Genomic DNA, 199,140 nt, shown 5'->3' with positions numbered 1-199,140 from the left:
GCAGGTGGAGGCATGGACGCGGGTGCAGGTGGAGGCATGGACGCGGGTGCAGGTGGAGGCATGGACGCGGGTGCAGGTGGAGGCATGGACGCGGGTGCGGGTATGGGTGCGGGTGGGGGCACGGGCGCGGGTGCGGGTATGGGTGCGGGTGGGGGCACGGGCGCGGGTGCGGGTATGGGTGCGGGTGGGGGCACGGGCGCGGGCCCGGCGGCGCAGGGACCGGCGGCCCCGGTCCTGGAGGTGCGCGGCCTGACGGTCGTCTTCGGCGGCGGACGGCGCCGGCCGCCCGTCCCCGTGGTGCGCGGCGTGGACCTCGCGCTGCGCCCCGGCGAAGTCCTGGGCCTGGTCGGCGAGTCCGGCGCGGGCAAGTCGCTCACCGCGCTGTCGCTGCTCGGCCTGGCCCCGCCCGACGCCCGGGTGGGCGGTTCGGTACGGCTCCTCGGCGAGGAGCTGCTGGGCCGTCCGGAGCGGGAGCTGGCCCGGGTCCGGGGGCGCCGGATCGCCATGGTCTTCCAGGACCCGCTGCACGCCTTCACCCCGGTCCTGCGGGTCGGCGACCAGATCGCGGAGGCCCTGCGCATCCACGAACGCCCGCGCCCGCGCCGCGAGACGGCCCTGCGGCGGGCCGTGGAACTCCTGGACTTCGTGGGGGTGCCGCAGCCGTCCCGGGCCGCCCGCGCCCTCCCCCACCAGCTCTCCGGCGGGATGCTCCAGCGGGCCATGATCGCGATGGCGGTGGCGAACCGGCCCGCGGTCCTCGTCGCGGACGAGCCGACCAGCGCGCTCGACGTGACCGTGCAGGCCCAGGTTCTGGAGGCGCTCGCGGCCGCGCGGCGGGAGACGGGGGCGGCGCTGCTCCTCGTCACCCACGACCTCGGCGTGGTCGCGGGCGCCGCGGACCGGGTCGCGGTGCTGTACGCGGGGCGGGTGGTGGAGACGGGCCCGGCGGAGGCGGTGCTCTGCCGCCCGCGGATGCCGTACACCCTCGGCCTCGTCGGCTCCGTGCCCCGCCTCGACGCCCGGGTCCCGCCCACCCCGGTCCCGGGCACCGCCCCCGCCCCGGGCGGCGTCGGCCCGGGCTGCCCCTTCGCCCCGCGCTGCCCCCTGGCGGAACCGGCGTGCCACGCGGCCGAGCCCCCGCTCACGGGGGTCGACAGCCCGTCCCGCGCCGCGGGCTCGGCACCCGCCGCCCACACGGCGGCCTGCCGGCGGATCCCGGAGGTCCGGCACCGGAGCGCGGCGGAGCTGTTCGGGCCGCCGACGCGGACCCCGGAGCGGGGCGGGACAGCGGACGGCACCGCCGCCGACCTCGTGCTGTCGGTCTCCGGGCTCGGCCGGTCGTACCGGGCGCCGGGGTTCCGGCACCGCCGGGTCCCCGCCGTGCGGGCCGTCGAGTGGGTCGATCTGGAGGTGCGGCGCGGGGAGACGCTGGCGCTGGTCGGGGAGTCAGGGGCCGGGAAGAGTACGACGCTGCGGGAGATCGCCGCGCTGGCGGCCCCGCAGGCCGGGCGGGTGGAGGTGCTCGGGCGGGACACCGCGCTGCTCTCCCGGCGGGCGGCGCGGGAGCTGCGGACGGCGGTGCAGCTGGTGCCGCAGGATCCGATGTCGAGCCTCGATCCGCGGATGCCGCTGGGGGACATCGTCGCGGAGCCGCTGCACGCCGCGCGGGTGCCGGCGGCCGTGGTCGCGGCACGGGTGCCGCGGCTGCTGTCCCAGGTGGGGCTGCGCCCGGCGGACGCGGACGGCTACCCGCACCAGTACTCCGGGGGGCAGCGGCAGCGCGTGGCCATCGCGCGGGCCCTGGCGGTCGGGCCCGCGCTGCTGCTGCTGGACGAACCGGTGTCCGCGCTGGACGTGTCGGTGCAGGCCGGAATCCTGGACCTGCTGCTGCGGCTGAAGCGGGAGCCGGGCCCGGCGTACCTGCTGGTCTCGCACGACCTCGCGGTGGTCCGGCAGCTCGCCGACCGGGTGTCGGTCATGTACGCGGGCCGCACGGTGGAGACGGGCGGCGTGGCCGAGGTGTTCGGCCGGCCGCGCCACCCCTACACCCGGGCGCTGCTGTCGGCCGTCCCGCTGCCGGATCCGGTCGCCGAGCGCTCCCGGCGCCGGATCGTGCTGCCCGCCGATCCCGGACCGAGTCCGCGCGCCGCCGCCGGGTGCGGTTTCCGGGCCCGCTGTCCCGTCCAGGCCGTGCTCTCCGCGGCCGAGCGGCGGCGCTGCGCGGAGGAGACACCGCGCGGGCGGGCGGCCGGGCCTGCCGCCGGCCACTCCGTCTCCTGCCACTTCCCGCACGGCGAAGGACCGGGTCCGGTCCGACGGCCGTAGGGCGACCGCCGGACCGGACCCGGTCCCGTACGAAGCGCGTGTGGGATCAGCAGCAACCACCACTCCCGCCGCTGGACTCGGCCATGCCCTCGTGCTGCGGTCGGACGCCCGGCCCGGAGTCGTTCAGCCACAGGCCGCCCGCCACGAGACCACTGACCAGGACGACAATTGCGAAGAGCGCGATTATTTTATTGCTCACGAAAATCCCCTCCCCTGAACAATAGAAGGATGCGCCTTGACAATTACAGTCAACATTGAATAACTAAGACAGTCAAGCAGTTTCTTGCAAAATTAATCATAATCAAACGGAATATCACGCACCGCATAAGGCGCTCGCGAATGCAATCGGAGAACTCCGCTGCAAAATGCGGTGGAGAGCCACTAAAAGATCACCGGAAGCCCATTGGGTAAATATCAACTTACTGGTAACATCGATCTGTCATCCCGACAGTCAAGTACTGCACCGAGGAGTTGGCATGGATCCACTCGGCAACGCGACGGCCGCAGGACTGGGCGAGCGCATCAGGGTGTTGCGCGGCAAACGTGGACTCAAGCAGCAGGACCTCGCGTCCGGGGAGATTTCGGCGAGCTACATCTCCCTGATCGAGTCGGGGAAGCGCGGCGCGCCGTCGGACTCGGTGCTCGCCGCGCTCGCCGAGCGCCTGGGCTGCTCCGTGGAGTTCCTGCGCAGCGGACGCGACGACCACGAACTGGAGGAGACCCGGCTGCGGCTCGCCTTCGGCGAGATGGCCCTGCGCAACGGCAGCAACGGCGAGGCGCTCCAGACCCTGAGCGACCTCCTGGCCAGGCCGTCCCTGCTGGACCCGTCGATGACCCGGCGCGCCCGCATCGCGCAGGCCTCCGCCCTGGAGAAGCTGGACCGGATCGAGGCCGCCATCACGATCCTTGAGGACCTCCAGCGCGACCCCGAGCTGCCGCCCGGCTCCGCCGACTGGTGCACGGTGTCGGTCGCCCTGTGCCGCTGCTACCGCAACGCCGGCGACATCACGACGAGCATCGAGATCGGCGAGCGGGCCATGTCCCGGCTCGACGCCCTCGGCCTGGACGTCACGGTCGACCACGTGCAGCTCGGCGCCACGCTCATGGCCTCGTTCCACATGCGCGGCGATCTCACCCGGGCCCAGCTGCTCGGCGTCCGGCTCCTGGACGCCGCCGAGAAGCAGGGGGCACGGGCCGCGCGGGGTGCCGTCTTCTGGAACGCGGGGCTCGTGGCCCGCTCCCGCGGCCAGCTGAACGAGGCGCTGGCCCTGGTGGAGCGGGCGCTGGCGCTGATGTCCGAGGACGACAACATCCGCCATGTCGCCATGCTCAAGATGAACTGCGGCTCGCTGCTCCTCCAGGTCGACCAGCCCGAACCGGCCCGCGCCAAGCAACTCCTGGAGGAAGCCCAGCAGTTGCTGGCGGAGGTCGGCAACGCGCCGGAGCTGGCCCAGTGCGAGATCGGCCTGGCCGACGCGGACGCGATGCTCGGCAACTGGGACGAGGCCGCGGCCCACGCGGAGCGGGCCCTCGGCCTGACCGGCCCGGAGTCCCGCATCCAGGCGGTCGGCGCGCGCGCCACGCTCGCCGAGATCCATCTGCTGCGCGGCGACTACGAGCAGGCGGCCCAGTGCCTGCAGGCCGCGACCCGGCAGCTGCGCCAGTTCCCGCCGTCCCACCAGACCGCGCTCAACTGGCGCTACGTGGGCGACCTGTGGCGCCGCCAGGGCAACAGCACGGCGGCCCTGCAGGCGTACGACCGGGCGCTGTCGTCGGCCGGCCTGGCCCCGAACCGCGACCCGAGCGCGTCCTTCACCGAGCAGGGCCGTTCCTGACCCGCGCACCACCTGAATTCCCCTTCCGGAACCGCCGTGAAATACCCGTACGACAAAGAGAATTGAAAGTCCGCCGGACCCGGATTTCCCGGTACCGGTTCCGCCCCTTTCCCCACCGGATTAGCCACCCGCCGGACACCGGGCCCGCCACCGGGCGAGGCCGGGCCCGACGCCCCACCGGACACCGGGCCGGACACCCGGTCGGCCACCGGACCGAACACCGGGGCAGGCACCCGGGCCCGACGCCGATCCGTACGCCCCACCGGACACCCGGTCGGCCACCGGGGCCGACACCGGCTGAGACACCCGGCCCAGACACCCGAGCCGGACGCCAGCCCGGACGCCGGATCCGCCACCGGCCCGAACGTCCGGTCGAGCACAGGGCCGCCACCGGCCCGAACGTCCGGTCGAGCACAGGGCCGGCACCGGCCCGGACGCCGGATCGGACACCCGGGCCGGCAGGGGTCGGGCTCCCCCGGCGCGGGGGCCGTCAGGCCGGTGTCAGTGTGGGGTGGCGGTGGCCAGGCGGTGTACCGCGGCGAGGGGGACCGGTAGCCGGTCGGGGCGGAGTCGGGACTCGTACACGGCCTCGTAGACGGCCTTGTCCGCCTCGAAGGCGCGGAGGAGTACGGGGTGGCAGTCCGGGTCCTCGTGCCCGGCGGCGGCGTACCCGGCGACGAACGCGCGCCGGTTGCGCACCGCCCACGCGGCGGCCCGCCGGCGCCGTCGCAGCCGGGCCGCCGGTGCCGACTCCGCCGGGTCGGCGTCCTCGACGGCGGCGAGCCCGGTGCGGGCCGCGTAGTCGAAGGAGCGCAGCATGCCGGCGACGTCCTTCAGCACCGGCTGCGGGCGGGCCCGTTCGGCGGCCGGCTGGGCCGGCTCGCCCTCGAAGTCCACGATCCGCCAGCCGTCGTGGGCCACCAGCGCCTGCCCCAGGTGCAGGTCACCGTGGGTGCGCTGGACGTAGAGGGGGCAGCCGCGCCCGGCGACCCGGGCGCAGTCGTCGAAGAGGGCGGCGAGCCGTGCGGTGTACCGGGCGAGGGCCGGGACCTCCTCGGCGGCCTCCTTGAGGCGCATGGTCATCCGGGCCGTCTCCTCGGCCACGTCCTCCACCGTCAGCCGGGTCCGCCCGAACGCCTCGCCGAGCGCGCCGTGCACGTCGGCGACGGCCCGGCCCAGGGCGGCCGCGTCGGCGGTGAAGCCGCCCCCGGCCGGGCCGCCGCGGCCGGTGCCGGCCACGGAGCCGGTGGCCTGCCGCACCGCCTCCGCCCAGCCGTCCCGGGCGTCCGGCAGGAACTCCTCGACCAGGCCGAGCACCAGGCCCTCCGCACCGGGGGCGTCGCTGTGCACCGCCCCGTAGAGGTGGGGCGTGCGGGTGCAGTCCTGGCCGGTGAGCGCCCGCAGCGCCTCGACCTCGGTGTGCGGGCCGGGCTCCGGGCGGCGGAAGATCTTCAGCAGCACCCGGTCGCCGTAGGCCACCGAGGTGTTGCTCTGCTCCACCTGGAGCGGCCGGGGCACCAGGCCGACGGGCAGCGGGTAGCGGGAGCTGCGCTCCAGGCGCGGCCCGTGCTCGGCGCCGCCGCCCGCCAGGGTGCGCAGCAGCAGCGCGAGCACGGTGCCGTCGGCGAGCGCGTCGTAGACCCGCCAGCCCCGCCAGGGGCCGGCCGGCACGGTGGCGATCGCGGCGGGGGCCAGCCGGTCCGGCAGCTCCGGGCGCAGGCCCAGCAGGAGCTGGACGCGCAGCGGTCCGGCGGCGCCGTCGGCCGAGACCACGGCGTGCAGCAGCAGCGGGGGTTCGTCGCCGACCACCGAGGCCGCCTCGGCGGTCAGCGGGGCGCCGGTGTAGCGGGTGTCGAACCAGCGGCGGCCCGCCATCCACGGCCCGAGCGCGGGCAGCAGCGGCCGCAGGATCTCCGCCCCGGTCCTCGCTCCGGTCCTCCCCCCGCTCTTCGCCCTCGTCTCCGAACTCGTTCCCGTACTCGTTCCCGTACTCGTCCCTGTACTGGTCTCCGTCCTCATGACGCCTCCTCGGTCGTCAGTACGTGCGCGACCTGGTGGGCCGGGTCGAGGCGCACGTAGGTGGACTCGCCCCAGGCGTAGGCGGCTCCGGTGAGTTCGTCGCGGAGCTTGAGCGTGCCGTCGACGGGCAGGCCGAGGGCCGCCAGGTCGCAGGTCACGGTGGCCTCCTGGGCCCGGTGCGGATCCAGGTTGACGACGACCAGCACCACGTCGGTGCCGCCCTCGGGCAGCCGCACGTGCTTCGAGTAGGCGAGGATCTGGTCGTTGTCGGTGTGCTGGAGCCGCAGGTTGCGCAGTTCCTGGAGGGCCGGACGGGTCCGGCGGAGCCGGTTGAGCAGGGTGATCAGCGGGGCGAGGGTCCGCCCCTCGGCCTCGGCGCGGGCCCAGTCCCGGGGCCGCAGCTGGTACTTCTCCGAGGCGCGGTAGTCCTCGGTGCCCTCGGTGAGCGGGGTGTTCTCGCACAGCTCGTACCCGGCGTACACGCCCCAGCTGGGCGCGGCGGTCGCCGCCAGGACGGCCCGGACCTCGAAGGCGGGCCGGCCGCCGTGCTGGAGGTAGGCGTGCAGGATGTCCGGGGTGTTCACGAACAGGTTGGGCCGCAGGAAGTCGGCGCTGTCCCGGGTGAGTTCGGGCAGGTACTCGGTCAGCTCCCGCTTGCTGTTCTTCCAGGTGAAGTAGGTGTACGACTGCTGGAAGCCGGCCTGGGCCAGGGCGTGCACCATGGCCCGCCTGGTGAACGCCTCGGCCAGGAACAGCACGTCCGGGTCGGTGGCGTTGACCTCGGCGATCAGCCGCTCCCAGAAGTGCACCGGCTTGGTGTGCGGGTTGTCGACGCGGAAGATCCGCACGCCCTGTGCCGTCCAGTGCCGCAGGACGCGCAGCGCCTCCGCGTACAGGCCCTCGAAGTCGGTGTCGAAGTCGAGGGGGTGGATGTCCTCGTAGGTCTTGGGCGGGTTCTCGGCGTAGGCGACCGAGCCGTCCACCCGGTGGTGGAACCACTCGGGGTGCCCGGTCACCCAGGGGTGGTCGGGGGAGCACTGCAGGGCGAAGTCGATGGCCACCTCCAGGCCCAGGCCGTGGGCGGCGGCGACGAAGTACCGGAAGTCGTCCAGGGTGCCGAGGTCGGGGTGGACGGCGTCGTGGCCGCCCTGCCAGGAGCCGATGGCCCAGGGCGAGCCGACGTCGTCCGGGCCCGCGACGAGAACGTTGTCGGGGCCCTTGCGGTGGGTGGCGCCGATGGGGTGGACGGGCGGCAGGTACACCACGTCGAAGCCCATCGCCGCGACGGCGGGCAGCCGTTCGGCGGCGGTCCGCAGGGTGCCGCTGACCGTCCGCCCGTCCGCCGTCACGACCGCGCCCTCCGAGCGCGGGAACAGCTCGTACCAGGAGCCCACCAGGGCCCGCCGCCGCTCCACGCGGAGCGGCAGCGGCCGGGAGACGGTGACCAGTTCACGCACCCCGTAGCGGCCCAGGGCGGCCGTCACCCGGGGGTTGGTGACGGCCGCCAGCCGGGCCGAGGCCGGACCCAGGGTGTCGCGGAGCGCGGCGACCGCGGTCCTGACCTCCTCGCGCCGGCCCCAGTCGGTGATGTCGTTGTCGCCGTGTGCCGCCCTCTCGTGCAGCAGCACGCCCTCGCGCAGGGTGAGTTCGGTGTCGACACCGGCCTCGACCTTCAGCGCGGCGTCCCGGCGCCAGGTGGCCAGCGGGTCGGCCCAGGCCTCCACCCGGAAGGTCCACAGTCCCTCGGCGTCGGGGACCACGGTGGCGCTCCAGCGGTCGGCGTCCTCGTCGACGAGGGTCATCGGCACCCGCCGGGCGGGGGCGCCCTCGGGACCGCGCAGGACCACGTCCGCGGCGATCACGCCGTGGCCCTCGCGGAAGACGGTGGCCGTGATGTCGAGGTGCTCTCCGGTCACGGCCTTGGCGGGCAGTTCCCCGTCCCGCACCCGGGGGCGGACGTCGAGGACGGGGATGCGCCCGGTCACCGGTGTCATGATGATCGCTCCTCTCCCCGTTCGCGTCCCGTCAGCCCTGCCCGGCCTGGGCTGCCTGGGCGGCCGGGGCGGACTCGGCGGGCTGGCGGTCGGCGAGCAGGTCGATGATGGTGCGGGCGAAGAGGTGGCAGTGGTTGCCGGTACGGCCGGTGACCAGGTCGTCGTGGATCACGACGTCCTCGTCGACGTACTCGCCGCCCATGTTCCGCAGGTCGCCGAGCAGGTTGTTGTGCACCACCGCGCGCCGTCCGCGCATCAGGTTCGGGATGGGCGCGGCGAGCCACATGCCGTGGCAGATGATGCCCTTGACGATCGCCGGGTCGGCGAACGCGCGACGCAGGAACTGCGAGGCGGGCGGCAGCTGTTGGGGGTCGTCGGTGTAGCGGAGGCGGTCGGAGACCATGCCGGAGGGGACGATCACCGCCGAGTACTCCTTGAGCGCGAACTCGTCGAGGTCCTCGAAGGACTCGGTGACCTCGAAGGGCATGCGGTGCTCGTGCCCCTGGAAGGTCATGCCCTCGTTGCCCCAGAGCCGGGTCAGGAAGTGGACCTCGGCGCCCTCCTCGGGGAAGCGGTAGCGGTAGTAGAGGATCTCGGGCTCGTAGAAGTCGCTCTCCATCAGGACGGCGATCTTGTGTCCGTTCAGTCGCACGGGGGTCACCCCTTTCCCTTGGCCGTCACCAGGTCGACGAGGAACGGCCCGTGGTGGGCGAGGGCCTGTGCCACGGCGCCCTCCGCCTGGCCGGGCTTCTCCACCCGTACGGCGGCCACGCCGAGGGAGCGGGCGAGGCCGACGAAGTCGATGGGCGGGTGGGAGAGGTCGAACATGCCGGGCTGTTCGTGGGCCGGTATGCCGGTCTCCCGCCAGTACTCCTCGATGTTGTCCTCCAGCAGCCGGTAGCTGCCGTTGTTGCAGATCACGAACTTGGTGGGCAGGCCGTGCCGGACGGCCGTCCACAGGGCCTGGAAGGTGTACATGGAGCCGCCGTCGCCGGTGAAGCCGACCACCGTGCGGTCGGGGTGGGCGAGCTGGGCGCCGAGCGCGCCGGGCAGGCCGACGCCGAGGGAGCCGCCCCGGGTCTGCATCCACCGGCCGGGCACGGTGGGCGGCAGGTGCCGGAACAGCACCGGGGAGGCGGTCAGCGCCTCGTCGAACAGGATGGCGTCGGGCGGGAGTTGCCGCGCGAGTTCCCTGGCGAAGGCGGCGGTGGGCACGGACTGCGCCTCGCCGTCGAACAGGTCCTTCTCCCGGGCGCCGGCCAGCGCGTCGGCCCGCTCGGCGGCCCGCACCCGCAGCCGCTCGGCCGCCTCGGCCCGCCGCCCGTCGCCCATCTCCCCGTGCAGCGCGTCGGCGAGCAGCCCGAGGGTGGCCTTCGGGTCGGCCACGATGCCGAGGTCGACCGGGAAGTTCTTCGCGATGGCGTCGGTGTCGAGGTCCACGTGGACCACCGGGGTGCCCTCGGCGAAGACGTCGTACAGGGCCGGGAACACCTCGGGCAGCGCATAGGTGCCGACGATCAGGACGCCGTCGGCCGCGCCGGTGATCCGCCGGCTCTGCTCGCCGAACATATGCCCCAACTGGCCCGCGTAGGCGGGGTGTTGCGCGGAGAGGTTGACCTCGGCCCAGTCGGCGCCGTACACGTCGGCGCCCCACACCTCGGCGAGGCGGGCCAGTTCGGCCTGGGCGCCCGCGAAGTGCACGCCGTCGCCGGCCACGATCAGCGGGCGGCGGGCCTCGGCGAGCAGGGCGGCGGCCCGGGCGACGGTGTCCGGGGCGGGCAGGCTGCGGGTGTCCGGGTAGCTGACCGGGACGACCGCCTCCCGGGTGCCGGCGTCCATCACGTCGGCCGGCAGCACCACCAGGACCGGCCCGTACGGCGGGGTTCCGGCCACCTTGAAGGCGCGGCGCAGCACCCGCAGCGTGGAGTCGGGGTCGAGCACCCGGGTCGCCCACTTGGTGACCGGCTCCGCCATGCCGACCAGGTCGGCGGCCATCTGGGCGTCCAGTCCCGCGTAGCGCAGCCCGGCCTCGCCGACCAGGGTGACGATCGGGGCGTGGCCGCGCATGGCCTGGTAGAGCATGCCGATGCCGTTGCCGAGGCCGACCCCGGAGTGCAGTTGCAGGACCGTCGGGGTGCGGGTGGCGCGGGCATGGCCGTCCGCCATGCCGACGGCCGTGGCCTCCTGCAGGGCCAGGATGTACTGGATCGAGGGGAAGGAGCGCAGTTCGTCGAGGAACCCCTGCTCGACCGTGCCGGGGTTGCCGAACATGTACCGGACGCCTTCGGCCTCCAGTTGCTCCAGGAGCGCGACGCGCGCGGGCCTGCTGTCCATGCTGGTCACCTCTCGCGGGACGGGATGTCAGGACGTCAGGAGGTCCTGAACCCCCACTGGCGCAGGCCCTGTTCGAGGACCTCGACGGTCTTCTGGCCGGTCAGGTAGGAGTCGGGGGTCGAACGGCCCGTGATGAACGGGTAGTCGACGATGACCGAGGTCTCCTTGCCGAAGTTGCCGTGGTAGGCGCCGCCGGGCGCGGTGGCGTCGCGCAGGATGTACTCCAGCGGGTACGGCGGCGGGCCCATCACGAAGTCGGTGCCGAGGAACCCGGTGCCGTCCTTGTAGTCGTACTCGATGCAGTGCCCGGTGACGTGCTTGCCGCGGATGATGGACGTCCGGGTCTCCTGGTCGCGGGCGAAGGCCAGGCAGGCGACGCCGTAGCACTCGGCGGCGATCGGCCGGTCCAGCTCGCGGAAGGCGAGGATCAGGTCGTGCACCCGCCAGTTGTTGGCGAGGTCGACGATGGGGCCGCTGCCGCCGACGATCAGCAGCGCGTCGTAGCGGTCGGCGATCTGCCGGCGGATCTGCTCCAGTCGGCTGTGGTAGGCCTCCCAGTCGCGCAGGAAGTACGGCCGGGAGCGGTAGGGCCGGTCGGGCAGCCAGGACGCGAGGTCGAGGGGGTTGTCGAGCCGGTCCGACTCCTCGACGGCGCGCACCTTGGCCGCCATCTCGGGCGTGGTGACGGACCGGCCGAGCGGCGGGTCGACGTACTCGGGGTCCATGCTCGGCGGCAGCGCGTTGGGCCGCTTGCCGGTGGGGGTGGCGAAGGTGACGTGGTAGCCGGCCTGGTCGAAGGTCTCCAGGGGGCCGATCAACTCCTCGCCCCAGTAGCCGTGTTCGGACAGGACGACGAGGATGCGCCTGCTCATGGGATTCCTCCCGGTTTCGGCGGGACGGTGCCAAGTGGCGGATTCCTGTCTACGGCGGGGCACTTCGTCCGGACCATCGCCGCCGCCCGTGCTCACGGCACATGCCCAAGTGGCCGAATGCACTACGGCATGTTGTGGCCAAGGCCTGCCGGGCCGGTCGCTACCGGACGGTACGGCGGCCCCGGCGGGTGAGTTGCCCGAGCCGGAGCTGCGACTTCGCACAGTGCGCCCGGAGTTCCGGCGCGGGGCCCGCGGGACGGCCGGGATATGGGGTCATCGGACGCGTATCGCTCCCGGTTTCCCGGGGGCGGGACCCCGATGAGCGGAGACATCCATGTCCACCGAACAGACCGGCTCCGACCGGGAGATCGAGGAGTTCGTGCAGCGCTGGTTCGGCCTGCTCAACGTGCACGCCCCGGTCGCGGAGCTGCTGCCCCACGTCGCCGACGAGGGCCTGGAGATGGCCTTCCCGGAGCGCACCCTGCACAGCCACGCGGACTTCGTCGACTGGTACGCGGCCGTCGGTGAGGCCTACAGCGAGCAGGACCACACCGTGGAGAAGCTCGTCCACCAGGAGACCGGAACCCGCATAGCCATCGACCTGACCGTCGTCTGGACGGCGAAGTCGACCGCCGACGGCTCCGTGTCCTCGTTCCGGATCAACCAGCAGTGGCAGCTCCAACGCCCCGCGCCCGGTGCCGCCCCGGTGATCGTCGACTACCAGGTCGGCGAACCGGCCGCCCTCTGACCCCGTCACCGTTTGGAGGCTGTCATGCCGTCGAATCCGACTCCCCCGGTGCCCCAGGGCGCCGACTACGTGGTGGTCGGCGCGGGTTCCGCCGGCTGCGCCGTCGCCGCCCGGCTCAGCGCGGACCCGTCCGTGACCGTGATCCTGCTGGAGGCCGGCGGCCCGGACGAACGTCCCGAGATCCACCACGCCGACGCCGCCTCGGTCCTCTCCCTGCTCACCGCCGACTGGCGCGGCGAGATCGACTGGGGCTACGAGACCGAGCCCGAGGCCGGCATGGACGGCCGCCGCATCCCGGTGGCCCGCGGCAAGGTCCTCGGCGGGTGCAGCTCCGTCAACGCCCTGATGTGGGTGCGCGGCAGCCGCCACGACTACGACCGCTGGGTCACCGAGGGCGCGACCGGCTGGTCCTACGACGACGTCCTGCCCTACTTCCGGCGCGCCGAGAGCTACTCCGGCGGCGGCTCCGAGCTGCGCGGCGCCGAAGGACCGGTCCGGGTCCGGCAGCTGGACCGCCCGTCCCCGCTGGCCTCCGCCTTCGTGGCGGCGGCCGGTGAGCTCGGCCACGACGCCGCGAGCGACGGCGACTACAACGGCGCCCGCCAGGACGGCTTCGGCTTCCTGTACCAGACCAACCGCGACGACGCGGGCGGGCGGTGCAGCGCGGCCGACGCCTATCTGCGCCCGGCCCTGGACCGGCCCAACCTGACCGTGCTGACCGGCGCCCGCACCACCCGGCTGCTGCTCGACGCCGGACACGACGGGGCCCGGGTCACCGGCGTCGAGTACGTCCGGGGCGGCGATGCCCCGGCCCGCATCCGCGCCGACCGCGAAGTCATCGTGTCCGCCGGCGCGTTCGAGTCGCCGAAGCTCCTGATGCTGTCCGGCATCGGCCCCGCCGACCACCTCAGGGCGCACGGCATCCACTGCGTGCGCGACCTGCCGGGCGTGGGCGCCGGACTCCAGGACCACCTCTTCACCCCGGTCTGCTACCAGTCCCTCCAGGAGCACCCGTCCGGCGCCCTGCTCTCCGAGGCCGGGCTGTTCACCCACACCCCGGTCGCCGACCAGGACGGCCCGCCCGACCTCCAGTTCACCTTCGGCCCGGTCAAGTTCCTGCCCGCCGGCGCGCCCGCCGACCAGTGGGAGGGCCCCGGCCTCACCTTCGCCCCGATCGCCGTGCTCCCGCACAGCCGGGGCCGGGTCCGGCTGCGCGACGCCGACCCCGAGTCCAACGCGGTGATCAGCGCCGGCTACCTCACCTCGGCCGCCGACCTGGACGTCCTGGTGTACGGGGTCGAGCTGGCCCGCGAACTGGCCGCCACCCGGGCCCTCGACGCCTTCCGCGGCGACGAACTCGGCCCCGGCAAGGACGTCACGACCCCGGCCGAGCTGCGCGCCTACGTCGCCGCCAACGCCACCACCCTGTGGCACCCGGCCGGCACCTGCCGGATGGGCAGCGGCCCGGACGCCGTCACCGACCCCGAGCTGCGCGTCCACGGCATCGAGGGCCTCCGGGTCGCCGACGCCTCCGTCATGCCGTCCATCGTGGCCGGCAACACCCACGCACCCAGCGTCATGATCGGCGAGCGCGCGGCGGCGTTCGCCCTCGGCACCGACCGGCCGCTTCCGACCGCCGCCCGACCGACCGAGGGGATGAACAATGTCCACCCGTGACCAGCAGGACATCCAGAAGCTCTACGGGCGCTTCCTCGACGCGCTGAACGCCGGCGACCTCCAGGGCGTCCGCGCCGTGCTCAGCCCGGACTTCACCGACCACCACCCCGGCTTCGACATCACCGGCATCGACACCTACCTGGACGCGGTGCGCGGCGCGCACGAGTCGCTCGACCTCAAGGGCGAGCTGGAGGAGGCGGCGCCGCTCGGCGAGGACCGGCTCGTCACCCGGGTGAAGCTCACCGGCACCCACCTCGGCGACGTCCTCGGCTTCCCGGCCACCGGCCGCAAGGTCGAGTGGTCCACCACCGAGATCTGGCGGGCCGAGAACGGCCTGTTCGCCGAGCGCTGGGCCCAGGACGACCTGCTCGGCCTGCGCACCCAGCTCTCCTCCGACGACCTCAACTACACCGTGGTCCGGCAGGTCAGCGACGCCGTCAACGAGCGCCGCTACGACGACCTCGACGACCTGTTCGGGCCCACGTTCAAGGACAACAACCCGGCCTGGAGCGTCGAGAGCCTCGAAGAGCTCAAGGTGATCATCAAGGGCGCGCACGACGCGCTGGACATGCGCGTGCACCTCGACGCCCTGTACCCGGCCGCCCCCGACCGGGTGATCATGCACATCACCTTCCACGGCAAGCACATCGCGCCGTTCCTGGGCCAGGAGGCGACCGGCAGGGACGTCTCCTGGACCAGCCTGGAGGTCTACCGCCTGGAGGAGGGCAAGGTCGTCGAGCGCTGGGTCCAGGCCGACACCGCGGGCCTGATGCGCCAGCTCGGCGTGGACCTCCCCTGACCCCGCACCCCTTCCCGACGGCACTGGAGAGGACGGGCGCATGAGCACCCGAGAAGTGGTCGACACGTACTACCGGCTGGCCAACGAGGGGGACTGGGACGCCTGGAGCGACCTGTTCGCGATCGACCAGACCATGGACGAGCAGCTGGCCGGGCACGTCGAGGGACGCGAGACGCTCCGGGAGATGATGAAGGGCTTCCCGCAGATGTACGCCTCCTTCGCCAACGTCCCGCGTCTCGTCGTCGTGGACGGCGAGCAGGCCGCGGTGGTCTCCGACATCACCGCCCGCACCCCGGACGGCATCGCGGTCGAGGCCGTGGTGTGCAACTACTTCCGGGTCCGCGGCGGGCTGATCACCTACATGACGAACGTCCACGACACCGTGCCGTTCGCCCCGGTCACCGGGAAGTGACGGCCGTGCCGACCGCCGCCCCGAACGGCCTGCGCTGGGCGCACGTGGGCCTCAACTGCCGTGACCAGAAGGCCACCGAGGAGTTCTACACCCGGCACTTCGGCTTCCGCCGGGCCCGGGTCGTGGAGGCCGACGGCGTCCGCGTGGTCTTCCTGCGCAACGGCCCGGCCTGCCTGGAGCTGTTCGCGACCGACGCGGAGCCGCTGGTGACCGCCGCGAAGGACGGCCCGGACAGCCCCGGCACCGCCCGGCACCTCGCCTTCCAGGTCGACGACGTGGACGCGTTCCTCGCCGCCGGCCGGGGCGAGCTGGAGCCGACGCTCGGGCCGCTGACGTTCGACGAGTTCATCCCCGGCTGGAAGACGGTCTGGGTCTCCGACCCGGACGGCGTCGTGGTGGAGGTCAGCCAGGGATACACCGACCAGTCCACCGAAGAACTGGCAACGTACGCCTGACAGGAGAGTTCCCCACATGAAGGCCGTTCCCGAGCAGACCATTCTCATCACCGGCGCGACCGACGGTCTCGGCCGCGCGGTCGCCCGTGAACTCGCCGCGCAGGGCGCGTCGCTGATCCTGCACGGCCGCAGCGCGGCCAAGGGCGCGGACCTGCTGGCCGAGCTGCGCGCGGCCGGCGCCACCGGCCGGCTCAGCTACGAACTGGCCGACTTCTCCTCCCTGGAGGACATCGGCAAGCTGGCCGAGCGGATCCTCACCACGTACGACCGGCTGGACGTACTGGTGAACAACGCGGGCATCGGCGTCGAGCTGGCCCGCCAGGAGAGCCAGGACGGCCTGGAGCTCACCTTCCAGGTCGACTACCTGGCCGCCTACATCCTCAGCTGCCGGCTCGCCCCGCTGCTGGTGGCCTCGGCCCCGGCCCGCATCATCAACGTCAGCTCCGCGGGCCAGGCGCCGATCAACTTCCGGGACGTGATGCTGGAGCGCAACTGGGACGGGGTACAGGCCTACTGCCAGGCCAAGCTCGCCCAGATCTCGCTCACCTTCGACCTGGCCGACCGGCTGGCGGGCACCGGGGTCACGGCCAACGCGCTGCACCCGGCGTCGTACATGCCGACCAAGATGGTGGTGAACCTGTTCACCCCGCAGAGCACGGTCGCGGACGGCATGCGCAACACCCTGCGGCTGATCACCGACCCGCAGCTGGACGACGTCTCCGGCGTCTACTTCAACCGCTCCACGCGGTCCCGGGCGGGCGCCCAGGCCTACGACGAGGACGCCCGCGCCCAGCTCCGCAGGCTCAGCGAGTCGTTGACCGGCGTGGCGTTCCCGTCCAGCTTCGGCTGACCCCGGCCCGCACGGCACGAGCCCCCGCTTCGCGGGGGCTCGTTCATGTTCCGGTGAGTTTGTCGACTGCCGCGCCGTCGTGGCTGTTCGCGCAGTTCCCCGCGCCCCTTACGGGGCGACCGACAGCCGGTGGTGGAAGACGTTGCGCGGGTCCCAGGCGGCCTTCACGGCCTGTAGCCGGGGCAGGTTGTCCTTGAAGTAGAGGCTCTGCCAGGACACGCCCGAGGTGTTCCAGGCCGGGTCGGTGAGGTCGGTGTCCGGGTAGTTGATGTACGAGCCGTCGTTGGTGTCGTCCGGCACGGGCACCCCGCCGGTGGCCGCGTACAGGTCCCGGTAGAGGTTCCGCATCCAGGTGACGTGCCGGTCGTCGGAGGCGGCGTCCGGCCAGTACGTCGTGAAGTTGGCCTTCAGGACCGAGTCCCGCTGGGCGAGCGCGGTGGCCGAGGAGGCGACGGTGTTGACCTTGCCGCCGTAGGAGTAGAGCAGGATCCCGGCGTGCCCGTCGTAGCCGGCGTCGGAGAGGTGGCCGTAGAGCGTCGAGGCCTGCGCGGCGGACCAGCCCTTGCGCAGGTAGGCGCCCTTGGACTTGGTCCGGTTGTACAGGCCGGTGTCGTAGGGGTCCTTGAGCGTGGTCTTCATCCACGGCCAGGACGAGCGGACCTCGGCGTACGGCGCCCCGATGCCGCCGGCCACCGCCGTGACGTACGCGTCGAGCAGCGTGGCCGCGTCCGGAAGGGTGCCGTCGATCTGGGAGTTGAGCACCAGGCTGCCCTGGACCCGGTTGTAGAGGATGAGCACGCTGTGCAGGCTGTCGTAGGCGGACCCGGCGACACTGTTGCGGGCGTGCCAGGCCCCGTGGTCCGCGATGAGCGCGGTGAAGGCGGCCTCGGTCAGGTCGCTCCACTTGATGGTGACCGTGGACTTCAGGAGCGTCTTCGGAGGCCGGGGCAGCAGTCCTGCCGGGTCGGTGCCGGTGGCGTCCGGGGAGCGGAACCAGTAGCGGGTGACGATGCCGAACGTGCCGCCGCCCCCGCCGGTGTGCGCCCACCACAGCTCGCGGTGCGGGTCGTCCGGCTCCCGGGTGGCGACCACCGCGCGGGCGGTGCCGGACGCGTCCACCGTCACCACCTCCACGGCGTACAGGTGGTCCACGACCGCGCCGTGCTGCCGGCACATCGCGCCGTACCCGCCGCCGGTGACGTGCCCGCCGACCCCGACGGTCGGACAGGTGCCGCCCGGCAGCGCCACGCCCCACTCCAGGTACAGCGTCCGGTAGACATGGCCGAGCGTGGCGCCGCCCTCGACGAGGAAGGCCCGGCGCGCCGGGTCGTAACGCACCGCGTCCATCTCGGACATGTCGACGAGTATCCGTACGTCCGGGTCGTCGACGAGCCCGTCCAGGCAGTGCCCGCCGCCGCGCACCCCGATCCGTCTGCCGTCCCGCACGGCCTCCTGGACGACGGCCACCACCTGCTGGGTGCTGTGCACGAGCCGCACGGAGTCGGGGGCGGCGGTGAATCTCGCGTTGTAACCGCGCGAGGTGAGGTCGAGATAGCGGGCGTCGGAGGCGCCGACGGTGACCGCGGCGGGGGCACCGGCCGTCGCCTCCGCGGCGTGGGCGGGAGCCGGGAGCAGGGCCGCACCGGCCCCGGCGGCAACCGCGGTGCCGAGGAGTCCGCGCCGGGTGAGCCCGTCGGCCGCCGGCCGCTGCTCTGACTGCTGCTGTCGTGGCTGTCGTGACTGTCGTGTCACAGGTGTCTCCTGATCGGTTGGGAAACGGCCACCGCCCGGGAGGCTGGGAGCCTCCCGGGCGGCAGGGGGGAGCCGGCGGACAGGGTGGTCAGACGACCTCGTGCCCGCTGACGGTGGTCTCCGGAATCTCGTCGCGGACGTCCCAGTGCTCGACGATCAGTCCCTCGTCGATCCGGAACACCTCCACGACGACCATGCCGCGGTCGTCCGGGTCGCCGCGGAACCGGGTGTGCAGGAAGACCAGGTCTCCCGACCCGGCCGCACGGCGGATCTCGAACCGGGCCCGCGGGTACTGCTTGTGGAACCCGTCGACGAACTCCACCAGCGGGGCCCGCCCGTCCGGCAGGTTCGGGTTGTGCTGGATGAGATCCTCGGCCAGGTACTTGTCGGCCAGCTCGGTCCGCCCCTGGTTCCAGACGGTCTCGATGTACTCCCGGACGAAGTTCACCTGGTGGCTGCTCATGGGTTCTCCTTCACTGAATGGACTGGCTTTGGTGCAGCGCCCCTTTGGGGGCGCGGGGAACTGCGCGACCAGCCCCCACGGCGCGGCAGACGACCGACCGGCCGCCTAACTGCTGTGCACGGGCGAGGTCGCGGACCGATCCGCACCGGCCACCGCCGCAGCGGCGACCTGCCGAACCGAGGACAGATGGGCGAGCCCCGCCAGCACGAGGACACCGAGGGCCGCCCACGGAATCGGCCCGGAGCCCAGGTCCGGCAGGAGGCTGCTGCCGATGAAGCTGCCGAGGCTCATCCCCAGGTACAGCGCCGCGGCGTTCATCGCGAGGATCAGCCCCGGCTGCAACGGCACCAGCTCCACCAGCCGCGCCTGCTGCGGCGCCTGGTACATCTGGCTGAAGAACGCCCAGAACGCGAAGAAGACCACCCCGGGCGCGGAGTGCGGAGCGACCAGCAGCAGCACGAACCCGAGCGCGAGCCCGAGCACCGCGACGCTCACCGTGCGCCCGCCGCCCAGCCGCTCGGCGATCCGCGGCGCGCACGCGTTGCCCGCCACCCCGATGACGCCGAAGGCGAGCAGGGTGAGCGAGATCAGCCCGGAGGACGCGCCGAAGCGGTCCTTCAGGTAGGCGCCCGCGATGCCGTAGACGGTGAACTGGGCGGCCATGAACAGCAGCGTCGTGGTGACCGTCGCCGCGGTGGCAGGCGTGCGCATCGCCGCGCGGTAGGCGCCGACGGTCGGCGGTTCACCGGCCGGGATCTCCGGGACGAACACCAGGACCGCGACGAAGGAGAGCGCCGACAGCGCGGCCACGCCGAGCAGCGCCGGGCGCCAGCCCAGCGAGCCGCCGAGGAACGAGGCGAGCGGGACGCCGAGCACCGCGGCGGCCGTCATGCCGCCGAACACCGTGGCGAGGGCCCGCTGCCGGCGCTCGGGCGGCACGATCAGCGCGCCGGCCGCCGAGGCGCCGGGCCCGAAGACCGCGGCCCCCATCGCGCCGAGCACCCGGGTGACGGTGAGGAAGCCGTAGTTCGGCGCGAGGGCGCCGAGGGCCGCGCCGACGGTGAGCAGGCCGATGCCCACGAGCAGCACCCGCTTGCGGTTCCACCGGCGCAGCAGGATGGGGGCGGTGGGTGCGCAGACCGCGAAGGTCAGCGCGAAGACGGTGACCAGGATGCCCACCGTGGCCGGCTGGACGTGCAGGTCGTCGCCGATCGGGCCGTTCAGGCCGACGACCGCCAGCGAGATCGTCCCGAGGCTGAAGTAGCCAAGTGACAGGGAGAGCAGGCCGGGTAAGGCGCTGCGGGACGGCATCAAGCCACCTCCTCTTCCTCTTCGTCATCGGTGCCGGAAAGGCGGGAGCCGGAAGGTTCCATACAGCGAACCTAGAAACGCTCCGCGTCCCGCCGAGACCGCTCCGGAAGCCCGTCGGGCACTCCCCCAGGTCCGTCGCCCTACTACGTCAGGTCGTCGTAGGGCCGTCGCAGAGCCGCCGTCGGGTCGTCGTCAGGCCGTGCCGAAGGCCCGGTTGCGCAGGATCAGCGGTACCTGTCGGCCGGTGCTGATCAGCCAGTGCTCGACGGCGTTGACCAGCAGGAGCAGCACGGTGGTGACGGCGAGGGTGGCCACGCCCGGGATCCGCCAGAACGGCAGGGCGAGGGCGAGCAGGGCGAGGCCGCAGTAGAACCGGGTGGCGGACGCGGCGCCGAACATGCGGCGCCGGGTGTAGCAGAACGCCAGCATGAACAGGGCGGCGCCGGACGGCAGCAGGGCGGCGCTCAGTCCGTCCGGGGTGTGCAGGGGGTGGCGGACGGTGCGGGTGGCGCCGACGGAGACCAGCAACAGCCCGACGACCAGGACGAGATGGCCGTAGCTGAGCACGTCGCGGACGACGATCGACGGGGTCGGGTGGGTGCGCAGGGCGTGGGCGACGGCCGAGGCGACCAGGTGGAAGTAGAGCCACCACAGGGCGCAGCCGACCAGGAAGGCGAGGACGAGGGCGATCAGTTCGGCCGGGGCGAGCGAGCCGTGGGCGGCGCCGGCGCCGACGGCGAAGACGTTCTCCCCGAGGGCGATCATCACGAACAGGCCGAAGCGTTCGGGCAGATGGTTGACGCCGAATGCCAACTGGCGCAGGTGGCCGCTGAGTACGACGGGTGCGGCGACCTCGGCGAGGACGGCGCAGGCCCAGCAGACCTCGCGCCAGGGCGCCGGGACGGTTGCGCAGGCGAACAGGACGAGGGCGAAGGCGAGTCCGGCCCGGTAGGGGTGGATGGTGTAGAGGGCGCACTCCTTGCGGATCGCCTCCCCGATCAGCAGGCGCAGGGCGAGGTAGCTTCCGGAGTACAGCAGGGCCGCCTCCCGGTCCTGGAGGGCGAGCGGGGCGGCCACCGCCATGCCGTAGACGGCGAGCGCGGTCAGCAGCAGGAACACCCGCTGCAGGTTGGTCTCCAGCACGGCGTTCATCGCCATGACCACGTCCACCCAGGCCCACCAGAGCGGGACCAGCACGAGCAGGCATTCTCCCAGCACCGGCCAGCTCGGGTGCACGGCCATCGGGTGGGCGACCTGGCCCACGCCGAACGCGAGGACCAGGTCGAAGAAGAGCTCCGCCCAGGTGGTGCGGTCACGCGCCGGAACGGCAGGAACGGTCGTCGTCGCTGCGGTTGCGTCGGTCATTTCTGTATGGGGACACGGCCCCCGCCCGGCGCCCGCGCGCGGTGGAAACCCGGCGCGTACTGCGCGAAGTCACGGCGCCTGATGTCGGAACTCGGCCGCCCGGAGGCGGCCGGGACGGCCGGAACACGTCTCCCGGCTCAGCGCAGCTCCGCGACGTACCGGTCGGTGCCCGGCACGGTCGGTACGAACGGCGCGACCAGCTCGACCCGCCCGAGACCCGACCCGGCGACCTCCTCGTCCAGGCCGGTGAAGCGGTCGTCCCAGCACTCCCGCGGGTCGGCCTCCAGGAACCAGAGCAGGGTCAGCCGGGTGTCCACCCCCTCCACCTGCTTCACGTACGTCATCCGGTCGCCGGGCAGCGGGGTCGGCCGGAAGAGGGTCACCATGGCGCAGGGTGAACCCGCCAGCTTCTTCGGCAGGTGCCGTCCGCGCAACCACTCCACCAGTTCGGCCCGTTGCTCGGCCGACTCGCTGTCGAGGACCTCCACCACGAGTCCCGCGTAGGGGTGGTCGAGGGCGTGGAAGTCGCGTGGACCTGCGGCCCCGTCCCGGTACACGGTGGCCTCGTGGTCCTGGAACGCGGTGAAGACGTGGGTGCGGTCCTGGTAGACCCGGGCGTCCCGGTTCAGCCGCCTGTTGATGGCGACCGTCCACTTCATGTGGTCGGCGTAGCGGCCGTCGGTGATCCAGTACGTGGAGATGTAGCACCCGGCGGTCACCGGCTGGGCGACGGCCGACTTCTCGGGGTAGCGCAGGAGTTGCAGGTCCCGGGTGGCGACCCAGCGGCGCCCGGCGTACATCCAGGGCATGGCCATGGCGCCCGCGTAGTAGTGGTCGTCCTCGTACCAGCGGTTGTAGGCGTACTCGTGCCCGGGGTGCGGTTCGACCATGGTGATGAGGGCGTGGCCCGGGTGGACGCCGTACGGGCCCACGGCGGCGAGTTCGGCGTAGACGTCACTGCGGGTGTCGTCGCTCATGCGGTTCCCCTTTCCGGTGGTCGCCCATACTCTGACGCTCCGTCAGATAAAGCGCCAGGGTTCAGGAGGCTTCCATGTCGCTGCTCGCGGGCAAGACCGTCGTCGTCTCGGGAGTCGGCGCCGGGCTCGGGCACCAGGTCGCGGCGGCCGTCGTACGGGACGGCGGGAACGCGGTGCTGGGCGCGCGGACCGAGGCGAACCTCGCGAAGAGCGCGGCCGGGATCGATCCGGAGGGCACCAGGACCGCGTACCTGCCCACCGACATCACCGACGAGGGGCAGTGCGCGGCGCTGGCCGCGCTGGCCCGGGAGCGGTTCGGCGGGATCGACGCGGTGGTCCAGGTGGCCGCGTGGGACTCCTACTTCGGCGGGGTCGAGGACGCCGACTTCGCCACCTGGGCCTCGGTGATCGACGTGAACCTGCTGGGGACGCTGCGGATGACCCGGGCGTGCCTGCCGGGGATGAGGGCGGCGGGCGGCGGTTCGGTCGTCTTCATCGGGACGCAGTCGGCGGTCGCCGCGCCCACGCAGGTGAAGCAGGCCGCGTACGCCGCGTCCAAGGGGGCGCTGACCAGCGCGATGTACGGGCTGGCGCGGGAGCTCGGGCCGTACCGGATCCGGGTCAACACCGTGCTGCCGGGCTGGATGTGGGGGCCGCCGGTGCAGGCGTACGTCCAGTTCACCGCGCACACGGAAGGGGTGCCGGAGGACGAGGTGCTGGGCCGGCTGACCGGGCGGATGGCGCTGCCGGAGCTGGCGACGGACGGGGACGTGGCGGACGCGGCGGTGTTCCTGGCGTCGGACCGGGCGCGAGCCATCACGGGCCAGTCGCTGCTGGTCAACGCGGGGGAGCTGATGCGCTGAGGGGCGATTTCCGGACCATCGCCTGGTTCATATTCATGAATCAAGGTCAGGAAGACGAACGATTTTACTTTCCCTTGGCCTTACGCCCGCTTGTCGTGCCCTCGTAAAGGAACCCACGATGAGCGGGCACTTCGCGGCCTTCCCCGTCCCCGCTCCGCTTATGCGAAGTGCCAGCCAGCTGAGCGGAGTTCAGTAGGCGGACCCTGGAAGGGGGGCGCATGAACGGGCTCGACTGGGCCGTGCTCATCGGCTACTTCGGTGTGATGGTCGCGATCGGCGTCTGGTCGCACAAACGCGTGGACAACGTCAGTGACTTCTTCACCGCGGGCGGCAAGATGCCCTGGTGGCTGTCCGGCATCTCGCACCACATGTCGGGCTACAGCGCGGTGATGTTCACCGGGTACGCGGGCATCGCCTACACCTACGGCGTGACGTCGTTCGTCACCTGGTCCTTCCCGATCGCGCTGGGCATCGCGATCGGCTCGAAACTCTTCGCCCCGCGCGTCAACCGCCTGCGCTCCCGCCTGCACGTGGCGTCCCCCCTCGAATACCTGAAGAACCGGTACAACCTCTCCACCCAGCAGGCGCTGGCCTGGTCCGGCATGCTGCTGAAGATCGTGGACGTGGCCGCGAAGTGGGCGGCGATCGCCACCCTGCTGTCGGTGTTCACCGGGGTCTCCCTCAACCAGGGCATCCTGATCACCGGCGCGATCACCGCGGTCTACTGCACGATCGGCGGCCTGTGGGCGGACGCGCTCACCGAGCTCGGCCAGTTCGTCATCCAGCTCCTGGCCGGCATCTCCATGTTCGTGGCCGTCGTCCTCAAGCTGAACGACAAAGGCATCGGCTTCTTCGACGCCTGGAACCAGCCGGCCCTGCACGGCCACGGCAAACCGCTCGTCGGCCCCTACGGCACGGTCTTCCTCCTCGCGTTCCTCTTCATCAAGCTCTTCGAGTACAACGGCGGCATGCTCAACCAGGCCCAGCGCTACATGGCGACGGGCAGCCCGAGGGAGGCCGAGCGCAGCGCCCGCCTGTCCGCCGCCCTCTGGCTGGTCTGGCCGGTCGTCCTCTTCTTCCCGATGTGGATGTCGCCGCTCCTGGTCCACGCCCAGAAGCCGGACGGCTCCGACTCCTACGGCCTGATGACCGAACAGCTCCTCCCGCACGGCCTGCTGGGCCTGGTCATCGTCGGCTTCTTCTCCCACACGATGGCGATGTGCTCCTCCGACGCCAACGCGATCGCGGCCGTCTTCACCCGTGACGTGGCCCCGGTCGTCTCGCAGCGGGCGCGGGCGTGGAACGAACGCTCGGGCCTGATCGCGGCCCGCGTCACCACGGTCGTCTTCCTGGGCCTGTCCATGACGGTGGCCACCCAGATCAACTCCCCCACCTTCAAGGACATCATCACCGTGGTCATCAAGTGGGTGGCCGGTCTGATGGGCCCGATCGCGATCCCGATGATGCTGGGCCTGCTCCGCCCCTTCCGCCGCTCCGGCCCGACGGCCGCGCTCACCAGCTGGGCGGCGGGCCTGTTCGCCTTCTGGCTGGTCAACTATCCGATCAACTGGAACGTGGACGGCGGCGTCCCCCTCCAGTACCAGGTCTCGGTCCCGCTGGCCGTCTCCCTGGTCCTCTACATCCTCATCGGCTACCTGAAGCCGGAGGACACCCCGGAACGCCTCGCGGTCATCGAGACCGTCAACACGGACGGCGACAGCACGGCCGCGGCGATCCCGGTCCCGGCCCAGGCACCGGCGGGCGGCGGCGACACCCTGGAGTCACCGGCCAAGGACTGACCGGCTCCGCCGGGACGGCGTCATCCCGTCACGTCGAGGTGCGGCAGCCCCCGCCTCGCGCCTCGGGAACGTCGTCCCGGAAGCCGATCCGGGAATCACCAGGTCCGAGATCCATGAGCGGGGCCACCCGGCAGCCGGCAGCCGGCACCCGGCAGGCGCTAACGCGGGTAGCGCGCCAGCCACCCCGGTGACGCGCCCACCGGGCTGTGCAGGGCCGGTCCCTGGGTCATCTCCATCGCGAAGTCGTCGGCGAGTTCGAGGACGGTCTGGCGGCCCTCCACTTCGGTCACCCAGGCCGGCGGGAGGGCCGTCTCGCCGTGCAGGGCACCGAGCAGGCCGCCGGTGAGGGCGCCCGCGACGGCGGAGGGACCGGCCTGGTTCACGGCGAGGCACAGCCCGTGCCGTACGTCCTCGCCGACGAGGGCGCAGTACACCGCCGCGGCCAGCATCCCGTCCGCCGCCCCGTCCCCGGTCAGCTCCTCGACCCGGCCCGGGGAGGGCATCCCCTGCCGTACGGCGCCGAGCGCGTGCTGGAGCGCGTCGGAGACGGGCTGATGGCCGGGCCGGGCCGCGAGCAGGGCCAGCGTCCGCTGCACGGCGCCGTCCAGCGAGTCCCCCCGGGCCAGCGCGTGCACGATCACCGCGTACGCGCCCGCCGACAGACAGGCGGTCGGATGCCCGTGCGTCTGCGCCGCGCACTCCACGGCCAGCTGTACGACGAGCTGCGGCTCCCAGCCGACGAGCAGCCCGAACGGAGCCGACCGGGCGACGGCCTCCGGCCCCATGTCGTCCGGGTTCTTCGGCGCCTCCAGCGTCCCCATCCGCTCGTCGCCGAGCCCGAGCAGCAGCGCGCGGGTGGGTTCCCGGCGCGCGTACAGCCACTCCTCCCGGGCGAGCCACCCGTCCTCCGCCCGCCGCTCGTCCGGCCCCCAGTCCCGCTGGGTGGCCGCCCATCGCAGATAGGCCCGGTGCAGGTCGGTGGGCGGATGCCAGGCTCCCGTGTCCCTGCGCACCTGGGCTCTTATCAGCCCGTCCACGGTGAAGAGGGTGAGCTGCGTGTGGTGGGTCACGGTCCCGCGCCGCCCGTACCCGAACCCGAGATCGACCAGCCCCTCGGGCCCGTAGGCCGCCCGTATCTCCTCCAGCGTCAGCCCGTCCACGGGCCCGCCGAGCGCGTCTCCCACGGCCGTACCGAGGAGCGTCCCGCGCACCCTGCTCCGGAAGTCCTGCTGCTCGACCCGGCCCCAGACGGCACCCAACGTCGCACTCACCACCATGACCTCCTCACGGGCACCGTCCGTACATACGAGCGCTCAGCACTGTAATCGACCGGGAACGGTCCGTTCAGAGGACAGTTAGGTATGCGAAGTGTGGGTTGTGTGGTCCCGAGTGGGCGGCTTTCGGCCAGGTAGGGACGGTCAGGACGAAAAAGGGGTCAGCCGTGCCACGTGATGTTGCAGACGTAGACGCACTCGTGGCGTGGTACCGGCAGAAAGCTCATGAACCCGCGCCCACCGAAGAGGTCGAACCGACGCAGCCCACCCTCTCGGGAGCCGCCGGGTCATGGGCCGTCACGTCCCGGTGCCAGCTCGGCCCACACGACCTTGCATCCGGCCGGGGCCGGGTCCACGCCCCAACGCTCCGTATACGCCTCGACGATCAGCAGACCGCGCCCCGACTCCGCGTCGGCGGCCACCGGGGCGTGGACGCACGGCACTCGGTCGCCCCGGGCGTCGGTCACCTCGATACGGAGGGCTCCGCCGGGATGCAGCCGCAGCCCCAGCCGGAAGTCCCGTCCCGCGACGCGTCCGTGCAGCACGGCGTTGGACGCCAGCTCGGCCACGACCCGTGTCGCGGACTCGTGCGACAGCCCCCAGTCGTCCAGTTGGCGTTCCGTGAGCAGTCGCGCGAGCCGGGCGCCTCTGCGGGTCGCGGACAGCTGGACCGTGAAGTGGCGCGTGAGGGATTTCTGGGTCATGTCACCCAGCGTGGTCAACCCTCCCTACTCTGAACAGTGATGAACCCGGCACAGAGCGTGACTGTCCGGGCGTCGGGCGATGTCGTACGGGTGGTACGTCGGAGGGAGCGGGCGTGGAGGACGAGGAGGCCGAGGCCGTACTCAGGGCGGTCGGGCGGCAGATCAAGGTGTGGCGGGAGGCCGCCGGGATGCGGCAGGCGGAACTCGGTGCGGTCATCGGGTACAGCGAGGAGATGGTGTCCGCGGTGGAGCGGGGGCGCCGGATCCCCAAGCCGGACTTCCTGGAGAAGGCGGACGAGGTGCTGGGGGCAGCCGGAAAGCTCGCGTCCATGAAGGAGGACGTGGAGAGGGCTCGGTATCCGAAGAAGGTTCGGGATCTGGCCAAGCTGGAAGACGAGGCGGTCGAACTCGGGGCGTACGCCAACCACAACATGCACGGCCTGCTCCAGACGGAGGAGTACGCGAGGGCGCTGTTCGCCATGCGGCGGCCCGCATACCCGGAGGACGAGCTGGGACGTCAGGTCGCCGCCCGTGTGGCACGCCGCCGCGTCTTCGAACGGGTGCCCCCGCCGCTCCTCACCTTCGTCCAGGAAGAGGTGACGCTACGTCGACCGATCGGGGGGAGAATGGTGCTTCGCCACCAGCTCGAACATCTGCTGGAACTCGGTAAGTTGAGGAACGTGGAAATCCAGGTGATGCCCACGGACCGTGAGGACCACGCCGGCATGGCCGGTCCGATTCGGCTGCTCAAGCTCCAGGACGGCAAGACCCTCGGGCACTCCGAAGCCCAGCTGCACAGTCGTGTGATCAGTGATCCCCGGGAAGTCCAGATCCTGGATATGCGCTATGGAATGATCCGGGCGCAAGCTCTCCCGCCACGGGAGTCACTGGCCTTCATCGAGAAAGTGCTGGGAGAAGAAACATGACCCCCAACGCGCTGAACTGGTTCAAGAGCACCTACAGCAGCAACGACGGCCCGGACTGCGTCGAGATCGCGATAGCCCCCGCCACCGTCCACGTCCGTGACTCCAAGGACAAGGACAGGGCCACGCTCGCCTTCGCCGGCGCCTCTTGGGTCGGGTTCGTGCGGGAGATCTCCCGTCCGTGACCGGCGGTCTGGACGTGAGTGCTCTGACGATCGATGTCACGATGACCGTCATGGCGTTCCTGGGCCTGTCCGGCGGATGATGCCGGACAGGCCGGTGGTCCCGGGAGGACTCAGCGCTTGAGCGTGAAGGTGAAGTCGCCGGAGAGCCTGCCGGTCAGCCGGACCGCCGAAACGAGCTTCCCCTCCGTGATCAGTCGCTCGACCCGGGCCCGTGAAAGACCGCAACCGTCGGCGATCAGTCGTACCGGCCGGACGGGGATCGGCGCCGCGAAGCGGACCGAGACCTCGATCACCTCGTGGTCCAGGTGATCCGATCCGCTGGTGTCGAGGCGCCAGGCCTCGTCCCAGTCGAGGGCGATGCGGTTGCGGCGCCGCAGGAGCGGATCCTGGAGCAACTCGGCTGCCAGGGCCGGGTCGTTGTCGTGCATCCGGTCCAGCAGTTCGGGCTGTACGGAGCGGACGTTCATCCGCTCCAGGACCGTGAGTTTCGCCGTGTCCCCGCAGACGGTGCAGAGCACGAGGAGCCAGGCGTCGAGGAGTTTGTGGTGTGCGTTGACACGGAACTTGCCGTTCGCCCGGAAGCGCTCGGACGCGCACGCGTGGCAGCGGCGGAGAACGGTCGGCAGGCAGGTGGGCATGACCACCCAGCTATTGAGCACAGAAGTACACCGGTTTCAGTGAGAAATCCGCAGCAAAAAGGAGCGCGGCGCATGTGCGCGGCGCGCGACAGATCAGCTCTCGGGAGGTCTCACACGGTGTACAACGGCACGTCCTTGCCTGGACGACTTGGCTGGGCAGCACGGTAACGGCGCACGGCGGCGCCGCTCCACCGGTTTTCGAGCGCCGTCACGTCATCGGTCCGCCGGGCAGGCGCTGGTCCCCCTCGCCGAGCCGGAGCCGTATCCGGGCCCGCGTCGACCTCGCCCACTCGAAGTCGGGTTCCAGCTCGATGGCCCGGTCGAGGTCGGTCAACGCCTCCTCGGTGCGGCCCAGTTCGTGGAGGGCCGCGCCGCGGCCGGCGAGGGCGGACGGGTAGTCGGGGAGCAGGGCGGCAGCCCGGGTGAGTTCGGTGACCGCGTCCGCGAAGCGGCCCGCACGGCGGTAGGCGTCGCCGCGCTCGGAGGCGAGCCAGGCTCGGTCGGGCGCGCGCCGGACCGCCTCGTCGAGGTCGGCGAAGGCCTCGGCCCACTCACCCCGGGCGCCGCGCAGTCGTGACCTGCGTACCCGCGCCCACAGATGCCCGGGGTTGAGGCTCAGCGCGCGGTCGAAATCGGCGAGGGCCGCGTCGTACTGCTCCAGCGCGTGTCGGCACACCCCCCGGGAGGCCAGGGTGCTCGCGTCGGCCGGTTCCAGGGCGACGGCCCGGTCGAGGTCGCCCAGCGCCTCGGTGAACCGGCCGGCCAGTCGGTGGGTCTCGCCCCGGGCCGCGATGAACAGCGCGTTGTCGGGGGCGAGTTCGTCCGCGCGGTTCAGGTCGGCGAGGGCGCCGTCGAGGTCGTGCAGGGCCCGGCGGCACAGGCCACGGCCGTAGTGGGCCGTCGGCCGCTCCGGGTCCAGTTCGATCGCCCGGTCGTACTCGGCCAGGGAGCGGCCGTAGTCTCCGGCCTTGAAGAATTCCAGACCCCGGACGGCATGGGCCAGCGCCCGGCCGGCGCTGTCCAGGTCGGGCCGGGTCAGCAGCAGGTCCATGGCCTCGGTCACGCCGTCGGTGAGGGCCCGGCCCAGGCGGCGGCCCCAGTCCCGTACGGCCGGGGCGTCGGCGGTGACGCCCGCTTCCGCCACCATGGCCGCCCAGCGGCGGCCGACCGCCGGATCCGCGGCGCAGGCCGGCAGGAGGGTGCTCAGCGCTTCCGGCAGAGCGGTCTGCGGCCGAGCGCACAACCGGTGGTACGTCTCCTCAAGGAGGAGTTCGCGCCATGGCTGGTGGTCCCATTCGGTGCCGGGGCGCAGGCCGTTCGCCGCCTCCTCGCGCCAGCCGGCGTAGGCCTCCGCGAGTCTCTCGTGCTCCCGTGTCCAGCCGCGTGGCGAGTGCCGTCGGCGCAGTCGGAGCATCGCGTCGCGGACCAGGTCGTGGTAGGTCAGCCGGTCGGGGCGCTCGGTCACGAACGGCAGGCGGCGCAGCCAGTCGTAGAGCGCGTCGGCGTCCTCGGCCGGGCAGTCCACGGCGGTCCGGAAGACGTCCAGGTCCAGGCGGCGGGGCAGGGCGCAGGCGAGGGCCACGGACCGGCGGGCCGGATCGGGCTCCCACTTCAGGAAGCGTTCCACGGCGGTGGCGCTGGGGTCGCCCACGTCGTCCGGGCCGGTGGGGCGCTGTTCGGCCAGGGCGGTGACGAGCACGGGCAGGCCGCCGGTGAGCCGCAGGACCTCGGCGACCACCGGCTCGTCCCGAACTCCCTTGTCCGCGAGCAGCCCGCGGGCCTCCGCCTCCGTGAACGGGCCGAGCGGCAGGTCGGTCCTGAAGTCCGCGAAGCTGCCCCAGCGAGCGGTGTCGAAGGGGTGCTGGCCGGAGGTGACCACGACGATGTTGGCGGGGAGGGCGCCGTAGCGGTCGGTGGTCATCATGTCGTGCAGCCAGGGGTCGAGGAACGGGCCGGTGCGCTCGTAGGTGTCCAGGAGGAGGACGATCCAGGGGGCGGTGCCGGCCGCGCCGGCCAGTTCGCCGAGCAGCACCGGGGTCAGCACCATCTCGGGGGACAGGACCAGTTGGGCGTCCTCCTGGCTGCGGAAGCGGGCCCGGAGCCGGTCGACACCCTCGGCGAGGCGGTCCGTGTCCAGGGCGGCGGCGAAGGCACCGGCCACCGGGACCATCCCGAGTCCCACCTGCGCGGCCCGTGTCATCGCCAGGCTGCCCGCCGACGGCCCCTCCGGCTCCGCCGGATCGCCCATCACCAGGGCGGCCTCCGCCTCGTGCCGCCGCTCCCGGTGGGCGGCCAGGAGTCTCTCCAGCTCCTTGAAGCGCCGCCCCTGGGCGACGAACTGGCGTGCAATCGTCGCCATCGCCTCGGGCACGCTGCCCGCACCCTCGTCGACGTACGCGGTCAGTGCCCCCGCCTCCCGGGCGACCTGCTCCAACTCCCGTACCAGAAAGGTCTTCCCGACCCCGGCGTCACCGTGCACGTGGAAGAGGAACCGGTGCCGCTCGTCCTCGGGCGCCAGGTCGAGGTTGCGCCGGAACGCCGCCCGCTCCTCGGCCCGCCCGACGAACCCGGCCCTCCGCCGCCGCCCGATCAGCTCCTGCATCGACGGCCGCGTCGACCCCATCCACGCCTCCCCCGCAGTCGGCCCACAGTGAGTCTGGCAGAGGCCGCTGTGTCCGGAGAGAGCCGCCGCGGTCGACGACTTGGCGGGGACTCGATCACTGGCCGGTTTTGGCCTCTTGCCCGGGGCTTCTGATGACTTCTACTTTTTGAGCGACTGCTCAAAATCTGTCTCCCGGACGTCTTCGAACGAAGGAAAGAAGACATGACCAGCAACGGACGTGCCTGGCTGCTCTTCACGGGATGGCTCCTGACGGGAGCCTGCTATCTGCTCGCCCTCCTCACCGCGCTGTCGGTCGGGATCTTCATCCTTCCGATCGCCGTGGCCGGTACGGTCGTGCTGGCCACGCGCCGGGACGCCCCTCGGGGCCTGCCCGGCCTGCTGTCAGGTGCGAGCCTGCCGCTGTCCCTGCTCGCCTACCTCAATCGGCACGGCCCCGGCACCTACTGCACCACCTCGGCCGGCGGCAGCAGTTGCACCGAGGGCCTGCTCAACCCTTGGCTCCTTCTGGCTGCCGGCCTGCTCGCCCTCGGCGCAGGACCCGCACTGTTCCTCAAGATCCAACGACGACCGGTGAACAGGGCCGCGCCGATCCCCTCCGAGTAGTCCGCACGCCCAGGCCGTCGTAGCCGAAGGGGACCGCTCCCGGACAGCTCCCGGTGATCGCCGGGAGCAGCGGCGGTGATCGGGTTCAGTGCTTCCTCGCCGTGCGGGGGCCTCGGAACGGGCCGACACTCGGGAGTGTGAGCTCAGCGGATACCGACGTCCTGGTGGTCGGGGCCGGCCCGACCGGCCTCCTCCTCGCGGGCGACCTCGCCAAGGCCGGAGTCGCTGTCACGTTGCTGGAGCGACGCGATCACGAATCCAACCTGAGCCGGGCCTTCAGTCTGCACGCGCGGACCCTGGAACAGCTCGACGCCCGGGGCCTGGCCGACGAACTGCTCCGGATCGGCACGCCCACCCGGGCATTGCATCCGTTCGGCCGCCTCAGCATCGACTTCTCCAGGCTGCGCACGCGTTTTCCCTTCATCCTCACCATTCCCCAGTGGCAGGTCGAACGGTCCCTGCTGCGCCGGACCGAGGAAGCGGGAGCCACCATCCTCCGTGGGGTCCGGGTGACCGGGCTGCGGCAGGACCCGGAAGGCGTCGACGTGGACGTACGTCATCCGGACGGCACCACGGCCGTACTCCGAGGCCGTTACATGGTCGGTGCGGACGGCGCGGGCAGCACCGTCCGGCAGAGCCTGGGTACGCCGTTCCCCGGCAAATCGGCCATCAGCTCCGTGATGCTGGCGGACGTACTGCTCGACCGCGCACCGGACGAGATCTTCAACTTCAGCTCGAACGACCAGGGTTTCACCTTCTTCGCGCCGTTCGGGGACGGCTGGTACCGGATCATCGGCTGGGACCGGCACCGGCAGCTGCCCGACGACGCGCCGGTCACCTTGGAGGATGTCCGGGACATCACGGAACGCACGGTCGGCGACGACCTCGGGATGCACGACGCGCGGTGGCTCTCCCGGTTCCACAGCGACGAGCGCCAGGTACCCCGCTACCGGCAGGGAAGGGTGTTCCTCGCGGGCGACGCCGCGCACATCCACTCGCCCGCCGGCGGCATGGGCATGAACACCGGGATGCAGGACGCGGCGAACCTCGGCTGGAAACTGGCGGCCGTCCTGAAGGGCTGGGCCGGTGACGCGCTGCTGGACAGCTACCACGCGGAGCGCCACCCGGTGGGGCGCATGGTGCTGCATGTCAGTCACGCACTGCTCTCGGCGGTGACCACAGGGTCGGCTCTGGTCCGTGCGCTGCGGGCCGCTCTGGCCACCGTCGTGCACGGGCTGGTCGTGGTGGAGGCGCAGGCGGCACGTGGTATCTCCGGCATCGGGATCGCCTACCGTGCGCCCAGTGGTTCGCATCCGCTCGCCGGCCGCCGGATACCGGATCTCCGCCTGTCGGAGAAGCCGGCTCGGCTCTATGAGGCCTTGCGGGAGGGCAAGTTCGTGCTGGTGGGGCGCGATGTCGCTGCGGTCGCCGCGCCGTGGGCGGAGCGGGTGGTGACGGCCTACCCGGCGGCCGGGCTGCGCCCGACCGTACTGGTCCGGCCCGACGGTTACGCCGCGTGGGCGGCCGAGGACCCGGACCCGGAGGACGTACGACGGGCCCTGACGCGCTGGCTGGGCATGGTCGGCCGAGGCGGTCGGGACGGCCGTCAGGCGCCGTGACCGGCCACCCGGCGCCGCTCCCCGCCACCGCCGCCCGCCCACCACCACCCGCCGCCCGCCCATCGCCATCCGCCCACCGCCGCCGTCCGCCCGGCGCCGTCCGCCCACCGCGCCTTGTCGGGACGCCGCGCGTAGGGTGAAAAACATGACGCTCTCGCCAAGTTCCGGACAAGTGCTGGAGGAGCGATCATGGCTTTTGCCACCGCCAAGGACGGCACTCAGATCTACTTCAAGGACCGGGGGGCGGGGCAGCCGGTGGTGTTCTCCCACGGCTGGCCGCTGACCGCGGACGCGTGGGATCCGCAGCTGAAGCTGATGGCGGACAACGGCTTCCGGGCCGTGGCCCACGACCGGCGCGGGGCGGGCGCTCCGGCCAGCCCCGGGACGGGAACGAGCTGGACACGGACGCCGACGACCTGGCGTCGGTCATCGAGACCCTCGACCTTCGGGACGTGATCCTGGCCGGCACTCGACCGGCGGCGGGGAGGTCACCCGCTACATCGGCCGGCACGGCACGAGCCGGGTCGCCAAGGCGGTCCTGCTCGGCGCGATCCCCCCGTTGATGCTGAAGACGGAAGCGAACCCGGAGGGGCTGCCGATCGATGTCTTCGACGGGCTACGGCAGGGCGTGCTCACGGACCGTTCCCAGTTCTACAAGGACCTCAGCGCCCCGTTCTACGGTGCCAACCGTGACAGTTCGAAGGTCTCTCAGGGGACCCGAGACGAGTTCTGGCTCTGGAGTATGACGGTGGGCATCAAGGGGGCCTACGACTGCATCAAGGCGTTCTCCGAGACCGACCTCACCGAGGACCTCGGGACGATCGACGTCCCCACCCTGATCGTGCACGGCGACGACGACCAGATCGTCCCCATCGTGGCGTCCGCGGAGAAGTCGTCGCAGCTCGTCAAGGACGCCGTCCTCAAGGTCTACGCGGGTGCCCCGCACGGCCTGGCGATGGTCCCCGAGTTCGCGGACCGCTTCGACGCCGACCTCCTCGAATTCGCCCGCGGCCGAGTCGCCCGCGCCACGGACGGATCCGGCCCCGGCCTGACATGCTGCCCTCATGTCGACGCCACCCCCGCACCCCCGCGCATCCGTCGAGACACCCCGCCCGTCCGCCAACGGCCTGCGGCTGCAGGCGCGTCGGGTGAGCCGGGACGTCCGCGGGGCGGGGCGGGTGCTGAACGGGATATCGGTCGACGTGCCGCCCGGACAGCTCACGGTGATCGCCGGGAGCAGCGGCGCCGGCAAGACCGTGCTGTTGCAGACGCTGGCCGGGCTGAGCGCTCCGACCGAGGGCGAGGTGCTGCACGACGGGACGCAACCCGGGCCGCCGGGGCCGGAGTTCGGGTTCGTGCCGCAGGAGGACATCATCCACCGCGAGCTGCCGCTGCGCCGCACGCTGGTGTACGCGGCGGGGCTGCGGATGCCTCCGGGGACGCCGGCCGAGACCGTGCTCGAAACCGTCGAGCAGGTGCTGGACACGCTCGGACTGGCAGAGCGGGCGGGGACTCCGGTGCGTGCGCTGAGCGGTGGCGAACGCAAACGGGCCAGTATCGCGGTCGAGTTGCTCACCCGTCCCCGGGTGCTCTTCCTCGACGAGCCGACGTCCGGGCTCGACCCGGTCACGGGCGCGGCCCTGCTGCGGACCCTGCGGACGCTCGCCGAGGACGGCACCACCGTCGTGCTGACCACGCATGTCCTCGCCGATCTGCTCCGCGCCGACCAGGTCGTGTTCCTCTCCGCGGGCGGCGAGGTCGCGTACGCGGGCGCACCGGCCGCCCTGTTGGAGGCCTTCGGGGCCGGCAGCGTGGAGCAGGTGTACGAGGCGGTGGCGGGCGGCGCGCGCGTCGAAGGGGCCGGACGCGCCGTGCCCGAGGACGTGAACTCCCCTGCGGCCAAGCCGTCTTCGCGGCGGCCGAAGCGGGTCGGCGTCCTGCGCCAGTGGGCGCTGCTGACCCGGCGCGGTACCGCGCTGCTGCTGCACAACCGGCTCTCGGTGGCCGTCCTCGCGGGCTCGCCGGTGATGATCGTCGCGATGTTCGCGGTGCTGTTCCGGGCCGGCGCGTTCGATCCGGCGGCACCGGATCCGGGCTCCTCGGCGATGATCACGTTCTGGATCGCGTTCGGCGCGTTCTTCTTCGGGCTGACCTACGGCCTGCTGCAGATCTGCACCGAGCTGCCGGTCCTGCGCCGGGAGTGGCTCGCGGGGCTGCGGATCGGCCCGTACGTCGCCTCGAAGCTGACGACCATGCTGCCGGTGCTCGCGGTCGCGGACGGGCTGTTGCTGCTGGTGCTGCGCGCCCTCGACCGGCTGCCCGCGGCGGGCTGGGACACCTACGGCTCGCTGTTCGCGTCGAGCGTGCTGGCCTCGGCCGCCGCCCTCGCGCTCGGGCTGCTCGCCTCGGCGGCGGTGTCGGAGCCGGGGCAGGCGACGCTGATGCTGCCGTTGCTCTGCTTCCCCCAGGTGCTGTTCTCGGGCGCCTTCGTGCCGGTGCCCCGGATGACGGTGGCCGGGAAGGCCATCAGCTCTGTGATGACCAATCGCTGGGCGTTCGAGGCGCTGGGCAGCGGGGTGGGCCTTGAGCCGCTGTGGCGGGCGGGCCGCTCTCCGCTCGGCCCGCCGCTGCTGGCGTCGTACGGGGACTCGTTCGGGCATCCGGCGAAGCGCGGCTGGGTGATCCTGGCGGGCTTCGCGCTGGTGTTCCTGTGCTGGACGTGGACGGTTCTGCGGCACAAGTGCCGGGACGGCGCGGAGCGGAGCCGGGCGGGGCGGTGAACCCCGGCGGGACGGGCGGGACGGGCGGGACGGCACCGGCTCAGCAGCTCTCCCGCGCGGCCAGTCCGGCTGTCGTCGGCACCCGGTCCCGGTAGGTCTCCGTCAGGAACGCCAGTAGCGTCTCGATGTCCCTGGGCTGGGACGCCACGCCCAGGGAGACCCGGACGGCACCCGCCGACGGCAGCTCAAGCAGCTCCAAGTACTCGTCCAGTGAGTCGACTTGCGTGCCCGCCGCCGAGCGCAGCCGGGTCGGCGGCAGGTCGAACGCCTCCTCTCCGGCGCCCGGATTGCAGAAGCAGCCCGTGCGCAGGGATATGCCGTGGGCGGCGCTGTCGCGCGTGACGACGCGTTCGTCGACGATCCGGCCGTCCGCCCCGAGCACGTTCAGCGCGACCGTGCCGCCGCGGTCCGCGTCGGTACCGTCCACGGTGGCACGATCGGTACCGTGCACGGCGGCGCGGTCGGTGCCGTACACGCGCACCAGCGGGGAGCCGTCGCTGTGCCGCAACGCCGTCAGTCCGGTGAGGAGTTGCGCGGTGAGCGCGGTGACGTGGGCGTGCACGCGGTCCATGCCGATGCCGTCGATCCAGGCGAGTCCGGCGGTCACGTCCGGCAGGGAGAGGAAGTTGACGGTGCCGTCCTCGAAGGCGGCCTCGTCGGCGGCGAGGACGTGCCACTGGGCCTGGGCGCTGACGGCGTGGACGGTGCCGCCCGAGAACCACGGGCGGCGCAGCCTGGCGAGGGCCGAACGGCGGGCGATCAGACTGCCGACGCCGGTGGGGTGCCCGAAGACCTTGTACCAGCTGACGGCGGTGAAGTCCGGGTGGTGGCGGCTCAGGTCCAGCACGTTGGCCGGCGCGAAGGCCGCCGCGTCAAGCAGCACGTCGTAGCCGTGCGCCTGGGCGGCGGCGATCCAGTCCAGCGAGTGCCGGACACCCGTGAAGTTGCTCTGCGCCGGATAGGCGAACAGGCCGCCGGGGCCCCCGCGCGGGCCGGCCGCGGACAGGGCGGCGAACAGCCGCCTCTCGTCGATGCGCAGACCCGGTACGTACACGGTCGCCGCTCCCCGCGCCCGCGCGTACTCCCGCAGCCCGTTGACCGAGTTGTGGTTGTCGAGCGACATCACGAGCCTGCCGCCCCGGCTGAACGGGTACGCCTCGCCGACCAGCCGCAGGGCGCCGGTGGCGTTGGGGGTGAAGATCACGGCGTATTCGTCGGGGTCGGCGTTGAAGTGGCGGAGCACCGCCTGCCGGGCCTCGGCCAGCAGGAGCCCGGAGGCGCGGGAGGCCGGGCTCTCGGAGTGCGGGTTGCCGAACAGTCCGCCGGTGATCCGCCGGGCGCTGCCCATGACGAGGGAGCGCGGGGGAAGCCCGGCTCCGGTGTGGTCCAGGTAGGTGTGCCCGCCCTCGTCGAGATAGCCGAACTCGCGCGTCCGCAACTCCGCGAAGTCGTCGTCCACGAGGCCCCCTTCGCACTGCACACTTCGCACGAGACATCGACCAAGGTACCCGTGTACGAGGGGTCGGCCACGGCGGCAGGCCGCGCGGCGACCCGTGAACAGGGGGTGTAAACGGCCGGGTCGGGGAAGGACGGTGACATGTCCACCTCCCACGCGCCTCGTGCGCTTTCGCTTGCCGCTGCCGTTCTGACCGGAACGGTCGCCCTCTACATCGCCCTCGTCGCTTTCGGGAACATCACCGACTTCGGCACCAACCAGGCCTTCGTCCAGCACGTGCTGGCCATGGACACGACGTTCAAGGACGACGACCTGATGTGGCGGGCCATCACGAACAAGGGACTGGAGAACACCGCCTACATCCTCATCATCGCGTGGGAGACGCTGGCCGCGCTCGTGCTGATCGCCGGAACCGTGCTGTGGTTCCGGCGCGACAACGCGCGGGCGCGTCAACTGTCCACCTACGGGCTGCTGATGCTCGTGCTGCTCTTCGGTGCCGGGTTCATCGGGATCGGCGGCGAGTGGTTCTCCATGTGGCAGTCCAAGACGTGGAACGGGCTGGACGCCGCGACCCGGGTGCTGGTGCTGACCGGGGTCGCCCTGGTGGTCGTCCAGTTGACCCACTCGGACGGTCAACACGCCGACGGCTGACGCCTGTTCATTCGTGCGCCTCGACCAGTTCCTGGGTCCCGGTCACCGTGTCGTCGGCATGCTCGGCCAGCCGGACCACCAGGAGATGGCCGGTGTCGGCCGGCGCGGTCACCGCGTACGCCCGGCCCCCGTTCAGTCCCGGCGCCTTGAAGACCACGCGGGACCCGAACGCCCCGGCGGCGCGATCGCACCCCAGGGCCTTGGTGCGGCCGAACGGGTCCCGGTCGTGGCCGCTGGCGTCGACCTCGTAGTCGACCTTCCTGTTGTCGGGTCTGCTCTCGGTTCCGATGTTCATGGTGACCCACGCATGGACCGGCACATCCGTGCAGACGGCGATCTCGCTCACCGCTTCGGGATCGGGATCGCCGTTGCCCACGGAGCACGCGGCCAGCGTGGCCAGCCCCCCGAGCGCGGCGGCGAGCACCGTCACCGACCGGCGCGGGCGAACGAGTGGAACCATGAAGACCTCCCGGTACGTGAACGGCACGGCACGCCGCACGGGAGGGAAGACGTCGTGGTGGGGCTCGGGGTTTCCGTTGCGATGCCTGACGACGGCGGGGCTCGGGCCGGGCAAGGAGCGTCTTCGCGCAACCCGCCGCCCGCCCGGCCGCAGCTCACGATCTCGACGGGCCACGGCTACTTGACGACGGTCACCTTGGTGTTCGGCTCCGTGCCGAACGTCCACAGGGCCGCGCCGTCCGCCTTGTGCATGCGGATGCCGCTGGTCTGCTTGCCGGCCGCGGCGGGCGGCGGGGAGGAGCCGTCGACCGCGTTGGAGAAGGCGATCGACAGGCCCGACCCGGACGCGAAGTAGAGGACGTGCTCGATCTGGACGCCGTCCGAGCCGGTCGTCGCCGAGAGGGTCCTGCCGATGGTGTACGTGCCGGGCGCGGGGCCCACCGTGCCCGGCCACACCGGGAAGGTGCGGGTCGCCTTGCCGCTCGCGTCGACCGTCCACACCCGCTTGTCCCCGACCGAGTAGACGATCCGGCGGCCGGAGCCGGAGGCCGCCGGCACCGCGGGGGCCTTCGTCGGGGCCGGTGACGCGGAGGGGTGGGCGCCCGCCGACGCGCTCGCCGACGGGCGGACCGCCGCGGCCGTGGGGTGGGGCCCCTTGTCGGCCTGGAGGGCGAGGAAGACGACGGCCGCCGTCGCCCCCGCCGTCAGACCGGTGACCCAGACCCAGGAGGGCAGCAGTCGGGCAGCCACGGGTACGCATCTCCTCCGCTGTGAGCGCTCTGAGGCCCCCTGCCGCTTCGCACAGGGGTCGGATCATCGTACTGTGCGCCGCCCGCCCGCCCGACGGCTCAGTCCAGCACCGGCAGCAGCTCCGGAAGGTGGCCGTCGGAGGCCTCCGCCGCCCGCTGCCGTTCCTCGGGGACCGGCCCGTACAGCGTCGTACGCGGCCTGGCCGGGCGCCCGGCGGCCTCGGCCACGGCCACGAGGTCGCGGACCGACTTGTACGAGCCGTACGACGACCCCGCCATCCGCGAGATCGTCTCCTCCATGAGGGTGCCGCCCAGGTCGTTCGCCCCCGAGCGGAGCATCTCCGCCGCACCCTCCGCGCCCAGTTTCACCCAGCTTGTCTGGATGTTCGGGATGTAGGGGTGCAGGAGGAGCCGGGCCATCGCCGTCACCGCCCGGTTGTCGCGCATCGTCGGGCCCGGCCGGGAGATGCCGGCCAGGTAGACGGGCGCGTTGGTGTGGATGAAGGGCAGCGTCACGAACTCCGTGAAGCCGCCGGTGCGCTGCTGGATGCCGGCCAGGGTGCGCAGGTGGCCCAGCCAGTGCCGGGGCTGGTCGACATGGCCGTACATCATGGTGGAGGAGGAGCGGATGCCCAGCTCGTGCGCGGTGGTGACCACCTCGATCCAGGTGGCGGCGGGCAGCTTGCCCTTGGTGAGGATCCAGCGGACCTCGTCGTCGAGGATCTCGGCGGCCGTCCCCGGGATGGTGTCCAGGCCCGCCTCCTTCGCCGCCGTCAGCCACTCCCGGATCGACAGGCCGGTACGGGTCGCGCCGTTGACGACCTCCATCGGCGAGAAGGCGTGCACGTGCATGCCGGGGACGCGTTCCTTGACCGCCTTGGCGATGTCGAAGTAGGCGGTGCCGGGCAGGTCGGGGTGGATGCCGCCCTGCATGCAGACCTCGACCGCGCCGACGTCCCAGGCCTGCTGGGCGCGGTCGGCGACCTGGTCCAGGGAGAGGGTGTAGGCGTCCGCGTCGGTGCGGCGCTGCGCGAAGGCGCAGAAACGGCAGCCGGTGTAGCAGACGTTGGTGAAGTTGATGTTGCGGGTGACGATGTAGGTGACGTCGTCGCCGACGGCCGACTTCCGCACGTCGTCGGCGATCCCGGTCAGCGCGTCGAGGGCCGGGCCGTCCGCGTGGAACAGGGCGAGGGCCTCGGCGTCCGTCAGCTTCGTGGGGTCGTCGGCGGCGGTCGCCAGGGCCGCGCGCACGTCCGTGTCGATGCGCTCCGGCGCCATCCCGGGGGCCGCCGCCTCGCGCAGCGCGCCCCAGTCGCCGTACACCTCGTCGAAGTCGTCGCGCCGGTCGGTCGTACGGCCTTCGGAGTCGATGGCGGTGTGCAGATCGGTACGGCCGCTCGCGACGAAGACCTCCTCCGGCTCCTGCCACGGCCGCCCCTCGACCACCGCGTCGGGCACCGCGAGGCCCGTCTCCGGGTCGGCGAGCGCGGCCACGTGCGGGCGCAGCCGGGGGTCCAGCCAGGGCTCGCCGCGGCGGACGAACTCCGGGTACACGCAGAGCCGTTCCCGCAGCTCGAAACCGGCCGCGGCCGACCTCCGGGCGAGTTCATCGATCTGCGGCCAGGGGCGCTCGGGATTCACGTGGTCGATGGTGAGCGGGGAGACCCCGCCCCAGTCGTCGACACCGGCCGCGATCAGCCGCTCGTACTCTCCGGCGACCAGGTTCGGCGGCGCCTGGATGTTGCCGGCCGGACCCATCACCAGCCGCGCCACCGCCACGGCGGCCACCAGCTCGTCCAGTTCGGCGTCCGGCATGCCGCGCATCGCGGTGTCCGGCTTGGCGCGGAAGTTCTGGATGATCAGCTCCTGGACGCCGTGGTAGGAGCGGGCCACGCGCCGCAGCGCGAAGAGCGAGTCGGCCCGCTCCTCGTACGTCTCGCCGATGCCGATCAGGATCCCGGAGGTGAAGGGCACGGAGGAGCGCCCGGCATCCTCCAGCACCCGCAGGCGCACGGCGGGCTCCTTGTCCGGGGAGCCGTGGTGCGGACCGCCGGGCTCGGACCAGAGCCGGGTCGCGGTCGTCTCCAGCATCATGCCCATGCTCGGCGCGACCGGCTTCAGCCGCTGGAAGTCCGTCCAGGACATCACCCCGGGGTTGAGGTGCGGGAGCAGGCCGGTCTCCTCCAGGATGCGGACGGAGATGGCCCGGACATAGGCGATCGTGTCGTCGTAACCGTGCGCGTCGAGCCACTCGCGCGCCTCCGGCCAGCGGTCCTCGGGCTTGTCGCCGAGGGTGATCAGGGCTTCCTTGCAGCCGAGGGCCGCACCCTTGCGGGCGACGTCGAGGACCTCGTCCGGGGACATGAACATCCCGTGCCCGGCCCGGCGGAGCTTGCCGGGGACGGTGACGAACGTGCAGTAGTGGCACTTGTCGCGGCACAGGCGGGTGAGGGGGATGAAGACGCTCTTCGAGTACGTGATGACACCGGGCCGGCCGGCCTCTTCCAGTCCGGCGTCCCGGACCCGGGCGGCGGAGGCGGCGAGGTCGGTCAGCGCCTCGCCACGCGCCTGGAGCAGGACGGCGGCCTCGGAGACGTCGAGGGCGACGCCGTCCCGGGCGCGTTTGAGGGCGCGACGCATGGAGTTCTCGGTGGGGCCGGTTCCGGAGGTCCCGGACGTTCCAGAAGTCGCGGAAGTCGTCATTCTTTGAGCATACGAAGAGACCCGACGGGTTCAGCGGGGTGGTTGGGGCAGCGGTCGTCCTGACCACGGCCCCGGTCTCGCCCAAGTCGCCCCGACGAGACCGGGAGAACGCGCCGCGGACGGCGTGCGCACCCGCGTGCGGGTCCGGTCAGCGCACCGTGGCCGATGCCGTGGTGGCCGATCCGTTGGTCCAGCCGCGGCGGTGGGCGGTCACCGTCACGGTGATCTTCCGGCCCTTGTCGGCCTTCACCAGGACGTACGTCGACCTGGTGGCACCGGTGACGGCCTTGCCGTCGCGCTTCCAGACGTACGAGTACGAGGTGGCCGCCGGCGACCAGGTGCCGTGCGCGGCCGTCAGCTTGTGGCCGACCTTGGTGGTGCCGCTGTAGGAGGGCGCCTTGGCGGCCTTGAGAGCGGGACCGACGGCGACGGTGACGGCCGGTGCGGTGGAGCCGACCGAGCCCGCGCCGTTGCTGACCGTGACCTTGCAGGCGATCTTGTGGGCGTAGTCGTCCGCGGTCAGGGTGCGGGTCGTGCCGGTGGCACCGGAGACGGCCTTGCCGTCGCGCAGCCACGACCAGGCGGCGGTGGCGTTGTAGCCGGACCATGTCGCGGAGCACGTCAGCTTCGAACCGGTGCGGGCGGTCCCGGTGAGCGTGGCCTTCCTGGTGATGACCGGCTTGGTCAGCAGGGTCTGCGACCGGCTCCACACCTGGGAGGTGTAGCGGCCGGAGGTGCCGGGCGCGTAGACCGCCGTCCGTGACAGCACGGTGGCCCGGCCGTCCGGTCCGGCCGCCACCTCGCCCGTCAGGGCGTCCATGTCGGGGACGTCGGCGACCGCCGTGTCGTTGAGCGCGGTGGCCTTGCTCCAGGTGCCGCCGCTCCGGACGGCCCACTCCAGGTAGTGGTCGTCGCCGTTGTCGATGCCGGGCGTCTGCGGCCACACGACCTGCACGGTCCCGTCCCCGCCGATGGACGCGTCCATCTGCCAGTCGACGTAGCCGGTGGAGAGCGTCTTCGGCGCGGACCAGGCGCCCGTGCTCGCGCTCCGGGTGACGGCCTGGACGATCGGCATGCCCGCGCTGCCGCTCCAGCCCGCCCACACGTAGGTGACGTCACCGTCGGGGGCGGTGAGGGGGCCGCTGTCGTCGTTGGCCTGAAGGACCGGCACGGCGGTCTGGACGGCTCCCCAGCTGCCGGTCGGGGAGGGCCTGGTGCGGGACTTCAGCGTCTCGACCCCGTTGGTGGCGCTCTGCCACAGCACGGTGGTGGCGCCGTCGGCCGCCATCGACACCTGCACGTCGCTGGACTGGCCGTCCGTCCCCGGCAGGGCGGCCGGGCTGCTCCAGTCCCCGCCGGCGGTGGCCCGGGTCACGATGGAGTCGACGTTGGAGTCGGTGGTCCGGTCCCAGGCGTCCCAGACCGTGGTGGCCGCCCCGTCGGGAGCCACCGCGAGCGAGATCTGGTCGATGTAGCCGCTGGAGAAGGAGCCGAGACGCTCGGGCGCCGACCAGGCCGTCGCACCGGGGGCGAGCGTGGCGGTCATCGCCTCGTAGTCCGAGTAGCCGTCGCCCTGGGTCCACACGGCGGTGACGGTGCCGTCGGCCGCCGCGGCCAGCTGGGGCATCGACAGGTCCAGTCCGGCGTAGGCCGTGAGCGTGACCGGATCCGACCAGCCGCCCGTCGCCGGGTCCCAGCCGGCCGAGAGCGTGGTCAGCGAGCCGTCGGCGTAGGTGCCGGTCACCCAGGCCGCCTCGGCGTGCCCGTCGGCGGTCACCGTCAGCACGGCCCGGACGCTCGCGTCGCTGCTCGTGAAGAGCGAGTGGGGAGCCGACCAGGCGTCGCTGCCCGCCGGCCTGACCGCGGCCTGGACGTCCCACGTGGTGGCGCCCGCCGCCTTGTTGCGCCACAGGGCGAACGCCGTGCCGTCCCCGGCCACCTCGACGTCGATCAGGCTCTGCTGCCCGTCGGTGCCGGTCAGGCTGACCGCGGATCCGAACGGCCCGGCCGACGCCGGGTATCCGGCCGCGGTGGCGGGCAGCGCGGCGCCCACCGCGAGTGCGGCCGCTGTGGCTGCCGCGCAGGCGACGAAGGCGGCTCGCGGTCTCGGTATCTTCAGTGCCACTGCGGCTCCTGTCTCGAACGGGTCGAGGACAGTATCCGGTGGCGGTGCGCTGTCGGGTGCGGGTGGGTGGGGGTTGCTCGCGCAGTTCCCCGCGCCCCTAAAAGCAGAAGAAGGGGCGCGGGGAACTGCGCGAGCAACCACAGACAACCCGCACCGGCCCACTCACAGGTACTCCCCGTACGCGTCCAACGCCCCCAGTACCTCCGCCTCCCCCGCCGGAGGCAACTGCACCACGACTTCCTCGATGCCCAGCTCCGCGTAATGCGCCAGCTTGCCCGGGGTCGGGAAGACCGCGTACGGCACCACCTGGAGCGCCTCGGGATCACGCCCCCCGTCGGCCCACGCACCGCGAAGGACCGGCAGCGACTCGGTCAGCCCGCGCCCCCCGATCGGCATCCACCCGTCCGCGTACTCGGCGATGTGCGCGAACAGCTTCGGCCCCGCCGCCCCGCCGACCAGCGTGCGCGGCCCGGCGACCGGCCCGCGCGGCTTCTGGACGGGCTTGGGGTACGCGGAGGACGCCCGCACGCTCCCGAACTCCCCCTCGTAGGCGGTCGGTTCGTCCACCCACAGCGCCCGCATCAGGGCCATCCGGTCCCGGGCCAGCTCCCGCCGGGACCGCCAGCGCACCCCGTGGTCCGCGGCCTCCTCCACGTTCCAGCCGAAGCCGACGCCGAGCGTGAAACGCCCGCCGGACAGGTGGTCGAGGGTGGCGATCTGCTTGGCGAGGTCGATCGGGTCGTGCTGGGCGACCAGGGTGATGCCGGTGCCGAGGCCGAGGCGCTCGGTGACGGCGGCGGCCTGGCCGAGGGCGACGAAGGGGTCGAGGGTACGGCCGTACTCGCGGGGCAGGTCGCCGCCCGCCGGGTAGGGGGTGGTCCGTTCGACCGGGATGTGCGTGTGTTCGGGCAGGTAGAGCCCGGCGAACCCGCGTGCCTCCAGCTCACGGGCGAGCCGGACGGGGGTGATGGTCTCGTCGGTGAGGAAGATCGTGACGGCTATACGCATGCCCCATCTGTACCGGGGGTGGCTCGATATGTCCATACCGACTGGTCGGCATCACACGCCCCGTCTTTCACAGGGCTGCGCAGGGGCATACGGATGACGGCACACGGCAGACGGATGCCTGTGGATTCCCTGTCCTTCCGTGGGAGTTCACGTCCGGAGGGGAGAGTGGGCGGCATGTGTGAGGACACGCACGGCATCGGCAGACGCGCGCTGATCGTGACGGGCGCGGCCACAGCCCTTACGTTGGGAAGCGTGAGCTTCGCAGCGGCGGACGGTCAGGACCCGGGGACTCAGAAGACGGCGACCGTGAGCGGCACCCTGCCGCCCGGCTGCCCCGACTTCGTGTACGTACCGGTCGAAGTGCCCGCCGGCGTACGGGAACTCAAGGTCTCCTACACCTACGACAGGCCGAGCGTCCCGGCCGGCACCACGGGCAACGCGCTCGACATCGGCCTCTTCGACCAGCACGGCACCGAGCTGGGCGGCAAGGGCTTCCGGGGCTGGTCCGGCGGCGCCCGCACGGAGTTCTTCGTCCGCGCCGACGACGCGACCCCCGGCTACATCCCGGGCCCGGTGCACGCGGGCACCTGGTACGTCGCCCTCGGCCCGTACACGGTGGCCCCGCAGGGCCTGTCGTACGAGCTGACGATCACCCTGACGTACGGCGAACCCGGCACCCCGGTCCGCCCGGTCTACCCGCCCTCCCGCGCCAAGGGCCGCGGCCGGGACTGGTACCGCGGCGACTGCCACCTGCACTCCTGGTACTCCGACGGCCGCCGCACCCCCGCCGAGATCGCGGCCCTCGCCCGCGCGGCCGGCCTGGACTTCATCAACTCCTCCGAGCACAACACGCACTCCTCGCACCCGCACTGGGCGGACCAGGCAGGCGACGACCTGCTGATCATGCTCGGCGAGGAGGTCACGACCCGGAACGGCCACGTCGTCGCCCTCGGCACCGACCCCGGCACCTTCGTCGACTGGCGCTACCGGGCCCGCGACAACCGGTTCGGCCACTTCGCCCAGCAGATCCACAAGGCCGGCGGCCTCGTCGTACCCGCGCATCCGCACGCCACCTGCGTGGGCTGCGCCTGGAAGTTCGGCTTCGGGGACGCGGACGCCGTCGAGGTGTGGAACGGCCCCTACACCCCCGACGACGAGGTGGCCCTGTCCGCCTGGGACGCCTCGCTGGTGGCGTCCGTGCGGAACAACCGGCAGTGGCTCCCGGGCATGGGCAACAGCGACGCGCACCGGGACCCGGACGTCGTCGGCTCGCCCCAGACGGTCGTCCTCGCCGACGACCTGTCCCGCGAGGCCATCCAGGAGGGCCTGCGCGCGGGCCGCTCCTACATCGCCGAGTCGAAGAACGTGACCCTGGACTTCACGGCGACGGGCAGCCGCGGCGAACAGGCCGGCATCGGCGGACGCCTCGCCGTCGCCCCCGACGCCCCGGTGACCGTCCGCCTGGAGGCCTCCGGCGTCCCGCGCTGCACGGTCCGCTTCGTCACCGACGAGGGCGTCCTGCTGACCAGCGACCCCCTCCCGGTCGCCGGCTCCGGCGTGGTCGAGTGGCAGACGACCCCGCAGTACGCCGCCTACGTCCGCGCGGAAATCCGCCACGAGACAGCAGCGGGCCCGGTCCCCGGCGCCCTGGCCGCACTGACCAACCCGATCTTCCTGGGGCGGTGAGGCACCGCCCCGATTCTGGGGGGGATGGCAGTGCCCCGATTCCGGGCGGGGCAGCGCCCCGTTTCCAGGGCGGTGGCAGCGCCCCGATTCCCGGGGGGGCAGCGCCTCGTTTCCAGGGCGGTGGCAGCGCCCCGATTCCCGGGGGGGCAGCGCCTCGTTTCCAGGGCGGTGGCAGCGCCCCGATTCCCGGGGGGGGCAGCGCCTCGTTTCCAGGGCGGTGGCAGCGCCCCGTAAGGGGCGCGGGGAACTGCGCGACAAGCCACGACGGCGCCGCAGTCGGCAGATCACGGAGCCTTCAGCGGCGGCCGCCCTGTCCGCGCTCGCTGCTCCGCAGTCCGCGCCGCAACGCGCGCCGCTGCTTTCCCGGCAGGGTGCCGGCCAACTCGCCCACCAGGGCGACATCATGGCCGTCGCCCTCCCGCCCGCCCCGGCACCACCACACCGCCGGGACGGCCGGATCCGGCACACCCCCGCACCAGTCGTCGGTGCTCCCCGCGGGACGAGGGTGCATGCCGAGCTTGTGTTCCCCGCAGACCGGCCAGACCTGCCAGAGCAGCTCCACGAGAGTCTCCTGCGCCGCATCCGCGACGACGGTCAGTACCGTCATCTCGTCGTCCGGCTCCAGCGGCTCACCCTCCTCGGGGTCGTACGCGTTCACCTGGTTGCCCTGCCAACGCCCGTCGGGCATCGCCACGTAGACCCGCCCCCGGTCGACCCCGCCCGGGGACGGAGGTTGCCGGGGCGGCTCGGCCATCAGGATCAGCGCGTCCTGCCCCGGCAGCGTCGCCGTCACGTCGCGGTTGACCACAGCGAGCGCGGCCTCCAGTTTCGGCCACAGACCGGGCTCGGCCGGCCGCGGCTCCGGAAGCCGCGGCCGGTCATGACCAGGACCGATGCGCTCGTACGAGAAGTGGTTCACCGGTGCATCGTGCCATCCGCGCCGAAACCCGCGTGCCCCGGCCGCCGGGCCTCTCTACGCTTCCCGCCATGGACAGCACCGGGGCCGCGGGGCTCGTCAACGTCGTGGACGTCGAGGCGACCTGCTGGGCCGGTTCCCCGCCGCCCTGCGAGGTCAGCGAGATCATCGAGGTCGGGCTGACCGTCGTCGACCCGGCGGCCGGCGAGCGCCTGGCCCGGCACCGGATCCTGGTGCGGCCCGCGCGGTCCGCGGTCAGCGCGTTCTGCACGGAGCTGACCGGCCTCACCCAGGCCGAGGTCGACCAGGGGGTCACCTTCGCCGAAGCGTGCCGGCTGCTGGCGGCCGAGCACCGCGCGGGCGCCCGGCCTTGGGCCAGCTGGGGCGACTACGACCGCAACCAGTTCACCCGGCAGTGCCGGGCCACCAGGACGCCCTACCCCTTCAGCCACCGTCACACCAACGCCAAGGCCGCGTTCACCGAGGCGTACGGCCTGCGCAAGCGCCCCGGCATGGCGCAGGCCCTGGAGATCGCCGGGCTGCCGCTCGAAGGCCGGCACCACCGGGGCGAGGACGACGCCTGGAACATCGCGTCCCTCGTGCTCCACCTCGCCGAACGGGGCGCGTGGCCGACCCCGGCGGAACACCTCGTCCGAAAAGACCGAAAAGACTGAAAAGAATGAAAAGACCGCAAAGGCTGAAGGGGCTGACGGAGCTGAAAGGGCTGCCATGGGCGAACCGGCGGAGCTCGCGGAGTGGGTCGCGCTGATCGACGCGTGCCTCGCACCCGTCGCGACCAGATCGGTGGATCTCACCGACCCCGACTGGGTGCGGAAGATGCAGGAGGCCCCGCATCCGCTGGACGAGGCGGGGATCCGCCCGGAGGCCGAGGCGGCCCTGCGGGACGTCCTCACCCGCTACACGGAGGGCGACGACGACGTCCGCGCCGGCCTGCGGGCCCTCCTCGACCGGTGTCCCCATTTCAGCTGGGCGACGACCCTGCCCCTGGAGCCGACCCCCGAGGGCTTCCGGCAGCGGCTGCTGGAGATATCGGTCGAGGACCAGGGCCAGGACACCCGGGACATGATGGTCGGCCTGCACGACCTGTGCGGCCGGGCCCGGGACGCCGGGGTCGACATCCGCCCGCTGCTCCTCGACGTGGCCGGACTCTCCAGTGACGTCGACAGGTACGGCATGGGCTCCACCCGCCACATCCTGCTCCGCGCGGCCGGACGGGAGCCCTGCGGGCTCTGGTGAGCCCGGGTCAGGACGGCGGGCCGCTCAGCCCACAACCTGTGGATCACGGAAGTCGTACACGACGGTCACCCCCATGCCTGGGGTGTACGTGTACTCCACGGACGGAGGCCGCCAGCCGGGGATCTCGCGGCCGGCCGCCGGATCGCGGGCGATTGCGGCGAGCGCATCCCGGACCGCCTCCCGATCTCCCTCCGTCAGGTCGCCGAACGCCTTCTTCGCGGGCTCGGCCTCCTCCAACGGGACTTCGTTCACGCGCCGCCGCCTCCGGCTCGGGCGTCTTCCAGCGCCGTCATGATCTCGGGTGAGTTCCTGATCAGGACCCGGTGCCGGTAGGCCCGGACCACGGCTGCGGCGCCGGCGAGGTCGTTGGTCGGAGATGCTCCTACGGCGGCTGCCAGCTCCTCCTCGAAGCGCTCGCGGTCGCCCGGGAAGCCGTAGCGGCTGAGCGCGCTGCGCAGGTCGTCCACGGTCCGGATCTCCGGGAGGGGCATCGCTCCCCAGCCGTGCCAGGGCTGTGCGCTCATGATCAGCTCCTGACGGACGGACATCGCTCCACCTCCCCGTATGGCCCTGGTCACCACCCCGCCGCCCCGCCTCCGCACTCGGCCCACAACAGCTTGCCGAGCTCTTGGAGTTCCGTAGCGCCCCAGGTGTCCGCGCAGGCCCGCACCAGAGGCAGTCCCCGGCCGTGCTCGGCGTCGGGTGGGGGTGGCGGTGCGGGTACGGTCGAGAAGCCGGGCGGGACGTGCGGGTCGGTGTCCCAGACGGCTACGCGGAGACGTCCGGGTTCGGCCGACCGGAGCCGGAGGGCGTAGGGCCCCCTCGTGTGACAGTGCGAGTTGGCCAGCAGCTCGGCGGCCAGGAGCTCCGCGGTGGGCGTTAGCTCGGTCATCTCATGTGCGGCGAGGATCAGTCTCAGGGTGCCCCGTGCGATACCCGGTGCGCGTGGATCGTGCGGAAGGTGCAGGGTGTAGTTCCAGGACGGGGATACGGTGGCCATGGGAAGTCTCCGGTCGCTGAGGGGAGTTCGACAGGTGCCTGGTGTCAGTGCCGTGGCGTCCCACGGTGCGCTTCCAGGTGGGGCGCCCAGGAATGACGATAGAGGCCCCGCAAAGCAGCTTTGCGAACTTTCGAAGGATCTCGGCCTCAACTCCCTCGTGTGAGTGACAAGCTCGCTGTACGTCCGCCAGGAGGAACACTCATGACGCCAAGGCCCGCGCCAACGGCCCGACGCGTCCGACTCGCCACCGAACTGCGCAAACTCCGCGAACGGGCAGGCCTGACCTCCACCGAGGCCGCACAGATGCTTGGTACCAGTTCGGGTCAACTCAGCAACGTGGAGTCGGCCAGGTTCGGAGTGAGTCCCGACCGCGTCCGGGCGATGGCGCACATCTACTCGTGCACGAACCAGCCCTACATCGAGGCACTGGCGGGCATGGCCGCTGAGAAGACGCGCGGCTGGTGGTGGGATGCCTACCGCGAGGTACTTCCGTCGGGGCTGCTCACCCTCGCCGAACTGGAGCACCACGCGACGGCCATCCGTACCGCGTTCACCTCACACGTTCCGGGCATGCTCCAGATCAGTGAGCACGCCCGGGAGATCTTCAGCCGGGCCATCCCGGCCCCCACTCCGCCGGAAGTGGAGCACCGGGTCTCACACCGCATCAAGCGCCAGGACGTCGTGTTCCGGGAGAACGCGAATCCGTACAGCACGGTGATCCACGAAGCGGCCCTGCACATGCGGGTCGGCGGTCGGCAAGTGGCCCGGCAGCAGCTCAGGCATCTGATCGACATGAGCCTGCGAGACCACATCACCCTTCGGGTGCTGCCCTTCGACATCGGGGCCTTCCCGGGATCGGGCCAGTCCATCAACTACCTGCGCGGACCCGTGACAGAGCTGGACACCGTGCAACTCGACCAGTTCCACGGGCCTGTACTGCTCGACGCCGAAGCCCACTTGGAGAAGTACCGGCGTCTCCTGGACGTCGTCGAAGGCATTGCCCTCAGCCCTCCGAAGTCCCGGGACCTGATCCACGCCATCATCCAGAACCTGTGAAGGAGCCGGTATGTCCACGCGCCGCTGGCGGAAGTCGTCGTACTGCCAAGAAGGCGAGGCCTGCGTCCACATATCCCCCACCCCCACCACCGTCCACATAGCCGACGCCGACCCTCCCCGGACCGTCCTCACCATCCGCCCCGACGCCTTCACCGCCCTTCTCGGCCTCCTGAAGTCACCCGGCGGACACTGAGTCCGCCAGGTCCGCGACGACCGCCGCGTGGTCCGAGGGCCAGACGCCGTCGACGGGACCGTCCCCGGCCCGCCGTGCGGCGAGCACCGAGCCGATGCCGTCGGGGCCGGCGGGTGCCCCGACGTGGACGTAGTCGACGCGGACGTCGGGGCCGAGGCCCGGGGCGACGTACGGGTTGGCGTTGTCCCAGGTGGCGTAGGGGGCGGCCGGATCGGCGTACGCCCAGGCGTCGAAGAAGACCTGGCCGGGTACGACAGGTGCGGTGCGGACCCCGCAGAACCGGCGGACCTCGTCGGAGTCCGGCCAGGCGTTGAAGTCGCCGGTGACGACGGGCGGGAAGCCGGTGCCCGCGCGGTGGGCGGCCACGAACTCGGCCACGGCGGCGACCTGTTCGCCGCGTACCGCCGACAGGTGCAGCTGCGAGGTCAGTTGACATCCTCCCCCCTCTTAAAAGAGGGGGATTCCAACCAGTTTGGGTTGAGGTTCACGGACGTTCTTCGACCGCGTGGGCGGTGTCGTCCCTCCGGCACCGGCTGTGCGCCGGGGGCGGGGGAACCCGCCCTGTCCTGCCGCGACGTTGGCTGCTGCGTTGGTGTCCGCGTTACAGGTGAAACCACAGGAGGAACAGACGAACTCGGCTTGGCTCTTGCGCGAGTTCTTGTCGATCCATCCGCAGTTACTGCACCGCAGAGATGTGTACGGGGCCGGGATGTCCTCGACCCGGCCGGGGGCCTTGTGTCCGGTGCGCTGCCGGAGCAGGCCCCAACCCTGGGCGAGGACGGCACGGTTCAGCCCGGCCTTCTGCGCCACCCGCTTGCCCGGCTTCTCGATCGTTCCTTTCGCGGAGCGGGTCATGTTCCTGATGTTCAGCTTCTCGAAGCGGATCAGGTCGTAGGCGCGGGCGAGCAGCGTGCTGGTCTTCTCGCACCAGTCCTTACGCCGGTTCGCCTCGCGCGCCTTGAGCTTCGCCACCTTCGCGTACCCGGCCGCCTTGGCCTCGCTGCCCCTGAGCGCGCGGGCGGCACGCCGCTGATGCTTACGGATCTGCGCCCGTTCCCGGACAGTGAGCTGCGGGCAGTTCAGTTTCCGCCCGTCGGAGAGAGCCGCGGTGACGGCGACTCCCCGGTCGATACCGATGGTCTCGCCGGTGCCGGGGGCGGGCACCGGCCCGGGGACGACGGCGAACGCGGCATGCCACTGCCCGTTGCGGAAGGTGACCCGGAACGTCTTCGCGTCCGGCAGCCTCGCGCCCTTTCCGCTGGCACTGAGGCGGAAGCGGACCCAGCCGCAGCCGGGCACCCTCACCTGAGCCCACCGACGGTTCAGCCTCTGCACCACGACCGAGCGGCCCATGACCTGCCGGCCGGTCCTCACGTTCAGCTTCGCCGAGCCGTCCGCGTGGTACTCGGGCACGCGGTCGGTGCCGATGACACGGAAACCCTCATGCCGGTACTTCCTGCGCCAGGCCGGCTCACCGAACCCGGACGTGAAACGCGCGTTCTTGGCCGTGGCGAAGTCCTTGAGGGCCTGCTGCTGCACGTCCGCGTTCCCCGCCGCCAGCCACTCGTTCTCCCGCCGGGCCGCGGTCAGCTGACGGCACTGCTCGGCAAACCCCGGCGCGGACCTGCGGCCCGGGCTCCAGTACGCATGCTGCTCCACCGCGAGGTTCCACACATACCTCGCGTGGGCGCAGTGCAGCAGCATCTGCCGCTCCTGCCCGCTCGTCGGGTACATCCGAAACCGTGCCATGCCGTGAAACCTAGACCGCACGTTCCCCGACCGCGCACCTCATCGATCACCATCACCCATCCGAGTGACCACACCGCACACCACCGGCCACCGGACCCTCAACTCCCTGTCACCACCAGTCCGTGGCCACCCTCGGCATCCCGGACGGCTACGCCGGATCGCCCTGACGGCGATCCGGCTACCCCTGCCCCGCTCCGCGGGAGCGGGCATTCACCCCGGCCCTGAAGGACCGGGCACCCCGCCCGAAAGCCAGATGGGCGGGGGCGGCGAGGCGGGCGTAGAGCGCGAGGCGTCCGTCGTCGAGGTCCGGTGGCGCCGGCAGGCGCAGCGCCTCGCTCTCCAGCACGGGCCAGCGGCTCAGCACCGCGTTGCCGATCTCGACGCCGGGCTCCCCGATCCGCCGCTGCCAGCGCCCGGAGGCCGGGGAGGCCGCCCAGACCCAGTGCAGGCCGAGTTCGCCGGCGAGCCACCCGGCGAGGTTCTCGCCGTCGGCCGCCCACACCTCCTGCAGCCCGACCACGTCCGGCCGCAGCTCACGCAGGACCGCGAGGATCGCCTTCTGCCGTTCGGCCCAGGGCCCGAAGCGCCACCACAGGTTCCAGGTCACGATCCGCACGGGCCCACCGTTTCTCGTCGGGGAAGCGTGGGGGACATTGAAGGGCATCACCGTCACCGGAGCACAGCAGAACGGGAGACCGAGGAACCATGTCCGACCGCAGATTCCGGGCCACCACCGCCTTCCAGCGGCACGTCGCCAACCCGTTGACCCGCCTGATGCCCTTCCAGACCCTGCTGGAGACCACCGGACGCGTCTCCGGGCAGCCGCGGCGAACGCCGCTGGGCGGGCGGCGGGTCGGGGACGTCTTCTGGCTGGTGTCGGAGTTCGGGACGAGGTCCCAGTACGTGCGGAACATCCAGGCCGACCCACGGGTCCGGGTGCGGATCGGCGGGCGGTGGCACCACGGCACCGCCCACCTCCTGCCCGACGACGACCCGGTCGCCAGGCTCCGCACCCTGCCCAAGGGCAACAGCGCCGCCGTCAAGGCACTGGGCACACAACTCCTGACGATCCGGGTCGACCTCACCGACTGAGCGCCCCGAAGGGGCGCGGGGAACTGCGCGACCAGCCACGACGGCGCCGCAGCCGACAGACGGCCTACCGCGGCGCCTCCGGCAAGACGCTCAGCTCGCCGCCTTGTAGAACGCGTACGTCGCCGAGTACGGCACCGAGACCTGGTCCGTGCCGGTGCACGCCGCCGCCGGGGCCACGCCGCCCTCCGTGTCCAGGCGCTGGACGTAGGTGACGCCCTCGAACGTCCCGGCGCCGCGGGTGGCCGTGGCCTTCAGGAGCAGTTCGGGGACGGCGCCGTCCTTCGCGGACGTGGCGACCGCGGACGCGTTGACGGCGCTGCCGTCGACCGTGGAGACCCAGACCGGGCCACGGGAGTGCAGGGCGACCGGGCGGTGGGCGCGGTCCCGCTTGTCGGAGAGAGTGGCGGCGGGCTCCAGGAGCTTCCAGGCGCCGTCCGTGCAGGTGTAGGTCTGCACGCCGTGCGCGGAGTAGACGCCGGTCAGCTTGTTGCCGTCGGGGACGGCGAGCGCGGCGGGGGCGTGGACGGCCGGGAGGCGGGCGGGCTGCGCGGAGTAGGCCTGGACGGCGGTCGTACCGGCCAGCGTGGCGGCGGCCGCGGCGGCGACGGCCGTGGTGGTCAGGGCGATTCTCTTGGCGAGCTTCATGGAGTGTGGTCTCCGAACGGGTTCCGTGCGTGTTCAGGGAGGAGGGAAGGCGGCTCCGGTCACCGGAATCCGGCCGTCCCCCCTGTGCCCCGGACGCTACGGACCGGCCGCCGCCCGTGGAGCCGCTTGCCGGTTCTTTGCCCGCCCGTAAGACCTTGCCGTCCCCAAAGGGCAAGCGCACGGCCCCGGTTGACACTGCGCAGGGGCCGGTCGACACCTCACCCCGGCCAGACGATCGCCTGCACCTCGCTGTAGGCGTGCAGCGCGTACGAGCCCACGTCCCGGCCCACCCCGCTCTTCTTGAAGCCCCCGAACGGCGCCTCCATGTTCCGGCCCACCGTGTTGATCCCGACCCCGCCCGCCCGCAGCCGCCGCGCCACCCGGAAGGCCCGGGCCACGTCCCCCGACCAGACGTAGTCGATGAGGCCGTAGTCGGAGTCGTTGGCGAGGGCGATGCCCTCCTCCTCGTCGTCGAAGGGGACGACGGAGACGACCGGGCCGAAGATCTCCTCGCGGGCCACCCGCATGTCGTTCGTGCAGTCGGCGAGGACGGTGGGGGCCAGGTAGAACCCCCGCTCCGGCGAAGGGCGTTCGCCGCCGGTGACCACCGTCGCGCCCTCCTTCCGGCCGAGTTCGACGTACGACTCGACGCGCGCCCGGTGCTCGGCGCTGATCAGCGGCCCGACCACCGTGTCCGGCGCGGCCGGGTCGCCCACCTTCAGCCGGCCCGCGTACCCCGCCAGTCCGTCCACCAGCCGGTCGTACAGCCCGCGTTGCACCAGCACCCGGGTGGGCGCCGTGCAGATCTGCCCGCTGTAGAAGGAGAAGGTGGTGCCGATCCCGGCCACCGCCGAGGCGACGTCCGCGTCGTCGAGGACGACCGCCGCGCCCTTGCCGCCCAGCTCCATCAACTGGCGTTTCATGTCCCGCCCGCACACCTCGGCGATGCGCTGCCCGACGGCCGTGGAACCGGTGAAGCTCACCATGTCGACGTCGGCCGAGGCCACCGCGGCCTCGCCGACACCGGTAGAACGGCCGGAGACGACGTTCACCACGCCCGGCGGGACGCCCGCCGCCTCCAGCGCCTCCGCCATCCGGTAGACGGAGAGCGGGTCCTGCGGGGCCGGCTTGACCACCACCGTGTTGCCCATCGCCAGCGCGGGCGCGACCTTGCCCGCCGGGTTGGCCCACGGGTTGTTGTACGAGGTGATGCAGCTGACCACCCCGACCGGCTGGCGCACGGCGAGCGCGCCCATCACGCCGGCCCTCCCCATCGGCCCGGCCTCGTTGATCTGCGGCGGGATCGCCCACTCGGCCGGTTCGACGGTCGCGTACCGGCGGAACCGGGCGACCGCCACGCCCACCTGCATCGCCCGCGCGGTGCCGGTGGTCGCGCCCGTCTCGGCGCGGGCCAGGTCCGCGTGCTCGCCCAGCCGCGCCCGGATGATGTCGGCGGCCCGGCCGAGCACCGCCGCCCGCTCCCCGGCCGGCGTCCGCGACCAGCCGTCGAAGGCCTCCCGGGCAGCCGCGCACGCGGCCAGCACCTGGTCGCGTGAGGCCTCGGGGGCCCGGCCGACGGTCTCCTCGGTCGCCGGGTCGACGACCTCGTAGTACCCGTCGTCGGGCTCCGTCCACCGCCCCCCGACGAACAGCCGCTGCCCGTCGGCCACGTCACCCGCCCCGCTCACCGGGTGCTCACCGTCCTGGTGTCCCGCCCGGACCGCAGCACCTTCCCCGGTACGGACCCGCTCACCACGTCGTCCCGGATCGCCTCGACGCCGTTGACCCAGACCGCGTGCACGCCGATCGCCTTCGAGTCCAGGCGCGGGCTGTCTCCCGGCAGGTCGTGCACCAGGGTGGCCTGGCCGGCGGCGATGCGCTCCGGGTCGAAGAGCACGAGGTCCGCATGCCAGCCCTCCGCGATCCGCCCCCGCTCCCGCAGCCCGAAGAGCCGGGCGGGATCGTCGGTCAGCATCTTCACGGCCTGTTCGAGGCCCAGCAGCTTCCGGCCACGCAGGCAGTCGCCGATGAACCGGGTGGTGTACGGCGCCCCGCACATCCGGTCCAGATGCGCCCCCGCGTCCGACCCGCCGAGCAGCACGTCCTCGTGCTGCCAGGTCTCGGCGCGCAGCGCCCAGGAGGCCGGGTCGTTGTCCGTGGGCATCGGCCACAGCACGGTGCGGAGTCCGTCGGCGGCGCAGATCTCGACCAGGGTGTGGAAGGGGTCCTGGCCCCGCTCCTGTGCTATGTCACGCACCACCCGGCCCGACAGCCCGGCGTTCGCCTCGCTGTACGTGTCCCCGATGACGTACCGCCCGAAGTTCGCCAGCCGCCGGAACACCCCGGCCTCCTTGGACTGGGCGCGCGCCAGCAGCTCGGCCCGTACGTCCGGGTCGCGCAGCTTCTCGATCCGTTCCGGAACCGGCAGCCCGAGGACCGGCCCCCACCCGGGGATGAGGTTCAGCGCGCAGAAGGTGCCGAGCGACATGTTCATGGGCGTGAGGATCGGCATGGTCAGCGCCACGACCCTGCCGCCCGCCTTCCGGGCCCGCTCGCTCGCCTGGAGCTGCCGCGGCACCCGCTCCGGCACGGCGGCGTCGACCGTCAGCACGTTCCAGTTCAGGGGCCGCCCGGCCGCCGCGCTCATCTCGGCGAACAGCTCGATCTCGGCGTCGCTGAACTGGTCGAGGCACCCGGCGACGATCGCCTCGATCTGCGTCCCCTCGTGCTCCCCGACGGCCCTGGACATGGCGAGCAGTTCGGCGGGCAGCGCGTGCCGGGAGGCGACCGGCCGGCCGTCCCCGTCGGAGTGGGTGCTGGACTGGGTGGTGGAGAACCCCCACGCCCCCGCGTCCATGGCCTCGTGCAACAGCCGTACGATCTCGCCCAGTTGCTCCTCGCTCGGCTGTCCGCCGACCGCGTCCGCACCCATCACGTACCGGCGCAGCGCGCAGTGCCCCACCATGAACCCGGCGTTGACGGCGATCCGCCCTTCGAGCGCGTCCAGGTACTCCCCGAACGAGTTCCAGCTCCAGGGCGCCCCCTCCTCAAGGGCGACCAGCGACATGCCCTCGACCTTGGACATCATGCGGCGCGTGTAGTCGGCGTCGGCGGGACGCCCCGGATTCAGGGGCGCGAGGGTGAACCCGCAGTTCCCGGCGGCGACGGTCGTGACGCCGTGGTTCAGCGAAGGGACCGCGTACGGGTCCCAGAAGAGCTGCGCGTCGTAGTGCGTGTGCGGATCGACGAACCCGGGCGCGAGGACGAGCCCCGTGGCGTCCTCGCTGGTCCGGCATTCCTCGGTGACGGTACCGATGACGGCGATACGACCGTCACGGACACCGACGTCGGCGGTGAAGGCGGGTGCGCCGGTCCCGTCGACGACCGAGGCCCCCTTGATGACGTGATCGAGCATTGGGCTCACCTCTTGGTGTGCGGCCGGACTGCTTACCTAGGGGCGCGGGGAACTGCGCGACCAGCCACAACGCACCCGCACCCCGCAACGGCGACTACGCGGCACCCCGGAACCGCGTCGTCCGGTGAACCGGATCCGTGTCGATCTTCGGAATCACGTGCTCCCCGATCAACCGGATCGTCTGCAGCGTCTCCTCCTTCGGCACCCCCACCGGCAGCCCGAAGCTCAGCTGGTCCGCCCCGGCCTGCTCCCACCGCTTGCACTGCCGCAGCACCTCGTCCGGGTCCCCGCAGATCAACAGCTCCTCCTCCACGAGGAGTTCGACGAACTCGGGGGTGTACTCCGGCAGCGTCTCCGGCCACACCGGGAACCCCTCGGGCCGCGGGAAGGTGTCGTGGTACCGGAACACCAGCGACGGCAGATAGTGCAGCCCGCCGCTCGCCGCGATCCGGATCGCCTCGTCGTGGGTCGGCGCGCAGATCGCGGTCGTCGTCACCATGACGTTGTCGTTGACGAAGTCCCCGACCGGCTCCGCGTTCACGATCGCCGTCTTGTACTGCTCGAGCACCCACTCCATGTCGGAGACCTTCTGGATACTGAACCCGAGCACCCCCAGCCCCTTCTTCGCCGCCATGGAGTACGACGGCGGCGACCCGGCCGCGTACCACATCGCCGGGTGCGACTTGCCGTAGGGCTTGGGCAGCACCTTCCTCGGCGGCAGCTGCCAGTGCTTGCCCTGGAAGCCGACGTACTCGTCCTGGAGCCACATCTTGGGGAACTCGGCGATGGTCTCCTCCCAGATCTCCTTGGTGTAGTTCATGTCGGTCACACCAGGGATGAACCCGAGGATCTCGTGCGAGCCGGCGCCGCGCCCGCTGCCGAACTCGAAGCGGTTGCCGGTGAGATGGTCGAGCATGGCGACCTTCTCGGCCACCTTCACGGGGTGGTTGACCTGGGCGAGCGGGTTGAATATCCCGGAGCCCAGGTGGATCCGCTCGGTCGCGTGCGCGAGATACCCCAGGTACACGTCGTTGGCGGACAGGTGGGAGTACTCGTCGAGGAAGTGGTGCTCGGAGGCCCAGGCGTACTTGAAGCCGGACTGGTCCGCCTGGATGACGTACTCGGTCTCCTCCATCAGTGCCTTGTGCTCGGCCAGCGGGTCGGTCTCGGCTCGCTTGCCCACATATCCCTGTACAAAGAGCCCGAATTCCAAGGCGGTTCACCGTCCCAAGTCCAGATGGTTCCCATGAGCCCTACTGGGTCCTACGACTTTCTGACGTAGCGTCAGAAAGGTCAATAGCTGACGGCTCGTCAGATGACACTGACCCCCGCCAGCCACCCTCCGTCGATCACGAACGGCTGCCCGGTGATGTACGACGAGTCCTCCGAAGTCAGGAAGAGCGCCAGCCTGGCCACCTCCTCCGCCCGCCCGATCCGGCCCAGCGGCACGAGCTTGCGGTACAGCTCGTCCAGCGCCCGGCTCATCTCCGCCGGGTCGGCGGCCGGGTCGAGCCGCGCCGGGTTGGACATCGCGGTGTCGATGGCGCCGGGGCAGATCGCGTTGACGCGTATCCGCCGGTCGGCGAGTTCCAGCGCGGCGACCCGGGTGAGCCCGAGCACCGCGTGCTTGGTCGCGGCGTACGTCCCCACCGCCGCCATCCCGGTCAGCGCCGTGTAGGAGGCCGTGTTGACGATGGTCCCCCCGTCGTCCAGCTCGGGCGCGACCGTCTTCATGCCCAGGAAGCAGCCGACCTGGTTGACCTGGACGACCTGCATGAACTCTTCGAGGGGCGTGTCCACGAGCGCGTTGAAGCGCAGGATGCCGGCGTTGTTCACCAGCCCGTCGAGCCGGCCGTACGCCTTCTTCGCGGCGGCGACGGCGGCCTGCCACTCCGCCTCCACGCCCACGTCCAGGTGGACGTAGGCCGCCCCGATCTCCTTGGCGAGCGGCTCGCCGAGGTCGTCCAGCACATCCGCCACGACGACCCGCGCGCCCTCCTCCCTGAACAGCCGCGCCTCCTGCTCCCCCTGCCCGCGTGCCGCCCCGGTGACGATGACGACCCGCCCGTCCAGCTTGCCCATGCCAGTGCTCCCTCAGGTGAGAAGGGGCGCGACATCCGCCCCGAACGCCTCTATCTGGTCGATGAGTTCGGTCCGGTTCCGGCTGCGGAACCGGACCTGGATCTGGTGCACGCCCATCGCGCCGTACGCGCGCAGCGACTCGGCGAGGACGTCCGGGGCGCCGCGGAGGGTGCGGCGGCCGACCTCCCACTCCGGCGTGCCGACGTACAGCGGTTCGGTGATGGCGCCGACGGTGATCGGCTCCTCGACGCCCGCCTCGGCGCGCAGCCGCCGCAGCCGCTCGATCTGCGCCGGGAGCCGGTCCCTGGGGTCGCCCTGCGGCAGCCAGCCGTCGCCCTTGAGCGCGGCCCGCCGTACGGCGGCCGGCGACGATCCGCCGATCCACACCGGCACCCGCTGCTGCGCCGGCCGGGGCCGCTGTCCGAGCCCCTCGAAGTCGTAGAACTTCCCGTGGTGGGAGGGGAACTCGTCCGCCCCCAGAGCCGCCCGCAGCGCGTCGATCGCCTCGTCCAGGACCGCTCCCCGCTGCCCGAAGTCCACCCCCAGCACCTCGAACTCCTCCCGCACGTGCCCGGCGCCGACGCCGAGGATCAGCCGGCCGCCGGAGAGGTGGTCGAGGGTCGCGTACTGCTTGGCGGTAAGGAGCGGGTGCCGCAGACCGACGACGGCGACGTGGCTGAGCAGCCGTACCCGTTCGGTCACGGCCGCCAGGTGGGCGAGGGTGGCCACGGGGTCGTACCAGACCGTGCTCATGGCCCCGGCCAGCCGGTGCGGGATCGCCACGTGGTCGCAGACGGCGAGGTAGGCGAAGCCGGCGCGGTCGACGGCCCGCGCGATCTCGACCAGGTCCGCGGCGCCCGCGCCCGCCTCCCAGCCCTCGGCGTAGAGGGTGGACTGGGACTGGACCGGGAGCTGGATGCCGTAGTCGGGGCTCACCGCGGACCGCCGCCCCACAGACCGTCGGCCGTCAGGCCCAGCAGTTCGATGGCGTTCCCGCGCACGATCCGCTCGACCGCGTCCGGGGCCAGGTGGCCCATCTGGGCCTCGCCGACCTCACGGGACTTCGGCCAGGTGGAGTCGGAGTGCGGGTAGTCGGTCTCGTAGAGGACGTTGCCGATGCCGATCGCGTCCAGGTTCCTCAGCCCGAAGGCGTCGTCGAAGAAGCAGCCGTAGACGTGCCCGGCGAAGAGTTCGGAGGGCGGGCGGGTGACCTTGTCGGCGACGCCGCCCCAGGCCCGGTTCTCCTCCCAGACGACGTCGGCGCGCTCCAGGATGTAGGGGATCCAGCCGATCTGGCCCTCCGCGTACATCACCTTCAGGTTCGGGAAGCGCTCGAACTTGCCGCTCATCAGCCAGTCGACCATCGAGAAGCAGCAGTTGGCGAAGGTGATGGTGGAGCCGACGGCGGGCGGGGCGTCGGCGGAGGTGGAGGGCATCCTGCTGCTGGAGCCGATGTGCATGGCGACGACCGTGCCGGTCTCGTCGCAGGCGGCGAGGAAGGGGTCCCAGGCGTCGGTGTGGACGGAGGGCAGGCCCAGGTGCGGCGGTATCTCGGAGAAGGCGACGGCACGGACGCCGCGGGCCGCGTTGCGGCGGACCTCGGCGGCGGCCAGTTCGGCGTCCCACAGCGGGATGAGGGCGAGGGGTATCTGACGGCCCTGGGCGAGCGGCCCGCACCACTCCTCCACCATCCAGTCGTTGTAGGCCCGGACGCAGAGCAGGGCCAGTTCGCGGTCCTTGGCCTCGGTGAAGGTCTGCCCGCAGAAGCGCGGGAAGGTCGGGAAGCAGAGCGCGGACTGGACGTGGTTGACGTCCATGTCGGCGAGCCGCTGCGGCACGTCGTACGAACCCGCCCGCATCTGCTCGTACGTGATCACTTCGAGCTTGATCTCGTCGCGGGAGTAGCCGACGGCGGTGTCGAGGCGGGTGAGGGGGCGGTGCAGGTCCTCGTAGATCCACCAGTCGCCGATGGGGCCGTCCTCGCCCGGCCTGCCCATGACGGGCTTGAACCGGCCGCCGAGGAAGCTCATCTCCTTGAGCGGGGCCCGGACGATGCGCGGCCCGGTGTCCAGGTACTTCTTCGGGAGGCGGGACTGCCAGACGTCCGGCGGCTCCACGGTGTGGTCGTCGACGGAGATGATCAGCGGGAAGGTGCCGTCCTGGGTGTCCATGGCGCTCACGGTAGCGCCGATCTGACGAACCGTCAGCTATGGGATGACGTATCGTCAGGCGGGGCGGGACAGGGCGGACGCACTCCCGGTACGCGTTCGCCGAACCCGGCGCCGCGGACGCCGACCCGCCCGCGGAATCGTTCCGCCTGGCGTCCGCCCTGCTGACGGGGGTGCCGCCGTGTGAAGACTGTGTGGACCACCGCGTGTCGCCCTGTGATCGGTGTCTCCCCAGGCTGACGCGGCCCGCCCGGACAAGGCAGACTGACGGGGTGAAGCGGGATGTCTAGGGGGACGGGCATGGACGGTGGACCGCGGGTGCCGGAGCAGCGGCGCGCCCCCTCCTCGGCGGAGGCGGCGCTGCTGCGCTTCAGTGTGCTCGGTCCGGTGCGCGCCTGGCGTGCCGAGGAACCCCTCAGCACCGGCTCCCCGCAGCAACGCGCGCTGCTCGCAGCCCTGTTGCTGCGCGAGGGCCGGACGGCGACCGCGGCCGAGCTGATCGACGCCCTGTGGGGTCCCGAGCCGCCGTCGCAGGCGCTGGCGGCGGTGCGCACGTACGCGTCCCGGCTGCGCAAGGTCCTGGACCCGGGGGTCCTGGTCAGCGAGTCCGGCGGGTACGCGGTGCGGGGGCTGGGCGAGGGGGCGCTGGACCTGGCCGTCGCGCAGGATCTGGCGGCGGTGGCGGAGAAGGCGAGGAGCGCCGGGGACCTGCACCAGGCACGGGAGGCGCTCGGGCGGGCGCTCGGTCAGTGGGCCGGCGAGCCGCTGGCCGGGGTGCCGGGGCCGTACGCGGAGACCCAGCGGGTCCGCCTGGAGGAGCTGCGGCTGCAACTCCTGGAGAACCGGCTGGACATGGACCTGGAGCAGGGCTGCCACGCGGAGGCGGTCTCCGAACTGACGGCGCTCACCGCGGCCCACCCCCTCCGCGAGCGCTTCCGCGAACTCCTCATGCTGGCCCTGTACCGCAGCGGCCGTCAGGCGGAGGCCCTCGCGGTGTACGCGGACACCCGCCGCCTGCTGGCGGAGGAGCTGGGCGTCGACCCGCGCTCCGGCCTGCGCGAACTTCAGCAGCGCATCCTCCAGGCCGACCCGGCCCTGGCGGAGCCCTCGACGCCGGCGGCGGAACCCGCCGCCGTCCAGGTCCGGCCCGCCCAGCTCCCCGCCACCGTGCCCGACTTCACCGGCCGCGCCGCCTTCGTCACGGAGCTGGGCGAGGTGCTGGCGTCGGCCGAGGGCCGGGTGATGGCCGTATCGGCGCTGGCGGGCATCGGGGGCGTCGGCAAGACCACCCTCGCCGTGCACGTCGCCCACCAGGCCCGGTCCGCGTTCCCGGACGGCCAGCTCTACGTCGACCTGCAGGGGGCCGGCCCCCGTGCCGCGGAGCCGGAGACGGTCCTCGGTTCCTTCCTGCGCGCCCTGGGCACCCCGGACTCCGCCATCCCCGACTCCCTGGAGGAGCGTTCGGCGCTGTACCGCTCGGTCCTGGACGGCCGCCGGGTCCTCGTCCTCCTCGACAACGCCAAGGACGCGGCCCAGGTACGCCCCCTGCTCCCCGGCACGGAGGGCTGCGCGGCCCTGGTCACCGCCCGGGTACGGATGGTGGACCTGGCGGGCGCGCACCTGGTGGACCTGGACGTGATGTCGCCCGACGAGGCGCTGCAGCTGTTCACGAAGATCGTGGGCATGGAGCGGGTGGCCTCGGAGCGCGAGGCGGCCCTGGACGTGGTGGCGGCCTGCGGCTTCCTCCCGCTCGCCATCCGCATCGCCGCGTCCCGCCTCGCGGCCCGCCGCACCTGGACGGTCTCCGTGCTCGCGGCGAAGCTCGCGGACGAGCGGCGACGCCTTGACGAGCTGCAGGCCGGCGACCTGGCCGTGAAGGCGACCTTCGAGCTGGGCTACGGCCAGCTGGAGCCGGCCCAGGCCCGTGCGTTCCGGTTGCTGGGTCTCGCGGACGGGCCGGACATGTCGCTGGCGGCCGCGGCAGCCGTCCTGAACCTCCCGCAGGACAAGACCGAGGACCTCCTCGAAACCCTCGTGGACACGTCCCTGCTCGAATCGGCGGCACCCGGCCGCTACCGCTTCCACGACCTCGTACGGCTCTACGCGCGTGCGTGCGCGGAACGCGACGAACAGCCCCCCAGCGAACGCGAGGCGGCCATGTCCCGCCTGCTGGACTTCTACCTGGCGACGGCGGCGGGGGTGTACGCGATCGAGCGGCCGGGGGACCGGACCGTGGAGCACCTGGAATCGACCGCGTACCCGGGACTGTCGTTCACCGGCCACCGCGCGGCACTGGACTGGCTGTACTCGGAGGCCGACTGCCTGCTGGCCTTCGTACGGCAGTCGGTCCGCGGCGGACGGCTGCGCGCCGCGATCGATCTGCTCTGGGCGGCCAAGGACCTCGCCGAATCAGGGGCCAACGCCCGCGAGTACGAGGTCGCGGCCACAGCGGCCCGGGACGCCGCCCGGGCGCAGGCCGACCCGCTGGCCGAGGGGCGGGCCCGGATGGCGATCACCAACGTCCACATCGTCGCCGGCCGTTTCGACCTGGCCGACGAGGAGGCCGCACAGGCCATGGAGTTGGCCAAGGCGACCGGGGATCCGCTGCCGAGCGGCGTGACACCCAACGACCGGGGGATCCTCGCCCTCTACCAAGGGCGCCACCACGACGGCGAGGCGCATCTGCGCGAGGCCATCGCCAACTACCGCGCCGACGGCAACCGGCCGGGCGAGGCCAGCGCCCTGTGCAATATGTCCCGCATCCAGCTGGCCACCGGTCACGTCGCCGACGCGGTGCGGTTGGCCGGTGAGGGAGTGGCGATCTACGACGCTCTCGGGCACTCCCTCAGAGGCGCGAACGCACGCTACGCCCTGGGACTCGCCCTGACCCAGTCGGGGCAGACGGAAGAGGCCCTGAGCTGTCTGGACGACGCCCTGAGTGTCTTCCGGGAGAGCCGTCAGCGTCTCTGGGAGGGCATGGCCATCTTCCGTATGGCGGAGGTGCATCTGTGGGCCGACCGCCCCGCCCAGGCCGCCACGATGGCGGAGCAGTCGCTGTCCCTGCTGCGCGGCATCGGCGGTGAGTGGCGGCACGCGAACGTACTGACCGTCCTGGGCCGCAGTCTGCGTGACATCGGGCATTCGGACCGGGCCCGCGCCTGCTGGCAGGACGCGCTCACGGTGTTCGAACGGTTGGGCGCCCACGAGGCCGAGGAAGTACGCACCCTTCTCGCGCCGACGACGACCGCCTGACCTGCACCGCCGTACGTTCATCGTTCGTTTATCGCCGCCCGGCATCCTCGACGTATCGATCCGGCGCTTCGGGGGGCAGGCGGGTCGACACGGCAGGCCCACCCGTTAGGGTGACGGCCGCCGCGCCTGTCCGGCGGCACCCGGGGGAGCCGCCGGACAGGCCTTGCCGACTTTTCACGCAGAGGAGCACAGCCGATGAGCGACGAGAACACGAACCAGCCGGTCGCCACACCCGACGAGAACCACGCCACCGACATCGAGTCGGCGGTGGCGCTGGAGAACCACGCGACGGGCGCGGAGAAGGCACTGCTGGAGGGTGCCGCCGCCGACGCCGAGGCCGTGGTGGCGCTGGAGAACCACGCGACGGGCGCGGAGAAGGCACTGCTGGAGAACCACGCCACCACGGAAGCCGCAGGCTGAATCCGGAACCGGGGGAAGATCGGCCGCGACGGCACCGAGGGGGAGCCGTCGCGGCCGACGCATGCCCGTTGCGCGGTCCCGATCGACGCGGGGCGTGAACCGTCCGGCCCGCTCCGGCATCCGGCCCGTCTAACCGGCCCGCAGCTCCCCCTTCACCACCTTCCCGCTCGCGTTCCGCGGCAGCTCCGCGACGAACTCGACCGTGCGCGGCACCTTGTAGTTGGCCATCTCGCGGCGGGCCCAGGCGATCAGGTCGTCGGCGGTCAGCACCGCGCCCGGCCGCCGCACCACGAACGCCCTGCCGACCTCGCCGAGGCGGGCGTCCGGGACCCCGACGACGGCGACGTCGGCCACCTCCGGGTGCAGGCCCAGCAGTTGCTCTATCTCGGCCGGGTAGGCGTTGAAGCCGCCGACGATGAACATGTCCTTGAGGCGGTCGGTGATGCGGAGGTTGCCCGCCGGGTCCAGGACGCCGACGTCGCCGGTGCGCAGCCAGCCGTCCGCCGTGAGCGTCTCGGCCGTCGCGGCCGGGTCCTCGAAGTAGCCACGCATGACGTTGAAGCCGCGGACCAGGACCTCGCCGGTCTCGTCCACGCGTACCTCCGTGCCGGGGATCGCCCGGCCCGACGTCGACGCGATCACCGTCGGGTCGTCGCCCCGGCGGCACATGGTGACGATCCCGCTCGCCTCGGAGAGACCGTAGGCGGTCAGGACCGTCTCGACACCGAGTTCGCCGCGCAGCCGCTCGACGAGGAGCAGGGGTACGACGGCCGCGCCCGTCACCACCAGCCTCAGCGCCGAGAGATCGTGCGCGTCGCGGGCCGGGTGGTCGAGGAGCGACTGATGGAGGGTCGGCGGCCCGGGCAGCACCGACACCCGCTCCGCCGCCACGTTCGCCAGCACCGTCGCCACGTTGAACACCGGCTGCGGGATCATCGTCGCGCCGCGTATCAGGCACGCGATCACCCCGGCCTTGTAGCCGAAGGTGTGGAAGAAGGGGTTGACGATCAGGTAGCGGTCGCCGGTGCGCAGGCCCGCCAGGTCGGCCCAGATCTCGTACGCCCGCAGGGTCTGCGCGTGGGTGATCATCGCGCCCTTGGGGCGGCCCGTGGTGCCCGAGGTGAAGATGATGTCGGAGAGCCGGGAGCCGTCCAACTCCGCCGACCGGGCGGCGACTTCGGCGGCACCGATGCCCTCCCCCGCCGCCAGGAAGTCCTTCCAGGTGCGGAAGCCGACGGGGGCGTCCTCCGAGAGCACCACCACCTCCCGCAGGACCGGCAGCCCCGGCAGCGGGCCGTCCCCGTCCCCCTCCCCCGCCGCCCTGCGCAGCGAGGCCACGTACGAGGTGCCGAGGAAGGTCCCGGTCACGAAGAGCAGCCGGGCCCCGCTCCTGCGCAGCACGTCCGCCGCCTCCGTGCCCTTGAAGCGGGTGTTCAGCGGGACCAGCACCCCGCCCGCCGACACCGCGCCGAGCGCCGCGACGATCCAGTCCAGCGAGTTGGGGGCCCAGATGCCGACCCGGTCGCCCGCCTCGACGCCGGCGGCCAGACAGGCCGCCGCCGCCCGTTCCACCCGGGCGCCCAGTTCGGCGTACGTGATCCGGGTCCGGCCGTCCACCACGGCCTCGACGTCCGCGTACCGCTTCGCCGCCGACCGCACCAGGCCCGGAACGGTCCCCCACTCCATGTCACCGCGCACAACCGGCCTCCCCGGACGCATAGCTGACTGACCGTCAGATTAGCTGTAGCCTGACGACCTGTCAGCAAGCCGCGAGAGCCGTGGAGGTGCGGGCACCATGACCGATCGCAGAGGTCTCCATGGCGTCAGTGGCATCAAGGACGCCACCGCCGTCGTCGGGATCGGGCAGACCCCCTTCGCCAGACGGCTCGACGAGGACGAGAGGACCCTCGCCTGCCGGGCCGTCCTCGCCGCCCTCGACGACGCCGGCATCGCGCCCGGCGAGGTCGACGCGCTCGCCTCCTTCACCATGGAGGAGACCGACGAGGTGGAGCTGGCCAAGGCGGTCGGCCTCGGCGACCTGACCTTCTTCAGCAAGGTGGGGTACGGCGGGGGCGGCTCCTGCGCCACGGTCGCCCATCTCGCCGCCGCGATCGCCAGCGGCCAGGCCACGGTCGGGGTCGCCTGGCGGTCCCGGAAGCGCGGCTCGGGCCCCCGCCCCTGGACCAACACCGCCGTCCAGCTCCCCACCCCCGCCCAGTGGACCCGCCCCTTCGGCCTGCTCCGGCCCGCCGACGAGATAGCCATGCTCACGCGCCGCTACATGCACGAGTACGGCGCGACCCGCGACCACCTGTTCAACGTCGCCCTCGCCTGCCGCAACCGGGCGAACCAGAACCCCGCCGCCGTGATGTACGACCGCCCCCTCACCCGCGAGATGTACATGACCTCCCGGTGGATCAGCGAGCCCCTCTGCCTCTACGACAACTGCCTGGAGACGGACGGGGCGCTGGCCTGCGTGGTGGTCGGCAGGGAGCGGGCCCGGGACTGCCGGCAACGGCCCGTCTACGTCCACTCGGCCGCCCAGGGCCTGCCCGCCCAGCACCACGGCATGGTCAACTACTGGAACGACGACCCCCTCACCGGCCCCGCCTGGAGCGCCGCCCGCCACCTGTGGAAGCACGCCGACCTCACCCCCGACGACGTCGACGTCGCCCAGATCTACGACGCGTTCACCGCCCTGATCCCGCTCTCCCTTGAGGGCTACGGCTTCTGCGGGCGCGGGGAGGGCGGGGCGTTCACCGAGGGCGGCGCCCTGGAGATCGGCGGGCGGCTGCCGGTCAACACCGGGGGCGGCGGGCTCAGCGAGGCCTACGTCCACGGCTTCAACCTCATCACCGAAGGCGTCAAGCAACTGCGCGGGACCAGCACCGCCCAGGTGCCGGGCGCCGCCACCTGCCTGGTCACCGCCGGCGAGGGCGTCCCGACCTCCGCCCTCCTCCTCACCAACCGGAGCTGAGATGCTGCGACCGGTCACCGACACCGACGGCGCCCCCTTCTGGGAGTACGCGGCCCACGGCGAACTCCGCGTCCAGGCCTGCGCCGACTGCGGCGAGCCCCGCTTCCCGCCCCGCCCCTGCTGCCCGCACTGCCAGTCCTTCGCGAGCGAGTGGCGGCCCACGAGCGGGCGGGGCCGGATCTGGTCGTACGTCGTCCCGCACCCGCCGCTGCTCCCCGAGTACGCGGCACAGGCGCCGTACAACGTGGTGGTCGTGGAACTCGACGACGCGCCCCGGGTACGGCTGGTGGGCAACGTGGTGACCGGGGCCGGGGCACCTCTCGGCTCCCTTCCCCCTGACCGGATCCGGATCGGCGCCCGGGTGCAGGCGGTCTTCGCGGACGGGCTGCCGCAGTGGGTCCTGGAGCGGCCGTGAGCCTGCGGCTGGAGGCGGACAAGGAGAGCGGGGTCGCCGTCGTCACCCTCGACCGCCCCGAGCGGCTCAACGCCGTCGACCTCGCGACGGCCGCCGAACTCTCTACCGCCTGGCGGGCGTTGCGCTTCGACGACGCGGTAAGGGCCGTCGTGCTCACCGGGGCCGGCGGGCGCGCCTTCAGCACCGGGCTCGACCGGGACGCCGTCGTGCCGCAGCCGTCCTCGCCGTACAGCCAGGACGATCCGCTGATCGCCCTCGGGCCGAAGGCGAACGACCTGTGGAAACCGGTGATCGCGGCGGTGGCCGGGATGGCCTGCGGAGGTGCCTTCTACCTCCTCGGCGAGTGCGACTTCGTCGTCGCCGACGAGACCGCCGCCTTCTTCGACCCGCACACCTCCTACGGCATGGTCAGCGCCTACGAGTCGGTGCTGATGGCACAGCGGATGCCGTACGGGGAGGTGGCCCGGATGGTCCTCATGGGCAACGCCGAGCGGGTCTCCGCGCGGCGGGCGTACGAGGTGGGGCTGGTGTCCGAAGTGACGCCCGCCGGGGAGGCGTTGGCGGCGGCCGTGCGGTGCGCGACCGTCATCGCCGGGTATCCGACGGAGGGGGTGCAGGGCAGCGTGCGGGCGCTGTGGGCGGCGAAGGGGGCGAACCGGGAACGGGGCTGGGCCGAGGCCCCGCACCTGATCACCCTGGGCAACCTGGCCGACGAGCGCCAGGCGGAACTGTTCCGCGAGCGGCGACGTGGCGCCCCGCACATCCGGTGAGCGGAGAGGCGCCCAAGCGGCAGCGGCTCCGAGCCGTTGGGCGGCCGCGGGTGTGCGGGGGTTGCTCGCGCAGTTCCCCGCGCCCCTAAAAGGGCGCACTACAGCGCCCCTTTTCTTTTGGGGGCGCGGGGAACTGCGCGACAAGCCACGGCGCACCCGCAGCCGCCCGTCAGCCGGTCCCGGCGCTCACGTGGTGCGCGCCGTCCCCGTCCCCTTCTCCGCGTCCAGCGCGTACACGCACCGGTCCTTGCTGCACGCGTACACCACCCCGTCCCGCACCACCGGCGACCCGGTGATCTCCCCGCCGGTGGCCAGCTTCCACCGCAGCCGGCCGTCGTCGGCCTTCAGCGTGTACAGCAGGTGGTCCGTCGACCCGAAGTGGATACGGCCCTCGGCCACCGCCGGGGCGCCCACCACGTCGCCGCCCGCCTGGAAGCGCCACTTGGGGGTCCCGGTGACCGCGTCGAGCGTGTACAGCCCCTTGCCGCTGCCGACGTGCACGTGGCCGGCGGCGACCAGGACCGGCTCGATCGAGGCGCGGGCCTCCGTCGCGATGCGCCAGCGGTCGCGGCCGTCGGTGGCGTCGAGGGCGTAGACGGTGCCGAGGTAGTCGGCGAGGTAGATGCCGCCGCCGGCGACGGCGGGGCCGGGTACGTAGGCGGGCGGGGAGAGGAAGACGGCCGGCGCCTCGAAGTGCCAGCGGACCCGGCCGCTCGCGGTGTCGAGGGCGATGACCCGGGTGCCCGCGGAGGCGTACACGAAGCCGTCGTCGGCGTGGGTGAGGCGGACCGGGACGCCGCCGCAGGAGGCCGCGTCGCCGATGGGGTACGACCAGCGTTCGTCGCCGGTACGGGCGTCGAGGGCCCGCAGGCGCGCGTCCTGCCAGACGTAGACCGTGCCGTCGTGCAGGGAGGGCCCGGACTCGGGGGCCTCGAAGTCGGTCTGGGCGCCGGCCAGCTCCCAGAGCTTCTGCCCGGTGGAGGCCTCCCAGCCCTGGACGCCGCCGCCCCGGGTACCGGTGACGAGGGTGCCGCGGTCGGCCTTGAGGGAGTACACCCAGGCATCGGTGGACAGCCGCCACAGGTCGCCGCCCTCGCGGGCCTCCAGGGCGAACAGGGTGGGGCCGTCGGAGGCGTGGATACGGCCGTCGGCGACCGCCATGGACCAGGCGACGTCCCGCGTCTTGAAGCGGCGGCGGCCGGTGGCCACGTCGAGGGCGTGCACCTCGAAGGAGGTGACGTAGACGAGGTCGCCGTCGACGGACGGGGTGCCCCAGACGTCGTTGGACATCCGGAACCGCCAGGGCCGCCAGCCGGAGGCCGTCTCCGGGGGCAGGGCGGGTACCGGCGGTCCGGCGGGGTCGGCGCCGTTGACGCCGGGGTGCGGGCGGGACCAGCTGGCCACCAGGCCGGCCTCGGGCGGAGGTGCCTTCACGGCGGCGGCGCGGGCGTCGGCGACGCGCGGTCCCGGGCCGATCGGCACCGGGGCGCCGGCGAGGCGGACCGGGCCGGTGTCGGGAGCGCCCACCGGGACGGGGGCGGGGACCACGGGGTCGTAGGAGGGCTGCGGGGGCATCGCGAGGCGGCCCGCGCTGCGGCCGCCGGAGGGGCTCGCGGAGGGTTTGACGGCGGGGCGGCCACCGCGGCGGGACTCGATCAGCCCGACCGCCTTCTCGGGCAGCCAGGCGGACGCCGTACCGCTGTCGTCGGAGCCGGAGCCGAACAGGTGGGGGGCGAGCTGGGCCTGGAGGTCGGCAGGGTTGGGGCGGCCCGTGGCCTCCATCTGCATGCAGGACTCGATGAGCGGGCGCAGCTCGTCCGGGAGGCCTTCGAGGTCCGGGCCCTCCCGGAGCAGCATGAAGACGGTCTCGACCGGGTTGGCGCCATGGAAGGGCGGGTGGCCGGTGGCGGCGAAGACGAGCATGGAGCCGAGGGAGAAGACGTCGCTCGCGCCGGTGACGCTGCGGGAGTCCTTGGCCTGCTCGGGGGACATGTAGGCGGGCGTGCCGACCGCGACGTTGGTCATGGTCAGCCGGGTGTTCGAGACACCGGAGGCGATGCCGAAGTCGATGACCCGGGGGCCGTCCTCGACGACGAGGACGTTGGACGGCTTGAGGTCGCGGTGGACCAGTCCGGCGCCGTGGATCGACTGGAGCGCCTCGGCGACGCCCGCGGCGAGCCAGCGGACCGCCTGGGCCGGGAGCGGCCCGCAGTCGTTCACTATCTCTTCGAGGGAGGGCGCCGGCACGTACGCGGTCGCCAGCCACGGCACCGCGGCGCGCGGGTCGGCGTCGACGACGGCGGCCGTGTAGAAACCGGAGACCGCGCGGGCCGCCTCCACCTCGCGGGTGAAGCGGACCCGGAACAGCTGGTCCTCGGCGAGCTCGGTCCGTACCGTCTTGATCGCCACGCGCCGCCCGGACGCCGAGCGCGCCAGATAGACCAGCCCCATGCCGCCGGCCCCCAGCCGTCCCAGCACCTCGAACGGCCCGATCCGCCGCGGATCGTGCTGCGTCAGCTGATCCACCACTTGCCTGCCACCTCCCCGTACGGGCCCCGTCCATCCACATATGTACGCGACCCCGTGCAGCGTCTCACCACCGCACCGCCATGGCGGCACGCACCCCGATTCTTCCTGGCCCGGGCACAGGTTGCGAACCCGGCGACGAATCGGGGTGTCCTGTGACAAAGTGAGACATTTATCCACCGAGGCCCGCCCGTTTCCGGCCTCAGCGTTCCAGCAGCGCGAAGAACGCCCCTTGATTGTCGGTCACGACGGCCACTTTTCCGTACGACGTCTCGAAGGGCGGCGTCTGGACCCGGCCGCCCAGCTGCCGCACGGCCCCGACCGCGGCCTCCACGTCCCCGGTGCGGAAGTGGACGACGAACTGGGCCGGCATCCCGGCCGCGAACACCTCGGTCACCGGGGCCCGGCCGAAGTCCGGGGCGGCGCCGGTACCGAAGAGCGCGCCGGTGAAGAGGCGGCTGTAGAAGGTGTTGGCCGCCTCGACGTCGCCGGTGTAGAGCTGCGCCCAGGCGAAGGTGCCGGGGGCGTGCCGGACGCCGAAGCCGGGGTGGCCCGCGGCCTGCCAGACACCGAAGACGGCGCCCGTGGGGTCGGCGGCCAGGGCCGCGGTGCCGAGGTCGCGGACGGGCACGGGGTCGTTGACGATCTGTCCGCCGGCGGCGACGATCCGGCGGGCGAGGTCCCGGGCGTCCGGGGTCGCGAAGTACACCGTCCAGACGGTGGGCATCCGGCCGTCGCGCTTCCGCGCCAGCCGGGCGACGGCCGCGCCGTCGAGGCGGGCCCACACCGCACCGGGTCCGGCGTCCTCGAAGGTCCACCCGAAGAGCCCGCCGTAGAACCGCTTGCCCGCCTCGACGTCGGGGAGCTGCACGTCCACCCAGCAGGGGACGCCCTCCGCGTATCCGGATGCCCTGTTTTCGGCCATGTCGTCAAAGTAACCGCCCGGCCCGCACCGCGCAGACCAGCCGCACCGGCCTCTATACACCCGCGCACCCCATTTGCAGTCGGCCGAATCGCGCTCCGATCACCCCTCGGTAAGCTGACGGCATGACAGGACAAGTGCGTACCGTCGACGGCCGCGTGGCCGGCCGGCGTGGGCAGGCGACCCGGCAGAAGCTGCTCGACTGCCTCAGCGAGATGCTCAGCTCCTCCCCTTACCGGGACGTCAAGGTCATCGATGTCGCCCGGAAGGCGGGTACTTCGCCCGCGACCTTCTACCAGTACTTCCCGGACGTCGAAGGCGCCGTCCTGGAGATCGCCGAGCAAATGGCAACCGAGGGCGGCCAGTTGACCGAGCTGGTGGCCGGGCGCTCCTGGGTCGGCAAGGCCGGCTGGGCGACCGCGCAGGAACTCGTGGACGGTTTCCTGGAGTTCTGGCGCAGGAACGACGCGATCCTGCGCGTGGTCGACCTCGGGGCGGCCGAGGGGGACAAACGGTTCTACAAGATCCGTATGAAGATCCTGAACTCGGTGAACAACTCTCTGACCGACTCCATCACGGAGTTGCAGTCCAAGGGCAGGGTCGACAAGGACGTGAACCCGGCCGCGGTGGCCGGTTCGCTGGTCGCCATGCTCGCGGCCGTCGCCGCGCACCAGAAGGGTTTCCAGACCTGGGGCGTGAAGCAGGCCGAACTCAAACCGAACCTGGCGCTGTTGGTGCATCTGGGCGTGACCGGGAAGAAGCCCACGAAGTAGTCGCGCCCTGGGTCCTGTCTGGCAGGCGGTGGTTCACGCACAGCGGTGAACCACCGCCTGTCGCCCTACCCCGGCAACGGCCGGTCCCGCACCACGTGTTTCATCACCAGCGTCGAGGTGAGGCGCTGCACGCCCGGCAGGGTCGCGAGCCGCTCGTCGTAGAGCCGCTGGAAGGCGGCGAGGTCGGCGGTGGCCACCCGCAGCAGGTAGTCGGGTTCGCCGAACAGCCGCTGCGCGTCCAGCACATGGGGGATCTCCGCGAGCGCCCGCTCGAAGTCGGCGACCGTGTCCCGGTCCTCCTGCCGCATGGACACGAAGACCAGCGCCTCGAAGGTCAGCCCCACGGCGACCGGGTCCACCACCGCCCGGTACCCGCTGATCGCCCCCGACCGCTCCAGCTCGCGCAGCCGCCGGTGGCACGGCGAGACGCTCAGCCGCACCCGCCCGGCCAGCTCGGTCACGGTCAGTCGCCCGTCCTGCTGGAGCTCGGCAAGGATTTTCCGGTCCACGTCGTCCATGAGCAAGATTCTCCCCCGGAACCGGCCCTGCCGAGCAAATTTCAGGAACACTTTCGGGCCCATCGCGCCTAATGTCCCTTTCCATGGACACCGGACTCCTGCTCTCCTTCCTCGCCGTCGACCTGCTGCTGGTGTGCGTACCGGGCGCCGACTGGGCGTACGTGATCGCCGCCGGGGTGCGCGGGCGCTCGGTGCCGCGCGCGGTGGCCGGCCTGATCGCCGGGTACGCCCTGCACACCGCGCTCGCGGTCGCGGGGCTCGCGGTCCTGGTCTCCCGGTCGCCGGAGCTGCTCACGGCCCTGACCGTGGCCGGCGCCGGCTACCTGCTGTGGCTGGGCTGGGGCGTGCTGCGCCGCCCGACGGTCCCGCAGGAGGCGGAGGAGGCGGAGGGGGCCGCGGCCGGGCCGCAGGGCTTCTGGCGGGGCGCCGCGATCAGCGGCCTGAACCCGAAGGCGCTGCTGCTCTACCTCTCGGTGCTCCCCCAGTTCCTGGTCACGACGGGCACCCACCTCCCCGTGGCCGCCCAGACCGCCGCCCTCGGCGCCCTGCACATGGCCGCCTGCGCCACCGTCTACCTCGCCGTCGGCACCCTCTCCCGCGCCCTGCTCGCCGCCCGTCCCCGCGCCGCCCGCGCGGTGACCCGCACCTCGGGGGCGGCGATGCTGGGCATCGGGGCGGTGCTGCTGGGGGAACGGCTGCTGTAGCGCCCCGTAAGGGGCGCGGGGCTGTATTCGATATGCGGCTACCGCCGCGTGGGGCGCCGCAGCCGACAGCGCCCCGTAAGGGGCGCGGGGAACTGCGCGACCAGCCACGACGACGCCGCAGTCGGCAGACGGCAGACGGCGCATCGCGGCGCGTCCGGCGGAGCACTCAGCGGCGGTCCGACACGGTGGTCGACTCGGTGGCCAGGTCGGAAGGCACGCTCGTCCTGGTCGTGCAGGAGGCGCCCGCTCCGGGGGCGGCGGCGGTGTCCGGGTAGGCGCAGATCGTGCGCTCGGTGCCGGTGGCGGGGTCCCGCTGGCCGAAGGACTCGGGGGCGCTGCCGTGCTCGGTCCACGCCTCCAGGGCGTCCAGGAGCCGGGACCGCGCGTCGGTGGTGCCGGTGAGGTCCGGCTCGGTGTGGCCGACGCCCGGGAAGTAGAAGGTGCGGACGAAGGAGCGGGTGCCCTGGACGCCGTATCGGCCGAACAGGCGCTGCTGGTAGTTGTAGGAGGTGAACGGCACGATCAGGGGGTCCTCGGCCCCTACGTAGTACAGGATCCTGCCGTTGTGCTTGCGGACCTCGGACAGGTCGGTGCTGTCGGTGGCGGCGGTCTTCTCGAACTTGCGGTACGACGCCTCGAAGAACTTCGGGAAGTTCTCCATGGTCAGGTTCTTGCGCCAGTCGTAGGCCGGGTCCTGCTCCAGCCAGTTGCGGACGTAGGTCTCGATCAGCGGGCTCATGGTGTTCCCGCCGGGCAGCAGGACCGAGAAGGTGGTGCCCCGGGGGATGCCGCCCCACAGCCGGTTGCCGTGGGCGTCGCGCGGGCCGTCCCAGATGAGGTCGACGGCCTCGGCCTCCGCGGCGGTGAGCCCCTTGACCTCGCGCGCGTCGAAGGTGCAGCGGCGGGGATCGGCGACGACCCCGTCGGTGACGCCGTCCTCGGGGTCGCAGGCGGCGACGGCGGCGGCGTTCGCGGCGTCGCTCTTGGCGGGTGCCAGGCCGCCGGGGCCGAGGAGTTCGTCGACGACGACCGCGGGCCAGGCCTCGCCGATGATGAACCGGTTCCAGTTGACCGCCGGGTAGCCGAGCAGGAAGCCGTCGTACTCGTCGCCGTACTTCTGGGCCATCTCCCAGCCCTGCCGGCCGCCGGTGGAGCCGCCGACCCAGTAGTTCCGCCGGGCGGCCCGGCCGTAGTAGGTCTTGGCGAGGGAGAACGCCCAGACCGTCTGCTCGTGCAGGCTGCGGTCGATGAAGTCGTCGACCTGCCGGGTGTTCAGCCTGCCCGAGGGAGACAGCACGAAGCCGCCGCCGGCCTCGCCGCAGCCGGGCTGGGCGTTGGCCTCGCCGGTCCTCGGGTCGGTCGCGTCGCACCAGGCGGAGCTGTGGCCGGTGTCGGTGACCGAACCGACCTCGCCGCGCCGGACCGCCACGGTGAGGTCGCCGAGGTCGCCGGCGTACCCGCCGCCGCCGGCGTTCAGGACCCGGCCGTTCCAGGCACCCGTGTAGGTGCCGCCGACGCCGGCGTCGGCGGTGCTGAGCGGGAGGGTGACGCGGACGTTGACGGCCCGGGCGGGCACGAGGTCGACCTGGCAGTACGCCGGGAGCGTCGCGGAGGCGGGCACGACCTCGGAGCTGATGCTCTTCACGTGCGAGCCGGCGAGGACCGTCCGCGCGAGGTCGGCGCAGCCGGGTCCGGCCGCGGCGCCGGCCGGCTGCACGGCGAGCGCGGACACCGTCACCGTCGCCGTCACGGCGCTCACGAGGCGGGCCGCCGGGCGCAGCCTGCCGGGGCGCCGGGACGCGAGCGGTTCACGTGTGGTCACTCGTCGGCCTTTCGGAGGCGGGAATGCGCTACGCGTCATTCCAGCGTCCGGCCGCCCGGCAGAGCAGCGCGTGTGCCGCTCCGCGGAACACCCGACGTGAACACCTACGGCGGTACGACCGCGCTTCGGCCGCAGGCCGGTGGGGGCAGATCGCGCAGTTCCCCGCGCCCCTGAAGGGGCACACCGCAGCGCCCCTTTTTTTCTTTTTTCTTTCAGGGGCGCGGGGAACTGCGCGACCAGCCACGACGGCGCGGCAGCCGACAGCGGTCGGCACCGCCCCTGCTTTCAGGGGCGCGGGGAACTGCGCGATCAGCCACGACGGTGCCGCGGACGGCAGACGGCGGAGCGTGTGCCTTACGGGGCGCTTCGTCGCCGGGTCAGGCGGAAGATGCGGATCTGGCGGTCTATCCGGTCCTGGTAGGCGGCATACGGCGGCCAGAACGTCAGCAGTTGCCGCCAGGCGTCCGCGCGTTCCGCGCCCTCCAGGAGCCGGGCGGTGACCGGGATGTCGCGGCCCTTCCAGCTGATGTCGGCGTCGGGACGGGCGAGGAGGTTGTAGGTCCAGGCGGGATGGCCGGTGCGGCCGAAGTTGGAGCCGACGAGGAGCCAGTCGTCGCCGTCGGGCATGCACGCCAGCGGCGTGCGGCGGGGCCGGCCGCTGCGGGCGCCGGTGGAGGTGAGGATCACCCCGGGCAGCATCTGGGCGCTGAGCAGCACCCGGCCCCCGCTGAGCCGGTGCACGGCGCGGTCCAGGGCCGGGATCACGTACGGGGCCACCTTGGCGAACCCCCGGGTGGCGGACACCCTCTGTACCAGCCGTACGCCGATCACACCGCCACCTCCCGCCCCGCGAACAGCCCCGCCGCCTCGGCCGCGTACGCGCGCAACCGATGCCCAGGACCGAAGAGCAACTCGTCCCCGGCGGCCCGCTTGAAGTACAGGTGGGCCTCGTGCTCCCAGGTGAACCCGATCCCGCCGTGCAGCTGGATGCCCTCCCCCGCGGCGGTCCGCAGCGCCTCCAGCGCCTGCGCGAGCGCCAGCCCGCCGGCCGGCCCACCCGTCGCCCGCCACCGCCCTTCCAAGGGGGCGCTTCGCTCCGCACCACCTGTTTCGTGCACGGTCGCCCAGGCCGCGTAGTAGGCCGCCGACCGCGCCGCCCGCACCGCCACGTGCACGTCGGCCAGGCGGTGCTTGACCGCCTGGAAGGACCCGATCGCCCGCCCGAACTGCTCCCGCTGCTTGACGTACTCCACGGTCCGCTCCAGCGCCCGGTCGGCGGCTCCCACGGCCTCGGCGGCGAGCACGGCGGCCACGAAGTCGCCGAGGCCGGCGAGCGCGGAACGGACGTCGGCGTCCGCGTCGGGGCCCAGCAACTCGGCTTCGACATTGCGCAGTTGCACCCGGCCCTGACCGCGGGTGGCGTCCAGGCTGGTCCGCCGGGTCCGTACCACCCCGGCGGCGTCGCCCCGCACCAGGAAGAGGAGGACGCGCGAGCGGGCGTACCCGCCGGTGTGCGCGGGCACCAGCAGCAGTCCGGCGCTGTGGCCGTCGAGGACCTGGTCGGCCTCCCCGTACAGCCGCCACCGGTCCGCCGTGCGGCGGGCCTGGACGCCCCCGGCCCGGCCGCCGCCCGCCCAGTCGGCGGTGGGCGGCCCGGTGAGCGCGAGGGCGCTGCCGAGCCGGGTGCCGGGGACGGCGAGGGCAGCGGTGAGGCTGCCGTCGGCGATCCGCGGGAGCAGTTCGGCGCGCTGGGCGTCGGTGCCGAGGGCGAGCAGCAGCGGGGCGGCGAGCACGGCGGTGGCGAGGAACGGGACGGGTGCGAGGGCCCGCCCCAACTCCTCGGCGGCGAGGACGACTTCCGTGCGGGAGCAGCCGGTCCCGCCGTACTCCTCGGGAAGGGCCAGGCCGGGCAGGCCGAGGTGTTCGCCGAGGACGGTCCACAGGGCGGGGTCGTACCCCTCCGGCCTGTCGACGGCGGCCCGCACGTCCTCCGTGCCGCAGCGCTTGTGGAGCAGTTCACGCAGGGCGCGCCGGATCTCGTCCTGCTCGTCGGTGAAGCGGGCGTCCATGACCGGACCTCCTGACGATCTGACGGCCCGTCATGCTAGGGGCGTCGGATGCAGATGCACAGAGGCGGAGTCCAGCGGATCTGATGTACCGTCAGATTCATGACTGGACCCCGCAAGGTCGCCGTGGTCGGCGTGGCCCTGTCCGACTGCGGCCGGGTGGACGAGGCCACCCCGTACGCCCTGCACGCCCAGGCGGCCCGCCGCGCGCTGGCCGACGCCGGTCTCGGCCGGGACGTGGTGGACGGCTTCGCGTCGGCGGGGCTCGGCACGCTGGCGCCCGTGGAGGTGGCCGAGTACCTGGGCCTGCGCCCCACCTGGGCCGACTCCACCTCCGTCGGCGGCTCGACCTGGGAGGTCATGGCGGCCCACGCGGCCGACGCGATCGCCGCCGGCCACGCCAACGCGGTTCTGCTCGTGTACGGCTCGACGGCCCGCGCCGACATCCGGGCGGGGCGGCGCACCGGGAACCTGTCCTTCGGCGCCCGCGGCCCCCTGCAGTTCGAGGTGCCCTACGGCCACACCCTCATCGCCAAGTACGCGATGGCCGCCCGCCGCCACATGATCGAACACGGCACCACCGTCGAGCAGTTGGCGGAGGTCGCGGTCCAGGCCAGGGCCAACGCGGCGCTGAACCCGGACGCGATGTTCCGCACCCCGATCACGGTCGACGAGGTCCTGTCCGGGCCGATGATCGCCGACCCGTTCACCAAACTGCACTGCTGCATCCGCTCGGACGGCGGCGCGGCGGTCCTGCTGGCGGCCGAGGAGTACGTACGGGACTGCCGTACCGCCCCGGTGTGGGTCCTCGGCACGGGCGAGTGCCTCTCCCACGCCACCATGTCGGAGTGGGCGGACTTCACGGTCTCCCCGGCGGCGGTGAGCGGCGAACTGGCCTTCCGGCGGGCCGGGGTCACTCCCGCCGACATCGACTTCGCCGAGATCTACGACGCGTTCACCTACATGACCCTCGTCACCCTGGAGGACCTCGGCTTCTGCGCGAAGGGCGAGGGCGGGGCGTTCGTGGAGAAGGGGAGATTGAAGGTCGTGGGCGGGGAGCTTCCGGTGAACACGGACGGCGGCGGCCTGTCGGCCCAGCACCCCGGCATGCGCGGGCTGTTCCTCCTGGTGGAGGCAGTACGGCAACTGCGCGGCGAGGCCGGCGAACGGCAGGTGCGGCGGGCGGACGGGGGGCTGCCGGAGCTGGGGGTGGCGTCGGGGACGGGCGGCTGGTTCTGCTCGTCGGGGACGGTGGTGCTGGGACGGGGGTGACACGGGCTCCGCGAACGGTCGCGGAAATCCACGGGACGGCGGCAACCTCCCGGGCCCCGGCGGCAACTGTCGTACGGAAGCTTCGACGTTCGAAGGACGTGCACCGCCGAACCGCGTAAGGATCCCTCCGTGGCCTCCTCCTCACATCGCCGACGCCCGCAGCCGGACCGGGACTTCGCCTGGCGCCCGGTACGCGGACCGCTGCTCGCCGTGACCGCCGTGGCCGTCGTCGCCCTGGTCGTGACCCTGGCCGTGGCCTTCCGCCCCGGCACCGCGGCCGGCGCCGCCGGACCGGAGCGGGCGGTGGCCGGATCCGCGTCGCGGGCCGCACCGGGCACGGCGACGGACCCGGCCACGCCGACGCCTCCGACGTCTCCGGAGCCGTCGACCGCCGCACCGAAGCCGTCGGCGAGCAAGCGGACCACCCCGTCGGCGTCCCCGTCCACCGCCCCCTCCCGGCGTGCGGAGAGCAGCACCACCCACGCCGCCTCCGTCGCCACCACCACCGCCCCCGCAGCCGGCCGGATCCGCCCCGGCACCACCTACCAGGGCGTCGCCACCTCCTACGACGTCGGCAACGGCGACGGCGCCTGCTCCTACGGCCCGACCTCCGACGTGATGACCGCGGCGATGAACACCGCGGACTACGAGACGGCGAAGGCCTGCGGCGCGTACGTCTCCGTCCGCGCGGCGAGCGGTACGGCCATCACCGTACGGATCACCAACGAGTGCCCGGCACCCTGCGCGGTCGGCCAACTGGACCTGAGCCGGCAGGCGTTCGCCAAGCTGGCCCCCCTGTCGGCGGGCCGGATCCAGATCACCTGGAGCCTGCTGAGCCCGGCCGTCTCCGACACGGTCTCGATCCGCTACAAGACCGGTTCCACCCAGTACTGGTGCGGCATCCAGGCGATCGGCCACCGCAACCCGCTGGCCCGCCTGGAGGTCCGCACCGGCAGCGGCTGGCTGGCGCTCCCCCGCACCGAGTACAACTACTTCCTCTCCGACCAGGGCACCGGCTGCGGCCACGACATCCGCCTCACCGACGTCTACGGCGAACAACTCACCGTGCCCGCACTCGCGATACGCCCGGACGCGACACAGCAGACCACCCTCCAGTTCACCCGCCACTGAAAGGCCCCCCCCCCGCTACAGCGCCCCGTATGGGGCGGCCCCGTAAGGGGCGCTGGGGGTACCCCCGGCCGAAGGCTGGGGGAGGAACTGCGCGACCAGCCACGACGGCGCCGCACCCGACCGACGACCCGGCCCGTCGCGGCACCCCCAGCGAAGCGGCTAGCGGGCCGGCACGATCCGGTGGCTCCGCCTGGGCTCGGGCCCGTCGAGAAGCGCGACACCGATGTGGTGGCGGCCGCGCACCCACGCCGTGGGCGTCAGGACGAGCCCGACGACCGCGACGAACACACTGGCCGAGAAGACGGCCGGCAGCGCCCTGCCGCCCTCGTGGACCGCATAGCCCACGGCGGCGACCGAGACGAGCAGGGAGAACCCCGACACCGCCGCCCACCCGTTGCGCACCCGCCGGGTCCGCGCGTGGTCGGCGACCTCGGCGAGGACGGCCGCCGTACAGACGGGACACTCCAGCTCGACCCGGTCCCGCCCCTCGGCCGGCCGCACCAGCCGGAAGTCGCGGGCGGCCCAGGTGACGGCCCGCGTCCTGCGCCGTCCGACATCGCCGTTTACATGGCGTACGGCCACTTTCACGGTCTTCGGTCCCCTCATGCCGGACAGTGTGCGGGCGGGGCACAGGTGTTCGCAGCGGTTTGCTCGGTTGTGCCCCGGGGCTTGGCCGCGGAGCCCCGGGGCCGCCGCACGAGGTTGCTGATGACACGGGTGCGGGAGTTACCGAGTGATACTCGGCACATGGCAGCAACGGATCTTCACACGCTCCTGAAGTCGCTCCGGGTCTGGTCCCCCGAGACCACGGAGCTACGGCTGTTCGACCCCGGGTCGGCGCCGGACTCCCCGCTCCCGCTCTTCACCACGTGGTTCGCGGAGGCGGTGGCGGCGGGACAGCCGGAGCCGCACACCGTGTCGCTGGCGACGTCGGACGACGAGGGCCGGGCGGACGTCCGGATCGTGATGCTGCACGGCGCGGACGCGCACGGCTGGTCCTTCGCGTCGCACGCGACCAGCCGCAAGGGGCACCAGCTGAGCGCCCGCCCGTACGCGGCCCTCGCCTTCTACTGGCCGGTGCTGGGCCGCCAGGTCCGGCTCCGCGGCCCCGTCACCGCGGCTCCCTCGGAGGAGAGCCAGGCCGACCTGCACGCCCGCTCGACCGGCGCCCTGGCGGCGGCGCTCACCGGCCGCCAGAGCAGCCCCCTGTCCTCGCTGGAGGAACTGCGCACGGAGTCGGAGGCGGCCTGGCGACGCGCCCACGCCGACCCGGCCGCCCCCTCCCCGACCTGGACCCTCTACCACCTGCGGCCCGAGGAGGCGGAGTTCTTCCAGGGCGACCCGGACCGCCGGCACGTCCGGCTCCGGTACGTCGCCGAGGCGGACGGCGCGTGGCGGAAGGAACTGCTCTGGCCGTGACCGCCGGGGTCCGGCCGTGACCGGCGGGGCCGGTGCTCAGGCCGCGAGGCCCTCGATCGCCACGGGCAGGTGGCGGGGGCCGCGCAGCACCGCGTTGGCGCGGTACGGCGGCGGGTCCTCGAGCAGCCCGGAGAACTTCACCCGCCTGAACAACTCCGGTACTGCCGCGTGGAGTTCGATCCGGGCGAGCGGGGCGCCGAAGCAGTAGTGGATGCCGGTGTAGAAGCCGAGGTGCTCGTTGTCCTTGCGGTCGGGATCGAAGCGGTCGGGGTCGTGGAAGCGCGCGGGGTCACGGTTGGCCGCGGCCAGCATGAGCCAGACCGGCGAGCCCTTGGGGATCGTCGAGCCGGCGACCTCGATGTCGGCCAGGGCGGTGGTCCACGGGACGAACTGCACCGGAGGCTCGAACCGCAGCACCTCCTCGATGAGCGGGACGGCCAGCCGCGGCTCCCTGTGGAACCGGTCGAGGAGGTCGGGGTGGCGCAGCAGGGTGAGGGTCGTGTTGGTGATCGCGTTGACGGTGGTCTCGTGGCCGGCGACCAGCAGCAGCACCGCGGTGGCCTCCAGGTCCGCCGGTGTCATGTCGGGGGCGAGCGCGCTGAGTATCCCGGGGCCGGGGTGGCGGCGCCTGGTCTCGATCAGCTCGGCCAGGTAGCCGCCCATCTCCTGGCGGGCCCGCTGTGCCTGCTCCTGCGCGTCGTCGCCGCCGGCCGCGGGATCGAGGGACGACGCCAGGGCGTCGGCCCAGCCGTGGAAGCGCGGTTCGTCCTCGCGCGGCACGCCCAGCACCCGGCAGATGGCGGTGACGGGCAGCGGGTAGGAGAAGTCCTCGACGATGTCGACCCGGTCCTTGCCGTCGAAGGCGTCGAGCAGTTCGGTGACGACCGTGGACAGTTCCCCGCGCAGGCCGTCGAGGAACCGGGGGCTGTGCGGCGGCCCGAACGGCCGGTTGATGGTGTCGCGCAGCCGGTCGTGCACGGGCGGGTCGGTGAAGATGAAGCTGGGCGGCAGGCCGGACTCCTCCGCCGGCTGCCCGACGCGGGCGTAGCCGGGCGGGCGGTTGCTCGTGTCGTTGCTCAGCCGAGGGTCGTTGGCCAGGCCCCGTACCTCGTGGTAGGTGCTGACCAGGTAGGTGCCGTCGTCCTCCCGCAGGACCGGTGTCTTGCGCAGCTCCGCGTAGAGCGGGTACGGATCGGCCCGGTTGGCGTAGTCGGTGATCTGCGCGGAGATGGGGTCGGGCGTCATGGCGTCTCCTCGGGGCTCCGGGCGGTACAAGGCCGGTGGTCAGGCGTGCGACGGAACGAACTCGACACGTCGTTCGCTCGGTGAGTGACCGGTCAGCGTGACCGTGGCCCCGTGGGTGGGCAGGTGGGGGTCGGGGAAGGCGGGGTCGACCGGCTGCAGCGTCTCGGTCCTGCGGTCGACCGTGCGGTACTCCGGCGGGAAGGGCGCCCCGGACGCGATCTGCTGCTCGTAGAACCCCAGCCACTTGGCCCCGTCGAAGGCCACCGCGGCGATGCAACGGCCGTGGTACCCGTACACCGCGACGAACCGCTCCTCGGTGAGCGCCCCCTGCGCGACGACCAGCTGGTCGCCCAGCGAGGGCACGCCCACCGACTTGATGTTGACGCCGAACTGGGAGGACCAGAACATCGGCAGCCACAGATGCGGCCGGCGCTCCGGGCTCGCGCAGATCATGTTGTGGGCGGCGATCTCGGCCTGCTCGACCGCGTTGCCCCAGTGCTCCAGCGACAGGAACTGGTAGTCGAACAGCGGGTGGGGACTGCGTGCGACGTCCCCGGCGGCGTAAATGTCGTCGGTGACGATGCCGTTGACGTCGAACACCCGGCACCCCGCGTCGCACGCGATCCCGCGGGGCCCCGCGGCCACCCCGGAGCCGGCCAGCCAGTCCGTGTTCCGCATGGCACCGAGCGAGACGACCGCCACCTGCACGTCGATCGCCGAACCGTCGGACAGATGGGCGCGCCTGAGCCGCCCCACGTCGTCGCCCTCCAGGGCGGTGACGCTGATGCCGCAGCGCAGGTCCACGCCGTGCTTGCGCTGCAGCCGGTCCGCGACCACGCCGACCACCCCGCCGAGCGCGCCCACCAGCGGAGCCGGGCCGCGTTCCGCGACCGTCACGTCGAGGCCCAGCTCCCGGCAGGCCGAGGCGACTTCGGAACCCGTGAAGCCGGCCCCGATCACCAGCACCCGGGACACGCCCCCGGCCAGCTTCCGGGTCAGGCGCGCGGAGTCGTCGCGGGTGCGCAGCACGAACACCCCGTCCAGCGCGGCCTCTTCCGGGTGGATCCAGGGCCGGGCCCTGGTCCCGGTGGTGATCAGCAGGCGGTCGTAGGGGACGCTGTCGCCGTTGGCCAGGATCACCCGCCTGGTGTCCCGGTCCAGTTCCTCGGCGGCGACCCCCAGCCGCCACTCGGCGTCGATGTCCCGCCGCCGCGGCAGCGCGGTGTCCTCGGGCCGCGCCCGCCCGAGCAGCGCCTGCTTGGACAGCGGCGGCCGGTCGTAGGGTTCGTACGGCTCGTCGCCGATCATGGTCAGTGATCCGGTGAAGCCCTGGTCGCGTAGGGTCTCCGCGGCGCGCAGACCGGCCAGCGAGGCGCCGACGACGACAATGCGGCCCTCGCGCCGCAGGACCTCGATCTCCGTGTCAGCCGACATGGGACTCCACCCGCCTCGTCGGCTCGTCGGAGTAGTCGACCAGGATGGCCTGGACGGGGCAGGCGGCAGCGGCCTCCTCCACCCGGTCGCGGAGTTCCTCGTCGAAGCGAGGGGAGAACAGCAGCGCTTCCTCGCCGTGCAGGGCGAAGACGTCCGGGGCGAGGAAGACGCACTGCGCGAATCCCTGGCACCGGTTGAGATCGACGACAAGCCTCATCGGGCACCCGCTCTCTGCGCGGGCCGCGACTCCCCGCGTACCCCGCGGCCACCCGCGCTCGGTCCATACGCCGGCCGGCATGCCTTCCTCCCAGCCTGTGCCTCCACCGAGGGCCTCGCAAGACGAGCCTCTTCAGGGGCGCGGGGAACTGCGCGACCAGCCACGACGCAGCCGCAGACGGCAGACGACAGTCAACTGACGGCAGACGACGGACCGCGGCTCCGCCGCTCCGCTCAGGACGCCGCCCCGAACTCGTACAGCACCCAGTCCGCCACCGCCCGGTAGCCGATGCGCCGGTAGAGCTCGTTGCTCGTCGGATTCGCGAGGTCCGTGAAGAGCAGCACCTCGGCGGCGCCCGCGGCGAGCGCCGCCCGGCTCACCTCCGCCGTCACCGCACCGGCGTACCCGCGGCCGCGCAGTTCCGGCGGGGTGTAGACCGGCCCGACCCGGACCTGGCCGGCCACCGCGAGGGTCAGTCCCGCCATGGAGACGGGGGTGCCGTCGGGGATCTCCCAGAGGGTGGCGCCGCCGTAGGAGAGCCGGAAGTCGGCCCACTCCCCGGCGTCCCGGCCGCCGTGCAGGCCCGCGTCCGCCACGAACCCCTCGTACCAGCGGATCAGCAGGTCCCGGTCGGAGCCGTCGGCCGGCCTCGCCCGCCCCTCCGGCGCCGGGTCGGGAGGCGCCAACTCGGCCAGCCGATACAGGCGTTGCAGCTCACGCAGCTTTCCCGGCGCCCCCGTCCGGCGCGCCCACTCCGCCACGAACGCCTCCGCCGTGGCGGCGTCGGCGCAGATCCCGGAGACCGGGTGGCCGAGGGCGAGCAGGCGGTCGGCCAGCGCCTCGGCCTCGGCGGCCGTGAGGCGGGTGACGTTCAGGGCGTACGGGGGCGTGTGGAGCAGCGCCGCGGCCACGCCGCCGTCGCCTCGGGTCAGGAGACCGAAGAACGGCGGGTCGTCGCCGTAGGCCCGCGGCCCCCGCCGCCTGAGCTGCGCCGTCACGGTGAGGTGGACGGTGTGGAGATCGGGACGTGAGCGGAGGAAGTCGCCGCCGCGGGCGAGGTGTTCGTCGACGTCGTCGGTGAAGTGCCAGTCTGCCGAGCGGAGTTGTGTGGTCATGGTCGATGGTCCCGGCGTACCACCGCACCGCGCACCCGAATTTGCCCCGCCCGACCCCGCTCAACCTCGCGCCGGGACCCGGTCGAGGTCCGGGCTCGGGTCCGTGGCGAGGCGGGCGTGCAGGTGTACGTCCCGGAAGGCGTCCTGCCGGCCCGCCTCGAACATCGCGCCCCGCAGCGTCCCCTCGTAGTCGTAGCCGCATGTCAGGGCTATCCGGCAGGACGTGTCATGGCCGAGGGCGTGCCCCAGCTCCAGGCGGTGCAGGCCCAGTTCGGCGAAGGCCCAGTCCGTGGCCAGCGCCAGCGCACGGGTGGCGACCCGGCGGCCCCGCGCCTCGGGCAGCACCCAGTAGCCGACCCGGGCCGTCCGGAACGTGTGGTCGATCATGTTGACGCCGACGTGGCCGAGGGTCGTACCGCTCGCCGTGTCCGTGATCCGGAACGGCGCGCAGGTGCCGTCCGCCGCCTGCTTCCGCTGCGCGGCCAGGGCGGCGCGGGCGCCCGCGAGGTCGCTCACCTCGGTGAGCGGGGTGTTCCAGCGGCGGAAGTCCGGGTCGGTACGGCTGCGCAGCCACGCCTCGGCCTGCGCCTCCGCGTCCGGGTCCCAGTGGTCGAGCCGCAGACCGTGACCGTGCGGGGTGACGTCGGGGCGATGGGCGGCGGGCTGTTCGTCGGTGAGGGCCATGGGGCCATTCAAACGCGTGCGCCGGACGGGGGCCCTCGGGTTTCCCCGCACGGCCCGGCCGGCGGCCTCGGGCGCCTCAGTACGACGCTCTCGGTACGACGCCCTCGGTACGTCGGCCCCGGCGCGGCGGCCCCGGCGCAGAGTCCTCAGTGCGGCGGCCCCGGCGCCGGGCGGAACACCGGTGCCCCCTCCCGGAAGGCGACCTCCAGCTCAAGTCCGGCGCGCAGGGTGCCCGGTTCGGTGCCCACCAGCTCCGTCATCATGCGCGGCCCCTCCGCGAGGTCGACCACGGCCGGCACGTACGGGACGCGGTCGCCGAACGGCGGGAGGTCGTTGCGGTGGACGACGGACCAGGTGTAGAGGGTCGCGCGGCCGGTGGCCCGTTCCCAGGTGACGTCCTCGCTCCAGCAGTGGGGGCAGAACTCCCGGGGGTAGTGGTGGGCCCGGCCGCAGTCGCCGCAGCGGCGGAGCAGCAGCCGGCCCTCGGCCGCCGCCTCCCAGTAGGGGCGGGTGAAGGCGTCCGGTTCGGGGCGGTCGTACCGCGGGCGCTCGCCGCGTATGCCGTGCGTGCCGTCGGAACTCGTCGCGTCCATGAATCTGACAGTACGTCAGATCCTGAAGCGCAGCCCAGACCCGGATGGGCAAAACCTGTGCGACTCCCGTGACCCTGTGGGTCCACCGTGAGATCCCGGGAAATTGTTGACGATTTTGTCGGCGCAAGATTACGTTCGCAACCGCAAGGCCAGGGAGTTCGATACGAGCGTTCGATACGAGAGGCAGCAGGGTGAAGCACAGGGCAGTCAAGCGCAGGACCGTGGTCATGGGGATCGGCGCCGCGGCCGGTGTCGCGGCAGTCGGCGGTATCGCCCTCAGCGCGCAGGCGTCGAGCGGTTCCTCCTCGTCCCCGGACTCGCTGGCCTTCGACCCGGACGGGTACTCGAAGCTGACGAAGACGATCACGGACGCCGAGGGCACCGAGCACGATGTGACATACCACTTCTGGAAGGCGATCACCTACGTCGCCGACCCGGTGGACGCCACCTACCAGTCCCTGATCGTCAGCGCCCCGGTCGAGATCGACGGCACGGCCGTCGACCCGGCGAACGCCCCGATCCTGCTCGCCAACTCCATCGGCGGCTACATGCCCTCCTCCGTGGCCGACGCCACCGAGGTCGGCGGCGGCGGTTCCGCCATGGGCGGCGGCACGGCGCCGAGCGGTGCGCCCACCGGCGCGGCCCCCAGCTCTTCCGCGAGCACGGCCGCCAACGCCAACGGCAACACCAACGCCACCGGCGGCGCCACCTCCAGCAACCAGCTGCTCGCGCTGGCCGCCGGGTACGTCGTGATCGAGCCCGGCGCCCGCGGCCGTACCCTCAAGAACTCCGGCGGCGAGTACTACGGCACCGCCCCCGCCGCGATCGTCGACCTGAAGGCCGCCGTCCGGTACATCAGGGCGAACAAGGGCCTGATCCCCGGCGACACCGAGCGCATCGTCTCCGCCGGCACCAGCGCGGGCGGCGCCCTGTCCTCGCTGCTCGGCGCGTCCGGCGACAGCCCGATCTACGACAAGTACCTGAAGGAGCTCGGCGCGGCCGACGCCTCCGACGCGATCTTCGCGGTCGGCGCCTGGTGCCCGATCACGGACCTGGAGCACGCCGACGGCGCCTACGAGTGGAACTGGGGCACCAACGACCTCGCCACCGGCAAGCAGGTCGACCAGTCCGTCTCCAAGGACCTGAAGGCGCAGTTCGCCGAGTACCAGGCGGGCCTGAAGCTGCGCGGCCTGGACGGCTTCGGCCCGCTGACCGCCCGCAACTACGACGACTACCTGGTCGAGCAGTACCTGCAGCCCTCGGCCACCAGGTACCTCGCCGCCCTCTCGGACTCGGACCGCGAGACGTACCTGGCGAAGAACACCTTCATCACCTGGTCCGACGGCAGGGCCGCCTTCGCCTGGGACGACTTCCTCACCCACGTCGGCGCCCGCAAGAAGGACACCCCGGCCTTCGACGCCTTCGACCTGTCGGCCGGCGAGAACAATGAATTCGGAGCGGGTACGACCGAGACCCGCCACTTCACGGCGTACGGCGCGAAGAACGACTCCACCGGGCTCGGCAGCAAGCGGGTCGCCGCCGACATCCCCGAGAAGCTGAACCTGATGAACCCGATGTTCCACCTGGTAGAGAAGGTCAACGACCGCCGCTCCAGGCACTGGTGGATCCGCCTCGGCACCAGCGACTCCGACACCTCGCACGTCGTCTGCGCGAACCTGGCGGCCCGCCTGGACAACCTCGGCGACGACGTCGACCACCTCTACTACTGGGACGAGGGGCACGGCGCCAACACCGACCCGGGCGACTTCATCACCTGGATCGCCACGGTGACGGGCTACGGCAAGGGCAGGAAAGGCAAGAAGGACAAGCGGAATTAACAGGCCCCCGCGGAAGTAAGAAGCTCTCACAATCGTGATGGCGCTCTCGAAGCCGCGATAGCCTCCCCGAACGCGGCGTCCTTTTTCCCGTCTGTCTAAGGACGCCGCCCACCCGTGACGTCGGGCCCCAGCGCACCGGGGCCCGACGTCACGGGCCTTTCTCATTTCCGCCCCACGAGCACCAGATGAGGTGGGCTACGTCACAAGTCGCACCCACTTCTCCTACGGGTGTGATCAATCCGCAACCAATTCCGGTCTTGACCGAGACCCATCAACGTGAAGCGTGATTACGCTCGCGCTCATGGCCGTGTTCTCCCCCACCGTTTCGCCCGTCTACGTCATCGGCGCAGGCCCCGGAGGGCTCGCCGCCGCGTACGCGCTGCGGGCCCGGGGCATCCGTGCCGTGATCCTGGAGAAGTCGGACGACGTCGGCGCGTCCTGGCGCCGCCACTACGACCGCCTCCACCTCCACACCACCCGACGCCTGTCCGCGCTGCCCGGGCTGCCCATGCCGCGCCGGTTCGGCCGCTGGGTCTCCCGTGACGACGTGGTGCGCTACCTGGAGAAGTACGCCGAGCACCACGAACTGGAGATCGTCACCGGCGTCGAGGTCTCCCGCGTGGAACGCTCGCCCGACGGCGACGGCTGGCTGCTGCACGCCTCCGGCGGACGGGAGCTGACCGGCTCCGCGGTGGTGGTCGCCACCGGCTTCAACCACACCCCGCGCATCCCCGACTGGCCGGGCCGGGACGGCTTCCCCGGGGAGTTCCTGCACGCCGGCGCGTACCGCGACGCCAAGCCCTTCGCCGGCCGGGACGTCCTCGTCGTCGGCACCGGCAACACCGGCGCCGAGATCGCCGTCGACCTGACCGAGGGCGGCGCCTCCCGGGTGCGGCTGGCCGTCCGCACGGTCCCGCACATCGTGCGCCGCTCCACCGCGGGCTGGGCGGCCCAGTACAACTCCGTCCTGGTACGACGGCTCCCGACCGCCTTCGTCGACCGGCTGGCCCGCACGATGGCCAAGGTCAGCGTGCCCGACCTGGCCGCGCACGGCCTGCCCCGCCCCGACAGCGGCCTCTACAGCAGGGTGAAGCAGGGCGCCATCCCGGTCCTGGACGTCGGCCTGATCGACGCGGTGCGCCAGGGCAGGGTCGAGATCGTGGCCGCCGTCGACGGCTTCGAGGACGGCGAGGTCGCCCTCGCCGACGGCACCCGCGTCGCCCCCGACGCGGTGATCGCCGCGACCGGATACGTCCGCGCCCTGGAGGGCCTCGTCGGCCACCTCGGCGTGCTCGACGACCGCGGCCACCCGGTCGCCCACGGCCCCCGCACCCCGAAGAACGCCCCCGGCCTCTACTTCACCGGCTACACCAACCCGATCAGCGGCAACATCCGCGAGATGGCCATCGACGCGGAGAAGATCGCGAAGGCGGTCGCCAAGACGGCCGCCAAGACCGCGGCGAGGTCGGCCGCAGAGCGGTAGCCGACGGCGTAGATACCCCCAACCTCCTTGTACAGCAACCCCGTTGCCCATGTGACGCAGGCGACGGACGTTGCTTGTTACCGGCGGTAGCATCCCGCCCGTGCCCGGGACCAGAATGTGAGCCCTGCTCAACTTTCCGGTTCCACCCCCTCTCGCCCAGCACGGAGGACGCACGTGGCACGTGAAAGACAGCCCTCACCCCAGCCGTCACCCCAGCCCTCACCCCGGCTCTCCCGCCGCTCCCTCCTGGGCGGTGCCGCCGCCGGAGCCGCCGGCCTCACCGCGGTCTCCGCGGGCGCCGCCCCGGCCGCCACGGCCGCCGCGTCCCGGACCGTGGACGTCGCGATCGTCGGCGGCGGCATCGCCGGGCTCACCGCGGCCCGCGACCTGGTGGCCGGCGGCAGGACGGTGGCGGTGCTGGAGGCCTGGGACCGGGTCGGCGGCCGGGTGGTGAACCTGAAGCTGGCCAACGGCGGTTACACCGAGGGCGGCGGCGAGTTCGTCGGCCCCACCCAGAACCGCATCAAGGCCCTCGCCGACTCCCTGGGCGTCGCCACCTTCACCACGTACAACACGGGGAACAACCTCCTCTACAAGGACGGCAAGCGCACCCCGTACGACACCGGCGGCCTGCTCGGCTCGGTCCCGCCGGTGGACGCGGCCGGCCTCGCCAACGCGGCGATCGTGCAGTCGGAGCTGGACGGCATGGCCGCGACGGTGCCGGTGGACGCCCCCTGGACCGCCGCCAAGGCCGCCGAGTGGGACAAGCAGACCTTCGAGAGCTGGCTGAACGCCCACGCGATCGTGCCCTCCGCCAAGTTCCTGCTGGACCTGGCCTGCACGTCGGTCTTCTCGGCCCAGCCCCGCGAACTCTCCCTGCTCTACGTCCTCTACTACATCGCCGCCGCCGGCGACGAGTCCAACGCCGGCACCCTGGAACGCCTCACCGACACGGCCGGCGGCGCCCAGGAGTCCCGTTTCGTCGGCGGCTCCCAGCAGGTCCCGATCAAGCTGGCCGCGACCCTCGGCGACCGGGTGGTGCTGAGCGCGCCGGTGCGGTCCATCGTCAGGTCCGGCGGCGGGTACGTCGTCACGGCGGACGGCGTCACGGTCACCGCGACCCGGGTCGTCGTCGCGCTGCCGCCCCCGCTGGCCGCCCGGATCGACTACGACCCGCTGCTCCCGGCCGCCCGCGACCAGCTCACCCAGCGGATGCCGATGGGCTCGATCGGCAAGGCCATCGCGGTCTACGACACCCCGTTCTGGCGGGCCGACGGTCTCAACGGGCAGGCGGTCAGCGACTCCGGAGTGGTCCGCTCGACCTTCGACAACTCCCCGCCGGACGGCTCCTACGGCGCCCTGATGGGGTTCATCGAGGCCGACGAGATGCGGGCGTACGACGCGGCGGGCGAGGCCGACGTCAGGGCCGCCGTGCTGGCCGACTACGCCAACTACTTCGGCGACAAGGCCAAATCCCCCACTTCCTTCGTGCTGCAGCGCTGGGACAATGAGGGCTTCTCGCGGGGCGGCCCGGTGGCCTACGCGCCGCCCGGGGTGCTCACCGAGTACGGGGCCGCGCTGCGCGAGCCGGCGGGCGGGATCCACTGGGCCGGGACGGAGACGTCGACGTTCTGGACCGGGTACATGGACGGGGCGGTGCGGTCGGGCGAGCGGGCGGCGAAGGAGGTACTGGCCGCCCTCGGGTGAGAAGAAGAGCCGCTTCAGCCCTCAACTTTGCGTGCAGACCGGTTCCTGACGCAGCGTCAGTTCAGTAATCTGACACTGCGTCAGTTAATTGTGCTGTCACACAGGAGCGGGCGGAACGATGCTTGGATCAACCCACGGCACCCTCACCACCGACTCCCGCCGGGCCCGGGTCATCGCCTGCGGTGAGCAGCGTCCCGGGCCCGCCGTCCACGGCCGCGCGGCCGACTCGGACGACGCGGACGCGCTGGACGTCAGCGGACGGCCGCTGTACGCGGACGTACCGGATCTGGACAGGTTCTTCCGCCCCGAGTCCGTCGCCGTGATCGGCGCCTCGGACGCCGAGGGGCGGCCCAACACCGGCATCACCCGGCAGCTGCTCGACTGGGCCGGGCGGGTCGGGGCCCGGGTACACCCGGTGCATCCGACCCGGCCGTCGGTCTTCGGCATCGCCTGCGTGCCCTCCGTCGCCGACCTGCCCGAGCAGGTCGACCTCGCCGTGCTGCTGGTCGCCGACCCGCTGCCGGTGATCGAGGAACTGGCCGAGGCCAAGGTGAAGTTCGCCGTGGCCTTCGCGTCCGGGTTCGCCGAGACCGGCGAGGAGGGCGCGGCCGCCCAGACCCGCCTCGCGGCGGCCGTACGCCGGTCCGGGCTGCGGCTGCTCGGCCCGAACACCAACCTGAACGCCTTCGAGCGGTTCCGCGACGACCTGGACGGCCCGGCGATCGCCCTGATCACCCAGTCCGGCCACCAGGGGAGGCCCGTCTTCGCCGCCCAGGAACTCGGCATCCGGCTCTCGCACTGGGCGCCGACCGGCAACGAGGCCGACCTGGAGACCGCCGACTTCATCTCCTACTTCGCCGAGCGCCCCGAGGTCGGCGCCATCGCCTGCTACGTCGAGGGCCTCAAGGACGGCCGCGCCTTCCTGCTCGCCGCCGACCGCGCGGCCCGCCGCCAGGTGCCCGTGGTCGCCGTGAAGGTCGGCCGCACCGAGGCCGGCGCCCGCACCGCCGCCTCCCACACCGGCAAGCTGACCGGCGCGGACGACGTGGTCGACGCCGCGCTGCGCCAGTACGGCGTGATCCGCGTCGACGGCCTCGACGAACTCCAGGACACCGCGGCCCTGCTGGCCCGGGCCCGGGCACCGCGCGCCGACGGGGTGGTCGTCTACTCGATCTCGGGCGGCACCGGCGCCCACGTCGCCGATCTCGCCGCCGGCCTCGGCCTGCGGCTGCCGGAGCTGTCGGCGGCCCGGCAGGCCGAGCTGCACCAGTGGATACCGGAGTACCTGAGCGTGGCCAACCCGGTCGACAACGGCGGGCACCCGGTGGGCGACTGGCGCGGCCGGAAGATCATCGACGCGATCCTCGCCGACCCGGAGGTCGGGGTGCTGGTCTGCCCGATCACCGGCCCGTTCCCGCCGCTCAGCGACAAGCTCGTCCAGGACCTGGTGGACGCGGCCGAGGCGACCGACAAGCTGGTGTGCGTGGTGTGGGGTTCACCGGTCGGCACCGAGGCCGCCTACCGCGAGGTCCTGCTCGGCTCCTCCCGGGTGGCCACCTTCCGCACGGTCGGCAACTGCCTCACCGCCGTCCGCGCCTACCTCGACCACCACCGCTTCGTGAGCGACTACCACTCCCCCTTCGACGAGGCCCCGCGCACCCCGTCCCCGTCCTACCGCAAGGCGCTCGCGCTGATGCGTCCCGGACAGCAGCTGAGCGAGCACGCAGCGAAGCAGCTGCTGCGCGCCTACGGCATCCGGGTTCCGCGCGAGCAGCTGGTGACCAGCGCGGCGGCGGCCGTGCGCGCGGCCGGGCTGGTCGGCTACCCGGTGGTGATGAAGGCGTCCGGCGGCCAGATCGCCCACAAGACGGAGCTGGGCCTGGTGAAGATCGGCCTGACCTCGGCCAGCCAGGTCCGGGACGCGTACCGCGACCTGACGGACATCGCCCGCTACGAGGGGGTCGCCCTGGACGGCGTACTGGTCTGCCAGATGGTGGAGCGGGGCGTGGAGATGGTCGTCGGGGTCACCCACGACGACCTGTTCGGGCCGACGGTGACCGTGGGGCTCGGCGGGGTCCTGGTCGAGGTGCTGCACGACGCGGCGGTGCGCGTGCCGCCGTTCGGCGAGGAGCAGGCCCGGGACATGCTCGCGGAGCTGCGCGGGCGGGCCCTGCTGGACGGGGTCCGGGGCCGGCCGCCGGCCGATCTCGAAGCCCTCGTCGAGGTGGTCCTCCGGGTCCAGCGGATGGCCCTGGAGCTCGGCGACCAGCTCGCCGAGCTCGACATCAACCCGCTGATGGTGCTGGAGCAGGGCCAGGGCGCGGTGGCGCTGGACGCGCTGGCGGTGTGCCGCTGATGGACACCGTCCGGTACGTGACCGCGGAGCGGGTCGCCCACCTCACCCTGGACCGCCCCGACGCGCTCAACGCCCTCACCCCCGACCAGCGCGACCACGTCATCCACCTGCTCGGCGAGGCCTCCGCGGACCCGGGGATCGGCGCGGTGGTCATCACCGGCACCGGCCGCGCCTTCTGCGCGGGCGCCGACCTCCGCGGCAGCGGCAGCGGCAGCGGCAGCGGCAGCGGCACAGCCGAACGCGTGCCGGGGGACGTGGCCCGCACCATCCGGCTCGGCGCCCAGCGGCTGATCGGCGCCGTCCTCGACTGCGAGAAACCGGTGATCGCGGCCGTCAACGGCACCGCAGCCGGCCTCGGCGCCCATCTCGCGCTCGCCTGCGACCTGGTCCTGGCCGCCGAGTCGGCCCGGTTCATCGAGGTGTTCGTGCGGCGCGGCCTGGTCCCCGACGGCGGCGGCGCCTACCTGCTCCCCCGGCTGATCGGCCCGCACCGCGCGAAAGAGCTGATGTTCTTCGGCGACGCGCTCTCGGCGCCGGAGGCCGAACGCCTCGGCCTGGTCAACCGGGTCGTCCCGGACGCCGACCTGCCCAAGACGGCCCGCGACTGGGCGGCCCGCCTGGCCACCGGCCCCACCCGCGCCCTGGCCCTCACCAAGCAGCTCGTCAACGCCTCCCTGGACACCGACCGGGCGTCCGCCTTCGCCGCCGAGGCCGCCGCCCAGGAGATCAACATGACGACCCGGGACGCCCAGGACGGGGTGCGGGCCTTCGTGGAGCGCAGGACCCCCGATTTCCAGGGCAGATGACGCCGATACCGGGTCCCTGCCCCTTCCCATCTGATGCCCCGTCACTTTCAATGAAGAGGTGATGGGACACGCAGGGGCAGCCGCGGCTGCCGTCCGTTATCTGAGGTCGGTTCCCGCGGCGGGGCCCGTGGAGGCGCTGCCGCGCCCGGAGTTGCGGTGCGTGCGCGCGGACGAGCGGGCGCCGGTCGACCAGACGGAGTTCCGGCGCGTGCTCGGCACCTTCGCGACCGGGGTGACCGTGATCACCGCACCGGCCGCCGAGGGCGAGTCCTCCCCGGCCGGCTTCGCCTGCCAGTCCTTCTCCTCCCTCTCCCTCGACCCGCCGCTGGTCTGCTTCATGGTCGGCCGCACGTCGGCCACCTGGCCGCGGATCGCCCGCGCCGGCGTCTTCTGCGTCAACGTCCTCGGCGCGGGCCAGGGCGAGCTGTGCCGCGCCTTCGCGGTGAGCGGCACCGACAAGTTCACCGGCGTCACCCACGACCCGGCCCCGGTCTCCGGCTCCCCCCGGCTGACCGGCGCCGCCGCCTGGATCGACTGCACGGTCCACGCCGTGCACACGGGCGGCGACCACCTGATCGTGGTGGGCCGGGTGACCGCGCTGGGCACGGGCGAGGACCCGGACCGGGCGCCGCTGCTGTTCCACAAAGGACGCTTCCTTTAGCCGGTCAGGCACCCCTGGGCGGCCTGCCACTTTTCGGACCGACAGGACGCCAGGACATCACTTCGTCCCCGGACAGGCCGAGACGGTTGAGGCGTTCGGTGTAGAGGCTGCCAAGAGGCTCCTCCCCCTTCTCGGGTGAGCGGCGGGTTCGGCCCCGGGCTCTGTGATCCGGGGCAGTTGCTCCACGCGTGCCCTGAGCAGCCGCAAGGCCGAACGAGATGAAACGCTCGCTCGGCATGTCGTACTTCCCGCCGCCTCCAGCAGAAGGGCCTGAGGAAGTCCGCCGACGTGAAGCGCGGCGTTACCGGGTGCGGGTACCTCACCATCGGCATACCCCTCGCCCTCCTCCCAGCGCTGCGCCTCCCACAGCCCCTCCCAACGGCGCCGTCCCTCGAGACCGGACGCCTTGTACCGGGGCGGGGCGGCCTGGGGAACGTACTCATCGGCCAGGAGTTCGGGGTGGCGACGCCGGCGCTCGCCGTCGGGGGCCTCCTCGGCATTTGAGTCATTAGGGATACACTCCTTAGAAGTGTATCCCTAAGGGTAGCGAGACCCCGGGAGTGGTCATGCAGCAGCCGAGGCCGGCCAAGCCGTCACGCGTCTTCGACCGGGGCGCCGAGTGGGACGCACTCACGGCCTTCGCGAACCGGCCCGTACCGCACGCCGCGCTCGGAGTCCTCAGCGGCAGGCGCCGTATGGGGAAGACGTATCTGCTGCGGGCGCTCGTCGAACAGTGCGGCGGGTTCTACTTCGGGGCCACCGACGCCACCGAGGCGGAGTCCCTGAGGCAGTTCAGCGCCGCCCTGGCCGAACACGTGGGCTCGCCCGTGCCCTTCTCGTTCGCCTCCTGGGACGACGCGGTCACCTACCTCTTCGGGCTCTCCACCGGTGCCCGGACACCCGGTGGCCAGGCACCTGACTCCCCTTTTCTCGCGGTCATCGACGAGTTCCCGTATCTCGTGCGGGCGGCTCCGGAACTCCCCTCCCTGATCCAGCGCGCGATCGACCGGGGCCAAGTGGAGGAGAGCCGCATGCGACTGCTGCTGTGCGGCTCGGCGATGTCCGTCATGGGCGGACTGCTGGCCAGCAGTGCGCCGCTGCGGGGGCGGGCCCAGCTCGAACTCGTCGTACGGCCCTTCGGCTATCGGGCGGCGGCGGACTTCTGGGGTGTCGCCACGGATCCCGCGTTGGCAGCCCGGTTGCACGCGGTCCTCGGCGGCACCCCGGCCTACCGCCGCCAGTTCCTGGCGGACGATGTCCCCGCCGATCTGGACGGCTTCGACGAATGGATCTGCCGGACGGTTCTCTCCCCGTTCAGTCCCCTCTTCCGGGAGGCCCGCTACCTGCTTGCCGAGGAGGCCGACATCCGGGACACGGCGCTGTACCACTCGGTGCTGGCTGCCGTGGCGCAGGGCAACACCACGCGTGGAGGCATCGCGAGCTACATCGGCCGCAAGTCCGTCGACATCTCGCACCCGCTCAACGTCCTGGAGGACAGCCATCTTCTGATGCGGGAGGCCGACATCTTCCGGGCCGGGAAGTCCCAGTACCGCATCACCGAGCCCCTGATCACCTTCTACGAGGCCGTCATGCGTCCGGCCTGGGCCCGGCTGGAAGCGGGTCAGGCCGCCGAGGTGTGGGCGCAGGCAGGCCAACGCTTCGCGGCGCAGGTGGCCGGTCCGCACTTCGAGGCGATGTGCCGTGAGTACGTCCTGGGGCCCGGGCGGACCCTGCTGAGCACGTCTCTGGGTGAGGTGGGCAGCGGCGTTGTGACCGATACGAAGGAACGTCGGCAGATCCAGGTCGATGTAGCCGTCGTCGAGCAGGGGTCCGGAGCAAACCGCCCGTCGGTCGCGCTGCTCGGCGAGGCGAAGTGGGGCACGGTCATGGGGGTCAACCACCTCGAACGCCTTGCACGCGCGAGGGAACTGCTCGCCGGGCGCGGCATGGACACCTCGCACTGCGGGTTGGCCTGTTTCAGTGCGGCCGGCTTCAGCGAAGCTCTGCGCGCCGAGGCGACGCGCAGCGGAGCGCTGTTGATCGGCCTGGACGAGTTGTACGGCCGGTCCATGCCGACGGGGTTCCTGCCCTAGGCCGCTGACACCGCCCGGTTCACGGCGCCGAGTGCCCCCGCCGCCACCGGCCGGCGCCGGATCAGCAGGGCCATCAGGGCCGCCGCCGCGCACAGGGTGCCGGAGGCGTACCAGACCATGTCGTACGTTCCGAAGGCGTCGCGGGCGACGCCGCCCAGCCAGGCGACGAGGGCCGCGCCGATCTGGTGGGAGGCGAGGACCCAGCCGAAGACGATGGCGCTGTCGTCGCCGTACCGCTCCCGGCACAGGGCCAGGGTGGGCGGGACGGTGGCGACCCAGTCGAGGCCGTAGAAGACGATGAAGAAGATCATCGAGGGGTGGACCGCCGGGCCCAGCAGCATCGGCAGGAAGAGGAGCGAGATGCCGCGCAGGGCGTAGTAGACGGCGAGCAGGCGGCGCGGTTCGAAGCGGTCGGTGAACCAGCCGGAGGCGATCGTGCCGACGACGTCGAAGACGCCGATGACCGCGAGCAGCGAGGCCGCCGTGGTGACCGGCAGGCCGTGGTCGTGGGCGGCGGGCACGAAGTGGGTCTGGACCAGGCCGTTGGTGGACGCCCCGCAGATCGCGAAGGTCCCGGCGAGCAGCCAGAAGGGCCCGGTGCGGACGGCGGAGGCCAGCACGCCGAGGGTCCTGCGGGCGGCTCCGGTGACCGGCGCCGGCTTCGGCACGAACTCGGTGGCGCCGTACGGCTTCTGCCCCACGTCCGCCGGGTGGTCGCGCAGCAGCAGCCAGACGAAGGGGACGACCGCGAGGGCGGCGAGCGCGACGGTGACGGCGGCCGGGCGCCAGTCGTACGTCTCGACCATCCAGGAGAGGAGCGGGAGGAAGATCAGCTGGCCGGAGGCGGAGGCCGCGGTGAGGATGCCGCTGACCAGGCCTCGGCGGGTGGTGAACCAGCGGTTGGTGACCGTGGCCGCGAAGGCGAGCGCCATCGAGCCGGAGCCGAGGCCGACCAGCAGGCCCCAGCAGAGCATCAGCTGCCAGGCCGCCGTCATCCACACGGTCAGGCCCGAGCCGACGGCGATCACGGTCAGCGCGACGGCCACCACCCGCCGTATGCCGAAACGGTCCATCAGCGCGGCGGCGAAGGGCGCGGTGAGCCCGTACAGCGCGAGGTTGACGGAGACCGCCGCGCCGATCGTGCCGCGCGACCAGCCGAACTCCGTGTGCAGGGGGTCGATGAGCAGGCCGGGCAGGGAGCGGAACGCGGCCGCGCCGATGATCGTGACGAAGGTGACGGCGGCGACGAACCAGGCGCGGTGGATGCGCGGTGAACGGGTCGGCTTCGAGCCCTCCGAGTCCTCGGCGGGGGCGGCTGCGGCTGCGCTTGTCTGGGGCACGCCACAAATATCCGGCCGCGGGTTCCCTCCATCGAGTGGCCAGGAGGACAGCATTCGCTAGGATCGGGCCATGAGCAGTGACCCCGGCTTCCGCCCGCACCGTGTCGTCGTCCTCGCCCTGGACGGCCTGCTCCCCTTCGAGCTGGGCATCCCGCACCGCATCTTCGGCCGTCCCAAGGACGACCGGGGGCGTCATCTCTACGAGGTCGTGACCTGCTCGGTCCGCCCGCCCGGCCCGGTCGCCACCGACGCCGACTTCGCGATCCACGTGCCCAACGGCCCGGAGACGCTGGCCACCGCCGACACCGTGATCGTCCCGGCCTCGTACGAGCTGGGCCCGGTCTTCGAGCAGGGCGTCCTCACCCCCGAACTGGCCGCCGCCCTCGCCCACATCCGCCCCGGCACCCGGCTCGCCTCCATCTGCACCGGCGTCTACGTGCTGGCCGCCGCCGGCTACCTGGACGGCCGCCCGGCGACCACGCACTGGGCCGAGGCGGACCACCTCCAGCGGCTGTTCCCGCGGCTGGAGGTGGACGCAGACGTCCTCTTCATCGACGACGGCGACATCCTCACCTCCGCCGGGGTGGCCGCCGGCATCGACCTGTGCCTGCACATGGTCCGCCGCGACCACGGCACGGCCGTCGCCAACGAGGTGGCCCGCCGCACCGTCGTCCCCCCGCACCGGGACGGCGGCCAGGCCCAGTACATCCACCGCCCCGTCCCCGACCCCCAGGTCGCCACCACCACCGCCGCCCGCGCCTGGGCGCTGGGCCGCCTCCACGAGCCCATCCAGCTGCGCGACATGGCCGAGCAGGAGGCCATGTCGGTACGGACCTTCACCCGCCGTTTCCGCGAGGAGACCGGCGTCAGCCCCGGCCAGTGGCTCACCCAGCAGCGCGTCGAACGCGCCCGCCACCTCCTGGAGTCCACCGGCCTCTCCGTCGACCAGGTCGCCCGGGACGCCGGCTTCGGCACCGCCCAGTCGATGCGCCAGCACCTACAGACGACGCTCGGCGTCACCCCGACCGCGTACCGCCGTACCTTCCGCACCGGGGCGGGCACCGGCGACGGCCCCGGCACGGTAGGCGCCACGCGCTGACCTCCCGGCCCGCCGCACCTCGCCCCACCAGCCGAGCGCGCTGAGCGTCAGGGTCACCCCGACCCCGGCCAGGACGGCCGTGGACGGTGCCACCACCCGCAGCAGCGCACCGGCGAGGGACCCGGTCGCGGCGTAACCGACGCCCGCGGCCGCGTACATGACCGAGTACCCGGCGGCCAGGGCACTCGGCGGGAGTACCGCGCGCAGCGCCAGGTTGCGGGTGAGCATGGCGGCCGACTGGAGCATGCCGCCCAGGACGAGCACGGGCGCGATCCCGGCCGTGTGCGGTATCAGCGCCGCGAGCGCCACACAGGCCGCCGTACCGCCCATCAGCAGCACGCTGTGGGTGCGCAGCCGCCCCGGCCAGGCGCGCAGGCCGTGCAGGAACGCGCCGAGCCCGCCGCCCACCGCCATCCCGGCCAGCAGCGGGCCCGACCAGCCCACGCCGATCCCGCGCTGTTCGAGCAGGGCGGGCAGCACGAGTTCGGACAGCCCGAGCAGGGTCATGCTGGCCGCGCCCGTGATGTACACCGGCCAGGCGCCGGCCAGGACGCGTGCGAGGGGCGCTTCCGCGTGCTCGCCCGCGCCCATGCCCCAGGCCGCCGGCAGGAGCCACAGCCCGGCCACCGAGGAGGCCATGAGGGCGGCCGCGAGCCACAACGGGACGCCGGGCGCGACGCCGAGGGCCAGGCCGGCCACGGCGGCCGGGGCGACGGCCCACACGGCCGCCGTGAGGATCGACTCGACGGACAGCGCCTGTGCCGCCGCACGCTCCGGGACCAGTGCGGTGAGCAGGGTGCGCAGGCCCCCGGTGGCGGCGGCCGGCGCGGCACCGGCGACGCACGCGAGGACGGCGAGGACGGCCGGGGGCGCGGTCGGGAAGCCGCCGAGCCCGGCGAACGCGACGGCGCCGACCGCGAGTCCGGCGGCCAGCTGTGCCCGCGCCCGCTCCGGACGCAGCCGCATCCCGAGCACGGGCGCGGCCACGATCTCGCCGATCACATAGGCCGCCGCGAGCAGCGCGCCCAGCGAGTAGCCGCCGGGCCGCTCGCGCACCAGGAACACCAGGGCCAACGGCGCCATGGCGACCGGCATCCGGGCACCCACGGCAGTCCCGGCCCAGGCCAGGACCTGCCGGGACGCGACATCGCGGTAGGTCATGGGACGACGGTAGGCGGCGGGACCGACAACGCCGAGGGGTTTTCCCGGGGCTGTGGACAACTCCGTGCGCGCCTCGCCCCCTAGAAGGTGAGCACCCCCCGCGCCACCCGCCCCGCCTCCGCGTCCGCCCGCGCCTTCTCGAAGTCCTCCACCGGGTACGTCTCGGTCACCAGTTCGTCCAGCAGCAGGCTGCCCTGGCGGTACAGGCCGGCGTAGCGGGCGATGTCGTGCTGCGGGCGCGAGGAGCCGTAGCGGCAGCCCAGGATGGACTTGTCGAGGAACATGGAGGCGACGACGAAGGACGCCTCGGCGGTGGCCGCGGGCATACCGAGGAGGACGGCCTGGCCGTGCCGGTCGAGGAGGTCGACGGCCTGCCGGACCAGTTCGACCCGGCCGACGCACTCGAAGGCGTGGTCCACCCCGGTCGGCAGCAGGTCCTTCACGCCCTCCGTCGAGGTCAGGAAGTCGGTCGCGCCGAACTGCCGGGCCGCCTCCTCCTTGGCCGGGTTGGCGTCCACGGCGACGATCCGCAGGGCGCCCGCGATCCGCGCGCCCTGGATGACGTTCAGGCCGATCCCGCCGGTGCCGATGACCAGGACGGTGTCGCCGCGGTCGACGCGGGCGCGGTTCAGGACGGCGCCGACACCGGTCAGCACCCCGCACCCGATGAGGGCGGCCGACGTCAGGGGGATGTCCTTCGGGATCCGCACCGCCTGCACGGCCCTGACGACCGTCCGTTCCGCGAAGGCCGAGTTGCACGCGAACTGGTACAGGGCCTGGCCACCCCGCAGGAACGGCTTCTGCGGTCGCCCTATGGCCTTGCGGCACATGGTGGGCCGCCCCCGGTCGCAGTCGGCGCAGGCACCGCAGTTGGCGAGCGTGGACAGCGCGACATGGTCCCCCGGTGCCACATGGGTGACGCCCACACCCACGGCCTCCACGACGCCGGCGCCCTCATGACCCAGCACCACGGGAACGGGGAAGGGTATGGTCCCGTCCACCACCGACAGGTCGCTGTGGCAGAGCCCGGCCGCCGACACCGCGACCAGCACCTCCCCCGGGCCCGGCTCCCGTACGTCCAGGTCGTCGACGACCTGCACCTGCTTCCCGTTGAACACGACTCCGCGCATCACGACTCGACCCCCTTCGGTTCCCTCGGCAGACCGAGCACCCGCTCGGCGATGATCGTGCGCTGCACCTGGTCCGAGCCGCCGTAGACGGTGTCGGCCCGGGAGAAGAGGAACAGGTGCTGGGCGGCGTCCAGTTCGTACGGCGCGGCGGCCGACCAGCCGGCCGGGCCGACGCTCGCGGCGGCGCCCCGCACCAGCACGGCGAGCTCACCGAGCCGCTGGTGCCAACCGCCCCACAGCAGCTTGGCCACACTGGGCGCGCCGGGCTCCGCGGCCGGGTTCCCCAGCGTCCGCAGGGCGTTCCACCGCATCACCCGCAACTCGGCCCACTGCCGCACCAGCCGGTCCCGTACGACGGGATCGTCGGCCGCCCCGCTCTCGACCGCGTCCCGCACCACCCGCCCCAACTCCTCGGCGAACCCGATCTGCTGTGCCAGGGTCGACACCCCGCGCTCGAACCCGAGCAGGCTCATGGCGACGCGCCACCCGTTGCCCTCGCCGCCGACGACGTGCTCCGCGCGCGCGTGCGCGCCGTCGAAGAAGACCTCGTTGAAGTCGCTGGTGCCGGTCATCTGCCGGATCGGGCGGACCTCGACGCGGCCCGGCTGGTCCATGGGCACCAGCAGGAAGCTCAGCCCGTGGTGACGCCGCGAGCCGGGCTCGGTCCGCGCGAGCACGAAGCACCAGTCGGCCTCGTGCGCGAGCGAGGTCCAGATCTTCTGCCCGGAGACGCGGTAGCCGTCCGCCTCCCGGACGGCCGCGGTCCGCACCCCGGCCAGGTCGGACCCCGCGCCGGGCTCGCTGTACCCCTGGCACCACAGCTCCTCGCCGGCGGCGACGGGCGGCAGGAACCTCGCCTTCTGCTCCGGGCTGCCGTGCGCGATGAGCGTCGGGGCGAACAGGTTCTCCCCGATGTGCCCGGAGCGGGGCGGCGCGGCCGACCGCGCGTACTCCTCGGCCCAGGCGACCTGCTGGGTGAGCGTGGCGGTCCGGTTCCCGTACCCGCCCTCCGCCCACCCCAGCCCGATCCACCCGTCGGCCCCGAGGGCCCGCTCCCAACTGCGCCGGTCCACACCCGATGCGGCATGCGCACCGAGCCAGTCCCGCACTTCACTGCGAAACACCTCGTCCTCCGGCGCTACGCCGAAATCCACGGTGACCTCCAGAGCTGCGTAGAGAAGAGGGAAGTGGGCAGAGGGCGCCTGCGAACACCGACGCGGGCAACCGCCCCAAGGGGCGCGGGGAACTGCGCGAACAACCCCCGCGGCGCCGCACCCGCGCACATACCGCACCCCCCTGCCCATCAGGCGTTCGGCCGGCTTCCCGTTCGTGCGGCGGCCTCCATCGCCGCCAGCCGCGCCAGCATCGGCATCGGATCCGTCCCCACGCTCCCGGGCAGCGCCGCCGCGATCCGTTCCGGCGTCCAGGAGCCCCCGTCGGCGTACGCGGCCCGCAACTCCCTCGGCTGGGCCCACACCGCGATCTTCGGTCCGGCCACCGTGTAGACCTGCCCGGTGACCCCCGCGTCCCGCGCCGCGTCCGACAGCAGGTAGACCACGAACGCGGCCACGTCCTCCGGCTCGCCGATCTCGGTCAGTTCCGTCGGCACGCCCGCCGACATCCGGGTCCGGGCCACCGGCGCCACCGCGTTCGCGGTCACCCCGTACTTGTGCAGGCCGAGCGCCGCGCTCCGGACCAGGGAGATGATCCCGCCCTTGGCCGCGCTGTAGTTGGCCTGCGAGACCGAACCCTGGTGGTTGCCGCTGGTGAAGCCGATCAGCGTGCCGGCGCGCTGGGCGCGCATCACCGCGGACGCGGCGCGGAACACCGTGAACGTGCCCTTGAGGTGGGTGGCGACCACCGGGTCCCACTCCGCCTCGGCCATGTTGAACAGCATCCGCTCGCGCAGGATCCCCGCCACGCACACGACCCCGTCGAGCCGGCCGTACGACGACAGCGCGGTGTCCACGACCCGCTGGCCGCCGGCCATCGTGGAGATGTCGTCGGCGACCGCGACCGCGTCGCCGCCCGCCGCCCCGATCTCCTTGACGACGGCCTCGGCGACCTCGCTGGTGGGCGAGGCGCCGTCGACCGAGACGCCGTAGTCGTTGACGACGACCTTCGCCCCCTCGGCCGCCGCCGCCAGCGCCACCGCCCGTCCGATGCCGCGCCCCGCACCCGTCACGGCGACGACCTTGCCTGCCAAGAAGTTCCCCACGCCCGGCCCCTTCCCGCGGTTTCTGACGGACCGTTAGATTTTATGACCCGTCAGATGTGCGGACACAAGGCCTGGGGAGGACCCAGATGTCACTGCCGGCGCTTCATCCCGCGTTCCACGACATCGCCAAGCGCGTCAACAACTGGGGGCGCTGGGGCGCCGCCGACGAGATCGGCACGCTGAACCTGATCACCGACGAGGTGGTGCGGGAGGCGGCGGCGACGGTGCGGACCGGGCGCCGGGTGCCGCTGGCCCTGCCGCTGCGGGAGGACGGGGTGCAGACCGGGATGATCCCGGGGCGGGTCAACCCGCTGCACGCCATGGTGCAGATCAACCAGGAGCTGTTCGGCCCCGGGACGGTCGCGTGCAGCGACGACGCCGTGACCATGGGGCTGCAGGCCGGCACCCACTGGGACGCACTCACCCATGTGTCGCACTCGGGGAAGCTGTACAACGGCCGCCCCGCGGAGACCGTGACCGCGCACGGCGGGGCGGAGTTCAGCGGGATCGCCACGGCACGGCACATCGTCTCGCGCGGGGTGCTCCTCGACGTGGCACGCGCGCGTGGCGTGGACCGGCTGGCGGGCGGCCACGCGGTCACCCCGGAGGACCTGGACGCGGCCGAGGAGCTCGCCGGGACGACCGTGCGCGGCGGCGACATCGTCCTCGTACGGACCGGGCAGGTGCAGGTGTACCTCGCCGGGGACAAGCACGGGTACGGCTATCCGTCGCCGGGCCTGTCGGTGCACACCCCGGAGTGGTTCCACGCGCGCGATGTGGCCGCCGTGGCGAACGACACCCTGACGTTCGAGATCTTCCCGCCCGAGATCGAGGACCTGTGGCTGCCCGTGCACGCCCTGGACCTGGTCGAGATGGGGATGCTGCAGGGGCAGAACTGGAACCTCGAAGAGTTGTCCACAGCCTGTGGAGAAACCGGCCGGTACGCGTTCCTGCTGTCGGCGATGCCCGAGCCGTTCGTCGGGGCGACGGGCACTCCGGTCGCCCCCGTGGCCGTCCTCTGAGCACCGCGGCCGTCCCGGTGGAAGCCGGTGTCACACCCGAAGGGGCGTGACACCGGCTCTCCCCCATTCCCCCCCCTGCATCCGGACGGCTGCGCGCACCGGCCCGCCCCGAGCCCGGTCCCGCACGCCGCCGTCCGACTCGACCCACACTCGACGAGGGCGTCCGTCACCCAGACCCTCGCCGTCCCCTCGCGGCGAATCGCAGACCTCAAGCGTGAGCAAACGGTCACAAGGCGTCAACACCCGTTCGGGGTTTTACGACTTATGCCCCGGTTCACCATGGGCGCGCACGGATGCAAACCCCGGCGCATGGCCGCACACCGGGATCACACCGCCTCGAAGGCCAGCCCTTCGTACGAGGCCAGACCGCCGCCGTACGCCACCGCCGCGCCCTGCCGGGTCTCCGAACAGCGGTCGAGTTCGCACCAGATGCGCTTGCCGGCGCCTTCGGGGCTCCAGCCCCAGCGGTCGGCAAGCCCGTCGACGAGGGCGAGGCCCCGGCCGCCGGTCGCGTCGCCGTCGGCGCACCGCGGCACGGGCGCGCGGTCGCTGGCGTCGGCGACCTCCAGCCGTACGGTGACCGAGCCGTCGGCGCCCTCCCGGTCGGTGCCCGGCAGCGAGAGCCGCAGCACGGCCGGACAGCCCGTGTGCACCACGGCGTTGGTGACCAGCTCGGAGACGAGCAGGATCAGCGTCTCGGCCAGCGGCTCGTCCGCCGCTATACCGGACCCGGCGAGGCGCGAGCGGGCCCACCTTCTGGCCCGCCCCACCTCCGCGGGGTCGGGCCGGATCTCCAGCTGCACTTGAAGCACCTGCACCGCTCACACCATCCGAACCGGCGGACACATGAACCCGCGCCGACCGGGCGCCGCGGCGAGGGCCGCGACGACAAGCACGACGAGGGCCACGATCGTAGCCATTTTCTGCATGGCCAGAACAACGGCCAGAGCAAGGGTCACGGAACGTGATTCCCTTACGAGACAGCATGGTTGACGTACAGTCACCCCAACAAGCGCTTCGGGCATATTCCAGCGCGAAGGAGTACGCCTACGGCATACTGTGCGACGCTCGTGGCGGGGAGTCGAACAAGCGGGGGCGCAAGCCCTTACCGCCCTGCGAGCGGCGGTGCGCACCACGAGCGGCGGGGCCGCTTCGACGGCTCCGCCGGCATGGCTCGTCCTCGGAACCACTCGCATCCCACAGAAGGTACCCGAGGGGACAGCCGACTCCAGGCCGTGACGAGTCACGCGTTGGACACAACCCGGTATCAACGCTCAGTGACTCCGGTATGCCACAATCCGCGACATCTCGACCGTCCGAACCCATGATTCCGCAGGTCGAAGCCGTTTCGAACGCTCAACCGAGCAGCTCCGCGGCAAGCATTTCCTCACTCTCCGTATTCGATCCGGCACGCTGCGCCCGCACCCATGTCCGTTTCAGATGCAGATGCACCTCCGACTCCCAGGTGAAGCCCATCCCGCCGTGCACCTGGAGACAGTCCCGCGCGCCGCGCAATGCGGCCTCGTCGGCGAGCAGCCGGGCCGCCGCGACGTCCACGGGGTCGGCGGTCACGGCGGCGGCGTAGACGGCCACCCGCGCGGTCTCGGCGCGCACCAGCATCTCGGCACACAGGTGCTGCACCGCCTGGAACGCCCCGACGGGCCGGCCGAACTGCACGCGCGTGCGGGCGTGTTGCACGGCCAGCTCGCACACGCGCGTGGCCGTGCCGAGCTGCTCGGCGGCGGTGAGCAGCACGGCGACCGGGTCGGGCACCGCGGCGGCGGGTCCCGGGACGCGGTGCAGGGGCGTCAGCGGGTCCGCGGAGCGCACCGGTACGGCCCCCGACGCGTCCCCCGTCACCGCGTCCGCCTCGGCCAGCCACTCCGCCAGGCCGCCGTCCACGCGGGCCACCACGGCCTCCCCGGTGGCCGCGCCGGGCACGTCGGCCGCCGCGAGGTGGGTGGCCACCAGCGGTCCGGGCAGCAGCGCCCGCCCCGCCTCCTCGAACACCAACACGGCCTCCGGCAGCCCGAGTCCGACCCCGCCGTCGGCCTCCGGCAGCCGCAGCGCGAAGAACCCGGCGGCCCCCAGTTCCCGCCACAGGGCCCGGTCGAGACGCACCGGGCCGCCGTCGGCGGCGGCCCGCAGCGCCGCGCCGTCGAACCGGCGCCCGAGCAGCTCCCGCATGCCCTGGCGGACCGCCTCCTGGTCACGGGTCAGTCGAAAGCGCATGTCCGCTCACCGCCCCTTCGGCAGCCCGAGGATCCGCTCGGCCACGATGTTCCGCTGGATCTGCGAGGTCCCGGCCGCGATGGTGTACGAGAGCGAGGAGAGCCGGTCGAGGACCCAGGGCCGGTCCAGGTCGAGCGCGTCGGGCCCGAGCACGGCCGCCGCCGCGTCGTACAGCTCCTGGCGCGCGTGCGAGTACCGCAGCTTGAAGACCGAGCCGCCGACGCCCGGCACGCCGCTGCCCTCCGCCTCGCTGACGTTCCACTGGGTGAGCCGCCACAGCGCCCGGAACTCGGCGTTCAGGCGGCCGAGGCGGCGGCGCAGTTCCGGGTCGTCCCAGGCGCCGTTCGCGTGCGCCACGCGCGCGAGGTCGCCGAGCACCCGGCGGCAGGCGACGACCTCGCCGACGAAGGCGGTACCGCGTTCGAAGGAGAGGGTCACCATGGTGACGCGCCAGCCGTCGTTCTCGGCGCCGACCCGGTTGGCCGCGGGCACCCGCGCCTCGTCGAGGAACACCTCGGCGAACTCGGCCGATCCGGCGAGCGTGCGCAGCGGCCGTACGGTGATGCCCGGCGCGTCCATGGGCATGGCCAGCCAGGTGATGCCCCGGTGCCTGGGCGCCTCCGGGTCCGTCCGCACCAGCAGTTCGCACCAGTCGGCGACCTCCGCGTGCGAGGTCCAGATCTTGGACCCGCTCACCACGTAGTCGCCGCCGTCCCGCCACGCGCGCGTGCGCAGCGCCGCCAGGTCGGAGCCGGCGTCCGGTTCGCTGAAGCCCTGGCACCACACCTCGTCGCCGCGCAGGATCGGCGCCAGCCAGCGGGCCCGCTGCGCCTCGGTGCCCTCGGCCGCGATGGTGGGCCCCGCGTGCAGCAGACCGACGAAGTTGGCGCCCACGTAGGGCGCGCCGGCCTTCTCGGTCTCCTCCAGGAAGATCAGCCGGGTGGTCGGCGAGGCGTCCCAGTGGACGTCGGCGTACCCGGCGTCGTACAGCGTGCGCTGCCAGCCGAGGTCGTAGGCGCGGCGGCCCGGCCAGTCGTCGGGGCTCGGCTTGGGCGGGAGGCCGGGCAGCGCCTTGGCGAGCCACTCCCGCAGCCGCGCCCGGAACTCCTCCTCCTCGGGTGTGTACGACAGATCCACCGGCCCTCCATGGTTGACGGTCTGTCAGATCTCGCAGGCTAGCCGCGCACCCCTGGACCGACAAGGCACCAGGACCTACGATCTGACGACTCGTCAGTTCTGCCCGGCAGGGGGACTCCATGACGGACTCCGTGAACGCCACCGCACACGAGCTGAGTACCGCCCGCACCCTCTGGGACCTGGTCGACCGGCGCGCCGCGCTCACCCCCGACCGGCCGGTGTTCCTCCAGGGCGACCGCGCCCTCTCCTTCGGCGGGCTGCGCGCGCGTGCCGAACGCGTCGCGGCCGGCCTGTACGGCATGGGCGTACGCCCCGGCACGGTGGTCGCCTGGCAGCTGCCGACCCGGATCGAGACGGCCGTGCTCTCCTTCGCGCTGGCCAGGCTCGGCGCCGTCCAGTCCCCGGTCATCCCCTTCTACCGGGACCGCGAGGTCGGCTTCGCGCTGCGCGAGTCCAGGGCCGAGTTCTTCGCCGTGCCCGGCGTGTGGCGCGGCTTCGACCACACGGAGCTGGCGCGGCGGCTGGGCGCGAAGGGGATCTTCGAGGCGTACGACGACGCCGGGCTGCCCGACGGCGATCCGGGCGTGCTGCCCGCGCCGCCCGCCGAGGGCACCTCCGTCCGGTGGATCTACTGGACCTCGGGAACCACCTCGGACCCCAAGGGCGTTCTCCACACGGACCGTTCGCTCATCGCGGGCGGTTCGTGCCTCGCGCACGCGCTGCGGCTCACGGCGGACGACGTGGGCTCGATGGCGTTCCCGTACGCGCACATCGCCGGCCCCGACTACACGGTGATGCTGCTGCTGTACGGCTTCCCCGCAGTGATGTTCGAGCAGTTCGCGCTGCCGGACGCGCTGGCGGAGTACCGCAGGCACGGGGTGACGGTGGCGGGCGGTTCGACGGCGTTCTACTCGATGTTCCTGGCCGAGCAGCGCAAACGGCCCGGGACTCCGGTGATCCCCTCGCTGCGGCTGCTGGCCGGCGGCGGGGCGCCCAAGCCGCCTGAGGTGTACCACGCGGTGGTGCGCGAGATGGGGGTGCAGCTGACGCACGGGTACGGCATGACCGAGGTGCCGATGATCACGATGGGGGCGCCGGACGACACCGCGGAGAACCTGGCGACGACCGAGGGGAAGCCGCCGGCGGGGATGGAGATACGGATCGCGGAGGGCGGCGAGGTGCGGCTGCGCGGGGAGGCGGTGTGCCAGGGGTACCTGGATCCGGCGCAGTCCGCCGCGGCCTTCGACGAGGACGGGTTCCTGCGCACCGGCGACCTGGGTCGGGTGACCGGGACCGGCCATCTCGTCCTCACCGGGCGGCTGAAGGACGTGATCATCCGCAAGGGCGAGAACATCTCGGCGAAGGAGATCGAGGACCTGCTCGCCGCGCATCCGGCGGTGGCCGACGCGGCGGTGGTCGGGCTGCCGGACGCGGAGCGCGGGGAACTGGTCTGCGCGGTGGTCGAACAGCCGCCGGGATCCGCCGCGCCGACGCTCCCGGAGCTGGTGTCGTACCTGCGCGCGGAGGGGCTGTCGGTGCACAAGCTGCCGGAGCGGCTGGAGGTGGTGGACGCCCTTCCGCGCAACGAGACGCTGCGCAAGGTGCTCAAGTACAAGCTGCGCGAGCGGTTCTCCGAGGCGCCCGGGAGAGCTACTCCGGGATCGTGAAGTAGCGGGCGAACGCCGGGACGATCTCGGCCTCCGCGACATTGCCGTCGCCGTCGGTGTCGAGGCCCGACGCGATGGCCTGCGCGAGCTCCGGGACGACCCCGAGGACGCGCAGCACGCGCACGGTGTCGGCGACGGTCGCCGTGCCGGTGCCCGCGGTGTCCGCGAGGGCGAGGGCCGCGTGCAGGAAGGGGCGGGCGATCTCGCCGAACCGCTCGGGGTTGTCGTGCAGCCGCTTGACCGCGCCGCTCACGAACTCCTGGCGGGTGATGCGCTGGTCGCCGTCCCGGTCCGCCATGCCGGCCATGCCCTGCCAGAAGGCCTCCGCGCCGGCGTACAGGGCCTGGCCCTTGGCGGAGCGCGCGGGGACCTCGAACTCGGCGAGCAGCGCCTTGGCCGCCGAGTTGAAGTCCTCTCGGTCGATCCAGCCGTTGCCGTCCTGGTCGAAGGTTGCGAACCGGGCGGCGATCCGTCGCTCGTACTCGGTGCTGACCATGTCTGTTCGGGCCGCCTTACTTGACGTGGGGGTTCATCTCGCAGGGAGCGTACGACGCGGCGGCGGCCGGAGAGCGGGAAAACGACGGTTGTGCCAAGACCGGGGGAATTCCGCGACAACAACGTGGCACTGTCGTCATCGTCGGCTATGGGCCCGTCGGGCCCGTGGGACGCGGCTATGCCGACAGCGGGTCCTCCTCGTCGGAGGTCGCGCTGTCGATGTCGGCGTAGACGTCGAAGAGGCGTCGCACGCCGAGGGCGCCGAGCACCCGGTTGACGTGAGACCCGTCACTCGCGCCGTGGGCGGGCAGGATCAGCCGCAGCCGGCCCCGGCAGGAGCGGATCAGCCGGCGGGCCGCGATGAGGACGCCGACCCCGCTGGAATCGCAGAAGAAGACGTCGGACAGGTCGAGGACCAGACTGTGGTGGCCCTCCGCGACCACGTCGTGCACCCGCTGGCGCAGCGCCGGCGAGGTCACCAGGTCCAGTTCGCCCGACACCCCGAGCACGGCCCACTCACCCTGTTCGACGCCGGTCACCTTGAAAGCCACGGCTCAGCCCTCCGCTCGCCGGATCTCCGGAACCGCCCGGAAACGGAGCGTGTTCCTACGCTTCTTCTCGCGCGGCTGCCCAGCGGCCGTTCCCCGAAACCCCCGATGACAAACGAGCACCGATCGGTAAGGGTCTTGTTTCGGTCACGGTCAGTCCTGTTCGATCAGAAACAGAAGGTTTGGCCGGAGACGCGCGTGAGAGCCGAGGAGTAGTCGAGGAGTAGCCAGGGAGCAGCAGAGGGACGGCCGAGGAGCAGGGGATTACCGGAAGCGCCTACTACCACCTGCGGTCCGTCAAGGGGCGCGCATTGCCATAAAGGGGCGTGCGTTGCCGGACGTGCCGACTACATTCGAGGTGACGGTGGAGACACGCTGGACACAGGCACGGGGAGGGGGCCGCATGGCGAAGAAGGACGTTCCGCCCCGCTGGGACCGCAAGATGCAGCAGCGGCTCGCCCGCGGCGAGGCGGCCGCCCTCGGTGAGCTGTACGACCGCTTCGCCTCGCTCGTGCACGGACTCGCGCACCGCGTCCTCGGGGACGAACGGGCCGCCGACGGCATAACCCGCGAGGTCTTCGCCCAGGTCTGGGAGCACCCCGACGCCTACGACCCCCGGCAGGGGCCGTTGCGCTCCTGGCTCGCTGCGCTGGCCCACCGGCTCGCCGTGCAGCGCCTGCGGGCCACCGAGACCGCCGCGCTGGCCCCCGGCGAGAGCGGCTCCCCGCAGGCCGCGGAGGAGCTGGAGCACAAGGTGCGGCGGGCCTCCGTCGCGGCCCGCGCGGACTACATCGTGCACTCCATGCCGGTCCCGCTGCGCGCCGCCCTGGAGCTCGCCTACTTCCAGCGCCGCGACTACCGGCAGACCGCGGTGGACCTCGGCGTCACCGAGGACGAGGCCCGCCGCCGGCTGCGCCTGGGCCTCCAGCTGCTGTCCACCGCGCACGACGCCGGGACGCCTCCCGGTTACGGAGGTGGGCGGTGACCGGCGCCGAGTTCTCCGGGGCGCACGACGGCACCGGCTCCGGGGACGGTGGGGTGCCCCGGGACGGCGGCGGCGACCTCGGCCGGCCGCCGCGCATACCGCTGCCCCGCAGCTCCGTCGAGGACGGCGGGCAGCCGCTGCCCGACCCGGTCGGCGGCCTGCCGCCCGTACCGCTGGAGCTGTCGCACGACGTCCTGAAGTCGCTGCTCGGCGCGTGGGCGCTGGCCGCGTGCTCGACGGCGGAGTCCCTCGCCGTCGAGATCCACCTCGGCGACTGCGGGGCCTGCGCGGACGAGGCGCGGCGGCTGCGCGAGGCGGTCGGCCTGCTGCACCAGCCGGAGAGCCTGGACCTCGACCCCGGCCTGCGCACCCGGGTCCTGGAGGCCTGCCTGGACCGCCGCCCGGCCAGGATCCCGATCCCCGCCTGGGCGGCGCCCTACGATGCGGAGACCGCCCGCCTGGACGCCCTGCTCCAGGACATCGGCGACGCGGAGTGGCACGCGCCGGTGCGGCTGCGCTGGTTCGACGGCGAGGCGGCGGCGACCCGCCGTACGACGGTCGCCGGCGTGATCGCGCATCTGCTGACCGTCGACGGTCTTGTGGCGACCGCGCTGGGCCTTGAGGACCCGCTGGGGGACGCCCGCGCGCAGGGCCCGGCCGCCCGCACCGAGGCGTTCTGGCAGGCCTCGCACTTCCCGCCGACGCGCGGGGTGCGGGTGCCCTGGCGGGAGCAGAGCCACCGGCTCGTACAGACCGTCTCCTTCACCGGCGGCGGCGCCGGGCGCCTCGGGGTGTCGTACGGCGACTTCGAACTGCCCCTGCACGACGCGATGCTGGACCGCGCCTTCGAGTGCTGGGTGCACGCGGAGGACATCGCGGACGCGGTGGACTACCCCTACGGGCCGCCGGCGCCCAGGCACCTGCACCGGATGATCGACCTCGCGGCCCGGATGCTGCCCAACGCGCTGGCCGAGCGCCGGCGGGCGGGGCTGGCGTCGCCCGGCCAGACCCCCCACCTGGTCCCTGCGGGACGGCCCGGCCGCAGCCTGCGGCTGGAGATCGAGGGCAACGGCGGCGGCGAGTGGCTGATCCCGCTGGACTCGCCGGGGGCGGTGGGCTCGGCGGAGTTCGAGGTCGCGCATGTGGCGCTGGACGACGTGGAGTTCTGCCGGCTGGCCGCGGGCCACGTCCCCCCGGAGGAGGCCGCCGCGGGCCAGCTCGGCGACCGGTCGGCGATCAGGGACGTACTCTTCGCCGCGGCGAGCCTGAGCCGGATGTAGGCGGGTTCGGTCGTACGGCGGCCGCGGGTGCGTGGGGGTTGCTCGCGCAGTTCCGGCTTTTCAGGGGCGCGGGGAACTGCGCGACCAGCCACGAACCACCCGCGGCCGTCGTACGAAGCTCAGGCGAAGACGACCGTCCGGCGGCCGTTGAGGAGGATGCGGCGTTCCGCGTGCCACTTGACCGCGCGGGCCAGCGCCTGGCACTCCACGTCGCGGCCGATCGCGACGAGTTGGTCGGGGGTGACGTCGTGGCCGACGCGTTCGACCTCCTGCTCGATGATCGGGCCCTCGTCCAGGTCCGCCGTGACGTAGTGCGCGGTCGCGCCGATCAGCTTCACGCCCCGCGCGTGCGCCTGGTGGTACGGCTTCGCGCCCTTGAAGCTCGGCAGGAACGAGTGGTGGATGTTGATGATCCGGCCGCTCAGCTGCTTGCACAGGTCGTCCGAGAGGACCTGCATGTAGCGGGCGAGGACGACCAGCTCGACGTCCTGCTCGCGGACGAGGGCGAGGAGCTGGGCCTCGGCGTCGGCCTTCGTCTCCTTCGTCACCGGGATGTGGTGGAAGGGGACGTGGTACGACTCCACCAGCTCCGCGAAGTCGGTGTGGTTGGAGACCACGGCCGCGATGTCCACCGGCAGGGCGCCGATGCGGGCGCGGAAGAGCAGGTCGTTCAGGCAGTGGCCGAACTTGCTGACCATGAGGACGATGCGCATCCGCTCGTCGGCCCGGTTGATCTGCCAGTCCATGTGGAAGGAGTCACCGATCGCCGCGAAGCTCGCCCGCAGCTTGTCGACCGTCACCGGCGCGTCCGCCGAGAAGTGCACCCGCATGAAGAACAGACCCGTGTCGTGGTCCCCGAACTGCTGGCTGTCCTCGATGTTGCAGCCGGTCATGAACAGGTAGCTCGACACGGCGTGCACGATGCCCTTTTTGTCCGGGCAGGAGAGCGTGAGGACGTACTGGTCGGCCGGGGCGGCCTGGGCTCGGGTGCCTTGATCGGTCATGCACCACAGAATCTCATGCCCCGTCCGCCCCGCCGGTCAGCGTCCGCTCCGCGGACTCAGGCCGCCCGCGTCATGATCCGCAGCACGTCGAGGCTGCGCGGCGGGATGTCCGGGTCGTCGCCGTCGCTCGCCGCCAGGCGTATGTGCGCGTCCCGGGCGGCGCGGATCGCGTCCGGCCAGCCCTGGTGCTCCAGGTAGGCGGAGACGTGCGCGTCCGGCCCCACCTGGTGCATGATCCGCAGCACCCGCAGCACGGCGGTGTCGACGAGCGCCGCCTCCTGCGAGTCGCGGAATATCGTCCCGACGTATTTCTCCGCGGACCAGTTGTCCAGCCAGGTGTCCTCGACCAGCCGGTAGACCGCGTCGGTCACGTCGCCGTAGCCTTCCTGCCCGGCCAGCCAGACGTTCCGCTGGAAGTCCGGGTCCGAGAGCATGTGCAGCGCGGAGCGCACATTGCTGCGCCAGCGCCACCACGGCATGTCGTTGAGTGGCATGCCGCCCATGGTGGAGGAGCGACGGCCGCGACGGGAAGAGTTCTCCGAACCTTGCACGGTCGTCGATCGTACGTTCCTCGTCACACACCCTTAACCGGGCCCCCGCAATTCACCTGCACGTCACCTCTCATTGACCATGGGTCACTTTCAGGTTAGTGATGTGGCGGAATCGTGCGTGTCCATGACCGGCAGGCGCCCCACTCCCAGCACCACCCCCAGCAGAATCCGTCCCGCGACCCACCGGCGCGGCAGAGCCACCGCTCTGTCCACGGTGGCCATGACGGCCTGCGCCGCACTCGCGGCCGGCTGCGGCGTCATCCCAGGACTCTCCACCTCGACGGACGACTCGATCAAGGTGATGACCTGGGCGCCCCAGGGGACCAGCGCCACCAACAAGCCCGGCATGCCCGCCATGGCCTCCGCCTACATCAAGTGGGTCAACTCCCAGGGCGGCATCCACGGCCACAAGCTCAAGCTCCTCACCTGCAACGACCACAACTCCAGCGTGGGCGCCGCGACCTGCGCCCAGCGCGCGGTCGACGAGAACGTCGTCGCCGTGGTCGGCTCCTACAGCCAGTTCGGCGACTCCTACTTCGCCCCGCTGGAGGGCGCGGCCATCCCCTACATAGGCGGCTACGGGGCGTCGAACCAGGAGTTCACCAGCCCCGTCTCCTACCCGGTCAACGGCGGCTCGCTGACCCTGCTGGCCGGACTCGGGGAGGCGCTGGCCGACTCCTGCGGCCCGGTCACCCTGGTCCGCCCGGACAGCATCGCCGGCGACCAGCTGCCCCAGCTGCTCGACTCGGGCCTCCAGGCGGGCGGCCACGCCAAGGCGATCGACCAGCTCGCGGCCGAGGACCTCACCGAGTACGACGAGCAGTCGCAGAAGGCGCTGGAGAGCGCCACCTCGAACGCGGGGAAGACGGGCTGCGTGGTGCCCGAGCTGGGCGACCGCACGGCCACCTTCATGGACAACTTCCAGCGGGCCCGCCAGGACTACCCGAAGGTGAAGACGGCCGCCGAGGTCGGCAGCGTCGACCAGACGGTCATCAACTCCACCGGCGGCGCGGCCGGCCCGTACGAGGGGTCGTACATCACCGGCTGGTACCCGGCGGCCTCGGACAAGCGCTGGGACGAGATGAAGAAGGTCATCAGCAAGGAGGCCTTCGGCGACAACCGGATCGACCCGGCCGACGCCGGGGTGCAGACCACCTGGATCGCCTACCAGGTCCTCAACGCCGCGCTGGAGAAGATCGGCGAGGGCGACGTCAGCTCCGACAGCGTGCGGCACACCCTCAACGACGGCCTGAAGGTCTCCACCGGCGGCCTCACCCCGTCCCTGACCTGGCCCTACCAGGGCAAGCTCGCCGCGGCCGGCTTCGCCCGGCTGGTCAACGCCGACGTGAACGTGCAGACGGTCAAGAGCGGCCTGCTGCAGTCGGCGAACAAGCAGGCCCTGGACATGACCAAGATTCTGGAGAACGCCGACCTCAGCTGAGGCCGGCCGCGGACGGCCGGCCCGCGCACCCGCCCGCGCCGGCCGTCCGTTCCCGGTCACAGCTGGGTCGGCTGCCGCTGGGTCAGTCCGTACTTGCTCGCGATCGTGTTCCACAGCGCGGCCGCCTTCACCTTCTGGCTGCTGGCAGTGCCGCTCTCCCGGTTGCCGGCGGCGGTCTGGCCGGTGGTGCGGGCCTGGCCCTTGCGGCAGCCGTGCTTGCCCTTGGCCTGGTCGGCCCAGGCCGCGTAGTGGTTGTCGGCGTTCGCGGAGGCCTGCCAGGCCTTGGTGAGGGAGTCGCTCAGCTGGGCGTTGTCCGGCAGCTTGTCGACGGACAGCTTCGACAGCCGGGTGACCAGCTCGGTGCGCTGCTGGGCGGCGTTGCGCAGGTCGGAGGCGGAACCGTCGAGGTTCTTGCACTGCTTGACCTGGGCTACGGCGTTGATCACCGAGGCCCGGCTGCTGCCGCTGTCGGCGAGCAGCTTGTCCAGGGCGACGGCCTGCGCCTTCGCGGGGTCGGCCGCGGCCGACGAGGAGCCGTCGGAGGCCGGGGCGGACGCGGCCACCGTCTTGCCGGTGTCGTCCGAGCCCCCGCCGCCCCCGCTGAACATGGCGCCGGCACCGATGCCGAGCACGGCGATGCCGATCCCGACGGCCGCGATCAGCGGCACCTTCGATCTGCCCCGGCCGCCCCGGCCGCCGCCGTCGTCGTGGTGGTCGTACGGCGTCGGGTCGTACGACGTCGGGGGCGGGGTGTACGCCGGCGGCTGCTGGTAGCCGCTCTGGGGCTGCTGCTGGAAGCGCGGCAGCTGGGCCGTGGAGGCGGCCGGGGGCTCGTCGCCGGGCGCGCTGCGGAAGAGGTTGTCGAACTCTGCGGGCGGCTGCCGGTCGCCGTCGGCCTGCGGGCCGGCGGCCTGGTACGGCGGGATGTACTGCGTGGCATCGGCGTCGGAGTGCGCCGCGGGGGCCGGCCGGCCGCCGAGGTAGGCGGTCTGCTCGTGGGACATCTCGGGCGGCAGCGCCCCGGGTCCCACCGGCGGTATGAGCTGGGTGGCTCCCTCGGCGCCCGCGGGCACCGGCGGTATGAACTGCGTGGCGCCCTCGTCCACCGGCGCGGCGGGCACCGGCGGTATGAACTGGGTCGCGCCCTCGTCGGCGGGCGGCAGCGCACCGCCGTAGCCGCCGTGGCCCCCCTGCGGGACGGCGGGCGGCAGCGCGGCGCCCGGAGCGCCGTAGGGGTCCTGTCCGGCGGCCTGGGGCAGCGGGGCGCCGTACCCCTGCTGGGGCTGGGCGGCGCCGTAGCCGTACGACTGCCCGTAGCCGCCGCCGTACGACGGGGTGGGCGCGCCCTCCGCCGGGAGCGGACCCGCGCCGGGGACCTGGGCGGCGTGCGACGACTGGGCGGCGTGCGACTGGGCGGTCCAGGCGGCCGGCAGCTGCTCCGGAGCGGCCCACTCCTGGCCGGCCGCCTGCGGCCAGCCCTGGCCGGGCTGCTCGGGCTGCGGGCTCTGCTGGTGGCCGGGGCCCCACGGCTGGCCCCAGGACTGGCCCTCGGGCGGCGCGGCGGCCGGGGCGGGCGGCTGCGCGACGGGGACCGGGCTGCCCGTCATACCCGGCAGCAGCGGCTCGCCACCGTCGGAGGGCAGCACGATGCCTTCGCGCGCGGGCTCGCCCTGTCCACTCTGCGTCACCGGGACTCCTACTAATGGGGGACCTTGTGAATCGGACTCACGCTACCGGGTCCCCTCCGCAAGGTGCCACGCAGCCGAGGGCGCGATCTTGTTCCCTGTGACAGCAGTAACAGAACCGCCCCGCGGTGCGCTGTATATGCCGCTTCTTGCGCGGCAAGGTGTGGTTTCCCACACGTTCACGCACCCGCGGGGCAGGAATTCATGCGGCCGCCTGGAGATCCAGACGCGCTCCGAACTCCCTGACCACCGGTTCGTCCCGGAACGGCTCCAACCGCTGCTGGAAGTCGTCCAGATACTCCGCGCCCCGGTTGGAGCGGACCGACTCCAGCAGCTCGACCGCCTTCGTCCCGGTGGCACAGGCCTGTTCGATCTCGCGCTGCTGCACCTGCGCTGTGGCGAGGAGCACATAGCCGATCGCCCGGCGCCGGGCCCGGGTCTCCGGGTGCCCGTCCAGCGACTGCTGCGCGCACCGGGCGGCCGCGTCGGCCTGGCCCAGGTCGCGGTGGCAGTGCGCCAACTCGTCGGCCAGGTAGGCCTCGTCGAAGTGCCTGATCCACGCCGGGTCGTCCCCGGACGCCGGATCGGCCGCCTCCATCGCCGACGCCGCCCGCCCGGACGCCAGCTGCGCCGACCGCACATCGCCGAGCAGGGCGTGGCCGCGGGCCTCGGCCGCGAAGAACATCGCCTCCGCGCGCGGCGTCACGCGACCCCGCGCCCCTTCCTGCGCCGCCCGCGCCAACTGGGCGATCTCACGCGGGTTTCCGAGCTGCGCGGCGAGGTGGCTCATGGAGGAGGCGAGCACGTAGCCGCCGTAGCCGCGGTCGCCCGCCGCCTGCGCGAGGCGCAGCGACTGGATGTAGTACCGCTGGGCGAGCCCGGGTTGACCGGTGTCGACGGCCATGTACCCGGCCAGCTCGGTGAGCCGGGCGACGGCGGCGAACAACTCCCGCCCCACGGACTCCCGGTAGGAGCCGGCCAGCAGCCCGGAGACGACGCTGTTGAGGTAGTGCACGACGACCGGCCGCACATGCCCGCTGCCGAACTGGTGGTCCAGGTCGGTGAGCGCCTGCGTCATCGCCTTCACCGCCGCCACGTCCGACTGCCCGACCCGCGGCCCCGCCTGCCGCGCCACCTGCGCGTCCGGCGCCGAGATCAGCCAGTCCCGGCTGGGCTCCACCAGCGCGGACGCGGCGACCGACGACCCGGACAGGAAGTCCCGGCGCCCCACGTCGCTCCGCCACAGCTCGCAGACCTGCTCGATGGCCCCCAGGACGGTCGGCGAGAACTGGAGACCGACGCCCGACGCGAGGTTCTTGCCGTTGGCCATGCCGATCTCGTCGATCGTGACCGTACGGCCCAGCTTCCGCCCCAGCGCCTCGGCGATGATCGCGGGCGCCCGGCCCCGCGGCTGCTGGCCGCGCAGCCAGCGGGCGACCGACGTCTTGTCGTACCGGAGGTCGAGACCGTGCTCGGCGCCGCACATGTTGACCCGGCGGGCCAGCCCGGCGTTCGAGCACCCCGCCTCCTGGATGAGCGCCTGCAACCGTTCGTTCGGCTGCCGCGCGACAAGCGGCCTTGCGGCCATGGCGTACCCCCTGCGAACTCCCTGTAGGGAAAAGATCCGGCCTTTGCGATCACTGCCCAGCGGACATACCGAAAATGCGGGACATGCGAGGATTGCCGGGTAAAGGCAGCGGAACTGCGGGGACGACCGCCACCGAACCCCCCACGTGTGACTACCCGCTCACGCCCCGGTTCCTCCTGCGCGCCCCCACACATGCATCCATGCGCCCCAGTTGCGGAGAGGATGCTCCTCCCCCGCGCGCGTTACGCCCGTAACTCCAGGTGGGTGCGGGAGTTGTGTTGGGCGTGGAAGAGACGATCGCCGGCGCCGAAGCCGCTCAGATTCCGAAGCAGCGCGGGGAATCGCTGCTGGACACCGCCGTACGCTACGCCGAGGAGCGTCACTGGGACGTCTTTCCCGGCACCTGGCTGGAAGCGGTCGAGGGGGTGCAACGCTGCTCCTGCGGTGAGGTCGCGTGCGGCGCGCCCGGCGCGCACGCGGCGCGCCCGGACTGGGCGACGCAGGCCACCGGTAGTGCGACGGTGGCGCGCCGGATGTGGCAGAAGCAGCCGACGGCGTCGATCCTGCTGCCGACGGGTCGTACCTTCGACGCGCTGTCCGTCCCGGAGACGGCGGGGTTTCTCGCGCTGGCGCGCATGGAGCGGATGGAGCTGACGCTGGGTCCGGTGACGCTGACGCCCGACCGCCGGATGCAGTTCTTCGTTCTTCCCGGAGCGTCGGTGAAGGTGCCGGACCTGGTCCGGAAGATCGGCTGGTCACCGGCGTCACTGGACCTCACGGCGCTCGGCGAGGGGGCCTACGTCCCCGCTCCGCCGACGCGGTACGGGTCGCGGGGGGCCGTGCAGTGGGCCTGCCGGCCGACCGCCGCGAACCGGTGGCTGCCGGATGCGGAGGAGCTGATCTCGCCGTTGGCGTATGCGTGCGGGCGGGACCGGTAGCGCGCCTATCGGGCTGCCGAGTGCTGTGGTCCCGGCGGCTGCGGGCCGGTGGGGGTTGCTCGCGCAGTTCCCCGCGCCCCTTACGGGGCGCTTCACAGCTACCCAGCTGCGGGCAGGCGTGCCGCAGGGCGGCACGGGTGGGCGCAGCGGCACACGGCCAGCGCCGGTGAGCGTCCCCACCCCCCGGCCCCAACCCACCCACCGTAGGGTTCACCCATGACCGATGCCGTACGTGTTCGTGGGCTCTGGAAACGGTTTGGGCAACAGGTGGCGGTCGGCGGGATCGACCTGTCGCTGCCCGCCGGGAAGTTCGTCGGGCTGGTCGGGCCCAACGGCGCCGGCAAGACCACCACCCTCTCCATGGTGACCGGGCTGCTCCGCCCGGACCAGGGCTCCGTCGAGGTCGTCGGCCACGACGTGTGGCGGGACCCGGTGGCGGTGAAGGCCCGCATCGGCGTCCTCCCCGAAGGCCTCCGCCTCTTCGAGCGGCTCTCCGGACGCGAACTGCTCGGCTACTCCGGCCGGCTGCGCGGACTCCCCGGCGCCGAGGTCGACAAGCGGGCCACCCAGCTCCTGGACGTGCTCGACCTGGCCGGCGCCCAGCACAAACTCGTCGTCGACTACTCGACCGGCATGCGCAAGAAGATCGGGCTCGCCGCCGCTCTCCTCCACAACCCCGAAGTCCTCTTCCTGGACGAGCCGTTCGAGGGCGTCGACCCGGTCTCCGCGCAGACCATCCGGGGCGTCCTGGAGCGGTACACCGGCTCCGGCGCGACCGTCGTCTTCTCCTCCCACGTGATGGAGCTCGTCGAGTCGCTGTGCGACTGGGTCGCGGTGCTGGCGGCCGGGCGGATCCGCGCGACGGGGACGCTGGAGGAGGTGCGCGGGGCGCATCCCAACCTCCAGGCCGCGTTCCTCGAACTCGTCGGGGCGAGCGGCCGGGACACGGCCTCCGACCTGGACTGGCTGGGCGGCGGGGCGGCCCGATGACGGACGTGACCGCCACCGTCGTACGGCTGAAGCTGTCGCTGCTGCGCAACGGGCTGCGCCAGTCCGGCGGCCGGCGGGCCGCGTTCGTCGCGTCGGCGGTCGTCGCGCTGCTGTTCGCGGCACTGCAACTGCTGGGCCTGATCCTGCTGCGCGGGCACGCGCACGCGGACGCGGTGGCCGTCCTGGGGGCCGCCGTGCTGGCGCTGGGGTGGGCGTTCATGCCGCTGTTCTTCCCCAGCGGCGACGAGACCCTGGACCCGACCCGGCTGGTGATGCTCCCGCTGCGGCCCCGGCCGCTGGTACGGGCCCTGCTGGCCGCCTCGCTGATCGGCATCGGCCCCGTGTTCAGCCTGTTGCTGCTGGTGGGCTGCGCGGTGTCGGTGGCGCACGGCGCGGCCGGCTACGGCGTCGCGGTCGTCGCCGTGGCCCTCGCGCTGCTGGTCTGCGTGGCCCTCGCGCGCGCCGTGGCCACCGCCAACGTCCGGCTGCTCAGCAGCCGCAAGGGACGTGACCTGGCCGTCCTCAGCGGCCTGGTCATCGCCGTCGGGGCGCAGCTCGTCAACTTCGGTGCCCAGAGCCTCGGTTCGGCCGGACTCGGCAGGCTCGCGCCGGTGGCCGACGTGGTGCGGTGGCTGCCGCCCGCATCGGCGATCGGCGCCGTGCACTCGGCGAGCGAGGGGTCGTACGGGACCGCGGCCCTCCAACTCGGCCTGTCCCTCGCCGCGCTGGCGCTGCTCGTCGGCGTCTGGGCGCGGACGCTGGACCGGCTGATGACCTCACCCGACGGTTCCACGCTCCAGGCGCCCGACGCGGCCACCCGGAGCCGGTCGCCCGAGGGCGGCGGTCTGGGGCGGCTGCTGCCCGGCGGACGCACCGGTACGGTCATGGCGCGCAGCCTGCGCTACGTCTGGCGCGACCCCAAGACCAAGGCCGCCTGGGTGACCTCGATGGCCATCGGCCTGATCGTGCCCGTCTTCAACGCCCTGCAGGGCACCGGTTCGATCTACTTCGCGTGCTTCGCCGCCGGGATGCTCGGCATCCAGATGTACAACCAGTTCGGGCAGGACACCTCCGCCTTCTGGATGGTGGCGACGACCATCTCGTCCGCGCGGGACGCCTACGCGGAACTGCGCGGGCGGGCGCTGGCCCTGCTGCTGATCACCCTGCCGTACGCCACCCTGGTGACCGTCGTGACCACGGCCGTGCTGGGCGACTGGCCCCGGCTGCCCGAGGTGCTCGGCCTCTCCTTCGCCCTGCTCGGCGCGATGCTGGCGACCGGTGCCTGGACCTCCGCCCGCTTCCCGTACTCCATCCCCCAGGAGGGCCACAAGAACGTCGCCCCCGGCCAGGCAGGCCTCGCCTGGATCGCGATCTTCGGCGGCATGGTCTCGGCGGCCCTGCTCTGCTCCCCGGTCATCGCCCTGGCCATCGCACTGAACGTCAGCGCGGGAGGCGGCGAGTGGACCTGGCTGCTGCTGCCGGTGGGGGCCGGCTACGGCGCGGCGATCACCTGGGCGGGCCTGCGCCTGGCGGCACCGCGCACGGCGGCGAACCTGCCGGAGATCCTCGTCGCTGTCAGCAAGGGCTAGCCGGGGCACCCCGTCAGGGGCGCGGGGAACAGCGCCCTGAAAGGGGCGCGGGGAACTGCGTGAGCAACCACGACGCACCCGCGGCCGCCTACGTCGCGCGGCTCCCTGCCCCGTGGGCGCTCTTCACTCCCCCACCCGATCAAGAAACGGCTCCACCGCCGCCCGCCAAGCCTCCGGCCGGTCATAAGGCAGCAGGTGCCCGGCGTCCGCCACCTCGGCGTACTCCCCCCTCGGCAGCACCCGGACCATCTCCTGTGCCTCGGCCCGCCCCAGCTCCCCGTCCACCCCTCGCACCACCAGCGTGGGGCACGGCACCTGGGCCAGCTCCTCCCAGTGCGCGTCGTACACCCAGGTCTCCCGGGACCTCAGCATCCGGTCGGGGTCGAACACCGGCCGCCAGCCGTCCGCGCACTCGTGCATCACCTCGGCGTAGAACTCCCCGCGCGCGGGGTTCGGCCGCTCCACCCAGGGGTCGTCCTCGCCGAACCACTTGCGTACGTCGGCGAGCGTGGCGAAGGGGACGGGCCAGGCCTTGAACCAGTCGGACCAGTCGCGCTGCGAGGCCGCGCCGAGCGCGGAGGCCCGCATGTCGCAGATGATCAGGCCCCGCACCAGTTCGGGGCGCTTCGCGGCGAGCTGCCAGGCGGTCAGCGCGCCCATGGCGTGGCCGATGAGCACGGCCGGGGCGAGGCCCAGCTGCTCGACGGCGGCAGCGGCGTCCTCGACGTACGCCTCACGGGTGTAGGCGGCCTGCGGGGGCTTGTCGCTCTGGCCGTGGCCGCGCTGGTCGAGGGCGACGGCGCGGTGCCGGCCGGCGAGCCAGCGGGCGGTGGACGCCCAGTGCGAGGCGCGGCCCATCAGGCCGTGCAGTAACAACACGCCGGGCGACGAGTGGCCCGGGTCCTCCGTCTTGGGCGGGTCCGCGAACTCCCAGGCGGCGAGGTGTACGCCGCCGGCTCCTGTCACGTCGATGCGCCGTGCCATGGGCTTGGCACCCCCCTAGCTCCGCGTGCCTAGTGTCGCCTCGGATCGCTTCGTGGTGCTTCGGTACCACCGCAGCCTATCGAACCTCTATTCGAAAATCGGGTTCCCGCGGGCAACACCCCTCATTCGAGTGACCCCTCCCCAGGCATGATCGGCGCCGCCGGGGGGATTTGTTCTGCGGGGGGCGGGCCGCTCGGGGAAAACGGTCCGCGGGGATGACCCTGAGAGCTCGGGGCTCCGGGTCAGCACTGGGGAGGACAGGCCCCGGTACCGAAAGGTGCCGGGGCCAATCCCGTGTCCACGCCTTCGGCACATCCTCCCCGCCCCCCTCAGGTCATATGCCTCTCGCGACAGCCTTGCACGCGAAACGTTCCAGCGCTGCGATTCGGCACACTGAATCTTGGATTCGACGCGTTCGACACACACGGGAAAGACGTCGAGGAGAGACGTCAACTACCGCACGGGCAACGGAAGTTCAAGGGCGCCGCGGAGTTCGGGGGCGCTCCGGTTCCACCCGGCGCTCAGCGCTTGGCGACGAACACGTGGGAGGCCACGTCCGCCTCCAGCTCGGCCGCCTCGCCGCCACTGCCCACCAGCACCCCGCCGGCCGCCTCCGTCACGCTCACCACCGAACCGGGCTGCACACCCGCCCGCCGCAGCGTGTACATCAGCTGCGCGTCGGTCTGGATGGGCTCGCCGATCCGGCGCACGACCACGGTCTTGCCGTCCGCACCCGGGTCCAGGTCCGCCAGCGACACCATGCTCTCGTCCAGGAACGGGTCCGCGCCGTCCTTCTCGCCCAGCTCCTCCAGACCCGGGATCGGATTGCCGTACGGCGACTCGGTCGGGTGCCGCAGCAGCTCCAGGACGCGCCGCTCCACGGCCTCGCTCATCACGTGCTCCCAGCGACACGCCTCGGCGTGCACCTGCTCCCACTCCAGGCCGATCACGTCGACCAGCAGGCACTCGGCGAGCCGGTGCTTGCGCATCACGCGCGTCGCCAGCCGGCGCCCCTCGTCGGTCAGCTCCAGGTGCCGGTCGGTGGCGACGGACACCAGTCCGTCCCGCTCCATCCGCGCCACCGTCTGGCTCACCGTCGGCCCGCTCTGGTCGAGCCGCTCCGCGATGCGGGCGCGCATGGGGACGACGCCTTCCTCTTCGAGCTCGAGGATGGTGCGGAGATACATCTCCGTGGTGTCGATCAGTCCGGACATTCGTGCCCCTCGATTACCTCTGCCGGAAGCCCCGGCGGCGTGCGCTGGCCCTGGAACCAATTCTGCCGGATCCCACTGACAAGCGGGGGACACCGGAAAAACGGGAACGCCGCACAGCTCCCAGCTGCTCAGCTACCCAACTACTCAGCTACCCGGCTACCCAGCTGCGGGCAGGCGTGCCGCAGGGCGGCACGGGTGGGCGCAGCGGCACCCTGCAAGCGCCGGTAAGCGTCCCCCGCCCTCGCCCTCACCCCCGCCCCGCCTCGCCCCCGCACAGGCCGTATTGACACCGACCTGGTCCAGACCTGAGGGTGATCCGCGACACAGACGCTGACGCCGACCGCGCAAAGGGGCCCGCATGAGCGACGGCACGCCCGCCGACCTGTTCTTCGACGCCGCCATCGGCCTCCTGCAGCGGGTCCGGGAGGAGGAGGCCGAGGCCATCGCCGCCGCCGGCGCCCTGCTGGCCGACACCGTCACCGCAGGCGGCCGGCTGTTCGCCTTCGGCGCCGGGCACTCCTCCCTCCCCGCCCAGGACGTGGTCTACCGCGCCGGCGGCCTCGCCCTCATGAACCTGCTCGCCGCCCCCGGCCTCGTCGGCGTCGACGTGATGCCCGCCACCCTCGGCTCCCGCCTCGAACGCGTCGACGGACTCGCCACCGCCGTCCTCGACACCTCGCCCCTGCGCGCCGGCGACACCCTCGTGATCATCTCCCTGTCCGGCCGCAACGCCCTGCCCGTCGAGATGGCCATCAGCGCCCGCGACCGCGGAGCCAAGGTCATCGGCGTGACATCGGTCGCGTACGCCGCCGAGACCACCTCCCGGCACGCCTCCGGCACCTACCTCAAGGACCACTGCGACATCGTCCTCGACTCGAAGATCGCCGTCGGGGACGCCGAACTCACCCTCGACACCATCCCGGCCCCCTTCGCGCCCGCCTCCACGGTCGTCACCAGCGCCCTGCTCCAGGCGGTCCTGGCCACCACCGCGGCCACCCTCGCCGACCGCGGCACCGAACCCCCGCTGCTGCGCTCCGGCAACGTCGACGGCGGCCACGAATGGAACGCCCGCATGTTCGAGGAGTACCGCGACCGGATCTTCTACCAGCAGTGAAGCCCGCCGGCGGCTACTGCTGCCGGTCCTTCACGAGGTGGGCGAGATCCAGCGCGGTCGCGATGCGCACGGCCACGTCCTCGGCGTACGTCGCGTCCGCGCGCTCGAAACGGCTGCGGCCCGACCCGCGCAGGAACGTCACGACGCCCAGCGTCCGCCCCCGGCTGCGCAGCACCGCGCACAACGCGTGCACCGCGTCCCCGGGCCACTGCCGGTCCAGCGCCCAGGCCCGCGCCCGGTCCAGCGGCACCGAACCGGCGTCCGCCCGCACGCTCCCTGCCCGCGCCACGCACTGCAACGCCGGATGCCCCTCCTCGTAGCGCACCGGCAGCCCCGCCGCACCCGTCAGCATGCTCGGCCCCGGCGCCCCGGACGGCGTGGCGGCGATCCGCACCAGCCGCACCGGCCCCACCTCCCCGTCGGCCCGGGAACCGCCCACCACCCGGTCGATCACCGCATGGTCGGCGAACCCGGCCAGCGCGAAGTCCAGATGGACGGTCGCCGCCTCAGCCGGGTCCTCGCACTCCACGGCCGCACGGGCCGCACGATGCAGCTGGTTGGCCCGGAAGCGCAGCATCGCCGCCTCCTGCTCGGCCAGCTTGGCCTCCGTGACGTCCTGGAACAACCAGCCGACCCCGAGCGGCACCGGCTCCTCCGCGAGCGGCGACGCCAGCCGCAGGAACCCCGACCGCCAGCAGCGCCGCTGCTCGCCCTCCGGCGTCGGCACGCTCAGCCACATCTCGGCCGGCGCGGGCGGCGCCCCCTCGGCCAGCACATGCGTCAGCGCGCCCTCGAGGTCCTCCACCCCCAGCGCCAGCAACTCCCCCAACGGCCGCCCGAGCGCCGACGTACGCCCGATACCGAGCGACCGCGCCGCATACGCGTTGACGACGGCGGGCCGCAGATCCGCGTCCACGACCACGACGCCCCAGGCCGCGTCCTCGAACAGCGCCTCGCTCAGCGCGATCGACCGCTCCAGGTCGATCTGCGCGTGCACCTCGCTGAACGCGCAGTACACCCCCGCCGGCTTCCCGTCCGGCCCGCGCACGGCCGCCGACTGCGTCCGTACGAGGACCCGCCCGCCGTCCTTCGTGAGCAGCGCGAACTCGTGCACCTGGCGCCCGGGAGCGTGCATGGCGGAGAGCAGCCGTCCCTCGACCTCGTCGGCGTCCGCCTCCCGCACCGCCCAGCCGGCGAACCCCTGCCGGCCCACCGCCTCGGCCGCCGTCCACCCCAGGATCCGCTCGGCCTCACGGTTCCAGTGCGTGACGAAACCGTCCGCGTCGAAGGCACACAGTGCCGCGTCCATGCCGTCGAGCAGCGCCGCGAGCAGGTCGGAACCGCCCGAGTCCTCCGGAACATCGCGCTCCGGCTCCGGCTCGGGCTCGTCGGGCCCCAGCTCGTCCGTGGCCCCACTACGCCGGGAAGCACTCACCTGGACCCCCATCAGGCTCACTCGCTGCCCTTCATTCAACTCGAACGTGACGCAGCCCACACTGTGTTCCCGCAAGATTGAGGGAATCGTTGCAAGCGGTCACTCACAGACCCAGCCGCAGGTCCACCCACTCGTCACTCTCCCCGTCGAGCACATACCGCTCGACCTCGACGAATCCGCACCGCGCGGCGAACCGCAACCCGTCCTCGTTGACGCCCAGCACACACGTCTCGACGACCTCGGCGCCCTGCACACGCGCATACGCGAGCGCATGCTCGTACAGCGCCGCCCCAAACCCCCGCCGCCGGAACTCCGGCAACACCCGCGCGATCACCGTCACCACCCCGCCGACAACAGGCCGCACGGTCGAACACCCCACCAGCACGTCCCCGTCGTACGCGTTCTCCAGCCGGTACCCCCGCCCCAGCCGCTCCCGCGCCTCCTCGACCGACATCGCAGCAGGCGGCACGACGACGTTGTGCACATACCGCCACTCCTCGAGCGCCTCGCCGTCCCCGTCCACCAGGCCGACCCGAAACCCCTTCACGCCTCGCCCTCTCCTTCTGCCGACCGCCGCGCGCAAACCTCGATCCCTTCCTGTGCCATGCGCGGAACGCCAGGGGGCGACTCGGAAGCCGATCAACCAGCACCGCGGGAAAGCACCACGGAGCCCTACGCTGCACGCGCATGAAGGATCACGGCACCCGGCTCGGCACAGCCTCACCACCCCCCGAGGCCGCGTCAACGTCTCGCGCTGGAATCTGCGGCTCCTGCAACGGGGCGACGGGTACGGCTACAGCACCCGGCGAGAAGCGCACCCGCAAGCACCCCCGAAAAACAGTTGAGTCCTGCCCGGCAGCTTCTTAGGCTGGCCCGTACGTGAGAGAGGAGGTGATCGGGTAAATGAGTGAAACCCGGACGCGCGAGGTGGCTGCGGGCTAGCGGCCCGGCACCACACATGTGCGGTGCCGGACCAGCGTGTGCTCGAAACACGCAGCCGGCCCAATCCCAAGCAGTCACCCGACCCGCGAGCTCGCCGGTACGTCCGGCCGGCCTCTTCGCCGTCAGGCGGAGGGACCCGAGCTCGCGGGTCGTCTGCGTTTGCGGCACCCGGGCCCCGCTCCCGCAGGGGGTGTCAGGGGCTGAGGCGTTCCACGTGCCAGGTGCCGGCGGGGTCGGCGACGTAGCGGAGGCGGTCGTGGAGGCGGTTCTGGCGGCCCTGCCAGAACTCGACGGTCTGGGGGGCGATGCGGAAGCCGCCCCAGTGCGGGGGGACCGGGACCTGTTCGCCCTCGGGGTAGCGGGCGCTGAGCTCCGCGTAGGAGGCGTCGAGTTCGGCGCGGGAGTAGATGACCGTCGACTGGGTGCTGGCCCAGGCACCGAGCTGGGAGCCGTGCGGGCGGGTGCGGAAGTACGCGGCGGTCTCGTCGCGGCCGGTGCGGCGGGCGGTGCCGGTGACGACGACCTGGCGGGCGATGGCGTGCCAGGGGAAGACCAGCGAGACGTACGGGTTCGCGGCGAGGTCCTGGGCCTTGCGGGAGTCGTAGTTGGTGTAGAAGACGAAGCCGCGGGTGTCGTACTGCTTCATCAGGACCGTGCGTGAGCTGGGTCGGCCCTCCGCGTCGGCGGTGGCGAGGACCATCGCGTTGGGTTCGTAGATCATCCCGTCGGCGGCGGCCCGCGCGGCCTGTTCGAACCAGCGGGTGAACTGGTCCATGGGGTGGGCCGCCAGGTCGTGCTCCTCGAATCCCTCGGCCCGGTAGTGCTTGCGCATCGCGGCGGGGTCGAGGACGGGTTCGTCGGAGGCGGCGGCGTCGCGATCGGTCACGCGGTCATCTTGCCGTATGCACATATGGGTCCGGGGCACATGTGACGCACACCCACCGTGGCACTCAGTGCCGCTGGGGTCCCCAACTCTGGCACTCGGAGTTATGGTGCAGTTGCCTCCGCCTACACCCATGAGGAGCCGCCCCATGTCCGACTTCGTGCCTGGGCTCGAAGGAGTCGTCGCGTTCGAGACGGAGATCGCCGAACCGGACAAGGAGGGAGGCGCCCTGCGGTACCGGGGCGTCGACATCGAGGATCTGGTCGGGCACGTCTCGTTCGGGAACGTGTGGGGGCTGCTCGTCGACGGGGCCTTCAACCCGGGGCTGCCGCCGGCCGAACCGTTCCCGATCCCCGTCCATTCGGGTGACATCCGGGTGGACGTGCAGTCGGCGCTCGCCATGCTGGCGCCGGTGTGGGGGCTGAAGCCGCTCCTCGACATCGATGCCGACCAGGCCCGGGAGGACCTGGCGCGGGCCGCGGTGATGGCGCTGTCGTACGTCGCCCAGTCCGCGCGCGGGCAGGGGCTGGCGATGGTGCCGCAGCGGGAGATCGACAAGGCGCACTCGGTGGTCGAGCGGTTCATGATCCGGTGGCGGGGGGAGCCGGACCCGAAACATGTGGCCGCCGTGGACGCCTACTGGACCTCGGCCGCCGAGCACGGGATGAACGCGTCCACGTTCACGGCGCGGGTGATCGCCTCGACCGGTGCCGATGTCGCCGCGGCGCTGTCGGGTGCGGTGGGGGCCATGTCGGGGCCGCTGCACGGGGGTGCGCCCTCCCGGGTGCTCGGGATGATCGAGGAGATCGAGCGGACCGGGGACGCGGTGGGCTACGTCAGGCGGGCGCTGGACCGTGGTGAGCGGCTGATGGGGTTCGGGCACCGGGTGTACCGGGCGGAGGATCCGCGGGCGCGGGTGCTGCGGCGGACGGCGCGGGAGCTGGGGGCGCCGCGGTTCGAGATCGCGGAGGCGTTGGAGAAGGCGGCGCTGGAGGAGCTCCACAATCGGCGGCCGGATCGTGTGCTCGCCACCAACGTGGAGTTCTGGGCGGCGATCATGCTGGACTTCGCGCAGGTGCCGGCGCACATGTTCACGTCGATGTTCACGTGTGCGCGGACCGCGGGGTGGTCGGCGCACATTCTTGAGCAGAAGCGGACGGGGCGGTTGGTGCGGCCGTCGGCGGAGTATGTGGGGCCGGGGGTGCGGAAGCCGCAGGACATCGCGGGGTTTGCGGATATCGCCCACTAGAGGCGGTGCGGCGGTGGGTGGGCGACCGCGGGTTGTGTGTGGTTGCTCGCGCAGTTCCCCGCGCCCCTTACGGGGCGCTGTCCAGTACCTCGTCGAGCAGTGCCGCCCACTGGGCCACCACCCGTTCCCGCCGCGCCCTGTCGTCCGTCAGGAGGTTGGCCAGGCCCAGGCCCCTTGCCATGTCCAGGAGGCCCTGGACGGTTTCGCGGGTGCCGGGGCGGGATTCGTCGGCGGCGAGGAGGTCGACGGCGATGCGGTGGGTCTCGCGGCCGACGCGGGCCTCCAGTTCCGTCACCCGGGGGCGGAGCTGGTCCTCGTTGGAGGCGGCCACCCAGAGGTGGAGGGCGGCGCGGAAGAGGGGCCCGGTGAAGAGGTCGACGATGGCCGTGACGGCTGCGCGGCGGTCGCCGGCGGTGCCTTCGGGGAACAGGGCGCGCAGGGCCGTGGAGCGTTCCTCGGCGACGTATTCGACGGCGGCCGTGAAGAGGTCCTCACGGGTCGGGAAGTGGTGCTGGGCCGCGCCCCGGGAGACGCCGGCGCGTTCGGCGACGACCGCGACCGTGGAGCCGGTCCAGCCGTGTTCGGCGAGGCAGGCCACGGCGGCCTCCAGGAGCCGCTGCCGGGTGGCCCGGCTGCGGTCCTGTTTCGGGGCGCGTTCCGCCGTGCCCGTACCCGTGCTCACGCCCGTGTTCACACCACCCACGCCGCGTCCCGTCGTTCGAGGAAGGCCGTCATCCCCTCGCGGGCCTGGTCGGAGGAGAACAGCCGGGCCGAGAGTGCGGTGAGGGTGGCCGCGTCCCGGTCGAATGTCTCCAGCACCCTAGCCGTGAGCAGCTGTTTCGTCTCGGCCAGGGCCTGGGGGGCGGAGCGGCGGAGGCCGTCGAGGATGGGTTCGAGGGCGGTGTCGACGTCGTCGGCGGTGGTGGTGAGGAGGCCCAGGCGGACGGCTTCGGCCGGGTCGAAGCGTTCGCCGGTGAGGTAGTAGCGGGCGAGGGCCCGGGGGTCGGTGCGCGGGAGGAGGGGCAGGGAGATCACCGCGGGGGCGACGCCGATCCGTACCTCCGTGAAGGCGAAGGTGGAGTCGGCGGAGGCGGCGGCGATGTCGCAGGCGGCGAGGAGGCCGAGGCCGCCCGCGCGGACGTGGCCGGTGACGCGGGCGACGACGGGTCTGGGCAGTTCGACGAGCTGCCGGAGGAGGCCGACGAGCGCGTCGGGGTCGGGCGGGTCGCGCAGGTCGGCGCCGGCGCTGAACGTCGTGCCGGTGTGGGTGAGGACGACGGCCCGGACGTCGGGGTCCTTGGCGCAGTCGGTGAGGGCCTCGGCGAGTTCGGCGACGAGGGCGGCGGACAGGGCGTTGCGGGTGGCGGTGGCGTCGAGGCTGAGGGTGGTGACGGCACGCGCGTGTGCCCGTCCGATCAACGTCATGGGCGCTCCTCGGGTTCCGCGGTCTTCGCGAGGGCGCGCAGTTCGCGGCGGAGTATCTTCCCGGAGGCCGCGCGGGGCACTCCGGCGATGAAGGTGACCTTGCGGACGCGTTTGTAGGGTGCGACGCGTTCGGCGACGTACAGCATGGTCTCGTTCTCGGTGAGGTCGGCGGCGGTGGGCTGGCGGACGACGAAGGCGTGCGGGATCTCGTTGCCGTCGTCGTTGTAGGCGCCGACGACGGCGGCGTCGGCGATGCCCGGGTGGGTGAGCAGGAGTGCCTCCAGTTCGGCGGGGGCCACCTGGAAGCCCTTGTACTTGATGAGTTCCTTGACCCGGTCGACGACGAACAGCCAGCCGTCGGCGTCGACGTGGCCGACATCGCCGGTGTGCAGCCAGCCGTCGGTGTCGATCATGTCGGCGGTGGCGTCGGGGCGGCCGAGGTAGCCCTTCATGACCTGGGGGCCGCGGATGAGGATCTCGCCGGGTTCGCCGGTGATGACGTCCTTGTGCGGGTCGTCGAGGGAGACGATCCGCATCTCGGTGCCGGCGATGAGCTTGCCGACGGTGCCGGGCGGTGCCTGGTCCAGGGCGTCGAGCGGGGTGACGTGGGTGCCGGGCGAGAGTTCCGTCATGCCGTAGGCCTGGGCGACCGGCGGCAGGCCGAGGCGCTGCGAACAGGCGGCGGCGAGGCGGGCGTCCAGGGGTGCGGCGGCGCTCATGACGTACTTCAGGGAGGAGAGGTCGTAGTCGGCGACCTTGGGGTGCTTGGCGAGGGCGAGGACGATCGGCGGGGCGACGTACAGGCCGGTGATGCGGTGGTTCTGGATGGCGGCGAGGAAGGTGTCCAGGTCGAAGCGGGGCAGGACGACGACGGTGGCGCCCGCGCGGAGCGGCGCGTTCATGAGCGCGGTGAGGCCGTAGATGTGGAAGAGCGGGAGGACCGCGAGGATGCGGTCGCCGGGGCCGGCCGGGACGGCGGGTTCGAGCTGGGCGAGGTTGGTGGCGATCTGCCGGTGGGTGAGCATCACGCCCTTGGGGACGCCGGTGGTGCCGGAGGAGTACGGCAGGGCGGCGACGTCCTCGGCGGGGTCGATGTCGACCTGCGGCTCGGGGGCCTCACCGGCGAGCATGTCGAGCAGGGAGCGGTGTCCGGGTGCGCTGTCGCAGACGAATATCTCCGCTATGCCGCCGGCGAGTTCGGCGGCCCTGCGGGCGGTCGCCAGGAGCGGTGAGACGGTGACGATCCAGCGGGCCGCGGAGTCCTGGAGCTGTTTGGCGAACTCCTCGGGCGTGGCGAGCGGGTGCACGGTGGTGACGGAGGCACCCGCGCGCGTGGCCGCGTAGAACGCGGTCGGGAAGGCGACCGTGTTGGGGCTGTGCAGGGCGAGGACGTCGCCCTTGCGGACGCCCGTGTCGGCGAGCGCCGCCGCGATCCGCCGGTGGAACCGGTCCAGTTGTGCGTACGTGAGGGTGGTGCCGTCGGTGCCGTCGATCAGGGCGGGCGCGTCGCCGAACTCGGCGGCCCGGCCCAGCACGGCCTCGTGGATGGGGAGTTCTACGGGCGCAACGTCTGCGTACTCACTGCGGAACACGGTTCCTCCAAGGCGGCCTTGGGCCTCGGTACGGCCTCGGTGCGGACTGAGTCGACCTCGGTAGGAGTCGACCTCAGTAGGACTTGGGCAGGCCGAGGGTCTGGTGGGAGACGTAGTTGAGAATCATCTCCCTGCTCACCGGAGCAATACGAGCCACGCGCGCGGCCGTTATCAATGAGGCGAGCCCGAATTCCCGGGTGAGTCCGTTGCCGCCGAGGGTGTGCACGGCCTGGTCGACGGCCTTCACGCACGCCTCGCCCGCCGCGTATTTCGCCATGTTGGCGGCTTCACCTGCGCCGATGTCGTCGCCCGCGTCGTACAGGTGTGCTGCCTTCTGCATCATCAGGCGGGCCAGTTCGAGGTCGATGTGCGCCTGGGCGAGGGGGTGCGCGATGGCCTGGTGGGCGCCGATGGGGGCCTTCCAGACAGTGCGGTCGCGCGCGTACTCGATCGCTTTGGAGAGCGCGTAGCGGCCCATGCCGATCGCGAACGCGGCCGTCATGATCCGCTCGGGGTTGAGTCCGGCGAACAGTTGCAGCAGGCCCGCGTCCTCGTCGCCGACGAGGGCGTCGGCGGGTAGCCGTACGTCGTCGAGGGTGAGCTCGAACTGCTTCTCGGCGGCGTTGAGTTCCATGTCGATGGGCTGCTTGTGGAAGCCCTCGGCGTCGGTCGGGACGATGAACAGGCAGGGCTTGAGGCGGCCGGTGCGGGCGTCCTCGGTGCGGCCGACGATCAGGACGGCGTCGGCCAGGTCGACGCCGGAGATGAAGACCTTGCGGCCGGTGAGCAGCCAGTCGCCGCCGGCCGGGTCGCGGCGGGCGGTGGTGGTGATGCGGTGGGAGTTGGAGCCGGCGTCGGGTTCGGTGATGCCGAACGCCATGAGGCGGGAACCGTCGGAGAGGCCGGGCAGCCAGGTCCGCTTCTGCTCCTCGGTGCCGAAGCGGGCGATCACGGTGCCGCAGATGGCGGGTGAGACGACGAGCATCAGCAGCGGCGAGCCTGCCGCGCCCAGCTCTTCGAGGACGATGGAGAGTTCGGCGATGCCGCTGCCTCCGCCGCCGTACTCCTCCGGGAGGTTGACGCCGAGGTAGCCGAGTTTTCCGGCCTCCTGCCAGAGTTCGGTCGGGGGGCGGCCTTCGGCGATCGTGCGGGTGATGTAGTCGCGGCCGTATTTGGCGCCGAGAGTGGCCACCGCTGCGCGGAGTGCCTTGTGTTCGTCGGTTTCGATTTGGGCGTTCATGGTGGCTCCTTCGGGTGCGGGTTGTATGTGGTTGCTCGCGCAGTTCCCCGCGCCCCTAAGTTGCTTGCACTACTGCCAGTAGAGAGCCGGGCTCCACCTGTTGGCCGACCACGACTCGCAGTTCGCTCAGCGTGCCCGTGACCGGTGCGGTGATCTGGTGCTGCATCTTCATCGCCTCCAGCCAGAGAAGGGGCTGGCCGGCCTCCACCGCTGCCCCTGCTTCCAGGCCTTCGGCCATCCGTACGACCGTTCCCGGCATCGGTGCCAGCAGGGATCCCGGTGCCAGCTGAGCCTTGGCGTCGGGGAAGCGGGGCAGGGCGGTGAGGGTCGTGTTGTTGACGTGGACATGGTCGCCGTAACGCGCGACCTCGAACCTGCGGTGTACGCCGTCGATGTCGAGTACGACCAGTCGCGCGCCGGCGTGCACGACCCGTACGCCGTCTGCCGTGAGGCCCTCGCGGGTGTGCCGGTAGTGGGTCTCGTGCTCCTCGCCGGCCATCAGGTAGCGCTTGGTCTGGGGCTGGGAGGGCAGGTTGCGCCAACCGCCGAAGCGGGAGCGGCCGTGCGCGTCGGCCAGGGCGGCGGCGAGGGGGGCGTGCGGGTCGGGGGCGGGTGCCGTGAGGTGGGCGAGGTGGCGGTCGTAGAAGCCGGTGTCCATGCGGGCCGTAGTGAACTCCTCGTGGCGCAGGGAGCGGACGAGGAGGTCGCGGTTGGTGGCGGGGCCGTGCAGGGTGGCCTGTTCGAGGGCGTGGGCCAGTTTGCGGAGGGCTTCCGCGCGGGTGGGGGCGTGGGCAACGACTTTCGCGAGCATCGCGTCGTAGTGGACGCCGATCTCGTCGCCGTCGGTGTAGCCGGTGTCCAGGCGGACGCTGTCCGGTACGGCGAGGCGGTGCAGGGTGCCGGTCTGCGGGGCCCAGTCGCGGGCGGGGTCCTCGGCGTAGAGGCGGGCCTCGATCGCGTGGCCACGCGCGCGTGGGGCGTCGAGCGGCAGGGTGCGGCCCTCGGCGACGCGGATCTGTTCGGCGACGAGGTCCAGGCCGAACACCGCTTCGGTGACGGGGTGTTCGACCTGGAGGCGGGTGTTCATCTCCAGGAAGTGCGCCCTGCCGTCGGCGACGAGGAACTCGACGGTGCCCGCGCCGACGTAGGCGACGGAGCGCGCGGCGCGCACGGCCAGCGCGTGGAGTTCCTTCACCAGCCCCTCGGGGAGGCCGGGCGCGGGTGCCTCCTCGACGACCTTCTGGTGCCTGCGCTGGAGCGAGCAGTCACGGGTGCCGAGCGGCCAGACCGTGCCGTGGGTGTCGGCGAGGATCTGCACCTCGACATGGCGGCCGCGCTCGATGTACGGCTCGACGAAGACCTCGCCGTCGCCGAAGGCGCTCGCGGCCTCGGCGCGCGCGCCCTCCAGCGCGGCGTCCAGTTCGCCGAGGCGGCGCACGATGCGCATGCCGCGCCCGCCGCCGCCGGCGGCCGCCTTGACCAGCACCGGCAGGTCGGACCCGCGCACCTCGCCGAGCGGGGCGATGCCCATCAGCTCCTTGGCGCGGGTCTTGGACGCCATCGCCTCGATCGCCTCGGGGGGCGGCCCGATCCAGACCAGCCCCGCGTCGATGACGGCCCGTGCGAAGTCGGCGTTCTCGGAGAGGAAGCCGTACCCGGGGTGCACGGCGTCCGCGCCGGCGCTCACGGCCGCCTTCACCACCAGGTCGCCGCGCAGGTAGGTGTCGGCGGGGGTGGCGCCCGGCAGCCGTACGGCGGTGTCGGCCACGCGCGCGTGGAGTGCGTTCCCGTCGGCGTCGGAGTGCACGGCGACGGTCCTGATGCCGAGTTCGGCGCAGGTGCGGAAGATCCGGCAGGCGATCTCGCCGCGGTTGGCGACGAGCAGGGTCGAGATCATGTGATGCCTCACATCCGGAAGACGCCGAAGCCGCCCCGCGCGCCCTCGTAGGGGGCGGTGTGGATGGCGGACAGGCACAGGCCGAGGACGGTGCGGGTGTCGCGCGGGTCGATGACGCCGTCGTCGTACAGCCGCCCGGACAGGAACGCGGGCAGCGACTCGGACTCGATCTGCTGCTCGACCATGGCGCGCAGCGCCGCGTCGCCGTCCTCGTCGTACGGCTGCCCCTTCGCGGCGGCCGACTGGCGGGCGACGATCGAGAGCACGCCCGCGAGCTGCTGCGGGCCCATGACGGCGGACTTGGCGCTGGGCCAGGCGAACAGGAAGCGGGGGTCGTAGGCCCGGCCGCACATGCCGTAGTGCCCGGCGCCGTAGGAGGCGCCCATGAGGACGGAGAGGTGCGGGACACGGCTGTTGCTGACCGCGTTGATCATCATCGCGCCGTGCTTGATGATGCCGCCCTGCTCGTACTCCCTGCCGACCATGTAGCCGGTGGTGTTGTGGAGGAAGAGGAGGGGGATGTCGCGCTGGTTGGCCAGCTGGATGAACTGGGCGGCCTTCTGGGACTCCTGGCTGAACAGCACGCCCTGTGCGTTCGCCAGGATGCCGACCGGGTAGCCGTGCAGGCTCGCCCAGCCGGTCGCGAGACTCGTCCCGTACAGCGGCTTGAACTCGTCGAAGTCGGAGGCGTCGACCAGGCGGGCGATCACCTCGCGCGGATCGAAGGGGATCTTCAGGTCGCCGGGGACGATGCCGAGGAGTTCGTCGGCCGCGTACTTGGGCGGTTCGGCGGGGCCGGGGTCGGGGTGCGCCTTGCGGTGGTTCAGGCGGGCGACCACACGCCGGGCCTGCCGGAGCGCGTCCGGTTCGTCGACGGCGAAGTAGTCGGCGAGGCCCGACACGCGCGCGTGCATCTCGGCGCCGCCCAGCGACTCGTCGTCGCTCTCCTCGCCGGTGGCCATCTTCACCAGGGGCGGTCCGCCGAGGAAGACCTTGGCGCGCTCCTTGACCATGATCACGTGGTCGGACATGCCGGGGATGTAGGCACCGCCGGCGGTGGAGTTGCCGAAGACGACGGCGACGGTGGGGATCCCGGCGGCCGAGAGCCGGGTGAGGTCGCGGAAGATGGCGCCGCCCGGGATGAAGATCTCCTTCTGCGAGGGCAGGTCGGCGCCGCCGGACTCGACCAGGCTGATGCAGGGCAGCCGGTTGGCAAGGGCGATGTCGTTGGCGCGCAGCGCCTTCTTCAGCGACCAGGGGTTGCTGGCGCCGCCGCGCACCGTCGGGTCGTTGGCGGTGATCAGGCACTCCACGCCCTCGACCACCCCGATCCCGGTGACCAGCGAGGCGCCGACCGCGTAGGCGCTGCCCCAGGCGGCCAGCGGGGACAGCTCCAGGAAGGGGGTGTCGGGGTCGAGGAGGAGTTCGATGCGCTCGCGGGCGAGGAGCTTGCCGCGCTTGCGGTGCCGTTCGACGTACTTCGCGCCGCCGCCCGCGAGGGCCTTGGCGTGTTCGGCCTCCAGGTCGGTGAGCTTGGCGAGCATGGCGTCGCGGTTCGCCCGGTAGTCGGGGGTGTGGGTGTCGAGGGTGGTCTCGATGACCGTCACAGCAGGGCCTCCGGGATGTCCAGGTGGCGGGAGCGGAGCCATTCGCCGAGGGCCTTGGCCTGGGGGTCGAAACGGTGTTGCGCGGCCACACCTTCGCCGAGGATGCCTTCGACGGTGAAGTTGAGGGCGCGGAGGTTCGGGAGGACGTGCCGGGTGACCTTCAGCTCGGCGGTCTCGGGGAGCAGCTGGCGGAAGGTGTCGACGGTCAGGGTGTGTGCGAGCCAGCGCCACGCCTCGTCCGAGCGCACCCAGACGCCGACGTTGGCGTTGCCGCCCTTGTCCCCGCTGCGGGCGCCGGCGACGAGCCCGAGCGGCGCCCGCCGGGTGGGGCCGCCCTCGGAGGGCGGCTCGGGCAGCGGGGGTTCGGACGGGTCCTGGAGCACGAGGGCGTCCTGGGCCGGCGGCACGGGGGTCCGTCGTCCGTCATGGAGGACGGCCACATGGGGCACCTCCTCCTGGGGGACGTACACATCCTCGAAGACCCCATAGGGCGCGCCCTTTCCCGGTGGGGCGAGCACATGGAAGCCGGGGTAGCTGGCGAGCGCGAGTTCCACGGCGGCGCCGGTCAGCGCCCGGCCCACGGTCTCCTGGTCCCGGTCCCGTACGACGAGCCGGAGCAGCGCGCTGGCCGTCTCCTCGGTGTCGGCGTCGGGGCGGTCGGTGCGGACGAGGTCCCAGCGGATCTCCGACGGCGCCTGCTTGGCTCGCGTGAGCGCGTCCCCCATCTGTTCCTGTACGAGGGCCGCCTTCGCCTCGATGTCGAGCCCGGTGAGCACGAAGACGACCTCGTTGCGGAAGCCGCCCAGCCGGTTGCGGCCGACCTTGAGGGTCGGGGGCGGGGCCTCGCCCCGGACGCCCTCGATCCGCACCCGGTCCGGGCCGTCCGGGCTCAGCCGGACGCTGTCCAGGCGGGCGGTGACGTCGGGTCCGGCGTAGCGGGCGCCGCCGGTCTCGTAGAGGAGCTGGGCGGTCACCGTGCCGACGTCGACGAAGCCGCCGGTGCCGGGGTGCTTGGTGATGACGCAGCTGCCGTCCTCGTGGATTTCGGCGAGCGGGAAGCCGGGGCGGCGGAGGTCGCGGCCCGCCCCCGCTGCGGCTCCGGCTCCGGCCTCGGCCTCGGCGAAGAAGGCGTAGTTGCCGCCGGTGGCCTGCGTCCCGCACTCCAGGACGTGCCCGGCGACGACGGCGCCGGCGAGCCGGTCGTAGTCCCCTGGCCGCCAGCCGAAGTGGGCGGCGGCGGGCCCGGTGACCAGGGCCGCGTCGGTGACCCGGCCGGTGACCACGATGTCGGCGCCGGCGCGCAGGCACTCGGCGATCCCGAAGCCGCCGAGGTAGGCGTGGGCGGCGAGGCTGCCGGGGTGGGCGGCGGTGAGGTCGTCGCCCTCCACATGTGCGACGCGCACAGGTATGCCGAGCCGGTCGGCGAGCTGCCGTACGGCGTCGGCGAGTCCGGCCGGGTTGAGGCCGCCGGCGTTGGTGACGATCCGCACGCCCCGCTCGTGGGCCAGGCCCAGGCAGTCCTCCAGCTGGCGCAGGAAGGTGCGGGCGTATCCGGCGCCGGGGTCCTTGAGCCGGTCGCGGCCCAGGATGAGCATGGTCAGCTCGGCGAGGTAGTCGCCGGTGAGGACGTCGAGTTCGCCGCCGGCGAGCATCTCCCGCAGCGCGTCGAAACGGTCGCCGTAGAAGCCGGAGGCGTTGCCTATGCGCAGGGTCACGGGGTGCCGCCCTTCGGGGTGCGGCCGGGTCCCGGCGGGCCCGCGAAGGCCTGGGCGATGTCGAGCCAGCGGTCGGCGTCCGGGCCGGTGGCTTCGAGGGCGAGGTCGGCGCGATGGGCGCGCTGGGTGACCAGGAGGCAGAAGTCGAGGGCGGGGCCGGTGACGCGGTCGTCGGCGTCGTCGGGTCCGTAGGTCCACAGTTCGCCTGACGGGGCGGTCAGTTCGACGCGGAACTCCTCGAACGGCACGGGCTGTCCGTGCACGCCGAAAGCGAAGTCGCGGGTGCGGACGCCGAGTCGGGCGATGTGCCGGAGCCGGTCGGTGGGGGTACGGGACACACCCAGCGCGTCGGCGATGTCGAGGCCGTGTGCCCAGGTCTCCATCAGCCGGGCGGTGGCCATGGAGGCGACCGACATAGGGGGGCCGTACCAGGGGAAACGCGCCGGTGCGGGCGCCGCGCGCAGCGCCTGGTCCAGGGCCTCGCGCCCGGCCCGCCAGTCCGCCAGCAACTCGGCGGGGGGCTTGGCGGCGCCTTCCTCGGCCCCGTTGTCCACGAAGTCCCCGGGCTGGGTCAGCGCCTTCTCGACCTCGCGGGAGAAGGCGTCCTGGTCGGTCACGGCCAGCAGCGAGGAGTGGTCGGTCCAGGCGAGGTGGGCGATCTGGTGGGCGACGGTCCAGCGGGGTGCGGGGGTGGCGAGAGCCCACTGCTCGGTACCCAACTCGGCTACCAGCCGGTCGAGTTCCGCACTCTCCTCACGCAGGTCGTCGATGACGGGCGTCGGATCGGACATGGGGGGAGCATGGCAGCGGGCCCAGAAACAATCAAGCACGCTTGCATGAATTCGGGAGAGCCGTGGCCGGGCACACAGGGCGGCCGAGGCGCTCTGAGGCTGTGGCGGTGTGACGCCGTGGCGGTGGTCCTTGGCGGCATCCGGAGTCAGGCCGGGGCAAACCTTGGCACAACCCGTCGTGGCAGGGGGACCGTCATGCCCTATGTTCGATGCGAACATCCGGCGATGGAGTGATGTGTGAGGCGTGCGGGGCGTGCGGAGGACAGATGAACGCGCCGTGGGGGCCGAGACGACTGCCGTCTTGACACCCCCGGCGGGCGAGGCAGGCGGCTACCCGGTGGACGCGGGGACCGAGGACCCGCCCCCGCGCGAACCGCCCCGCTTCTGGCCCCTCCTCCTCGTGGCCGCCGCCGTCCTGCCCGGTACCGCCCTCTTCCTCGTGGGCCAGGGCGTCAGCAAGGCCGCGCTGGAGGCCTGGCAGACGGTGTGCCTCGCGGTGATCGTGCAGGCGACACCGTTTCTGCTGCTCGGTACGGCGCTGTCGGGGGCGATCAACGCGTTCGTGCCGGAGCGGGTGTTCACCCGGCTGCTGCCCAAGCGGCCCGCGCTCGCCGTGCCGGTCGCCGGGGTCGCCGGGGTCGTGCTGCCGGGCTGCGAGTGCGCGTCGGTGCCGGTGGCCAGCAGTCTGATCGGGCGCGGGGTCACCCCGGCCGCGGCCTTCGCGTTCCTGCTCTCCGCGCCCGCCATCAACCCGGTCGTGCTGACCGCCACCGCCATCGCCTTCCCCGGCACCCCCCTCATGGTGCTGGCCCGGCTGGTCGCCTCGCTGGTCACCGCTGCCGTGATGGGCTGGCTGTGGCTCTGGCTGGGCCGGGAGGAGTGGCTGCGGCCCGCCGTACGGCACACCGGGCACCAGCCGGGGCACAACCGCTGGACGGAGTTCCGGCGCGGTTTCCAGCACGACTTCCTCCAGGCCGGCGGTTTCCTGGTGGTCGGCGCCATGGCCGCGGCCACCTTCAACGTGGCCGTACCGCGGTCGGTCCTCGACACCTTCTCCGGTTCGCCCTGGCTGTCGGTGCTGTTCCTGGCGGCGCTGGCGATCATCCTCGCGGTGTGCTCGGAGGCGGACGCGTTCGTGGCGTCGTCGCTCACGGGTTTCTCGCCCACCGCCAGGCTGGCGTTCATGGTGGTCGGGCCCATGGTGGACCTCAAGCTGATCGCGTTGCAGGCGGGCACGTTCGGACGGGCCTTCGCGGCCCGCTTCTCGGCCGCCACCACGGTCGTCGCGGTCCTGTGCAGTGTGCTGGTCGGAGGAGTGCTGCTTTGACATCCTCCCCTCCCTGAAGGAGGGAATTCCTGGCTCAGGCAGCCTCCGGGAGCAGCGCTCCCGGAGGTCTTACGCCTTCAGCACCAGCCGGGTTGAGACCAGCCCGGACGAGCATCACGCGGGCGGAGTTCTTGTCCCTGGGAGACACGGCTTCGCACGCGGTGCAGGTGTAGGTACGTTCCGAAAGAGGAAGTGCGTGCTTGGTTCTCGCTCCGCACGACGCGCAGTCCATGGTGGTGTGCGCGGGATGCACGAGGCGGACGTCCCGCCTGTGTTTTCGGCCCATCTCGATCAGGGCCGTCTTGGTGGCGCCGATCGCGGCGTCCGCCGCCTGGCGGGCCATGGTGGTTTTCGCGAGGAACTTCGGCCGGAAGTCCTCGACGGCGATGGCATCGTGGTCGGTCACAACCTTCTTCGCCCACTTGCGGCCGGCGTCCTGGCGCTGCCTGGCCACCTTCGCGTACGCCTTGGCCCGCCACTTCTTCGCCTCACGGTAGCCCTTCGAGGCGGCCTGCCCCTTCTTAGGCTTGCGACGGGCCATCATCCGGTCGTAGCGGGTCAGCTTGGCCTGCGCCTTCCGCCCGTACTGAGCGTGGGGGAGGTCGTGGGCGTCGCTGGTAGTGGTGGCGGTTTCCTTGACGCCCCAGTCCACGCCGAGCACGCGGCCTGTGGCTGGGAGCGGTTGCGCTTCGGTGGAGACGACGAACGAGGCGTACCAGTGCTCCGCCGCATCCTGGTACACCCGCACCGAAGAGGGCGCGGACGGAAGTTCGCGCGACCACACCACAGTCAAGGCGATCCCGCCCGCGAGGTGGAGGCGGCCGTCCTTCAGCCGGAATCCGCGCTGCGTGTAGTTCAACGTGGGCAGCGCCTCGCGCTTCTTCTTGCTCCGGGGCATGCCCGCACGCTGCCGCATCGGCAGGCGCTTCTCAATGTCCTTCAGCGCCTTGGACCGAGATTTGGCGAAGTCGCGGATGATCTGCTGCTGCGGAACCGAGGCGCCATCGCGAAGCCATGGCGTGCGGGCACGGGCGTCGGTCAGCATCTTGTCGAGCTGGGCCGGGCCGCACGTCTGCTTGTCCTCGGGGTGCGCCCGGTTGCGGGCGTGCACCTGGCGGGACTTGGCCACAGCCTCATTCCACACCCAGCGACACCGGCCCCACTCCGCGAGCAGAGCAGTGCGGGCTGTCGACGAAACGCGAAGCCGGTAGGTGTACCGGGTGCGCCCGACATCCTCCGAAACCTTTTGTCGTGTCGCCATAGTGTCATTCTACCGCCGGTCGAGAGGCAGAAGACCACTATTCTGATGTCATGGATGAAGAGAAGCGCATCACCCTCCGGCTGCCCGTCGGCCTGCACGCATGGCTGGTCGCTGAAGCCAAGTCCGCCCGCAGGTCCCTCAACTCCGAGATCGTCTACCGGCTGGAGGCCGAGCGCGACACCGCCGCGGCAGACGTCAAATCGCCCTGACGGCGATTCGGCTTCCCCTGCCCTGCTCCGCGGGAGCCGTCCGATTCCGCCCCGGCCTGCGAGCCGGGGCACCCTAGGAGGAATCCAGTGAGACGTCCCCTTCAGGTGACCCTGCTCATCCTCAGCGGCCTCGGCCTGCTGCACGCCTCCCTCTTCACCGACCTGTGCCTGCGCTACGTCAAGCCCGGGATGCGGCCGCTGCTGATCGCGTCCGGGTTCGTGCTGCTGGTGCTGGGCATCGTGGAGGCGGCCGTGCGGGAGGGGCGGGGCGAGCGGGCGGGGCACGGCAGGCATGGCGCGCACGCACATGGGGCCGACCCCCACAACGAGCCGGAAGAGCACCACGGCCACGACCACTCGACCGTCCCCCGGGTCGCCTGGCTGCTCCTGCTGCCCGCGCTGAGTCTGCTCTTCTACGCCCCGCCGGCGCTCGGCGCGTACACCGCGGCCCGGCAGCCCGCCAAGGTCGTCGCGGAGCAGGACGACTTCGACCCGCTGCCGAAGACCTCGCCGCTGCCCATCACGCTCACGGACTTCACCACGCGGGTGCAGCAGGACCGCTCGCTGGCCATCAAGGCGCGGACCGTGGAGATGAGTGGGCTGGTCACGCCCGTCCCGGGGGGCGGGAGCTGGGACCTGACCCGGATCATCATCTCCTGCTGCGCGGCGGACGCGCAGTCCGTGAAGGTGCGGATCTACAGCGGCAGCATCCCGCCCGCCAACACCTGGGTGTCCGTCACGGGGAACTGGCACCCCGGCGGGAAGCTGGGCACGAAGTCCGCGCCGGTCGCGCTGGACGCCCAGACCATGAAGAAGATCCAGCGGCCGTCGAACGGCTATCAGGACGCGCTGCCGTTCCCCTCCGGCTGAGCGGCGACGACCGGGTCCGGCTCCGGCCGTGCAGCGACCACCGGCTCCGGCTGGGCGCCGCCCGCCGCTTTCCGGCCGCGCCCCACCTGGGAGCGGACCGCGCCGATGCTCGCCGCGACGACGAGCGCGACGGCGGCCGCCTGGGTCGCCGACAGGGCCTGGCCGAGGACGAGGAAGCCGGCGATGGTGGCGATGGCCGGTTCCAGGCTCATCAGGACGGCGAAGGTGTGGGCGGGCAGGCGCCGCAGCGCGAGGAGTTCGAGGGTGTAGGGCAGGACGGAGGAGAGGACCGCGACCGACGAGCCCAGGGCGACCGTGACCGGATCCAACAGCCTGGAACCGGCGTCGGCGACGCCCAGCGGGAGGAACAGCAGGGCCGCGACCGCCATGGCCAGGGCGAGCCCGTCGGCCTGCGGGAAGCGGCGGCCGGTACGGGCGCTGAAGATGATGTAGGTGGCCCACATGGCGCCGGCGGCCAGGGCCAGGCCGACACCCACGGGGTCGAGGCCGCTGAAGTCTCCGCCGCCGATCAGGAAGACACCGCCCAGCGCCAGTCCCGCCCACAGCACGCTGATCGCGCGCCGGGAGGCCAGCACGGACAGGGCCAGCGGTCCCAGCACCTCCAGGGTGACGGCGAGGCCCAGCGGGATGCGGTCGACCGCCTCGTAGAAGAGGCCGTTCATCGCACCCATGGTGATACCGAAGACGATCACCGTGCTCCAGTCGGTGCGGGAGTGGCCGCGCAGGCGTGGCCGGCAGACGACGAGCAGGATCACCGCGGCCGCGAGCAGCCGCAGGGTCACCACGCCGAGCGCGCCCGCCCGGGGCATCAGGGTCACGGCGAGGGCCCCGCCGAACTGGACGGAGATCCCTCCGGCGAGGACCAGCCCAACGGGCCCGAGCGAGCCGAGCCGGCCCGGGAGGCCGGCGGCGGACACGGACACCGGGGCGGCCGTGGAGGCCGGCGCCGACTGCGAGGTGCTGGGGGTGGTCACGGGCGGTCCAGGGGATTCGCTGTTCATTACGATGCACTTCTCAGTCCAGGGTAATGGACTGAGACAGGCGCGTGAACCCCTTATGGAACTGTCCTGGATGCTGAGATGCCGAGCCGCGCCAAAGCGCAGGGGCCCCGGAACGGCCAGTCGCCGTTCCGGGGCCCCGGGTCGCAGGGTGGCCCGCTCACCACCTGCCCTGCCGCAAGCCGCGCCTAGGACACGATCGGCACGACATGGAGGTAGCCCTCCCCGACCAGGTCCGGGTAGCCGAACCGTTCGCCGACCGCGAGGAACGCCTGGTGGTCACGCGGGTCGATGGGCAGGGCCGAGGACTTCAGCACCCGTAGGAACAGCCGGAACCCCAAGTCCGCGTCGACCTTCTCGACCACCTCGGTCAGAGCAGACACCAGGCCGGGGAGCTTGGGAGGCCAGACACGGTCCTCCGTCGCGGCCGTCAGCCGGGGCGCCACGCGGTCGACGGCTTCCAGCACTGCCGCGCGCAGCCCCGAATCGGGCGCCTGCGCCGGCGGAGGCGGGACGAAGTCCGGGTCCGCCAGCCGTTCGGCCTCCAGCCACGCCGCCTCGATCCCGGCCAGCCAGTCCCGCATGCTCTCCTTGTCCCAGTCGGGATCGAAGGCAGTTTCAGCGCCGCCGACCCACACCGTGCGCAGCACGGCGTCGTCGAAAGGCGACTCCAGCAGCCGTCGTACGTCCCGGCCGAGCAGGGTGTGGCCCGGCGCGGGAACGTCAGTGACCGAACGGGCGGCGATCATGAGCAGGGCACCCTTGCGGCTGCTGTCCGCGAGGCAGTCCAGTTCCGCCACGGTCAGGGTCAGATCCAGGCCGTCGCACTGCATGGACAGCCAGGAGAGCCCGAATTCCGCCGTCATGATCACCCCTCCGGATAGGCGGTGTAGACAACCCACTTCTTCGGGTGGCCCGGGACCTTACCAATGTATTTGAGGGTGACGACCACCTTGGTCCCGGTGGCCGCCCCCTGGACACCGTTGCGTACCCAGACCTTCCCCAGCGAGGGGCCCATGTCCCGCACGTCCCAGGTGAACGTCTTGTTCTCCAGTGCCAGTTTCTTCCCCCGACGCTGCGCCTGCCTGGTCACCCAGTTCTCCAACTGGACGGCGTTCTTCTTCGACCAGGCAGTGATGGCCTTGTCGACCGCTTCGGCGGCCGTCGCCGTGTCGGTCCATCGGGTGGCGACACCGCTCTTCTCTGCCACCGCCTTGTCCGCCATCTGCTGGTCCGACTTGTCGACGTGGTCCGTGATGGTGTGCGCGCCCTCCAGGCCCTCGTCCCCGATGATGTCGGTGCAGTTGTGGACGAGGACGTCCCGGGACCAGGGTCCCTCGGCACGGACGTAGAAGGTGTGCGTGCCTTGAACGGTGAGGTCGTACACCTCGCGGGGCGCCAGGACGCCGTGCTCGCGCAGGGCGGTCACGGGGCTGAGCGAACCGTCGGGTGCCCGGAGCAGATCCCCGACGCGCAGGTCCGACACCGCCGTCCAGCCTCGGCCGTCGACGTAGAAGCGGTGGCCTGCCGTGCTGGTGACCAGCGCGCCGCCGACGGTGATGTCCGTGAGTGCGGAGGTGTCGTGCCGGTGGGTGGAGATCACCGGCTCGATGACGGTCCGGCCGGTGACCGGATCCGTGGTGCGCAGGAGGTCGCCGCTGCGGACCGCGTGGATGTTCTTGACGGAGCCGTCGGCCAGCACCACGCCCGTGCCTGCCGGGAAGCTGTCCTTGGTGCAGACCGAGATGACGTCTTCGAGTTCTTCGACGGTGTCCTCGATGTGCTTCAGCATCGTGGGGTCGATGCCGTCGATGACCTTCAGGGCGTCGAACGCCTCACGGATGCCGGTGCCGGCCCGCATTGCCACGTCGAGGGCCCTGATCCCCTCGGCGATCTTCTCCAGGGTCTTGCCGGGGACGAAGTTGGAGGCGGCCCAGGCACAGCCGCTGGCACTGCCGTGCCAGCAGTCCACGAAGTCCTGGACGAGGATCTCCTTGCCGATGGTCTGGTAGGTGTGCAGCAGGCCCTTGAGGATGTCGAGCTGGGTGAAGGTCTTGGTGTCGTCCTTCGTCAGGCCCTTGAGCTGTTCGGACTTGAGGAACAGGGTGTCCTCGTCGGGGCAGCCGGCCGCGGTCGCGGGCACGTCGGGGTTGAGGCACAGGTAGAAGTCGACCGACACGTCGAACGTGTAGGTGAAGGTCACCGTGCAGCTGGTGCCGAACCCCGGGGGGATCTCACAGGGCTTGTCCTGCTTGACGTCCGTGACGTTGAGGGTGTCCTTGTCGATGACGTAGAAGGTGCCGCCGACGCCCGTTCCGGCGCCGGTGCCGACCTGCTGGTTGGCCTGGGCGGCGGCCGCCTCCTCGGCCGCCTGCTGGGCGGATTCGGCGTACTTCTGGGCATCCTTGGCGGCTTCTTCGGCTGCGGTGGCCTGGGCGTCGGCGTCCTTGGCGGCGGCCCGGGCGTCCGTGGCCGCCTGTTCCGCCTGGCTGGCGGCGTCGCGGGCGGCCTGGGCGTCGAGGGCGGCGGCATCGGCGGAGTCGCGGGCCTGGGTGGCGTAGCCGTCGGCGCGGCCGGCCGCGTCGTCGGCGGCCTTGGCGTCGTCGGTGGCCTGCTGGTCGTAGGCGATGGTGCGGGCGAGGGACTGGGCGGCCTGGGAGGCGTATCCGGCGGCTTCGGCGGAGTAGTCCAGGGCCTGCTTCGCGGAGGCGCGGGCGTCGGCCGCGTATCCGGCGGCTTCGGCGGCGAGGGTGTACGCGGCCTTGGCGTCGCCGGTGGCCGCGTTGGCGGTGCTCGTCGCCTGGGCGGCGGCCTCCTGGGCGTTCTGGGCGTGGGCCTCGGCGACGGCCTGCTGCTGCTCGGCGATCGTCTTGCTGGACTGCCCGGTCAGGACGGCGAGGCCGGCGGCGGAGTCGGTGGTGACATAGGGGGCGCCGAGCTGGACGGCGTCGTTGGCGGGAGCGGCCACCTGGCGGGCGGCGTTGCCTGCGTCGACGGCGGCCTGGGAGGCGGCGTAGGCGTGCCCGGAGGCGACGTTGGCGCCGGCGATCGCGGTCTGGGCGGCCGTGTTGGCCGCGTCGGCCTGCGACTTGGCGTCGGCGGCGTGCCCCTCTGCTTCGTCGGCGAGTTTCACCGCGGCACTGGCGGCCGTGGCGGCGGTCTTGGACGCGGCGATGGCGTCGGCGGCGGCGCTGGTCGCGGTGGCGACGGCGGCGTCCGCGTCCTCCTTGGCAGCCTTTGCGGCGTTCGCGTCGGCGTGGGCCCGCTTGGCCGCGGCCTCCGCGCGGGTGGCGGCCGCGTCGGCGTCGGCCGCGGCCTGGGTGGCCGCGTCCGCCTCCGAGCGGGCCGAGTCTGCGGCACTCTCCGCGTCGTCGGCCGCGGCGTCCGCGGCGTCCGCGGCCTGCCTGGACGACTGGGCCTGATCGTCGGACTCGTGTGCCTCCGCGTAGGTGTCCTTGGCGTACGACTTCGCGCGAGCGGCGTCCGCCTTCTGCTTGGCGTCCCAGGCCTTGTCGCGCAGGTCCTTCGCGTTGTCGGACGCGGTCTCGGCCGCCTGCCGCTTCTCGGTGGCGGTGGCGTCGGCCGCTTCGGCCCTGTCCTTGGCGTCCTCCGCCTGGCTCGCGTAGCCCTGGGCTTTGGTCTTGTGCTCGGCGGCCTCCGCCTGCTTCTGGGCGGCGGTCTCCTTCTCCGCCTTGGCGGTGGCCTCCTCGGCCTCCGCGTCGAGGCGGCGGGCGTGCGCGGTGGCCGCGGCGGCCTTCGCGTCCGTCTCCGCCTGTACGGCCACGGCCAGCTTGGCCTTGGCCGTGTCGCGGGCGGCCTTGGCGTTGCCAGCCTGGGCCGCGGCGGCGTCGGCGGCGGCCTTCGCCTGCTCCTTCGCCGCCTCGGCGGCCGCGTTGCGGAACGCCGCCGTCGAGGCCGCGCCCTGGGTCACGGCGCGGGCGGCGATGGTCGCGCTGTCGGCCGCGGACGCCTTGGTCGCCGAGAGCGCGGTCTGGGCGGCGGCCTGCATCGCGTTGATCGCGGCCGACGACGCCTTGGTCACCTGTGCCTTCTGCAGACCGACCAGCAGACCCCGGCCCCGTGGCGCGCCCGCCTGGTCGGCGATCGTGTAGGCGGCGTTGAGCGAGGTGTCGGTGCTGGTGACGGCGGAGGTGGCGGTCTGCGCCTGCTTCTGGATCAGCGTCAGCTGGGTCTGCGCGGCGGACTGGGCGGCGGCGATGCCCTTGGTGGCCTGGAGGAACTGGGCCGAGGTCGGGTAGTCGAGGTCGTCGGTGCCGTTGTGCCCGACAGGGACGATGTCCAGCTTCTGGAAGGCGCTGCCGGAGCAGGTCGCCAGGGTGGCGTCCTGGCTGTTGGTGTAGGACGCGAGGTTCAGGCACTTGCCGTTGGCGAGGTTCGTCAGCGGCGTGGTGGCGTGCGGGTTGTACTGCCAACGGTTGGCACTGGTGCTGGTGACGGTGCAGGAGCCCTGCACCATCGCCGTGCCGTCCGCGCTCGCGGAGGCTTTCGGCACCAGGCACTTGCCGGAGTTGACGTTGACCAGTGTGTCGCCGGAGATCTGCCACTGCTGGTTCGCGTTGCCGTTGCAGGTGTAGATCTGCACGATGGCGGCGTTGGCGGTCGAATTACCGCCGACCTCAAGGCACTTGTCGGACGACCCGTGGACGTGGATGGCCATCGGGCTGTCCCCGATCCAGCCGGCACCCCCGGCGGACCAGTAGTCCTGCCATCGGGCCAGGTGGTCGGCGATCCAGGACTGGCCGAGCATCTCACCGAGCGCCTGCGCGGTCGTGGTGAGCGCCTTGGTCGCGGAGGTGTTCGCGTCGAGGATCTGGTTGCGCTGGGTGGCCTGGGCGGCCAGTTCCTGCTGCCACTCCGCCGACGCGGTGGCGACCTCCTGCCCCAGGACCTTGTTCGGGTCGATCGGGTTGCGCCAGGCGCAGGCCGCGAACCGGGACTTCAGGTCCTCGACGGCGATCCGGAACTCCAGGCTGCCCGGTTCCGCTGCGGTACGCGGGAAACCGCCGGAGGACAGGAACATCCGGGCGTCGTCGGCACCGGTCCCGTAGTAGTCGCTGACCAGCTTTTCGAACGCCTCGTGCTCGGCATAGGCCTGCTGCCACTGCTGCGTGGGCAGCGTCGGGTCGACGGTCCCGTACAGGGGTGTACCAAGATCCTTCACCGCCTGGAGGGTGGCGTCGTCGGCCTGCGCGGTGGGGTCCTTGTAGAGGTCGCCCTCGGTCTTCCACCACTGCTCGCCGAGCCACTTCCCGTAGCCCACCTGGTCGAAGAAGTCGTCGGTGGTGGCGGGGACGCCCGGCGGCCAGTAGAACTCGGCGTCGGTGGCGAAGTTGCCGGGGAAGGAGAGGCCCTTGAGCGGTGTCTGCCAGGCCGCGAGCCGGGTGGGCAGCACGTCGCTCGCCGCGTCGATGGTGTCCCGGTCCTGCTGGAACGCGGTCGACAGCGGTGTGTCGTCCCAGTACTCGCGGTTGGCGGCGGTGTGGAGTTGATCGGCGGTCTGGTTCAGCGCGTTCTGTGCCAGCGGCACCGTGGAGGTGCCGCCGATCCGCAGCGCGTCGGCCATCAGGCACTGGTCCTGGCGCAGTTGCTCGGCCGCCGCGGCGTCGAACCCGTCGTAGCTGTCCGCCACGTTCGTCATGGCGGCCCCCGTCGGTGCGGGGCTGCCGCCCAGCAGTCCTCCGAGAACCGCGGTGGCGACCACCAGCGGAACGAGGGAGCCGTTGACGCGGCGTCGCCGCGCGAGCCTGCCGCCGGGCGAGGCACCCGCCGGGTGCTCGGCCGTGGGAGGGCGTTGGAAGTGTCTGTACAGACGTCTGAATCGCAAAGGACTGTCCTTCTCCGTGACGGAGGCGGACAGAAGGCCCGTTCAGGCGCGGAGAACCTCTCCCGTCACCCACCGGCCTCCAGGGCGCGCGAGACCGACACGTGTCACGGCATGACCACATCCCCCGCCTGCGGCAACCGGCCCCCCGTCGCCCACTTGGCAGCCCAGGAGGGTTCGGCCGAAGCCGGACCCCGAACCAGGGCATTGATCATGGTCACGACACGATGTGTAGCTCAGGTGAACGCAGGTGAAAAAATGGCAACCAAAGCAAGGCCAAAAGGCGACCAACTATGGTCAAGGCGCTCTCTTTCCTGACAAGTGCTCACCGGCCCGGCGGCTCAGATACCCGGCCAGGGCTCCTCGTCGCGGAAGAGCGGGCGGCCGTCGGGGAGGGTGGTGGGCACATCCGCCCCGTAGCCGACATCCATGTGGGCGGCCTCCATGTGGGCGGCCTCCATGTGGACCTCCGCATGAGGCTCGTACATGGGCTGCGGCCATAGCCCCGCCGCCGCGTACACGTTGTAGTCGTACATGTTCCCGTACGGCTGCTGGTACGCGTACGCGTCGCCCTGGGGCGCCCCCGCTCCCACCCCCACGGCCTCTGCCGCCGCCGGTGCCGGGACCACGCCGCCCTGTTCCATGAACAGCGGCAGGCGCAGTTCGCCGGTGTCCATGACCGCGTTGTTCTGGGAGCGGTGGAGGCGGGAGTAGGCGCCGCCGCGGGCGAGGAGTTCGTCGTGGCGGCCGGTTTCGACGATGCGGCCGCGGTCGACGACGAGGATGCGGTCGGCGTCCGGGGCGAGGTTGAGGTCGTGGGTGATCATGATGGTGGTGCGGCCGGCCATCAGGCGGCGCAGCGGTTTGACGACCCGGCGGGCGGCCATCGCGTCCAGGCCGGTGGTCGGCTCGTCGAGGACGAGGACGGGGGCGTCGCGCAGGATGGCGCGGGCGATGGCCAGACGCTGGAGCTGACCGCCGGAGAGCCGGGCGGAGTTGGGGTCGACCCTGGTGTCGTAACCGTCGGGGAGTCTGACGATGAAGTCGTGGGCGTCGGCGGCCTTCGCGGCGTCCTCGATGGCCTGGTCGCTGGCGCCGGGACGGCCGCAGGCGATGTTGGCGCGGACGGTGTCGTGCAGGACGAGGGTCTCCTGGGGGAGCAGGGTGACGTACTCGCGCAGCCGGGCCAGCGGGAAGTCGCGGATCGGGACGCCGTCGAGGAGGATCTCGCCGCTGTCCGGGTCGTAGAAGCGGAGCAGCATCTTGGAGACGGTGGACTTGCCGGCGCCGCTGGGGCCGGTGATGATCACGAGTTCGCCGGGGCTGACGGCGAAGGAGAGGCCCTCCAGGGCGGTCCGGTCGGCGCCGGGGTAGCGGAAGCCGACGTCGCGGACCTCGACGGCGCCGTCCGGGCGGCCGACGTCGGTGCCGGTGCCGCGGCGGGGGTCGGTGACCGAGGGCCGCACGTCCAGGATCTCGATCAGCCGTTCCGCGCCCGCCGTGGCGGCGGTGACGGTGAGGCCGAGCTGGGCCAGGCCGCGCACGGGCGGGTAGAGGTAGCCGAGGAAGGCGGAGAAGGCGAGGAGCTGGCCGAGGGTCATACGGCCGGTGGAGATCTCCCAGGCGCCGATCCCGATGACGGCGAGGACGCAGACGGTCTCGATGACCGCGACGAGCTGTTCGTAGGCCTCGTTGAGGCGGGTGGAACGCACGGAGGCGCGGAACCAGGCGCTCGCCTCCTCGTTCAGACGCCGGCGCTCGGCGTCGCGGCGGTCGTACGCCTGCGTCAGCACGATGTTGCCGAGGGACTCCTCGACGACGGAGGTGATCGCGCCGTCGGCGACCCGGCCCTCCCGGGACACGTCCTTGATGGAGCCGGAGAAGCGGCGGGCGGCCAGCCAGAACAGGGGCGCGAGGACGAAGGTGGCGGCGGCCAGGTCCCAGCGCAGCCAGAACGCGGCTGCCGCGTAGAAGATGGCGCTGAACAGGGCCGACGCGGCGCCGACGAGCCCGGACACGACCATGGTCTCGATGGCCTCGACGTCGCTGGTCAGGCGGGAGAGCAGGTCGCCCTGGCGGTGGCGCTGGAAGAAGTGCGGGGGCAGCTGCTGGACGTGGTCGAAGACGTGTTCGCGCAGCCGCATGACGAAGCGTTCGGTGACCCAGGCGGCCAGGGAGTTGCCGGCGTACGCGACGATCGCGCCGACGATCGCGATGCCCAGCCATTTGGTCGCCGGGCTCCAGAAGGCGCTGAGCGAGCCCTTCTGCAGGGCGTGGTCGGTGAGGTCGCTGAAGAGCAGGATGGCCTCGGTCTCGGCGAGCGCGGCGATCACCGTGCACACCCAGACGATCACCAGCCAGCGGCGCAGCCCCCGGGTCAGCGGCCAGAAGCGGCGGAAGGCGACACGGGCCGGGATGGTGGGCGTGTCCTCGCCCTCGTCGTCCTCGTACTCCTCGTCATCGACCTCGTATTTCGAGTCGGCGACTTCGTATTCGTATTCCGCGTCTCCGTTCCCCTTCACACGCATTTCTCACTACCTCCATTCTCCGACGCCGGAACCACCGAAATAAAAGAGCGAAAAAGGACCGACGGCGAACCGTCGGTCCTTTTTACGGCCGGCTCAGTTGTCCTGGCCGCCGGGGATCGGCTTCGGAGCCGGCTTCGGAGCCTTCTTCTTGGGCTTCGGCGGCGGCGGGGGAGGCAGCTGCTTCTTGGGCTTGGGGGGCAGCGGGGCGAGCTTCTTGAGGCTCATTCCGACTCCTTGAGAGTTCGAAGTGCAAGTGGTGCAGGATGGTACGAGAATTCTCTTGGGGCAACGTCCGGGGATTTTGGATCGTCATCCTCGGCAATCCCCGCCGCCCGACATCCAGAAACTTACACGGCCCAGTTCCCAAGCAACGGCAAAGTCGGCTTCCGAACGGCAAACAGGTGCTGTGAATACCTGGGTAACAGCTGTATAACGACCCCGAACCTGAGAGTTCTCTTATGAACCTGAGAGCCAGCTTATGAAGCTGAGCGGGACCGGCCTCAGCGCCGGGCCAGGTACAGGTCGAACGCCTTGTGGAGCAGCTTGTTGAGGGGGAAGTCCCACTCCCCCACGTACTCGACGGCCTCGCCGCCGGCGCCCACCTTGAAGCGGAGCAGCCCCAGCAGGTGGTTGGACTCCTCCAGGGTGTCGGTGATGCCCCGGAAGTCGTATACGGCGGCACCGAGCTCGTGGGCGTCGCACATCATCCGCCACTGCATGGCGTTGTTGGGCTGGACCTCGCGCCGGCGGCCGGTGGAGGCGCCGTAGGAGTACCAGACGTGGTCACCGACGGTGAGCATGGTGGCCGCGGCGAGGACGTCGCCCTCGTGGTGCGCCAGGTAGAGGCGCATGCGGTCGGGGTGTTCGGCGGTGAGCGCGGTCCACATGCGCTGGAAGTAGGAGAGGGGGCGCGCGATGAAGCGGTCGCGCTCGGCGGTCTCCGTGTACAGGCCGTAGAAGGCCGGCAGGTCCTCGTACCCGCCCCGCACCACCTTGACCCCGGCCTTCTCCGCCTTCTTCACGTTGCGCCGCCACTGCTGGTTGAGCCCGCGCTGGATGTCCTCCAACGACCGCCCAGCGAACGGCACCTGGAACACGTACCGGGGCTGCCCGGCCGCGAACCCCTCCTCGCCGCCCGCCTCGGCCTGCCGCCACCCGGTCCGGCGCAGCCGCTCGGCGAGGCCGGTGCCGAGGGCGTCGTACGACGTCGGCTCGGCGTCCCCCAGCCGCCGCGAGGCCGGATCGGCGATGGCCTCCTTCACGGCCTCAGCGCTCCACCGCCGTACGGCGACCGGCGGGCCCATCTTCACCGCGAACGCCCCGCGCCCCTTCAGATACGCCAGCAGCGGATCGAGCCACCGCTCCAGTTGCGGGTCGTGCCAGTCGATGACGGGCCCCTCCGGCAGGTACGCCAGATACCGCTTCACCCGGGGCACCGCCCGCAGCAGCACCAGCCCGGCCCCGACGATCCGCCCCTCCCCGTCGAACCATCCGAGGCTCTCGGCCTCCCAGTCGGGTTTCACGTCGCCCCAGGACGGCAGCTGCATATGGCTGACGGAGGGGCGGGACCCGGCGAAGGCGAGATGTTCGGCACGGGAGATGGGCCGGAGGCGGAGGGCTGCGGTCATGGGCGGGGCTCCTGGGCAGGTCGGCGACGTCTCACTGACGACGCTCACCGGACGGGACGGCGGACAGGGCCTCGGGTGGGACGGCGGGTGGAGCGTCGGACGGGTCCGGTGGCGTCGGCATCAAGAACAACAGACGCCCGCCCGCCGGGAATCGTTTCGGCGCGCGAGAGCACGAGGGCGTGTCGGCGGCGTCCGGGGACGGCGCGCACCGGCGTCCCCGGACGCCCGCGGGGCCCCGGCCCGCTAGCGCGCCCCGAACACCCCGAGCGCCTCCCCGTCCGACGCCCGGGCCCGGAGGAAGTAGTCGGCCCATTCCTCGATGCCGGGATAGGCGCACTCCGCCACGACCCGGGCGACGGCCGTCGGGATGTCGTACGGCGTGACGCGCAGGTCGGTGCCGGGGCCGAGGAGGCACCAGTGGGCGCCCGCACGGCCGTACGGCATGCCGACGCTGCCGGGGTTGACGACCAGACGGCCGTGGGCGAGGCGCAGGTAGGGCATGTGGGTGTGACCGCAGACGACCGTGCCGATGTCGGGTGCGACGGGGGCGAGGACCTCCGCCCAGCGGTCCAGGGGCGAGTCGACCAGGACGATCTCCTCGTCGTCGCGCGGCGTCGCGTGGCAGAAGAGGACCCGGCCCAGGCCCCGGACCGTCAGGGTGGCGGTCCCCGGGAGGGCGGCGAGGAAGTCGACCTGGTCGTCCCGGAGCGCGTCCGCCGCGAACGGGCCTATCGGGTCCGGGATCCCGGTGCGCTCTCCCCTGCGGTACTCCACCAGTTCCCGGTCGGCGTTCCCCGACAGCCACAGCACCCGGTCGCCCAGGCCGCGCAGCACGTCGATCGTCTCGGCCGGCTGCGGGCCCGCCGTGATGTCACCGGTGAGGACGATCCGGTCGGCCGCGGCCACGTCCGGCTCCGCCAGCACCGCCTCCAGCGCCGGGAGCACCCCGTGGATGTCGGAGAGCACCGCCACCCGGCCGAACCCGGTCTCGCCGCCCGTCACTTCCCCTCCCCGTCCAGCCCCTGGGCCAGCACCTCCGCCAGGTGTCTCCCCCGTACCCCGGTCAGCTGTTCCAGCTGTGTCCGGCACGAGAAGCCGTCGGCGAGGATCACCGTGCCGGGTTCCGCCTCCCGTACCGCCGGCAGGAGCTGTTCCTCCGCGCACGTCCTCGACACCTTGTAGTGCCCCTTCTCGAAGCCGAAGTTGCCGGCCAGGCCGCAGCAGCCGCCGGCCAGGTCGCCGGTGAGGGCGGCGGCCTCGCGGAGACGGCGGTCGGGGGTGTCGCCGAGGACCGCGTGCTGGTGGCAGTGGGTCTGACCGGTGACCGAGCGGTCCAGGCGGGGCGGGGTCCAGCCGGGAGCCAGGCGTTCCAGCGCCTCCGCGAAGGTGAGGACGTTCGCGGCGAGGCGGGCGGCCCTGGGGTCGTCGGGGAGCAGCTCCGGCAGGTCGGCGCGGAGGGCGGCGGCACAGCTGGGTTCCAGGACGACGAACGGCGGTGGGTACGGGAAATCGTCGTCGGGGTCGGGGTCGGGGTCGGCGTCCGGGTCCGGGTCCCCATCCCCGGCCCCGTCCCAGTCCGGCTCCGGGTCCGGCACCGACTCCGGGTCCGCGTCCGACTCGCTGTCCACGTCGACGTCCGACGGCAGCAGCAGGAACGGCTCCAGCAGATCCAGCGTCCGGCGGAGCACCTCGCGGGCGCGGTCCAGTTGGCCCGTCGAGAGGTAGGTGAGGCCGCAGCAGGCGCGGGTGCGGCGGGGGTTCAGCACGGACATGCCGTAGCCCTCCGGCCGGCCGCCGGCCGTTCGCCGTGCCTTCCACCCTCGTGACGGAAGCTGTACCACTCCTACTCCCGCCGCTTCCAGCACCCGTACGGCGGCCCGGCCCACCTCCGGTGACAGGTACTCCGTGAAGGTGTCCGGCCAGAGGAAGGCCGTCCGCCCCGGGAAGTCCGGTCGGCGTCCCTTCCGCGCTTCGGCCGCCCAGTCCCGCAGCCGCGCCCGCTGCCGGCGCCGCTCCCACCGGCTGAACGGCTCCCGCGCGAGCCGCGGGAGCCCGCGCTCCGGTGCGATCCCGCCCAGGCGTTTCGCCAGTGCCGCCAGCGGCCGTACCGAAGCGAGCGCGTTGACGACCGCCGCCGTGCGCGTGCGGGCCACCAGGCGCAGCCATCTCGGCAGCCACCCCATGCTGTAGTGCGCGGCCGGGCGCCTGCGGCCCGCGTAGTGGTGGTGCAGGAACTCCGCCTTGTACGTCGCCATGTCCACCCCGACCGGGCAGTCCGACCGGCAGCCCTTGCAGGACAGGCAGAGGTCGAGGGCGTCCCTGACCTCCGTCGAGCGCCAGCCGTCGGTGACCAGTTCGCCCGCCAGCATCTCGTGCAGCAGCCGGGCCCGGCCGCGCGTGGAGTGCGCCTCCTCGCCCGTGGCCCGGAAGGACGGGCACATGACGGACGCGCCGGACGGCTCGGTCGTCCGGCACTTCGCCACGCCCACGCAGCGGCGGACCGCGGCCGAGAAGTCGCCGCCGTCGGACGGGTAGCCGAAGGCCACGGGCACCGGCTCGCGCGGGAGGACCGCGAAGCGGAGGTTCGTGTCCAGGGGGGCGGGCCGGACCAGCATGCCCGGGTTCAGGAGGTCGTCCGGGTCCCACACTCCCTTCGCCCGCTCGAACAGCGCCACCATCTCCGCGCCGTACATCCTCGGGAGCAGTTCCGCGCGGGCCTGGCCGTCCCCGTGCTCCCCGGAGAGTGAGCCGCCGTGGGCCACCACCACGTCCGCGAGTTCTTCCGAGAAGCGGCGGAAGCGGGCCACGCCCGCCTCGGTCAGCAGGTCGAAGTCGATACGGACGTGGATGCAGCCGTCGCCGAAGTGGCCGTAGGGCGTGCCGCGCAGCTGATGGGCCGTGAGCAGGGTGCGGAAGTCCCGCAGGTAGGCGCCCAGGCGGGCCGGGGGGACCGCGCAGTCCTCCCAGCCCGGCCAGGCCTCGCTGCCGTCCGGCATCCGCGTCGCCGTGCCGGAGGCGTCCTCGCGGACGCGCCACAGCGCGCGCTGTCCGGCCGTGTCGGTGACGACCAGGGCGTCGAGGACGTCCGCGGCCCGGACGATCGTCTCCGCACGCGCGCGTGCCTCGGCCGCCGTCTCGCCGCCCGTCTCGACGAACAGCCAGGCGCCGCCCCGGGGCAGTCCGGCCGGGGACGGCACCAGGTCGGCCGCCATGCCCTCGACGGTGAGCGGGCCGTACGGCAGCAGCCCGGCCGCCGCCTCCGCCGCCGCGCTCTCGTCGCCGTAGCCGAGCACCGCCAGCGCACGCGCGCGTGGCGCGTCCACGAGCCCTACGGTCGCCTGGGTGAGGATCCCCAGCGTGCCCTCGCTGCCGCAGAAGGAGCGGGCGACGTCCCCACCTCTCTCGGGGAGCAGGGCGTCCAGGGCGTAGCCGGAGATGCGGCGGGGGAGGTCGGGGAAGCCCGTGCGCAGACGCGCCAACTCCCCCTCGACCAGCGCCCGCAGGCCCTCCGGCGCCCCGGCCCAGTCCCGCCCGGGCCGCAGCCGCCGCCCGCGCGCGGTGAGCACCTCCAGCTCCCGGACGCTGTCCGCCGTGGTCCCCCAGGCCACGCTGTGCGAGCCGCAGGAGTTGTTGCCGATCATCCCGCCGAGCGTGCAGCGGCCGTGCGTGGAGGGGTCGGGGCCGAAGCGCAGGCCGTGCGGGGCGGCGGCCTCCTGGAGGCGGTCGAGGACCAGACCCGGCTGGACGACGGCCGTCCGGGTGGCCGGGTCGAGGCCGATCAATCGGTTCATGTGCCGGGTGAAGTCCAGGACCACGCCCGTGCCCGTCGCCTGGCCCGCGATCGACGTGCCGCCGCCGCGGGCCACCACCGGCACGCCACGCGCCCGGCACACCTCCAGGACGGCCGCCACGTCGTCGGCGTCCCGCGGGGCCACCACCCCCGCCGGAACCCGCCGGTAGTTGGAGGCGTCCATGGTGACCAGCGCCCGGGACGTGACGTCGAAGCCGACCTCACCCCGGACCGCACCCCGCAGTTCCGTCTCAAGTCCCGCCAGATCCGTCATGCGTCCAGAATGCATCCGATCACGCACAGTCACCGACCCTTTTCCACAGCCACGCCGATATCGTCGTACAACCTCACAAGTCCAGGGCTTGGCGATCTCGTCTCATCGAACGGACACGGTTCCGTCCCGTTTCGCCCAGCGGCTACCCTCCGACTCGTGGCTGACATCCAGATTCCTGCTGACATCAAGCCCGCTGACGGTCGGTTCGGCGCGGGTCCCTCCAAGGTGCGGGTGGAGGCGCTGGACGCGCTGGCCGCCACCGGTACGTCCCTGCTCGGCACCTCCCACCGCCAGGCCCCGGTCAAGAACCTGGTCGGCCGGGTCCGCGAGGGCATCAGCGCCCTGTTCTCCCTCCCGGACGGCTACGAGGTCGTCCTCGGCAACGGCGGCTCGACCGCGTTCTGGGACGTCGCCACCCACGGCCTGATCGACGCCAAGTCGCAGCACCTGAACTTCGGCGAGTTCTCGTCCAAGTTCGCCAAGGCGGCCAAGCTCGCCCCGTGGCTTGCCGAGCCCACCGTCATCGCCTCCGAGCCGGGCACCCACCCGCTGCCGCAGGCCGAGGCCGGCGTCGACGTGTACGCGTTCACGCACAACGAGACCTCGACCGGTGTCGCCATGCCGATCAAGCGGGTCGCGGGCGCCGACGAGGGCGCGCTCGTCCTCGTGGACGCCACCTCCGGCGCCGGCGGCCTCCCGGTCGACGTCGCCGAGACCGACGTCTACTACTTCGCCCCGCAGAAGTCCTTCGCCTCCGACGGCGGCCTGTGGATCGGGATCTTCTCCCCGGCCGCGATCGAGCGTGCCGAGCGCATCCACGCGTCCGGCCGCCACGTCCCGGAGTTCTTCAGCCTGCCCACGGCGATCGACAACTCCCGCAAGAACCAGACGTACAACACCCCGGCCCTCGCCACCCTCTTCCTGCTCGACCAGCAGCTGGAGTGGCTCAACGGCCAGGGCGGCCTCGCCTTCTCGACCGGCCGCACGAAGGACTCCTCGACCCGCCTGTACACCTGGGCCGAGGAGAGCAAGTACGCCACCCCGTTCGTCACCGACCCGGCCCAGCGCTCGCAGGTCATCGGCACGGTCGACTTCGCCGACGAGATCGACGCGGCGGCCGTCGCCAAGGTGCTGCGCGCCAACGGCATCGTCGACACCGAGCCCTACCGCAAGCTCGGCCGCAACCAGCTGCGCATCGCGATGTTCCCGGCGATCGACCCGGCGGACGTCGAGGCGCTGACGAAGTGCGTCGACTACGTGATCGAGAAGCTCTGACCGCACGCGCGGCCCGTACGACGAGGGGCGCCCGGTGTGTACCCACACACCGGGCGCCCCTCGGGCTTTCTACTCCCCGCCGAGAAGCTTCTGGTACGCCTTGGCGTCGAGCAGCCCGTTGGACGGCGTTCCCTTGATCTTGATCTTGAAGAGCCATGACTCGTAGGGGCTGTCGTTGACCTCTTCGGGGGTGTCGACGACATCCTGGTTGATCGCGAGGATCTCGCCGTCGACCGGGGTGTAGAGGTCGGACGCCGCCTTGACCGACTCCACCACGCCGATGGGGTCGCCCGCCTCGACCTTCCTGCCGACCGCGGGCAGTTCGAAGAAGACGATGTCGCCGAGGTTCTTCTGGGCGTGGTCGGTGATGCCGACGGTCATGCTGCCGTCGGCCTCGGTGCGGATCCACTCGTGGTCGTCGGTGTAGCGGAGGTCGGCGGGCACGTAGGACATCTCAGCTCCATCAGCCGTCGTGGTGCGGTGTGGTCCGGCCGTCCCTGTCGACGACCGGCAGGAACAGCCTGCTGTATCACCCATCGGAACGCCGCATTTCGGGCATCACGGTCCCCCGCCCGGGTGACGGCCGGCGGCCCGTCCCGCTCAGGGCGCGGGGTCGCCGACCGTCGCGGTGACGGCGCCGATCACGCCGGTGCTGTCGACGGTGACCGAGACCGTGACCGGCCGGATCGGGTTCGGCGGCACGACCGGGTTGGGCGGCACGAGGGGGGAGAGCAGCAGGAAGAGCGGCCTGACCTTGAGCGTCGTGGTCGCCGCCGCCGAGAACGGCAGGCTGTCCCGGTGCGCGCCGACGACGTCGTACGCGCCGCCGCTCGGGTCGCCGGTGCCGGAGGTGTCGTCCAGGCTGCTGATGATCTGCGCGGTGCCGCCGCCGGCGGCGCTCGGGACGGTGATGACGGAGACGTCGAGGGTGCCCGTGACGGCGATGTTCTCGCGCGGGCCCTTGAAGGTGCCCCTGATCGGCAGGCTCACCGAGCGGACCTGCGGGAGGGCCGCGGCCACGGCCCGGGCCGTCCGGGCGGGCCCTGCCGTGGCGGTGCCGGCGGTGGCGGGGACGGTCAGGCCCAGGGCGGCCGTGAGCAGGCAGACGTGCCCGGCCAGGCGCGGGGTGTTACGGCGCATGGGTACTCCCGTTCCGTGCGGCGGGACCCGGTGCCGCCTCGTTGCCGCCCCGTCCCGCGGGACGGTTCCCAGCCTGCCCGGCCCGGTGCGGGGCCGCCCGGCCGGTGAGCCGGAAGGGTGAGGCGTGACCGTCCGGCGGGTCAGTGCCAGCCGGTAAGTGCCGGCGGGTCAGTGCCGGCGGGCGGACGGGCGCCGCAGCCGCCGCAGCCCGAAGAGGGCGAGCACGGCGACCCCGACCGCGACGGCGCCGACCTTCACCCCGGCGCTCGGGGAACTCCCGCCGCCGCTCCCGGCGGCCGAGCCGCTCCCGCCCGACGGCGAGGCCTTGCCCGACCCGCCCGGCACGTCCTCGGCCTGCACCGGGCTGTCGGTGCCCTCGCTCCCGTACATGAGCTTGGTGCCGTCGGCGGAGTAGGTGATCGACTCGCCCTGCTTCTGGAGCGGCACGTCGAGCCGGCCCTCGCGCTTGATCTTCCCGCCGTTCCAGTCGTAGTAGATGCCGCCGAAGTAGCCGCGTACGGCGAGCTGCGTGCCGTCGGGCGAGAAGGCGGCGTCGGTGGCCCAGAGGTCCACGGCGGCGACGGGCGTGAAGATGTTCGTGCCAGTCGAGGACAGGGTCGCCGGGCCCTCGTACAGATGCCCGCCGTCCTCCTTCTTGTCGATGATGTACACCCGCCCCGTCTTGGGGTGCACGATCAGCGACTCGGCGTTCCGGGCGCCGTTCGAGTACTTGACGACGTACTGCGTGGCCCGCACGGTCTGGTCGACCAGCCGCTTCGGCTCGGGCAGCCGGTAGATCCAGACGTACGGCCAGCTGCCGTCGAGGTTGTCGCCGATGTCGCCGACGTAGATCTGGTTGTCGGGGCCGATGGAGATGGCCTCGACGTCACGGGGCGTGCCGACTCCGCTGAGCGTGATCCTGGCGACGGTCTTCCCGGTCGCGCTGTCGACGGCGTAGATGTACGGGCCGTCGCCGCTGTCGTTGTGCGTCCAGTAGATGCCGGGGTGCAGGTGGGAGGCGGCGAGTCCGCTGGACTCGGCGATCCGCGGGTCCGTGATCGTGAACCCCTTGTCGCCGGTGCCGTCGGCCGCGGATGCGGGCGCGGCGGGTGCGGCGGCGAGGGCGCCCGTGAGCAGGACACCGGCGAGGAGGGCGAGCGATCGTGGACGCATGGGCCCAAGCCTGCCATCCCGCGCTGTGCCCGGACACGGCGGACGTGTCGGTCCTCACACCCCGCCGCTCCCGCTGATCGTCCATCATGAGCGGATGCTCAGGTTCATGCCCGTCGGGGACTCGATGACGATCGGCAGCGCGGGCGAGCACACATGGCGGTACCGCATGTGGCAGCACCTGTGCGCCACGTACGGCGGCCCGTTCACGCTCGTCGGTCCGCGCGAGACGCTCTACGACAAGCCGGCCGAGGCGCCCACCTCCTACGCCTACGCCGACCCCGGCTTCCCCCGCGCCCACCTGGCCGGCTGGGGCGAGGGCTGGCTGCACATGGCGCCGCTGATCGGGGAGGCGGTGCGCTCCTGCCGCGCCGACGTCCTCCTCGTCTCCCTCGGCCTGATCGACCTGGGCTTCTACACCAACGCGGAGCAGACGGCGGCCAACGCGCGGGCCTTCGTCGCGGCGGCGCGGGAGGCCAACGCGAGGATCCACCTGGTCCTCCTGCCGGTGATCCCGAACATCCGCGCGACGACGGACGAGCCGTTCGCGGAACAGGTGACCCTCTTCAACGAACTCCTGGCGAAGGCCGCCGCCGACCTCGACGAGCCCCGCTCCCCGGTCCTCATGGCCGCGCCGCCGGAGTCGTACGACATCCACACGGACACCTACGACGGCACGCACCCGAACGCGAACGGCGAGCACCGGATCGCGGGGGCGTTCGCGGAGGCGATGTGGCAGGGCTGGGACCTGGGCGACGAGTACACGGCCGCGGCGGAGTGACCGACGGGTTTCCCCGCGAACGAGGAGACCGAGGCGACCGAGCGTCCGAGGCGGCGCCCAGGCCTTGCTTAGAGCGCACTCCACGCCGTTGGCTGGGTGACCATGAAGTACACGCAGCTCGGACGTACCGGACTCAAGGTCAGCCGACTCGTCCTCGGCACCATGAACTTCGGCCCGCAGACCGACGAGGCCGACAGCCACGCGATCATGGACGCGGCCCTCGACGCCGGCATCAACTTCTTCGACACCGCCAACGTGTACGGGTGGGGTGAGAACAAGGGGCGGACCGAGGAGATCATCGGCAACTGGTTCGCCAAGAGCCCCGACCACCGCGACAAGGTGGTGCTCGCCACCAAGGTGTACGGCAACATGGCCGCCGACGGCGACGCCTGGCCCAACCACGACAAGCTCTCCGCGCTGAACATCCGGCGCGCGGTCGACGCCAGCCTGAAGCGGCTGCAGACCGACCACATCGACGTCTACCAGTTCCACCACGTCGACCGGCGGACCCCCTTCGAGGAGATCTGGCAGGCGATCGACACCCTCGTCACGCAGGGCAAGATCCTCTACGTCGGCTCCTCGAACTTCCCCGGCTACAAGATCGCCCAGGCCAACGAGATCGCCGCCCGGCGCGGCGGGACCATCGGGCTGGTCAGCGAGCAGTGCCTCTACAACCTCGCCGAGCGCCGCGCCGAGATGGAGGTCATCCCGGCCGCGCAGGAGTACGGCCTCGGGGTCATCCCCTGGTCGCCGCTGCACGGCGGGCTGCTCGGCGGCGTGCTCAAGAAGGAGGTCGAGGGCGGGCGCCGGGCCGGCGGCCGGGCCGCCGACTCCCTCGCCAACACCACCATCCGCGCCCAGGTCCAGGCCTACGAGGACCTGCTGGACAAGCACGGCGTGGAGCCCGGCGAGGCCGCCCTGGCCTGGCTGCTCACGCGCCCGGGCGTCACCGGCCCGATCGTCGGCCCCCGGACCGCCGAACAGCTGTCCTCGGCCGTGCGGGCCGTCGAGCTCGACCTGAGCACGGACCTCCTGGAAGGCCTCGACGAGATCTTCCAGGGCCCGGGCCCCTCCCCGGAGGCCTTCGCCTGGTAGTCCCGTCAGGGAAGGCGCCCCGTCAGGGGTGCGGGGAACTGCGCGACCGGCCCCCGCCGGCCCGCAGCCGACGAGCCGACCGCAGTTCCCCGCCGCCCCACCTCGCCGCCCTCACCTCATGGCAGAGGCCACGGCAACCACCACGAACAACAACACAAGCGCACCGGCCATGATCCGGTTCCGGGTCTTCGGGTCCACGGCAACGAGCCTAACCGGCCGCCCCGAGCCCCCAGCGGCCGACCGTCTCGTACCGCGGCTGCTCCCCCGGCACCCCGGACGTCGGCAGGTTGCTCCGCACCAGCGCCAGCTCCCCGACCGTCCAGCTCCGGCTCGCGAACTCCGCGAGCAGTGCGACGTACGGCCGTACCTGCACCGCGTCCCGGCTGCGGGCCACCGTCAGGTGGGCCTTGTAGCGGCGGTGCTCCCCCATGTCCACGCCCGCCTTGCGGGCCGCAGCCTCCGCGCGGTCGGCCAGCAGCCGGAGGGTGTCCAGGTCGCCGTCGGCCCCCGCCCACAGGGCCCTGCCGTGCCCGAACTGCCCGCCGCCCGCGACGGCCAGTTCGAAGGGCGGGGTGCGGTGGGCGGCGCGGGCGAGGCGGTCCGAGAGGTCCGGTACGACGTCGTCGTCGACGTCGCCGTAGAACGCGAGGGTGTAGTGCCAGCCGGGGCGGCCGGTCCAGCGCAGCGCCTCGGCACCGGGCAGCTTCTTCAACCCGGCCACGCACTCGGCGAGTTCGGCGGCCACGTCCGCCGGGGGCAGCACGGCGGCGAAGAGTCTCATGGGGGCCACCCTGCCATCATGGGGCGATGCAGATCACCATCAGAGAAGGCGACCCGGACGACATACCCGTGATCCTCGGCATGCTCGACAGCTCCGTGGAGTGGCTGGTGGGGCTGGGCCGGACCGAGCAGTGGGGGACCACACCGCTGTCGGCGAACGAGAAGACCGTGGAGTCGGTCGCCCGGTACATGGACGAGGGCGTGACGTATCTCGCGGAGGCGGACGGGGTGCCGGCCGCCACGCTCACCCTCACCGACGCCCCCGGCGCCTACCTGGCCCATCTGCCGCCGCCCGGCGAGCCCGAGCGGTACATCCACTGGCTCGCCTCCGACCGGCGTTTCAAGGGCCACGGCATCGGCAGCGCCCTGCTGGCGCACGCGGCCGAGGAGACCCGGCGGGCCGGGGTCGGGCTGCTGCGGGTGGACTGCTACGCGGGCGCCGACGGAAAGCTGGTCAGCTACTACGAGAGCAACGGCTTCGTCCGCACCGACGCCTACACGGCGATGCGCGACTGGCCGGGACAGGTACTGGCCCGGAGGCTCTAGGCCTCCGGGCCGGAACTGGTCTCAGGCCGCCGGAGCGAGCTGTTCCTGCTGTTCTCTCGGGACGAAGCGGACCCGGGGGTGGCCGCCGTGCCAGCCGACCGACAACCGCAGGTTGCCGACCCGGGCCAGGACGAGGCCGATGACGACCGCCGCGGCGGCGGCGATCGCACCGCCGACGGCGAGGCCGGCCCGGACGCCGTAGGTGTCCGTGATCCAGCCGGCGATGGGCGCGCCGATGGGTGAGCCGCCCATGAACACCATCATGTAGAGGGCCATCACCCGGCCCCGCATGGCCGGGTCGGTGCCCATCTGGACGGTGGTGTTGGCGGTGACGTTGACCGTCATGCCGAACATGCCGATCGGGATCATGAGCAGGGAGAACAGCCAGAGGGACGGGGCGGTCGCGGCCACCAGCTCCAGGCCGCCGAAGGCGACCGCCGCCGCGAGCATCACGCGCATCTTGGCGGTGCCGCGTCTGGCCGCGAGCAGGGCGCCGGCCAGGGAGCCGGCCGCCATCAGGGTGTTGAAGAGGCTGTAGGAGCCGGCGCCCGCGTGGAAGACGTCGTCCGCGAAGGCGGAGAGGTAGACGGGGAAGTTGAAGCCGAAGGTGCCGATGAACCCGATCAGGATGATGGTCCAGGTCAGGTCGGGACGTCCGGCGACATAGCGCAGGCCCTCTCTGAGCTGGCCCCTCCCCTTCGGGGTGCGCTGGACGACGTGCAGGTCACGCCCGCGCATGAGCAGCAGGCCGACGAGGGGGGCGACGAAGGAAAGGCCGTTGAAGAGGAACGCCCAGCCGGTGCCCACGCCGGTGATCATGAGGCCGGCGACGGCGGGGCCGACCAGGCGGGCGGACTGGAAGTTCGCGGAGTTCAGGCTGACCGCGTTCTGCAGCTGGTCCGGGCCGACCATCTCGGAGACGAAGGACTGGCGGGCCGGGTTGTCGACGACCGTGGCGAGGCCGACGACGAAGGCGGCGAGGTAGACCTGCCAGACCTGGACGTTGCCGGAGAGGGTCAGCAGCGCCAGCGCGATGCCGGTGAGGGCCATCGAGGTCTGGGTGACGAGGAGGGCGCGCCGCTTGTTGAGGCGGTCGACCAGGACCCCGCCGTAGAGGCCGAAGAGCAGCATCGGCAGGAACTGCAGGGCGGTGGTGACGCCGACCGCGGTCGCGGAGCCGGTGAGGCTGAGGACCAGCCAGTCCTGCGCGATCCGCTGCATCCAGGTGCCTATGTTGGAGACGACCTGGCCGGCGAAGAACAGCCGGTAGTTCCTGACCTTCAGCGAGCTGAACATCGAGGACCTACGGGCTGCAGGGGTAGTCGGGGCGGTCGGTGCGGGGGCGGAAGGTGTTCCGGGTCCCGTACTCAAACGGATTCGCCTCCTCCTTCTATCGGCTGTTACAGGTGTGCGAGCTTCTCCAGGACGGGGGCGGCGGCGCGGAGTTTCGCCCACTCGTCCTCGTCGAGGCCGTCGACCAGGCCGGCCAGGAACGCGTTGCGCTTGCGACGGCTCTCCTCGAGCATCGTCTCGGCCTGTTCGGTCCTGGTGACGACCTTCTGGCGCCGGTCCTCGGGGTGCGGCTCCAGCCGGACCAGTCCCTTGGCCTCAAGGAGCGCGACGATGCGGGTCATCGACGGCGGCTGGACGTGCTCCTTGCGGGCCAGCTCACCGGGGGTGGCCTGGCCGCAGTTGGAGAGGGTGCCCAGCACCGACATCTCGGTGGGGCTCAGTGACTCGTCGACCCGCTGGTGCTTGAGCCGTCGCGAGAGTCGCATCACGGCGGAGCGGAGGGAGTTCACGGCGGCCGCGTCGTCGCCATGGGTAAGGTCCGGCATGTTCTTTAGAGTAACTCATTACCCAACCTAAAGACCACCCGGACACGCCGATACGCCCGTGACCTCGGCCACTGAACCCGGGGATCCGGGGGCACCCCCCGGAAAACATCGCGTCACCCGTACGAGTGAGCCGAATCCGGAAAGTGACGCATCGGGCGCGCGGATGTGGCGCCCTCGTATGCATGGGGACCAGTGTGCTCAGCCTGCGGATAGACGGGGAGCTGCTCGAACGGCTCCGGTGTCATGCGGCGAAAAGAGGAATGAGCGTCCAGGACTACGTGGTCCGGACGCTCATTCGGGACGACTTCGACGAGCGGTTCTCGGCCGCCGTCGAGGAGACGGAGAGGTTCTACGGCGATCAGGTCAGGGTCACGTGAGACCCAGCGCCGGCATCAGGTAGTAGAACGTGAACACCGCCGAGACCACGTACATCGCGACCGGGATCTCCCTGGCCCGGCCGGCGGCCAGGCGCAGCACCACGAAGGTGATGAAGCCCATGCCGATGCCGTTCGTGATCGAGTAGGTGAACGGCATCATCACCATGGTCACGAAGGCCGGGATGGCGATGGTGTAGTCGGCCCAGTCGATCTCCTTGATCGACCCGGCCAGGATCAGGAAGCCGACCGCGAACAGCGCGGGGGTGGCCGCCTGGGACGGGACCATCGTGGCCACCGGGGTGAGGAACAGCGCCACGGTGAACAGCCCGCCGGTGACGACGTTGGCGAAGCCGGTGCGGGCGCCCTCGCCGACGCCGGCCGTCGACTCGACGAAGCAGGTGGTGGCGGAGGAGGAGCTGGCACCGCCGACCGCGACCGCGACACCGTCGATGAAGAGGACCTTGTTGATGCCCGGCATGTAGCCCTGGGCGTCGGTCAGCTTGGCCTCGTCGCTGACGCCCATGATCGTGCCCATGGCGTCGAAGAAGCAGGACAGCAGGACCGTGAAGACGAAGAGGATGCCGGTCAGCACGCCGACCTTGTCGAAGCCGCCGAAGAGGCTGACCTTGCCGAGCAGGCCGAAGTCCGGGGTGGCGGCCGGGTTGCCGGGCCACTTCGGGACGGTCAGGCCCCAGGTCGTCACGTGCGCGACGGCGTTGATGACGAGCGCGAGGACCGTCATCGCGACGATCGAGATCAGGATCGCGCCGGAGACCTTGCGGACGATCAGCGCGAGGGTGAGCAGCACGCCGAGCACGAAGACGAGCACCGGCCAGCCGTTGAGGTGACCGTCGGCACCGAGCTGGAGCGGGACGGTGGTCTGGGCGACGTCCGGGATACGGGTGACGAAGCCGGAGTCCACCAGGCCGATCAGCATGATGAACAGGCCGATACCGATCGAGATCGCCTTGCGCAGGCTGTAGGGGACGGCGTTCATCACGCGCTCGCGCAGACCGCTGGCGACCAGCAGCATCACGACGATGCCGGCCAGCACCACCATGCCCATGGCGTCCGGCCACGACATCCGGGGCGCCAGCTGGAGCGCGACGACGGAGTTCACGCCGAGGCCGGCGGCGAGCGCGATCGGGACGTTGCCGATGACGCCCATCAGCAGCGTCGTGAAGGCCGCGGTGATGACCGTGGCGGTGACCAGCTGACCGTGGTCGAGCTGGTGGCCGTACATGTCCTTCGCGCTGCCGAGGATGATCGGGTTCAGCACGATGATGTACGCCATCGCGAAGAAGGTGGCGAAGCCGCCGCGCACCTCGCGGGCGAGGGTGCTACCCCGCTCGGAGATCTTGAAGTAACGATCCAGCGCGCCGTACGCGGGGGTCGCACCCGGCTGTTCGGGGGCGGGGGCCTGAGTGGAAGCCGGGCTCGACATTGGAGGTTCCTACGATCAGAAGTGGTCAAACACAAACGGTTTCAGTATGAACATATGACGTCCAGATCGCTATCTCCGCGCGTAGACCTTGCGGGTGCGTAAGCTGAGCGCCATGGCGAAGTGGACCCCCCAGCACGAGGCACCGGAACCCCTTGAGGGCCCCGTCGTCCCGACGATCATCGGCGGCACGATCATCTGGTTCGTCCTCTTCCTGGCCCAACTCCCCTTCTACGGGTGGTACGCCGACCACGGCCACACCTGGTGGATCTGGACCTGCCTGGCCGGCGGCGGCCTCGGCCTGATCGGCGTGTACTACGTGAAGCGCCGCGACGCGGCGATCAAGGCACACCGGGCGGCGACCGAGTAGGGAACCGGCCGGTGTGCGGGTGCGCTGTGGCTGGTCGCGCAGTTCCCCGCGCCCCTTCCGGGGCGGACGGTGGACGCACCTTCTTGGGGGCGCGGGGAACTGCGCGACCAGCCCCCACCGGCCTGCGGCCGCCCACTGCCGGGGTGGGGGAGAAGTCGGGCGGGCGGGTGGGCAAGAAGTCCCGGCGTCTACAACCTGCGCACGAGTTCGGTCCTCCTCTGGTCGGATCTTCCGGGCACTCGGCAGGTGAACGCGCAAATCCGCACGTACCGTCGAATGCATGCAGCACATCGACGCGGGCGCCGAGCTCGACCCTGTGCATCCCGTACCGTTGCCGGCGCCCGTGCGGCCGACCGGCCTGACAGCCGCCGAGGTCGCGGAGCGGATCGCGCGCGGCGAGGTGAACGACGTACCGGTACGCAGCAGCCGCTCGTTCGGCGAGATCGTGCGCGCGAACGTCTTCACCCGGTTCAACGCCATCATCGGCGTGCTGTGGCTGATCATGCTGGTCGTCGCGCCGATCCAGGACAGCCTCTTCGGCTTCGTGATCCTCGCCAACACGGGCATCGGCATCGTGCAGGAGTGGCGGGCGAAGAAGACCCTGGACTCGCTCGCGGTGATAGGGGAGTCACGGCCGACGGTGCGCCGGGACGGGGCCGCCGTCGAAGTGGGTACGAACGAGATCGTGCTCGGCGACCTGATCGAGATCGGGCCCGGCGACAAGATCGTCGTGGACGGGGTGTGCGCCGAGGCCGACGGCCTGGAGATCGACGAGTCGCTGCTCACCGGTGAGGCCGACCCGGTCGTCAAACGCCCCGGCGACCAGGTGATGTCGGGCTCCTTCGTGGTGGCCGGCGGCGGCGCCTTCGCGGCGACGAAGGTCGGCCGGGAGGCGTACGCGGCCCAGCTCGCCGAGGAGGCGTCCAGGTTCACGCTCGTCCACTCCGAGCTGCGCTCCGGTATCTCGACCATCCTCAAGTACGTGACCTGGATGATGGTCCCGGCCGCGATCGGCCTGGTCGCCACCCAGCTCGTGGTCAAGAACAACGGCCTCAAGGACGCCGTCGCCCGTACCGTCGGCGGCATCGTCCCCATGGTCCCCGAGGGGCTCGTGCTCCTCACCTCCGTCGCCTTCGCGATCGGCGTGATCCGGCTGGGCCGCCAGCAGTGCCTGGTCCAGGAGCTCCCCGCGATCGAGGGCCTCGCCCGGATCGACACCGTCTGCCTCGACAAGACCGGAACCCTCACCGAGGGCGGCATGGACGTCACCGAGCTGCGGGCGCTGGACGGGGTCGACGAGACGTACGTACGCAAGGTGCTGGGCTCGCTCGGCGAGTCCGACCCGCGCCCCAACGCCTCCCTCCAGGCGATCATCGACGCCTACCCGGACAGCGAGGACTGGCGGTGCGTGGAGTCGCTGCCCTTCTCCTCCGCCCGCAAGTACAGCGGGGCGACCTTCAGCGAGGGCGACGGGGAGCTGAGCACCTGGCTGCTGGGGGCGCCGGACGTGCTGCTCGGCGCCGACGACCCGGCACTGGCCGAAACCGTACGCCTCAACGAGCAGGGGCTGCGGGTGCTGCTGCTCGCCCGCGCCGGCCGGGACCTCGACGACCCGGAGGTGGCCCGGGGCGCCGACGCCACCGCGCTGGTGGTCCTGGAGCAGCGGCTCCGCCCGGACGCCGCCGACACCCTCCGCTACTTCGCCGACCAGGACGTCCGGGCCAAGGTCATCTCCGGCGACAACGCGGTGTCGGTGGGCGCGGTGGCCGCCAAGCTCGGCCTCAGCGGTACGACGGTGGACGCGCGCCGGCTGCCGGCCGAGCCGGACGGGATGGCCGAGGCCCTGGACGCCGGCACCGTCTTCGGACGGGTCACCCCGCAGCAGAAGCGGGACATGGTGGGGGCGTTGCAGTCGCGCGGGCACACGGTCGCGATGACCGGCGACGGCGTGAACGACGTACTCGCCCTCAAGGACGCCGACATCGGGGTCTCGATGGGCTCGGGCTCGGAGGCGACCCGGGCGGTGGCCCAGATCGTGCTGCTCAACAACAGCTTCGCCACGCTGCCCTCGGTGGTGGCCGAGGGGCGGCGGGTGATCGGCAACATCACCCGGGTCGCCACGCTGTTCCTGGTCAAGACGGTGTACTCGGTGCTGCTCGCGGTGCTGGTGGTCTGCTGGCAGGTCGAGTACCCGTTCCTGCCGAGGCACCTGACGCTTCTGTCGACCCTGACGATCGGCATCCCGGCCTTCTTCCTCGCCCTGGCGCCGAACAAGGAACGGGCCCAGCCGCACTTCGTCCGGCGGGTGATGCGGTACTCGATCCCGGGCGGTGTGGTGGCCGGCGTCGCGACCTTCGTGATGTACCTGATCGCCCGCCACTACTACACGGGGACGGGGTCCCTGGACGCCGAGACCAGTGCGGCGACACTCACGCTGTTCCTGATCTCGATGTGGGTGCTGGCGATCATCGCGCGGCCGTACACCTGGTGGCGTGTCGCCCTGGTGGCGTCGATGGGCGTGGCCTTCGTGTTCGTGCTCGCCGTGCCGGCGCTGCAGAGCTTCTTCGCGTTGAAGCTGGTGGGGGTGGCGATGCCGTGGACTGCCGTCGGCTTGGCCGTGGTGGGGTCGGCTGTGCTGGAGTTTCTCTGGAAGTGGGTGGAGCGGAAGTACCCGGTGTGATGCGGTTGTGGGGAACTGCGCGGGCCCGGTGGGGGCTGGGCGCGCCCACGCGGCGGTAGCCACATGTCGACCCAGCCCCGCGCCCCTTACGGGGCGCTGCCCCTAGGGGCGCTCACTACTGCACGTCGACGTAGTCGCCCGTGGCGCTGACCGCCGGGCTCGTGGTGGAGCCCGCGAAGGAGTAGCGGTAGTAGCCGTCGACCGTCGCGGTGGTCGTCGTCTTCAGGGCGCCCGTGGAGGAGGCCTTGATGGTCTTCAGGGTGGTGTAGGTGGTGGAGCTCTTCTTGCGGAACTGGAGCTTCACCGACTGGCTGCCGTAGGCGCCGTACTTGTGGGTGTCCCAGTTGGCGCGGGTCAGGGAGCCGGTGACCGTGACGGTCTTGCCCTTCTTGACCGGCTCGGGGGCGGCGTTCACCGTCAGCTTGTCGGCGCGCAGGATCTTGGTGGTGCCCAGGCCGCCGACCCAGTTCAGGTTGTCGTCCTTGTCGGCGGCGACGGCGCCGAGGGTCCAGGAGCCCGCCTCGGCGTTGTCCAGGTCCGAGTCCCCGCCGACCGTGAAGACGAGCGTGTCCTTGCAGTTGAGAACGGTCGAGGACGCGGCGGTGCAGGTGCCCGCGTCGTCGCTGCCGAAGAGGTCGCTCGGCGCCGTGACGGAGCTGCCGCGGTAGATGATCGGGACGGTGGCGAAGTCGCTCGCGGGCAGGCTCGCCGCGTGGGTCACGGTGTACGTGACCGAGAAGGACGCCTTGGTCGTGCCGACGACCATGCTGCTGCCCTTGTTGACCTTCATGTTGGAGAAGGTGACGTCCGGCGTGCCGCCGGCGGCGTGCGCCGCCGGGGCGACGAACGCGGAGAGGGCCAGGGCGCCGGAGACGGCGGCCACAGTGGCACGAATGCGCATGGATTCCCCAGTGGGAACAGTGGGCGCGAGGCCCAAGTGATCAGGGAGTCTGTTGACTCGGGTGATCAGATCCATGAGGGGTGAGCGAGGTTGTACGCGCGAGACGTAATCCGGTCAGATTTTGTTTCTTTTGCGACCGGATTACGTCTCCTTGGGGTTACTCCCGGTGCCGCTACTTCACGTCGACGTAGTCACCCGTCGCGTTGACCGCCGGGGTCGTGGAGGTGCCGACGAAGGAGAAGCGGTAGTAGCCGTCCACCGTCGCCTTGGTCGTCGTCTTCAGGGTGCCGGTCGAGGACGACTTGATGCCCTTGACGTTGGTGTAGGTGGTGCTGCCCTTCTTGCGGAACTGCAGCCGCACGGACTGGCCGGCGTAGCCGTGGTACTTGCCGTCGTCCCAGTTGGCCCGGGACAGCTTGCCGGTCACCGTGAGGGTCTTGCCCTTCTTCACCGGCTCCGGGGCGGCGTTCACCGTCAGCTTCGACAGGCGCTGGAGCCTGGTGGTGGCCAGCTTGTCCTGCTCGGTGTAGCCGATCTTGCTCCAGTCGTCGCCGGTCGGGTCCTGGCCGTTGAGGGCGATGGCGAAGCCGAACGCCTTCCAGGTGGTGGCGTCGGCGTTGGAGAGCTGCTCGTCCGCGTAGACGTCGATGGTGCCCTTGCAGCTGGCGGTGGTGGCCGAGGTGTCCGTGCAGGTCGGCCAGTCGACGCCGAACAGCTCGTTCGTGGGGTCGTCGGGAGAGCCGCGGTAGATCTCGACGTCCATCAGGAAGTCGTCGGCGTGGATGTCGACGTCCGCCCCGTGCGTCACCGTGTACGTGACCGGGAACGTCCCGTGGGTGGTGGTGCCCGCGACGAGCGGCTTGCCCTTGTTGACCGTGACCGCGGAGAAGGTCAGGTCCAGCGGGTAGGGGTCGCCGGCGTCGTCCGCGGTCGACGCGGTGTACGCCGAGCGGCCGGTGGTGGCCTGGTGCTCCTGGACGAGCTTCGCCAGGCCGGCCGGGCTGTACGAGGTACCGCCGGCGGCCAGCGCGGCCGGCACGGCGAGGGCGGAGAGGGCCAGGGCGCCCGCGAGGGACGCCCCGAAGACTCGTGTACGCATGAGTTCCCCACGTTGAGTTGATCAGCGAGTCTCGCTGACTCGCTGATCAGACTCCGGGGACGGAGGGACGGTTGTACGAATCTTTGAACTTGTGTGCGATCTGTGAAGCTCAGTCGAACCAGCGGTCCCGGGCCAGCTCCTCCGTCCGGGACGGGTCCTCCAGGAGGGCCGCCACCTCGAAGCGGCGCGGCCACTGGCCCGCGGCCCAGGCGAGGCCGGCGGCCACGCCCTCCAGGGTCGCGGCGTGCAGGACGCCGTCACCGGTGAGGCGCCAGTCGATCTCGACGCCGTCGACCACCAGCTCCTCGTGTTCGACGTACGTCCGCGGGGTGCGCGGGCCGAGCAGGACGTGTACCGGATCCGGGACGTCGTGCTCCGCGCCCTCCGAGTCGACCGAACCCGTCACCGACTCGCTCAGCCGCCGTACCTGGAACAGCTCGGCCAGCTCGGCGGCGCGCGCGGGGCGTACGGGCAGCAGCGGGAAGCCGTTCGTGAACGGCAGCAGGTCCGGGGAGTCGACCACCACCGCGTCCGCCGCGTCCACCACCTCCACCCGGCCGTCGATCACCGCGCGCAGCTCGTCGGGCAGGGTGACCTGCTCGGGGTCCAGGTCGGCCAACGCCCCGTACAGGGCGTGCAGTTGGCCGGAGGTCACCGGGCGGTCCGGGTCGGCCAGCCGGACCAGGAGTTCGGCGGCGCCGCCGGGCTCGTCCAGGAGGGTGGCCACCGACGTCCTTACGCCCAGCGCCCGCAGCACCTGCTCGTCCTCGAAACCGGTCGCGTCGGCCTCCTCGTAGAGGCCGCGCAGCAGCGGGTCGCCGCCCGCGGCCAGCAGGCCGGCGGGGCGGCGGCCGTCCAGCACCGGGTGCCCGCGCAGCCACCAGGCGGTGTACGGCCGTACCACCTCGTGCGTGCCGTCGGGCAGCAGGATGCGGACCGGCTGGGTGAGGGCGTCGCGCAACGGCGGCTGGGCGAGCAGGGCGAGCGCCTCGGGCCAGTGGTCCTCGTCGACGAGGTCGAGGTCGCGGACGGCGATCAGCTCGGTGGCGACCGGCGGCACGGGCGAGTCCGGGAAGCGGTCGAGGATGTCCTCGCACCACACGTCGACGGCGTCGAGCAGACCCGCATCGTCGGGTTCGGCGAAGTCGCCCTCGCGCGGCTCCAGTTCGTCCGGGTCGAGGACCACGTCCGTGGCGCGGACGAGCGCGAAGTTCGCGAGGACGCCACAGGCGGCCAGCGGCTGTTCGCCCCACTTCTCGGCCAGTTCGGCGTCCACCGCGGCCAGTTCGTCCGCCCGGATGATCCGCGCGAACGCGCTGCCGGGGAGCACCAGTTCGCCCGCCGGAGCCAGCTCGCCGTCCTCGTCGGGCAGGGCCAGCGCGCCCAGCCACGGTTCGTCACCGGGTTCGAGACCGGCGTCCCGCACCAGGGCGAGCACGGCGTCCGCCAGCTCCTCGGCGTCCGGCGCGTCCTCCTCCCAGTTCACGCCCCCCTCGTCGTCCAGCGAGGCCGCCACCGCGGCCCGCACCTGCGGGGTGGTGAGGACCGCGCGGGGACTCGCGGGCAGGGCGCCGAGCTTCTCCAGGAGCGGGTGGGCGGCGTCCTGGTGGGCGACCTTGAGACCGAGCCGGGCGAGCACCTCGGGGTCGATGGCGGTCGCGTCCGGGGTGGGGAGCAGAACCTGCCGGGGACCGATGGTGGTCCTGCCGTCCGCCAAGGGCACCGGCAGCCCGGAGAGCCGCTCCGGGTCGACGCCCGCGAGGCTGTCGTAGAGCCGCCACCACCAGTCCGGGTCCTTCTCCAGACCCGCCAGCCGGTCGACGGCGTCGGCGAGCGGGAGCCGGGCGACGGACAACGTGCGCAGTTCCACGCGGCGTTCGAGACCGGCGGGCAGGAGGGTGGGCAGCACCTCGGCGAGGACGCGGACGGTCTCCGCGCCCGCGCCCTCCACGATCTCGGCGTCGCGCGGCCGCAGTGCCTCCGGAAGGCCGGGGTCCTCGGAGTCGTCCGGGCCGTGAAGGCCGTCGGGCTCGATGGCGGGCGGCAGGAACGCGGTGCGCGGCAGCCGCTCCAGGACCGCCTGGCGCAGGGCGCCGTCCAGTTCGCCCTTGCCGAGCGGGCCGGGCACCAGGTGGATGATGCCCTCCCCCACCGGCCGCCAGTCGGCGAGGAGTTCGGCGTACGCGTCGGCCGCGCGCTGCACCAGGAAGTCGGTGAGCGGGCCTGGGGCGGTGTGCCGGCGGGTGGTGTCGAGCGGGAAGGACGCGATGAGCAGGGCGGGCACGCCGAGCGGCTCGTCGCTGGGGGTGGGCGCGTGCACGACGGCGGCGGTGCGCGGCCGGTCCGGGGCGCCCTGACCGTCGGTGGGCACCGCCCAGGTCAGCGACCAGTGCGGGCGCAGCCGCTCCTCGACCGGCCGGTCGGCGAGCAGGTCCGGGGTGAGCGGGCCGTGTGCGGAGACGGTACGCCAGCGGGTCGTGCCGTGCGCCGAGTCCGCTACGACCGTGTGGACGCCGTCGGTGCTGCGGCGCAGGGTGCGGGACGGCTGGTCGCCGTTCTCGATCACGACCTCCTCCAGACCCGGCAGGGCGAGCAGCAGGGCGTCGTCGACGGCGTCGAGGAGGCGCTCGGCGAGGTCGGTGGCCGCGGTGTCCCGCAGGGGCAGGATCACGACGGTGTCGTACGGGTCGGGAGCGGTGCCCTCGGCGGCGAACGGGAGCCGGAGCAGGGGGACATGGCCGTCGCGGCGGCGGATCTCGTCGCCGAGGCCGGAGCTCTGGGCCGCGGTCTCCTCGGCCAGTTCCCGGGCCTCGGCCAGGGACCAGCGGACCCCGCCGTGCCGTCCGACGACCGCGGGCTCGTCGGTGACGGCCAGCACGGCGGCGAACCCGACGCCGAACCGCCCGACCGCGCCCTCGTCGTCCCCCCGCTTCGCGGAGGCGCGCAGGGTGGAGAGGGACTCGGCACCGGCCGCGTCCAGCGGGGCGCCGGTGTTGGCGGCGAACAGGACGCCGTCGCGGAGGGTGAGGCGGAAGCGGCCGGCGACGCCGGCCCGAGCCGCCGCGTCAGCCGCGTTCTGCGCGAGCTCCACGACGAGCCGGTCCCGGTAGCCGCCGAGGACCAGGTCCTCCTCGGCGTTGGCGTCCTCACGGAAACGGGCGGGGCTGGTGGCCCAGGCGTCGAGGACACCGCGGCGCAGGCGGGCGGTGCCGAAGGGATCGGCACCCTCGGCGGCGGGCCGCACGAACTTGCTCACGTTCACTCTCCAAGTCGACGTGAGGACGAAGGTACCGCGCGGCGGGGCTCCGCCCGTCCGCCCGCCCGGCTCGCCCGTACCGGCGGCGGGACCAGCCTGCCGGGGCGCAGGTGACGCGGTCCGGGCGGGCAGGCCCCGGTTCTCCGGCTTACGAGGTGTCGGCCCGTTACGAGTGCCCCAGCTCCGCCGACGTCTCGTCCTCCGTCGTCGGTACCGAACCGGAGTCGGAGGCGGGGCGGAGGGGGAAGGGGTCGACCCTTGTCTCGTCGATGACCGGCGGGGCCGGCTGGGGGGGCTTCGGCATGACGGCGGCCTCGGAGTGGCCGCCGCAGCCGTAGGAGAGGGAGACGATCCGGCCGTCGGCCGGGGAGAACTCGTTGGCGCAGACGCCGAAGGCCTGGCCGAGGGAGCCGCCGATGGGGCTGAGGAAGCCGCAGCTCACGCAGGTCGCGGGGGCCGCCTGGGCCATGGGGGTCTTGGCGCCGTACGCCTCCTCCCAGCGGTCGGCGGCGATGTGCAGGCCGTAGCGGGACAGGACCCGGGCGCGGCGCATGCCGAGTTCCTCGGCGACCGAGGCGATCGTGCCGCGGGAGGGGACCGTGGGGAGGTGTGCGGGGGTGCCCGCGGTGACGTCGGCGTCCTCCGCCTCCGCCAGCTCCTCCATCTCCTCCGAGATCGGGGAGTTCGGCTCCGGTCCGTCCTCGCCGGTGTAGCCCGGCTCCAGGCGGAGGTCCTCGGCCTCGGTGGGCAGCAGGTCGCCGGGGCCCATGTCACCCGGGCGCAGCCGCTCGCTCCACGGCACCCACTCGGGGGCGAGGAGGGCGTCGGGGCCGGGGAGGAGGACCACCTCGTCCAGGGTGACGACCTTGGCGCGGGAGGCGCGGGCCACCGTCACCGCCCAGCGCCAGCCGCGGTATCCCAGTTCCTTGCACTCGAAGAAGTGGGTGACCACGCGATCGCCCTCGGCCACCGCGCCGGAGTGCTCGCCGACCACCCCTGGTGCGGCGGCCTCCTCGGCTGCTCCACGGGCGAGGTCGACGGCCTCGGCGCACAGACGGTCGGGGGTGCGGCTTCGCGTTGTCGCTGCGCTCACAGGTATCGCTTCTCTCCTACGCCGTCTCACGAGTGCGGTTGCCTCCGGCGGTGGGGCGGACGGAGCGGACCTGTGGGCCGCATCGACGTCCGCGTCCGATCGCGCTCGGGCGCACCTATGCCATCCATTCTGCTTTATGGCTGAGATACGCACGCTACCCCGTCGTCGGTGGATGGGGACAGTCCGGCGTGCGAGCGGGGAGGAGGAGAGCCGACGGGGGTGGGGCGCGGGCCGGTTTCGGGGTGGGTGCGGGGGAGGTGTTCTGAAGGCGCCGGGGGGTTTTCGGGGTGGTGGCGGGTTGTGGGGTGTGTGCGGGTGGGTGGGGGTTGCTCGCGCAGTTCCCCGCGCCCCTGAAAACTTGGCCGCGGGCAGGCGTGCCGCAGGGCGGCACGGGTGGGCGCGGCGGCACCCGGCAAGCGCCGGTGAGCGCCCCACCCCCGGCCCACCCCACGGCACCCCCACGACTCGCTTGGCCACAAAGTGCACTAGGGGCTGCACTCTCAGGGCACTATGAAGCACGTGGCAACCGCGAGGTCACCCCAACGGGCTGTAGGGGTCGGTGGCGGTGCGGGCCGGATGCGCGGTGCCGTCCGCTCGGTCGGGCGTGCCCTGCATCTTCCGGTGACCGGTACCGCCCGCGGCATCCGCAAGGCCACCCACGCGCACGGCGCCGGCGAGTCGGGGCTGGGGAAGCTGATCGAGCTGCACGCGGTCAACGGCGCGGGGGACGTGATGATCACCGTCGCGCTCGCCTCCACCGTGTTCTTCTCCGTGCCCACCGACGAGGCCCGGGGCCGCGTCGCGCTCTACCTCGCCATCACGATGGCGCCCTTCACCGTCCTCGCCCCGGTCATCGGCCCCCTCCTCGACCGGCTGCCGCACGGCCGCCGCGCCGCTATGGCGGGTGCGATGCTCGCCCGGGCGCTGCTCGCGCTGATCATCGCGGGCGCGGTGGCCGGCGGCGGCCTTGAGCTGTATCCGGCCGCGCTCGGGGTGCTGGTCGCGTCGAAGGCGTACGGCGTGGTGCGAAGTGCCGTCGTGCCCAGACTCCTGCCGCCCCGGTTCTCTCTGGTGAAGGCCAACTCGCGGGTCACCCTGGCCGGGCTGCTCGCCACCGGGGTCGCCGCCCCGGTCGGGGCCGGGCTGCACGCGATCGGCGACCCGTGGCCGCTCTACGGCGCCTTCGTGATCTTCGTAGCGGGAACCTTTCTCTCCTTCTCGCTGCCGCCGAAGGTCGACTCCGCCAAGGGTGAGGACGTGGCGCTGCTCGCCGCCGACGAGGAGCATCTGCACGGCCCGCTGCGGAAGGGGGCGAAGCGGCCGGGGCTGCGGACGGTCGGGCCGGCCGTCACCCACGCCCTCGGCGCCAACGCCGCCCTGCGCTGCCTCTCCGGCTTCCTGATCTTCTTCCTGGCGTTCCTGCTCCGCGAGCACCCGCTGACCGGCGAGAGCGCCGCCGTGTCGCTCGGGATAGTCGGGGTCGCGGCGGGCGTCGGCAACGCGCTCGGCACGGCGATGGGGTCGTGGCTGCGCTCCCGGGCGCCGGAGATCATCATCGTGGCGGCGGTGGCCCTGGTGCTGGGCACGGCGATCGTCGCGGCGCTGTTCTTCGGCGCCTTCCTGGTGGCGGTGCTGGCGGCGGTGGCCGGTTTCGGGCAGGCGCTGGCCAAGCTGTCCCTGGACGCGCTGATCCAGCGGGACGTGCCGGAACTGGTGCGCACGTCCGCGTTCGCCCGCTCGGAGACGCTGCTCCAGGTGGCCTGGGTGTTCGGCGGCGCGGTGGGCATCGTGATGCCGCTGAACGGCACCCTGGGGCTTGTGGTGGCCGCCGTGATCGTGGCGGCCGGCTGGCTGGCCACCCTGCGCGGCCTGCTCAGCTCCGCCCGGCACGGCACCCGTACCCGCCCGCGAGTGGCGTAACGAACCGGGCACGCCGTACCCCACATGGGGAGACGGCCCGGAGCGCCCGATAGCCTTCGGCCATGACCACGCTGCACTCCCGCTCGCGACGCCGCCGCGTCGTCGCCGCCGCCGGCGCCGTTTCCGCCGGACTGCTCGTCCTGTCTGCCTGTGACAAGCCGACGCCGATCGCCACGATCACCGTCGGCACGAACTCGGTCAACTCCGAGGCCACCTGCTACAACGACGGCAAGGCCCTGGACACCGAATCCCTCACGAAGTGCCTGAAGGACACCGGGATCAAGTCCATCAAGGTGGACCCGGACGACACGGTCCGCTTCGGTGTCGACCCGAAGATCGCGGACAACGGCTGGACGATCCTGATGAACGGTCAGGCGCTCACCGAGTCCAGCACCAAGACCTACCGCACCATCCCGGGCAGCGTGTTCTTCAACGCCCAGTACGGCGCCTCCGGCAACTCGACGCTCGTCTCCATCAAGGAGGGCGACAAGTCGGTGCTGGGCCTGTGGTCCTTCAAGCTCAAGAAGGACGCCTGACCACGTCCGCCGCGCGGATCCTCGTAGCCACCGCGGTCCCGGCCGAACGGGACGCGGTGGCCCGGGCGTTCCCCGACGGCAGGGCGGAGGAGGTACGGCTGCCCGGCTCGGCCGCGCTGCTGCGCACCTCCGGCGGGTACGACCTGCTCGCCGCCGGGGTCGGTCCGGCCCTCGCCGCAGCCGGCACCGCGACCGCCCTCACCGCCGCCGCCCTCGACGGCCGCCCCTACGCGCTGGTCGTCTCCGCCGGGATCGCCGGCGGTTTCCAGCCGGAGGCCCCGGTCGGCTCCCTGGTCGTCGCCGACGAGATCACCGCGGCCGACCTGGGCGCCGAGACGGCCGACGGATTCCTGCCGGTCACCGAACTGGGCTTCGGAACCGTCAGCCATCGTCCACAAAATTCACTCGTACGAGTGATGGCGCAGGCCACCGGAGCCCGCCCCGGAGCGGTACTCACCGTCTCCACCGTGACCGGCACCGCCGCCCGCGCCGCCGCACTGCGGACCCGGCACCCGGGCGCCCTCGCCGAGGCCATGGAGGGCTTCGGCGTCGCCGAGGCGGCCGTCGCGCACGGCGTGCCCGTGCTGGAGCTGCGCGCGGTCTCCAACCCCGTCGGCCCCCGCGACCGTGCCGCCTGGCGCATCGGCGACGCCCTGGCCGCCCTGACCGAGGCCTTCGGGAAGCTCGTGCCCGCCCTGGAGAGTTGGAACCCACATGACCACCGCTGACTCCTTGCGGATCGCGTACTCGCCCTGCCCGAACGACACCTTCGTCTTCGACGCCCTCGCCCACGGCCGGATCCCGGACGCGCCCGCGCTCGACGTGACCTTCGCGGACATCGACATCACCAACGGCATGGCCGAGCGCGGCGAGTCGGACGCGCTGAAGGTGTCGTACGCCGTGCTGCCGTACGTCCTCGACGAGTACGCGCTGCTGCCCTGCGGGGGCGCGCTGGGGCGGGGCTGCGGGCCGCTGGTGCTGACGCGGGAGGCGGGGGCCGACCTGACCGGCCGTACCGTCGCCGTACCGAGCGAGAAGTCGACCGCGTACCTGCTGTTCCGGCTCTGGGCCGCGGACACGCTGACGGACGGCGGCGTCGGCGAGATCGTGGTCATGCCCTTCCACGAGATCATGCCGGCCGTGCGGGACGGAAAGGTCGACGCGGGGCTGGTCATCCACGAGGCGCGCTTCACGTACCAGAACTACGGCCTGCACAAACTCGCCGACATGGGCGAGCACTGGGAGAACACGACAGGCCTGCCGATCCCGCTGGGCGCGATCATCGCGAAGCGCTCGCTGGGCGCCGCGGCGCTCACCCGGCTCGCCGACTCGATCCGCGCCTCCGTCCACGCGGCCTGGGACGATCCCGAGGTCTCCCGGCCGTACGTCATGGCGCACGCCCAGGAGATGGACCCGGCCGTCGCCGACCAGCACATCGGGCTCTACGTCAACGAGTTCACCTCGGAACTCGGCGAGGACGGTTACGCGGCGGTGCGCGGACTGCTCACCCGCGCGGCTGCCGAGGGACTCGTCCCGCCCCTCGGCCCGCACGCACTCGATTTCCCCTGAAAAAACGCACGGGACTTACCCGCTTCCGAGAGGCATATGCCTCTCGGACGGCTACACGTCCAGCTGGTCCGCGACCGCGCGCAGCAGCCCGGCGATCTTCGATCCGGCGGCCTTGTCCGGGTAACGGCCGCGTTCCAGCATCGGCGTGATGTTTTCGAGCAGGGTCGTCAGGTCCTGCACGATCGAGGCCAGCTCGTCCGGTTTCTTGCGCTGGGCGGCGGCGACCGACGGGGTGGGGTCGAGCAGGACCACGGACAGCGCCTGGTCACCGCGCTGACCGGCGACGACGCCGAACTCCACGCGCTGGCCCGGCTTGAGTGCGTCGACCCCGTCGGGGAGAACCGAGGAATGGACGAAGACGTCACCGCCGTCGTCGCGGGAGAGAAAGCCGAAGCCCTTCTCGCTGTTGAACCACTTGACCTTGCCGGTAGGCACGTCTGTCCTCGTCCTCGTATCTCGTCGGAAACTGCTCGGAAAACTTCTGAATGCAACAGCTCTGGAACGGGCCTTGATAGCACTCGGGCGGGTCGACCACGACCCGCCGGTACCAAGGCTAATGGTCTTCGGGCGCGTGACAAGACGTCGCCCGGTTGTTCCTTCGGGCAGGGAACTACCCTGGTCGAGTGCGTGACAAAACCCAAGCGAATTCCGCCGGGCCCGGTGACCGACTGGTCCGAGCCGGAGCCGTGGTCTTCTTCCTCGGTACGGTGGCCACACTCGTCACCGTGATACCGCTGTTCCTCGGTGCGAAGCCTTTTCCGACCTACATGTACCTGCTGAGCATGCTCATGGGCGTCGGCTTCCTGGTCGCGGCCGCCGGAGTGCTCCAGTCGGTCGCGGCCGGACGCCGTCAGGCGCGGGAGGCGTCCTCCCGGTAGCCGGCCAGCCATGCGGGCAGCTCGGTGAGGTCGGCGAGCACCACGTCGGCGCCGGCCGCGCGCAGCTCCTCGGCGTCACAGGGCCCGGTGGCCACCGCCACCGACAGGGCTCCCGCCGTGCGTGCCCCGCGTACGTCCCCGACGTGGTCGCCGACGTACGCGCCCGCGGCGTGCTCGCGCAGCGCCACCGCCTTCTGCTCGGCCCACAGGTCGCCGACGACCGCGTCCGGGACTATGCCGAGGTGGCGGAGGTGCAGCTTCGCGTTGGGCTCGTACTTCGCGGTGACCACCACGCTCTTCCCGCCGGCCTCCCGCACCGCCGCGATCGCCTCCCGCGCGCCCGGCATGGCGGGCGTCGCGGCGATGGCGATCTCCGGGTACATCGCCCGGTACAGATCACTCACCTCCGCGATCCGCTCGGCCGGGAACCAGTGCACCAACTCCTCGGCGAGCGGCGGCCCCAGCCGGGTCACCGCCAGATCGGCATCGATGTACGTCCCGGTCCGCTCGGCGAGCGCCAGGTAGGTCGCGTGGATGCCGGGCCGGGAGTCGATGAGCGTCATGTCGAGATCGAAGCCGACGGTGCCGAGGGGGAGGGGGCGAGGAGTCATATGCGCCATTGTGCAGGGTGGGGGGTGGCCGGAGGTGGGGGCCGGGGTGGGCTGGAGGCGCTCGCGTGGGTGGGGGCCGGGGCCGGGAGCCGGGGTGGGCTGGAGGCGCTCGCGTGGGTGGGGGCCGGGGCCGGGGTGGGGACGCTCACCGGCGCTTGCCGGGTGCCGCCGCGCCCACCCGTGCCGCCCTGCGGCACGCCTGCCCGCAGCTGGGTAGCTGTGAAGTGCCCCGTAAGGGGCGCGGGGAACTGCGCGGGCGACCCCCGCGTACCCGCAGCCGCCCGACAACCGACCGGCCCTCCCCCTGCCGCGTCGGCCCTCCCCTACCGCGTTCTCTGGGACCGCCAGACCACGAAAACGGCCGAGGCCAGCGCAGCGCCTCGTACCACCCACGGCCAGGTCTCGCCCACCGCGCCGCTCATCTGCCCCTGGGCGATCGGCGCGCCCCAGCGCCCCGCGCTGCGCCCCCACAGCCACACCAGCCCGGCCGCGACGGACAGCCCCGGTACCCACATCACCGCCAGCTTGGTCTCCGCGGGGGTGAGCCGCCGGGAACCGTAGGCGATGGCCCAGCCGAGGACGAGCGCGAACCAGTTGCCGAGGACCGCGCCGACCACGAGCGCGGCGGCGGCGAGCAGGAGGAGAGGGTTGCTCCAGCCGACCGCGGGGCGTGGGACCACGCGGATCCGGCGGCACCCGGTCGGCGCGGCCTCCTCCACCACGGGGGCCGCCTCCGGCTTGCCCGGCTCCTCCTCCGCCGGCTCCGGCTTCCGCAGCCGCGGCCTGCTGAGCAGCTCCGGGATCTCCACCCCGCCGACGAACCCCGGCACCCCGTCGCCGTCCCCGAAGGGGCTGCTGTCCACCCTCCACCAGTCCGGCGGAGGGGCCGCCCCGTCGTCCGGCTCCGCGGGCCGCGGACGCGGTAGGACGCGCCGCGGTTTCTCGCCCGGCGCCGCAGGCTCCGCGTCGCGTTGGACGGGGACCGCGCCCGACGGCGGCTGCGGCGGACCGGCCGCCGTCGTACCGCCCGCCGCCTCGACGACCTCGTCGGGCGTGCCCAGCCGGTCCAGGATGCGCCGTACCGCGGCCGGGCTGTCGACGGTCGCCTTCGCCCGCTGCCGGTCGATGTCGTTGCGCAGCCCGGAGACCAGCCGCATCCGCTCGGCGGACGACAACTGGCGCTGGTGCGCGATGTCCCCGACCCGGCTCAGATACTCGTAGACGACCTGGTCGCTCTCGATACCCACGAAGTCCCCTCCGGGGCCGGTGCGTTGTCTTGGCTTACCCCGTCGGAACGACGGTAGCGCAGGCCACGGCTCATGTCGGCCTGCACACCAGCGGGTAGCGGGTCTCGGAGCAGGGCCGGTTCCCGTACTCGCGCAGGATGTCCTTGCCGCCCTGGTCGGTGAGGTAGCGCAGGAAGGCGGCGGCGATGGAGCCGGCGGGCGGTTCGCCGTAGGTGTAGGCGTACTCGGTCTGCCAGTACGGGTACGTGCCCTGTTCGACGCCTTCGAGGGTGGGCGGCATGCCGCCGACGTCCAGCTTGACGAGGTTGCCGGCCGGCACGCTGCTGACCTCGCTGTAGCCGAGGCCGCCGCGGTCGGCGCTCACGGCGTCCAGCAGGCTGTCGGTGGTGTTGACCTCGCAGACGCCGTACTTGTCCGTGCCGAGCGCCGCGCAGTCGTTGACGTCGGCCTCGGGTACCGACCTGCCCGCGAGGACGCGCTGTTCGAGGGCGTTGCGGGTGCCGGAGCCGCGGTGGCGGTTGATGAGGTGGACGGGGACGTCGTGGCCGCCGACCTGGGACCAGTTCCTGACCTTGCCGGCGTAGATGTCGCGGATCTGCTGGAGGGAGAGGTTGTGGACGTCGGCGGCGTCGTTCACGACGAGGGTGAACAGGGAGTAGACGACCGGCCGGGGCAGCAGCTGGGCGTGGTTGCCCTCGGCCGGGCCGTCGGTGAAGGTGATGTGGTCGCCGAGTCCCGCGTCGCCCTTGATCCCGGCGGCCTTGCCGGCCTGCTGGAGCGTGGTGAGGCCGTCGGTGCTGCTCTGGAAGGTGCCGTCGTCGATGGGGATGTCCGCCCCCTTGGCCGCGCACAGCTTCGTGTACTGCCTGGCCGCCGCCGTCACCGCGGGCGCGAACGCGGTCGAGCCCGACAGGTGCAGGGTGCCGCCGACGCAGTCCAGCGGGGCGGGCTTGGCGGGGAAGAACAGGGTGAGGCTCGCCTGGACGAGGACCGCCGCCGCCAGCAGGGCCAGCCCGCCCACGGCCGGCCGGGAGGCGAAGGTGTGGCTCTCGGTGTGGGCCAGCTTCAGCCGGGCCAGCCAGCGGACCCAGGCGAAGGAGTGGTCCATGCCCCCGGTCACCGCGGCCTGGAAATCCGGCGGCGGGAAGGGCGTGTGCGCACTGCCGCCGCCCCGCTCCAGCACCGCCAGGATCTTGTAGTGGGCGCCGGGGTTGAGCGTCACCTTGGGCAGCCTGATGACGCCGAAGCCGACGCCGTCGCGGTCCTCCCAGTCCTTTCCGAAGCCCTCGGTCTCCCGGGTCCTGCCCTCGCGGGTGGTGACGAAGAAGTGCCGGAAGGCGGGATCGCTGAGTTCGGTCACCGCCATGCCGACGACCCGGCGGTCCCGGAACAGCACCCGGATGCCGGTCTTGTCGTCGGGCGGGGTCAGGTAGTCACCGGGGACGATCTCCCGCCAGCCGGCGTTCTCGATCCGCACCAGCACGAACGAGGGTTCCAGCAGCTCGTGGCCGTCGTCCCGCATCCGCGCCAGCACGTCGGCGCTGGGCGCGTGCGCGGTGTCCGTGGCCAGGGTGTCCATCTGGAGGCGGTAGCCGAGCCGTTTGCGGCGGATGACGACGAACTCCCAGAAGAACGCCAGCACCGGGATCACGACACTGAAGATCGCGACGACGTTGTTGAAGTTGAGTTCGACGCCGAGCGTTCGCACGACCGCATCCCCCGAATCGTCGTGTCCCACCGCGTAGTTGACATCGCGCGGTTGCCAGGGAGCCCAGGGTGACGACCGGGTGCCGAGCGTTGCCAGAGGTGCCGCGATCCTCCCGCTGAAATTCATTCGCCGGACATCTCCGCAACGTTCTGTTCGCCCGGTGGCTGCCCCTTACACAGGAACGGCCGCGGGACGGGTGATCCCGGTGCCCGCCCCGCACCCGCTACCGTGGGTCGGATGAGCAACCCGGCCACCCCGCCGCGTTCCCTCGCGGAGGCGCTTCGGGCCAGGGACGACGCCTCCCTGGCCGCACTGCTGCGTGCCCGCCCCGACCTCATCACCCCCGTGCCCACCGACCTGACCCAGCTGGCCACCCGGGCCGGCACCCGCGCCTCGGTGCTGCGCGCGCTGGAACGGCTGGACCGCTTCGCCCTGCAGAGCGCGGAGGCGCTGGCGGTGGCCGGCGACCCGGCGTCGTACCAGGAGCTGCTCGGCCTGATGGCCGGGGACGGCGGGGACCCGGCGGTCGCCGGTGAGCTGCCGCGGGCCGTCGCCGCGCTCCGCGACCAGGCGCTGCTGTGGGGCGACGACGACCGGCTACGGCTGGTGCGGACCGCACGCGAGGTGCTCGCCCCGTCCCCGCAGCACCCGTCGCCGACCGGTCTCGGCCCGAGCGTGCGGGAGGCCACCTCGGGGATGTCGCCGGGCCGGATCCAGGAGATCGTGGCCGCCGCCGGGCTGCCCTCCACGCACGACTCGGTCTCCGCGGTGGACGCGCTCACCAAGCTGTTCGGGCACCGCAGGAAGATGGCGAAGCTGCTCGCCGCGGCGCCCGCCGAGTCCCGCGAGGTCCTCTCCCGGCTGGTCTGGGGGCCGCCGTACGGGCAGATCACGCCCGAGCCGGCCGCCCACCTGCGCTGGCTCCTCGACCGCGGCCTGCTGCTGCCGACCGCGCCCGGCACCGTGGTGCTGCCCCGCGAGGTCGCCCTGCACCTGCGCGAGGGCCGCGCGCACCGCGCACCGGAGCCCGTGCCGCCGGCCGTCGAGCCCGCCGCCGTCCACCGTCCACAGGTTGTGGACGCGACCGCGGCCGGGCAGGCGTACACCACCCTCGCGACCGTCGAGGAGCTGCTGAAGGACTGGGACGAGGGCGGTCCCGCGGTGCTGCGGGCCGGCGGGCTGAGCGTCCGGGACCTCAAGCGGACGGCCGTCGCCCTGGACCTGCCCGAGCCGGTCGCCGCGTTCTGGGTCGAGCTGGCCTACGCGGCCGGGCTGCTCGCCTCCGACGGCGAGGCCGACGAACGCTTCGCGGCCACCCCCGCCTACGACGAGTGGCTGGAGCGGCCGCCCGCCGAACGCTGGGCCCAGCTCGCCGAGGCCTGGCTGACCGCGACCCGTACCTCCGGCCTGGTCGGCGGCCGGGACGCCAAGGACCGCGCCCTGTCCGCGCTCGGCCCCGGCCTCGACCGCTCCGCCGCGCCCGAGGTACGGCACCGGGTGCTGACCCTCCTCGCCGCGCTCCCGGAGGGCACCTCGCCGACCGCCGACTCGGTGCTGGGCCGGCTGCGCTGGGAACGCCCGCTGCGCGGCCCCCAGCAGCACGGCGACGACCTGCGCACCCGGCTGGCCCGCTGGACCCTGTCCGAGGCCGAGCTGCTGGGCGTGACGGGACGCGGGGCGCTGTCGGCGCACGGCCGCGCGCTCCTCGGCGCACCGGCCGCCGAGAGGACATCCGGGAAGACATCCGAGAAGACGCCCGAGCAGGCGGCGGAACCGTCCGGTCCGGGCGACAAGCTCCCGGTGCACCGGCACCACCTCTCCCCCGTCCTCGAACCCCTCTCCCCGCCCGAGCAGGCCGTCGCCACCGCCACCGCCGGCCGGCTGCTCACCCCGCTGCTGCCCGAGCCCCTCGACCACGTCCTGCTCCAGGCCGACCTGACCGCGGTCGCCCCGGGCCCGCTGCGCCGCCCGCTCGCCGACGCGCTGGGCGTCCTCGCCGACGTCGAGTCGAAGGGCGGCGCCACGGTCTACCGCTTCACGCCCGCCTCCGTCCGGCGCGCCCTGGACGCCGGCCAGGCCGCAGCCGACCTGCACGCCTTCCTCGCCACGCACTCCCGCACGCCGGTGCCGCAGCCGCTCGCGTACCTGATCGACGACGTGGCCCGCCGGCACGGGCACCTGCGGGTGGGCGCGGCCTCGGCGTACGTCCGCTGCGACGACGACACCGTCCTCAACGAGATCATGGCCGACAAGCGGGCGTCGGGGCTGCGGCTGCGCCGGCTGGCCCCGACGGTGCTCGCCACGCAGGCCGATCCGGCGGCGCTCCTGGAGGGTCTGCGCGCGATGGGCTACGCGCCGGCCGCCGAGTCCGCCGAGGGCGACGTGCTGATCACCCGCGCCCACGCGCACCGCACCCCGCCGCGCACCGCACCCGAGCCGGTGCCGGACGGGCCGCCGCCACCGGACTCCACGCTCCTCGCGGCGGCGATCCGCGCGATCCGTGCGGGTGACCTCGCGGCCACCGCCCCGCGCAAGGCGGCGGGCGCCGCCGTCAAGGGGGGCGAGCTCCCGCGCACCACCGCCGCCGAGACCCTCGCCACGATGCAGGCCGCCGTCCTCACCGGCGACACGCTCTGGATCGGCTACGTCAACGCCGAGGGCACCGCCAGCCAGCGGGTCATCGCCCCGATCCGGGTGGAGGGCGGATTCGTCACGGCGTACGACCACACGGCGGACGAGGTCCGCACCTATCCGTTGCACCGGGTGACGGGTGTGGCCGAGCTCGCGGAGGACTGAACCGCTCCGCTGGAAACGCCGCGATGTGCCGTCGTTCGGCCGCGGCGCCGTCGTGGCCGGTCGCGCAGTTCCCCGCGCCCCCTTCGGGGCCCCTCACCCCCGGGTCGGCAGTCCCGGACCGGTGCGTCAGAGGGCTGGCCACGGCGGCGGCGTGGCCGGTCGCGTAGTTCCCCGCGCCCCCTTCGGGGCGCCTCGCCCTCGGGTCGGCAGTCGCGGACCGGTGCGTCAGAGGGCTGGCCACGGCGGCGGCGTGGGTGGTCGCGCAGTTTCCCGTGCCTCGTTCGGGGCGGGGTGTCGTGCTGTGGGGCTAGCAGTTCCGTATCGGGGTGCCGGGCGGGAGGCCGAAGTGGGTGCGGGCCGCGGTCTGGAGGTCGGTGGACGTCATTCCCTTGTCGAGGTGGGACGTCGCGTAGTGGCTGAAGTGGTGTTCCTCCCACTCGGCGCCGTCCTCGTCCGGCGCCTGTTCCTCGGAGACGACGCGATAGCCACCGTCGGACGGGTTCCTCTCCAGCCGCACCACCTCCGGTATCTCCGCACCGGTGCACAGCACCAGGGCGCCCGCGCGCTCCCCGTACTCCTCGCACAGCGTGTTGACGCCGGCCCGCACCCGGCCCCCGCTCTCCTCCAGGTCCAGCGCCTCCGCCCGGCAGAACCACCGCGACCTGAGAGCAGGCTCGCTCTCGCCGGCCCCGGTCCCCGCGGACTGCGTCACCAGCCGCGCCTCGATCGCGGGACGCACCTGGGCCCACAGCCCGGCGTCCACCGCGCTCGACCCGCGTGCCCACACCCCGGTCGCCACCAGTATCGCCACGGCCCCCGCGCCGGTACTCCAGATGCGTACGGACGTCACCCCAGCCTCCCCACCGAGCCGCGGTCATCCGCGTCTCCCTGGGACATGACACCCGAAACGGGCCCAAGGTTGCACAGGACGATCAGATGCCCTCCTCGAACGGCGAAGGTGATCGCCCGCCCATGAGGCACACTGGAACTTTGGCCCGTGACGACGGCCGCATGAACGGCCTCATGGGCCGAAGGGAAAGGGTGCCGCGCGTGAATGGTCCGTTGATCGTCCAGTCCGACAAGACCCTGCTCCTCGAGGTCGACCACGAGCGGGCCGACGACTGCCGCCGGGCGATCGCGCCCTTCGCCGAGCTGGAGCGGGCGCCGGAGCACATCCACACCTACCGGGTGACCCCGCTGGGGCTGTGGAACGCGCGGGCGGCCGGGCACGACGCCGAGCAGGTCGTGGACGCGCTGGTCGAGTACAGCCGCTACCCGGTGCCGCACGCCCTGCTGGTCGACATCGCCGAGACGATGGACCGGTACGGGCGGCTGACGCTCAGCAAGCACCCGGCGCACGGGCTGGTGCTCACCACCACCGACCGGCCCGTCCTGGAGGAGATCCTGCGCTCCAAGCGGATCATCCCGCTGGTCGGCGCCCGGATCGACCCCGACACCGTCGCCGTGCACCCCTCCGAGCGCGGGCAGATCAAGCAGACCCTGCTGAAGCTGGGCTGGCCCGCCGAGGACCTCGCCGGGTACGTCGACGGGGAGGCGCACCCGATCGAGCTCGCCGAGGACGGCTGGGCGCTGCGGCCGTACCAGAAGCAGGCCGTGGAGAACTTCTGGCACGGCGGCAGCGGTGTCGTGGTGCTGCCCTGCGGGGCCGGGAAGACGCTGGTCGGGGCCGGGTCCATGGCGCAGGCGAAGTCGACCACGCTGATCCTGGTCACGAACACCGTCTCCGCGCGGCAGTGGAAGCACGAGCTGGTGAAGCGGACCAGTCTCACCGAGGACGAGATCGGGGAGTACAGCGGGACACGGAAGGAGATCCGGCCCGTCACGATCGCCACGTACCAGGTGCTCACGACCCGGCGGAAGGGCGTCTACCCGCACCTGGAGCTCTTCGACTCCCGGGACTGGGGTCTGATCGTCTACGACGAGGTCCATCTGCTGCCGGCTCCCGTCTTCAAGTTCACCGCCGACCTGCAGGCGCGCCGGCGGCTGGGGCTGACGGCCACCCTCGTGCGCGAGGACGGCCGGGAATCGGACGTGTTCTCCCTCATCGGGCCCAAGCGCTTCGACGCCCCCTGGAAGGAGATCGAGGCGCAGGGCTACATCGCGCCCGCCGACTGCGTGGAGGTGCGGGTGAACCTGACGGACTCGGAGCGGCTGGCCTACGCCACCGCCGAGACCGAGGAGAAGTACCGCTTCTGTGCGACCACCGCGACCAAGCGGAAGGTCACGGAGGCGATCGTGAAGCGCTTCGCGGGCCAGCAGATCCTCGTCATCGGCCAGTACATCGACCAGCTCGACGAACTGGGCGAGCACCTGAACGCCCCCGTCATCAAGGGCGAGACCTCCAACGCCCAGCGCGAGAAGCTCTTCGACGCCTTCCGCGAGGGCGAGATCAGCGTGCTGGTCGTCTCGAAGGTCGCCAACTTCTCCATCGACCTGCCGGAGGCGACGGTCGCCATCCAGGTCTCGGGCACCTTCGGGTCCCGCCAGGAGGAGGCACAGCGGCTGGGACGGGTGCTGCGCCCCAAGGCCGACGGCCACCAGGCCCACTTCTACTCGGTCGTCGCCCGCGACACCATCGACCAGGACTTCGCCGCCCACCGGCAGCGGTTCCTGGCCGAGCAGGGGTACGCCTACCGGATCATGGACGCGGACGAGCTGCTGGCCGAGGACTGAGAGCCCTCCGGCAGCGCGTCCGGCAGCGCGGCGCCCGGGCCGCCGGACGGGGTGCCGCTCCGCCTTCGCCTGTGCCCTCGCCGGGCCGCGACGGCGCCTGCCAGCAGCGCCGGCCCCAGCAGCGGGTACGGCGACGCGCACAGCTGCTCCCACGCCGGCAGGTGCAGGTCCCGGTCGCCCGCGTGGGGCACCAGCCACATCGTGCGGGCCGTGAAGACCAGCGCCGCCGTGGCCGCGAGGAGGGTCCGGCCCTCGGCCAGCAGGAGCGCCAGCAGCGGCACGCACCACACCCAGTGGTGGGACCAGCTGATCGGGCAGACCAGCAGGGCCGTGAACGCGGTGAGCAGGACGCCCCAGCGGTCGGAGCCGTGCACCCGGTGAGCGCGGACGGCCAGCCACAGGCCCGCCGCCGCCACCACCGCCGCCGGGAGCGCCCAGGCCAGGCCCGGTGCCGCCGTGCCCGTCGCTCTCGCCACCAGGCCCTGGAGCGACTGGTTGTCGACGATCCAGGCCTTGCCGACCCGGCCGGTCTCGAACAGGCGCCGCGTCCAGAAGTCCATGCTGGCCGCCGGGAGGAGCAGGGCACCGAACAAGGCCGTGCCGGCGAAGGACGCCGTCGCGGTGGCCGCCTCCTTTCTGCGCGCGGTGAGGAACAGGTAGGCGATGAAGATCGCCGGGGTGAGCTTGACGCCCGCCGCGATGCCCAGGGCCAGGCCCTTGGCGCGGGCGCCGGACGGGCGGGTGAGGTCCCACAGGACCAGGCCGGTGATCGCCAGGTTGACCTGACCGAAGAGGAGCGTCTGGAAGACCGGCTCCAGCCAGAGCGCGAGTGCGGTCGCCGCACACAGCAGCGGGAGGGGCGGCGGGACGGGTGCCGTGCGGCCGGCCAGGCGGGCGGAGAGGGCGACGACCCAGGCGAGCAGGAGCGCGTTGCCCGCGAGGAACAGGGCCTTCAGGGCCGGGACGGGGATCACTGTCGTCGGGACGAACAGGACCGCCGCGAAGGGCGGATACGTCGCCGGCAGCCGCCACTCGGTGACCGTGAAGCCGTACAGGTCACCGCCGTGGACCACGGCTTCGCCCTCGGCCCGGTAGACCAGCAGGTCGGCCATCGGGGCGCGGAGCAGGATGCAGAGGGCGGCGAAGGAGCAGAGGGAGACCGTCAGTAAGGAGAGGGACAGAAGCAGGGGGCGGGAGGCGGGCGGGGCAGGGGGTGACGTCACCGTCCGGTTCGGCACGGGGGTGACCCTATGCCGTTACTTGCGGCGTATGCCCGCTTCCTCGCCGTACTCACCGAGTATCGCGACGCTGAACGCGGCGCTGACGAAGACCTTGACGGCGCGCAGGGCGTCGCCCAGGCGGTGGTGGGGTTGCGGGACTCCGTCGAGGGCCGTGGCGCCCGGGGGGCGGCTGGGGGCTGGGTGGATGGTTGCTGCGCTCATGTCTCCATGGTGGAACTTCGGGTGCCGGTACGGCATCGGTCCACGGGTCCAATTTCCGGCATACCGCCGTCCACCCCCCGATGGACCCGGCCCCCCACCCTTGCCCCACCCTCCGGGTGACGCTTCCCCTAGGGGTTGCGGGACGGGTGCGGGCGAGTGGGGGCTGGTCGCGCAGTTCCTCCCCCAGCCTTCGGCCGGGGACCCCCAGCGCCCCTTGCGGGGCGCTGCCGTGCCCCGCCCTCAGGAAATCCGTTGGCGTCCCCCACCCCGACCTCATTAGAATCTCCGCTCTTGCCCGCCTCCGTCCCCCGGAGCGCCGCCGCCCGGACGGAAACCGGTCGGCAGATCGCCACCTGTGCGCCATCCACACCTGAGCGCCATCGACCCGCAGGCCTTCGGAGGCACCCCCTTGTCCACGCCCGCCCACGACCCGCTAGCGGACCCCCACCCCGACCTCCACCCCGACCCCCTCTCCCGGGAACGCTCCCACCTCGCCGAGTCCCGCGCCGCCCTGCGTGCCATGCGCGAGGACGTCGAGTCGCTGGACATCAGAGACGTCACCGCGAACTGGGTCAACGCCGAGGTCCTCGCCCGCCAGATGGAGGAGCGCGTCAAGGCGCTGGCCGACCTCAGCGACACCCCGCTGTTCTTCGGCCGCCTCGACTACCTGCACGCCCCCGGCGCCGACCAGGCGGAAGGCGCCTACGGCGAGCGTTTCTACATCGGGCGCCGGCACGTGCACGACCACGACGGCGACCCGATGGTCATCGACTGGCGGGCGCCGGTCTCGCAGCCGTTCTACCGGGCCTCCAAGAAGGACCCGATGGACATCGCGCTGCGCCGCCGCTTCGGGTACACCCGCGGCGACATCACGGCGTACGAGGACGAGCACCTCTCCGACCCCGCCGAGACGGCCCGCACCAGCAAACTGCTCCAGCAGGAGATCGAGCGCCCGCGCGTCGGCCCGATGCGCGACATCGTGGCGACGATCCAGCCCGAGCAGGACGAGATCGTGCGCAGCGGGCTCGGCGGAACGGTGTGCGTGCAGGGTGGCCCGGGGACCGGGAAGACCGCCGTCGGCCTGCACCGGGTCGCGTACCTCCTCTACGCCCACCGGGAGCGGCTCGCCCGCA

At 72.4% G+C, this 199,140-nt stretch carries 167 protein-coding genes and 5 pseudogenes (1 of these 172 cut by a window edge); 69 read left to right on the top strand and 103 right to left on the bottom strand.

Annotated features, from left to right (window positions below; translation table 11 throughout):
• Positions 1-174 precede the first annotated feature (174 nt).
• On the top strand, positions 175-2,325 hold the full coding sequence (locus tag ACGF5O_RS21385; protein WP_393811424.1) for a dipeptide ABC transporter ATP-binding protein: 2,151 nt from the start codon (positions 175-177) through the stop codon (positions 2,323-2,325).
• Between the two features lie 46 nt (positions 2,326-2,371).
• Here ACGF5O_RS21385 and ACGF5O_RS21380 read toward each other — a convergent pair whose 3' ends face one another.
• The gene (locus ACGF5O_RS21380; RefSeq protein WP_393811423.1) at positions 2,372-2,524 is read right to left on the bottom strand and encodes a hypothetical protein; all 153 of its coding nucleotides are present in this window, start codon (positions 2,522-2,524) and stop codon (positions 2,372-2,374) included.
• 277 nt (positions 2,525-2,801) lie between these two features.
• Between ACGF5O_RS21380 and ACGF5O_RS21375 the strand changes: the two genes are divergently transcribed.
• Positions 2,802-4,160, top strand: a complete 1,359-nt coding sequence (locus ACGF5O_RS21375; protein WP_393811422.1) for a helix-turn-helix domain-containing protein — start codon at positions 2,802-2,804, stop codon at positions 4,158-4,160.
• A gap of 501 nt (positions 4,161-4,661) precedes the next feature.
• Here the strand turns inward: ACGF5O_RS21375 and ACGF5O_RS21370 are convergent.
• Genes ACGF5O_RS21370 through ACGF5O_RS21350 form a run of 5 tightly spaced genes read right to left on the bottom strand, consistent with a single transcriptional unit; the run spans position 4,662 to position 11,379 of the window.
• Positions 4,662-6,179 carry a hypothetical protein gene (locus ACGF5O_RS21370; RefSeq protein WP_393811421.1) on the bottom strand — a complete coding sequence of 506 codons (1,518 nt, stop codon included), beginning with the start codon at positions 6,177-6,179 and terminating at the stop codon, positions 4,662-4,664.
• Positions 6,176-8,173 (bottom strand): alpha-1,4-glucan--maltose-1-phosphate maltosyltransferase, encoded by a 1,998-nt coding sequence (locus ACGF5O_RS21365; RefSeq protein ID WP_393811420.1) that lies wholly within the window; start codon positions 8,171-8,173, stop codon positions 6,176-6,178. The genes ACGF5O_RS21370 and ACGF5O_RS21365 overlap by 4 nt, the downstream gene beginning before the upstream one ends.
• Positions 8,174-8,204: 31 nt before the next feature.
• The gene (locus tag ACGF5O_RS21360; RefSeq protein ID WP_393811419.1) at positions 8,205-8,825 is read right to left on the bottom strand and encodes a DJ-1/PfpI family protein; all 621 of its coding nucleotides are present in this window, start codon (positions 8,823-8,825) and stop codon (positions 8,205-8,207) included.
• 5 nt (positions 8,826-8,830) lie between these two features.
• Positions 8,831-10,507, bottom strand: coding sequence for a thiamine pyrophosphate-binding protein (locus tag ACGF5O_RS21355; RefSeq protein ID WP_393811418.1), 1,677 nt, complete (start codon positions 10,505-10,507; stop codon positions 8,831-8,833).
• Between the two features lie 35 nt (positions 10,508-10,542).
• Positions 10,543-11,379 carry a type 1 glutamine amidotransferase domain-containing protein gene (locus tag ACGF5O_RS21350; protein WP_361296529.1) on the bottom strand — a complete coding sequence of 279 codons (837 nt, stop codon included), beginning with the start codon at positions 11,377-11,379 and terminating at the stop codon, positions 10,543-10,545.
• A 334-nt stretch (positions 11,380-11,713) separates the two neighbouring features.
• On the opposite strand from ACGF5O_RS21350, the gene ACGF5O_RS21345 reads away from it, so the two are divergent.
• The 6 genes from ACGF5O_RS21345 to ACGF5O_RS21320 are packed head-to-tail and all read left to right on the top strand — an operon-like array spanning position 11,714 to position 16,320.
• Positions 11,714-12,127, top strand: a complete 414-nt coding sequence (locus tag ACGF5O_RS21345; protein ID WP_393811417.1) for a hypothetical protein — start codon at positions 11,714-11,716, stop codon at positions 12,125-12,127.
• A 24-nt stretch (positions 12,128-12,151) separates the two neighbouring features.
• Positions 12,152-13,804 (top strand): GMC family oxidoreductase, encoded by a 1,653-nt coding sequence (locus tag ACGF5O_RS21340; RefSeq protein ID WP_393811416.1) that lies wholly within the window; start codon positions 12,152-12,154, stop codon positions 13,802-13,804.
• Positions 13,791-14,603, top strand: coding sequence for an ester cyclase (locus tag ACGF5O_RS21335; protein WP_393811415.1), 813 nt, complete (start codon positions 13,791-13,793; stop codon positions 14,601-14,603). The genes ACGF5O_RS21340 and ACGF5O_RS21335 overlap by 14 nt, the downstream gene beginning before the upstream one ends.
• A gap of 40 nt (positions 14,604-14,643) precedes the next feature.
• Positions 14,644-15,015 (top strand): nuclear transport factor 2 family protein, encoded by a 372-nt coding sequence (locus ACGF5O_RS21330; protein ID WP_362599838.1) that lies wholly within the window; start codon positions 14,644-14,646, stop codon positions 15,013-15,015.
• 5 nt (positions 15,016-15,020) lie between these two features.
• Entirely contained in the window at positions 15,021-15,470 is a 450-nt protein-coding gene (locus ACGF5O_RS21325) for a VOC family protein (RefSeq protein WP_393811414.1), read from the top strand.
• Positions 15,471-15,486: 16 nt separating this feature from the next.
• Complete coding sequence (locus ACGF5O_RS21320; protein ID WP_393811413.1) at positions 15,487-16,320, top strand: SDR family NAD(P)-dependent oxidoreductase; 834 nt, start codon at positions 15,487-15,489, stop codon at positions 16,318-16,320.
• Positions 16,321-16,428: 108 nt separating this feature from the next.
• Here ACGF5O_RS21320 and ACGF5O_RS21315 read toward each other — a convergent pair whose 3' ends face one another.
• From ACGF5O_RS21315 to ACGF5O_RS21295, 5 genes are all read right to left on the bottom strand, one after another.
• A complete protein-coding gene (locus ACGF5O_RS21315; protein ID WP_393811412.1) occupies positions 16,429-18,072 on the bottom strand; it encodes an FAD-binding protein in 1,644 nt (547 codons plus the stop codon).
• Between the two features lie 88 nt (positions 18,073-18,160).
• Positions 18,161-18,535, bottom strand: coding sequence for a nuclear transport factor 2 family protein (locus tag ACGF5O_RS21310; protein WP_089102071.1), 375 nt, complete (start codon positions 18,533-18,535; stop codon positions 18,161-18,163).
• Positions 18,536-18,640: 105 nt separating this feature from the next.
• Entirely contained in the window at positions 18,641-19,846 is a 1,206-nt protein-coding gene (locus ACGF5O_RS21305) for an MFS transporter (protein WP_393811411.1), read from the bottom strand.
• A 192-nt stretch (positions 19,847-20,038) separates the two neighbouring features.
• On the bottom strand, positions 20,039-21,211 hold the full coding sequence (locus ACGF5O_RS21300; protein WP_393811410.1) for a low temperature requirement protein A: 1,173 nt from the start codon (positions 21,209-21,211) through the stop codon (positions 20,039-20,041).
• A gap of 137 nt (positions 21,212-21,348) precedes the next feature.
• A complete protein-coding gene (locus ACGF5O_RS21295; protein WP_393811409.1) occupies positions 21,349-22,188 on the bottom strand; it encodes a hypothetical protein in 840 nt (279 codons plus the stop codon).
• 74 nt (positions 22,189-22,262) lie between these two features.
• Between ACGF5O_RS21295 and ACGF5O_RS21290 the strand changes: the two genes are divergently transcribed.
• Positions 22,263-23,051 (top strand): SDR family oxidoreductase, encoded by a 789-nt coding sequence (locus ACGF5O_RS21290; protein WP_393811408.1) that lies wholly within the window; start codon positions 22,263-22,265, stop codon positions 23,049-23,051.
• Between the two features lie 218 nt (positions 23,052-23,269).
• Complete coding sequence (locus tag ACGF5O_RS21285; protein WP_393811407.1) at positions 23,270-24,850, top strand: sodium:solute symporter family protein; 1,581 nt, start codon at positions 23,270-23,272, stop codon at positions 24,848-24,850.
• A gap of 158 nt (positions 24,851-25,008) precedes the next feature.
• On the opposite strand, the gene ACGF5O_RS21280 is transcribed toward ACGF5O_RS21285, so the two are convergent.
• Together ACGF5O_RS21280 and ACGF5O_RS21275 are read right to left on the bottom strand one after the other, a co-directional pair.
• A complete protein-coding gene (locus ACGF5O_RS21280) occupies positions 25,009-26,121 on the bottom strand; it encodes an ADP-ribosylglycohydrolase family protein (RefSeq protein ID WP_393811406.1) in 1,113 nt (370 codons plus the stop codon).
• A gap of 290 nt (positions 26,122-26,411) precedes the next feature.
• Positions 26,412-26,828 carry an ATP-binding protein gene (locus tag ACGF5O_RS21275; protein WP_362601661.1) on the bottom strand — a complete coding sequence of 139 codons (417 nt, stop codon included), beginning with the start codon at positions 26,826-26,828 and terminating at the stop codon, positions 26,412-26,414.
• 113 nt (positions 26,829-26,941) lie between these two features.
• Here ACGF5O_RS21275 and ACGF5O_RS21270 point away from each other — a divergent pair, with 113 nt between their 5' ends.
• Both ACGF5O_RS21270 and ACGF5O_RS21265 read left to right on the top strand, forming a co-directional pair.
• Positions 26,942-27,754 (top strand): helix-turn-helix transcriptional regulator, encoded by an 813-nt coding sequence (locus tag ACGF5O_RS21270; RefSeq protein ID WP_393811405.1) that lies wholly within the window; start codon positions 26,942-26,944, stop codon positions 27,752-27,754.
• Positions 27,751-27,936 (top strand): DUF397 domain-containing protein, encoded by a 186-nt coding sequence (locus ACGF5O_RS21265; protein ID WP_362601667.1) that lies wholly within the window; start codon positions 27,751-27,753, stop codon positions 27,934-27,936. Before ACGF5O_RS21270 ends, ACGF5O_RS21265 begins: the two co-directional genes overlap by 4 nt.
• A 110-nt stretch (positions 27,937-28,046) precedes the next feature.
• On the opposite strand, the gene ACGF5O_RS21260 is transcribed toward ACGF5O_RS21265, so the two are convergent.
• Together ACGF5O_RS21260 and ACGF5O_RS21255 are read right to left on the bottom strand one after the other, a co-directional pair.
• Positions 28,047-28,595 carry a DUF1062 domain-containing protein gene (locus ACGF5O_RS21260; protein WP_393811404.1) on the bottom strand — a complete coding sequence of 183 codons (549 nt, stop codon included), beginning with the start codon at positions 28,593-28,595 and terminating at the stop codon, positions 28,047-28,049.
• Between the two features lie 187 nt (positions 28,596-28,782).
• Positions 28,783-31,197: a tetratricopeptide repeat protein gene (locus tag ACGF5O_RS21255; protein ID WP_393811403.1), complete on the bottom strand. Its 2,415-nt coding sequence runs from the start codon at positions 31,195-31,197 to the stop codon at positions 28,783-28,785.
• Positions 31,198-31,398: 201 nt separating this feature from the next.
• On the opposite strand from ACGF5O_RS21255, the gene ACGF5O_RS21250 reads away from it, so the two are divergent.
• From ACGF5O_RS21250 to ACGF5O_RS21235, 4 genes and pseudogenes are all read left to right on the top strand, one after another.
• Complete coding sequence (locus tag ACGF5O_RS21250) at positions 31,399-31,800, top strand: hypothetical protein (protein ID WP_393811402.1); 402 nt, start codon at positions 31,399-31,401, stop codon at positions 31,798-31,800.
• Positions 31,801-31,937: 137 nt separating this feature from the next.
• Positions 31,938-33,419: an FAD-dependent monooxygenase gene (locus ACGF5O_RS21245; protein WP_393811401.1), complete on the top strand. Its 1,482-nt coding sequence runs from the start codon at positions 31,938-31,940 to the stop codon at positions 33,417-33,419.
• Positions 33,420-33,608: 189 nt separating this feature from the next.
• Positions 33,609-34,428 (top strand): annotated as a pseudogene (locus ACGF5O_RS21240) (alpha/beta fold hydrolase); the annotation flags it as partial.
• Positions 34,429-34,483: 55 nt separating this feature from the next.
• Positions 34,484-36,199: an ATP-binding cassette domain-containing protein gene (locus ACGF5O_RS21235; RefSeq protein WP_393811400.1), complete on the top strand. Its 1,716-nt coding sequence runs from the start codon at positions 34,484-34,486 to the stop codon at positions 36,197-36,199.
• 40 nt (positions 36,200-36,239) lie between these two features.
• Here the strand turns inward: ACGF5O_RS21235 and ACGF5O_RS21230 are convergent, their stop codons facing one another.
• On the bottom strand, positions 36,240-37,658 hold the full coding sequence (locus ACGF5O_RS21230; RefSeq protein ID WP_393811399.1) for an aminotransferase class V-fold PLP-dependent enzyme: 1,419 nt from the start codon (positions 37,656-37,658) through the stop codon (positions 36,240-36,242).
• 138 nt (positions 37,659-37,796) lie between these two features.
• On the opposite strand from ACGF5O_RS21230, the gene ACGF5O_RS21225 reads away from it, so the two are divergent.
• Positions 37,797-38,306, top strand: a complete 510-nt coding sequence (locus ACGF5O_RS21225; RefSeq protein WP_393811398.1) for a DUF2165 domain-containing protein — start codon at positions 37,797-37,799, stop codon at positions 38,304-38,306.
• 7 nt (positions 38,307-38,313) lie between these two features.
• On the opposite strand, the gene ACGF5O_RS21220 is transcribed toward ACGF5O_RS21225, so the two are convergent.
• From ACGF5O_RS21220 to ACGF5O_RS21200, 5 genes are all read right to left on the bottom strand, one after another.
• The gene (locus tag ACGF5O_RS21220; RefSeq protein ID WP_393811397.1) at positions 38,314-38,766 is read right to left on the bottom strand and encodes a hypothetical protein; all 453 of its coding nucleotides are present in this window, start codon (positions 38,764-38,766) and stop codon (positions 38,314-38,316) included.
• Between the two features lie 176 nt (positions 38,767-38,942).
• Positions 38,943-39,515, bottom strand: coding sequence for a hypothetical protein (locus tag ACGF5O_RS21215; protein ID WP_393811396.1), 573 nt, complete (start codon positions 39,513-39,515; stop codon positions 38,943-38,945).
• A gap of 98 nt (positions 39,516-39,613) precedes the next feature.
• Positions 39,614-42,217: a bifunctional FO biosynthesis protein CofGH gene (locus ACGF5O_RS21210; protein WP_393811395.1), complete on the bottom strand. Its 2,604-nt coding sequence runs from the start codon at positions 42,215-42,217 to the stop codon at positions 39,614-39,616.
• 148 nt (positions 42,218-42,365) lie between these two features.
• On the bottom strand, positions 42,366-44,342 hold the full coding sequence (locus ACGF5O_RS21205) for a hypothetical protein (protein WP_393811394.1): 1,977 nt from the start codon (positions 44,340-44,342) through the stop codon (positions 42,366-42,368).
• 162 nt (positions 44,343-44,504) lie between these two features.
• Positions 44,505-45,350 (bottom strand): LLM class F420-dependent oxidoreductase, encoded by an 846-nt coding sequence (locus ACGF5O_RS21200; RefSeq protein ID WP_393811393.1) that lies wholly within the window; start codon positions 45,348-45,350, stop codon positions 44,505-44,507.
• Positions 45,351-45,524: 174 nt separating this feature from the next.
• Here ACGF5O_RS21200 and ACGF5O_RS21195 point away from each other — a divergent pair, with 174 nt between their 5' ends.
• Positions 45,525-47,036 (top strand): CehA/McbA family metallohydrolase, encoded by a 1,512-nt coding sequence (locus ACGF5O_RS21195; protein ID WP_393811392.1) that lies wholly within the window; start codon positions 45,525-45,527, stop codon positions 47,034-47,036.
• 295 nt (positions 47,037-47,331) lie between these two features.
• On the opposite strand, the gene ACGF5O_RS21190 is transcribed toward ACGF5O_RS21195, so the two are convergent.
• A complete protein-coding gene (locus tag ACGF5O_RS21190) occupies positions 47,332-47,955 on the bottom strand; it encodes a hypothetical protein (RefSeq protein WP_393811391.1) in 624 nt (207 codons plus the stop codon).
• A 68-nt stretch (positions 47,956-48,023) separates the two neighbouring features.
• Between ACGF5O_RS21190 and ACGF5O_RS21185 the strand changes: the two genes are divergently transcribed.
• Together ACGF5O_RS21185 and ACGF5O_RS21180 are read left to right on the top strand one after the other, a co-directional pair.
• Entirely contained in the window at positions 48,024-48,626 is a 603-nt protein-coding gene (locus ACGF5O_RS21185; protein ID WP_393811390.1) for an exonuclease domain-containing protein, read from the top strand.
• Between the two features lie 55 nt (positions 48,627-48,681).
• A complete protein-coding gene (locus ACGF5O_RS21180; protein WP_393811389.1) occupies positions 48,682-49,209 on the top strand; it encodes a hypothetical protein in 528 nt (175 codons plus the stop codon).
• A 24-nt stretch (positions 49,210-49,233) separates the two neighbouring features.
• On the opposite strand, the gene ACGF5O_RS21175 is transcribed toward ACGF5O_RS21180, so the two are convergent.
• From ACGF5O_RS21175 to ACGF5O_RS21165, 3 genes are read right to left on the bottom strand one after another with little or no spacing between them, the layout of a single operon-like run.
• A complete protein-coding gene (locus tag ACGF5O_RS21175) occupies positions 49,234-49,461 on the bottom strand; it encodes a hypothetical protein (RefSeq protein ID WP_393811388.1) in 228 nt (75 codons plus the stop codon).
• Positions 49,458-49,757 carry a hypothetical protein gene (locus tag ACGF5O_RS21170; RefSeq protein WP_393811387.1) on the bottom strand — a complete coding sequence of 100 codons (300 nt, stop codon included), beginning with the start codon at positions 49,755-49,757 and terminating at the stop codon, positions 49,458-49,460. Before ACGF5O_RS21170 ends, ACGF5O_RS21175 begins: the two co-directional genes overlap by 4 nt.
• Positions 49,758-49,783: 26 nt before the next feature.
• Complete coding sequence (locus tag ACGF5O_RS21165; protein ID WP_393811386.1) at positions 49,784-50,209, bottom strand: ATP-binding protein; 426 nt, start codon at positions 50,207-50,209, stop codon at positions 49,784-49,786.
• A 201-nt stretch (positions 50,210-50,410) separates the two neighbouring features.
• On the opposite strand from ACGF5O_RS21165, the pseudogene ACGF5O_RS21160 reads away from it, so the two are divergent.
• Together ACGF5O_RS21160 and ACGF5O_RS21155 are read left to right on the top strand one after the other, a co-directional pair.
• A pseudogene (locus ACGF5O_RS21160) lies at positions 50,411-51,184 on the top strand (Scr1 family TA system antitoxin-like transcriptional regulator); the annotation flags it as partial.
• Positions 51,185-51,275: 91 nt separating this feature from the next.
• Positions 51,276-51,458, top strand: a complete 183-nt coding sequence (locus ACGF5O_RS21155) for a DUF397 domain-containing protein (protein WP_393811385.1) — start codon at positions 51,276-51,278, stop codon at positions 51,456-51,458.
• On the opposite strand, the pseudogene ACGF5O_RS21150 reads toward ACGF5O_RS21155, so the two are convergent.
• The 3 genes and pseudogenes from ACGF5O_RS21150 to ACGF5O_RS21140 form a co-directional block, all read right to left on the bottom strand.
• Positions 51,441-51,887 (bottom strand): annotated as a pseudogene (locus ACGF5O_RS21150) (endonuclease/exonuclease/phosphatase family protein); the annotation flags it as partial. The gene ACGF5O_RS21155 and the pseudogene ACGF5O_RS21150 sit on opposite strands and share 18 nt — an antisense overlap.
• An 18-nt stretch (positions 51,888-51,905) precedes the next feature.
• Positions 51,906-53,207 (bottom strand): RNA-guided endonuclease InsQ/TnpB family protein, encoded by a 1,302-nt coding sequence (locus ACGF5O_RS21145; RefSeq protein ID WP_393811384.1) that lies wholly within the window; start codon positions 53,205-53,207, stop codon positions 51,906-51,908.
• A 253-nt stretch (positions 53,208-53,460) separates the two neighbouring features.
• Positions 53,461-53,871 (bottom strand): annotated as a pseudogene (locus ACGF5O_RS21140) (endonuclease/exonuclease/phosphatase family protein); the annotation flags it as partial.
• Positions 53,872-53,912: 41 nt separating this feature from the next.
• On the opposite strand from ACGF5O_RS21140, the gene ACGF5O_RS21135 reads away from it, so the two are divergent.
• Complete coding sequence (locus tag ACGF5O_RS21135) at positions 53,913-54,299, top strand: nitroreductase/quinone reductase family protein (protein ID WP_393811383.1); 387 nt, start codon at positions 53,913-53,915, stop codon at positions 54,297-54,299.
• Positions 54,300-54,389: 90 nt separating this feature from the next.
• Here ACGF5O_RS21135 and ACGF5O_RS21130 read toward each other — a convergent pair whose 3' ends face one another.
• The 7 genes from ACGF5O_RS21130 to ACGF5O_RS21100 form a co-directional block, all read right to left on the bottom strand.
• Entirely contained in the window at positions 54,390-54,944 is a 555-nt protein-coding gene (locus tag ACGF5O_RS21130) for a DUF3455 domain-containing protein (RefSeq protein ID WP_393811382.1), read from the bottom strand.
• Between the two features lie 218 nt (positions 54,945-55,162).
• Positions 55,163-56,632 carry an aldehyde dehydrogenase family protein gene (locus ACGF5O_RS21125; RefSeq protein WP_393811381.1) on the bottom strand — a complete coding sequence of 490 codons (1,470 nt, stop codon included), beginning with the start codon at positions 56,630-56,632 and terminating at the stop codon, positions 55,163-55,165.
• Positions 56,629-58,359: an amidohydrolase family protein gene (locus tag ACGF5O_RS21120; protein WP_393811380.1), complete on the bottom strand. Its 1,731-nt coding sequence runs from the start codon at positions 58,357-58,359 to the stop codon at positions 56,629-56,631. Before ACGF5O_RS21120 ends, ACGF5O_RS21125 begins: the two co-directional genes overlap by 4 nt.
• A 94-nt stretch (positions 58,360-58,453) precedes the next feature.
• Positions 58,454-59,572 (bottom strand): LLM class flavin-dependent oxidoreductase, encoded by a 1,119-nt coding sequence (locus ACGF5O_RS21115; protein ID WP_393811379.1) that lies wholly within the window; start codon positions 59,570-59,572, stop codon positions 58,454-58,456.
• Positions 59,573-59,670: 98 nt separating this feature from the next.
• Complete coding sequence (locus ACGF5O_RS21110; protein ID WP_393811378.1) at positions 59,671-60,441, bottom strand: SDR family NAD(P)-dependent oxidoreductase; 771 nt, start codon at positions 60,439-60,441, stop codon at positions 59,671-59,673.
• Between the two features lie 12 nt (positions 60,442-60,453).
• A complete protein-coding gene (locus tag ACGF5O_RS21105; RefSeq protein WP_393811377.1) occupies positions 60,454-61,377 on the bottom strand; it encodes an LLM class F420-dependent oxidoreductase in 924 nt (307 codons plus the stop codon).
• Positions 61,374-62,612, bottom strand: a complete 1,239-nt coding sequence (locus tag ACGF5O_RS21100) for an amidohydrolase family protein (RefSeq protein WP_393811376.1) — start codon at positions 62,610-62,612, stop codon at positions 61,374-61,376. The genes ACGF5O_RS21105 and ACGF5O_RS21100 overlap by 4 nt, the downstream gene beginning before the upstream one ends.
• A 297-nt stretch (positions 62,613-62,909) precedes the next feature.
• On the opposite strand from ACGF5O_RS21100, the gene ACGF5O_RS21095 reads away from it, so the two are divergent.
• Both ACGF5O_RS21095 and ACGF5O_RS21090 read left to right on the top strand, forming a co-directional pair.
• Positions 62,910-65,861 carry a BTAD domain-containing putative transcriptional regulator gene (locus tag ACGF5O_RS21095; protein ID WP_393811375.1) on the top strand — a complete coding sequence of 984 codons (2,952 nt, stop codon included), beginning with the start codon at positions 62,910-62,912 and terminating at the stop codon, positions 65,859-65,861.
• A gap of 195 nt (positions 65,862-66,056) precedes the next feature.
• Positions 66,057-66,281, top strand: coding sequence for a hypothetical protein (locus tag ACGF5O_RS21090; protein ID WP_393811374.1), 225 nt, complete (start codon positions 66,057-66,059; stop codon positions 66,279-66,281).
• Positions 66,282-66,410: 129 nt separating this feature from the next.
• Here the strand turns inward: ACGF5O_RS21090 and ACGF5O_RS21085 are convergent, their stop codons facing one another.
• Positions 66,411-67,967 carry a FadD3 family acyl-CoA ligase gene (locus ACGF5O_RS21085; protein ID WP_393811567.1) on the bottom strand — a complete coding sequence of 519 codons (1,557 nt, stop codon included), beginning with the start codon at positions 67,965-67,967 and terminating at the stop codon, positions 66,411-66,413.
• 109 nt (positions 67,968-68,076) lie between these two features.
• Between ACGF5O_RS21085 and ACGF5O_RS21080 the strand changes: the two genes are divergently transcribed.
• Genes ACGF5O_RS21080 through ACGF5O_RS21070 form a run of 3 tightly spaced genes read left to right on the top strand, consistent with a single transcriptional unit; the run spans position 68,077 to position 70,443 of the window.
• Complete coding sequence (locus ACGF5O_RS21080) at positions 68,077-69,258, top strand: lipid-transfer protein (protein ID WP_393811373.1); 1,182 nt, start codon at positions 68,077-68,079, stop codon at positions 69,256-69,258.
• Between the two features lies 1 nt (position 69,259).
• A complete protein-coding gene (locus tag ACGF5O_RS21075) occupies positions 69,260-69,673 on the top strand; it encodes a Zn-ribbon domain-containing OB-fold protein (RefSeq protein ID WP_393811372.1) in 414 nt (137 codons plus the stop codon).
• Positions 69,670-70,443 carry an enoyl-CoA hydratase/isomerase family protein gene (locus ACGF5O_RS21070; RefSeq protein ID WP_393811371.1) on the top strand — a complete coding sequence of 258 codons (774 nt, stop codon included), beginning with the start codon at positions 69,670-69,672 and terminating at the stop codon, positions 70,441-70,443. The genes ACGF5O_RS21075 and ACGF5O_RS21070 overlap by 4 nt, the downstream gene beginning before the upstream one ends.
• Before the next feature lie 186 nt (positions 70,444-70,629).
• Here the strand turns inward: ACGF5O_RS21070 and ACGF5O_RS21065 are convergent, their stop codons facing one another.
• A complete protein-coding gene (locus ACGF5O_RS21065) occupies positions 70,630-72,972 on the bottom strand; it encodes a PQQ-binding-like beta-propeller repeat protein (RefSeq protein WP_393811370.1) in 2,343 nt (780 codons plus the stop codon).
• A gap of 199 nt (positions 72,973-73,171) precedes the next feature.
• Complete coding sequence (locus ACGF5O_RS21060; protein ID WP_393811369.1) at positions 73,172-73,894, bottom strand: VOC family protein; 723 nt, start codon at positions 73,892-73,894, stop codon at positions 73,172-73,174.
• Positions 73,895-74,028: 134 nt separating this feature from the next.
• On the opposite strand from ACGF5O_RS21060, the gene ACGF5O_RS21055 reads away from it, so the two are divergent.
• On the top strand, positions 74,029-74,664 hold the full coding sequence (locus tag ACGF5O_RS21055) for a TetR family transcriptional regulator (RefSeq protein WP_393811566.1): 636 nt from the start codon (positions 74,029-74,031) through the stop codon (positions 74,662-74,664).
• Positions 74,665-74,729: 65 nt separating this feature from the next.
• Here ACGF5O_RS21055 and ACGF5O_RS21050 read toward each other — a convergent pair whose 3' ends face one another.
• On the bottom strand, positions 74,730-75,182 hold the full coding sequence (locus tag ACGF5O_RS21050; RefSeq protein ID WP_362601753.1) for an Lrp/AsnC family transcriptional regulator: 453 nt from the start codon (positions 75,180-75,182) through the stop codon (positions 74,730-74,732).
• 83 nt (positions 75,183-75,265) lie between these two features.
• On the opposite strand from ACGF5O_RS21050, the gene ACGF5O_RS21045 reads away from it, so the two are divergent.
• Positions 75,266-75,886 carry a LysE family translocator gene (locus ACGF5O_RS21045; RefSeq protein WP_393811368.1) on the top strand — a complete coding sequence of 207 codons (621 nt, stop codon included), beginning with the start codon at positions 75,266-75,268 and terminating at the stop codon, positions 75,884-75,886.
• 166 nt (positions 75,887-76,052) lie between these two features.
• Here the strand turns inward: ACGF5O_RS21045 and ACGF5O_RS21040 are convergent, their stop codons facing one another.
• From ACGF5O_RS21040 to ACGF5O_RS21030, 3 genes are all read right to left on the bottom strand, one after another.
• On the bottom strand, positions 76,053-77,708 hold the full coding sequence (locus ACGF5O_RS21040; RefSeq protein ID WP_393811367.1) for a tannase/feruloyl esterase family alpha/beta hydrolase: 1,656 nt from the start codon (positions 77,706-77,708) through the stop codon (positions 76,053-76,055).
• A gap of 354 nt (positions 77,709-78,062) precedes the next feature.
• Positions 78,063-78,539 carry a nitroreductase/quinone reductase family protein gene (locus tag ACGF5O_RS21035; RefSeq protein ID WP_393811366.1) on the bottom strand — a complete coding sequence of 159 codons (477 nt, stop codon included), beginning with the start codon at positions 78,537-78,539 and terminating at the stop codon, positions 78,063-78,065.
• Positions 78,536-79,777: an acyl-CoA dehydrogenase family protein gene (locus ACGF5O_RS21030; RefSeq protein ID WP_393811365.1), complete on the bottom strand. Its 1,242-nt coding sequence runs from the start codon at positions 79,775-79,777 to the stop codon at positions 78,536-78,538. Before ACGF5O_RS21030 ends, ACGF5O_RS21035 begins: the two co-directional genes overlap by 4 nt.
• A gap of 99 nt (positions 79,778-79,876) precedes the next feature.
• Here ACGF5O_RS21030 and ACGF5O_RS21025 point away from each other — a divergent pair, with 99 nt between their 5' ends.
• Both ACGF5O_RS21025 and ACGF5O_RS21020 read left to right on the top strand, forming a co-directional pair.
• Positions 79,877-81,046 carry an acetyl-CoA acetyltransferase gene (locus ACGF5O_RS21025; protein ID WP_393811364.1) on the top strand — a complete coding sequence of 390 codons (1,170 nt, stop codon included), beginning with the start codon at positions 79,877-79,879 and terminating at the stop codon, positions 81,044-81,046.
• A gap of 129 nt (positions 81,047-81,175) precedes the next feature.
• Positions 81,176-82,177, top strand: coding sequence for an expansin EXLX1 family cellulose-binding protein (locus ACGF5O_RS21020; protein WP_393811363.1), 1,002 nt, complete (start codon positions 81,176-81,178; stop codon positions 82,175-82,177).
• Between the two features lie 159 nt (positions 82,178-82,336).
• Here the strand turns inward: ACGF5O_RS21020 and ACGF5O_RS21015 are convergent, their stop codons facing one another.
• Positions 82,337-82,783 (bottom strand): hypothetical protein, encoded by a 447-nt coding sequence (locus ACGF5O_RS21015; RefSeq protein ID WP_393811362.1) that lies wholly within the window; start codon positions 82,781-82,783, stop codon positions 82,337-82,339.
• A gap of 141 nt (positions 82,784-82,924) precedes the next feature.
• On the opposite strand from ACGF5O_RS21015, the gene ACGF5O_RS21010 reads away from it, so the two are divergent.
• Positions 82,925-83,596 (top strand): pyridoxal 5'-phosphate synthase, encoded by a 672-nt coding sequence (locus tag ACGF5O_RS21010; RefSeq protein ID WP_393811361.1) that lies wholly within the window; start codon positions 82,925-82,927, stop codon positions 83,594-83,596.
• A gap of 36 nt (positions 83,597-83,632) precedes the next feature.
• Here ACGF5O_RS21010 and ACGF5O_RS21005 read toward each other — a convergent pair whose 3' ends face one another.
• From ACGF5O_RS21005 to ACGF5O_RS20980, 6 genes are all read right to left on the bottom strand, one after another.
• Positions 83,633-84,841 carry a cytochrome P450 gene (locus ACGF5O_RS21005; RefSeq protein WP_393811360.1) on the bottom strand — a complete coding sequence of 403 codons (1,209 nt, stop codon included), beginning with the start codon at positions 84,839-84,841 and terminating at the stop codon, positions 83,633-83,635.
• A 39-nt stretch (positions 84,842-84,880) separates the two neighbouring features.
• Entirely contained in the window at positions 84,881-86,275 is a 1,395-nt protein-coding gene (locus tag ACGF5O_RS21000) for an NAD(P)/FAD-dependent oxidoreductase (protein WP_393811359.1), read from the bottom strand.
• A complete protein-coding gene (locus ACGF5O_RS20995) occupies positions 86,265-86,492 on the bottom strand; it encodes a ferredoxin (protein ID WP_393811358.1) in 228 nt (75 codons plus the stop codon). The genes ACGF5O_RS21000 and ACGF5O_RS20995 overlap by 11 nt, the downstream gene beginning before the upstream one ends.
• Before the next feature lie 233 nt (positions 86,493-86,725).
• Positions 86,726-87,607: a GNAT family N-acetyltransferase gene (locus tag ACGF5O_RS20990; RefSeq protein WP_393811357.1), complete on the bottom strand. Its 882-nt coding sequence runs from the start codon at positions 87,605-87,607 to the stop codon at positions 86,726-86,728.
• Positions 87,608-87,667: 60 nt separating this feature from the next.
• Complete coding sequence (locus ACGF5O_RS20985; RefSeq protein WP_393811356.1) at positions 87,668-88,291, bottom strand: GNAT family N-acetyltransferase; 624 nt, start codon at positions 88,289-88,291, stop codon at positions 87,668-87,670.
• A gap of 146 nt (positions 88,292-88,437) precedes the next feature.
• On the bottom strand, positions 88,438-88,884 hold the full coding sequence (locus ACGF5O_RS20980) for a Zn-ribbon domain-containing OB-fold protein (RefSeq protein WP_393811355.1): 447 nt from the start codon (positions 88,882-88,884) through the stop codon (positions 88,438-88,440).
• Between the two features lie 227 nt (positions 88,885-89,111).
• Between ACGF5O_RS20980 and ACGF5O_RS20975 the strand changes: the two genes are divergently transcribed.
• The 7 genes from ACGF5O_RS20975 (at position 89,112) to ACGF5O_RS20945 (ending at position 99,828) form a co-directional block, all read left to right on the top strand.
• Positions 89,112-90,722: a subtype B tannase gene (locus tag ACGF5O_RS20975; protein WP_393811565.1), complete on the top strand. Its 1,611-nt coding sequence runs from the start codon at positions 89,112-89,114 to the stop codon at positions 90,720-90,722.
• A 301-nt stretch (positions 90,723-91,023) separates the two neighbouring features.
• Entirely contained in the window at positions 91,024-92,205 is a 1,182-nt protein-coding gene (locus ACGF5O_RS20970) for a flavin-containing monooxygenase (RefSeq protein ID WP_393811354.1), read from the top strand.
• A 174-nt stretch (positions 92,206-92,379) separates the two neighbouring features.
• Entirely contained in the window at positions 92,380-93,912 is a 1,533-nt protein-coding gene (locus tag ACGF5O_RS20965) for a flavin monoamine oxidase family protein (protein WP_393811353.1), read from the top strand.
• Between the two features lie 118 nt (positions 93,913-94,030).
• Positions 94,031-96,268 carry an acetate--CoA ligase family protein gene (locus ACGF5O_RS20960; RefSeq protein ID WP_393811352.1) on the top strand — a complete coding sequence of 746 codons (2,238 nt, stop codon included), beginning with the start codon at positions 94,031-94,033 and terminating at the stop codon, positions 96,266-96,268.
• Positions 96,268-97,074 (top strand): enoyl-CoA hydratase/isomerase family protein, encoded by an 807-nt coding sequence (locus ACGF5O_RS20955; RefSeq protein ID WP_393811351.1) that lies wholly within the window; start codon positions 96,268-96,270, stop codon positions 97,072-97,074. Before ACGF5O_RS20960 ends, ACGF5O_RS20955 begins: the two co-directional genes overlap by 1 nt.
• 61 nt (positions 97,075-97,135) lie before the next feature.
• On the top strand, positions 97,136-97,735 hold the full coding sequence (locus tag ACGF5O_RS20950; protein ID WP_393811350.1) for a flavin reductase family protein: 600 nt from the start codon (positions 97,136-97,138) through the stop codon (positions 97,733-97,735).
• A gap of 566 nt (positions 97,736-98,301) precedes the next feature.
• Positions 98,302-99,828 carry an ATP-binding protein gene (locus ACGF5O_RS20945; protein WP_393811349.1) on the top strand — a complete coding sequence of 509 codons (1,527 nt, stop codon included), beginning with the start codon at positions 98,302-98,304 and terminating at the stop codon, positions 99,826-99,828.
• On the opposite strand, the gene ACGF5O_RS20940 is transcribed toward ACGF5O_RS20945, so the two are convergent.
• Complete coding sequence (locus ACGF5O_RS20940; RefSeq protein WP_393811348.1) at positions 99,825-101,168, bottom strand: MFS transporter; 1,344 nt, start codon at positions 101,166-101,168, stop codon at positions 99,825-99,827. The genes ACGF5O_RS20945 and ACGF5O_RS20940 overlap by 4 nt on opposite strands.
• Before the next feature lie 70 nt (positions 101,169-101,238).
• Here ACGF5O_RS20940 and ACGF5O_RS20935 point away from each other — a divergent pair, with 70 nt between their 5' ends.
• Positions 101,239-102,267, top strand: a complete 1,029-nt coding sequence (locus tag ACGF5O_RS20935; RefSeq protein ID WP_393811347.1) for a GlxA family transcriptional regulator — start codon at positions 101,239-101,241, stop codon at positions 102,265-102,267.
• On the opposite strand, the gene ACGF5O_RS20930 is transcribed toward ACGF5O_RS20935, so the two are convergent.
• From ACGF5O_RS20930 to ACGF5O_RS20915, 4 genes are all read right to left on the bottom strand, one after another.
• Positions 102,166-103,428, bottom strand: coding sequence for an MFS transporter (locus ACGF5O_RS20930; protein WP_393811346.1), 1,263 nt, complete (start codon positions 103,426-103,428; stop codon positions 102,166-102,168). The genes ACGF5O_RS20935 and ACGF5O_RS20930 overlap by 102 nt on opposite strands.
• 80 nt (positions 103,429-103,508) lie before the next feature.
• A complete protein-coding gene (locus tag ACGF5O_RS20925; protein WP_393811345.1) occupies positions 103,509-104,558 on the bottom strand; it encodes a Zn-dependent alcohol dehydrogenase in 1,050 nt (349 codons plus the stop codon).
• Positions 104,558-105,712: an acyl-CoA dehydrogenase family protein gene (locus ACGF5O_RS20920; RefSeq protein ID WP_393811344.1), complete on the bottom strand. Its 1,155-nt coding sequence runs from the start codon at positions 105,710-105,712 to the stop codon at positions 104,558-104,560. Before ACGF5O_RS20920 ends, ACGF5O_RS20925 begins: the two co-directional genes overlap by 1 nt.
• A gap of 149 nt (positions 105,713-105,861) precedes the next feature.
• A complete protein-coding gene (locus tag ACGF5O_RS20915; protein ID WP_393811343.1) occupies positions 105,862-106,776 on the bottom strand; it encodes an SDR family NAD(P)-dependent oxidoreductase in 915 nt (304 codons plus the stop codon).
• A gap of 86 nt (positions 106,777-106,862) precedes the next feature.
• Here ACGF5O_RS20915 and ACGF5O_RS20910 point away from each other — a divergent pair, with 86 nt between their 5' ends.
• The gene (locus ACGF5O_RS20910; RefSeq protein WP_393811342.1) at positions 106,863-107,798 is read left to right on the top strand and encodes a cyclase family protein; all 936 of its coding nucleotides are present in this window, start codon (positions 106,863-106,865) and stop codon (positions 107,796-107,798) included.
• Positions 107,799-108,124: 326 nt separating this feature from the next.
• On the opposite strand, the gene ACGF5O_RS20905 is transcribed toward ACGF5O_RS20910, so the two are convergent.
• The 3 genes from ACGF5O_RS20905 to ACGF5O_RS20895 form a co-directional block, all read right to left on the bottom strand.
• Positions 108,125-108,601: an ATP-binding protein gene (locus tag ACGF5O_RS20905; RefSeq protein ID WP_362591765.1), complete on the bottom strand. Its 477-nt coding sequence runs from the start codon at positions 108,599-108,601 to the stop codon at positions 108,125-108,127.
• Between the two features lie 553 nt (positions 108,602-109,154).
• Positions 109,155-110,030, bottom strand: a complete 876-nt coding sequence (locus ACGF5O_RS20900; protein WP_393811341.1) for an acyl-CoA dehydrogenase family protein — start codon at positions 110,028-110,030, stop codon at positions 109,155-109,157.
• A 6-nt stretch (positions 110,031-110,036) separates the two neighbouring features.
• Positions 110,037-111,167, bottom strand: coding sequence for an acyl-CoA dehydrogenase family protein (locus tag ACGF5O_RS20895; protein ID WP_393811340.1), 1,131 nt, complete (start codon positions 111,165-111,167; stop codon positions 110,037-110,039).
• Positions 111,168-111,298: 131 nt separating this feature from the next.
• Here ACGF5O_RS20895 and ACGF5O_RS20890 point away from each other — a divergent pair, with 131 nt between their 5' ends.
• Entirely contained in the window at positions 111,299-112,834 is a 1,536-nt protein-coding gene (locus ACGF5O_RS20890; RefSeq protein WP_393811564.1) for a class I adenylate-forming enzyme family protein, read from the top strand.
• Here the strand turns inward: ACGF5O_RS20890 and ACGF5O_RS20885 are convergent.
• Both ACGF5O_RS20885 and ACGF5O_RS20880 read right to left on the bottom strand, forming a co-directional pair.
• Positions 112,818-113,330 (bottom strand): EF-hand domain-containing protein, encoded by a 513-nt coding sequence (locus ACGF5O_RS20885; RefSeq protein ID WP_393811339.1) that lies wholly within the window; start codon positions 113,328-113,330, stop codon positions 112,818-112,820. The genes ACGF5O_RS20890 and ACGF5O_RS20885 overlap by 17 nt on opposite strands.
• 175 nt (positions 113,331-113,505) lie before the next feature.
• Positions 113,506-113,880, bottom strand: a complete 375-nt coding sequence (locus tag ACGF5O_RS20880; RefSeq protein ID WP_393811338.1) for an STAS domain-containing protein — start codon at positions 113,878-113,880, stop codon at positions 113,506-113,508.
• Positions 113,881-114,280: 400 nt separating this feature from the next.
• On the opposite strand from ACGF5O_RS20880, the gene ACGF5O_RS20875 reads away from it, so the two are divergent.
• Together ACGF5O_RS20875 and ACGF5O_RS20870 are read left to right on the top strand one after the other, a co-directional pair.
• On the top strand, positions 114,281-114,862 hold the full coding sequence (locus tag ACGF5O_RS20875) for a sigma-70 family RNA polymerase sigma factor (RefSeq protein ID WP_393811337.1): 582 nt from the start codon (positions 114,281-114,283) through the stop codon (positions 114,860-114,862).
• Positions 114,859-116,142 carry an MDMPI N domain containing protein gene (locus ACGF5O_RS20870; RefSeq protein ID WP_393811336.1) on the top strand — a complete coding sequence of 428 codons (1,284 nt, stop codon included), beginning with the start codon at positions 114,859-114,861 and terminating at the stop codon, positions 116,140-116,142. The genes ACGF5O_RS20875 and ACGF5O_RS20870 overlap by 4 nt, the downstream gene beginning before the upstream one ends.
• Before the next feature lie 119 nt (positions 116,143-116,261).
• On the opposite strand, the gene purU is transcribed toward ACGF5O_RS20870, so the two are convergent.
• Both purU and ACGF5O_RS20860 read right to left on the bottom strand, forming a co-directional pair.
• Positions 116,262-117,146 carry a formyltetrahydrofolate deformylase gene (purU, locus tag ACGF5O_RS20865; RefSeq protein ID WP_393811335.1) on the bottom strand — a complete coding sequence of 295 codons (885 nt, stop codon included), beginning with the start codon at positions 117,144-117,146 and terminating at the stop codon, positions 116,262-116,264.
• 56 nt (positions 117,147-117,202) lie between these two features.
• On the bottom strand, positions 117,203-117,649 hold the full coding sequence (locus tag ACGF5O_RS20860; protein WP_393811334.1) for a hypothetical protein: 447 nt from the start codon (positions 117,647-117,649) through the stop codon (positions 117,203-117,205).
• A gap of 172 nt (positions 117,650-117,821) precedes the next feature.
• Between ACGF5O_RS20860 and ACGF5O_RS20855 the strand changes: the two genes are divergently transcribed.
• A complete protein-coding gene (locus ACGF5O_RS20855) occupies positions 117,822-119,138 on the top strand; it encodes an ABC transporter substrate-binding protein (RefSeq protein WP_393811333.1) in 1,317 nt (438 codons plus the stop codon).
• A gap of 56 nt (positions 119,139-119,194) precedes the next feature.
• Here the strand turns inward: ACGF5O_RS20855 and ACGF5O_RS20850 are convergent, their stop codons facing one another.
• Positions 119,195-120,826 (bottom strand): hypothetical protein, encoded by a 1,632-nt coding sequence (locus tag ACGF5O_RS20850; protein WP_393811332.1) that lies wholly within the window; start codon positions 120,824-120,826, stop codon positions 119,195-119,197.
• 199 nt (positions 120,827-121,025) lie between these two features.
• Entirely contained in the window at positions 121,026-122,411 is a 1,386-nt protein-coding gene (locus tag ACGF5O_RS20845) for a transcriptional regulator (protein WP_393811331.1), read from the bottom strand.
• Positions 122,412-122,686: 275 nt separating this feature from the next.
• Here ACGF5O_RS20845 and ACGF5O_RS20840 point away from each other — a divergent pair, with 275 nt between their 5' ends.
• The 3 genes from ACGF5O_RS20840 to ACGF5O_RS20830 all read left to right on the top strand — a co-directional run bounded on the left by ACGF5O_RS20840 (position 122,687) and on the right by ACGF5O_RS20830 (position 125,928).
• On the top strand, positions 122,687-123,349 hold the full coding sequence (locus ACGF5O_RS20840) for a bifunctional DNA primase/polymerase (RefSeq protein WP_393811330.1): 663 nt from the start codon (positions 122,687-122,689) through the stop codon (positions 123,347-123,349).
• A gap of 216 nt (positions 123,350-123,565) precedes the next feature.
• Positions 123,566-124,339 carry an ABC transporter ATP-binding protein gene (locus ACGF5O_RS20835; protein WP_393811329.1) on the top strand — a complete coding sequence of 258 codons (774 nt, stop codon included), beginning with the start codon at positions 123,566-123,568 and terminating at the stop codon, positions 124,337-124,339.
• Positions 124,336-125,928 carry a transporter gene (locus ACGF5O_RS20830; RefSeq protein ID WP_393811328.1) on the top strand — a complete coding sequence of 531 codons (1,593 nt, stop codon included), beginning with the start codon at positions 124,336-124,338 and terminating at the stop codon, positions 125,926-125,928. The genes ACGF5O_RS20835 and ACGF5O_RS20830 overlap by 4 nt, the downstream gene beginning before the upstream one ends.
• A gap of 123 nt (positions 125,929-126,051) precedes the next feature.
• Here the strand turns inward: ACGF5O_RS20830 and ACGF5O_RS20825 are convergent, their stop codons facing one another.
• Positions 126,052-126,912, bottom strand: a complete 861-nt coding sequence (locus ACGF5O_RS20825; RefSeq protein WP_393811327.1) for an alpha/beta fold hydrolase — start codon at positions 126,910-126,912, stop codon at positions 126,052-126,054.
• 521 nt (positions 126,913-127,433) lie between these two features.
• Positions 127,434-128,126, bottom strand: coding sequence for a metal-dependent transcriptional regulator (locus tag ACGF5O_RS20820; RefSeq protein ID WP_093501586.1), 693 nt, complete (start codon positions 128,124-128,126; stop codon positions 127,434-127,436).
• A 358-nt stretch (positions 128,127-128,484) separates the two neighbouring features.
• On the opposite strand from ACGF5O_RS20820, the gene ACGF5O_RS20815 reads away from it, so the two are divergent.
• Complete coding sequence (locus ACGF5O_RS20815; protein ID WP_393811326.1) at positions 128,485-129,240, top strand: SIS domain-containing protein; 756 nt, start codon at positions 128,485-128,487, stop codon at positions 129,238-129,240.
• Positions 129,241-129,253: 13 nt separating this feature from the next.
• On the opposite strand, the gene ACGF5O_RS20810 is transcribed toward ACGF5O_RS20815, so the two are convergent.
• The 3 genes from ACGF5O_RS20810 to pdxH all read right to left on the bottom strand — a co-directional run bounded on the left by ACGF5O_RS20810 (position 129,254) and on the right by pdxH (position 132,503).
• Positions 129,254-130,687 (bottom strand): PAS domain-containing protein, encoded by a 1,434-nt coding sequence (locus ACGF5O_RS20810; RefSeq protein WP_393811563.1) that lies wholly within the window; start codon positions 130,685-130,687, stop codon positions 129,254-129,256.
• 91 nt (positions 130,688-130,778) lie between these two features.
• A complete protein-coding gene (locus tag ACGF5O_RS20805; RefSeq protein ID WP_393811562.1) occupies positions 130,779-131,129 on the bottom strand; it encodes a GNAT family N-acetyltransferase in 351 nt (116 codons plus the stop codon).
• Between the two features lie 681 nt (positions 131,130-131,810).
• On the bottom strand, positions 131,811-132,503 hold the full coding sequence (gene pdxH / locus ACGF5O_RS20800) for a pyridoxamine 5'-phosphate oxidase (RefSeq protein ID WP_393811325.1): 693 nt from the start codon (positions 132,501-132,503) through the stop codon (positions 131,811-131,813).
• A gap of 145 nt (positions 132,504-132,648) precedes the next feature.
• Between pdxH and ACGF5O_RS20795 the strand changes: the two genes are divergently transcribed.
• Positions 132,649-133,749: a citrate synthase 2 gene (locus tag ACGF5O_RS20795; RefSeq protein WP_393811324.1), complete on the top strand. Its 1,101-nt coding sequence runs from the start codon at positions 132,649-132,651 to the stop codon at positions 133,747-133,749.
• Between the two features lie 67 nt (positions 133,750-133,816).
• Here the strand turns inward: ACGF5O_RS20795 and ACGF5O_RS20790 are convergent, their stop codons facing one another.
• The 8 genes from ACGF5O_RS20790 to ACGF5O_RS20755 form a co-directional block, all read right to left on the bottom strand.
• A complete protein-coding gene (locus tag ACGF5O_RS20790) occupies positions 133,817-134,452 on the bottom strand; it encodes a TetR/AcrR family transcriptional regulator (RefSeq protein WP_393811323.1) in 636 nt (211 codons plus the stop codon).
• A complete protein-coding gene (locus ACGF5O_RS20785; protein WP_393811322.1) occupies positions 134,440-135,174 on the bottom strand; it encodes an enoyl-CoA hydratase family protein in 735 nt (244 codons plus the stop codon). The genes ACGF5O_RS20790 and ACGF5O_RS20785 overlap by 13 nt, the downstream gene beginning before the upstream one ends.
• Positions 135,171-136,766 carry a 4-coumarate--CoA ligase family protein gene (locus ACGF5O_RS20780; RefSeq protein WP_393811321.1) on the bottom strand — a complete coding sequence of 532 codons (1,596 nt, stop codon included), beginning with the start codon at positions 136,764-136,766 and terminating at the stop codon, positions 135,171-135,173. Before ACGF5O_RS20780 ends, ACGF5O_RS20785 begins: the two co-directional genes overlap by 4 nt.
• 73 nt (positions 136,767-136,839) lie before the next feature.
• On the bottom strand, positions 136,840-138,006 hold the full coding sequence (locus ACGF5O_RS20775; protein WP_393811320.1) for an acyl-CoA dehydrogenase family protein: 1,167 nt from the start codon (positions 138,004-138,006) through the stop codon (positions 136,840-136,842).
• A 55-nt stretch (positions 138,007-138,061) separates the two neighbouring features.
• Positions 138,062-139,903: an acetyl/propionyl/methylcrotonyl-CoA carboxylase subunit alpha gene (locus tag ACGF5O_RS20770; RefSeq protein WP_393811319.1), complete on the bottom strand. Its 1,842-nt coding sequence runs from the start codon at positions 139,901-139,903 to the stop codon at positions 138,062-138,064.
• Positions 139,904-139,911: 8 nt separating this feature from the next.
• Positions 139,912-141,510 (bottom strand): acyl-CoA carboxylase subunit beta, encoded by a 1,599-nt coding sequence (locus ACGF5O_RS20765; protein ID WP_393811318.1) that lies wholly within the window; start codon positions 141,508-141,510, stop codon positions 139,912-139,914.
• Entirely contained in the window at positions 141,507-143,225 is a 1,719-nt protein-coding gene (locus ACGF5O_RS20760; protein ID WP_393811317.1) for an acyclic terpene utilization AtuA family protein, read from the bottom strand. The genes ACGF5O_RS20765 and ACGF5O_RS20760 overlap by 4 nt, the downstream gene beginning before the upstream one ends.
• The gene (locus tag ACGF5O_RS20755) at positions 143,222-144,016 is read right to left on the bottom strand and encodes a TIGR03084 family metal-binding protein (protein WP_393811316.1); all 795 of its coding nucleotides are present in this window, start codon (positions 144,014-144,016) and stop codon (positions 143,222-143,224) included. The genes ACGF5O_RS20760 and ACGF5O_RS20755 overlap by 4 nt, the downstream gene beginning before the upstream one ends.
• Before the next feature lie 253 nt (positions 144,017-144,269).
• Here ACGF5O_RS20755 and ACGF5O_RS20750 point away from each other — a divergent pair, with 253 nt between their 5' ends.
• On the top strand, positions 144,270-145,343 hold the full coding sequence (locus tag ACGF5O_RS20750) for a permease (protein ID WP_393811315.1): 1,074 nt from the start codon (positions 144,270-144,272) through the stop codon (positions 145,341-145,343).
• Positions 145,344-145,377: 34 nt separating this feature from the next.
• Here the strand turns inward: ACGF5O_RS20750 and ACGF5O_RS20745 are convergent, their stop codons facing one another.
• Positions 145,378-146,604 (bottom strand): RNA-guided endonuclease InsQ/TnpB family protein, encoded by a 1,227-nt coding sequence (locus tag ACGF5O_RS20745; RefSeq protein ID WP_393811314.1) that lies wholly within the window; start codon positions 146,602-146,604, stop codon positions 145,378-145,380.
• Between the two features lie 26 nt (positions 146,605-146,630).
• Between ACGF5O_RS20745 and ACGF5O_RS20740 the strand changes: the two are divergent.
• A pseudogene (locus ACGF5O_RS20740) lies at positions 146,631-146,813 on the top strand (Arc family DNA-binding protein); the annotation flags it as partial.
• 87 nt (positions 146,814-146,900) lie between these two features.
• A complete protein-coding gene (locus ACGF5O_RS20735; protein ID WP_393811313.1) occupies positions 146,901-147,683 on the top strand; it encodes a TIGR03943 family putative permease subunit in 783 nt (260 codons plus the stop codon).
• Here ACGF5O_RS20735 and ACGF5O_RS20730 read toward each other — a convergent pair.
• The 8 genes from ACGF5O_RS20730 to ACGF5O_RS20695 form a co-directional block, all read right to left on the bottom strand.
• A complete protein-coding gene (locus ACGF5O_RS20730; RefSeq protein ID WP_393811312.1) occupies positions 147,653-148,705 on the bottom strand; it encodes a DMT family transporter in 1,053 nt (350 codons plus the stop codon). The genes ACGF5O_RS20735 and ACGF5O_RS20730 overlap by 31 nt on opposite strands.
• A gap of 185 nt (positions 148,706-148,890) precedes the next feature.
• Complete coding sequence (locus ACGF5O_RS20725) at positions 148,891-149,568, bottom strand: hypothetical protein (RefSeq protein ID WP_393811311.1); 678 nt, start codon at positions 149,566-149,568, stop codon at positions 148,891-148,893.
• Positions 149,569-149,570: 2 nt separating this feature from the next.
• A complete protein-coding gene (locus tag ACGF5O_RS20720) occupies positions 149,571-154,361 on the bottom strand; it encodes an RNase A-like domain-containing protein (protein ID WP_393811310.1) in 4,791 nt (1,596 codons plus the stop codon).
• A 524-nt stretch (positions 154,362-154,885) separates the two neighbouring features.
• The gene (locus ACGF5O_RS20715) at positions 154,886-157,072 is read right to left on the bottom strand and encodes an ABC transporter ATP-binding protein (RefSeq protein WP_393811309.1); all 2,187 of its coding nucleotides are present in this window, start codon (positions 157,070-157,072) and stop codon (positions 154,886-154,888) included.
• Positions 157,073-157,165: 93 nt separating this feature from the next.
• The gene (locus ACGF5O_RS20710; protein ID WP_352356046.1) at positions 157,166-157,297 is read right to left on the bottom strand and encodes a hypothetical protein; all 132 of its coding nucleotides are present in this window, start codon (positions 157,295-157,297) and stop codon (positions 157,166-157,168) included.
• A 275-nt stretch (positions 157,298-157,572) separates the two neighbouring features.
• A complete protein-coding gene (locus tag ACGF5O_RS20705) occupies positions 157,573-158,700 on the bottom strand; it encodes a lipid II:glycine glycyltransferase FemX (protein ID WP_393811308.1) in 1,128 nt (375 codons plus the stop codon).
• A gap of 243 nt (positions 158,701-158,943) precedes the next feature.
• Positions 158,944-159,702 carry a metallophosphoesterase family protein gene (locus ACGF5O_RS20700; protein ID WP_393811307.1) on the bottom strand — a complete coding sequence of 253 codons (759 nt, stop codon included), beginning with the start codon at positions 159,700-159,702 and terminating at the stop codon, positions 158,944-158,946.
• Positions 159,699-162,764, bottom strand: coding sequence for an FAD-binding and (Fe-S)-binding domain-containing protein (locus tag ACGF5O_RS20695; protein WP_393811306.1), 3,066 nt, complete (start codon positions 162,762-162,764; stop codon positions 159,699-159,701). The genes ACGF5O_RS20700 and ACGF5O_RS20695 overlap by 4 nt, the downstream gene beginning before the upstream one ends.
• A gap of 156 nt (positions 162,765-162,920) precedes the next feature.
• On the opposite strand from ACGF5O_RS20695, the gene serC reads away from it, so the two are divergent.
• Positions 162,921-164,039 (top strand): phosphoserine transaminase, encoded by a 1,119-nt coding sequence (serC, locus tag ACGF5O_RS20690; protein ID WP_393811305.1) that lies wholly within the window; start codon positions 162,921-162,923, stop codon positions 164,037-164,039.
• A gap of 69 nt (positions 164,040-164,108) precedes the next feature.
• Here the strand turns inward: serC and gcvH are convergent, their stop codons facing one another.
• The 3 genes from gcvH to ACGF5O_RS20675 all read right to left on the bottom strand — a co-directional run bounded on the left by gcvH (position 164,109) and on the right by ACGF5O_RS20675 (position 166,352).
• Positions 164,109-164,492 (bottom strand): glycine cleavage system protein GcvH, encoded by a 384-nt coding sequence (gcvH, locus tag ACGF5O_RS20685; RefSeq protein WP_393811304.1) that lies wholly within the window; start codon positions 164,490-164,492, stop codon positions 164,109-164,111.
• A gap of 147 nt (positions 164,493-164,639) precedes the next feature.
• Positions 164,640-165,179 carry a hypothetical protein gene (locus ACGF5O_RS20680; protein WP_393811303.1) on the bottom strand — a complete coding sequence of 180 codons (540 nt, stop codon included), beginning with the start codon at positions 165,177-165,179 and terminating at the stop codon, positions 164,640-164,642.
• A gap of 168 nt (positions 165,180-165,347) precedes the next feature.
• Positions 165,348-166,352, bottom strand: a complete 1,005-nt coding sequence (locus ACGF5O_RS20675; RefSeq protein ID WP_393811302.1) for a WD40 repeat domain-containing protein — start codon at positions 166,350-166,352, stop codon at positions 165,348-165,350.
• A 94-nt stretch (positions 166,353-166,446) separates the two neighbouring features.
• On the opposite strand from ACGF5O_RS20675, the gene ACGF5O_RS20670 reads away from it, so the two are divergent.
• Both ACGF5O_RS20670 and ACGF5O_RS20665 read left to right on the top strand, forming a co-directional pair.
• Positions 166,447-167,130, top strand: coding sequence for a GDSL-type esterase/lipase family protein (locus ACGF5O_RS20670; RefSeq protein ID WP_393811301.1), 684 nt, complete (start codon positions 166,447-166,449; stop codon positions 167,128-167,130).
• 102 nt (positions 167,131-167,232) lie between these two features.
• Positions 167,233-168,225 carry an aldo/keto reductase gene (locus tag ACGF5O_RS20665; RefSeq protein ID WP_393811300.1) on the top strand — a complete coding sequence of 331 codons (993 nt, stop codon included), beginning with the start codon at positions 167,233-167,235 and terminating at the stop codon, positions 168,223-168,225.
• A 208-nt stretch (positions 168,226-168,433) separates the two neighbouring features.
• Here the strand turns inward: ACGF5O_RS20665 and thpR are convergent, their stop codons facing one another.
• The gene (gene thpR / locus ACGF5O_RS20660) at positions 168,434-169,006 is read right to left on the bottom strand and encodes an RNA 2',3'-cyclic phosphodiesterase (protein ID WP_393811299.1); all 573 of its coding nucleotides are present in this window, start codon (positions 169,004-169,006) and stop codon (positions 168,434-168,436) included.
• 26 nt (positions 169,007-169,032) lie between these two features.
• On the opposite strand from thpR, the gene ACGF5O_RS20655 reads away from it, so the two are divergent.
• Entirely contained in the window at positions 169,033-169,551 is a 519-nt protein-coding gene (locus tag ACGF5O_RS20655) for a GNAT family N-acetyltransferase (protein ID WP_393811298.1), read from the top strand.
• Between the two features lie 21 nt (positions 169,552-169,572).
• Here the strand turns inward: ACGF5O_RS20655 and ACGF5O_RS20650 are convergent, their stop codons facing one another.
• Together ACGF5O_RS20650 and ACGF5O_RS20645 are read right to left on the bottom strand one after the other, a co-directional pair.
• Positions 169,573-170,922, bottom strand: a complete 1,350-nt coding sequence (locus ACGF5O_RS20650; protein WP_393811297.1) for an MFS transporter — start codon at positions 170,920-170,922, stop codon at positions 169,573-169,575.
• Positions 170,923-170,951: 29 nt separating this feature from the next.
• Positions 170,952-171,389, bottom strand: a complete 438-nt coding sequence (locus tag ACGF5O_RS20645) for a MarR family winged helix-turn-helix transcriptional regulator (protein ID WP_390640340.1) — start codon at positions 171,387-171,389, stop codon at positions 170,952-170,954.
• Positions 171,390-171,571: 182 nt separating this feature from the next.
• Here ACGF5O_RS20645 and ACGF5O_RS20640 point away from each other — a divergent pair, with 182 nt between their 5' ends.
• Positions 171,572-171,766: a ribbon-helix-helix protein, CopG family gene (locus ACGF5O_RS20640; protein ID WP_362591441.1), complete on the top strand. Its 195-nt coding sequence runs from the start codon at positions 171,572-171,574 to the stop codon at positions 171,764-171,766.
• Here the strand turns inward: ACGF5O_RS20640 and ACGF5O_RS20635 are convergent.
• Positions 171,759-173,210 carry an NCS2 family permease gene (locus ACGF5O_RS20635; protein ID WP_393811296.1) on the bottom strand — a complete coding sequence of 484 codons (1,452 nt, stop codon included), beginning with the start codon at positions 173,208-173,210 and terminating at the stop codon, positions 171,759-171,761. The genes ACGF5O_RS20640 and ACGF5O_RS20635 overlap by 8 nt on opposite strands.
• 112 nt (positions 173,211-173,322) lie before the next feature.
• On the opposite strand from ACGF5O_RS20635, the gene ACGF5O_RS20630 reads away from it, so the two are divergent.
• Positions 173,323-173,577: a DUF2530 domain-containing protein gene (locus ACGF5O_RS20630; protein ID WP_393811295.1), complete on the top strand. Its 255-nt coding sequence runs from the start codon at positions 173,323-173,325 to the stop codon at positions 173,575-173,577.
• A 280-nt stretch (positions 173,578-173,857) separates the two neighbouring features.
• The gene (locus tag ACGF5O_RS20625; protein ID WP_393811294.1) at positions 173,858-176,257 is read left to right on the top strand and encodes a cation-translocating P-type ATPase; all 2,400 of its coding nucleotides are present in this window, start codon (positions 173,858-173,860) and stop codon (positions 176,255-176,257) included.
• A 115-nt stretch (positions 176,258-176,372) separates the two neighbouring features.
• On the opposite strand, the gene ACGF5O_RS20620 is transcribed toward ACGF5O_RS20625, so the two are convergent.
• The 4 genes from ACGF5O_RS20620 to ACGF5O_RS20605 all read right to left on the bottom strand — a co-directional run bounded on the left by ACGF5O_RS20620 (position 176,373) and on the right by ACGF5O_RS20605 (position 182,606).
• Positions 176,373-177,158 carry a hypothetical protein gene (locus ACGF5O_RS20620; protein ID WP_393811293.1) on the bottom strand — a complete coding sequence of 262 codons (786 nt, stop codon included), beginning with the start codon at positions 177,156-177,158 and terminating at the stop codon, positions 176,373-176,375.
• 172 nt (positions 177,159-177,330) lie between these two features.
• The gene (locus ACGF5O_RS20615; RefSeq protein ID WP_393811292.1) at positions 177,331-178,257 is read right to left on the bottom strand and encodes a hypothetical protein; all 927 of its coding nucleotides are present in this window, start codon (positions 178,255-178,257) and stop codon (positions 177,331-177,333) included.
• A 109-nt stretch (positions 178,258-178,366) separates the two neighbouring features.
• Positions 178,367-181,513: a sacsin N-terminal ATP-binding-like domain-containing protein gene (locus ACGF5O_RS20610; protein WP_393811291.1), complete on the bottom strand. Its 3,147-nt coding sequence runs from the start codon at positions 181,511-181,513 to the stop codon at positions 178,367-178,369.
• Between the two features lie 166 nt (positions 181,514-181,679).
• Positions 181,680-182,606 (bottom strand): DUF3027 domain-containing protein, encoded by a 927-nt coding sequence (locus ACGF5O_RS20605; RefSeq protein ID WP_393811290.1) that lies wholly within the window; start codon positions 182,604-182,606, stop codon positions 181,680-181,682.
• A gap of 576 nt (positions 182,607-183,182) precedes the next feature.
• On the opposite strand from ACGF5O_RS20605, the gene ACGF5O_RS20600 reads away from it, so the two are divergent.
• The 4 genes from ACGF5O_RS20600 to ACGF5O_RS20585 all read left to right on the top strand — a co-directional run bounded on the left by ACGF5O_RS20600 (position 183,183) and on the right by ACGF5O_RS20585 (position 186,631).
• A complete protein-coding gene (locus ACGF5O_RS20600) occupies positions 183,183-184,526 on the top strand; it encodes an MFS transporter (RefSeq protein ID WP_393811289.1) in 1,344 nt (447 codons plus the stop codon).
• A gap of 62 nt (positions 184,527-184,588) precedes the next feature.
• On the top strand, positions 184,589-185,062 hold the full coding sequence (locus ACGF5O_RS20595) for a DUF2771 domain-containing protein (protein ID WP_393811288.1): 474 nt from the start codon (positions 184,589-184,591) through the stop codon (positions 185,060-185,062).
• Positions 185,032-185,790: a futalosine hydrolase gene (locus ACGF5O_RS20590; RefSeq protein ID WP_393811287.1), complete on the top strand. Its 759-nt coding sequence runs from the start codon at positions 185,032-185,034 to the stop codon at positions 185,788-185,790. Before ACGF5O_RS20595 ends, ACGF5O_RS20590 begins: the two co-directional genes overlap by 31 nt.
• On the top strand, positions 185,777-186,631 hold the full coding sequence (locus ACGF5O_RS20585) for a 1,4-dihydroxy-6-naphthoate synthase (protein ID WP_393811286.1): 855 nt from the start codon (positions 185,777-185,779) through the stop codon (positions 186,629-186,631). Before ACGF5O_RS20590 ends, ACGF5O_RS20585 begins: the two co-directional genes overlap by 14 nt.
• 51 nt (positions 186,632-186,682) lie before the next feature.
• Here ACGF5O_RS20585 and ACGF5O_RS20580 read toward each other — a convergent pair whose 3' ends face one another.
• Positions 186,683-187,066, bottom strand: coding sequence for a cold-shock protein (locus ACGF5O_RS20580; protein WP_089101875.1), 384 nt, complete (start codon positions 187,064-187,066; stop codon positions 186,683-186,685).
• A 188-nt stretch (positions 187,067-187,254) separates the two neighbouring features.
• Between ACGF5O_RS20580 and ACGF5O_RS20575 the strand changes: the two genes are divergently transcribed.
• A complete protein-coding gene (locus tag ACGF5O_RS20575) occupies positions 187,255-187,509 on the top strand; it encodes a hypothetical protein (protein ID WP_393811285.1) in 255 nt (84 codons plus the stop codon).
• On the opposite strand, the gene ACGF5O_RS20570 is transcribed toward ACGF5O_RS20575, so the two are convergent.
• The 3 genes from ACGF5O_RS20570 to ACGF5O_RS20560 all read right to left on the bottom strand — a co-directional run bounded on the left by ACGF5O_RS20570 (position 187,482) and on the right by ACGF5O_RS20560 (position 191,075).
• Positions 187,482-188,129: an HAD family hydrolase gene (locus ACGF5O_RS20570; protein ID WP_393811284.1), complete on the bottom strand. Its 648-nt coding sequence runs from the start codon at positions 188,127-188,129 to the stop codon at positions 187,482-187,484. The genes ACGF5O_RS20575 and ACGF5O_RS20570 overlap by 28 nt on opposite strands.
• Positions 188,130-188,443: 314 nt before the next feature.
• Positions 188,444-189,367: a hypothetical protein gene (locus ACGF5O_RS20565; protein ID WP_393811283.1), complete on the bottom strand. Its 924-nt coding sequence runs from the start codon at positions 189,365-189,367 to the stop codon at positions 188,444-188,446.
• A 70-nt stretch (positions 189,368-189,437) separates the two neighbouring features.
• Entirely contained in the window at positions 189,438-191,075 is a 1,638-nt protein-coding gene (locus ACGF5O_RS20560) for a PstS family phosphate ABC transporter substrate-binding protein (protein ID WP_393811282.1), read from the bottom strand.
• A gap of 237 nt (positions 191,076-191,312) precedes the next feature.
• Here ACGF5O_RS20560 and ACGF5O_RS20555 point away from each other — a divergent pair, with 237 nt between their 5' ends.
• Entirely contained in the window at positions 191,313-193,871 is a 2,559-nt protein-coding gene (locus ACGF5O_RS20555) for a helicase-associated domain-containing protein (RefSeq protein WP_393811281.1), read from the top strand.
• Between the two features lie 307 nt (positions 193,872-194,178).
• Here ACGF5O_RS20555 and ACGF5O_RS20550 read toward each other — a convergent pair whose 3' ends face one another.
• Positions 194,179-194,721, bottom strand: a complete 543-nt coding sequence (locus tag ACGF5O_RS20550; RefSeq protein ID WP_393811280.1) for a hypothetical protein — start codon at positions 194,719-194,721, stop codon at positions 194,179-194,181.
• Between the two features lie 200 nt (positions 194,722-194,921).
• On the opposite strand from ACGF5O_RS20550, the gene ACGF5O_RS20545 reads away from it, so the two are divergent.
• The gene (locus ACGF5O_RS20545; protein WP_384035735.1) at positions 194,922-196,565 is read left to right on the top strand and encodes a DNA repair helicase XPB; all 1,644 of its coding nucleotides are present in this window, start codon (positions 194,922-194,924) and stop codon (positions 196,563-196,565) included.
• Here ACGF5O_RS20545 and ACGF5O_RS20540 read toward each other — a convergent pair.
• On the bottom strand, positions 196,523-197,803 hold the full coding sequence (locus tag ACGF5O_RS20540; RefSeq protein WP_393811279.1) for a glycosyltransferase 87 family protein: 1,281 nt from the start codon (positions 197,801-197,803) through the stop codon (positions 196,523-196,525). The genes ACGF5O_RS20545 and ACGF5O_RS20540 overlap by 43 nt on opposite strands.
• An 18-nt stretch (positions 197,804-197,821) precedes the next feature.
• Positions 197,822-198,007 (bottom strand): hypothetical protein, encoded by a 186-nt coding sequence (locus tag ACGF5O_RS20535; protein ID WP_351957006.1) that lies wholly within the window; start codon positions 198,005-198,007, stop codon positions 197,822-197,824.
• Positions 198,008-198,416: 409 nt separating this feature from the next.
• Between ACGF5O_RS20535 and ACGF5O_RS20530 the strand changes: the two genes are divergently transcribed.
• On the top strand, positions 198,417-199,140 hold the 5' end (the start) of the coding sequence (locus ACGF5O_RS20530) for a HelD family protein (RefSeq protein ID WP_393811278.1). It continues 1,355 nt past the right edge of the window; the window shows 724 of its 2,079 coding nt (coding positions 1-724); it begins with the start codon at positions 198,417-198,419; the stop codon falls past the right edge of the window.

The organism is Streptomyces sp. NPDC048291, assembly GCF_043201715.1.
Lineage (GTDB): Bacteria > Actinomycetota > Actinomycetes > Streptomycetales > Streptomycetaceae > Streptomyces.
The sequence above is the reverse complement of the archived record's forward strand: the minus strand, read 5'-3'. Positions and strand labels throughout refer to the sequence as shown.

Coding starts and splice junctions, on each gene's coding strand:
- ACGF5O_RS20725 (WP_393811311.1), bottom strand. CDS start 149,568: ATGACGGCGGAATTCGGGCTCTCCTGGCTGTCCATGCAGTGCGACGGC.
- ACGF5O_RS21340 (WP_393811416.1), top strand. CDS start 12,152: ATGCCGTCGAATCCGACTCCCCCGGTGCCCCAGGGCGCCGACTACGTG.
- ACGF5O_RS20835 (WP_393811329.1), top strand. CDS start 123,566: ATGACCGATGCCGTACGTGTTCGTGGGCTCTGGAAACGGTTTGGGCAA.
- ACGF5O_RS20695 (WP_393811306.1), bottom strand. CDS start 162,764: ATGACGGATCTGGCGGGACTTGAGACGGAACTGCGGGGTGCGGTCCGG.
- ACGF5O_RS20630 (WP_393811295.1), top strand. CDS start 173,323: ATGGCGAAGTGGACCCCCCAGCACGAGGCACCGGAACCCCTTGAGGGC.
- ACGF5O_RS21180 (WP_393811389.1), top strand. CDS start 48,682: ATGGGCGAACCGGCGGAGCTCGCGGAGTGGGTCGCGCTGATCGACGCG.
- ACGF5O_RS21170 (WP_393811387.1), bottom strand. CDS start 49,757: ATGTCCGTCCGTCAGGAGCTGATCATGAGCGCACAGCCCTGGCACGGC.
- ACGF5O_RS20855 (WP_393811333.1), top strand. CDS start 117,822: ATGACCGGCAGGCGCCCCACTCCCAGCACCACCCCCAGCAGAATCCGT.
- ACGF5O_RS20875 (WP_393811337.1), top strand. CDS start 114,281: ATGGCGAAGAAGGACGTTCCGCCCCGCTGGGACCGCAAGATGCAGCAG.
- ACGF5O_RS20820 (WP_093501586.1), bottom strand. CDS start 128,126: ATGTCCGGACTGATCGACACCACGGAGATGTATCTCCGCACCATCCTC.
- ACGF5O_RS20585 (WP_393811286.1), top strand. CDS start 185,777: ATGACCACCGCTGACTCCTTGCGGATCGCGTACTCGCCCTGCCCGAAC.
- ACGF5O_RS21365 (WP_393811420.1), bottom strand. CDS start 8,173: ATGACACCGGTGACCGGGCGCATCCCCGTCCTCGACGTCCGCCCCCGG.
- ACGF5O_RS21100 (WP_393811376.1), bottom strand. CDS start 62,612: ATGGACACCCAGGACGGCACCTTCCCGCTGATCATCTCCGTCGACGAC.
- ACGF5O_RS20900 (WP_393811341.1), bottom strand. CDS start 110,030: ATGCGCTTTCGACTGACCCGTGACCAGGAGGCGGTCCGCCAGGGCATG.
- ACGF5O_RS20830 (WP_393811328.1), top strand. CDS start 124,336: ATGACGGACGTGACCGCCACCGTCGTACGGCTGAAGCTGTCGCTGCTG.
- ACGF5O_RS21265 (WP_362601667.1), top strand. CDS start 27,751: ATGACCCCCAACGCGCTGAACTGGTTCAAGAGCACCTACAGCAGCAAC.
- ACGF5O_RS20620 (WP_393811293.1), bottom strand. CDS start 177,158: ATGCGCATTCGTGCCACTGTGGCCGCCGTCTCCGGCGCCCTGGCCCTC.
- gcvH (WP_393811304.1), bottom strand. CDS start 164,492: ATGTCCTACGTGCCCGCCGACCTCCGCTACACCGACGACCACGAGTGG.
- ACGF5O_RS20595 (WP_393811288.1), top strand. CDS start 184,589: ATGACCACGCTGCACTCCCGCTCGCGACGCCGCCGCGTCGTCGCCGCC.
- ACGF5O_RS20930 (WP_393811346.1), bottom strand. CDS start 103,428: ATGACCTACCGCGATGTCGCGTCCCGGCAGGTCCTGGCCTGGGCCGGG.
- ACGF5O_RS21355 (WP_393811418.1), bottom strand. CDS start 10,507: ATGGACAGCAGGCCCGCGCGCGTCGCGCTCCTGGAGCAACTGGAGGCC.
- ACGF5O_RS20655 (WP_393811298.1), top strand. CDS start 169,033: ATGCAGATCACCATCAGAGAAGGCGACCCGGACGACATACCCGTGATC.
- ACGF5O_RS21330 (WP_362599838.1), top strand. CDS start 14,644: ATGAGCACCCGAGAAGTGGTCGACACGTACTACCGGCTGGCCAACGAG.
- ACGF5O_RS20945 (WP_393811349.1), top strand. CDS start 98,302: ATGCAGCAGCCGAGGCCGGCCAAGCCGTCACGCGTCTTCGACCGGGGC.
- ACGF5O_RS20615 (WP_393811292.1), bottom strand. CDS start 178,257: ATGCGTACACGAGTCTTCGGGGCGTCCCTCGCGGGCGCCCTGGCCCTC.
- thpR (WP_393811299.1), bottom strand. CDS start 169,006: ATGAGACTCTTCGCCGCCGTGCTGCCCCCGGCGGACGTGGCCGCCGAA.
- ACGF5O_RS21350 (WP_361296529.1), bottom strand. CDS start 11,379: ATGAGCAGGCGCATCCTCGTCGTCCTGTCCGAACACGGCTACTGGGGC.
- ACGF5O_RS21155 (WP_393811385.1), top strand. CDS start 51,276: ATGTCCACGCGCCGCTGGCGGAAGTCGTCGTACTGCCAAGAAGGCGAG.
- ACGF5O_RS20625 (WP_393811294.1), top strand. CDS start 173,858: ATGCAGCACATCGACGCGGGCGCCGAGCTCGACCCTGTGCATCCCGTA.
- ACGF5O_RS21090 (WP_393811374.1), top strand. CDS start 66,057: ATGAGCGACGAGAACACGAACCAGCCGGTCGCCACACCCGACGAGAAC.
- ACGF5O_RS21370 (WP_393811421.1), bottom strand. CDS start 6,179: ATGAGGACGGAGACCAGTACAGGGACGAGTACGGGAACGAGTACGGGA.
- ACGF5O_RS20635 (WP_393811296.1), bottom strand. CDS start 173,210: ATGTCGAGCCCGGCTTCCACTCAGGCCCCCGCCCCCGAACAGCCGGGT.
- ACGF5O_RS20730 (WP_393811312.1), bottom strand. CDS start 148,705: ATGAACAGCGAATCCCCTGGACCGCCCGTGACCACCCCCAGCACCTCG.
- ACGF5O_RS20710 (WP_352356046.1), bottom strand. CDS start 157,297: ATGAGCCTCAAGAAGCTCGCCCCGCTGCCCCCCAAGCCCAAGAAGCAG.
- ACGF5O_RS20675 (WP_393811302.1), bottom strand. CDS start 166,352: ATGCGTCCACGATCGCTCGCCCTCCTCGCCGGTGTCCTGCTCACGGGC.
- ACGF5O_RS21050 (WP_362601753.1), bottom strand. CDS start 75,182: ATGGACGACGTGGACCGGAAAATCCTTGCCGAGCTCCAGCAGGACGGG.
- ACGF5O_RS21255 (WP_393811403.1), bottom strand. CDS start 31,197: ATGGGGTCGACGCGGCCGTCGATGCAGGAGCTGATCGGGCGGCGGCGG.
- ACGF5O_RS21220 (WP_393811397.1), bottom strand. CDS start 38,766: ATGGTTCCACTCGTTCGCCCGCGCCGGTCGGTGACGGTGCTCGCCGCC.
- ACGF5O_RS20815 (WP_393811326.1), top strand. CDS start 128,485: ATGAGCGACGGCACGCCCGCCGACCTGTTCTTCGACGCCGCCATCGGC.
- ACGF5O_RS20925 (WP_393811345.1), bottom strand. CDS start 104,558: ATGCGCGGAGTCGTGTTCAACGGGAAGCAGGTGCAGGTCGTCGACGAC.
- ACGF5O_RS20715 (WP_393811309.1), bottom strand. CDS start 157,072: ATGCGTGTGAAGGGGAACGGAGACGCGGAATACGAATACGAAGTCGCC.
- ACGF5O_RS21000 (WP_393811359.1), bottom strand. CDS start 86,275: ATGTCGGCTGACACGGAGATCGAGGTCCTGCGGCGCGAGGGCCGCATT.
- ACGF5O_RS21185 (WP_393811390.1), top strand. CDS start 48,024: ATGGACAGCACCGGGGCCGCGGGGCTCGTCAACGTCGTGGACGTCGAG.
- ACGF5O_RS20825 (WP_393811327.1), bottom strand. CDS start 126,912: ATGGCACGGCGCATCGACGTGACAGGAGCCGGCGGCGTACACCTCGCC.
- ACGF5O_RS21095 (WP_393811375.1), top strand. CDS start 62,910: ATGGACGGTGGACCGCGGGTGCCGGAGCAGCGGCGCGCCCCCTCCTCG.
- ACGF5O_RS21235 (WP_393811400.1), top strand. CDS start 34,484: ATGTCGACGCCACCCCCGCACCCCCGCGCATCCGTCGAGACACCCCGC.
- ACGF5O_RS21200 (WP_393811393.1), bottom strand. CDS start 45,350: ATGCGTATAGCCGTCACGATCTTCCTCACCGACGAGACCATCACCCCC.
- ACGF5O_RS20705 (WP_393811308.1), bottom strand. CDS start 158,700: ATGACCGCAGCCCTCCGCCTCCGGCCCATCTCCCGTGCCGAACATCTC.
- ACGF5O_RS20535 (WP_351957006.1), bottom strand. CDS start 198,007: ATGAGCGCAGCAACCATCCACCCAGCCCCCAGCCGCCCCCCGGGCGCC.
- ACGF5O_RS21015 (WP_393811362.1), bottom strand. CDS start 82,783: ATGAGGGGACCGAAGACCGTGAAAGTGGCCGTACGCCATGTAAACGGC.
- ACGF5O_RS20845 (WP_393811331.1), bottom strand. CDS start 122,411: ATGGCCGCAAGGCCGCTTGTCGCGCGGCAGCCGAACGAACGGTTGCAG.
- ACGF5O_RS21085 (WP_393811567.1), bottom strand. CDS start 67,967: ATGGAGTGGGGGACCGTTCCGGGCCTGGTGCGGTCGGCGGCGAAGCGG.
- ACGF5O_RS20785 (WP_393811322.1), bottom strand. CDS start 135,174: ATGACGTTGATCGGACGGGCACACGCGCGTGCCGTCACCACCCTCAGC.
- ACGF5O_RS21295 (WP_393811409.1), bottom strand. CDS start 22,188: ATGAGCGACGACACCCGCAGTGACGTCTACGCCGAACTCGCCGCCGTG.
- ACGF5O_RS20665 (WP_393811300.1), top strand. CDS start 167,233: ATGAAGTACACGCAGCTCGGACGTACCGGACTCAAGGTCAGCCGACTC.
- ACGF5O_RS20995 (WP_393811358.1), bottom strand. CDS start 86,492: ATGAGGCTTGTCGTCGATCTCAACCGGTGCCAGGGATTCGCGCAGTGC.
- ACGF5O_RS21130 (WP_393811382.1), bottom strand. CDS start 54,944: ATGAAGCTCGCCAAGAGAATCGCCCTGACCACCACGGCCGTCGCCGCC.
- ACGF5O_RS20910 (WP_393811342.1), top strand. CDS start 106,863: ATGTCACTGCCGGCGCTTCATCCCGCGTTCCACGACATCGCCAAGCGC.
- ACGF5O_RS21210 (WP_393811395.1), bottom strand. CDS start 42,217: ATGACGACTTCCGCGACTTCTGGAACGTCCGGGACCTCCGGAACCGGC.
- ACGF5O_RS20985 (WP_393811356.1), bottom strand. CDS start 88,291: ATGGCCCTCACCGACGAACAGCCCGCCGCCCATCGCCCCGACGTCACC.
- ACGF5O_RS20600 (WP_393811289.1), top strand. CDS start 183,183: ATGCGCGGTGCCGTCCGCTCGGTCGGGCGTGCCCTGCATCTTCCGGTG.
- ACGF5O_RS20770 (WP_393811319.1), bottom strand. CDS start 139,903: ATGATCTCGACCCTGCTCGTCGCCAACCGCGGCGAGATCGCCTGCCGG.
- ACGF5O_RS20970 (WP_393811354.1), top strand. CDS start 91,024: ATGGCCGTGTTCTCCCCCACCGTTTCGCCCGTCTACGTCATCGGCGCA.
- ACGF5O_RS20950 (WP_393811350.1), top strand. CDS start 97,136: ATGGGACACGCAGGGGCAGCCGCGGCTGCCGTCCGTTATCTGAGGTCG.
- ACGF5O_RS21335 (WP_393811415.1), top strand. CDS start 13,791: ATGTCCACCCGTGACCAGCAGGACATCCAGAAGCTCTACGGGCGCTTC.
- ACGF5O_RS20555 (WP_393811281.1), top strand. CDS start 191,313: ATGAGCAACCCGGCCACCCCGCCGCGTTCCCTCGCGGAGGCGCTTCGG.
- ACGF5O_RS20990 (WP_393811357.1), bottom strand. CDS start 87,607: ATGACCACACAACTCCGCTCGGCAGACTGGCACTTCACCGACGACGTC.
- ACGF5O_RS21010 (WP_393811361.1), top strand. CDS start 82,925: ATGGCAGCAACGGATCTTCACACGCTCCTGAAGTCGCTCCGGGTCTGG.
- ACGF5O_RS20960 (WP_393811352.1), top strand. CDS start 94,031: ATGCTTGGATCAACCCACGGCACCCTCACCACCGACTCCCGCCGGGCC.
- ACGF5O_RS20805 (WP_393811562.1), bottom strand. CDS start 131,129: ATGTCGGTCGAGGAGGCGCGGGAGCGGCTGGGGCGGGGGTACCGGCTG.
- ACGF5O_RS20745 (WP_393811314.1), bottom strand. CDS start 146,604: ATGGCGACACGACAAAAGGTTTCGGAGGATGTCGGGCGCACCCGGTAC.
- ACGF5O_RS21290 (WP_393811408.1), top strand. CDS start 22,263: ATGTCGCTGCTCGCGGGCAAGACCGTCGTCGTCTCGGGAGTCGGCGCC.
- ACGF5O_RS20810 (WP_393811563.1), bottom strand. CDS start 130,687: ATGGGGGTCCAGGTGAGTGCTTCCCGGCGTAGTGGGGCCACGGACGAG.
- ACGF5O_RS21060 (WP_393811369.1), bottom strand. CDS start 73,894: ATGGCCGAAAACAGGGCATCCGGATACGCGGAGGGCGTCCCCTGCTGG.
- ACGF5O_RS21285 (WP_393811407.1), top strand. CDS start 23,270: ATGAACGGGCTCGACTGGGCCGTGCTCATCGGCTACTTCGGTGTGATG.
- ACGF5O_RS20935 (WP_393811347.1), top strand. CDS start 101,239: ATGAGCAGTGACCCCGGCTTCCGCCCGCACCGTGTCGTCGTCCTCGCC.
- ACGF5O_RS21025 (WP_393811364.1), top strand. CDS start 79,877: ATGACTGGACCCCGCAAGGTCGCCGTGGTCGGCGTGGCCCTGTCCGAC.
- ACGF5O_RS20860 (WP_393811334.1), bottom strand. CDS start 117,649: ATGGGCGGCATGCCACTCAACGACATGCCGTGGTGGCGCTGGCGCAGC.
- ACGF5O_RS20645 (WP_390640340.1), bottom strand. CDS start 171,389: ATGCCGGACCTTACCCATGGCGACGACGCGGCCGCCGTGAACTCCCTC.
- ACGF5O_RS21320 (WP_393811413.1), top strand. CDS start 15,487: ATGAAGGCCGTTCCCGAGCAGACCATTCTCATCACCGGCGCGACCGAC.
- ACGF5O_RS21110 (WP_393811378.1), bottom strand. CDS start 60,441: ATGGGCAAGCTGGACGGGCGGGTCGTCATCGTCACCGGGGCGGCACGC.
- ACGF5O_RS20670 (WP_393811301.1), top strand. CDS start 166,447: ATGCTCAGGTTCATGCCCGTCGGGGACTCGATGACGATCGGCAGCGCG.
- ACGF5O_RS21275 (WP_362601661.1), bottom strand. CDS start 26,828: ATGACCCAGAAATCCCTCACGCGCCACTTCACGGTCCAGCTGTCCGCG.
- ACGF5O_RS21145 (WP_393811384.1), bottom strand. CDS start 53,207: ATGGCACGGTTTCGGATGTACCCGACGAGCGGGCAGGAGCGGCAGATG.
- ACGF5O_RS20570 (WP_393811284.1), bottom strand. CDS start 188,129: ATGGCGCATATGACTCCTCGCCCCCTCCCCCTCGGCACCGTCGGCTTC.
- ACGF5O_RS20795 (WP_393811324.1), top strand. CDS start 132,649: ATGTCCGACTTCGTGCCTGGGCTCGAAGGAGTCGTCGCGTTCGAGACG.
- ACGF5O_RS21300 (WP_393811410.1), bottom strand. CDS start 21,211: ATGACCGACGCAACCGCAGCGACGACGACCGTTCCTGCCGTTCCGGCG.
- ACGF5O_RS21120 (WP_393811380.1), bottom strand. CDS start 58,359: ATGCTCGATCACGTCATCAAGGGGGCCTCGGTCGTCGACGGGACCGGC.
- ACGF5O_RS21080 (WP_393811373.1), top strand. CDS start 68,077: ATGACCGATCGCAGAGGTCTCCATGGCGTCAGTGGCATCAAGGACGCC.
- ACGF5O_RS21345 (WP_393811417.1), top strand. CDS start 11,714: ATGTCCACCGAACAGACCGGCTCCGACCGGGAGATCGAGGAGTTCGTG.
- ACGF5O_RS20885 (WP_393811339.1), bottom strand. CDS start 113,330: ATGGTCAGCACCGAGTACGAGCGACGGATCGCCGCCCGGTTCGCAACC.
- ACGF5O_RS21375 (WP_393811422.1), top strand. CDS start 2,802: ATGGATCCACTCGGCAACGCGACGGCCGCAGGACTGGGCGAGCGCATC.
- purU (WP_393811335.1), bottom strand. CDS start 117,146: ATGACCGATCAAGGCACCCGAGCCCAGGCCGCCCCGGCCGACCAGTAC.
- ACGF5O_RS20980 (WP_393811355.1), bottom strand. CDS start 88,884: ATGGACGCGACGAGTTCCGACGGCACGCACGGCATACGCGGCGAGCGC.
- ACGF5O_RS21250 (WP_393811402.1), top strand. CDS start 31,399: ATGACCAGCAACGGACGTGCCTGGCTGCTCTTCACGGGATGGCTCCTG.
- ACGF5O_RS21310 (WP_089102071.1), bottom strand. CDS start 18,535: ATGAGCAGCCACCAGGTGAACTTCGTCCGGGAGTACATCGAGACCGTC.
- ACGF5O_RS20720 (WP_393811310.1), bottom strand. CDS start 154,361: ATGACGAACGTGGCGGACAGCTACGACGGGTTCGACGCCGCGGCGGCC.
- ACGF5O_RS20640 (WP_362591441.1), top strand. CDS start 171,572: ATGGGGACCAGTGTGCTCAGCCTGCGGATAGACGGGGAGCTGCTCGAA.
- ACGF5O_RS21225 (WP_393811398.1), top strand. CDS start 37,797: ATGTCCACCTCCCACGCGCCTCGTGCGCTTTCGCTTGCCGCTGCCGTT.
- ACGF5O_RS21045 (WP_393811368.1), top strand. CDS start 75,266: ATGGACACCGGACTCCTGCTCTCCTTCCTCGCCGTCGACCTGCTGCTG.
- ACGF5O_RS20755 (WP_393811316.1), bottom strand. CDS start 144,016: ATGTCCGATCCGACGCCCGTCATCGACGACCTGCGTGAGGAGAGTGCG.
- ACGF5O_RS21305 (WP_393811411.1), bottom strand. CDS start 19,846: ATGCCGTCCCGCAGCGCCTTACCCGGCCTGCTCTCCCTGTCACTTGGC.
- ACGF5O_RS21030 (WP_393811365.1), bottom strand. CDS start 79,777: ATGGACGCCCGCTTCACCGACGAGCAGGACGAGATCCGGCGCGCCCTG.
- ACGF5O_RS20975 (WP_393811565.1), top strand. CDS start 89,112: ATGGGGATCGGCGCCGCGGCCGGTGTCGCGGCAGTCGGCGGTATCGCC.
- ACGF5O_RS21135 (WP_393811383.1), top strand. CDS start 53,913: ATGTCCGACCGCAGATTCCGGGCCACCACCGCCTTCCAGCGGCACGTC.
- ACGF5O_RS20955 (WP_393811351.1), top strand. CDS start 96,268: ATGGACACCGTCCGGTACGTGACCGCGGAGCGGGTCGCCCACCTCACC.
- ACGF5O_RS21195 (WP_393811392.1), top strand. CDS start 45,525: ATGTGTGAGGACACGCACGGCATCGGCAGACGCGCGCTGATCGTGACG.
- ACGF5O_RS21165 (WP_393811386.1), bottom strand. CDS start 50,209: ATGGCCACCGTATCCCCGTCCTGGAACTACACCCTGCACCTTCCGCAC.
- ACGF5O_RS21385 (WP_393811424.1), top strand. CDS start 175: ATGGGTGCGGGTGGGGGCACGGGCGCGGGCCCGGCGGCGCAGGGACCG.
- ACGF5O_RS20680 (WP_393811303.1), bottom strand. CDS start 165,179: ATGCGCCGTAACACCCCGCGCCTGGCCGGGCACGTCTGCCTGCTCACG.
- ACGF5O_RS21075 (WP_393811372.1), top strand. CDS start 69,260: ATGCTGCGACCGGTCACCGACACCGACGGCGCCCCCTTCTGGGAGTAC.
- ACGF5O_RS20775 (WP_393811320.1), bottom strand. CDS start 138,006: ATGAACGCCCAAATCGAAACCGACGAACACAAGGCACTCCGCGCAGCG.
- ACGF5O_RS21005 (WP_393811360.1), bottom strand. CDS start 84,841: ATGACGCCCGACCCCATCTCCGCGCAGATCACCGACTACGCCAACCGG.